The organism is Ferribacterium limneticum (assembly GCF_020510565.1).
Classification (GTDB): Bacteria; Pseudomonadota; Gammaproteobacteria; order Burkholderiales; family Rhodocyclaceae; genus Azonexus; species Azonexus limneticus_B.
Genome location: NZ_CP075189.1, coordinates 923,891 through 1,151,457, shown reverse-complemented (window position 1 = coordinate 1,151,457; position 227,567 = coordinate 923,891). Strand labels below are relative to the sequence as shown.

Annotated in this window: 227 protein-coding genes and 2 tRNA genes (2 of these 229 running past the window's edge); 87 read left to right on the top strand and 142 right to left on the bottom strand. The window is 61.1% G+C overall.

The window, feature by feature from the left end:
- The 5 genes from KI610_RS05630 to KI610_RS05610 form a co-directional block, all read left to right on the top strand.
- On the top strand, window positions 1-1,477 hold the 3' portion of the coding sequence (locus KI610_RS05630) for a DEAD/DEAH box helicase (RefSeq protein ID WP_226497686.1). Its footprint begins 338 nt before the window's first position; the window shows 1,477 of its 1,815 coding nt (coding positions 339-1,815); its start codon lies beyond the left edge, outside the window; its stop codon occupies window positions 1,475-1,477.
- 145 nt (window positions 1,478-1,622) lie between these two features.
- Entirely contained in the window at window positions 1,623-1,796 is a 174-nt protein-coding gene (locus KI610_RS05625; protein WP_226497685.1) for a hypothetical protein, read from the top strand.
- Between the two features lie 20 nt (window positions 1,797-1,816).
- On the top strand, window positions 1,817-2,026 hold the full coding sequence (locus tag KI610_RS05620; protein ID WP_226497684.1) for a hypothetical protein: 210 nt from the start codon (window positions 1,817-1,819) through the stop codon (window positions 2,024-2,026).
- The gene (locus tag KI610_RS05615) at window positions 2,010-2,486 is read left to right on the top strand and encodes a hypothetical protein (protein ID WP_226497683.1); all 477 of its coding nucleotides are present in this window, start codon (window positions 2,010-2,012) and stop codon (window positions 2,484-2,486) included. The genes KI610_RS05620 and KI610_RS05615 overlap by 17 nt, the downstream gene beginning before the upstream one ends.
- A gap of 137 nt (window positions 2,487-2,623) precedes the next feature.
- Window positions 2,624-3,922: a DUF2325 domain-containing protein gene (locus KI610_RS05610; protein WP_226497682.1), complete on the top strand. Its 1,299-nt coding sequence runs from the start codon at window positions 2,624-2,626 to the stop codon at window positions 3,920-3,922.
- Here the strand turns inward: KI610_RS05610 and KI610_RS05605 are convergent.
- Window positions 3,919-5,925: an ATP-binding protein gene (locus KI610_RS05605; RefSeq protein WP_226497681.1), complete on the bottom strand. Its 2,007-nt coding sequence runs from the start codon at window positions 5,923-5,925 to the stop codon at window positions 3,919-3,921. The genes KI610_RS05610 and KI610_RS05605 overlap by 4 nt on opposite strands.
- Before the next feature lie 435 nt (window positions 5,926-6,360).
- Here KI610_RS05605 and KI610_RS05600 point away from each other — a divergent pair, with 435 nt between their 5' ends.
- The 15 genes from KI610_RS05600 (at window position 6,361) to fliD (ending at window position 21,094) form a co-directional block, all read left to right on the top strand.
- Window positions 6,361-8,664 carry a TonB-dependent receptor gene (locus KI610_RS05600; RefSeq protein ID WP_226497680.1) on the top strand — a complete coding sequence of 768 codons (2,304 nt, stop codon included), beginning with the start codon at window positions 6,361-6,363 and terminating at the stop codon, window positions 8,662-8,664.
- A 49-nt stretch (window positions 8,665-8,713) separates the two neighbouring features.
- Entirely contained in the window at window positions 8,714-9,835 is a 1,122-nt protein-coding gene (locus KI610_RS05595) for an alpha-hydroxy acid oxidase (protein ID WP_226497679.1), read from the top strand.
- Window positions 9,829-10,512, top strand: a complete 684-nt coding sequence (locus tag KI610_RS05590) for a Fe2+-dependent dioxygenase (RefSeq protein ID WP_226497678.1) — start codon at window positions 9,829-9,831, stop codon at window positions 10,510-10,512. The genes KI610_RS05595 and KI610_RS05590 overlap by 7 nt, the downstream gene beginning before the upstream one ends.
- A 13-nt stretch (window positions 10,513-10,525) precedes the next feature.
- Window positions 10,526-11,539, top strand: coding sequence for an extracellular solute-binding protein (locus KI610_RS05585; RefSeq protein ID WP_226497677.1), 1,014 nt, complete (start codon window positions 10,526-10,528; stop codon window positions 11,537-11,539).
- 286 nt (window positions 11,540-11,825) lie between these two features.
- Window positions 11,826-12,002, top strand: a complete 177-nt coding sequence (gene hemP / locus KI610_RS05580; protein WP_226497676.1) for a hemin uptake protein HemP — start codon at window positions 11,826-11,828, stop codon at window positions 12,000-12,002.
- Between the two features lie 102 nt (window positions 12,003-12,104).
- Window positions 12,105-12,740, top strand: coding sequence for an energy transducer TonB (locus KI610_RS05575; protein ID WP_226497675.1), 636 nt, complete (start codon window positions 12,105-12,107; stop codon window positions 12,738-12,740).
- Window positions 12,741-12,742: 2 nt separating this feature from the next.
- Window positions 12,743-13,477, top strand: coding sequence for a MotA/TolQ/ExbB proton channel family protein (locus KI610_RS20080; protein ID WP_319004211.1), 735 nt, complete (start codon window positions 12,743-12,745; stop codon window positions 13,475-13,477).
- Between the two features lies 1 nt (window position 13,478).
- Complete coding sequence (locus KI610_RS05565) at window positions 13,479-13,904, top strand: ExbD/TolR family protein (protein ID WP_226497674.1); 426 nt, start codon at window positions 13,479-13,481, stop codon at window positions 13,902-13,904.
- Window positions 13,905-13,980: 76 nt separating this feature from the next.
- Entirely contained in the window at window positions 13,981-14,526 is a 546-nt protein-coding gene (locus KI610_RS05560; RefSeq protein ID WP_226497673.1) for an iron transporter, read from the top strand.
- 2 nt (window positions 14,527-14,528) lie between these two features.
- Complete coding sequence (locus tag KI610_RS05555) at window positions 14,529-16,037, top strand: carbohydrate porin (protein ID WP_226497672.1); 1,509 nt, start codon at window positions 14,529-14,531, stop codon at window positions 16,035-16,037.
- 9 nt (window positions 16,038-16,046) lie between these two features.
- The gene (locus tag KI610_RS05550) at window positions 16,047-16,379 is read left to right on the top strand and encodes a cupredoxin domain-containing protein (RefSeq protein WP_226497671.1); all 333 of its coding nucleotides are present in this window, start codon (window positions 16,047-16,049) and stop codon (window positions 16,377-16,379) included.
- Window positions 16,380-16,428: 49 nt separating this feature from the next.
- Window positions 16,429-17,232 carry an FTR1 family iron permease gene (locus KI610_RS05545; RefSeq protein WP_226497670.1) on the top strand — a complete coding sequence of 268 codons (804 nt, stop codon included), beginning with the start codon at window positions 16,429-16,431 and terminating at the stop codon, window positions 17,230-17,232.
- The gene (locus KI610_RS05540) at window positions 17,225-18,616 is read left to right on the top strand and encodes a 4Fe-4S binding protein (protein WP_226497669.1); all 1,392 of its coding nucleotides are present in this window, start codon (window positions 17,225-17,227) and stop codon (window positions 18,614-18,616) included. Before KI610_RS05545 ends, KI610_RS05540 begins: the two co-directional genes overlap by 8 nt.
- A gap of 165 nt (window positions 18,617-18,781) precedes the next feature.
- Window positions 18,782-19,549, top strand: a complete 768-nt coding sequence (locus tag KI610_RS05535; RefSeq protein WP_226497668.1) for a hypothetical protein — start codon at window positions 18,782-18,784, stop codon at window positions 19,547-19,549.
- A gap of 546 nt (window positions 19,550-20,095) precedes the next feature.
- On the top strand, window positions 20,096-21,094 hold the full coding sequence (gene fliD, locus KI610_RS05530; RefSeq protein WP_226497667.1) for a flagellar filament capping protein FliD: 999 nt from the start codon (window positions 20,096-20,098) through the stop codon (window positions 21,092-21,094).
- A 244-nt stretch (window positions 21,095-21,338) separates the two neighbouring features.
- On the opposite strand, the gene KI610_RS05525 is transcribed toward fliD, so the two are convergent.
- The gene (locus KI610_RS05525; RefSeq protein WP_226497666.1) at window positions 21,339-22,667 is read right to left on the bottom strand and encodes a tetratricopeptide repeat protein; all 1,329 of its coding nucleotides are present in this window, start codon (window positions 22,665-22,667) and stop codon (window positions 21,339-21,341) included.
- Window positions 22,668-22,836: 169 nt separating this feature from the next.
- Between KI610_RS05525 and KI610_RS05520 the strand changes: the two genes are divergently transcribed.
- From KI610_RS05520 to KI610_RS05510, 3 genes are all read left to right on the top strand, one after another.
- The gene (locus KI610_RS05520) at window positions 22,837-23,832 is read left to right on the top strand and encodes an AraC family transcriptional regulator (RefSeq protein WP_226497665.1); all 996 of its coding nucleotides are present in this window, start codon (window positions 22,837-22,839) and stop codon (window positions 23,830-23,832) included.
- Between the two features lie 262 nt (window positions 23,833-24,094).
- Window positions 24,095-26,698 (top strand): response regulator, encoded by a 2,604-nt coding sequence (locus tag KI610_RS05515; protein WP_226497664.1) that lies wholly within the window; start codon window positions 24,095-24,097, stop codon window positions 26,696-26,698.
- 84 nt (window positions 26,699-26,782) lie between these two features.
- Entirely contained in the window at window positions 26,783-27,127 is a 345-nt protein-coding gene (locus KI610_RS05510) for a hypothetical protein (RefSeq protein WP_226497663.1), read from the top strand.
- Window positions 27,128-27,158: 31 nt separating this feature from the next.
- Here KI610_RS05510 and KI610_RS05505 read toward each other — a convergent pair whose 3' ends face one another.
- From KI610_RS05505 to KI610_RS05485, 5 genes are all read right to left on the bottom strand, one after another.
- Window positions 27,159-27,578 (bottom strand): hypothetical protein, encoded by a 420-nt coding sequence (locus KI610_RS05505; protein ID WP_226497662.1) that lies wholly within the window; start codon window positions 27,576-27,578, stop codon window positions 27,159-27,161.
- Entirely contained in the window at window positions 27,556-28,146 is a 591-nt protein-coding gene (locus tag KI610_RS05500; RefSeq protein ID WP_226497661.1) for an ArsR family transcriptional regulator, read from the bottom strand. The genes KI610_RS05505 and KI610_RS05500 overlap by 23 nt, the downstream gene beginning before the upstream one ends.
- Window positions 28,147-28,238: 92 nt before the next feature.
- Window positions 28,239-28,469 carry a DUF2789 family protein gene (locus KI610_RS05495; RefSeq protein WP_226404282.1) on the bottom strand — a complete coding sequence of 77 codons (231 nt, stop codon included), beginning with the start codon at window positions 28,467-28,469 and terminating at the stop codon, window positions 28,239-28,241.
- 73 nt (window positions 28,470-28,542) lie between these two features.
- Window positions 28,543-29,025 (bottom strand): glutathione peroxidase, encoded by a 483-nt coding sequence (locus tag KI610_RS05490; protein ID WP_226497660.1) that lies wholly within the window; start codon window positions 29,023-29,025, stop codon window positions 28,543-28,545.
- A 21-nt stretch (window positions 29,026-29,046) separates the two neighbouring features.
- Window positions 29,047-29,511, bottom strand: a complete 465-nt coding sequence (locus KI610_RS05485) for a CHRD domain-containing protein (RefSeq protein WP_226497659.1) — start codon at window positions 29,509-29,511, stop codon at window positions 29,047-29,049.
- Between the two features lie 249 nt (window positions 29,512-29,760).
- Between KI610_RS05485 and KI610_RS05480 the strand changes: the two genes are divergently transcribed.
- The 11 genes from KI610_RS05480 (at window position 29,761) to KI610_RS05430 (ending at window position 38,033) form a co-directional block, all read left to right on the top strand.
- Window positions 29,761-30,417, top strand: coding sequence for a Crp/Fnr family transcriptional regulator (locus KI610_RS05480; RefSeq protein ID WP_226497658.1), 657 nt, complete (start codon window positions 29,761-29,763; stop codon window positions 30,415-30,417).
- 93 nt (window positions 30,418-30,510) lie between these two features.
- Window positions 30,511-30,807, top strand: a complete 297-nt coding sequence (gene cowN, locus KI610_RS05475; RefSeq protein ID WP_226497657.1) for a N(2)-fixation sustaining protein CowN — start codon at window positions 30,511-30,513, stop codon at window positions 30,805-30,807.
- 268 nt (window positions 30,808-31,075) lie between these two features.
- Window positions 31,076-31,711 (top strand): hypothetical protein, encoded by a 636-nt coding sequence (locus tag KI610_RS05470; protein ID WP_226497656.1) that lies wholly within the window; start codon window positions 31,076-31,078, stop codon window positions 31,709-31,711.
- 355 nt (window positions 31,712-32,066) lie between these two features.
- Window positions 32,067-32,531 (top strand): PaaI family thioesterase, encoded by a 465-nt coding sequence (locus KI610_RS05465; protein ID WP_226497655.1) that lies wholly within the window; start codon window positions 32,067-32,069, stop codon window positions 32,529-32,531.
- A gap of 135 nt (window positions 32,532-32,666) precedes the next feature.
- Entirely contained in the window at window positions 32,667-33,878 is a 1,212-nt protein-coding gene (locus KI610_RS05460) for an MFS transporter (RefSeq protein WP_226497654.1), read from the top strand.
- Between the two features lie 83 nt (window positions 33,879-33,961).
- A complete protein-coding gene (locus tag KI610_RS05455) occupies window positions 33,962-35,038 on the top strand; it encodes a hypothetical protein (RefSeq protein ID WP_226497653.1) in 1,077 nt (358 codons plus the stop codon).
- A gap of 75 nt (window positions 35,039-35,113) precedes the next feature.
- A complete protein-coding gene (locus KI610_RS05450) occupies window positions 35,114-35,524 on the top strand; it encodes a phage holin family protein (protein WP_226497652.1) in 411 nt (136 codons plus the stop codon).
- Window positions 35,525-35,533: 9 nt separating this feature from the next.
- Entirely contained in the window at window positions 35,534-36,298 is a 765-nt protein-coding gene (gene nudC, locus KI610_RS05445; RefSeq protein ID WP_226497651.1) for an NAD(+) diphosphatase, read from the top strand.
- Window positions 36,299-36,616: 318 nt separating this feature from the next.
- Complete coding sequence (gene bfr, locus KI610_RS05440; RefSeq protein ID WP_226497650.1) at window positions 36,617-37,102, top strand: bacterioferritin; 486 nt, start codon at window positions 36,617-36,619, stop codon at window positions 37,100-37,102.
- Window positions 37,103-37,114: 12 nt separating this feature from the next.
- A complete protein-coding gene (gene bfr / locus KI610_RS05435; RefSeq protein ID WP_226497649.1) occupies window positions 37,115-37,597 on the top strand; it encodes a bacterioferritin in 483 nt (160 codons plus the stop codon).
- 232 nt (window positions 37,598-37,829) lie between these two features.
- Window positions 37,830-38,033: a (2Fe-2S)-binding protein gene (locus tag KI610_RS05430; protein ID WP_226497648.1), complete on the top strand. Its 204-nt coding sequence runs from the start codon at window positions 37,830-37,832 to the stop codon at window positions 38,031-38,033.
- Between the two features lie 193 nt (window positions 38,034-38,226).
- On the opposite strand, the gene selD is transcribed toward KI610_RS05430, so the two are convergent.
- From selD to hemN, 7 genes are all read right to left on the bottom strand, one after another.
- Entirely contained in the window at window positions 38,227-39,273 is a 1,047-nt protein-coding gene (selD, locus tag KI610_RS05425) for a selenide, water dikinase SelD (RefSeq protein WP_226497647.1), read from the bottom strand.
- 37 nt (window positions 39,274-39,310) lie between these two features.
- A complete protein-coding gene (locus tag KI610_RS05420) occupies window positions 39,311-39,517 on the bottom strand; it encodes a heavy-metal-associated domain-containing protein (protein WP_226497646.1) in 207 nt (68 codons plus the stop codon).
- A 5-nt stretch (window positions 39,518-39,522) separates the two neighbouring features.
- Window positions 39,523-41,271 carry a putative bifunctional diguanylate cyclase/phosphodiesterase gene (locus KI610_RS20075; RefSeq protein WP_319004210.1) on the bottom strand — a complete coding sequence of 583 codons (1,749 nt, stop codon included), beginning with the start codon at window positions 41,269-41,271 and terminating at the stop codon, window positions 39,523-39,525.
- Window positions 41,272-41,296: 25 nt separating this feature from the next.
- Window positions 41,297-43,465 carry a heavy metal translocating P-type ATPase gene (locus tag KI610_RS05400; protein ID WP_226497645.1) on the bottom strand — a complete coding sequence of 723 codons (2,169 nt, stop codon included), beginning with the start codon at window positions 43,463-43,465 and terminating at the stop codon, window positions 41,297-41,299.
- Complete coding sequence (locus KI610_RS05395) at window positions 43,462-43,887, bottom strand: universal stress protein (RefSeq protein WP_226497644.1); 426 nt, start codon at window positions 43,885-43,887, stop codon at window positions 43,462-43,464. The genes KI610_RS05400 and KI610_RS05395 overlap by 4 nt, the downstream gene beginning before the upstream one ends.
- Before the next feature lie 15 nt (window positions 43,888-43,902).
- Window positions 43,903-44,574: a sulfite exporter TauE/SafE family protein gene (locus KI610_RS05390; protein ID WP_226497643.1), complete on the bottom strand. Its 672-nt coding sequence runs from the start codon at window positions 44,572-44,574 to the stop codon at window positions 43,903-43,905.
- 63 nt (window positions 44,575-44,637) lie between these two features.
- The gene (gene hemN, locus KI610_RS05385; RefSeq protein WP_226498511.1) at window positions 44,638-46,041 is read right to left on the bottom strand and encodes an oxygen-independent coproporphyrinogen III oxidase; all 1,404 of its coding nucleotides are present in this window, start codon (window positions 46,039-46,041) and stop codon (window positions 44,638-44,640) included.
- A gap of 86 nt (window positions 46,042-46,127) precedes the next feature.
- Between hemN and fnr the strand changes: the two genes are divergently transcribed.
- Complete coding sequence (fnr, locus tag KI610_RS05380) at window positions 46,128-46,874, top strand: fumarate/nitrate reduction transcriptional regulator Fnr (RefSeq protein ID WP_226497642.1); 747 nt, start codon at window positions 46,128-46,130, stop codon at window positions 46,872-46,874.
- A 6-nt stretch (window positions 46,875-46,880) separates the two neighbouring features.
- On the opposite strand, the gene KI610_RS05375 is transcribed toward fnr, so the two are convergent.
- From KI610_RS05375 to KI610_RS05365, 3 genes are all read right to left on the bottom strand, one after another.
- Window positions 46,881-47,411 carry a hypothetical protein gene (locus tag KI610_RS05375; RefSeq protein WP_226497641.1) on the bottom strand — a complete coding sequence of 177 codons (531 nt, stop codon included), beginning with the start codon at window positions 47,409-47,411 and terminating at the stop codon, window positions 46,881-46,883.
- A gap of 30 nt (window positions 47,412-47,441) precedes the next feature.
- The gene (locus KI610_RS05370) at window positions 47,442-48,557 is read right to left on the bottom strand and encodes a porin (RefSeq protein WP_226497640.1); all 1,116 of its coding nucleotides are present in this window, start codon (window positions 48,555-48,557) and stop codon (window positions 47,442-47,444) included.
- A 338-nt stretch (window positions 48,558-48,895) separates the two neighbouring features.
- Window positions 48,896-50,980, bottom strand: a complete 2,085-nt coding sequence (locus tag KI610_RS05365; protein ID WP_226497639.1) for a TonB-dependent receptor family protein — start codon at window positions 50,978-50,980, stop codon at window positions 48,896-48,898.
- Window positions 50,981-51,334: 354 nt separating this feature from the next.
- Between KI610_RS05365 and KI610_RS05360 the strand changes: the two genes are divergently transcribed.
- The 4 genes from KI610_RS05360 to KI610_RS05345 all read left to right on the top strand — a co-directional run bounded on the left by KI610_RS05360 (window position 51,335) and on the right by KI610_RS05345 (window position 54,178).
- Window positions 51,335-52,021 (top strand): hypothetical protein, encoded by a 687-nt coding sequence (locus KI610_RS05360; protein ID WP_226497638.1) that lies wholly within the window; start codon window positions 51,335-51,337, stop codon window positions 52,019-52,021.
- 22 nt (window positions 52,022-52,043) lie between these two features.
- Window positions 52,044-53,033: a DUF6976 family protein gene (locus tag KI610_RS05355; RefSeq protein ID WP_226497637.1), complete on the top strand. Its 990-nt coding sequence runs from the start codon at window positions 52,044-52,046 to the stop codon at window positions 53,031-53,033.
- 98 nt (window positions 53,034-53,131) lie between these two features.
- Window positions 53,132-53,536: an FKBP-type peptidyl-prolyl cis-trans isomerase gene (locus tag KI610_RS05350; RefSeq protein ID WP_226497636.1), complete on the top strand. Its 405-nt coding sequence runs from the start codon at window positions 53,132-53,134 to the stop codon at window positions 53,534-53,536.
- A 123-nt stretch (window positions 53,537-53,659) separates the two neighbouring features.
- Window positions 53,660-54,178, top strand: coding sequence for a PEP-CTERM sorting domain-containing protein (locus KI610_RS05345; RefSeq protein WP_226497635.1), 519 nt, complete (start codon window positions 53,660-53,662; stop codon window positions 54,176-54,178).
- Between the two features lie 7 nt (window positions 54,179-54,185).
- Here the strand turns inward: KI610_RS05345 and KI610_RS05340 are convergent, their stop codons facing one another.
- The 8 genes from KI610_RS05340 to KI610_RS05305 all read right to left on the bottom strand — a co-directional run bounded on the left by KI610_RS05340 (window position 54,186) and on the right by KI610_RS05305 (window position 62,778).
- Complete coding sequence (locus KI610_RS05340; RefSeq protein ID WP_226497634.1) at window positions 54,186-54,824, bottom strand: DsbA family oxidoreductase; 639 nt, start codon at window positions 54,822-54,824, stop codon at window positions 54,186-54,188.
- Window positions 54,825-54,867: 43 nt separating this feature from the next.
- Window positions 54,868-55,782, bottom strand: coding sequence for an alpha/beta fold hydrolase (locus KI610_RS05335; protein ID WP_226497633.1), 915 nt, complete (start codon window positions 55,780-55,782; stop codon window positions 54,868-54,870).
- Window positions 55,782-56,429 carry a response regulator gene (locus KI610_RS05330; RefSeq protein WP_226497632.1) on the bottom strand — a complete coding sequence of 216 codons (648 nt, stop codon included), beginning with the start codon at window positions 56,427-56,429 and terminating at the stop codon, window positions 55,782-55,784. The genes KI610_RS05335 and KI610_RS05330 overlap by 1 nt, the downstream gene beginning before the upstream one ends.
- On the bottom strand, window positions 56,426-57,850 hold the full coding sequence (locus KI610_RS05325; RefSeq protein ID WP_226497631.1) for a HAMP domain-containing protein: 1,425 nt from the start codon (window positions 57,848-57,850) through the stop codon (window positions 56,426-56,428). Before KI610_RS05325 ends, KI610_RS05330 begins: the two co-directional genes overlap by 4 nt.
- A gap of 155 nt (window positions 57,851-58,005) precedes the next feature.
- Complete coding sequence (locus KI610_RS05320) at window positions 58,006-60,342, bottom strand: TonB-dependent receptor (protein ID WP_226497630.1); 2,337 nt, start codon at window positions 60,340-60,342, stop codon at window positions 58,006-58,008.
- On the bottom strand, window positions 60,339-61,076 hold the full coding sequence (locus KI610_RS05315) for an energy transducer TonB (RefSeq protein WP_226497629.1): 738 nt from the start codon (window positions 61,074-61,076) through the stop codon (window positions 60,339-60,341). The genes KI610_RS05320 and KI610_RS05315 overlap by 4 nt, the downstream gene beginning before the upstream one ends.
- A complete protein-coding gene (locus tag KI610_RS05310; protein ID WP_226497628.1) occupies window positions 61,073-62,011 on the bottom strand; it encodes a quinoprotein relay system zinc metallohydrolase 1 in 939 nt (312 codons plus the stop codon). The genes KI610_RS05315 and KI610_RS05310 overlap by 4 nt, the downstream gene beginning before the upstream one ends.
- Window positions 62,008-62,778 (bottom strand): quinoprotein dehydrogenase-associated SoxYZ-like carrier, encoded by a 771-nt coding sequence (locus tag KI610_RS05305; RefSeq protein WP_226497627.1) that lies wholly within the window; start codon window positions 62,776-62,778, stop codon window positions 62,008-62,010. The genes KI610_RS05310 and KI610_RS05305 overlap by 4 nt, the downstream gene beginning before the upstream one ends.
- A gap of 421 nt (window positions 62,779-63,199) precedes the next feature.
- Between KI610_RS05305 and KI610_RS05300 the strand changes: the two genes are divergently transcribed.
- The 3 genes from KI610_RS05300 to KI610_RS05290 all read left to right on the top strand — a co-directional run bounded on the left by KI610_RS05300 (window position 63,200) and on the right by KI610_RS05290 (window position 66,749).
- Window positions 63,200-64,981: a PQQ-dependent methanol/ethanol family dehydrogenase gene (locus tag KI610_RS05300; protein WP_226497626.1), complete on the top strand. Its 1,782-nt coding sequence runs from the start codon at window positions 63,200-63,202 to the stop codon at window positions 64,979-64,981.
- A gap of 186 nt (window positions 64,982-65,167) precedes the next feature.
- Window positions 65,168-65,506 (top strand): helix-turn-helix domain-containing protein, encoded by a 339-nt coding sequence (locus KI610_RS05295; RefSeq protein ID WP_226497625.1) that lies wholly within the window; start codon window positions 65,168-65,170, stop codon window positions 65,504-65,506.
- A complete protein-coding gene (locus tag KI610_RS05290) occupies window positions 65,487-66,749 on the top strand; it encodes a type II toxin-antitoxin system HipA family toxin (RefSeq protein ID WP_226497624.1) in 1,263 nt (420 codons plus the stop codon). Before KI610_RS05295 ends, KI610_RS05290 begins: the two co-directional genes overlap by 20 nt.
- Before the next feature lie 12 nt (window positions 66,750-66,761).
- Here KI610_RS05290 and KI610_RS05285 read toward each other — a convergent pair whose 3' ends face one another.
- From KI610_RS05285 to KI610_RS05275, 3 genes are all read right to left on the bottom strand, one after another.
- Window positions 66,762-67,223 carry a c-type cytochrome gene (locus tag KI610_RS05285; protein ID WP_226497623.1) on the bottom strand — a complete coding sequence of 154 codons (462 nt, stop codon included), beginning with the start codon at window positions 67,221-67,223 and terminating at the stop codon, window positions 66,762-66,764.
- Between the two features lie 5 nt (window positions 67,224-67,228).
- Entirely contained in the window at window positions 67,229-67,801 is a 573-nt protein-coding gene (locus KI610_RS05280; protein WP_226497622.1) for a pentapeptide repeat-containing protein, read from the bottom strand.
- A 145-nt stretch (window positions 67,802-67,946) separates the two neighbouring features.
- Window positions 67,947-69,818, bottom strand: coding sequence for a methanol/ethanol family PQQ-dependent dehydrogenase (locus KI610_RS05275; RefSeq protein WP_226497621.1), 1,872 nt, complete (start codon window positions 69,816-69,818; stop codon window positions 67,947-67,949).
- 206 nt (window positions 69,819-70,024) lie between these two features.
- Between KI610_RS05275 and KI610_RS05270 the strand changes: the two genes are divergently transcribed.
- The 5 genes from KI610_RS05270 (at window position 70,025) to KI610_RS05250 (ending at window position 76,645) form a co-directional block, all read left to right on the top strand.
- Entirely contained in the window at window positions 70,025-71,311 is a 1,287-nt protein-coding gene (locus tag KI610_RS05270) for a sensor histidine kinase (protein WP_226497620.1), read from the top strand.
- Window positions 71,308-71,955, top strand: a complete 648-nt coding sequence (locus KI610_RS05265) for a response regulator (protein ID WP_226497619.1) — start codon at window positions 71,308-71,310, stop codon at window positions 71,953-71,955. The genes KI610_RS05270 and KI610_RS05265 overlap by 4 nt, the downstream gene beginning before the upstream one ends.
- A gap of 46 nt (window positions 71,956-72,001) precedes the next feature.
- Complete coding sequence (locus KI610_RS05260) at window positions 72,002-72,382, top strand: c-type cytochrome (RefSeq protein WP_226497618.1); 381 nt, start codon at window positions 72,002-72,004, stop codon at window positions 72,380-72,382.
- A gap of 47 nt (window positions 72,383-72,429) precedes the next feature.
- Complete coding sequence (locus KI610_RS05255) at window positions 72,430-73,296, top strand: cache domain-containing protein (protein WP_226497617.1); 867 nt, start codon at window positions 72,430-72,432, stop codon at window positions 73,294-73,296.
- A gap of 241 nt (window positions 73,297-73,537) precedes the next feature.
- A complete protein-coding gene (locus KI610_RS05250) occupies window positions 73,538-76,645 on the top strand; it encodes a cache domain-containing protein (protein WP_226497616.1) in 3,108 nt (1,035 codons plus the stop codon).
- A 123-nt stretch (window positions 76,646-76,768) separates the two neighbouring features.
- Here the strand turns inward: KI610_RS05250 and KI610_RS05245 are convergent, their stop codons facing one another.
- Window positions 76,769-77,824 carry a cobalamin B12-binding domain-containing protein gene (locus tag KI610_RS05245; protein WP_226497615.1) on the bottom strand — a complete coding sequence of 352 codons (1,056 nt, stop codon included), beginning with the start codon at window positions 77,822-77,824 and terminating at the stop codon, window positions 76,769-76,771.
- An 18-nt stretch (window positions 77,825-77,842) separates the two neighbouring features.
- Entirely contained in the window at window positions 77,843-78,142 is a 300-nt protein-coding gene (locus KI610_RS05240) for an antibiotic biosynthesis monooxygenase family protein (protein ID WP_226497614.1), read from the bottom strand.
- Window positions 78,143-78,519: 377 nt separating this feature from the next.
- Here KI610_RS05240 and exaC point away from each other — a divergent pair, with 377 nt between their 5' ends.
- From exaC to KI610_RS05215, 5 genes are all read left to right on the top strand, one after another.
- The gene (gene exaC / locus KI610_RS05235) at window positions 78,520-80,040 is read left to right on the top strand and encodes an acetaldehyde dehydrogenase ExaC (protein ID WP_226497613.1); all 1,521 of its coding nucleotides are present in this window, start codon (window positions 78,520-78,522) and stop codon (window positions 80,038-80,040) included.
- 86 nt (window positions 80,041-80,126) lie between these two features.
- Window positions 80,127-80,498 carry a DUF779 domain-containing protein gene (locus KI610_RS05230; protein ID WP_226497612.1) on the top strand — a complete coding sequence of 124 codons (372 nt, stop codon included), beginning with the start codon at window positions 80,127-80,129 and terminating at the stop codon, window positions 80,496-80,498.
- Between the two features lie 17 nt (window positions 80,499-80,515).
- The gene (locus tag KI610_RS05225) at window positions 80,516-80,851 is read left to right on the top strand and encodes a c-type cytochrome (RefSeq protein ID WP_226497611.1); all 336 of its coding nucleotides are present in this window, start codon (window positions 80,516-80,518) and stop codon (window positions 80,849-80,851) included.
- Window positions 80,852-81,155: 304 nt separating this feature from the next.
- A complete protein-coding gene (locus tag KI610_RS05220) occupies window positions 81,156-82,016 on the top strand; it encodes a DUF3553 domain-containing protein (RefSeq protein WP_226497610.1) in 861 nt (286 codons plus the stop codon).
- A gap of 50 nt (window positions 82,017-82,066) precedes the next feature.
- A complete protein-coding gene (locus KI610_RS05215; RefSeq protein ID WP_226497609.1) occupies window positions 82,067-82,333 on the top strand; it encodes a hypothetical protein in 267 nt (88 codons plus the stop codon).
- Between the two features lie 63 nt (window positions 82,334-82,396).
- Here the strand turns inward: KI610_RS05215 and KI610_RS05210 are convergent, their stop codons facing one another.
- The 7 genes from KI610_RS05210 to pedF all read right to left on the bottom strand — a co-directional run bounded on the left by KI610_RS05210 (window position 82,397) and on the right by pedF (window position 87,402).
- Window positions 82,397-83,023 (bottom strand): DUF1294 domain-containing protein, encoded by a 627-nt coding sequence (locus tag KI610_RS05210; RefSeq protein ID WP_226497608.1) that lies wholly within the window; start codon window positions 83,021-83,023, stop codon window positions 82,397-82,399.
- A 98-nt stretch (window positions 83,024-83,121) separates the two neighbouring features.
- A complete protein-coding gene (locus tag KI610_RS05205; protein WP_226497607.1) occupies window positions 83,122-83,805 on the bottom strand; it encodes an SDR family oxidoreductase in 684 nt (227 codons plus the stop codon).
- Window positions 83,806-83,850: 45 nt separating this feature from the next.
- Window positions 83,851-84,486, bottom strand: coding sequence for a hypothetical protein (locus tag KI610_RS05200; protein ID WP_226497606.1), 636 nt, complete (start codon window positions 84,484-84,486; stop codon window positions 83,851-83,853).
- 172 nt (window positions 84,487-84,658) lie between these two features.
- On the bottom strand, window positions 84,659-85,210 hold the full coding sequence (locus KI610_RS05195; protein ID WP_226497605.1) for a cytochrome b: 552 nt from the start codon (window positions 85,208-85,210) through the stop codon (window positions 84,659-84,661).
- Window positions 85,189-86,133 carry a beta-propeller fold lactonase family protein gene (locus KI610_RS05190; RefSeq protein ID WP_226497604.1) on the bottom strand — a complete coding sequence of 315 codons (945 nt, stop codon included), beginning with the start codon at window positions 86,131-86,133 and terminating at the stop codon, window positions 85,189-85,191. The genes KI610_RS05195 and KI610_RS05190 overlap by 22 nt, the downstream gene beginning before the upstream one ends.
- A gap of 2 nt (window positions 86,134-86,135) precedes the next feature.
- Window positions 86,136-86,984, bottom strand: coding sequence for a substrate-binding periplasmic protein (locus KI610_RS05185; RefSeq protein ID WP_226497603.1), 849 nt, complete (start codon window positions 86,982-86,984; stop codon window positions 86,136-86,138).
- Entirely contained in the window at window positions 86,974-87,402 is a 429-nt protein-coding gene (gene pedF, locus KI610_RS05180; protein ID WP_226497602.1) for a cytochrome c-550 PedF, read from the bottom strand. The genes KI610_RS05185 and pedF overlap by 11 nt, the downstream gene beginning before the upstream one ends.
- 266 nt (window positions 87,403-87,668) lie before the next feature.
- Between pedF and KI610_RS05175 the strand changes: the two genes are divergently transcribed.
- Window positions 87,669-89,654: a sigma-54-dependent Fis family transcriptional regulator gene (locus KI610_RS05175; protein WP_226497601.1), complete on the top strand. Its 1,986-nt coding sequence runs from the start codon at window positions 87,669-87,671 to the stop codon at window positions 89,652-89,654.
- A 129-nt stretch (window positions 89,655-89,783) separates the two neighbouring features.
- Here the strand turns inward: KI610_RS05175 and KI610_RS05170 are convergent, their stop codons facing one another.
- Entirely contained in the window at window positions 89,784-90,506 is a 723-nt protein-coding gene (locus KI610_RS05170; protein WP_226497600.1) for a hypothetical protein, read from the bottom strand.
- 193 nt (window positions 90,507-90,699) lie between these two features.
- Between KI610_RS05170 and KI610_RS05165 the strand changes: the two genes are divergently transcribed.
- Window positions 90,700-91,941: a glycerophosphodiester phosphodiesterase gene (locus tag KI610_RS05165; protein WP_226497599.1), complete on the top strand. Its 1,242-nt coding sequence runs from the start codon at window positions 90,700-90,702 to the stop codon at window positions 91,939-91,941.
- Between the two features lie 47 nt (window positions 91,942-91,988).
- Here the strand turns inward: KI610_RS05165 and KI610_RS05160 are convergent, their stop codons facing one another.
- The 8 genes from KI610_RS05160 to KI610_RS05125 form a co-directional block, all read right to left on the bottom strand.
- Window positions 91,989-92,360, bottom strand: a complete 372-nt coding sequence (locus KI610_RS05160) for a SirB2 family protein (RefSeq protein ID WP_226497598.1) — start codon at window positions 92,358-92,360, stop codon at window positions 91,989-91,991.
- Window positions 92,357-93,658 (bottom strand): hypothetical protein, encoded by a 1,302-nt coding sequence (locus KI610_RS05155; protein ID WP_226497597.1) that lies wholly within the window; start codon window positions 93,656-93,658, stop codon window positions 92,357-92,359. Before KI610_RS05155 ends, KI610_RS05160 begins: the two co-directional genes overlap by 4 nt.
- Before the next feature lie 40 nt (window positions 93,659-93,698).
- Window positions 93,699-93,926 carry a DUF2249 domain-containing protein gene (locus KI610_RS05150; protein ID WP_226497596.1) on the bottom strand — a complete coding sequence of 76 codons (228 nt, stop codon included), beginning with the start codon at window positions 93,924-93,926 and terminating at the stop codon, window positions 93,699-93,701.
- Window positions 93,923-94,369: a hemerythrin domain-containing protein gene (locus KI610_RS05145; RefSeq protein ID WP_226497595.1), complete on the bottom strand. Its 447-nt coding sequence runs from the start codon at window positions 94,367-94,369 to the stop codon at window positions 93,923-93,925. Before KI610_RS05145 ends, KI610_RS05150 begins: the two co-directional genes overlap by 4 nt.
- A gap of 81 nt (window positions 94,370-94,450) precedes the next feature.
- Window positions 94,451-95,191: an oxygen-binding di-iron domain-containing protein gene (locus KI610_RS05140; RefSeq protein WP_226497594.1), complete on the bottom strand. Its 741-nt coding sequence runs from the start codon at window positions 95,189-95,191 to the stop codon at window positions 94,451-94,453.
- Between the two features lie 18 nt (window positions 95,192-95,209).
- The gene (locus KI610_RS05135) at window positions 95,210-95,839 is read right to left on the bottom strand and encodes a chemotaxis protein (RefSeq protein ID WP_226497593.1); all 630 of its coding nucleotides are present in this window, start codon (window positions 95,837-95,839) and stop codon (window positions 95,210-95,212) included.
- A gap of 78 nt (window positions 95,840-95,917) precedes the next feature.
- Entirely contained in the window at window positions 95,918-97,666 is a 1,749-nt protein-coding gene (locus KI610_RS05130; protein WP_226497592.1) for a PHA/PHB synthase family protein, read from the bottom strand.
- A gap of 44 nt (window positions 97,667-97,710) precedes the next feature.
- Window positions 97,711-99,123 carry an MBL fold metallo-hydrolase RNA specificity domain-containing protein gene (locus tag KI610_RS05125; protein WP_226497591.1) on the bottom strand — a complete coding sequence of 471 codons (1,413 nt, stop codon included), beginning with the start codon at window positions 99,121-99,123 and terminating at the stop codon, window positions 97,711-97,713.
- Between the two features lie 83 nt (window positions 99,124-99,206).
- Here KI610_RS05125 and KI610_RS05120 point away from each other — a divergent pair, with 83 nt between their 5' ends.
- A complete protein-coding gene (locus tag KI610_RS05120) occupies window positions 99,207-99,650 on the top strand; it encodes a universal stress protein (protein ID WP_226497590.1) in 444 nt (147 codons plus the stop codon).
- 18 nt (window positions 99,651-99,668) lie between these two features.
- Here the strand turns inward: KI610_RS05120 and KI610_RS05115 are convergent, their stop codons facing one another.
- From KI610_RS05115 to KI610_RS05085, 7 genes are all read right to left on the bottom strand, one after another.
- Entirely contained in the window at window positions 99,669-100,382 is a 714-nt protein-coding gene (locus tag KI610_RS05115; protein ID WP_226497589.1) for a hypothetical protein, read from the bottom strand.
- A 108-nt stretch (window positions 100,383-100,490) separates the two neighbouring features.
- Window positions 100,491-101,177, bottom strand: a complete 687-nt coding sequence (locus KI610_RS05110) for a 2-phosphosulfolactate phosphatase (RefSeq protein WP_226497588.1) — start codon at window positions 101,175-101,177, stop codon at window positions 100,491-100,493.
- An 87-nt stretch (window positions 101,178-101,264) separates the two neighbouring features.
- The gene (locus KI610_RS05105; RefSeq protein ID WP_226497587.1) at window positions 101,265-101,753 is read right to left on the bottom strand and encodes a hydrogenase maturation protease; all 489 of its coding nucleotides are present in this window, start codon (window positions 101,751-101,753) and stop codon (window positions 101,265-101,267) included.
- Entirely contained in the window at window positions 101,750-103,213 is a 1,464-nt protein-coding gene (locus KI610_RS05100) for a Ni/Fe hydrogenase subunit alpha (protein WP_226497586.1), read from the bottom strand. Before KI610_RS05100 ends, KI610_RS05105 begins: the two co-directional genes overlap by 4 nt.
- Window positions 103,214-103,225: 12 nt before the next feature.
- On the bottom strand, window positions 103,226-103,777 hold the full coding sequence (locus KI610_RS05095; RefSeq protein ID WP_226497585.1) for an NADH-quinone oxidoreductase subunit B family protein: 552 nt from the start codon (window positions 103,775-103,777) through the stop codon (window positions 103,226-103,228).
- Between the two features lies 1 nt (window position 103,778).
- A complete protein-coding gene (locus KI610_RS05090; protein ID WP_226497584.1) occupies window positions 103,779-104,486 on the bottom strand; it encodes a 2Fe-2S iron-sulfur cluster-binding protein in 708 nt (235 codons plus the stop codon).
- Window positions 104,483-106,366 carry an NAD(P)H-dependent oxidoreductase subunit E gene (locus KI610_RS05085; RefSeq protein ID WP_226498510.1) on the bottom strand — a complete coding sequence of 628 codons (1,884 nt, stop codon included), beginning with the start codon at window positions 106,364-106,366 and terminating at the stop codon, window positions 104,483-104,485. The genes KI610_RS05090 and KI610_RS05085 overlap by 4 nt, the downstream gene beginning before the upstream one ends.
- Window positions 106,367-106,640: 274 nt before the next feature.
- Here KI610_RS05085 and fabI point away from each other — a divergent pair, with 274 nt between their 5' ends.
- From fabI to KI610_RS05050, 7 genes are all read left to right on the top strand, one after another.
- Entirely contained in the window at window positions 106,641-107,414 is a 774-nt protein-coding gene (gene fabI, locus KI610_RS05080; protein WP_226498509.1) for an enoyl-ACP reductase FabI, read from the top strand.
- Between the two features lie 102 nt (window positions 107,415-107,516).
- The gene (locus tag KI610_RS05075) at window positions 107,517-108,092 is read left to right on the top strand and encodes a hypothetical protein (protein WP_226497583.1); all 576 of its coding nucleotides are present in this window, start codon (window positions 107,517-107,519) and stop codon (window positions 108,090-108,092) included.
- On the top strand, window positions 108,089-108,577 hold the full coding sequence (locus tag KI610_RS05070; protein WP_226497582.1) for a hypothetical protein: 489 nt from the start codon (window positions 108,089-108,091) through the stop codon (window positions 108,575-108,577). The genes KI610_RS05075 and KI610_RS05070 overlap by 4 nt, the downstream gene beginning before the upstream one ends.
- Window positions 108,578-108,598: 21 nt before the next feature.
- Complete coding sequence (locus tag KI610_RS05065; RefSeq protein ID WP_226497581.1) at window positions 108,599-110,017, top strand: bifunctional enoyl-CoA hydratase/phosphate acetyltransferase; 1,419 nt, start codon at window positions 108,599-108,601, stop codon at window positions 110,015-110,017.
- Window positions 110,018-111,199: an acetate/propionate family kinase gene (locus tag KI610_RS05060; RefSeq protein WP_226497580.1), complete on the top strand. Its 1,182-nt coding sequence runs from the start codon at window positions 110,018-110,020 to the stop codon at window positions 111,197-111,199.
- Between the two features lie 196 nt (window positions 111,200-111,395).
- The gene (locus KI610_RS05055; RefSeq protein WP_226497579.1) at window positions 111,396-112,370 is read left to right on the top strand and encodes a DUF1444 family protein; all 975 of its coding nucleotides are present in this window, start codon (window positions 111,396-111,398) and stop codon (window positions 112,368-112,370) included.
- Window positions 112,371-112,690: 320 nt separating this feature from the next.
- Window positions 112,691-115,588, top strand: a complete 2,898-nt coding sequence (locus KI610_RS05050) for an adenosylcobalamin-dependent ribonucleoside-diphosphate reductase (protein WP_226497578.1) — start codon at window positions 112,691-112,693, stop codon at window positions 115,586-115,588.
- A 148-nt stretch (window positions 115,589-115,736) separates the two neighbouring features.
- Here the strand turns inward: KI610_RS05050 and KI610_RS05045 are convergent, their stop codons facing one another.
- The 22 genes from KI610_RS05045 to rlmE form a co-directional block, all read right to left on the bottom strand.
- A complete protein-coding gene (locus KI610_RS05045) occupies window positions 115,737-116,279 on the bottom strand; it encodes an NUDIX domain-containing protein (RefSeq protein WP_226497577.1) in 543 nt (180 codons plus the stop codon).
- A gap of 66 nt (window positions 116,280-116,345) precedes the next feature.
- A complete protein-coding gene (nuoN, locus tag KI610_RS05040; protein ID WP_226497576.1) occupies window positions 116,346-117,824 on the bottom strand; it encodes an NADH-quinone oxidoreductase subunit NuoN in 1,479 nt (492 codons plus the stop codon).
- Between the two features lie 12 nt (window positions 117,825-117,836).
- On the bottom strand, window positions 117,837-119,321 hold the full coding sequence (locus KI610_RS05035; protein ID WP_226497575.1) for an NADH-quinone oxidoreductase subunit M: 1,485 nt from the start codon (window positions 119,319-119,321) through the stop codon (window positions 117,837-117,839).
- Between the two features lie 33 nt (window positions 119,322-119,354).
- Window positions 119,355-121,400 (bottom strand): NADH-quinone oxidoreductase subunit L, encoded by a 2,046-nt coding sequence (nuoL, locus tag KI610_RS05030; protein WP_226497574.1) that lies wholly within the window; start codon window positions 121,398-121,400, stop codon window positions 119,355-119,357.
- A 2-nt stretch (window positions 121,401-121,402) separates the two neighbouring features.
- Entirely contained in the window at window positions 121,403-121,714 is a 312-nt protein-coding gene (gene nuoK / locus KI610_RS05025; RefSeq protein WP_226497573.1) for an NADH-quinone oxidoreductase subunit NuoK, read from the bottom strand.
- Between the two features lie 14 nt (window positions 121,715-121,728).
- Complete coding sequence (locus KI610_RS05020) at window positions 121,729-122,325, bottom strand: NADH-quinone oxidoreductase subunit J (protein WP_226497572.1); 597 nt, start codon at window positions 122,323-122,325, stop codon at window positions 121,729-121,731.
- Between the two features lie 12 nt (window positions 122,326-122,337).
- Window positions 122,338-122,826: an NADH-quinone oxidoreductase subunit NuoI gene (gene nuoI / locus KI610_RS05015; RefSeq protein ID WP_117609316.1), complete on the bottom strand. Its 489-nt coding sequence runs from the start codon at window positions 122,824-122,826 to the stop codon at window positions 122,338-122,340.
- 10 nt (window positions 122,827-122,836) lie between these two features.
- On the bottom strand, window positions 122,837-123,886 hold the full coding sequence (gene nuoH / locus KI610_RS05010; protein ID WP_226497571.1) for an NADH-quinone oxidoreductase subunit NuoH: 1,050 nt from the start codon (window positions 123,884-123,886) through the stop codon (window positions 122,837-122,839).
- On the bottom strand, window positions 123,887-126,220 hold the full coding sequence (nuoG, locus tag KI610_RS05005; RefSeq protein ID WP_226497570.1) for an NADH-quinone oxidoreductase subunit NuoG: 2,334 nt from the start codon (window positions 126,218-126,220) through the stop codon (window positions 123,887-123,889). It abuts the gene before it with no gap.
- 55 nt (window positions 126,221-126,275) lie between these two features.
- A complete protein-coding gene (gene nuoF / locus KI610_RS05000) occupies window positions 126,276-127,604 on the bottom strand; it encodes an NADH-quinone oxidoreductase subunit NuoF (RefSeq protein WP_226497569.1) in 1,329 nt (442 codons plus the stop codon).
- On the bottom strand, window positions 127,604-128,077 hold the full coding sequence (gene nuoE / locus KI610_RS04995) for an NADH-quinone oxidoreductase subunit NuoE (protein ID WP_226497568.1): 474 nt from the start codon (window positions 128,075-128,077) through the stop codon (window positions 127,604-127,606). The genes nuoF and nuoE overlap by 1 nt, the downstream gene beginning before the upstream one ends.
- Window positions 128,077-129,330: an NADH-quinone oxidoreductase subunit D gene (locus KI610_RS04990; protein ID WP_226497567.1), complete on the bottom strand. Its 1,254-nt coding sequence runs from the start codon at window positions 129,328-129,330 to the stop codon at window positions 128,077-128,079. The genes nuoE and KI610_RS04990 overlap by 1 nt, the downstream gene beginning before the upstream one ends.
- Window positions 129,323-129,928 carry an NADH-quinone oxidoreductase subunit C gene (locus KI610_RS04985; RefSeq protein ID WP_226497566.1) on the bottom strand — a complete coding sequence of 202 codons (606 nt, stop codon included), beginning with the start codon at window positions 129,926-129,928 and terminating at the stop codon, window positions 129,323-129,325. The genes KI610_RS04990 and KI610_RS04985 overlap by 8 nt, the downstream gene beginning before the upstream one ends.
- A 19-nt stretch (window positions 129,929-129,947) precedes the next feature.
- On the bottom strand, window positions 129,948-130,424 hold the full coding sequence (locus tag KI610_RS04980; protein ID WP_117609323.1) for a NuoB/complex I 20 kDa subunit family protein: 477 nt from the start codon (window positions 130,422-130,424) through the stop codon (window positions 129,948-129,950).
- Window positions 130,425-130,433: 9 nt separating this feature from the next.
- A complete protein-coding gene (ndhC, locus tag KI610_RS04975; protein WP_226497565.1) occupies window positions 130,434-130,805 on the bottom strand; it encodes an NADH-quinone oxidoreductase subunit A in 372 nt (123 codons plus the stop codon).
- A gap of 64 nt (window positions 130,806-130,869) precedes the next feature.
- Window positions 130,870-130,954, bottom strand: a tRNA-Leu gene (locus KI610_RS04970).
- A gap of 51 nt (window positions 130,955-131,005) precedes the next feature.
- Window positions 131,006-131,377 carry a preprotein translocase subunit SecG gene (gene secG / locus KI610_RS04965; RefSeq protein WP_226497564.1) on the bottom strand — a complete coding sequence of 124 codons (372 nt, stop codon included), beginning with the start codon at window positions 131,375-131,377 and terminating at the stop codon, window positions 131,006-131,008.
- 11 nt (window positions 131,378-131,388) lie between these two features.
- Window positions 131,389-132,138 carry a triose-phosphate isomerase gene (tpiA, locus tag KI610_RS04960; RefSeq protein WP_226497563.1) on the bottom strand — a complete coding sequence of 250 codons (750 nt, stop codon included), beginning with the start codon at window positions 132,136-132,138 and terminating at the stop codon, window positions 131,389-131,391.
- 87 nt (window positions 132,139-132,225) lie between these two features.
- Entirely contained in the window at window positions 132,226-133,578 is a 1,353-nt protein-coding gene (glmM, locus tag KI610_RS04955; RefSeq protein WP_226497562.1) for a phosphoglucosamine mutase, read from the bottom strand.
- Complete coding sequence (gene folP, locus KI610_RS04950; RefSeq protein WP_226497561.1) at window positions 133,575-134,411, bottom strand: dihydropteroate synthase; 837 nt, start codon at window positions 134,409-134,411, stop codon at window positions 133,575-133,577. The genes glmM and folP overlap by 4 nt, the downstream gene beginning before the upstream one ends.
- 56 nt (window positions 134,412-134,467) lie before the next feature.
- Complete coding sequence (gene ftsH / locus KI610_RS04945; protein WP_319004209.1) at window positions 134,468-136,348, bottom strand: ATP-dependent zinc metalloprotease FtsH; 1,881 nt, start codon at window positions 136,346-136,348, stop codon at window positions 134,468-134,470.
- A gap of 55 nt (window positions 136,349-136,403) precedes the next feature.
- The gene (gene rlmE, locus KI610_RS04940) at window positions 136,404-137,021 is read right to left on the bottom strand and encodes a 23S rRNA (uridine(2552)-2'-O)-methyltransferase RlmE (RefSeq protein ID WP_226497560.1); all 618 of its coding nucleotides are present in this window, start codon (window positions 137,019-137,021) and stop codon (window positions 136,404-136,406) included.
- A 31-nt stretch (window positions 137,022-137,052) separates the two neighbouring features.
- Between rlmE and KI610_RS04935 the strand changes: the two genes are divergently transcribed.
- Entirely contained in the window at window positions 137,053-137,418 is a 366-nt protein-coding gene (locus tag KI610_RS04935; RefSeq protein WP_226497559.1) for a YhbY family RNA-binding protein, read from the top strand.
- On the opposite strand, the gene KI610_RS04930 is transcribed toward KI610_RS04935, so the two are convergent.
- The 7 genes from KI610_RS04930 to KI610_RS04900 all read right to left on the bottom strand — a co-directional run bounded on the left by KI610_RS04930 (window position 137,419) and on the right by KI610_RS04900 (window position 146,796).
- A complete protein-coding gene (locus KI610_RS04930; protein WP_226497558.1) occupies window positions 137,419-137,880 on the bottom strand; it encodes a DUF4149 domain-containing protein in 462 nt (153 codons plus the stop codon).
- 5 nt (window positions 137,881-137,885) lie between these two features.
- The gene (gene greA / locus KI610_RS04925; protein ID WP_226404166.1) at window positions 137,886-138,362 is read right to left on the bottom strand and encodes a transcription elongation factor GreA; all 477 of its coding nucleotides are present in this window, start codon (window positions 138,360-138,362) and stop codon (window positions 137,886-137,888) included.
- Between the two features lie 64 nt (window positions 138,363-138,426).
- The gene (gene carB / locus KI610_RS04920; RefSeq protein WP_226497557.1) at window positions 138,427-141,633 is read right to left on the bottom strand and encodes a carbamoyl-phosphate synthase large subunit; all 3,207 of its coding nucleotides are present in this window, start codon (window positions 141,631-141,633) and stop codon (window positions 138,427-138,429) included.
- A 21-nt stretch (window positions 141,634-141,654) separates the two neighbouring features.
- Window positions 141,655-142,803, bottom strand: coding sequence for a glutamine-hydrolyzing carbamoyl-phosphate synthase small subunit (gene carA, locus KI610_RS04915; RefSeq protein ID WP_226498507.1), 1,149 nt, complete (start codon window positions 142,801-142,803; stop codon window positions 141,655-141,657).
- 124 nt (window positions 142,804-142,927) lie between these two features.
- Entirely contained in the window at window positions 142,928-145,498 is a 2,571-nt protein-coding gene (locus tag KI610_RS04910; RefSeq protein ID WP_226497556.1) for a response regulator, read from the bottom strand.
- 5 nt (window positions 145,499-145,503) lie between these two features.
- Entirely contained in the window at window positions 145,504-146,310 is an 807-nt protein-coding gene (dapB, locus tag KI610_RS04905; RefSeq protein ID WP_226497555.1) for a 4-hydroxy-tetrahydrodipicolinate reductase, read from the bottom strand.
- Between the two features lie 3 nt (window positions 146,311-146,313).
- The gene (locus tag KI610_RS04900) at window positions 146,314-146,796 is read right to left on the bottom strand and encodes an outer membrane protein assembly factor BamE (protein ID WP_226497554.1); all 483 of its coding nucleotides are present in this window, start codon (window positions 146,794-146,796) and stop codon (window positions 146,314-146,316) included.
- A gap of 94 nt (window positions 146,797-146,890) precedes the next feature.
- Between KI610_RS04900 and fur the strand changes: the two genes are divergently transcribed.
- Together fur and KI610_RS04890 are read left to right on the top strand one after the other, a co-directional pair.
- Window positions 146,891-147,334, top strand: coding sequence for a ferric iron uptake transcriptional regulator (gene fur, locus KI610_RS04895; protein WP_226497553.1), 444 nt, complete (start codon window positions 146,891-146,893; stop codon window positions 147,332-147,334).
- A 17-nt stretch (window positions 147,335-147,351) separates the two neighbouring features.
- Window positions 147,352-147,957 carry a TMEM165/GDT1 family protein gene (locus KI610_RS04890; RefSeq protein WP_226497552.1) on the top strand — a complete coding sequence of 202 codons (606 nt, stop codon included), beginning with the start codon at window positions 147,352-147,354 and terminating at the stop codon, window positions 147,955-147,957.
- Window positions 147,958-148,005: 48 nt separating this feature from the next.
- Here the strand turns inward: KI610_RS04890 and recN are convergent, their stop codons facing one another.
- Both recN and KI610_RS04880 read right to left on the bottom strand, forming a co-directional pair.
- A complete protein-coding gene (recN, locus tag KI610_RS04885) occupies window positions 148,006-149,664 on the bottom strand; it encodes a DNA repair protein RecN (protein ID WP_226497551.1) in 1,659 nt (552 codons plus the stop codon).
- Between the two features lie 7 nt (window positions 149,665-149,671).
- A complete protein-coding gene (locus KI610_RS04880) occupies window positions 149,672-150,601 on the bottom strand; it encodes an NAD kinase (protein WP_226497550.1) in 930 nt (309 codons plus the stop codon).
- 88 nt (window positions 150,602-150,689) lie between these two features.
- Here KI610_RS04880 and KI610_RS04875 point away from each other — a divergent pair, with 88 nt between their 5' ends.
- From KI610_RS04875 to KI610_RS04850, 6 genes are read left to right on the top strand one after another with little or no spacing between them, the layout of a single operon-like run.
- Window positions 150,690-151,178, top strand: a complete 489-nt coding sequence (locus tag KI610_RS04875) for an acyl-CoA thioesterase (RefSeq protein WP_226497549.1) — start codon at window positions 150,690-150,692, stop codon at window positions 151,176-151,178.
- Between the two features lie 42 nt (window positions 151,179-151,220).
- Window positions 151,221-152,249 carry a heat-inducible transcriptional repressor HrcA gene (gene hrcA, locus KI610_RS04870; RefSeq protein ID WP_226497548.1) on the top strand — a complete coding sequence of 343 codons (1,029 nt, stop codon included), beginning with the start codon at window positions 151,221-151,223 and terminating at the stop codon, window positions 152,247-152,249.
- Window positions 152,249-153,352: a ferrochelatase gene (gene hemH, locus KI610_RS04865; RefSeq protein WP_226497547.1), complete on the top strand. Its 1,104-nt coding sequence runs from the start codon at window positions 152,249-152,251 to the stop codon at window positions 153,350-153,352. Before hrcA ends, hemH begins: the two co-directional genes overlap by 1 nt.
- Window positions 153,353-153,403: 51 nt before the next feature.
- Window positions 153,404-153,850 (top strand): thioredoxin TrxC, encoded by a 447-nt coding sequence (gene trxC, locus KI610_RS04860; RefSeq protein WP_226497546.1) that lies wholly within the window; start codon window positions 153,404-153,406, stop codon window positions 153,848-153,850.
- A 56-nt stretch (window positions 153,851-153,906) separates the two neighbouring features.
- Window positions 153,907-154,962, top strand: coding sequence for a VCBS repeat-containing protein (locus KI610_RS04855; protein ID WP_226497545.1), 1,056 nt, complete (start codon window positions 153,907-153,909; stop codon window positions 154,960-154,962).
- A 32-nt stretch (window positions 154,963-154,994) separates the two neighbouring features.
- Entirely contained in the window at window positions 154,995-156,614 is a 1,620-nt protein-coding gene (locus tag KI610_RS04850) for a methyl-accepting chemotaxis protein (RefSeq protein ID WP_226497544.1), read from the top strand.
- A gap of 44 nt (window positions 156,615-156,658) precedes the next feature.
- On the opposite strand, the gene KI610_RS04845 is transcribed toward KI610_RS04850, so the two are convergent.
- Window positions 156,659-158,026 (bottom strand): protein kinase domain-containing protein, encoded by a 1,368-nt coding sequence (locus KI610_RS04845; RefSeq protein WP_226497543.1) that lies wholly within the window; start codon window positions 158,024-158,026, stop codon window positions 156,659-156,661.
- Between the two features lie 150 nt (window positions 158,027-158,176).
- Between KI610_RS04845 and grpE the strand changes: the two genes are divergently transcribed.
- From grpE to KI610_RS04825, 4 genes are all read left to right on the top strand, one after another.
- A complete protein-coding gene (gene grpE, locus KI610_RS04840) occupies window positions 158,177-158,731 on the top strand; it encodes a nucleotide exchange factor GrpE (RefSeq protein WP_226497542.1) in 555 nt (184 codons plus the stop codon).
- A 120-nt stretch (window positions 158,732-158,851) separates the two neighbouring features.
- A complete protein-coding gene (dnaK, locus tag KI610_RS04835) occupies window positions 158,852-160,792 on the top strand; it encodes a molecular chaperone DnaK (protein ID WP_226497541.1) in 1,941 nt (646 codons plus the stop codon).
- An 83-nt stretch (window positions 160,793-160,875) separates the two neighbouring features.
- The gene (gene dnaJ, locus KI610_RS04830) at window positions 160,876-162,003 is read left to right on the top strand and encodes a molecular chaperone DnaJ (RefSeq protein ID WP_226497540.1); all 1,128 of its coding nucleotides are present in this window, start codon (window positions 160,876-160,878) and stop codon (window positions 162,001-162,003) included.
- A 278-nt stretch (window positions 162,004-162,281) separates the two neighbouring features.
- Window positions 162,282-163,421 (top strand): ABC transporter substrate-binding protein, encoded by a 1,140-nt coding sequence (locus KI610_RS04825; protein ID WP_226497539.1) that lies wholly within the window; start codon window positions 162,282-162,284, stop codon window positions 163,419-163,421.
- Between the two features lie 591 nt (window positions 163,422-164,012).
- Here the strand turns inward: KI610_RS04825 and cysS are convergent.
- Entirely contained in the window at window positions 164,013-165,383 is a 1,371-nt protein-coding gene (gene cysS, locus KI610_RS04820) for a cysteine--tRNA ligase (protein WP_226497538.1), read from the bottom strand.
- Window positions 165,384-165,487: 104 nt separating this feature from the next.
- On the opposite strand from cysS, the gene KI610_RS04815 reads away from it, so the two are divergent.
- Genes KI610_RS04815 through KI610_RS04785 form a run of 7 tightly spaced genes read left to right on the top strand, consistent with a single transcriptional unit; the run spans window position 165,488 to window position 172,176 of the window.
- The gene (locus KI610_RS04815) at window positions 165,488-166,618 is read left to right on the top strand and encodes a nuclear transport factor 2 family protein (protein WP_226497537.1); all 1,131 of its coding nucleotides are present in this window, start codon (window positions 165,488-165,490) and stop codon (window positions 166,616-166,618) included.
- The gene (locus tag KI610_RS04810; protein ID WP_226497536.1) at window positions 166,615-167,910 is read left to right on the top strand and encodes a L,D-transpeptidase family protein; all 1,296 of its coding nucleotides are present in this window, start codon (window positions 166,615-166,617) and stop codon (window positions 167,908-167,910) included. The genes KI610_RS04815 and KI610_RS04810 overlap by 4 nt, the downstream gene beginning before the upstream one ends.
- On the top strand, window positions 167,910-168,482 hold the full coding sequence (locus KI610_RS04805) for a peptidylprolyl isomerase (protein WP_226497535.1): 573 nt from the start codon (window positions 167,910-167,912) through the stop codon (window positions 168,480-168,482). The genes KI610_RS04810 and KI610_RS04805 overlap by 1 nt, the downstream gene beginning before the upstream one ends.
- A gap of 9 nt (window positions 168,483-168,491) precedes the next feature.
- Window positions 168,492-168,989, top strand: coding sequence for a peptidylprolyl isomerase (locus KI610_RS04800; protein WP_226497534.1), 498 nt, complete (start codon window positions 168,492-168,494; stop codon window positions 168,987-168,989).
- Window positions 168,986-169,705, top strand: coding sequence for a UDP-2,3-diacylglucosamine diphosphatase (locus KI610_RS04795; protein WP_226497533.1), 720 nt, complete (start codon window positions 168,986-168,988; stop codon window positions 169,703-169,705). Before KI610_RS04800 ends, KI610_RS04795 begins: the two co-directional genes overlap by 4 nt.
- A gap of 34 nt (window positions 169,706-169,739) precedes the next feature.
- Window positions 169,740-171,557, top strand: a complete 1,818-nt coding sequence (recQ, locus tag KI610_RS04790; RefSeq protein ID WP_319004208.1) for a DNA helicase RecQ — start codon at window positions 169,740-169,742, stop codon at window positions 171,555-171,557.
- Between the two features lies 1 nt (window position 171,558).
- Window positions 171,559-172,176 carry a DUF2238 domain-containing protein gene (locus tag KI610_RS04785; protein ID WP_226497531.1) on the top strand — a complete coding sequence of 206 codons (618 nt, stop codon included), beginning with the start codon at window positions 171,559-171,561 and terminating at the stop codon, window positions 172,174-172,176.
- Between the two features lie 51 nt (window positions 172,177-172,227).
- On the opposite strand, the gene KI610_RS04780 is transcribed toward KI610_RS04785, so the two are convergent.
- From KI610_RS04780 to KI610_RS04745, 8 genes are all read right to left on the bottom strand, one after another.
- Window positions 172,228-172,914 (bottom strand): DUF3334 family protein, encoded by a 687-nt coding sequence (locus KI610_RS04780; protein ID WP_226497530.1) that lies wholly within the window; start codon window positions 172,912-172,914, stop codon window positions 172,228-172,230.
- 70 nt (window positions 172,915-172,984) lie between these two features.
- Window positions 172,985-174,061 carry a tetratricopeptide repeat protein gene (locus KI610_RS04775; protein ID WP_226497529.1) on the bottom strand — a complete coding sequence of 359 codons (1,077 nt, stop codon included), beginning with the start codon at window positions 174,059-174,061 and terminating at the stop codon, window positions 172,985-172,987.
- Between the two features lies 1 nt (window position 174,062).
- Complete coding sequence (locus tag KI610_RS04770) at window positions 174,063-174,890, bottom strand: ExeA family protein (RefSeq protein WP_226497528.1); 828 nt, start codon at window positions 174,888-174,890, stop codon at window positions 174,063-174,065.
- Between the two features lie 22 nt (window positions 174,891-174,912).
- Window positions 174,913-176,649, bottom strand: coding sequence for a pilus (MSHA type) biogenesis protein MshL (gene mshL / locus KI610_RS04765; RefSeq protein WP_226497527.1), 1,737 nt, complete (start codon window positions 176,647-176,649; stop codon window positions 174,913-174,915).
- The gene (locus KI610_RS04760) at window positions 176,646-177,044 is read right to left on the bottom strand and encodes a hypothetical protein (protein ID WP_226497526.1); all 399 of its coding nucleotides are present in this window, start codon (window positions 177,042-177,044) and stop codon (window positions 176,646-176,648) included. Before KI610_RS04760 ends, mshL begins: the two co-directional genes overlap by 4 nt.
- Window positions 177,029-177,715, bottom strand: coding sequence for a type II secretion system protein GspM (gene gspM, locus KI610_RS04755; RefSeq protein WP_226497525.1), 687 nt, complete (start codon window positions 177,713-177,715; stop codon window positions 177,029-177,031). Before gspM ends, KI610_RS04760 begins: the two co-directional genes overlap by 16 nt.
- On the bottom strand, window positions 177,712-178,371 hold the full coding sequence (locus tag KI610_RS04750) for a PilN domain-containing protein (RefSeq protein ID WP_226497524.1): 660 nt from the start codon (window positions 178,369-178,371) through the stop codon (window positions 177,712-177,714). The genes gspM and KI610_RS04750 overlap by 4 nt, the downstream gene beginning before the upstream one ends.
- Window positions 178,368-179,255, bottom strand: a complete 888-nt coding sequence (locus KI610_RS04745) for a hypothetical protein (protein ID WP_226497523.1) — start codon at window positions 179,253-179,255, stop codon at window positions 178,368-178,370. Before KI610_RS04745 ends, KI610_RS04750 begins: the two co-directional genes overlap by 4 nt.
- A 363-nt stretch (window positions 179,256-179,618) precedes the next feature.
- Between KI610_RS04745 and KI610_RS04740 the strand changes: the two genes are divergently transcribed.
- Window positions 179,619-182,981, top strand: a complete 3,363-nt coding sequence (locus KI610_RS04740; RefSeq protein WP_226497522.1) for a DUF6701 domain-containing protein — start codon at window positions 179,619-179,621, stop codon at window positions 182,979-182,981.
- 38 nt (window positions 182,982-183,019) lie between these two features.
- Here KI610_RS04740 and KI610_RS04735 read toward each other — a convergent pair whose 3' ends face one another.
- The 31 genes from KI610_RS04735 to KI610_RS04585 form a co-directional block, all read right to left on the bottom strand.
- Entirely contained in the window at window positions 183,020-183,511 is a 492-nt protein-coding gene (locus KI610_RS04735; RefSeq protein WP_226497521.1) for a hypothetical protein, read from the bottom strand.
- Window positions 183,508-184,335 (bottom strand): prepilin-type N-terminal cleavage/methylation domain-containing protein, encoded by an 828-nt coding sequence (locus KI610_RS04730; RefSeq protein ID WP_226497520.1) that lies wholly within the window; start codon window positions 184,333-184,335, stop codon window positions 183,508-183,510. Before KI610_RS04730 ends, KI610_RS04735 begins: the two co-directional genes overlap by 4 nt.
- Complete coding sequence (locus KI610_RS04725; protein ID WP_226497519.1) at window positions 184,319-184,879, bottom strand: type IV pilus modification PilV family protein; 561 nt, start codon at window positions 184,877-184,879, stop codon at window positions 184,319-184,321. Before KI610_RS04725 ends, KI610_RS04730 begins: the two co-directional genes overlap by 17 nt.
- On the bottom strand, window positions 184,869-185,393 hold the full coding sequence (locus KI610_RS04720; protein ID WP_226497518.1) for a pilus assembly FimT family protein: 525 nt from the start codon (window positions 185,391-185,393) through the stop codon (window positions 184,869-184,871). The genes KI610_RS04725 and KI610_RS04720 overlap by 11 nt, the downstream gene beginning before the upstream one ends.
- Window positions 185,394-185,414: 21 nt before the next feature.
- Complete coding sequence (locus KI610_RS04715; protein WP_226497517.1) at window positions 185,415-185,855, bottom strand: pilin; 441 nt, start codon at window positions 185,853-185,855, stop codon at window positions 185,415-185,417.
- 24 nt (window positions 185,856-185,879) lie between these two features.
- The gene (locus KI610_RS20070) at window positions 185,880-186,446 is read right to left on the bottom strand and encodes a prepilin-type N-terminal cleavage/methylation domain-containing protein (RefSeq protein WP_319004207.1); all 567 of its coding nucleotides are present in this window, start codon (window positions 186,444-186,446) and stop codon (window positions 185,880-185,882) included.
- Between the two features lie 59 nt (window positions 186,447-186,505).
- Window positions 186,506-186,934 carry a hypothetical protein gene (locus KI610_RS04705; protein ID WP_226497516.1) on the bottom strand — a complete coding sequence of 143 codons (429 nt, stop codon included), beginning with the start codon at window positions 186,932-186,934 and terminating at the stop codon, window positions 186,506-186,508.
- Window positions 186,935-186,941: 7 nt separating this feature from the next.
- Window positions 186,942-188,168: a type II secretion system F family protein gene (locus tag KI610_RS04700; RefSeq protein WP_226497515.1), complete on the bottom strand. Its 1,227-nt coding sequence runs from the start codon at window positions 188,166-188,168 to the stop codon at window positions 186,942-186,944.
- A gap of 6 nt (window positions 188,169-188,174) precedes the next feature.
- Window positions 188,175-189,884, bottom strand: coding sequence for a GspE/PulE family protein (locus KI610_RS04695; RefSeq protein ID WP_226497514.1), 1,710 nt, complete (start codon window positions 189,882-189,884; stop codon window positions 188,175-188,177).
- 126 nt (window positions 189,885-190,010) lie between these two features.
- A complete protein-coding gene (locus tag KI610_RS04690; RefSeq protein ID WP_226497513.1) occupies window positions 190,011-191,288 on the bottom strand; it encodes a DEAD/DEAH box helicase in 1,278 nt (425 codons plus the stop codon).
- Between the two features lie 185 nt (window positions 191,289-191,473).
- Window positions 191,474-192,655 carry an O-succinylhomoserine sulfhydrylase gene (locus KI610_RS04685; RefSeq protein WP_226497512.1) on the bottom strand — a complete coding sequence of 394 codons (1,182 nt, stop codon included), beginning with the start codon at window positions 192,653-192,655 and terminating at the stop codon, window positions 191,474-191,476.
- Between the two features lie 2 nt (window positions 192,656-192,657).
- Entirely contained in the window at window positions 192,658-194,196 is a 1,539-nt protein-coding gene (purF, locus tag KI610_RS04680; protein ID WP_226497511.1) for an amidophosphoribosyltransferase, read from the bottom strand.
- A 12-nt stretch (window positions 194,197-194,208) separates the two neighbouring features.
- The gene (locus KI610_RS04675) at window positions 194,209-194,700 is read right to left on the bottom strand and encodes a CvpA family protein (protein WP_226497510.1); all 492 of its coding nucleotides are present in this window, start codon (window positions 194,698-194,700) and stop codon (window positions 194,209-194,211) included.
- The gene (locus KI610_RS04670; protein ID WP_226497509.1) at window positions 194,697-195,422 is read right to left on the bottom strand and encodes an SPOR domain-containing protein; all 726 of its coding nucleotides are present in this window, start codon (window positions 195,420-195,422) and stop codon (window positions 194,697-194,699) included. The genes KI610_RS04675 and KI610_RS04670 overlap by 4 nt, the downstream gene beginning before the upstream one ends.
- Window positions 195,423-195,424: 2 nt before the next feature.
- Window positions 195,425-196,735 carry a bifunctional tetrahydrofolate synthase/dihydrofolate synthase gene (gene folC / locus KI610_RS04665; protein ID WP_226497508.1) on the bottom strand — a complete coding sequence of 437 codons (1,311 nt, stop codon included), beginning with the start codon at window positions 196,733-196,735 and terminating at the stop codon, window positions 195,425-195,427.
- Window positions 196,732-197,601 carry an acetyl-CoA carboxylase, carboxyltransferase subunit beta gene (accD, locus tag KI610_RS04660; RefSeq protein ID WP_226497507.1) on the bottom strand — a complete coding sequence of 290 codons (870 nt, stop codon included), beginning with the start codon at window positions 197,599-197,601 and terminating at the stop codon, window positions 196,732-196,734. Before accD ends, folC begins: the two co-directional genes overlap by 4 nt.
- Window positions 197,598-198,404 (bottom strand): tryptophan synthase subunit alpha, encoded by an 807-nt coding sequence (trpA, locus tag KI610_RS04655; protein ID WP_226497506.1) that lies wholly within the window; start codon window positions 198,402-198,404, stop codon window positions 197,598-197,600. The genes accD and trpA overlap by 4 nt, the downstream gene beginning before the upstream one ends.
- Complete coding sequence (gene trpB / locus KI610_RS04650) at window positions 198,404-199,603, bottom strand: tryptophan synthase subunit beta (RefSeq protein ID WP_226497505.1); 1,200 nt, start codon at window positions 199,601-199,603, stop codon at window positions 198,404-198,406. Before trpB ends, trpA begins: the two co-directional genes overlap by 1 nt.
- Complete coding sequence (locus tag KI610_RS04645; RefSeq protein WP_226497504.1) at window positions 199,590-200,216, bottom strand: phosphoribosylanthranilate isomerase; 627 nt, start codon at window positions 200,214-200,216, stop codon at window positions 199,590-199,592. Before KI610_RS04645 ends, trpB begins: the two co-directional genes overlap by 14 nt.
- 63 nt (window positions 200,217-200,279) lie before the next feature.
- Window positions 200,280-201,068: a tRNA pseudouridine(38-40) synthase TruA gene (gene truA / locus KI610_RS04640; RefSeq protein WP_226497503.1), complete on the bottom strand. Its 789-nt coding sequence runs from the start codon at window positions 201,066-201,068 to the stop codon at window positions 200,280-200,282.
- Window positions 201,065-201,640 carry a hypothetical protein gene (locus KI610_RS04635; RefSeq protein WP_226497502.1) on the bottom strand — a complete coding sequence of 192 codons (576 nt, stop codon included), beginning with the start codon at window positions 201,638-201,640 and terminating at the stop codon, window positions 201,065-201,067. Before KI610_RS04635 ends, truA begins: the two co-directional genes overlap by 4 nt.
- An 81-nt stretch (window positions 201,641-201,721) precedes the next feature.
- Window positions 201,722-204,778, bottom strand: a complete 3,057-nt coding sequence (locus tag KI610_RS04630; RefSeq protein ID WP_449757743.1) for a FimV/HubP family polar landmark protein — start codon at window positions 204,776-204,778, stop codon at window positions 201,722-201,724.
- 273 nt (window positions 204,779-205,051) lie between these two features.
- On the bottom strand, window positions 205,052-206,185 hold the full coding sequence (gene asd, locus KI610_RS04625; protein WP_226497500.1) for an aspartate-semialdehyde dehydrogenase: 1,134 nt from the start codon (window positions 206,183-206,185) through the stop codon (window positions 205,052-205,054).
- Between the two features lie 27 nt (window positions 206,186-206,212).
- Window positions 206,213-207,265, bottom strand: a complete 1,053-nt coding sequence (gene leuB / locus KI610_RS04620; protein WP_226497499.1) for a 3-isopropylmalate dehydrogenase — start codon at window positions 207,263-207,265, stop codon at window positions 206,213-206,215.
- Window positions 207,266-207,277: 12 nt separating this feature from the next.
- Window positions 207,278-207,916 carry a 3-isopropylmalate dehydratase small subunit gene (gene leuD / locus KI610_RS04615; RefSeq protein ID WP_226497498.1) on the bottom strand — a complete coding sequence of 213 codons (639 nt, stop codon included), beginning with the start codon at window positions 207,914-207,916 and terminating at the stop codon, window positions 207,278-207,280.
- The gene (locus tag KI610_RS04610; protein ID WP_226497497.1) at window positions 207,916-208,131 is read right to left on the bottom strand and encodes an entericidin EcnAB; all 216 of its coding nucleotides are present in this window, start codon (window positions 208,129-208,131) and stop codon (window positions 207,916-207,918) included. Before KI610_RS04610 ends, leuD begins: the two co-directional genes overlap by 1 nt.
- 15 nt (window positions 208,132-208,146) lie before the next feature.
- Window positions 208,147-209,553, bottom strand: a complete 1,407-nt coding sequence (gene leuC / locus KI610_RS04605) for a 3-isopropylmalate dehydratase large subunit (RefSeq protein ID WP_226497496.1) — start codon at window positions 209,551-209,553, stop codon at window positions 208,147-208,149.
- A gap of 30 nt (window positions 209,554-209,583) precedes the next feature.
- Window positions 209,584-210,771, bottom strand: coding sequence for an MFS transporter (locus KI610_RS04600; RefSeq protein WP_226497495.1), 1,188 nt, complete (start codon window positions 210,769-210,771; stop codon window positions 209,584-209,586).
- Window positions 210,772-210,812: 41 nt separating this feature from the next.
- A complete protein-coding gene (locus KI610_RS04595; RefSeq protein ID WP_226497494.1) occupies window positions 210,813-211,079 on the bottom strand; it encodes a YdcH family protein in 267 nt (88 codons plus the stop codon).
- Between the two features lie 54 nt (window positions 211,080-211,133).
- Window positions 211,134-212,234: a chorismate synthase gene (aroC, locus tag KI610_RS04590; protein WP_226497493.1), complete on the bottom strand. Its 1,101-nt coding sequence runs from the start codon at window positions 212,232-212,234 to the stop codon at window positions 211,134-211,136.
- Window positions 212,235-212,486: 252 nt separating this feature from the next.
- Entirely contained in the window at window positions 212,487-212,936 is a 450-nt protein-coding gene (locus tag KI610_RS04585; RefSeq protein WP_226497492.1) for a CBS domain-containing protein, read from the bottom strand.
- A 273-nt stretch (window positions 212,937-213,209) separates the two neighbouring features.
- Here KI610_RS04585 and KI610_RS04580 point away from each other — a divergent pair, with 273 nt between their 5' ends.
- Window positions 213,210-213,515 (top strand): helix-turn-helix domain-containing protein, encoded by a 306-nt coding sequence (locus tag KI610_RS04580; protein ID WP_226405690.1) that lies wholly within the window; start codon window positions 213,210-213,212, stop codon window positions 213,513-213,515.
- A gap of 39 nt (window positions 213,516-213,554) precedes the next feature.
- Here KI610_RS04580 and KI610_RS04575 read toward each other — a convergent pair whose 3' ends face one another.
- Window positions 213,555-214,391, bottom strand: coding sequence for a radical SAM protein (locus KI610_RS04575; RefSeq protein ID WP_226497491.1), 837 nt, complete (start codon window positions 214,389-214,391; stop codon window positions 213,555-213,557).
- A 44-nt stretch (window positions 214,392-214,435) separates the two neighbouring features.
- On the opposite strand from KI610_RS04575, the gene queD reads away from it, so the two are divergent.
- Window positions 214,436-214,888, top strand: coding sequence for a 6-carboxytetrahydropterin synthase QueD (gene queD, locus KI610_RS04570; protein ID WP_226497490.1), 453 nt, complete (start codon window positions 214,436-214,438; stop codon window positions 214,886-214,888).
- 121 nt (window positions 214,889-215,009) lie between these two features.
- Window positions 215,010-216,158 carry a patatin-like phospholipase family protein gene (locus KI610_RS04565; RefSeq protein WP_226497489.1) on the top strand — a complete coding sequence of 383 codons (1,149 nt, stop codon included), beginning with the start codon at window positions 215,010-215,012 and terminating at the stop codon, window positions 216,156-216,158.
- 16 nt (window positions 216,159-216,174) lie between these two features.
- Here the strand turns inward: KI610_RS04565 and KI610_RS04560 are convergent, their stop codons facing one another.
- From KI610_RS04560 to KI610_RS04490, 15 genes are all read right to left on the bottom strand, one after another.
- Complete coding sequence (locus KI610_RS04560) at window positions 216,175-216,654, bottom strand: nitrous oxide reductase accessory protein NosL (RefSeq protein ID WP_226497488.1); 480 nt, start codon at window positions 216,652-216,654, stop codon at window positions 216,175-216,177.
- The gene (locus tag KI610_RS04555) at window positions 216,654-217,259 is read right to left on the bottom strand and encodes a nitrous oxide reductase accessory protein NosL (protein ID WP_226497487.1); all 606 of its coding nucleotides are present in this window, start codon (window positions 217,257-217,259) and stop codon (window positions 216,654-216,656) included. Before KI610_RS04555 ends, KI610_RS04560 begins: the two co-directional genes overlap by 1 nt.
- An 81-nt stretch (window positions 217,260-217,340) precedes the next feature.
- The gene (locus KI610_RS04550; RefSeq protein WP_226497486.1) at window positions 217,341-218,042 is read right to left on the bottom strand and encodes a sulfite exporter TauE/SafE family protein; all 702 of its coding nucleotides are present in this window, start codon (window positions 218,040-218,042) and stop codon (window positions 217,341-217,343) included.
- A 48-nt stretch (window positions 218,043-218,090) separates the two neighbouring features.
- A complete protein-coding gene (locus tag KI610_RS04545) occupies window positions 218,091-220,517 on the bottom strand; it encodes a heavy metal translocating P-type ATPase (RefSeq protein ID WP_226497485.1) in 2,427 nt (808 codons plus the stop codon).
- A 4-nt stretch (window positions 220,518-220,521) separates the two neighbouring features.
- Complete coding sequence (locus KI610_RS04540; protein WP_226497484.1) at window positions 220,522-221,118, bottom strand: hypothetical protein; 597 nt, start codon at window positions 221,116-221,118, stop codon at window positions 220,522-220,524.
- Window positions 221,119-221,128: 10 nt separating this feature from the next.
- On the bottom strand, window positions 221,129-221,497 hold the full coding sequence (locus tag KI610_RS04535; protein WP_226497483.1) for a hypothetical protein: 369 nt from the start codon (window positions 221,495-221,497) through the stop codon (window positions 221,129-221,131).
- Between the two features lie 12 nt (window positions 221,498-221,509).
- On the bottom strand, window positions 221,510-221,692 hold the full coding sequence (locus KI610_RS04530; protein WP_226497482.1) for a heavy metal translocating P-type ATPase metal-binding domain-containing protein: 183 nt from the start codon (window positions 221,690-221,692) through the stop codon (window positions 221,510-221,512).
- On the bottom strand, window positions 221,689-222,177 hold the full coding sequence (locus KI610_RS04525; RefSeq protein ID WP_226497481.1) for a TlpA family protein disulfide reductase: 489 nt from the start codon (window positions 222,175-222,177) through the stop codon (window positions 221,689-221,691). The genes KI610_RS04530 and KI610_RS04525 overlap by 4 nt, the downstream gene beginning before the upstream one ends.
- A gap of 1 nt (window position 222,178) precedes the next feature.
- On the bottom strand, window positions 222,179-223,186 hold the full coding sequence (locus KI610_RS04520; protein ID WP_226497480.1) for a hypothetical protein: 1,008 nt from the start codon (window positions 223,184-223,186) through the stop codon (window positions 222,179-222,181).
- Window positions 223,186-223,860: an ABC transporter ATP-binding protein gene (locus tag KI610_RS04515; protein WP_226497479.1), complete on the bottom strand. Its 675-nt coding sequence runs from the start codon at window positions 223,858-223,860 to the stop codon at window positions 223,186-223,188. The genes KI610_RS04520 and KI610_RS04515 overlap by 1 nt, the downstream gene beginning before the upstream one ends.
- Window positions 223,857-224,990, bottom strand: coding sequence for an ABC transporter permease (locus KI610_RS04510; RefSeq protein WP_226497478.1), 1,134 nt, complete (start codon window positions 224,988-224,990; stop codon window positions 223,857-223,859). Before KI610_RS04510 ends, KI610_RS04515 begins: the two co-directional genes overlap by 4 nt.
- Window positions 224,953-225,282 (bottom strand): hypothetical protein, encoded by a 330-nt coding sequence (locus tag KI610_RS04505; RefSeq protein WP_226497477.1) that lies wholly within the window; start codon window positions 225,280-225,282, stop codon window positions 224,953-224,955. Before KI610_RS04505 ends, KI610_RS04510 begins: the two co-directional genes overlap by 38 nt.
- On the bottom strand, window positions 225,282-225,860 hold the full coding sequence (locus KI610_RS04500; RefSeq protein WP_226497476.1) for an SCO family protein: 579 nt from the start codon (window positions 225,858-225,860) through the stop codon (window positions 225,282-225,284). Before KI610_RS04500 ends, KI610_RS04505 begins: the two co-directional genes overlap by 1 nt.
- A gap of 66 nt (window positions 225,861-225,926) precedes the next feature.
- Complete coding sequence (locus tag KI610_RS04495; protein WP_198134124.1) at window positions 225,927-226,103, bottom strand: hypothetical protein; 177 nt, start codon at window positions 226,101-226,103, stop codon at window positions 225,927-225,929.
- Window positions 226,104-226,230: 127 nt separating this feature from the next.
- Window positions 226,231-226,318 (bottom strand) — tRNA-Ser (locus KI610_RS04490).
- Between the two features lie 129 nt (window positions 226,319-226,447).
- Between KI610_RS04490 and KI610_RS04485 the strand changes: the two genes are divergently transcribed.
- Complete coding sequence (locus KI610_RS04485; protein WP_226497475.1) at window positions 226,448-227,140, top strand: Bax inhibitor-1/YccA family protein; 693 nt, start codon at window positions 226,448-226,450, stop codon at window positions 227,138-227,140.
- 66 nt (window positions 227,141-227,206) lie between these two features.
- On the opposite strand, the gene rlmD is transcribed toward KI610_RS04485, so the two are convergent.
- Window positions 227,207-227,567: the end of a 23S rRNA (uracil(1939)-C(5))-methyltransferase RlmD gene (gene rlmD, locus KI610_RS04480; protein WP_226497474.1), read on the bottom strand. It continues 938 nt past the right edge of the window; the window shows 361 of its 1,299 coding nt (coding positions 939-1,299); its start codon lies off the right edge, out of view — the gene reads right to left on this strand; it ends in the stop codon at window positions 227,207-227,209.

Below are 227,567 nucleotides of genomic sequence, written 5' to 3'. Positions count from 1 at the left end.
AAGCTACACCATCCAGCTCAAGCAGTTGTCGCGCGGCGCCCACGTCATCGTCGGCACCCCGGGTCGCGTCATGGACCACCTCGAGCGCAAGACGCTCAACCTCGACAACCTGAAGACCATGGTTCTCGACGAAGCCGACGAAATGCTGCGCATGGGCTTCATCGACGACGTCGAATGGATTCTCGAACGCACCCCGGCTCAGCACCAGACCGCGTTGTTCTCGGCCACCATGCCGGAACAGATTCGCCGCGTCGCGCAGAAATACCTAGTCGAACCGCGCGAAATCAAGATCAAGTCTGCCACTGCCACCGTTGCCGCCATCCGTCAGGTTTACTGGCAGGTTTCCGGCATGCACAAGCTGGACGCCCTGACCCGCATCCTTGAAGTTGAAGAAGACTTCGACGCCGCCATCATCTTCGTCCGCACCAAGACGGCCACCGTCGAACTGGCTGACAAACTCTCGGCCAGGGGTTACGCCGCCGCCGCCCTGAACGGCGACCTCAACCAGCAGATGCGCGAACGCGTCATCGAGCAGTTGAAGTCCGGTGCGCTGGACATCGTCATCGCCACCGACGTCGCCGCCCGCGGCATCGACGTGCCGCGCGTCAGCCACGTGGTTAACTACGACATTCCGTACGACACCGAAGCCTACGTGCACCGCATCGGCCGTACCGGCCGCGCCGGCCGCACCGGCAACGCCATCCTCTTCGTCGCACCGCGTGAAATCCGCATGCTGCGCACCATCGAACGTGCTACCCGCTCGCCGATCGCGCCGCTGACCCTGCCGAGCCGGGCCGACGTGACCAACAAGCGCGTCTCCGACTTCAAGCAAAAGGTCGTTGAAGTGCTCAACGCCGAAGGCCTCGATTTCTTCTCCAACATCGTCTCGCAGATTGCCGAAGAGCAAAATGTCGGTGCTGAGGAAGTCGCCGCTGCGCTGGCCATGATGGCCCAGGAAGGCAAGCCGCTGCAGATCGCTGGTGAAGACCCGCGTCCCGCCCCGGCCCCCTCCTTCGACAGTCGTGACAGCCGGCCGCGTCCGGGCAGCTTTGACCGCGACGAGCGCAAACCGCGCGCCGACCGTGGCGACAAGCCGAGCTTCGAAAGCCGTGGCGAACGTCCGCGTCGCGAAGAGCGCCCAACCCGTTCGGCCCCGCCGAGCGGCGACATGGTGCGTTATCGCATCGATGTGGGCAGGGATCATGGCGTTCAGGTCAAAGACATCGTCGGCGCCATCGCCAACGAAGCCGGCATTGAAAGCCGCTTCATCGGCCGCATCGCCTTGTACGACGAATCGAGCACGGTCGAACTGCCGGCCGGCATGCCGGGCGAAGCCTCCAACGCCCTGAAACGCACCCGCGTCCGCGGCGTGCCGATCAACCTGCGTCCCGATGAAGGCCGTCCGGATGGCGGCGCCAGCAGCGAACGCAAGTTCGACGGCGAGCGCAGCTTCAAGAAAAAGAGCTTCGACCGCTAATCGTTCTTAAGCGGCAAGACACCCAAGGCCACGGCAAGTCCGTGGCCTTTTTCTTGTCCGGAATTTCCTGAACCGGCGATCTGGCGTTGGCGAGGATTTCATTTTTGGCCGTTTTTTACGTTTCACGTAGTAAACCCGGTTGACCGTGGAATTAACCCAAAACGACTATTTGATAACCATTCCTATTTACAAGCGCCAAAACACCGCCTATGATGAGAACCGTTCTCAACAAAAGGCATCGACAATGCGAAGCCTGCTATTCAATACCCTGCTGGCCGGCCTGCTGTTCTGGCTGCTCATTGCCGGCATTTCAAACTGACTTTCCGGCAAGGAGCGACCATGCCAGGCAACGAACTGTGGGCCGGGGCCTTGAGCCTGCTGCTCATTCACCACGAAACCGGCTGTCAGCATTCGGCGCTCAACGCCGCCCGGCTGCTCGACCGCATCGGCGCACTCGACGAGATCGATGCCGACACCCGCAATCTGTGCGAGCGGGCCAGTAGCCGCCTGAGTTCCGGAAAGGAGCAGCTCCATGCTGGCACCGCTTAAGAACCGCGCCCTGCTCGAGCGTGACGACGGCGATCCGCAGGCCGACCTCTGCCCGCTGCCGAGCGACAAAACCGGCCGACTTGTCGCTGCACTGGAATCCGAAATTACTGCCCTGCGTTCTGCCCTGCGCCAGTCGCACCAGACCCAGCGCCGGAGCGCGACGATTTCGACGAAAAAGATCATTGCCCAGCTCAATGAAATCGACGGACTCAAAGCAGTCGTCGCTGCCCAGCGCCAGCGACTGGCCGATTTTGAATCGGGCCAGGTGATGATCGAACTGGGCCGCCAGCTGCAGCAACTGAGCGCCTCGAACAACGATTTGAGCAGCGCGGCGCAGCGGGTCTGGCATCTCGAAAAAACCATCCGCGCCGCCCATGCCGAATGCGAGCGCCTGGCCGGCGAACGCGATGCGCTGGTCCAGCACTTCCACTGCCCGCTGGCCAACAGCCTGCAGTTATAGGATTTACCAGCCTTGGCGAACGGGAATCAGCGATCCCACGGTCAACCGGAAATTTTCGCCAAAATTGAAATGTCACTTTTCCAGCCAGCCAACCGGATGCCCGGCCAGCCAGCGATTCATCGCCGAGGAGCCCGAGCATGTCCGATCATCCCTTTCACGTCGCCGGTGGATTTTTTGCCCCGACCCGCCATAACCAGCCCGAAACACTGACCCTGCAACGCCCCAGCCTGCCGGAAGAGACCAGCAGCGCTCCGCGCCCAGGCTCGCGTCGGCGCAAGCTGTGGGACATCCCGCACAAATTCCATTGCCCGGTCATCGGCGTCTGTTTTGGCGTTGAAGAACTGCGCGGCCTGATGGCCAGGAGCATGCAGTTCCCGCGCGACACCAGCGATTTCGTCCTGCACACCACGGCCGTCGGCGCCTGCGAAGCACGCACACCGCTGGCCGAAGCGCTGCACAAGCAGCTCGAAAAGCGTTTTCAACTCAGCGTCCGGGTTTTTACCAAAGCCAAGGAGGCCGAGGCACTGCGCAGCCTGTGGCGCGACGCGGCGCAAACCGGCATCGAGCTCCCCGCCGCGCTGTGGGCTAGCTGGACGCATCCGGCCTGCGATGCCTTGCTCGAACAGGACATCTACGCCGACATTCACATGATCCAGCACCAGCTCGGTACCGGCACACGGGCCGAGCTCTCCATGCTCAAGGCGCTGCAGGCCGACAACGCGCAATTGCGCCGGCAACTCGACGCGGCGCGCCACGAAGTGGAAACCCAGCGCACCGAGAAATCGCGCGAGACGCAGCAACTCGGCCAACGCGTCGCCGAACTGCGCATCGAGCTGGCCTGCAAGGACGCCTACGCCGCCAACCTGGCCGGCCAACTCGAGCTGTTGCGGCAAAGCCTGCCCGAGCTCAAGGAACGCCAGGCCCTGGCCCGCCGCGCCAGCGATGCCGAAGCCAGAGCCAGCGCGTTGACGGCGCAGGCCGGCGAACAGGACCGGGAAATTGACTACCTGCGCGACCGCCTGCGAGCGCTGACCCAACATGCCGGCGAAACCATCAAGTCCCTGCTGGCCGAGGGCCCGGATGCTGCGCCGGAAGACACCGGGGCGAATCTCGCCGGCAAATGCGTTCTTTGCGTCGGCGGCCGAACCGGCTCGATCGACGGCTATCGCCAGATCGTCGAGCAGCGCGGCGGCCGTTTCCTGCACCACGACGGCGGTCTGGAAGAAAGCCTGCATCGCATCGACGGCTTTCTCGCCGCCGCCGACCTCGTCATCTGCCAGGCCGGCTGCATCAGCCACAACGCCTACTGGCGGGTGAAGGAGCAATGCAAACGCACCGGCAAGCCCTGCCTCTACATGAAGAACGGCGGTGCTTCAGGGCTGTCGCGGCTGATCGACCAGAACCGCAGCGACACTGCGCTGCCGGCCAAGGTTTAACTGCCGCGCCGCTCCAGCCACCTGAGCAGGACGGCGAACAGCACCTCCGGCTCGACCGGCTTGGCGACAAAATCGTCCATGCCGGCATCGAGGCACTTCTGACGGTCTTCCCGGAACGCGTTGGCGGTCATCGCCAGGATCGGCGTCGGCCGGCGCCCCGCCAGCTGGCGAATGGCCCGCGTCGCCTTGATGCCGTCCATGATGGGCATCTGGATATCCATAAGGATCAGGTCGTAATCGGCCAACCCTGCCTTGTCGACCGCCACGGCGCCATTTTCGGCTACATCGACCGGCCAGCCGAGCACTTCATGGAGCAGTTCGAGGGCAACCATCTGGTTGATTTCATCGTCCTCGACGAGCAGGACGCGAGTGCCGGCAAAGCGGGTCCGCAAGGCCTGTTCCGTTTCCGCCGCCGACAAGGCCGGCCCCACCGGTTCATCGCCCTTGTCGGCCGTCCCCACCGGGACACAATCCCGGGCTAGGTGCAGCGTCAGGGCGAAGGTGCTGCCCTGCCCCGGCACGCTGCTCACGGAAATGTCGCCGCCCATCAGTTTGACCAGTTGCCGGCAGATGGCCAGGCCCAGCCCGGTGCCGCCATGCTGACGCGTGGTCGACGTATCGGCCTGCTCGAAAGGCTCGAAGACGCGTTGCAGCGAGTCGGACTGGATACCGATGCCGGTATCCACCACCTCGATGCCGATCAGCACGTCGCTGTCACTCTCCTCGCGAATATCGGCGCGCACCGTGACGCCGCCCTGCTCGGTGAATTTGATCGCATTGTTGACCAGATTGAGCAGGATCTGCTGGATGCGCAGGGCATCGCCGACCAGCGGGATATCAAGCAGGCGCGGCGCGATTTCGCGCCGGAGCCACAAGCCCTTGGCCTGCGCCCGCTCGCCAAGCAGGCTGTCGACATTGGCGAAGAGCGCCCCCGGCAGGAAGGGCATTTCTTCCAGAGCCAACCGCTCGGCCTCGATCTTCGACAGGTCGAGCACATCGCCGAGCAAGGCCAGAAGATGATTCGCCGCCTGATTGATGCGGCCCAGGTTTTCGACCTGCCCGGGATCGACATTCTGCCGGGCCAGCATGTGCGTGAGGCCGATGATGGCGTTCATCGGCGTCCGCACTTCGTGGCTCATGTTGGCCAGGAAAGCGCTTTTCGCCCGGTTGGCCGACTCGGCGGCCTCCTTGGCCTGTGAAAGCTGCTGTGTCCGCTCGGCGACCTGTGCCTCGAGATGATCGCGATGGCGCAGCAATTCGGCCCGCGACGCCTCGCGCTCGGCCGACCAGCGCGTCGAAATCCAGCCCCCCCAGGCAATGCCGGCCAGGCCGATGAGCCAGATGATCAGATGGCTGATGCCAAGATTGAAGCGCGATTGCTCGATCTGCGCATAATAGGGCGCCAGCGGCAGATTGAGCCCGGTCGCCCCGCGCATGTCACCGGTCTTATAACCCAGAATGGCATGGCATTTGTCACAGCCCGGCTCCATCATCATCGCCCGCAGGTAACGCAGATACGGCTTGCCGGCGACCTCCTCGACCGCCCACACCTCGGTCTTTTCGCCACGCACGAAGGCTTCGAGCTGATGCTTTTCCCAGACATCCGGGGCATTGCCCGGATTCAGGTAGCGCAACCCGGTGATGCGGCCGCGAATGCCGTAATCGGTGGCGTAGAGATCCATCATCTGGCGCAGCATCGAGGCCGGATTAAGCAGCGTCAGTTTCCGCCCATCGGCGGCCGTCGCCTCCCGCCCGGGCACATGCGACAACCACTCGACCGGCTGCTGGGTTGCCGTGATCGGCACGTAAACCCCGCCATGCAGCGTGCCCCAGCGACGGAAAGAGATGTCCTTGTTGAGATTGGCGCGCGCCTCGGCATAGGCCATCTCCATTGCCTGGTTGCTGACGTTGTGGAAATTCCACACCATCGACAGGGTCAGGACAAACGTCCACACGACAGCACCGAGCAGGGCCAGACGGACGGAGAAGAGTTTTTCAGCCATGACGCGATCGAGCTTTCATGCAAGGATGAAATCCCTTTGAATCTAGCATGAAAACGGCATGACCGGGCGGATCAACAGCCTGCACACCGCGCTCAGCCTCTCCCTCGGACAGCCCGCTGTAGCGCCATTTTCCCCGGCAGCCCGCCGATCAGCCATTCCCACGGTGAACCGGAAATAATCGGCAAATTTGCAACAAACGAACTGCCAGAAGCCGATCTGCAAGGACTTGACTTGCATCAATGTTGCAAATGCGATACATTCGCATTCGTGTTCATTGCATGCCGACATCGGCGAGAACACAGCATGTCCGGTCAGCCAGCCAAACGCCAGCCAGCCTTTCCATAACTGACTAGCCACAGGACTGCCCTCCCGCTCGGGGGATCGATGCGCGCACGGGCGTCCTGTCCGGTGATTTGACTCTGCCCCGACAGGAATATGAAAAAACAATCCAACAAGACCAAGTTCCCGGCCAGCTTCCGGGTTCCAGGCATGGCCAAGACCAGCATCGCGCTGGGCGTTTCCACCGCCATGCTGATGCCGATGGGCGCAGCCCGTGCCGACGACGATGTCGAAATGAAGCCGGTAACCGTCGTCGAACGCGCCTTTGACCACAACCCCTATGCCGAACCGGATGCGCCGTACAAGGCCAAAAAGTCCGGCGATGAGCGCCGCACGCGCCCGCTGGCCGAAACCCCGGCGACCATCCAGGTCATGACCAAGACGCAGATCGAGGATTCCGGCTATACCGACCTGCGCGACATTCTCGATGCCCAGCCGGGCATCACGCTCGGTACCGGCGAAAACGGCAACGCCTTCGGCGACCGCTACATCATCCGCGGCTACGAAGCCCGTTCCGACACCTTCGTCGACGGCCTGCGCGATCCCGGCATGACCATTCGCGAAAGCTTCGCCGTCGAACAAGTCGAAGTCTCCAAGGGTCCGAGCTCCAGTTTTGCCGGCCGCGGCACCGTCGGCGGCGCGATCAATGCCATCACCAAGCAGGCAACTGTCGACTACGACTTCACCAAAGTGTCCGCCGGCGTTGGCACCGATAGCTACGGCCGGGTCACGCTCGATGCCAACCACGTCGTCAACGACAATGTCGCCCTGCGTGCCAATGTCCTTTACGGCTACCAGCAGGTGCCCGACCGCGATCCCGCCGACCGCGAACGCAAGGGTGTGGCGCTCTCCGGCCTGTTCAAGCCAACCGACAAGCTCGACATCCTGGTCGACTACTACGGCCTGCGTGCCGAAGACAGGCCCGATCTCGGCTCATGGCTGACCGGCACCGTGCCGAATCGCCGGCCCATGGCAAATTCCCCGGTCTACGCCCAGAACGGCGATTTTCTGACCTCGGATGTCGACACCCTTACCGGGCGCATCAAGTACAAGATCACGCCCAATCTGCGCCTCACCAACCTGACGCGCTACGGTCGCTCGGAAAACGGTTATGTCGCGACGGGCGCCAATGCCAGCTCGACGCTGACCAACCTCAACCTGACCACCCATTCGGGCTGGCAGGATGTCGACTACTTCGTCAATCAGACCAGCCTGGGCTGGGATACGACCATCGCCGGCATGAAGCACGATTTCATCTTCAGTCTTGAATACACCGATCACAAGGTGCTGAACGGTCTGTACGAAATCGGCGGCGTTGTCCGTGGCGCGAACTCGCCCAGCCAGAGCAATGTTCCGGTAGCGTTGGCTCAGACTGCGCTGGACAGGACGAACGTCACCAAGAACACCGCCAACTGGGATATCGACTGGCAAGCCAAGGCGATTTCGGTGTCTGCCATGGACACCGTCGACCTGACGGAAAAATGGACGGCCTTTGCCGGCGTACGCTATGACAAGACCGATATTTCGCTGAGAACCCGGCAAGCCGCCCTTCCGACCGGCACCCAACCGCCGCAGGGCACCATCAACGATTACGGCAGCCAGAACGCCGGCATGTGGAACAGCCACTTCGGCCTGGTTTACAAGTTCCTGCCCTACGCCAATGTCTATGCTGCGTATGGCTCCGCCGCCGACCTCAACGGTGGCGAATCCGACGTCGGCAGCAGTTCGGGCTATGGCGGCATGGTCACCTACAACGGCTCGGCCGCTGGCGCCAAGCCGGAGAAAACCGAGAACTTCGAACTGGGCACCAAGTGGAACCTGCTGGGCGAAAAGCTGCTGGTCACCGCGGCGATCTTCCAGACCACCAAGTCCGACGTGATGGAAGGCGCCAACTACGCTGCAGCCGGCACCTTCAACACCGGCAAGAACCGTGTTCAAGGTATCGAACTCGGCCTGGCCGGCAACGTCACCGATAAGCTCAGCGCCTTTGCCGGCGTCGCCTTCATGGAGTCCGAAGTACTCGACTCATGGACTGCCGCGAACGTCGGCAAGCGCCTGAGCAACTTCGCCGACATCACGGCCTCGGCTCAATTGCGCTATCAACTGACGCCCAAGTTTGCCCTCGGTACAGCCGCCAAGTACGAGAGCGAAAAGTACGCCGGGCAACCCGACACGGCCGCTGGCTTCAATGCCACAACCGGCCTGTATTCGCAGCCTGTTCCGGCCTACACGGTGGTCGACGCCTTTGCCGACTACCGCGTGACCAAGCGGGCCAAAGTACGCCTCAATGTCGGCAACGTGTTCAACGCCGATTACTACCTGGCCGGTTATCGCTCAGGTGCCTTCGTCTACAAGGGCGATGCCATCAACGCACGCCTGACCCTGAACTACGACTTCTAAACAAGGTGGCAAGCGCCGGGCGGCTCAACAGAGTCGCCCGGCCTTTTTCATGAACGCTCCACATCCTCCCCTACAACAAATTCCGCGCGAGATTTACTGCGCTGCGGATTACGAACGCCTGGCCCCGCACTTCATCGCCGCGCCGGGCCTGGCCTACATCGCCGGCGGCTGTGCCGACGAAATGACCCTGGCCGCCAATCGCAACGCCTTTGCCCGGACGCAGATCCTGCCGCGCCTGCTACGCGACATGCACGACGGCCATACCCGGTGCGATTTGCTCGGACGAACCTGGGCGCATCCCATCCTGCTCGCCCCGGTGGCCTACCAGCGGCTGGTCCACCCGCTCGGCGAACTGGAAACGGCGCGGGCGGCCGCCGCCACCGACACCTGCCTGGTGACCAGCACGCTCGCTTCGCAAAAGCTCGAAGACGTGGCGCCGATGGCCGGCGCCGAACGCTGGTTCCAGCACTACATGCAGCCGACACAGACTGCCACGGTGGACCTGATAAAACGGGCGGAAATGGCAGGCTATACCGCGCTCGTCGTCACGCTGGACACGGCGATCAAGCTCCCCAGCCGGCGGGCGCAAGAGATCGGCTTCGCCATGCCGCCCGAGGTCATCGAGGCCAATCTGGCCGATTACCCGGTACCGCCGCCCATCGTGCTCGAACCCGGCACCAGCCGCGTTTTCCAGGGTGCGATGCGCCAAGCGCCAACCTGGAACGATCTGGCCTGGCTCCTCGGCCAGACCCGCCTGCCGGTGCTGATCAAGGGCGTACTCCATCCCGACGACGCAACCCGCCTGCAGGCCATGGGCGTGGCTGGACTGATCGTGTCCAATCACGGCGGCCGGGCGCTCGACGGCGTACCGGCCAGTCTCGACGTCTTGCCGCGCATCCGCCAGGCCGTCGGCGACGATTTCCCGCTGCTGCTCGACAGCGGCATCCGCTCGGGCAACGACATTTTCAAGGCCCTGGCACTTGGCGCCGACGCCGTACTCATCGGCCGCCTGCAGGTATACGCCCTGGCCGTGGCCGGGGCGCTGGGCGTCGCCCACCTGCTCAAACTGCTGCGCGAAGAACTGGAGGTCTGCATGGCCCAGGCCGGTTGTGCAACGCTGGCCGACATCGGCCCGGACATGATTTATCGACACGAGGCAACATCATGCTGATTCCCATCGAAGGCGTCCTCAGCAAGGACGAAGTACGTCAGTTCCGCCAGCGGCTCGACGCCGCCGCATGGCAGGACGGCCTGAAAACGGCCGGCACCCTGGCCCGCTCGGTCAAACGCAACCTGCAACTGGAAGACGGCTCGCCACTGGCCGTCGAACTGGGCAACCTCATCCTGCGCAAGCTCGGCAACAATCCGCTGTTCGTTTCGGCCGCACTGCCCAACCGCATCTACCCGCCCAAATTCAACCGCTATGCCGATGGCGGCACCTACGGCGCGCATGTCGATAGCGCCGTGATGGCCGTGCCGGGCACCAACGTTTCAGTACGCAGCGACCTTTCGGCCACGCTCTTCCTGGCCGAGCCCGATGAATACGAAGGCGGCGAGTTGCAGGTCGAAGGGCCTTTCGGCATCCAGTCGGCCAAGCTGGCGGCCGGCGACATGGTGCTTTATCCGTCGAGCAGCCTGCACTGCGTCACGCCGGTAACGGAAGGCGCCCGCGTTGCCTCGTTCTTCTGGATTCAAAGCATGGTCCAGAACGACAGCTCACGCGTCCTGCTCTTCGATCTCGACCAGTCCATCCAGGGAATCACCCCGGCCCTCGCCGCCGACGACCCGCGCCTGCTCAAGCTGACCGGCGTTTATCACAACCTGCTCCGCCAGTGGGCGGTGACCTGAAAGCGGAAACATCATGCGCAAATCCATCGCCTGGGCGCTCGCCGCCGTCTTTGCCGCCGGCCCGGCATTGGCCGACGACAAGGAACTCAACCTCTATTCAGCCCGCCACTACCAGTCCGACGAGGCGCTCTACGCCAACTTTACCGAGCAGACCGGCATCAAGATCAACCGGATCGAGGGCAAGGCGCACGAACTGATCGAGCGTATCCGCAATGAGGGCGCCAACAGCCCGGCTGACGTTTTCATCACCGTCGATGCGGCCAGCCTTGCCGTGGCCGACGCCTGGGGCATCTTCGCGCCGGTCAAGTCAAAGCTGCTCGAATCGCGCATTCCGGCCCATCTGCGCTCGGACAACTGGTTCGCCTTCTCGACGCGGGCGCGCATGATCATCTACAACAAACGCAAGCTCAAGGCAGAGGACGTCGCCACCTATGAGTCGCTGGCCGATCCGAAACTCAAAGGCCTGTATTGCAGCATCCCTGGCGGGCACATCTACAACCTGACTTTTGTCGCCTCGATGGTTGCCCACAACGGCGAAGCCAAAACCGAGGAATGGGCGCGCGGGCTGGTCGCCAATTTCGCCCGGACCCTGAAGGGCGGCGACACCGACCAGATCAAGTCGGTGGCCGGTGGCGAGTGCGGCGTGGCGGTGTCGAACAGCTACTACCTGGCCCGCCTGATGGCCTCCGAGAAGGTCGAGGAGCGCAACCTCGTCAAGCGTCTGGGCGTCGTGTGGCCGAATCAGAACGGCCGCGGCACACACATCAACGTCTCCGGTGGCGGCATGGTCAAGACAGCCAAGCATCGTGAAGCCGCCGTCAAGTTCCTCGAATACCTGGCCAGCGACGAAGCACAGCGTTATTTCGCCAATGGCAACAATGAATGGCCGGCCGTGCCGACCGTCAGCATCAGCAACGAAGAGCTCGACGAACTCGGCAAATTCAAGGCCGACAATGTCTCGTTGATCAAGGTCGCCAACCAGTTGTCGGCCGCCCAGAAACTGCTCGACCGGGCAGGTTATCGCTGATCCGGATAGCGGGCCTGCGGTGTGCGATCACAGGCCCCCATCGCACATCAGTCAAATCGGGTGGCAGCCAGGCTCGCCCACAAAAAATCACCTCAGCACTTGGTGCAACACGCCTCCGGGCGATCCCGAGTGAATCGCTGACAGCCAGACTGAGCAAGGCTCTTGGCCATATTGCGTATTTCCCAGCGGCGGCCAACGCAATTGCGAATCGTTCCTAATAATTATTGACATTAATTCTCATTCACGAGAAGATGCGGCAAATTCTTGTTTGCATTAGGCGATTATCGTGACCAACCAGCCCAAAATTCCCGAGCACAACACGCCCCCGGAAAAAACCGAAGAACGCCCGCGGATCGATAGCGAAAAGATCCTCGGTGGCGCCTCCACTGTCGAGATCGAACACGCCGGGCAACGCTATCTGCTGCGTGTGACACGCGAGAACAAGCTGATCCTGACCAAATAGTCTCTCCGTTGTACCTCTCGTTTCCCGAAGCCAGCAAGCACCCGCCAGCCAGCCAAGGGTTTTTTTCCGGCCAGATGACAGGCAAAACCTGAAAAGTTGTCCATGAGTTACACCCTATCCCGCCCTTCCCCCCTGCAGCGCAGCGGCTTGCTAAGCGTGGTCGTTGGCCTGCATGTCGGTGTTTTCCTGCTCATCCTGGTCGCCAAGACCGTCGTCCCGCAAATCATGGAAATCCCGCTCGTCGTCGATCTGCTGCCCGCCCCCGAAGTCGCCAAGCCGCCGGAAGCCAAGCCCTTGCCGATGGCCAAGCCGGTACCGGTCAAGACCGTGCAGGCACCCATACCGAAGGCGCCCACCCCGGTCGTCGAAGCCACCCAGAGCACCGTCCCGACTCCCGCCGCCATCGTCGCCGCTCCGGCCGAACCCAAACCGGTTGCCCCACCCGCCGAGCCAGTCAGCCAGGCTCGCTTTGACGCCGATTACCTGAGAAATCCGGCCCCGCCCTACCCGCCGATCGCCCGCCGCATGGGCGAGGAAGGCAAGGTCGTGCTGCGCGTGTCGGTCAACCCGCTGGGTACCGCCGACAGCGTCGAGATCAGGACATCTTCAGGCAGCCAGCGCCTCGACGAATCGGCGCAAAAAACGGTTCGCAACTGGAAATTCATCCCGGCCAAACGTGGCGATGTCGCCGTCCAGAGCTGGGTGCTGGTCCCCATCATTTTCAAATTGGAGCAATAAAAATGCAGGAAAACTCGTTCGGTTTTGCGCACTTGTGGGCCAGCGGCGACAGCATTTCGCACGCCGTCGCCATCATTCTCGCCATCATGTCCATCGTCAGCTGGTACCTGATCCTGGCCAAGGCCGTCGATTGGTGGGCCATGCGCCGCGCCGCCAAGGCGCTCGGCGCCTTCTGGTCGGCGAGCAGCGTCGGCGATGGCATTGCCCTGCTCAATCAGGCCGGCGCCGACAGCCCTTACGCCCAACTGGCCACCCAAGCCAATGGCTGCAACAACGATTGCGAAGCCGCCCCCGGCCGCCTGGCCTCGCGTTTTGACCCGGCTGAACAGATGGAACGCGCCCTGCGCCAGCAACTGTCGACGACACAAGCCAGTATGGAAAACGGCCTGACCCTGCTTGCCACGACCGGCGCCACGGCGCCATTCGTCGGCCTGCTCGGCACCGTCTGGGGCATTTACCACGCGCTGGTCGCCATCGGCCTGTCCGGTCAGGCCGCGCTCGAGAAAGTCGCCGGCCCGGTTGGTGAAGCGCTGATCATGACCGCCGCCGGCCTCGCCGTCGCGCTGCCCGCCGTCTTCGCCTACAACGCCTTCACTCGCGCCAACCGCGTCATCCTGGCCGACCTCGACGCCTTCGCTCACGACCTGCATGCCTTCTTCACCGTCGGTAAGCCGTTTGTCGCCAACAGCGCGCAGATCCACCCGATGCGCGCCCGCGTTGCGACGGAGGCGGCATAACATGGCCATGGGCAGCTTCAACGCGCAGAACCACCAGATGCCGACGGCGGAAATCAACATGACGCCGCTGGTCGATGTGATGCTGGTTTTGCTGATCATCTTCATCATCACCGCGCCGCTCATGACGCATCAGGTGCCGGTCGACCTGCCGCGCGCCTCAAGCACGCCGTCGCCGGAAAAACCGCTGACGCTGCAGGTCAGCATCGATGCCGACAACCGCGTATTTTTGGCCGAAATTCCGGTTGACCGTAGCAGTCTCGAAGCGCGCTTCAGCGAAGCCGTGGCGCAGGACGCCAAGGTCGAAATGCACCTGCGGGCCGACCGCGCAACGCGCTACGAAACGGTGGCCGAAACGATGAGTGCCGCCCGTCGGGCCGGCCTCACCAAGATCGGTTTCGTGACCCAGCCGGGGGCTGCGCCGCTGTAAAAATTTCGTTTTAAAACCATCCTCAAGCCAGCCACGCGTATGCCCAGCCAGCCAGAGAAACCAGGGAGTCATAAAAATGCTGAGCATCAAGAAAATCGTTTCCGCACTGGCTTTATCCGCCGCCCTGGCCGCTCCGGCCCTGGCCCTTGAATACCCGATCGGCGTGCCGCAACAACGGGCCGGCATGGAAATCGCCGCCGTCTATCTGCAGCCGGTCGAAATGGAGCCGGAAGGCCACATGCGCAAGGCCAGCGAGTCGGACATTCACCTCGAAGCCGACATCCATGCGCTGGCCAACAACCCGAACGGCTTCGAGGAGGGCGCGTGGATGCCTTACCTGATGGTCAAGTTCGAGGTTTCCAAGATTGGTGGCGACTTCAAGGTGGCCGGCGATTTCATGCCCATGGTCGCCAACGACGGCCCGCACTACGGCGACAACGTCAAGCTGGCCGGCCCGGGCAAGTACAAGGTGAAATACACCATCCTGCCGCCGTCGGCCAACCCGCATTCGCACTTCGGCCGCCACACCGACCGCGCCACCGGCGTTCGCCCGTGGTTCAAGCCGTTTGAAGTCGAGTACGAATTCACCTACGTCGGCATCGGTAAAAAAGGCGGGTACTGATCATGAAACTCGCCAAGATTACCGCTGCGCTGGTCGTGGCGGGGCTGGCCCTGCCCGCGCTGGCCGGCCCCAAGGAGGTCGAGTTGCTGAACAAGCTGACCGCCCGGCTCGAAAGGCTTGAAGCCCGCAATGCCGAGCTGGAAAAGAAGCTCGAAACGCGCAACGCCGAGATGGAAAAGCAGGTCAAGACGCTCAAGACCGAGAGCGACGAGATCGCCAAGGGGCTGGACAGCCCGCGCCTGTCGCAGTACGAGCCGGAACTGACGGTGCGCCTGAAGGCCGTCGAAAAGGACGCGCTGGAAATGAAGAAGGCCGCCAGGATCGCCGAAGGTCTTGAAGGCATCAAGGTCAGCGCCGCGCTGGCCACGGTCGGCCAGCACGCCAGCGGCCTGCCGCAAGGCGTCGAAAACGGCAGTACCCAGCTCAACTACCGGGCCGACGTTTCGGTCGAACTGCCGCTCGACCCGATTGGCGATATCGAGCACAAGCTCTTTGCCCACCTGCGCATGGGTCAGGGCCTCGGCCTCAACGCCGCGTTCTCGCGCCTCGGCCATTTCGCCAGCGCGCCGAATGCACTGGCCTTCCGCGCTTCCGGCAGCAGCCCGGACGACTCGGTGACCATCCTCGGCCAGGCCTGGTACCAGGCGGCGATTCCGCTGCCCTTCCTCGGCTTCAAGCCTTATTCACGCGAAACCCTGGAGCTGACTTTCGGCAAGATGGACATCTTCGGCTTCTTCGACCAGAACGCCGCGGCCGGCGACGAAGCCAAGCAGTTCCTCAACTCCGTCTTCGTTCATAACCCGCTGCTCGACGCCGCTGGTGAAGTCGGCGTCGATGCCAACGGCTTCCAGCCGGGCTTTGTTGCTTCGTATCTGAATTACGTCGACAAGATGCAGCCGTGGCGTCTGTCGGTTGGCCTCTTCGGCGCCGGCGACAAGGGCGCCAACTACCAGCGCAGCCTGTCCTCGCCGCTGCTCATGGTGCAGGCCGAGACGGAGCTCAAGCTGTTCGGCGGCCTTTCCGGCAATTACCGGGTCTATGGCTGGAACCGCAGCCAGGGCACCGATTTCGACGGCACACTGACCAAGCACACGGGCGTCGGCGTCTCGGTCGATCAACGCGTCGGCGACGGTATCCGGCTCTTCGCCCGCTACGGCAAGCTGATTAACGGTGAACTGCCGTTCAACCAGGCAGCCACGCTCGGCGCCGAGTTCTCCGGCAGCTATTGGGGCCGCGGCGCCGACAGTCTGGGCATTGCTGGCGCCTGGCTGCAGGCCGGCAAGGCTTATCGCAACGCTCCAGTCACCACTTACCTGGACGAATTGCAGACCCAGACCGCTTTCACCTTCACGCCGCGCGGCGCCGAAAAGCTGGCCGAAGTCTATTACCGCTACCGCGTCTCGCCGCAGTTCGAGCTGTCGCCTGACCTCCAGTTTGTAACCAACGGCGGTGGCAATGGCGACGCCAAGTCGGTCAAGGTCTTCGCCCTGCGCGCCAACATCGCCTATTAAGGAAGCCCCATGAAAACCGCCCGCCTGCTTTTCATTTTTAGCCTTTTTTTCCAGTTGACCGCAGCAACGGCCGACGACATGCCGACCTACAAGCTGCTCATGAAGGATGGCCGCATTCATCCCGAAACGCTGGAAGTACCGGCCATGACGCGCTTTCGGCTGGAGGTGAAGAATGAAGGGCCGGGCGCGGCGGAATTCGAGAGTCTGGAACTGAAGAAGGAACTGGTCCTCTCCCCCGGTGTGACACGGAACATGGTGTTTTTTCCGATGAAACCGGGAACCTACAAGTTTTTTGACGATTTCCATCCGGAAACCGGGCAAGGGCGGATTGTCGCCAAATAGATCGCCAGCCAGCCAATAGAAACAACAGCCAGCAAGCACGGAGCACAGCATGGGTAACGCATTTTTTGTCGTCTGGCGTGAAAGCCTCGAAGCTTTCCTGATCGCCGGCATTCTCTACGCTTGGCTGCAGGCCAACGACGCCACCGGCAAGGGCAAGCGCGCCCTGTTCATCGGCCTCGGCGCCGGCGTCGGCCTGGCCCTGCTGCTCGGCTGGGCGCTGCTCACGGTGCAGGACGAGCTGACCGGCGAGGCGCTGGAAATCTTCCAGACCGCCACACTCTTCGTTGCCGCCGGGCTGATCACCCAGATGGTGCTGTGGATGCGCAAGCATGGCCGGCAGATGAAGGCCCGGCTGCATGCCGACCTGGCTGCCGCCCGCGAGCGTTCCGGCTATTTCGGCGTCGCCGTCGTGGCTGCCTTGGCCGTTGCCCGCGAAGGCGCCGAGACGGTGATCTTCCTTTACGGCATGGCGCAGGAAGGCGACCTGAGCGCCCTGCTCATGGGTTCCCTGGCCGGTTTTGCCGGGGCCGCTGCCACCGCCTGGCTGGCCGCCAAGAGCCTGGCCAAACTCAACATCGGCCTGTTGCTGCGCCTTTCCTCCATCCTGTTGCTGATCCTCGCCTCAGCCCTGCTCATCGCCGCCATCGACCGCCTGATCGGCGCCGGCTACCTGCCGCCGCTGATCGACCCGGTGTGGGACAGCTCGATGTTGATCGACGACACGACCAAGGGCGGCAAGCTGCTCGCCGACTTTTCCGGCTACCGTGCTCGGCCGGCGCTGAGCAGCCTGCTGGTCTGGGCAAGTTACTGGGGTGTCGTGCTGTTTGCCTGGCGGAGGACGGGCCGTGGCTGAACACGTCATCGCCTTCCACCCGAGCCGCCCGCGCAGCCGGGTGGAAAAAGTCGGCCTTTTCCTCCGCAACAACCGCCGGACCATCATCGCCATCCAGTGGCTCATCGTCGTCCTCTACGCCGCGATGGTCATCATCCCGGCGTTTTTGCCCTTGCCGCCGGAAGACGCTCACATCTGGGACAACTTGCGTCTGTTCGCCCAATTCTGCTTCTGGGGTCTGTGGTGGCCGGGCGTCATGATTGCCACGGTGACCATGGGCCGCGTCTGGTGCGGCCTGTTCTGCCCGGAAGGCGCCGTCTCCGAATGGGTCAGCCAGTACGGCCGGGGCAAGGCGCTGCCGCGCTGGCTCAAATGGACCGGCTGGCCCTTCGTCGCCTTTGTCATGACCACGGTTTACGGCCAGCTGGTCAGCGTTTACGAATACCCGCAAGCGGCCTTGCTGGTCCTTGGCGGCTCGACCATTGCGGCCATCGGCATCGGCCTGCTCTACGGCCGCGAAAAGCGCATCTGGTGCCGCTACCTGTGCCCGGCCTCCGGCGTTTTCGCCGTCCTGGCCAAAATCGCCCCGCTCCACTACAAGGTCGACCGCGACGCCTGGGACAAATATCAGGGCGACTTCGAGCCGGTCAACTGCGCCCCGCTGCTCGACGTCCGCCGCATGACCAGCGCCTCCGAATGCCACAGCTGCGGCCGCTGTGCCGGCCAGCGCGACGCCGTCACCTACTCGGCCCGCTCGCCGTTCAGCGAAATCCTCGATTTCACCAACCCGGCCCGCACGCCCGAAGCGCTGACGCTCGTCTACGGCGTCCTCGGCGTCGCCACCGCCGCCTTCCAATGGACGCTCAGCCCCTGGCTGCTCAGCGCCAAACTGGCCGCCGCCGAATGGCTCGTCGACCACGACCACTTCGCCCTGCTCGACAACGACGTGCCGTGGTGGCTGCTCACCCACTACCCGGAAGCCAGCGACCTGTTCACCTGGCTCGATGGTGCGCTGATCCTCGCCTACCTGCTCGGCGGCGGCTTCCTGCTCGGCAGCCTGCTCCTCGTCGGCCCGGCCATCGCAAGCCGTCTGCTCAAGACTGAACACCTGAGCTGGCAACGCTTCACCCTGGCGCTAACCCCACTCGCCGCCGCCAGCGTCATCCTCGGCCTGTCGATGCTCACCGTCACCCATTTGAAAGCCGAACACCTGTGGCTCGGCTGGTTGCCGTACTTCCGCATCGGCCTTCTGACCGCCGGCTGCCTCGGCAGCCTGTGGCTGGCTTTTCAGCTGGTTCTGCGGTCAACCGGAAAAAATGCCCAAAAATGGAATGCCGGGATCGCCATGCTGTGGCCGGTCGGGCTCATGGCGACGGTGTGGACGCTAGTTTTCTTTGTTTGGTGAGGGATATCTGTCCTTGGAGTTGGTATTTGAATCACTTGAGGAACAGAACCAAATTAAACAGTAAAAATTTTCTCTAACAGCCCTGTAAAATTACAAAGTCATAATTTTCCGGTTCAGCCGAAGATGCACCTTCAACTTAATTGCCCTTGCTGTGGTGCAAAGGCCATGAATTTGTGGAAAAAGCTAGGGCTATCTACCTACTCAACAACGCCATGTCGCGCCTGTGGCACTTCGCTGGGCGTAGAGAAAGCCGGCACGGGCTGGTTTATTTGGGGCTGGCTTCCATTTTCACTGTCCGGCCTGTTCCCATTCCCGGCAAAAATTATTCTTGGCTGCCTGGGCATCGGCTTAATTTTCGCGCCCCACCTCTTTTTTATTCCTCTGGTTCAGAAGACAAGTGAAATCAAGAGGACACCTCCACGCGGGATGATGCTCTGGTTAAGTATTGTTTTTTTGAGTATGTTTGCCAGCGACTGGATAAACCTCTTACCAAGCACACAAACGAAGATCATTGCGTTGCTCGTATCAGTCGTACTGACATTTCCTGTGATCAAGACTGTTTGGGATCGTATTCCGAAAGCAGATGAGAAAATCCTCGCCTTCGGTGCAGGCTATTTACTTATATTGGGTATGCACTACTTCGCGCTAAGTACCGTGCCACCTGCTTTGGTCAGTCGCATCTGGGGGGAGCAGTCCATAGCCAACGCTACGGTGGACAGGAAGCGCCACAGCAACAAATTGACGCGCTGTGCAAATAAAGTGGACATCATTTTTACCGACGATGATGCAAAACACGAAATCTGCCTTTCCGAAGAAAGTTGGAAACAGATTACAAAAGGGAGCACCGTCACTGTGAAAATCCAGGAATCCTCCTATGGGCGCTTGGTTACAGCAGTCGAGCCACTTGTTATCGATAGCGGCCTCACCAAATAAACAACAAAGCGCGCAGGCACACGAAAAATTCGTACTGCCCCCTTTTGCTGCACGCTTTTGCTGCACAGCGGTTCAGGCACTACAACTAGGGCATAACGCCCCCGGCCGTCTCCACAGCCAAAGTGGTCAGAGTGAATTAGTTTTTCCGACTCCCACGGTCAACCGGAAAAAACAGCCAAAAACAAAATCGGCCGGGCATGTCCCGGCTTTTTTGCGCATAAAAATCAGGCGCTGCCCCGTCCATTTTGCCCGCCGAGCGTTTGGGCCAGTCGGCTTCGGAGAACCGCTCTTGCCGGTCGCTCGGCAAGAAACACCAGCATTGCCGCGAACGAGCCACTGGCGTTCAGGTCTACGACGAGTCAGCGTTATTTTGCCGGGTACGTCGTGTTGCCTCGTGGTTCCTTGTGCGGCAGGCGGTCCCGGCCGGGTGGTCCGGTTTTCGCCGCCATGAACCAAGGCTCTGCGGCAGACGGGTGTGGTTGTTGCTAGTAGTTGGGTGTGAAGCAGGACGAGGGTTCTTGGCCCTCGACAACGGTTGGAGGCGATATGTCGGTCAATGGTATTAACGCTAGCGGTTTCGATATTTCGAAACTCCTGGGCGGCAAGGCGACTACGCCGGCGGCCGGTTCGGCTGAGGCGACGGATTTCTTGTCATCGCTGAAGTTGCAGATCGCCAATGTCGAATCGCAAACGGTCGGCTTGCTGGTCTCGTCGGCGCCGGGTTCGGGCAAGGTGTCGGGCGCGGCGAATTTTGCCGACATTCTCGGTGCCGGCAAAATGGCTGGCACGTCCTCTCTGGACGCCCTGCTGGGCAGTGCCGCTGGCGTGGGTGGCACGAATGGCGTGTCGGCTGCGGGGCGCAACATGGCGCTGTTTGATCCGGAGTCGGCCTACAAGATGATGACAGACATCAACCGCTTTGCCGTCAATTTCAAGGCCGAGGCGTCTGAAATGAGCGACATGAAATCCTATGTGTCGACGCTGCAGCAGGAGGCGGTGAAGCTGGGCAGCACGGCGGAATCGACCAGCAACGATGAAATCCGCGGCCGCGTGCAGGCTTTTGCCGATTCCTACAATGGCTGGATGCAGCGTTTCGGCAGCGAGTTGCAGGATGGCGGCATGCTGGCGGGCTCGCAGGCGGCCAAGGTGTCGCAGTGGGAACTGGAGCAGAGTATCGCCAATCCATTCAATGGCGCGATGAACGGCGTGCATGGCATGGCTGATCTCGGCCTGAGCATCGATCCGGTGACCAAGCTGGCGACGGTGGATAACGCCCGGCTGGATGCGACGCTGGCCAGCAACAAGACGGCGGCAATCGGCGCGCTGCACGAATTCACCGCCAATTTCGCCAAGTCGGCTGAACTGTTGAACTCGGCCGGCAACTTCATTACCAACCGTCTGGACAATCTGACGCGCGCGATCAGCTACATCGATACCAACATGACGTCCTTGCAGGCCGAATTCGGCCTCGGTGACCCGGCGACACCGAGCGGGCAGGTGGCCAAGGCCCTGGCCAATTACAACGCGGTTCATGGCATCGGATGACTGCAGTCATAGGGGTCAGAAACATTTCGTTTTCTGCCCCTTTTAATCGAGCGTTTGCAGAATCGCCCGGACTGGCTGGAGCGCTGCATGCTGGTGATGGCCTGAGGCTGGTTTCAACCAATCCCACGGTCAACCGGAAAAATCGGTCAAAAATGAAATGCCGGCGTCGCCATGCCGTGGCCGTTCAGGTGATGGCGACGCTCTGGCTTTCCTTGTCAAGCAGTTGGCCATCCAGCAACCGGACTCAGGCCGCCAGACTCAATGGCTCGCAGCGCCGCAGCAGTTGCCGGGTCAACGGGCTGTGGCCGCGGGCCGGCAAGCGTTCGGCGCAGAGGGCGGTGGCCAGATTGTGCTGGCCGGTGCGTAGCGCCGCTTCGATCAGCGTCAGGTCGAGCAGGTCGCGCTGGGCATGGCTGCCACCGAAGCGGTGGGCGATTTCGCGGAGCGGGCGGAGCAGGCGCACGGTGTCGCCGTAGGCGCCCTGGCCGAACGCCTTGAGGGCGAGCGTCAGCGGATGGCCGACCTCACGGGTGAAGGCTTCGTTGTCGTCATTGCCGAGCAACACGGCTTCCTGCGTTTGCAGCACCTCGGCGATGGCTTCGGGACGCCGGGCGCCGACAAAGGCCATCACCGCATGCACGTCGTTGAAGGCGTAGGTGCCGGCCGTGGCCAGCGGCTGCCAGCCATCGGCCAGCGTGGACCAACGCTGGCCGAGGTCGACGCCACGCAGGTGCAGGCGCCAGAGCAGGGCCGAGGCGTCGATCATGTCGAGCACCATGGTCGACCGTTCGCCGTGAATGGGGCCGTCGAACAACGCCAGCACTTCGTCGATCTCGCCCAGCTCGAGGTGGAAAAGGGCCAGGTGCCACCAGAGATGGACCTTGAAGAAGCTGTCGGTGGACCAGGCGGCGGGATCGGCGCGCATCCAAGCGATGCCGTCGTGGGTGCGGCATTGCATTTCCATGACGTGGGCGACGGCGTGCTGGGCCCAGCCGTCGCGCGGTTCAAGCTCGACGGCCGCCCGGCCTTGCGCCTCGGCGCGGGTGTAGTCGGCCGTTTCCTCAAGGCCGAAGGCATGCATGGCAAGCAGCGCGTGATAGCCCGGCAAGTCCGGCGACCAGGCGGGCAGCGCGCGGGCGATGCGGTCGCGCAGCAGCCGGGAATTGCCGACGTAGAAATCAGCCAGATGCCCGGCCTGCAGGGCGAGGATGTCGTGCGGGTGGTCGATGCTGACATCTTCGAGCAGCCTTCCGGCGCGGCGCCATTGCCCGTCGAGCATTTGGGCGACGGCATCGATATGACCGCGCTCGCGGGTATTGGCCGGCAAGCCGACGGTCGCGGCGAGGCAGGCACGGGCCACGGGGATGGCGGCCGGCTCGGTGCCGAGCAGATGGAGATAGGCCTTGAGGATATGGCCCATGACAAATTCCGGGCTGGCGTTGATGGCGGCATCGACGCTGGCCACCGGGTCTTCGATATAGCACTGGAACTGGCGCAAAGCGCGCCGAAAATGGCCCAGGCTCTCGGCGCTGGCACCGGAATACGAAAGATTCAAATCGTCGTGAATGATCATTGTTTTGCTCCTTTGGGGTGGAAATCTTTGCGGTCGATTGGCGTCGTTACCGGCCAAAAAAGCCGGAACGCGCACAGTGCCAAGGTAGTCTCATGACAATTGACCCGCCATATCCGGGGCGCCTGAAGATTTGACCAAGGCGCCGGAGACTTGTTCGCGGAGGCGAAAGATGGATGTCCTTTCCGAAGTCTTTGCCGCCGTGCGTTTCTCCGGCGGCGTCTTTCTCGATGCGGAATTCACCGCGCCGTGGTGTGTCCTGTCGCAGGTCGGGCCGGAGGAGTTTCACGCCCAGGGCAGGATGCCAGCCCACCTGATCGCCTATCACTACGTCGTCGAAGGGCGGATGTTTGTGCACATCGATGATGCCCCGGCCATCGCCGCCCAGGCTGGCGAGATCGTGCTCCTGCCGAACAATGCCAGGCACGTTCTGGGCAGCGCCTTGGGGCTTCGGGCAGAAGTCATCGACAGTGCGGTGCAGGCACCGAGCGAGCTGGGGCCAGCCATCCTGCGCTACGGTGGCGGCGGTGAGCCGACGCGCATCGTCTGCGGCTACCTCGGCAGCGACAGCGCCGACAATCTGTTGCTCAAAGCCCTGCCGCCGCTCCTCAAGCTCGGCGTCCGCGACGGCAGCGGCGGCGCCTGGCTGGAAAGTTCGTTCCGCCACGCCGCCAGCGAATTCGGGACAAGCGGCAGCGGCTCGGCGGCGATCCTCGGCAAACTGGCAGAACTGCTGTTTGTCGAAGGCGTCCGCCGTTATCTTGCCGCCCTGCCCGAAGGCCAGACCGGCTGGCTCGCCGGACTGGGCGACCGCATGGTTGGCCGGGCCCTCGCCCTCCTCCACGCCCGCGTCGCCCACCCGTGGACGACGGAAGAACTGGCGCAGGAGGTCGGCCTATCGCGCTCCGCCTTTGCCGAGCGCTTCACCAACCTGATCGGCATGCCGCCCATGCGCTATCTGGCCAACTGGCGCCTGCAACTGGCTGCCGCCCGGCTGCGCGAAAGCACCGCCGCGACGGCGCAAATCGCCAGCGAGGTCGGCTATGAATCAGACGCTGCTTTCAACCGCGCCTTCAAGCGGGCCTTCGCAACGACGCCGGCCGCCTGGCGCAAGCTGCGCCCCGACGCAACAGCGCCACGGTCAACCGCAAATAACGGCCAAAAATGAAACATCGAAATCGCGACAATTTGGCGCCGGTAAGCCGTTTGAATCTGGCAACGGGTCGCCACCGGGTTTAGCTGAACAAACGGCTCTTGGTTCAAAGCCGGCAAGGAAATTTGCGGAGATTTCTCACAAAACGGCACAAACAATCGCCGACGGATCACTCATCATCTATTACTTATGGAGTAATTCTGGGAAAATGTGACAGTTCGCCAATCCACTTTCCTCGGCCCCGGCCATTGCAACCCACACGGTACGTTACGCCATCATGAGCACCACCCTGCGCGCCCGAACATTACTGGTCATCGCGCTGTTGGGGGCGAATCTGCTGGTTTTTGTCCTGGCGGCGTATTCGCTGCACCACAGCAAGGCGCTTTACGAGGAACAGGCCGAGACGCTGACGAAAAACGTCGTGGGTTCGCTCGATCAATCCGTTTCCGGCAGCATTCGCAGCATCGATCTGGCGCTGCACGCCATTGTCGATGACCTGGAGCAGCAGCTGGCCAAGGGCAAGATTGACGAGGCGTCGATCAGCGCCTCGATCGCCCGCAACCAGCAACGCAATCCTGAACTTGAAGGTCTGCGCATTGCCGACGCTTCCGGCCTGGTCTTTCTCGGGACTGGCGTTGACAAGGCGGCAGCGGTTTCGTGGGCGGACCGCGATTATTTCATCTACCACCGCGACAACGCCGACCGGAGCATGCGTTTTCGCAAACCCCGGCTGGGGCGCGTTGCCAAGCAATACATCGTCAATTTTTCCCGCCGCTTCAACACCAGTGACGGGCGTTTTGCCGGCGTCGTTTCCGCCCCCGTTGCCCTCACCTATTTCGCCGAACTTCTGGCGCAATACGAGCTCCCGCCCGACACCGTCCTGATCCTGCGCGATGCGGACCTCGGGATGGTCGCACGCTTTCCGGCGGCCCCTGACCGCCCGGTCGGACAGGTGGGCGATACCAGCGTTTCCGCCGAGCTCCGGACACTGGTCGAATCGGGCGTCAAATCGGCCACGTATCACACCTCAAAGGCGGCCGATGGACGCGAACGCACCGTTTCATTCCGGCGTCTGAACAATGTCCCGATGATCGCCATCGTCGGCGTCTCGAGCGATCAATACCTCAGTGGCTGGAAAGCCGAGGTGTACAAGACCGCCGCCATGGTTGCCGGGATCCTTCTCCTTTCCGTCCTGCTTGGCACGCTCCTCTTCCGGATGCTGGCCAATTCGGAACGCGACCGGAAACGCCTGGCGCTCAGTGAAGAAAATCTCCGGACCATCATCGAAACCGAGCCGGAGTGCGTCAAGCTGGTGGATACGGAAGGACGTCTCGTGCAGATGAATCCGGCCGGCCTGGGGATGATCGAAGCGTGTTCTCTCAGACAGGTTGCCGGGCTGTCCGTTTTTGACCTGGTCGCACCCGAGGATCGCCAGGCCTTTGTCGAATTCCATCAACGCGTGATCAATGGTCAAAGCGGCATGCTCGAATTCGCCATCATCGGACTGAATGGCGCCCGCCGGACCATGGAGTCGCACGCCGTCCCGGTGCAGGTTGGCGGTGAAGTCGCCCATTTGGCGGTCACCCGGGACATCACGGCACGCAAGCAATCCGAGCTCGAGCTGGACGCCTACCGGAACCATCTCGAGTTGCTGGTCGAGGCCCGGACCGCCGAACTCAACGCCGCCAAGGATGTGGCCGAAGCGGCGAGCCGGACGAAAAGCACCTTCCTGGCCAACATGAGCCACGAACTGCGCACGCCGCTCAATGGCATCACCGGCATGATCCGGCTGGCCCGCGCCCGGATGACCGACGAAAAGGGCCGCGATCAGCTCGACAAGGCCAAGTTCGCGGCCGATCATCTGCTGTCGGTGATCAATGACATCCTCGATATTTCGAAAATCGAAGCCGACCGACTGGTGCTTGAAACCACCGACTTCAAGCTCGCCCCGGTCTTCGACAGTCTGGTCAGCCTTCTCGGCGACAAGGCGCAAGCCAGGGGGCTTGAACTACACACCGAGATTCCGCCAGAGCTGTTCAACCAGGCATTCAGCGGCGACCCCCTGCGTCTCGGGCAAGTGCTGATCAATCTGGCGGCCAATGCCGTCAAATTCACCGAGCGCGGCAGCATCACCGTCCGCGTCATCGAGCGCGAATCAAGCCGGGGCGCCGCCCTGTTGCGTTTCGAAGTGATCGATACGGGCATCGGTCTTGGCCCGGAAGACAAGGCACGAATTTTTTCCGCCTTCGAACAGGCCGATAGCTCGATGACCCGGAAATACGGTGGCACGGGCCTCGGGCTGGCGATCAGCAAACGCCTGGTCGGCCTCATGGGCGGGAAAATCGACGTCGACAGCACGCCGGGGCTGGGCAGCAATTTCTGGTTCGAGCTCAGCCTGCCGAAGTCAGGCCGGGCCGTGGCCGATGAAGGCAGCGCCGCAATTGAACAACCGGCCAGCCAGATTCTTCGCCTGCACCCAGGAAAACGCATCCTGCTGGTCGAAGATGAAGCCCTGAATCAGGAAGTTGCCCGCGGCATGCTTGAGTACGTCGGCCTCATCGTCGATGTCGCCAACGATGGCGAGCAGGCGGTTCAACTTGCCCGCCAGAAGGACTACGCGCTGATCCTGATGGATATCCAGATGCCCGTGATGAACGGCATTTCGTCCACCCGGGCGATTCTCGCAGAATCGAAAAACCAGCAGACGCCGATTATTGCCATGACAGCCAATGTCTTCACCGAAGACAAGGCCAATTGCCTAGCGGCCGGCATGAACGACTATATCGCCAAGCCGTTTCATCCCGATCGCCTGTACCAGACCCTGCTGAAATGGCTAACAGCGGAAAAACAACCGGACAAGGAAGCAAGTTTGGCCGCATAGGGCGATCCATTCTGCGAAAATCCCCGCTTTCCAGTCGTCAGCCCAACCATGATCCAAGGCCAATTCCGTTCTTCCATTTTGCAAGTGCCTGCCGACATAACGCCGCTCAAATTCCGCGGCTATCTGCGTCAGGAAATCGAGGCCGTGCAGGCGACAGCGCAGAACGAGGAGGACATCATCATCGTCCGCCTGTTCGTGCTTGAAAAGGTCCTTTTCGGGCTGGGCGCCAGGAAGGTCGACAGCATCCTGCATGGCGTTGTCGCCAAGTGCCCGAACATTCAGCGCATCGAACTCGAAGCGCTGGCCCGCCCCCTGACCCAGGACGAAATGCAGGAAGCCGCCAACGACGCCCAGGAAACGCTGCAGGCGCTGAGTGATCGGGTCATGGCTTCAGGCGGCAAGCTGGGGCCGGACGCTGGCGGTAACTGAGCGGCGATTTTCCCGGTTTTCCTGAACCACCTCAGTTCTCGATCAGCTTGCCAGCATCGGCAATCAGCTCGGCCACCAGTGTGCACAATTCCTTGATGGTGGATTCCTCTACTTCGAGGAAACCTTCGTACTCAGCGAGATTTCGTTTCTGGTGGGCGTTGTCCAGAATGCGCCATTGAATGGCGGACCAGCCCAGGGTGTGGGGCAGGCACTGAAAAACAGTGTAGCGGTTTTCACTTCGATAGCCGTGCCAGCGTAAGGCGGCGAGTGCCGCGGCATGAGCCGCGTTATAGGCGCTGGTGAAGCGGCCTTCGGCGGAGAGGCTGCCAAGTTGGGCGTCGGCCAGTCGGGTGCGTGCCATGCCCAGCATCCGCCGGGCTTCGGCTGCATTGCGCGGTTCGGCCTTGAGTTGGCCGATGCGCACCAGATTATCCAGCGCTGACTGGGTCAAGGTCTTTTCCGATCAGGGGCAATATAGGTTGGGCGAGGACGCGATTGACGAATGAATCCGGCTCGGCGAGTCGTCGCACATATTCGGATCGAGTATAGCAGTTGGGGTTTATCTTCCGTCCAAGCTGCGTTTCCAGCGGTAATAGCAGGGTCAGGATTTCATTGAGGGAAAGGTTTTCGCCCACCAGCATCAGGTCGATATCGCTTTGTGCAGTGTCGGTTTGTTTGGCAACGGAACCGTAGATGAAGGCGCTATCCAGCCGGTTGGCGATGGGCAGCAAGGCTTCGCGCAGCAAGGGGACGGCGCCAAGTGTCTTGCGCGTCAACACGACCAGCTCTGCGAAAACGGGACTTTGCGGGTTGGCCTGAAAACACCGAAGATTGCCGACGCGCTCGGAAAGAACCAGCCCGGCGTCGACCAGCCGGTTCAGTTCCCGTTGCAGCGAGGCGCTACCAAGCTCTGTCAAGCGACGCAATTCGCTCAAGTGATAGCTACGTTCTGGCTGGCCGAACAGCCAACGGAACAGGCGGGCCTGGCTATCGGAAAAAAGGGCGGCGGAAATCGACATGGCCAAATATTAGCACGATCATGCTATTTTTTGGCTTGATATTGAAAGTCGTCCTATTTGGCTCCGCGTAAAGGTTGTCGGCGCCGGAGAACTTAGCGCAAACGCCCGTTCAATTCGTCGATGACCGCAGACCAGTCAGCATCCTCGATGATTTCTTCCTTGAGGAAAGCACGTTGCGCATCGCTCCAGAAGGGCGCGCGGTAGAGTGGAATTTCGTTGTCCAGTGGGCGATGGGTATCGATGAAGTTCTCGAGCGCAACCGCGTCGGTGGGTAGTCCGAGCTGGGCAAACAGGTTGGCCATGGTGTGCAGTTGGGCTTGCATGGGAGACTCCTTTTAGGCGACGGGGTGTTGGTTCGACGGATGCTGACGGCAACAGTTCCGTCGCTGGCGCTGCTTAAAGTAGCGTTTCGACCGCGTCCACCAGTTCCTCCGGCCGGGTGGCCGGGGCGTAGCGATGGACGACCTTGCCCTGACGGTCGACGAGAAATTTGGTGAAATTCCATTTGATCGCCTCGGTGCCCAGAATGCCGGCCGCTTCGTGCTTGAGCCAGGCGTAGAGCGGATGGGCCTGGTCGCCGTTGACGTCGATCTTGGCAAAGAGCGGGAAAGTGACATCGAAACGGGTCTGGCAGAACTGGCCGATGGCTTCGGCGTCGCCGGGTTCCTGCTCGCCGAACTGGTTGCAGGGGAAACCGAGGACGACAAAGCCCCGCTCCCTGAAGCTCCGGTAGAGTTCTTCGAGGCCGGTGTATTGCGGGGTGAAGCCGCATTGGCTGGCCGTGTTGACGATCAGCAGAACCTTGCCGCGGTAGGCATCGAGGCTCTGCTCATCACCGTTCAGGCGCTGGGCGCTGAAGTCGTAGAGGGTCTGGCTCATTGGCGTTCGATCACTCTGCTTTCAGTAGGAGGACTTCGGAGCCATCATCGGCGGCATCAACTGGCCGCGAATCTCGCCCGGCTTGAATTCGGCGCTATGCACATTGACGTACAGCTCGCCGGCCTTGTAGGCCTGATATTGCTCGGCACTGAGCTTGCTGCCCTCGGGAACCATCCAGCCGTTGTCCCCGCTCTTGTTCAGGGTGATGACGACCGGCCCGTTGGCGCCGGCCTTGCCGATGTGGATGTGCGCCATGGTGGCGGCCAGCCCGCTGGTCATGACCTTGCCGCTGACGCTCATGTCGGGTTTGATGGTGATCATGCCTTCACCGCTGGCCTTGGTGGTGACGGGCGGCACTTCCATGGCGCCGGAAAGTTTGAATGAAATGTCGTCGGCCAAGGCCGGCAGGGAAAACGTGGCCAGGGCAATGGCGGCGACGGCGAGGATGCCCGGCATGGCCAGGCGGCGGTTCGGGGATGTGTTCATGGCAAGCCTCTCATCGTGGAAAATTATGTAGCCAGGAGATGGGCGTCGCATGTGGGGTGACTTTTTTACTGCGGCGGCTACATGGCATTTGAGTGCCGATATCCAGCTTGGTTCGCCGATTCGTTGTTTGGCGTTGTCGGGCTTGCCTTCATGACCTGTCGCAAACCCGGCAATTGGGCCGCACCGGAAAATTAAAACCCGTTTAATCAATAACCTGGATTTGGGCATTGCTCTTGCATGAAGCTTCCAATGCATGCTCACGCCCATCTTGCCAAACCCGATCTCGCGACCATTGCGCAGGGGGCACTGCTCGACGGCTTCACGCTGCGCGACGTGCCCAAAGGCTATCTGCTGTCGACACCTGACAGCCCGCACAATCAGGTGCTCATGGTGCAATCCGGCCGTTTACGCGTTTATCTGGCTGGCGACAACCGCGAGCTCAACCTGAGTTTTCTCGAAGCCGGCGACATCTACACGACGCACACCCCGACCTATGTCGAAGCCGTCGTGCCGACCAGCATCTGGCTCATCGACACACCGACTTTCGCCCGCAAGCTGGCCACCGACCCGTCGGTAACGCCGGTCATGATGCGCGTCATGGGCCGCCTGCTGAGCAACGCGGTCTGCCTCATCGAAGACCTCGCCTTTCGCGAAGTGCCGGCCCGGCTCGCCCGCTTTCTCTGCCAGCTGGCCGAACGGCGCGGCCTGCGCCAGGAGCACGGCTGGCTCGTGCCGCTCGATTTCAGCATGCAGGACATCGCCAGCCTGCTCGGCACCACACGGCAAAGCATTTCCTCGCTGATCAACCAGTGGGAACGCGAAGGCGTACTGCTCCGCCAAAGCCGGCGCAGCCTGCTCGTCCCGTCGCTCGACGCCCTCAAGGCGCGCTGCTCGCCTTTGCCATAAAGTCCTGCCCTGAACCAAAACGTCGGCCAGCCGACGGACAGCCAGCCGCCCGGCCGGCTAAAGTTGCTCCCGACAACTTTCAGGGAGAACGCCATGTCTCAACAATGCGCTTGCCGCAAGACCGACCGCTACGTCAGCTTCCAGGACATCGATTGCGCCGGCAATGCCCGCCGGCTCATGGAATACCTCGACCGGCAACTGGCCATCCCGGGCCGCAGCAACGCCTTCTGGGAATACTTCGCCAAAAAGCGCGCCGGCAACGCGGTCACCAAACCTGACGATCTTTTTCTGATCCACTCCAACATCAACCAGTTTCGCGATTTTTTTGAACACTGGAACGACAGCGAGGCCCTTGGCCTGTTGCTGCAGATCGAGGAAGAGTGCTGCTAGGCGTTTTCTGCGGATTCCACGGTCAACCGGAAAAATGCGCCAAAAATGAAACTCCGCTCCCGCTGCGGAACATGACCAGTTCGGCATCGAGCCACAATCGTTATAAGGCGGAGTTCGGCCAGAAGCGGGCCTTCAAAAAAATGCTCCATAGCTGCAATTCGCCTGAGCAAAATTGCCGTTGGCATTCCGACTTTACGTCGGCTCGTACTATCATTGCATATGCGGACCGGTGGGTCCGTTGAATAGCTGTTAGGCGCTTGGAGGCACCATGACGAGCCACAGAACGACCCGCAATGCGCCACAGCAGATTTCGGCCGTCCGTGAAATCGACGAGCTACTGAAGGCAAGGATGTCCCTTGGTCACCTCATAAATGACACGCATCCACTTAAACACCACGACTACGAACTGATCGGGAGGTTCGTTCAAACCTATTGCATCGCCGATCTTGAGGCGCGGCAGGTGATCAATTGCCTTACTCATATCAGGCAGGGAAATCCAACAACATTTGCGCTTAAACTCAACGACAAGGACGCACTAGATCATCTTATGGCTTGCGCTGACAGCTGCGTCTGGAATCTAGAGCTTGCTGAGGGAATTCGGAAGGCCGCAGAGATCTTCGTGCAGCATCGTCAATTGCGTCATATGTTCGCGCACTGGGCGGGCCGCAGAGTACCTGGTCACGACGCCTATATCTTCTTCACAGCGAGCTTGGACAAACAGAAATTGCCAAAGGGAGCGATCAAATTTGAGGAAGATGATGACGCAAACATGCAATACGGAGTCATGCCAATTTCCAACCTTCTTGAAGAGACGAAGAAGCTTGAAGGACATGCCCAGTACTTGGCGAATATGGGAACTCAGCTAGAGGCCAAAGCGGAACAAATTGCGAAGGAGTTGGCGTAGGATGTCGCTGAGGGCAGGCTTAAACTCAGGCCTTATAAGGTCGCTGGCGGCGGCCGCGCCTAACAACTCATTCATGCCGACGCCGCTCCGCTGCGTGGCTTAATTCAACCGTTTCTGAGCGTCCGCTTTCACCGTCCGGCTACTTCCGCTTAGGGCACCAAGTTGCCGTTCGACCTGGCTCGGTCAAGTTGATTTCTTCGCATGGTCGACACCGATGTGATTCGGTGGTCATCACAGCAAGACTCCGCTCCGGCGCCTTTAGTGGCCGAATTTGCACGCCATCTGTCTGACTGAACAGTGGCCGCTGAGCACCGCCTCGCCTACGATGCCGTTTTGCCAATAACGAGGAGACAGCATGCAGGCCTTTCAGGATTACTACCCGGAGAACCTCGCCCATTGCTACGGTTGCGGCCGCAACAACGAGCACGGGCATCAGATCAAGACCTTCTGGGAGGGCGACGAAACCGTCACCCATTTCCAGCCGCGCCCGGAACACACGGCGATCCCCGGTTTTGTCTACGGCGGCCTGCTCGCTTCACTGATCGACTGCCACGGCACGGGAACGGCCGCCGCCGCGATGTACAAGGCCGAGAACCGGAGCATGGACAGCCTGCCGGCCTTGCGCTTCGTCACCGGCTCGCTGCAGGTCAGTTACCTCAAGCCGACGCCGCTTGGCCCGGTCCTCGAAATTCGCGGCAAGGTGAAGGAAATCAAGGGCCGCAAGGTCGTCGTCGAGGCCACGGTTTACGCTGACGGCGTGGCGACAGCACGCGGCGAGGTCATCGCCTTGCAGATGCCGGATACGTTTGTGGCGAGCTAACGGCAGACACGTTCAGGCAGCGTGGCGGGCTACCCGATACGCTTTCCTTGAATTATTAGCAGCAACGCGGTCGAAGCTATCGCCCGCCGCCCCGGGCAGCGTATCCTTGCTGCCCACGCCGTGTTTCCCGCCCCCATGTCCACCACGCTTTCGCCCCGTACCGAACGCTTTTTCCTGCTGACGCTGGCCGGCATCCAGTTCAGCCACGTGCTCGATTTCATGATCATGATGCCGCTCGGCCCCATCCTCATGGCGGCCTTCGGCATCGGCACGCATGAGTTCGGGCTGCTCGTGGCGTCGTACAGTTTCAGTGCGGCGGTGTCGGGGATTCTGGCGGCGACTTTCGTCGATCTTTTCGAGCGCAAACGCCTGTTGCTCATCGTGTTCACGCTGTTCGGCCTGGCAACGCTGGCCTGCGGGTTGGCGCCGGGCTATTCGACGCTGATCCTGGCGCGCGGCATGGCCGGCGTGTTCGGCGGCATCATGGGGGCGCTGGTCCAGACGATGATCGCCGACGCCATTCCCTTTTCACGCCGAGGGCGGGCGAGCGGCGTGGTGTCGAGTGCCTTCTCGATTTCGACCATCGCCGGCGTGCCGCTCTCGCTGTGGCTGGCCAATCACTTCGGCTGGCGCGCCCCCTTCGTGCTGATCGCCGGGCTGTGCGTCGTTTTCCTCGCCATCGGCCTGCGCTTTCTGCCCGAGTTGCGCCACCACCTCAGCGAGGAAAAGCGGGCCCACCTCCTCTCGGCCACCTTCAGCGTGCTCGGCGACGCCAACCACCGGCGCGCCCTGTTCTTCTCGGCGCTGATCATCTTTTCCGGCTTCACGATCATTCCCTACATCACGGTCTATGCCGTCAATAACGTCGGCATCGCCCAAACCGACATCCCCATCGTCTATCTGGTCGGCGGCTCGGCCACCTTCATCAGCGCCCGGCTGATCGGCCACTGGGCCGACAAGCACGGCAAGGTCGAGGTCTACCGGCTGGTCGCCCTGCTCGCCATGGTGCCGACGCTGGTCCTCACCCACGCCGGCCTGCTGCCGCTGTGGGTCTGGCTGATCATCTCGGCCAGCTTCTTCGTGCTCATCTCGGGGCGCATGATCCCGTCCATGGCGATCATCGCCTCGTCGGCCCAGCCCAAGCTGCGTGGCACCTTCATGTCGCTCAATGCCACAGTCCAGTCGCTGGCCATGGGCCTGGCCACCACGCTGGCCGGCTTCCTCACCTCGCTCGACGCCAGCGGCCGCATCGTCGGCTATTCGCTGGTCGGCTACGTCGCTGTCGCGGCCAATCTGGTGGCCATCTGGTTCGTCTCGCGTATCGTCATGCACGGCAGGAACAGTTAGCGGCGGATTGACCGCCCGGCAGCCCAGGCCCGATACTCTGCCGGCATGTGTTCCCGCCTGCCGCCACCGATAAAAGTTTCGCCATGGATATCGACTTTCTCCTGAAAAGCATCGCCAACCGCCCCCTGTTCGAGCAATGGGCCTGGGGCGCCGTCGGCGTTGCCGTGCTGGCGGCGGCCGGGCTGATCCTGTTCCTTGAGCGCCGCCATTTCGCGGCGCGCGACAAAGGCGGTAGCTGGCGAGCGCTGCGCCTGCTCGCGCTGTTCATTCTGCTGCCGGTCACGGCGGGCATCGTCGTCATCCCGAGCATGGCGATTTCCGGCCCCGAGGCGCTGGCCTATTTCTATCTTGCCCTGCTCGTCCTGGGTCCGCTCGTCTGGTTCGCCGGCCATGTGCTCTGCGGCCGTCTGCTGCGGCCGGCCTTCAGCAAGGGGGAAAGCCTGTTCATGGCGGCCAGCGGCCTGTTCATCCTGCTCCTCCCCTTTGGCGCGGCGACGCTGGCCCAGGGGCCGATTTTCCATGCTTCGCGCGGCCTGACCCAAAGCGCCTTCGAGGCGGCGCCGACAACCGCGTTGCCCCATGCCGTCGGCCCGATACAGCGTTTCAATCTGCCAACCGTCGGCCTGATCCATACCCAGTCGCTCATCGCGCCTGCCGGCGTCGAACTCGAGCGAATCGACCGCAAGGTGGCCGAAAACTGGTCCGATACCGCGACCAGCACGCGCGACGTTTTTTGCCGGGATGGCCAGAACCTCCACCTCATGTGGTCGGCCCGCGAGCCGACGCCGGTCCTGCGCCTGTACTGGCGGCAAAACGGCCAGCGCCTGCAGGCCGATTTCTCGCCGACCACCGCCACCGACCCGGCCGAGCCGCGTGAATTCAAGGTCAGCTTTCGCCCCGACGGCATCGACCCGCCGGTGCCCATTCCCCGTTCCCGCGCGTCGATCGCCTATTTCGTCGGCCCGGATCGTCTCTTTTTCAACTCGCTGAACTCCCTGCAACCCGGCGAAACCTTCGTCAACGACTGCATCATGCCCGGCTACCAGCGCGTCGCCTGGGAAAAGGAAGGCCCGCCGCAGGCCATCGCGCTGATGTTCTTCCAGAGTGCCAACGCCCCTTACTTGCGCGCCGAGATCAAACGGCCGGCAGATCAGGAATAGCGCCAGCCGCCACAAACCGTAAAATCCGGCATACCGGCCTGATCAGGCGGCACCCACTTCAACAAAGGCAAAGACATGTTCGACAATCTGGCGGGATTTTTCATCCAATGGGCCATCACCGCCCTGTCACTGTGGGGCGCCAGCCTCGTCTTCAAGGGCATCCGCTTTTCGAGCACCTCGGCGCTGATCGTCGCGGCATTGCTGCTCGGTTTCGCCAACGCCGTGCTCCGCCCGCTGCTGGTTTTTCTGACCCTGCCGTTGACCCTGCTCACCCTCGGTTTTTTCGTGCTGGTCATCAACGCCCTGCTGCTCATGCTCGTTGCCAAGGTGGTCAGCGGCTTCACCATTTCCGGCTTCTGGACGGCCTTTTTCGCCAGCCTGTTCATTTCCATCCTGAGCATCGCCCTCGGCACCCTGGCGCCGAATGCCGAAACAACGATCTACCGCCTGCCACCTAATCCGTCAGCGCAGACCATTTCTGCCTGAACCAACGCCATGAACCAAGCCGCCTACTGGATTTTGCGCTGCGAGCATCGCCTGCTGACCATCGGCGGGGCCGAATCGGTCTTCCCGGCAGGGCTGGCCGCCGACTTCGGCCACCCGGTCAACGTGCTGCACGTTGGCAATTTGAACGGCCTGCCCTGCCACGCCGCCGATGTCGCGCACTTCCCAGAAATCCCCGGCAGCGAAGCCACCCCGCTGCGTGCCATTTTCTCGATCTCCGGCGCCGAAACCTTCGCCCTGGCCGGCCGCGCCACGCAGTTGCTCGACTGGCAGGCCAACCACCGTTTCTGCGGCAAGTGCGGCACGCCGACCGTCATGAAAGAAGGGGAACTGGCCATGCAGTGCCCGGTCTGCAGCCTGCTCGCCTACCCACGCATTTCCCCAGCCGTCATGGTGCTAGTGCGCGATGGCGAGCGGCTGTTACTCGCCCGCAGCCCGCATTTCAAGCCGGGCGTCTTCAGTGCCCTGGCCGGTTTTGTCGAACCGGGCGAAACGCTCGAAGAATGCGCCGCCCGCGAAGTACGCGAGGAAGTCGGCATCGAAATCGCCAATCTGCGCTATTTCCACAGCCAGCCTTGGCCTTTCCCCAATTCGCTGATGGTCGCCTTCTTCGCCGACTACGCCGGCGGCACGCTCAGGCCGGACCCTAACGAGATCGAGGAAGCTGGGTGGTTTTCGCCCGATGCCCTGCCGATCCTGCCCGAGCCGATCAGCATTTCCCGCCGACTCATCGAAGCGGAGCTGCACGAGCGCTGAAGCCGGCGCACAGACTTTTCATTTTTGGTCATTTTTTCCGGTTGACCGTGACAAGCCTTCACGCCGGTGTAACCAACGCGACGTCAGGTCATTCCGTGTCTGGCGAGAAAAATTCATGCCATTTGCACGAAGCGGAACCGCCACATTCCGGTGCATGACAAGGCGAATGAGAACCGTTCCTAGTTGATTGTAATTAAAGAACTTTTTTCACGACCTTCCTTCTAATATCAGGCAAGCCAACTTAAAATCGCGGCATGGGCAAGCCAGCTGTGACCCGCCAGCCAGCCCGCTACCCAACGAACCTTACGGAGAAAAGCCATGAAGGGCGATAAGAAGATCATCGATATCCTGAACGAACTGCTGACCGGCGAACTGACTGCGGTCGATCAGTACCTGATCCACGGCGAAATGTATGCCGATATGGGACTGACCCAGCTAGCCGAGAAATCCATCCACGAGTCCGATCACGAGCGCCAGCATGCCCGCGCCCTGATCCAGCGCATTCTCTTCCTCGAAGGCAAGCCCGACCTCAGCAAGCGCGATGCCCTGAAGATCGGCAAGACCGTGCCGGAAATGCTCAAATCCGACCTCGCCGTCGAATACAAGGTGGCGGGCGATCTCAAGAAAGCCATGGCTGCCTGCGAAAAGGCCCAGGATTTCGTCAGCCGTGACCTGCTCGGCGTCCAGCTCGAAGACACCGAAATGGACCACGCCTACTTCCTCGAAAAGCAGATGAAACTGATCGAACTGGTCGGCCTGCCCAACTACCTGCAGAGCCAGATGGGCTCCGGCACCCCGGCTTAAGGAGCGACGACGATGAAAGGCGACAAGAAAGTCATCGAAGCCCTCAACAAGGTGCTGAAGAACGAGCTGACCGCGATCAACCAGTATTTCCTGCATGCCCGCATGTTCCGCAACTGGGGCCTGGAAAAGCTCAACGACTACCAGTACAAGCAGTCGATCCGCGTCATGAAGGAAGCCGACGAGATCATCGAACGGGTGCTTTTCCTCGAGGGGCTGCCCAATTTGCAGAACCTCGGCAAGCTCATGATCGGCGAGCATGTCGTCGAATGCCTGCAGGGCGACCTCAAATATGAGCGCGAAATCCAGCGCCCGCTGCTTATCGAAAGCATCGCGCTGTGCGAGGAGTTGCAGGATTACGTCAGCCGCGATTTGCTCGAGGAACTGCTCGAACACTGCGAGGAAGCCATCGACTGGCTGGAAACGCAGCAGACGTTGATCAAGGATGTGACCTTGCCGAACTATCTGCAAGCGCACATGGAGCCGGGCGAAGGCTAAGCCTCCCCGCTCGCTCCACCAAAAGCCGCAGCCAGTCTGCGGCTTTTTCGTTTCTGCGCCAGCCCGGCCAAGGCTGGCTTGCGAATTGCTCAGCAACACGAAGGCCGGGCTCGACTGTCGACTATGCGACAAAACCGGGTCAATGGCCAGATTGATCATAGTTGTTGACAATCGTTCTCAACGCCGTAGAATACGAATTGTTCGCATTAACAACCGCATCAGGAGGCAGTCCATGTACGTCTGCGTCTGCAAAGCAGTCACCGACACCCAGATTCGCGAAGCCGCGCTAGATGGCGCCCGCACGTTGAGAGACTTGCGACGCGATCTCGGCGTCACGCGCGATTGCGGCCGGTGCGCCTCCTGTGCCCACGAATGCCTGCGCGAAGCGCACGGCGAGCAGTCAAAGCCAGGCAAGATACTGCGCAAAGCTGCCTGAGTTTTACCCCTTCTTGCCGAATTCGGCGGACCGATGGCGCTGCCGCTCGACACTCAAGGCGAGACGGTTGCATGCGCCGTCTTGGTAAATCAGCCGGCCAACGAATTCGAACCGCCCATCAAACACAGCGTCGCCCGGCCTACCGACGTGGAGAAATCACCAACTACAAGCCAAACAGCGGCTGCATCAAGGTTCAAACGACATCGATCCCCGGTGCCCCCTCGGTAATTTCACCAATCACGGAAACGTGCGAGAAGCCCTGCTGCAGGAATAGCGAGAGCACTTCGGTCACCGTTTCGGGCGAGCATGAAACGAGCAGGCCGCCCGACGTTTGCGGATCGGTGAGCAGCGTTTTTGCCGCGCTGTCGAGGTTGGCCGCAAGACTGACGCCATCGCCGTAACTAGCCCAGTTCCGCCCCGAGGCGCCGGTCAGGTGGCCGGCATCGACAAACTCGCGGGCACGGGGGAGCAGCGGCAGGTCGGCGTAGTTCACCGTGGCGCGGACATTGCTGCCCTTGCACACTTCAAGCAGATGCCCGGCCAGACCAAAGCCGGTAACGTCGGTGACGGCATGCACGCCATCCAGGCAGGCCAGCATCGGCCCGGGCGTATTGAGCTGGGTCGTGGTGTCGACCATGGCTTCGTAATCGGTGGCGTGGAGTAGATCCTTCTTGAGCGCGGCGCTATACACGCCGACACCGAGTTGCTTGCCGAGGATCAGCTTGTCGCCGGGCTTGGCGCCCGAATTGCGCTTGAGGTGGGCCGGATTGACGATGCCGATGGCGACCAGGCCGTAAATGGGCTCGACCGAATCAATGGTGTGGCCGCCGGCAATCGGAATACAGGCGGCGCGACAAACCGACTCGCCGCCCTGGAGGATTTTGCCGATGGTTTCCAGCGGCAGGGTATTGACCGGCATGCCGACGATGGCCAGCGCGAAGAGCGGCGTGCCGCCCATGGCGTAAACATCGGAAATGGCGTTGGTCGCGGCGATGCGGCCGAAATCGTAGGGATCGTCGACGATAGGCATGAAGAAATCGGTCGTCGCGACAATCGCCTGCTGTGCGTTGATCTGATAAACCGCTGCGTCGTCGCAGGTCTCGGTGCCGACCAGCAGTTGCGGCGGAATGATGCCCGACGGGGCGCCGGCCAAAATTTGCTGGAGGACGGCAGGCGCGATCTTGCAGCCACAGCCGCCGCCATGGGAAAGCTGGGTCAGTCTTATTTTTTCTTCAGGCACGGCTGTTCTCTCGAAAAACTATTGTTGTTTGATTTTTTTATTCTGCGTCGAAGCCGGCATCTTCGATGGCATTGACCAGCGCTTCGCGCGTCACCGCCTGCGGATCGAAAGCCACTTTGGCTTCGGCCGCCTCCAGCGAGACTTCGGCGCTGGCCACGCCGGCCATGGCGCTGAGTACGCCGCTGATGTTCTTGACGCAGCCCTGGCAGCTCATGCCGCCGACCTTGATTACGGTGTTTTCCATGCCATTTACCTGTTCACAAAGGGTTGAGCGCGCAGGATTTCTGCTATACCGGCGGCCGAAGTCGGCCGGCTGAAATAGTAGCCTTGCGCCATATCGCAGCCCATTTTACGCAATTGTGCCAACTGTTCGGCAGTTTCGACGCCTTCGGCGAGCACGGTCATGCGCAGGCTGCGCCCCATGCTGACGATGGTCGAGGCGATGGCCCAGTCGTCGGGATCGGTTTCGAGATCATTGACGAAGGAACGGTCGATCTTGAGCTTGCCGACCGGGAAGCGCTTGAGATAGGCCAGCGACGAGTAGCCGGTGCCGAAATCGTCAAGCGACAGCTCGACACCCATGCGATGCAGCGCCGACAACGTGCCGAGGTTGATGTCGGCATCGTGCATCACCGTGCGCTCGGTCAGTTCGAGTTCGAGCAGCGCGGCATCGAGGCCGGAGGACGCCAGGGCGCCGGCGACCATTTCGACAAAACCCGGCTGGCGGAACTGGACGGGCGCCACGTTGACGGCCATGACCAGCGACGGCAACCCCTCGTCGCACCAAGCCTTGGCCTGGCGGCAGGCGGCGCACAGGACCCAGTCGCCGATCGGGTTGATCAGCCCGGTCTCTTCGGCAACATGAATGAAACTGTCCGGCATGATCATGCCAAGTTCCGGATGCTGCCAGCGAATCAGGGCCTCGACGCCGACGATCACGCCGGTACGCAGATTGACTAGCGGCTGATACTGGAGAATGAATTCGTTCTGCGCCAGGGCCCGGCGCAGATTGCTCTCCATGAGCAGGCGGTCGAGCGTTGCCGTGTTCATCTCGGTGGCGTAAAACTGGAAGGTGTTGCGGCCGATATCCTTGGCCCGGTACATCGCCGTGTCAGCGTTCTTGAGCAGGGTTTCGAGATCCTGCCCGTCGTGCGGGTAGATGCTGATGCCGAGCGAGGGCGTCACCGTCAGCTCATGCCCCGCCACTTCGAAAGGCCGGGAGAAAACGTCGATCAGGCGACGCGCCACTTCGGCCGCCGCCGCCGTGTGAAAGCCCGGCATGGCAAAAATAAACTCGTCGCCACCGAGGCGGGCCACGGTATCGATGCGCCGCACGACAGTGTCGAGGCGGCGCGCCACTTCGACCAGCAGTTCGTCGCCGACGCTGTGGCCAAGGGAGTCGTTGACCCGCTTGAAATGATCGAGATCGAGAAAGATGACGGCGATTTCGGTCTTGTCCCGCTCGGCCGCCGCCAGCAACTGGACGAAGCGCTCGCGCAGCAGGCGCCGGTTGGGCAGGCCGGTCAGTACGTCGTAATCGGCCAACTCACGGATCCGCTGCTCGGCCACTTTCTGCGAGGAAATGTCGAGCAGGGTGCCGACCGAGGCCGGGCGGCCGTCAAAGACCGAGGGCGAACCGTAGATCATGGCCGGGAATTCCGAGCCGTCCTTGCGTATAGCCTTGATCTCGTAATGATGCCCGCTGACCCCGGCCACCCGGGCCTGCATCTGTTCGATAATGAAAGCGTGCTGCGCCGGGGCGACCACGTCGAGCGGCCCCATGCGGTCCACCATTTCCTCGGCGCTGTAGCCGAAGAGACGCGTCAGATAGGGATTGACGTACTTGAAGTGCTGATCCTGCAAGACGAAGATGCCGACCTGCGCCGCTTCCATCGTCGTCCGGAACATCGCTTCGCGTTCCGTCAATGCCGGTGGATTGCCGATACCATCGCCGGCTGTCGCCTGAAAAACCACCTGCCCTCCGACCCCTGCGGTCATCGAAACCCCTTGTCCCTGTTTCCGTTCAGCTTCCCGGCCGCCAGCGTTTCAACAACAGCGAGTTCGACACGACCGATACCGAACTCATCGCCATGGCGGCCCCCGCCACCACCGGATTGAGCCACCCCAGCGCAGCGAGTGGAATTCCCGCCACATTGTAAATGAAGGCGAAGAAAAGATTTTGCCGTATCTTGCCCAAAGTGGCCGCCGATAGGGCAATTGCATCGACCACGCCCATCAGGTCGCTGCGTATCAATGTCAAATCCGCCGCCTCGACTGCCGCATCCGAGCCGGCGCCGATGGCGAAGCTGACATCGGCCGCAGCCAGCGCCGGTGCGTCGTTGATACCGTCGCCGACCATGGCCACCAAAGCGCCGCCGGATTTCAATTCGTTGATCGCCGCCGCCTTGTCACCGGGCAGGATGCCGGCCCGAAACTCGGCGATGCCGGCTTCGGCCGCAATCGCCGCGGCCGTTGCCGCATTGTCGCCGGTCAACATGACAACCCGGATACCGCGTTCACGCAAACGCTCGACGGCGGCGCGGGAAGTCGGCCGCAAGGCATCGGCGATGGCAAACAGGGCCCGCCTTGTCTCGCCTTCGACCAGTACCACGACCGTCTTGCCGGCCTGCTGCAAGCCAGTCACCGCCGGATCGTCCGCCATCCCCAGCCAGGTTGGCGAACCGAGGCGCAGCACGCGGCCATCGACCTCGCCGTCGACGCCCTGCCCCGGCAGGGATTTGAAATTTGCCGCTTTTTTCCGGTTGACCGTGGGAATGCCCGCGGCAGCCACGATCGCCCGCGCCAGCGGATGTTCGGAATTTTCCTCAAGTGCCGCCGCCAGACCGAGCGCTTCCTCGCGCGACAAGCCATAAGTGACGACATCGGTCACCTGCGGCGTACCGCAGGTCAGCGTTCCGGTTTTATCGAGCGCCAGCACGGTGATTTTCTCGGCCCGCTCGAGCGCCTCGGCGTTCTTGACTAGGATGCCGGCCCGCGCCCCCTGTCCGGTGCCGACCATGATCGCTGTCGGCGTCGCCAGGCCAAGCGCGCACGGGCAGGCGATGACCAGGACGGCGACAGCATTGACCAGCGCTTCGGCAAAATCCCCGGCATACCACCACCAGCCGACAAAGGTGGCGAGCGCGATGACGCACACCGTCGGCACGAAAATCGCCGAAATCCGATCGGCCAGCCGCTGCACCGGCGCTTTCGAACCCTGCGCCTCGCCGACCATGCGAATGATGCCGGCGAGCAAGGTGTGCTCGCCAACGCCGGTCGCCCGGCAGCGCATCGCCCCCTGGCCGTTGGCCGTGGCGGCAAAAACCTTGTCGCCGGCGCGCTTGCCTACCGGCATGCTTTCGCCGGTCAGCATCGCCTCGTTGACGCTCGATTCGCCATCGATCAGCTCGCCATCAACCGGCACGCTTTCGCCCGGGCGAACGAGGAAAACATCGCCCGGCATCAAGGCCTCAACCGGCATGTCGATCCACTGACCATCGCGTTCGACACGCGCCGTCTTCGGCTGCAGGCGGATCAGCGACTCGATGGCCTCCGAGGTCCGCGCTTTGGCCCGCGCTTCGAGCAATTTGCCGAGCAGGACCAGCGTAATGACCGCCGCCCCGCCTTCAAAATAGACGTGCTGATCCAGCCCGAACAGCGTCACCACGGTCGAAAAGCCCCAGGCCATGCTCGTCCCGAGGGCGACCAGCACATCCATGTTGGCACCTCCGCCACGCAGGGATTTGAAGCCGCCATCGTAGAAACGCCAGCCAATCCAGAACTGCACCGGCGTCGCCAGCGCCAGCTGGAACCAGCGCGGCAATTCGTTCATGTGACCATGTTCGCCGAACATGAAAAACATCTGGCCGACCAGCGGCAAGGTCAGCGCTACTGAAATCCAGAAACGGCGGATTTCGCTGCGGTAGAGGAGCAATTTGGCGGCTTTTTCACGTTCGCGCGTTTGCGCATCAACGACGGCCGCCGTGAAGCCGGCCTTGGCGACGGCCGCCACCACCGCCGCCTCGTCGGCTGCTGCCGACAAACGGACACGCGCCCGCTCGGCCGCCAGATTGACGTTGGCCTGCATGCCGGCCTGGCGATTGAGCACCTTCTCGAGACGCGCCGAGCAAGCCGCACAGGTCATGCCGCCGATGGCAAACTCGACGACCCGGCCCGTTTCGGATTCCGTCATTTGACCAGCAGAACCGGGCACGGCGCCAGATGCAAAACCCGGCTGGCCACCGAGCCCATGACCAGCCCGACCACGCCGCTCCAGCCGTGCGATCCCATGGTGATCAGATCACAGCCCAGTTCGCTCGCCACCTTGGCAATCACTTCAGCCGGCTGCCCGACATGCATGTGCGTCGTATGAAAGCGCCCGGCCGCATCCAGCTTTTGCTGGGCAGCGGTCAGATGCTCCTGCCCTTCTTCAAGATAGTAGGCATGCAGCGTTTCCTTGCCGATATGGGCCTGCACGCGGCCAATCGGAATCGGCGCATGGACATGCAGCAGATGAATTTCCGGCACGTCACGAAACCAGCTGACGTGGGTAATCAGGTGATCAACTGCACGCAAGGAGCATTCCGAACCATCAACCGGCAACAGGATTTTCATGATGTCATTTCCCAACTAAAGCTGGCCCGACAAGTAGATCAGGCCGAAGAATCCATACAGGCCAAAGCCTAGCACCAACAGGCCGGACAGGGTACGTACGACCGGCCTGCGGACGAATTCGTTCAGTCGGGCCAGAACAATGCCAGCCAGCAAAAGATTGGGCAGCGTGCCCAGACCGAAAGCCAGCATCATGAGCCCGCCACGCGTCGCCGAACCGGCCGTCAACGCACTGGCCAATGCGCTATAGACCAGACCGCAAGGCAGCCAGCCCCACAGTAGGCCAAGTGGAAAAGCCTGGCCGATGCTGCGCGCCGGCAGAAAGCGCCGGGTCAGCGGTTGCAGATGGATCCAGAGTTTCTGTCCGGCCCGTTCGGTGAAAGCCAGCGCCCGCGTTACCCCCAGCAGGTAAAGGCCGAGCGCAACGAGCATCAGGTTGGCGATGAAATAGAGGATCAGCCGGGCCGGAACCTGCCCCTCCAGGCCCATGCTGGCCGCCCCGAGCGCGCCGGCGATGGCGCCGGCTGCCGCGTAGGACAGGATACGCCCGCCGTTGTAGGCCAGATGCATCGACCAGCGGGCCGTGACGCCCATCGACAAGGCGCCGACAATGCCGCCGCACATGCCGACGCAATGCGTACCGCCGAGCAGGCCGACAAGAAAAAGGGCAAGAAAGCCGGAGTCAGGCATCGAACAGGATCAATAAAAGCAAAACGGGCAGTTTAACTGCCCGCTTTGTTTGCTGCACACCGTTCAGATAACTTTGGAGTAAGTCGCGCGTTGGCGACCGGCCCGCAAGTAGCGGTCGAAGACCATCGAAATGATGCGCACCAGCAGACGTCCCGGCGGCAGGACGGTAATCCACTCGCGGTCAATCTTGAGCAAGCCGGCCCGCTCCATTTCCTTCATGTCTTCCAGCTCGGCTTCGAAATACTCGCGGAAGTTGATCAGGTGGGCGCTTTCAATGCTTTCGATGGACAACTCGAAATGGCACATCAGGGCCTGAATGATCGAACGGCGCAGGATGTCATCGGCAGTCAGTTCGATGCCGCGGAAAACCGGCAGCGTGCCGTTATCGAGTGCATCGTAGTATTCATCGGCGGTCTTGACGTTCTGGTAGTAGCTCGGCCCGACCTTGCTGATCGACGAGATGCCGAACGACAGCATGTCGCAGTCGGCGTAGGTCGAATAACCCTGAAAGTTACGATGCAGACGACCCTGACGCTGGGCGACAGCCAGTTCATCATCGGGCTTGGCGAAGTGGTCCATGCCGATGAAGACGTAACCGGCATCGGTCAGTTTCTTGATGGCCAGCGCGAGAATCTGCAACTTGGTATCGGCTGACGGCAGATCGCCATCGTTGATCCGGCGCTGCGGCTTGAACATGCTCGGCATGTGCGCGTAGTTGTAGATCGACAGACGATCCGGATCCATCGCCAGCACGCGCTCGATGGTCCGGTTAAAGCCCATGACGGTCTGGTGCGGCAAGCCGTAGATCAGATCGACCGAAACCGACTTGAAGCCGTTGGCCCGCGCATCGCGGATCACGCTGTAGGTTTCTTCCTCGCTTTGCACGCGATTGACGGCGACCTGCACCTTTTCGTCGAAATCCTGCACACCGACGCTCATCCGGTTGAAGCCGAGCTCGCCGAGCAGGGCCACCGTCGCCGTATCGACCTTGCGCGGATCGACTTCGATCGAATACTCACCGCCGTCAAGCAGCTTGAAATGCTTGCGCGTTTCACCCATGAGCTGGCGCATTTCGTCATGCGAAAGGAAGGTTGGCGTACCGCCACCCCAATGCAACTGGATGACCTCATGCTCGCCATCACGACCTTCGAGAGCGGCAGCCTGCATATCCAGTTCTTTTGCCAGATAGCGGAGATATTTCGCACTGCGCCCGTGATCCTTGGTGATAATTTTGTTACACGCGCAGTAGTAGCAAATAGTGTTACAGAAAGGTATGTGGAAGTATAATGAGAGAGGTCGGCTGATGCCGCCGATGTTGCGCTTGCCCAGCCATACTTTCGCTGCCTCTGAATCGAAGGCCTCGACGAAGCGGTCAGCCGTCGGATAAGACGTGTAACGGGGGCCGTTAACATCGAAACGGCGAATGATCTGGGGATCAAAAACAAGGTTTTCAGTTGCGAAATTCATTAGTCCAGCCACTAAAAAGTAGGTCTGATTATGTTCGGAAGGCTCGATTTTATGGTTGACATGGATCAAGCGAACTCAGGTTGCGAATGGCTCAAACACACCCGCTAAATCAGGAGCTCTCACTGTCGGTCATCAAGACGGCCTGCTCCAATTGTAACCTGCGCGAACTGTGCCTGCCGTACGGTCTGAGCCTCGAAGAACTGGAACGACTCGATGATCTGGTGTCGACCCGGCGGCGGATCAAGCGCGGCGACCACCTCTACCGCGCCGGTGAGGTTTTTGATGCGATCTACGCAATTCGCAGCGGTTTCTTCAAGACCGATGTGTTGCTCGAAGATGGCCGCGATCAGGTAACCGGTTTTCAGATGGCCGGCGAACTGCTCGGCCTTGACGGCATCAGCACCGAACACCACACCTGTAACGCCATCGCGCTCGAAGACAGCGAAATCTGCGCCATCCCGTTCTCGCGACTGGAAGGGTTGTCACGGGAGATTCACACGTTGCAGCATCATTTCCACAAGGTGATGAGCCGGGAAATCGTCCGCGACCACGGCGTCATGATGCTGCTCGGCACGATGCGCGCCGAGGAACGCCTGGCCGCCTTCCTGCTCAATCTGTCGCAGCGCTTCACGGCCCGCGGCTTCTCGCACGCCGAGTTTTACCTGCGCATGACACGCGAGGAAATCGGCAGCTATCTCGGGCTCAAGCTGGAAACCGTCTCGCGCGCCTTCTCACGCTTCCAGGAAGAAGGCCACATTGCCGTTCAGCAGAAGCACATCCGGATTTTGAACGTCAACGGGCTCAAGGCCCTGATGAATCACCGCGCCACCTGATCAAGGCTACCAGCGCAGGCGGGCAAGCTCCGCCGCGCGTTGCACGATGCGCTGCAACAATGATTCGGCACGCTGCCGGCCGGCGGTTGAGTTGCCCGGCGAACGATAAGCCAGCCGGATTTCCGATGTATTTTCCACTTGGGTATAGAGGGCGATCGACAACGGGCAAAGTGTCAGTTGCGCCGGCGCTTCGCGAACCAGTTCGGCGGCCAGTAAGGCACTGCAGAACTGGACGATTTCGGCTTCGCCGTAGGGAAGCGCGCCGTCACCGACGGCCGTGCGGGCCAGCATGTCGCGGAAGGGGAGGATGCTGCCGATGACCAGCCCTTCGCTCTCGATGGCTTCGATCAGCCCGTCGTGGGCAGTCCGGAAATCGGAATTGCTGACCCTGACAACGACCGTATCATCGGCGATCGATGATGTCGAAATACAGAGCAACGACAGGAAAACCAGAAAAAAACGGGACGCCCCGCAGGGCGTCCCAAACAGATGTGAGGAAACCATCTGACGCAAGAGTTCGTTGCCCGGGCGATTCATATGAAGAATGAGTCGTCCGGGTAAATCGGTTTAGAACGAGTGCTTGATACCCATCGCCAGGCCATTGATGCCGGCGCTGGTACCGGAACCGTTACCCATCGGATTGATGGTGTATTTCCCGTTGGTGTCGTTCTTGATATGCGCGAAGTCGGCGTACAGTTCAGTACGCTTGGACAGGGCGTAGCGCGCGCCGACGCCTACCTTCCAGGCATCAGCATCGGACAGGGTCTTGTCCTTGACCTGGCCGAACAGGCCCATCACTGAGAACTTGCCGAGCGGCACGGTGGCGCCGACAAACCAGTTGCGGCGATCGTACCGCTGGTTGGCTGCCAGGCCAAAGGCGGCGGCGGCGAATGTCGTGTTGCCGCCGATGAAGGAGTTCACATCACCCTTGATGACGTCGTAGAGGCCGCTGACCTTGACCACGCCGAAATCGTAGGAAGCGCCGGCGGTGGCGACGTACAGGCGGTCCCTGTCATAGCCGACAGCCCGGGTCGTCTCATAGTCGAGGTCGATGCTCAGCGGGCCATTCGCATAGATCAGGTTGGCTGACAACAGACGGTCATCGCCGTTGTTGCCCGTGCTGGTCGCGGTCATCGGCGAGTGGACGGCGTTCAGGCTGCCTTCGGCGCCTTGCGTGTTGGTGGCTGTAGCCAGGATCACGGTGAAGCCCGAAAAGGACGGCGAGATGTAGGCCAGTGCATTGGCTGCGCGGTCGTACTGGGTGGTCATCGAGGTCAGGCTGGCAACCGAGTAGTTGCCGAACGGGCTGTACTTGCCGTAGATGCCGAAACGAAGGCCGTCCAGGTAGCCGGCGACGACCGTACCGAAACCGCCGGTCAGGCCTACGTACTGGTGGCCGGCCGTAGCCAGACCGGTACTGGTGTCCGGGCTGATGCGATATTGCAGATCGAACAGGGCTTTCAGGCCGTTGCCCAGATCCTCGACGCCCTTGAAGCCGATGTGGCTCTGCGAAGCAGCGCTCTGCAGATCGTACTGCGACTGGCCGCTGGCGACCGCGCCGTTAGACCCCTGACGGAACATGACACCCATGTCGATGTTACCGTAGATGGTGACGTTGGATTGTGCGAAGGCTGCACCGGAAGTAACAGCCGCAACGGCCAGCGCGATAAGTTTTTTCTGCATTGAATTGCTCCTCAATCATCTTTTGTGTGAATGAACTCCGAAGCGGGTTCCGCCCCGTACGAATCTCCCCTCTCCCATCCCGAGGGCAGTGTTCCGCGCTATGTAATTGCGAAGCCCGTGCCAGCCCGTCAAAAAGTGCCGGGCAATTTGCGCAAAGCCGCTTGCCACTTCGATTTCAGGCCATTTTTCCGGTTGACCGTAGGAATCGTCTGAACAGTCTGACGCGTTCATTTTCTGGACAATTGCTACTTCATTGAGCCAAAACGAAACAGTGTCCGTCGTTTCATCAAGCACAAAAAAGCCCGGCGAACCGGGCTTGAGCGGGGGAATGGAGGTGCTCAAAACTGATAACGGGCGCTGACGCCGGCTAGCCAGGTGCGACCCGGCGCCGCTTCGTAATAGCGGCTGTTGCCGTCGCCGACGATGACCGAGCCGACATACTGGCGATCGAAAATATTGTCGAAACGCAGGAAGGTGCGCAGCTTCAAATCGCCGACCTTGCGCTCGATGCCGAAACGCAGGTTGGCGATGGCGTAGGCCGGCGCCGCTTGCCTGGTGTTGATGTCCTCGACGTACACCTTGCTCCGGGCAATACCCTCGACGGCAGCGTGGAAGCCGCTGGCCGGGTGCTTCCAGGCCAGTTCGCCGAACAGGGTCTGGGCGGGAACGCCAGGCAGGCGGTTATCCGCATTGATCAGGCCGGACGAGGTAGTGAAGGCTTCGTCGTAACGGGCGTCGAGGAAGGTATAGGCGAGGCGGGTCGACAGGTTGTTGGCCCAGCGGCTGTCGAGCCCGGCTTCTAGGCCGCGACGCAGAGTCTGGCCGGCATTGCGGTAAGTCGTCCGGCCGCCGGAGGCGGAATCGACGACCAGTTCATCCTCGGTTTCGATCTGGAAAACCGCCAGATCGAGGCGCGTGTCACTGCCGATAAAGGCTTTCAAGCCGGTTTCGTAGTGCGTGCTGGTCGACGGCTTGAGGTTGTAACTGAAAGTGCCGCCCGGGCCGGAATAGAACAGTTCGTTGAAGGTCGGCGCCTCGAAGCCGCGCGCCGCACTGGCGTAGATGTTCACCGTCGGGGTCAGGCGGAACATCGCGGCGATGGTCGGCGTCGTCTTCTCGTAGCTGACACTGCCGCCATCGTTGCCGTTGCTCAGGTAGGCATCCTTGACGCTGAACGAGACATTGCTGTGCCGAACGCCGCCGCTGAAAGTCCAGCGCTCGCCCTGCCATTCAGCCTGGGCGTACTGATCAAAGCTGGCAACACGGTCTTCTTCGGCGCGGCGCTGGACGCCCTTGACGCCGAGCGTGGCACCGATGAAGTTCTCGTAACCGCGCCGGTTGTCGATCGATTGCTCGTAGTCGACACCGACGGTCGTCGTCAGCTTGCCGCCGGCCAGCTGGAAGCGGCCGATCCAGCGCGTCGAGGCGCCGGCGAAGTCGCGGTCGAAATCGATGACGCCGCCGGAGTGCTTCACGTTGCCTTGCGGGCCAGGTGGAATCGACTGGTACTGAATCGTCGAGCGTTGCCCGGCATAGGCCGAGGCCAGGACCGAATGATCGCCCAGGCGGTGCTCGTAAGTCAGCCCGCCCTGCTGGTGGTCAATTTCCTTGCGTGTATTGAAGTCGAGCGGGGGCTGGGCGACGCTGCGCGGATTGGCCTGATAGCCCGCCCAGGTCTGGCCCTGCGGATCATCGGCCGTCTGCTTGAAACTGTTGGCGATGAAAGTCAGCTTGCCGTCCGCGCTCGGCCGGTAAGTGAGCTTAACCATGCTCTGATCGCGCTCGGCCTTGCTGTGGTCGCGATAGCCGTCGGTGGCAAAGTGCGAGGCATCGATGACATAACCGAGACCGCCGACTTCGCCCTGGGCGCTGATGTCGGTTTTCCACATATTGTTGCTGCCGGCGACAAAACTGCCTTCGACGCTCGGCGCCCCCTTGCCGTCCGGCGTGAACATCTGAATGACGCCACCGGCATGGTTGCCATAAACCACGGCCAGCGGGCCGCGCAGGACTTCGATGCGCTCGGCGCGATCAAGGTTGAAGGTCGCCGCCTGGCCCTGACCGTCCGGCATCGAAGCCGGAATGCCATCCGAAATCAGGCGAATGCCGCGCACGCCGAAGGCCGACCGGGCACCGAATCCACGCGATGAAATCTGCAGATCCTGCGCGTAGTTCTGACGATTCTGCACCGTGATGCCGGGCACCGCAGCCAGCGCCTCGGAGGCATTGACCCGCGCCTGATCGGCACCGATGCGGGCGGCGTCGACAACATCGACGGCTGCCGGCAGGTCAAAGGTGTTGTGCTCGACGCGGCTGCCGCTGACGACGACAGAGTCGAGGGTCAGCGCCGTTTCGGCGGCGATGCCGAGGCAGGGAAAGGCGGCGGCGAGGATGACAGCAAGGCGCTTCGGATTTTGTCTCATGATTTTTGTCTTATTCAGATTGATGCGTGATTTCGTTTTCGGCCAAATTTTCCGGTCGACCGTGGAAGCCGACCTCCATCTGATTATGGCCAAAGCGCCCAGAAAGGGCGACGCGGCAATCGCCAAATGAGCCTCATGAAAATCATGAGATGGCCGGATTTCATTTTTGGCTCATTTTTCCGGTTGACCGTCGGAACAGCTGCTTTGATTTGCAGCAACCGTTCGATATTTCCACAGTTGCCGGAACAGAAATCGGCGCCCAGCCTGCGATTTGCCGCTAGCACACTCCTTGCTATCAGCATAAACCGGTAAAACAGCTCGATCCACAGCAAGCGGGCGACATGGAGACCAACAATGAAGCTTGAAGAACTACTGCACCACACACTGGCCATTCACGCACCATGGCACATCGTCCGCGTCCGCAACGACCTCGGCAAAAACCAGATCGACATCTGGGTCTCCCGCGAAGCCCAGCGCAGCGGCTGGTTTTTCGCTGCCCGAAGCACGTCCGAACAAGGCCGGGAAAGCGTCTGGCGTCACATCAACATCGGCAATGCGCGTTGCATCGTTCATGCCGTCATCCCCGGCGAAGCTGAAAGCGCCGATCTGCAATGGCTGGGCGAAACTGACCAGCCCTTCACCCGCGCCTTCGCCCGGCAGATAGCCGGCATGTTCATGCAAGGCGTCAGCTTCGCCTCGGTCTGCGCCCTGCTCGACCTGCCCGTTGCCGACCTCTGGAAATTCAAGCATCGTCTGGACAGTGGCAAATCCGGGCTATCCGGCCCGGGCAGCGCGTCCGACGCGATCTCGGCCCAGATACCGGGACCGAACGACCCCGTCTGGGAAGAATTGCTCAGCGGCAACCTCCAGCTCGACATCCGCATCCTCAGCCTCAAACTGCTGCTGACCAAGCTGCGCGAGCAATTCGCCATCATCAGCGATGGCGAAGTGCGCACCCTGAAGGCCCATGAATTGCAACGCTACTTCACCCGCCACGAAAAAATGCTCAGCCACGAATTGGCGCAACTTGCCCAAAACTGACCTGCGCCACCGGTAAAAACCCATGAAAACCCAACAAGAACTGATGTCAGTCAGCCGCGCTGCCGAACTGATCAATGCCGGCAAATACCTGAGCATCGCCGGCGATGAAGCCGCCCTCAGGCAACTCCCCCAAGGCCACTGGATTGGCGGCACGATTCCCTATTTCATGGCGGCCGAAGGTGGCACGGTCAGCCGCGAGCAGGTTTTCGTCAGCGAAGTCAGCGGCTTCGCCGCACCGCCGCAACTGCGCTTCTACGATTGCGCCACCTTGCCGCAAATCTGTCGCAATGCGCCTGACAACGGCTACAGCATCCTGATCATTCCCGCCTTCAGCGCCACCCACGCCGGATTTGCCCAAAACGCCCCGAATTTCGAAGAGATGTACATGAAGCCGCTGATCGGCTGGATCGCCGGTGTGCACCTCGACGACCTCGGCAAGACCACCCCCAAGGTCGTCCTCGGCAGCACCGGCGAGTTTTCCGAAAGCGACGCCGTGGTCATGGACGTACCGCTGCCGCCCGAAAAATTCGCCCAGATCGACATCGTCAACCTCTTCCGCCCCGGCAGCGGCGCCGGCATCCGCTTCGAGAACAACGGCTTCAGCGCCGGCGACTGCCTGATCGGCGGCCAAACCGGCAACCTGGCCGATTACCTGCTGGCCAACCAGATCGACACCCGCCTGCCGCTGGTCGCCGATTACAGCGGCGCCATGATCAACGTCAGCATCAAAAACATTGACCGCGCGGCGCGGCGCGTCGAGTTCTACGCCCCGGTCTTCCCGGGCCTCGAATACCGCTTTGCGGCACCGGTCACCGACTATGTCAGCGCCTTCCAGGCCGCCCTACCCAGGAGCGGGCTGGACATTTCCTTCTCCTGCAACTGCATCCTCAATTTCCTCAATTCGCAGCTTGAAGGCAAGCGGACGGGTGAGGTCACCGGGCCGATGACCTTCGGCGAAATCGGTTACCAGTTGCTCAACCAGACTCTGGTTTACCTGACCGTCACCGAATGAGCTGTGGCCGACATTTTTTCGCGGCCCTCTTTACTCGCCCGACGACTTCCCATTAACGTAGCCAACTTTCAACGCCCAACCTCAACCAAGGCAGATCCATGCAAAAGCTCGCTACCGCAACCGCCCTCCTCCTCGCGCTCTCCTTCTCGGCCACAGCCGCCGAACCGAAGGAAGAAATGACCGCCTCCGGCATCGCCATCACCATGCTCAAGGAAGGCAGCGGCGCCAGCCCGAAGGCCAGCGACACGGTCAAGGTGCACTATCGCGGCACGCTGACCAATGGCCAGGAATTCGACAGTTCGTACAAGCGCAACGAGCCGGCCGCCTTCCCGCTCAACCGCGTCATTCCGTGCTGGACTGAAGGCGTGCAGAAGATCAAGGTCGGCGGCAAGGCCAAGCTGGTCTGCCCGTCCAACCTGGCTTACGGCAGCCGCGGCGTACCCGGCATTCCGCCCAATTCGACGCTGATTTTCGAAGTCGAATTGCTCGACATCGCCAAGTAAGGCAGCGGCCGGCACCAGCCGGCTGAATCAGGCGGCGCCTAGTCCGGCTCATGCGCCGCCTGTCATTCAAGCGTCATGCCTATGGCGCAGACTTCAGGGCTTGCCATTCCGCCGGAGGCGGCCATGCGCCACCTTGCCCTGCTCCTGTCCGCCCTGCTGTTTTCCGCTTTCGCTCAAGCCGCCTCGAACGCCAACATCACCACTGCCAGTTGCTCCGGCAGTCAGTCGTTCGACCTGAGCAACGGCGCCATGCTGTCCTGCGACGGCGATTTTTCGCTGATCGGCGGCAGCATCGATTCGGACATCGGCATCACGATCAGCGCTGCCGGCTCATTGTTCCTCGACGACCTGAGCCTGGTCGCCCCCCTCGTTCAGTTGAAGACAGTCACCGGTGTCCTCACGCTTGCTGACGGTGTATCGATAAATGGGTTCAACGCGACCCGCTTCGACATCGGCACCATCTCGTCGCCCGGCATCACGCTCCCCCCGCGCGGGAACATCGACCTGAACGCCGGCGGCCAAATCGTGCTGAACAGTGGCGGCGACGTGACCCTGGTCTCGTCCGTACCTGAGCCGGCCACGGTCTGGTCGCTGCTCTGCGGCGGCTTGCTGCTCGCCTTCCGGCGAAAAGATCGGGCCTGAGCAGCCCTCAGTCCAGCGTCCGGCGGATTGCCGCGGCCAGTACGGCCGGGTCTTCGGCGCCGACGACGACATGGCGGCCGTCGACAATGAAGGTCGGCACCTGGTGAATGCCGGCCCGGCGGACCTCGGCTTCCATGCCGCGCACGGTGTCGACATCGCGCCCTGACGAGAGATAGGCCGCCACCTCCTCGCCGGGGTAGCCACATTCGACCGCCACCTGCGCCAGCAGGGCCAAATCGCCGATCCGCTCGCCGCGCTGGAACTGGGCGACGAACAGCCGCTCGACCAGCGCCTGGGCATCGCCGCGTTGCTGCGCCCAGTGAATCAGGCGGTGCGCCTGCAGGGTATTGGCGCGAACCTCGATTTTCTCGAAGGCGTATTCAACACCCCACGGCCGACCGGCCGCGCGCACGCGCTCGAACAAGGCGGCGACCGGCGCCGGCCCGCCGAATTTCTTTTCGAGAAACGGCAGGTAAGGTTCGCCTTCGGGTGGCGTATCGGGGTTCAGGAAAAACGGGCGCCAACGCTTCTCGCAGGCAAAGTCGGGCAACTCGCGGCGCACGTCGGCGATGGCCGCATCGAGCCGGCGCAGGCCGATGTAGCACCACGGACAGACGAGGTCGGAAACGATTTCGATGGTGGTCATGGAGCGATCATACCGTTCACCATCACCCGTGGTTTCCCGGTCGCTAGTCGAAACTTTCAATGCACTCGGCAACCCAGCCCAGCGCCTTGATGCAGGCGCGGGCCATGGCTGGCGACAGGGCATCGTGGCCGGCGCTCGCCACCGGCACCCAGGTCGCTTCCGGCCAGGCGCGGTGCAGCGTTTCGGCGGCCACCGGCGGGCACACCGGATCGGCCAGGCCCTGGACGATGATGGCCGGCAGGTGGCGAATGCGGTCGATGCCGGCCAGCAACTGGCCGGGCACGAGAAAACAATTGCGGGTCAGGTAGTGCATCTGGATGCGCGCCCGGGCCTGCTGCATGGCATTGGGCGGCGCGTCGAGCGGTTCCTTGCCGATCAGGCTACGTTGGTAGTCGAGCCAGACCCGCGCCGCCTGGGTCGCGCGCTCGGCCTGCTCGTGCAGGATGATCCGGGCAAACGCCTTGAGCGGGTCACCCCGTTCGAGGCGCGGTAGCAGGTTGCCGAGGCCGCGCGCGTAGGCGACGATCTCGTCGTGCGAGCCGAGAAAGATGCCGTGCATGACCAGCCCGTGCACGTTTTCCGGATAAATCTGGGCATAGGCCAGGGCCAGCAGGCTGCCCCACGAACCGCCAAAAACGATCCAGCCGGAAATGCCCAGTGCCTCGCGCACGTAGTCGAGATCGGCAACCAGATCGAGCGTCGTGTTCGCCTCCAGCTCGCCGCTCGGCAGACTGCGCCCGGCGCCGCGCTGGTCGATCATGACGACGCGAAAAATCGCCGGATCGAACAACCGCCGATGCTCGGCCATGCAGCCGGCCCCCGGCCCGCCATGCAGGAAAAGTACGGGCATGCCATCGAGCGGTCCGCATTCCTCGACATGCAGGATATGTCCGTCGCCGACCGCCATCTGCCGGACGCAGCGCGGCTGGCAGGCAGGGAAGAGCAGATCGCCTGACACTAGGCCTCGATCAGACCGTTGCGCACGGCGACCAGCGTCAGCTTGGCAGCGTTCTGCACGTTGAGCTTCTGCTTGATGTGATAAAGATGCGTGCCGACCGTGCTCGGGCTCAGGCAAAAATCCTCGGCCACGTCATTGACCGAGCGCCCCTCGGCCAGCTTCATGAAGACTGCCAGTTCCTTCTCGGTCAGCGTATCGACCGGGCTGCTCGAACCGGATAGCTGGGCCAGCGCGACAGCCTGCGCCAGTTCCGGATCGAGGTAACGGCGGTCGCTCGCCACCTGGCCAGCGGCGCGCAGAAACTCTTCCGGCGCCGCCCGCTTGCACAGGTAGCCGCGGGCGCCGAGACGCAGGGCACGGACCGGCACGATGTCGTCGTTGTGAGCCGAAAGCATGAGCACCTTGGCCTTGGCGTCCCAGGCAAGCAGCCGCTCGAGCGCTGCCAGACCGCCGATGCCGGGCATCGAGACGTCCATCACGACCACATCCGGGCTGGTTTCGGCGTAGAGGCGGACGGCGCTTTCGCCGTTCTCGGCCTCGCCGACCACCGTGGCGCCGGCCCCTTCGAGCAGGCAACGGAAGCCGAGGCGAACCATCGCGTGGTCGTCAGCGAGCAGGATGCGCTTGCCTTGCAGTGCGTTGTTCATGCGAATTCCTCCGGGGAATGTTGCGCTACGGCGTCGGGCAGGCGGGCGAAGATACGGAAGCCGCCGCCGGCCGGTTGTTCGAATTGAAGATGGCCGCCCAAAGCGGCGATGCGCTCGCCCATGCCAGCCAGGCCGAGGCCGCAACCGGGTTGCGCCGAGGGCTGACCGGAACGGCCGCGACCGTTGTCGGCCAGCGTCAGCTGCAGCCAGCCGGCGACGCGGCTGATGGCCAGATCGACCTGCGTGGCGTGAGCGTGGCGCACGACGTTGGTCAGGCCTTCCTGCACGATGCGGACGACGGCCATGGCCAGATCATCGGCGACGGGTTGCGGGCCGATGGCCAGAGTACTGTTCACGATGATCTCCGGGTGCTGCGCCTGCCAGCCGGCGAGCTGACGTTCGAGCGTCACGGCCAGACTGTTGCCGGCCGCCGGACGCAGGCGGTGCAGGATGTTGCGCACGCCGTCCTGCATTTCGCCGGTCACGGCAACGATGCCCTGGGCCGGGATGTGCAGCGACGGCGCGTCGCCGGTGCGCTGGACGATGGCACCAGCCAGGGCGCGGACGGCGGTGATGCCCTGGGCCAGCTCGTCGTGCAGTTCGCGGGCGATGACCCGGCGCTCTTCTTCGAGGCGGTCATGCATCTGGCGGTCGACTTCACGGGCGCTTTCGAGGCGAACGTTCTCGTCAACCGCTTCGCCGAGGCGGTCGGCCATGCCGTTGAAGGCGCGCGAAATGCGGCCGAGTTCCGGCGTCGCAAAAACCGGCAGGCGGGTGTCGAAACGACCGCGGCCGGTGCGGTCGAGGGCGCGCATGATCTGGGCCAGCGGGCGCAGGGCCCGGCCCAGCGCCGTGCGCGTCGCCACGAAGAGCACGCCGAGCAAGCCGAGCGCCCAGCCGACCATGGCGGCCAGTTCGTCCCAGGCGTCGAGAATGGCGCGCGAATCGTCGGGATGCAGGATCAAGGTATAGCCCTCGACGGCCAGCGTGCGGGCCGGGAATTCACTGGCCAGCAAGCCGGCAAACCAGCCGGGCGCCGAACGCCCGGCCTTGTAGCTCGGGGCCGGCGAACGGTAGATCGTTTCGCCGGCCAGCGTGCGGATTTCGAGTTCATTGGCCCGCACCCGACCGATGGCACGAGCGACGCTGAGCAGGCGTTCGCCCCGCGTCGCCGCCGGCACATCGTGCATTTCGCCGAGCACGGCCTTGAGCCATTGCTCGGAAACGCGCGAAGCAGCCTCGACTTCCTCGTGAATGGCGTTGCGCGTGCCGTGCAGCCAGAGGCCGGCGAGGACAACAAGCAGGCTGGCTGCCAGCGCGGTCAGGACGAGGCCGACGCGGGTGTGTAGGCTGAGCTTTTTTGCTCCTACACCGTGAACAACGGGGTGCCTGTAACAGCGACCAAGCTCCAAACCAAGCACCGGCCGCGCTCCTCCCCCTTCAAGGGGGAGGCTGGGTGGGGGATGGGTGTGGGCGGCGGCAACTCCTGACCCATCCCCACCCCGCCCCTCCCCTTGAAGGGGAGGGAGTTGGCCGTTCCCACGGTCAACCGGAAATTTTGGCCAAAAATGAAATGTCATTTGCCACCAAACACGTAACGTACGCCGAGCCAGGCCGAACGCGGAGCACCCGGGGCGACGAAGGTTTCACGACGCCAATCGTCCGGATCAAGCTGGAGACTGCCGCCGACGAAGGGGTTTTCGGCCAGGGCGCCGGCCGTGGCGTAGTGCTTGTCGAAGACGTTGTTGACCTTGGCGAACATCTGCCAGCCGCCGCCCAGCTTGGCCTCGGCGTTAAGGTTGAGGATGGCGTAGCCGGGAATCTTGCCCGCGCCGTCGAAGGTGCGCGTGCTGCCCAGGGCGTCGGTATAGGTACCGCTCTGGTGCTGGTTGTTTTCGTTGCCGCGCACGTACTGGCCAGAGAAAGCCTGCACGTCGCCGCCGATGCGCAGCCAGTCGGTGGCGCGCCAGGCGAGGCCGAGCTTGAGGCTGTGCTTCGGCAGGCCGGGGATGTAGTTGCCCTTCTTGACGAAAATTTCGTCGTCCTGCCCGCCGCCGGTACATTCCGCCGCCGTGCCGCGCGTGCTGTTGTTTTCGGCCAGGATGCAGGCGTCGGAACGGAAGGTGGCTTGCAGCCAGCTGTAGTTGGCATACCAGTCGAGGCGACGATGGCTGCCGTTGAGGCCGAGTTCGAGGCCCTGGCGCAGGGTTTTGCCGTAGTTGGTGAAATAACCGGCGCTGGTCGAGGTGCCGACGAACAGGATGTCGTCGCTGCTCATGGTGCGGAAGACGCCGGCATTCCAGTTGGTTTCACCAGCCAGCTTGCCACGCAGCCCGGCTTCGAGGGTGCGGGCGACGACCTGCTTCAGATACGGATCGGCCGCCATCGAGTTGGGCAGGGTGCACGGATTGGCCGGGTCGGCGCAGCCGAGCTCGATCGGCGTCGGCACGCGGTTGCCCTGGCTGAAACCGGCATAGGCGTTGAGCGCCGGGACGATTTGCCAGGAGAGGCCAATAGCCGGGTTGAGCTTGCGGTATTTGTGGTCGCCATCGAGATTGGGCGCCGTGCGGTTGAGTTCGTCGAAGGTCGTGACGTGGCTCATGTTGTAGCGGGCCGAAGCGGTCAGGTGCAGGTTGGGCATCAACGAGTACGTGTCGGTGATGAACAGGCTGGCCGTGCTGGTCTTGCCGTTGATCTGGTTTTCGACGGCGAGCGGCTCCAGATTGGTCACGCCGCGGCTGGCGTCGAGTTCACCCAGTTCCTGCGTCTGCTGGAAGTGGATGCGAGCCTGGTCGTAGGAGGCGCCGACGGCGAGCTGGTGCTGCTTGCCGCTGAAGTTCCACTGGCCGGCGATGCCCGTACCGCGCTGGGTCGTCCGCGTCCGGTTGTTGGCGCCGGTTTCATCAGGCTCCAAACCTGGAGTGCTGCCATTGGTAACCCAGTCCTCGTACTCGGTCTCGTAGTCGTCGTTCATGTCACCGTTCAACGTGCGCGTCTTGCTGCGGCGGTGATAGACGCTGCCGGAGAGGCTTTGCGTATCGCTGAGCCACAGCCTGCCGTTCAGCGCAATCTGGGTCATGTCGTTGCGCGTCTCGTCGGGGTGCGTGAAGATCGACTCGCGGCGCTCGGCGAGCATTGATTGCGGCAGCAGGCCGTTGCCGATCAGCCGGCTACGCGCCTTGGTCAGCGTCAGGTCGGCTTCGCCGGCGGCGTTGCGGAAGGACAGCTTGCCGAAGAACTGCTTGACGTCGGATGGCGAATGATCACGCCAGCCGTCTTCGCGGAACCAGTCGCCGGCGCCATACCAGCCGAAGGTGCCGTTGTTGCCGCCGTACTCCAACTCCGTGTTGGTGCGGTTGAAGCTGCCACCGGAAAACTCGATCTTGCCGCCCGGGTGCGAGAAGCCGCTCTTGGTCCGCATGGCCAGCGCCCCGCCCAGCGTGTTGAGGCCGAAAGCCGGGTTGGAACCGGGAATCAGATCGATGCCGGCAATGGCCGAATTGGGGATCAAATCCCAGTTGACCGTGTCGCCGAAGGGTTCGTTGACGCGCACGCCATCGACGTAGACCGACAGCCCCTGGGCCGTACCGAGCAGCGGCGAGGCAGTGAAGCCACGGTAATTGAGGTCGGCCTGGTAGGGGTTGCCGGTGACTTCATTGGCGGTGACGGCCGGCACCTGGCGAAGCAGTTGTTCGGCGATGTTCTGGCTTTCGATTTCGTCGAGCCGGCTGTCGTCGAGCGACTGGACATTGGCTGGCAGGTGCAGGCGCGGCACGCCGATACCGGAGAGCGGCGTGGTGCCGACGACTTCGACGGTTTCCGTGGTGACGACAGCCTCGGCGGCGAAGGCCGGGGCGAAGGCGGCGGAGATGGCAATGGCGAGCAGCGAGCGCTGGGGAATCTGTCGCTTCATGTTGTTTTCTTCAGCTTGTAGTTGATGGGTACGACGACTTGAATTTCGTTGGCTTCCAGCGCCTCGGGCAGCGGCGGCAGGCTGGCCAGCGCTTCGAGCATGGCCAGCGCGTGCTGGTCGAGGACATCGAAGCCGCTCGACCGGTCGACGGCGACACCGAGCAGGTTGCCCTTGCGGGCAACCCTCAGGCGCACACGAACTTCACCTTCCCAACCGCGCATGGCGGCGATGCGCGGGTATTCCTGATGGCGAGCGAACAATTCGCCGAGGCGCTGCCGATAACCGGCGAGGACCTCGCTTTGCGGCTGCTGCGGGGCAACGGCAGGGACCGGACGGGCGACTTCGGCGGCGGGCGCGGAAGCCGCTGCGGCAGGCGCCATGCTTTCGCTAGCCATCGCCGACGATGGCGATGGCGCGGGGGCCGGCACATTGGCCGGCCCGGCAGTCTGCGTCACGCGCGGAGCCGGCCGCTCCGTGCGAATGGCGTCCTGCCGGGCCTTCTGGGGGACGGCTGCCGGCGCGGGAGCGGGCTCGGCAACGGGTCCGGATTCGGTTGCGGCGATCAGGCGGATCGTGGCAAAAATGGGTGGCAGGCTGATCGGGCCGTTCTGGCGTTGCCACGAAGTCAGGGCAAACAGCGAGGCGTGGAGCAGGATGGACAATCCCAGAATTGCCCAGAATTTCCGGTTGACCGTGGGAATGACCGGCAGCTCGATGTTGGCGGCGGTGATCACGGCTTAGCCCCCAGGGCTTCCTGCTCGGCGGCCGGGAAGAGATGGCCGACCGAGCGACGGTATTCGCTGGCCGCTACCGGCAGACTGGCGAACTCCGGCGGCAGCGGGCGGGCCAGCACGTCGTTCATGTCCAGCCCGGCTTTCGCCGCGTCGCGCAGGGCGGCACTGAGCCAGGTCAGCCAGGCGCGGGTCTGGCGGATCGGAGCAGCATCGCTGGTCGGTGCACCGTGGCCGGGGAGCAGCAGCTTGAAGCCGGCTTCGCGGGTCAAAGCGTCGAGCTGGTCGAGCGCCTTGAGCCAGTGCGCAACATCGGCATGCGGCGTGGTCGGGGCGCGGCCGTTGAAGACGAGATCGCCGGCGAAGACGACGCCGCTCGTTGCATCGACGATGACGAGATCGGCGCCGGTGTGGCCGTCAAGCGCGACGAGGCGCAGGCTGCGCCCGGCAACTTCAACAATTCCGGCGCTCAGCGTCTGGCCGGGAAGCTGGACTTCGGTGCCCTTCATCCAGTCGCCGGACATGCGGAACAGGTTTTCGGCGAAGGCGTTGCCGTCGGCGGCGATGCCGTTGCGCGTTTCGGCCAGCGCCGCAATCGGCACATCGGCGAAAGCCTGGTTGCCGAGGAAGTGGTCGGGGTGATGATGGGTGTTGATGACCAGCGCGACAGGCTTGGCGGTGATCGCGGCAATCGCCCGGCGCATCTGCTGGCCGTAGCGCAGCGAGGGGCCGCTGTCGATGACGATGACGCCCTGCGGCGCGACGATGAAGGCGGTGTTGACGATGTTGCCGCCGTTGACGGTATCGAAGTCCTCGGTCTTGCCGATGAAGGCGTAGACGTCCTTGGCGACCTGCACGGCCGACAGCCGGTAGTCGAAATCGGCTGCCCCGAGCTGGCCGGCGACGAGCATCAGCAGCGCACCAAGCAGACGCTTCACTGCGCGATCCTCGTCTTGAAGGCGTTGCCGTTGTTGTCGCGACCACTGGCTTCGAGCGCACCGTCGGCGACGCCGCGGTTGAGCGTGAACACCGGGTTTTCGCTGACCGGCTCGTAGGTCTGGACGCGCATCAGGCGCTGGCCGGCAGCGTCGGCGAAGTTGATTTCCTCGAGGAAGAAGGCCGGCGTGCCGGCGACCAGGCCGGTATCCATGGGATGCACGATGCGCAGGCGGACGCGGCCGGCGTTCGGGCCTTCGCTCCACTGGCGGCCGCTGACTTCGTTGAGGCGCTGCTGCCATTCCTTCGAACCACCGGCCGCCGACGGCGCCGTGCAGCCGCCGCCAACGGTGTTCACCCAAGTGCCGCCGACATGCCAGACGCCATCGGCCGTACGCGCCGCAGCACGGACTGGCGTCGATTGCTGGAGCTTGACGCGAAAACCGAGGAAGGCTGGCGCGCTTTCAGGAAAGAAGCGCAGCACTTGAACGATGGGATTGAAATCAGCGAAGACGACGACTTCGACAACCCCCGGCAACGCCGTGGCGTCGACGGTGACCGGCACCTGCATGGGATTTTCGGCGGTGGACGGGGCGATGACCTTGATGCGCGGATCGAACAGGACTGGCGCCCCGGCCAGGAAGGCTTTCTGCATTTCCGACCAGCGTGCCGAGGCGAGAGGATCGCCGCTGTCGCGCAAGGCGGCAGCTTCGGCCGGGGGCATCAGCGCCGCCAGGGCAATCGCCGCAATGGTCAGTGGGTATTTCATCGTGTCTCGCTCCTTTTGCCCTGTGGGCTCTTTGGAGAAAGTAGTGTGCAAAGCGCGTGCCAAGACCGGGCCGTTTTGGCAAATCGCTGATCTGGCCGGCAACGGCGCCGTAGCACCGGACGCGGTCATACCCCCTGAACAACCGGGGTGTGCAACTTTGGAGCAGGTGGTGACAATTGGAACAGCCCCTTTGCCAACTGCCCTGCTCCACCAAAAAACCACGAAATGCCGGCTTGAGCCCCGTCAACAGGAGCGCGGGGCATTTCGACTGGCCTTGGCACAGCCCTTGCAGATTGTGTCCCCTGCCAGCGAGCCGGTTCAGGGAATGGAGGTGGCTCGCCAGCATGTCATTCCACGCGGCCGGACCGTGTTCAGCACAGTTTTTCGCGTAGGAACCATCGGAAAATCAAGGAGACAATCCATGCATAGTCATACCCCTTTCAAGCGGAGAGTCGTTACCCTCGCGCTTCTGACGGCTGCGGCATTTGCCGGCAGCCCGGCCAGCGCCGGCGTCACTGACGCCGACATCCTCAACGATGCCAAGACTCCCGGCGACGTCGTCAGCTTCGGCCTCGGCACCCAGGGTCAGCGTTTCAGCCCGTCTACCCAGATCAACGCCAAGACCGTCAAGAACCTGGTCCCGGCCTGGTCGATGTCCTTCGGCGGCGAGAAGCAGCGCGGCCAGGAATCGCAGCCGGTCATCGCCAATGGCAAGATGTTCGTCACCGCTTCCTACAGCCGCCTGTTCGCTGTCGATGCCAAGTCCGGCAAGAAGCTGTGGAAGTACGAGCATCGTCTCCCGGACGGCATCATGCCGTGCTGTGACGTGATCAACCGCGGCGCCGCCCTGTACGACAACCTGGTCATTTTCGCCACGCTCGATGCCCAGCTCGTTGCCCTGAACCAGGACACCGGCAAGGTCGTCTGGAAGGAAAAACTCGGTGACTACGCCGCTGGCTACTCCGCTACCGCCGCTCCGATCATCGCCAAGGGCAAGCTGATTACCGGCGTTTCCGGTGGTGAATTCGGCGTCGTTGGCCGCATTGACGCCCGCGACCCGAAGACCGGCAAGCTGGTGTGGACCCGTCCGACTGTTGAAGGTCACATGGGTTACAGCTTCAATGCCGCTGGCGACAAGGTCGAAAACGGCATCTCCGGCACCCTCAACGCCACGTGGTCGGGCGACCTCTGGCAAACCGGCGGCGCAGCGACCTGGAACGGCGCTACCTACGATCCGGAAACCAACCTGATCTTCGCCGGCACCGGCAACCCGGCCCCGTGGAACAGCCACCTGCGCCCGGGCGACAACCTCTTCTCGTCGTCCACCGTCGCCATCGACGCCGACACCGGCAAGATCGCCTGGCACTTCCAGAACACCCCGCACGACGGCTGGGACTTTGACGGCGTAAACGAATTCGTTTCCTTCGACTACAAGGATCCGAAGACGGGCAAGATGGTCAAGGCTGGCGGCAAGGCCGACCGTAACGGTTTCTTCTTCGTGAACGACCGCACCAACGGCAAGCTGCTCAACGCCTTCCCCTTCGTCAAGAAGATTACCTGGGCAACCGGCTACAACCTCGAAACCGGCCGTCCGAACTACATCGAAGAAGGCCGCCCGGGCGACCCGGCGCAAGGTGCTGACGGCAAGAAGGGCAAGGTCGTTTTCTCGGCTCCGTCCTTCCTTGGCGGCAAGAACCAGCAACAAATGGCCTACAGCCCGCAGACCGGCTTGTTCTACGTGCCGGCCAACGAGTGGTCGATGGACATCTGGAACGAACCCGTTTCCTACAAGAAGGGTGCTGCTTACCTGGGCGCCGGCTTCACCATCAAGGCCATCCACGACGACCATATCGGCGTGCTGCGCGCAGTCGATCCGGCCACTGGCAAGATCGTCTGGGAAAACAAGAACTACGCTCCGCTGTGGGGCGGCGTCCTGACCACCGCTGGCGGTCTGGTTTTCTACGGCACCCCGGAAGGCTTCCTGAAGGGTGTTGATGCCAAGACCGGCAAGGAACTGTGGTCCTTCCAGACCGGTACCGGCATCGTTGCACCGCCGGTCAGCTGGGAACAGGATGGCGAGCAGATGATCGCCGTGACGACCGGCTGGGGCGGCGCTGTGCCGCTGTGGGGCGGCGACGTCGCCAAGCGCGTGAACTTCCTCGAACAGGGCGGTTCCGTCTGGGTCTTCAAGCTGCACAAGTAATAAATTCTCTCTCCTTCGGGCGCTCCGGCGCCCGATTGAAACGGCGCGACGGCTTCGGCCCTCGCGCCGTTTTTCATTTTTGGGCTATTTTTCCGGTTGACCGTGGGAATGGATCGACCCGGGTATACAAACCTGAAACAACTGATAAACTAACCGTTATAAGACTTAATCGATAGTTTATTAACCATGCCGCGCTCAACGAACAGTATCATCGCCCTTCCGCCCGAATCGCTGGCGATGTTGAAAAACCTCGGCCTGCGCCTGCGCGCCCGGCGTCTTGCCCAGAACATGACGCTGGAACAGGCCGCCGAGCGCCTGCTCTGTTCGCCGACCACCTATCGCGCGCTGGAAAGCGGCAAGCCGACGGTCAGCCTGGGTTTGTTAGCCCATGCCCTGTGGTTGTTCGGGCGCCTGGAGGATATGGAGCAACTCAATCCGCTGGAAATCGGCATGCTCGGCAACAAGCGTAGCCAGCGCGCACGCCCGCTCGTGAAAGGAATAGGCAATGACGAACGGGATTTCTGAAAACGCGCTTTACGTCGGCCTCTACCTGCCGGGGGAAGAAGCGCCGACGACGGCCGCCTTGCTCAAGCTCGAACGCAACAATCTGCAGGAAAGCGGCCATCTGGCCTACGGCCTGGGCTACCTTGCACGCCCCGATGCGCTGGCGCTGAATCCGCTGCACCTGCCTTTGCAGCAAGAAACCTTCCGCCTGCCGGCACGTCTGCTCCGCGACGGTGGCGCCTTGCCGCTGAGTATCAAGGACGCCCTGCCCGATGCCTGGGGACTGCGCGTTCTCGCCAACGAACTCGGTGGGCGCCTGCCGAGCGAGCGCGAACAATTGCTGCTGACCAACGAGGATCGCGTCGGCGCCATGGTTTTTTCCGAAAGCCGCGACATGCCGGCGCCGGCCGAACTGCCGCACGACGACCTGAGCCAACTGGCCGATGCTGTACGCCGCCTGCAATACGACATGGACATCCCGCCGCCGCTCAAGCGCCTGCTGCTGCGCGGCGGCAGCCTGGGCGGTGCCCGCCCCAAGGCGTCGTTCATGCACGATGATGCCTTGTGGCTGGCCAAGTTCCCCGCTGCCGGCGATCCGCTCGATGTTCAGGTGCTCGAAGCCACCGCGCACGGTCTCGCCATGCGCTGTGGCATCCAGGTACCTCAGTTCATGACCATGCCGGTCGGGCGCGGCGAAAACGCCTTTCTGTCGCGCCGTTTCGACCGCCTTGGCGAGCGTGCTCAGCAGCGCCTGCACTACCTGTCAGCCAGCGCCCTGCTTGATATTCCCTATGAATCAAGCGCCGGCAGCTACATCGAATTCGCCCGCGTCATCCGCCGTCTCAGCTTGCGGCCGGGCGCCGACCTCAAGGAACTGTTTCGCCGCCTGATCTTCAACCTGCTGATCGACAACACCGACGACCACCTGAAAAACCACGGCATGCTTTGGGCGGGAAAAGACCGTTACGTCCTTTCGCCAGCCTTCGACGTCGTCCCGCAACTGACCAACCTCGGCTACCAGATGCTGTCGATCGACGGGACAACGCAGGAATCCAGTCTCGAACTGGCGGTTCAGTCGGCAGCCCATTTCGATCTTTCAGCCGATCAGGCCAGCGCGATCACCAAGGAAATGGCCGGCATTGTTTACGGCCAGTGGTGGCTGCACGCCCAGCTGCAGGACGTCCCGGAGACGCTCCGCAAGCGCCTGGAAAGCTGTTTTGGCCGGCAAAAGGAAATCATCGGCGCCGGGCAATTCGGCTTCTGACGGGATCCGGCCTCACTCCCGCCGGGCGCCGGCCCGGGATTCGAAGAAAACCTGGATGGCCCAGGCCAGTTCCTGCTTCAAGACGCCTTCCCACGGCGGCATGTGGGTGACGCCGACGATGATCTTGCCGTGGCGCACGGTTTTGGCGAAGTAGGCATCGTTGTCGCGCATGCACGCGGCGTTCAATTCGGCGTCGCTGATCCGTTTGCAGAAGCGGTTGAGATTGCGCAGGTCAGGCGCCGGGGCGGCGTTGGTGCTGGCATCGGCACCGTGGCAGCGGGCGCAGGCCTGGTTGTAGGCCTGTTGGCCGATGGTGAGGGCAAGCGGGTTGCCGCGGTAGGGGTTTTCGGACAGCCAGGTGTCGCCGAGTGGCGGCAGGCCGTCCGGCGAAACGGCGGGAGCGACGGCGACTTCGTTGGCCAGCGCCGATGCGGCCAGCAGCGCGGTCAGCAGGGTGATGAGCAATTTGTTCATGGTGGTCACCAGTCGGTCGGGCAGTTCTTGCAGCCCTCGAAATCGGCATCCTGAAACACCGCAAAGCGACGGAAGATGCCGGTCAGGTCGGCATTGCGGAAATTGACGGTGAAGAATTTGGTCTCCTGGAGGTTGGCGTTGTTGAGCCGGACGCCGATGAACCAGGCGAAATTGGCCTTGGCCGCTTCGAGGTTGGCGCCGGTCAGGTCGGCATTGGTGAAGTCAGTGCGGAACAGGCGGGCAAATTCGAGATCGGCACCGACCATTTTGGCGCCGCGAAAGGTCGCCGTCGGCGCGCTGACCTTGTTGAGACGGGCGGCCGTGAGGTCGGCCCCGTCGAGATTGGCGCCGGCCAGGTTGGCGCCGCGCAGATCGGCGCGGGCCAGTTGGGCGCCACTCAGATCGGCCCCGGCCAGATTCTGCCCGGCCAGGTTGGCGTGGCGCAGGTCGGCCCCCGGGCAGCGGGTATGCGGCCAGATGCCGCAACCGTTGATGACCAGCGGTTCGAAATATTCCGGCGGCGCCGCGAATGCTACGGTCGACCCGAAAAACAGGGCAAAAATGAAATGTCTGGGCATTGTCGTTGCTCGCAAAAGGCTTCGATCCAAGGCATTCCCAGGCTGAGCCAGCGTCCATGCAGCACTGACTCAGCCTCGCTTGCGGGCAATCCGGCGGCTGGGGGAATCCAGCCACCGGCGGGAATGCTTGAAACGAAACGCTCGCTCAGTTCTTCAACGACTTCGGCAGCTTGAAGACCCACATCGAGCCACCCTGCGTCACCTGCTTGGTCAGGTCGGCCATGTCGCCGCCCCACAGCGGCACGGCGCCGCCGTAACCGGACTGGATACCGACGAACTGCTCGCCATCCATTTCCCAGGTGATCGGCACGGAAACCACGCCGGAGCCGGTCTGGAACTTCCACAGTTCCTTGCCGTTCTTGGCGTCGAAGGCTTTCACGTAGCCGTCCGAGGTACCGGTGAACAACAGGCCGCCGGCGGTGGTCATGGTGCCGGCCCAGAGCGGGAATTTCTCCTTGTGTTCCCAGACGATCTTGCCGGTCTTCGGGTCCATGGCGCGCAGCGTGCCAACGTGGTCGTCGAACAGGCGCTTGATGCGGAAACCCTGGCCAAGGTAGGCGGAGCCGGCCTTGTAGGTCAGCTTTTCGGTCCAGTAGTCCATCGCCCAGTGGTTGGCCGGGATGTAGAACAGCTCGGTCTGCTGGCTGTAGCTCATCGGCATCCAGTTGGTGCCGCCCAGAAATGGCGGCGAAACGAAGATCGACTCGCCCTTGTCGGCACCCTCCTTCGGCTTCGGCGGATGCTGGCCTTCGACGATGTTCGGCTTGCCGGTCTGCAGGTTCCAGCTCTTCGCCCAGGTGATGCCTTCGACGAACGGCCAGGCACCGATCAGCGAAGTCGGCTTGTTCGGGTAGCCGGCGCCATTGGTCAGCTTCTCACGGTCGGTGACGAAGAAGTAGCCGTTGCGGTCGGCGTGGGCCGAAGCCTTGACCAGCTTGCCGGTCTTCGGATCCTTGTATTCGAACAAGACCACCGAGTTGTTGCCGGAGAAGTCCCAGGCATCGTTCGGGGTGTGCTGGAAGAAGCCCTTCAGTTCGCCGTTGCTGGCATCGACATAGGCCTGACCGGAGGTGAACAGGCTGTCCCAGTTGCGCGGATCGTCGCCTTCCTTGGTCCGGTGCCAGGTGTTCCACGGCGCCGGGTTGCCGGTGCCGATGACCACCATGTTCTTGTCCACGTCGTAGCTCGCGGTCTGCCACGGGGCGCCGCCACCGTGGTTCCAGGCGTCGACCTTCTTGCCGTCCGCACCTTCCGGCCAGCTCGGCGCCTTGGCGTCGCCGGTCGGCGTGCTCTCCTTGCCGTTCAGGCGGCCCATGTGGCCTTCGACCATCGGACGGGCCCAGACTTCCTCACCGGTATCCGGATCGCGGGCGAACAGGTAGCCGACGACGCCGAACTCGTCACCCGACGAGCCGTGCACCAGCAGCACCTTGCCGCTCTTCTGGTCCTTTACGACAAACGGTGCACCGGTCATCGTGTAGCCGATCTTGTGGTCGCCGAACTTCTTCTTCCAGACGACCTTGCCGGTGTCCTTGTTGAGCGCGACGATGGTCGCATCGAGCGTGCCGAAATAGACCTTGTCGCCGTAGATGGCGGCGCCGCGGTTGATCACGTCGCAGCACGGGCGGATGTCTTCCGGCAGGCGGGCCTCGTATTCCCACAGGCGTTTGCCGCTGCGGGCATCGATGGCGAAGATGCGCGAATACGAAGCCGTCACGTAGATCACGCCATCGTGCACCAGCGCCTGCGCCTCCTGGCCGCGCTGCTTCTCGCCGCCGAAGGAGAAGCTCCAGGCCGGCACGAGGTGATCGACGTTCTTGGTGTTGATCTTGGTCAGCGGGCTGAAGCGCTGGGCTTTCAGGCCGAGGCCGTAGGACAGCACGTCGCTGGTGGTCTTGTCATCATTGAGGATGTCTTCCCAACTCACTGTCTTGGCCGCCATCGCCGGCGCGCACAAGCTGGCCGCGACCAGGGTGGCGATGAGGGTCTGGCGGGGATTGAACCGGGTTGCTTTCATTTTTTGGTGTGTCTCCTGAGTAGTGTTGTGATGCCCCGAAAGATCGGGCCGGCCCATCTATCCCGACAGGCGAGCCGAGTATAGGAAGCGCCCTGGTCCGAAGTCTCGGGACAAGCTCACCGCCGAACCGGGAAAAATTCCCGTGCTGATCTGCGGCCGGTACGAAACCTGCTCGGCGTCACTACAACTAAAACAAAGGTGGAGACATGGATCTGCGAAAACGACTGGTGATCTGGCTCGGCGGCCTGCTCGCCGGCCTGATGCTGATGGCGGTTGTCATCAACCTCCACTCGCTGCGCGGCGATATCCAGGCCGAAGTGGCCGCCTCGGAGCAACTGGTCACCGTGCTGCTCAAGGCCGGCGATGCGCAGTCAGGCAAGAGGTCCGAGCTGGAAGCCCTGCTCAAAAATGCGCAGTTGCGCCACCTGAGCATCCACCTTGATGACGTGACAGCCAAAGCCGACGAGCAACCGCACTGGCTCGCCCCCCTGCTCGGCGTTACGACCAGCACCACACCGGCCCAGACCATCCGCCTCGGCGACCAGACCCTGACCATCGCCCCCAACCCGAACTCGGAAATCGAGGAGCGCCTGGGCGACACTGTTCGACTTTGCATCACCCTGTTGCTCTATTCTGGAGCAACTCTGCTCGTCGCCTGGTGGTCGGCCGATCGCGCCCTGACCCCGGTGCGCGAACTGGAGGCCGGCCTGCAGCGTCTGGCCGACAACGCCCCCGACGCTGCCATGCCGCCTTTCGCCCTGCGCGAATTTCGCCGCGTGGCCAGCGCCATTGACGCACTGGCCGCCGCCCTGGCCTCGTCGCGCGCCGCACGGCAACAGCTGGCCCGCCAGCTCATTGCCGTGCAGGAAGAGGAACGCCACACTCTGGCAAGGGAATTGCATGACGAGATGGGGCAAACGTTGACCGCCATCGGGGTGACCGCCGCCTTTCTCGAACGCAACGCGACACGACTGGAGGCGCAAAGCATTGTTGAATGCGCCGAAGATCTGCGGCGCGACGTGCGCACCAGCGGCGAGCAGTTGCGCGCCATGCTCAAGCGCCTGCGGCCGCATGGCCTGGATGCGCTGGGTCTGGCCAGCGCCCTGCGCGAACTGGTGGCGAGCTGGCAGCAGCGCGAGTGCGGCATCGTGTTTGACCTCGAGATGCCGGCCGAACTGCCCGAGCTCGACGAAGCGACGGCCCTGGTGGTTTACCGCGTGGTGCAGGAAGGGCTGACCAATGTGGTTCGCCACAGCGAAGCGCGGCATTGCCGGATCCGCATCGAGGTGGCACGAAATACGCTGTACCTGAGTGTGGAAGACGATGGAAAAGGCCTGCCCGAGGCCGGCCCGGCCCGCCGGGGTGGTTTGCTCGGCATGGCGGAAAGACTGGAAATGGCTGGGGGTAGTCTGCACATGGAAAACAACGCAACAATCGGGCTGCATCTACAGGCCCGCCTGCCGATGAGCAAAGTAGAAGAGGAGCAATCATGATCCGCATCATTCTGGTCGATGACCACGCCGTCGTCCGCACCGGCTATCGCCGCCTGCTCGACGCCGAGCCGGGCCTGCAGGTGGTTGGCGAAGCAGCCAGCGCCGACGAGGCCAATGCGCTGATCATGCGCGTCGCTGTCGATGTGGCCGTGGTCGACCTGAGCCTGCGCGGCAGCAGCGGCATCGAAGCGATCCGCCGCATGCTGGTCCGCCAGCCCGACCTCAAGGTTCTCGTCCTGTCCATGCACGAAGGCGCCGGCCACATTACCCAGGCCCTGCGCAGCGGTGCGCTCGGCTACCTGACCAAATACAGCGAGCCGGGCGATGTCATCGACGGCATTCGCCGCGTCGCCACCGGCAAACGCGTCTTTTCGCCGGAAATCGCCCAAGTGCTGGCCGAAGAAGCGCTCGACGGCGACGGCGCCCTCGCCCACCTGACGCCGCGCGAATTCGAAGTGCTGCGCATGCTGGCGCACGGCGAATCAGCCAACTGCATCGCCAGCTCGATGCACCTGAGCCCGAAAACGGTGTTGAATTACCTCACCCTGATCCGCCAGAAACTCAACGCCGACAACGACTTCAAACTGCTGCACCTGGCCGCACGGCATGGCCTGGTGGATATGAGCCGAACCATCAATGCCTGACCTTGAATCCCGCAACCTTAGACAATCAATAAACCGGAGTACAGAAATGTTCCGTCACTCAACACTGGCCGCCCTGCTGGCCTGCAGCCTGATCACCCCCGCCGCCATGGCCGACGCCAAGCTCGACACCGACATGAAAAAACTCGCGCTCAGCAGCGGCTGCACGACCTGCCACGGCATCGAGAAAGACAAGCCGGGCCCCGACGGCCTGAAACCGATCGGCCCGGCCTGGATCGACGTCGCCGCCCAGTATCGCGGCAAGCCGGGCGCCACCGAATTCCTGACCCGCGTCGTCCAGGAAGGCTCCAACCCCTACTCCAGCCACTGGAAGAACCGCGTTTCCGGCATCGCCATGCCGCCCAACGCGGTCGCCATCAGTCTGGCCGATACCCGCCAGCTGGTTTCGTGGATACTGTCGCTGAAGTAAATGGCAGCGCCCGCCACTGTCGGCCCAACCTTCCGGAGTTTCCGAGCATGAGCAAACCTTCCCTCGCCGCCCGCCTGGCCGCACATCTGGCCGGCCTGCTGCTGGCCGTCTGTTGCGGCACGGCCCTGGCCACTGACCGTGCCACCCCGCGCGAAGCCCGCGTCCTGTTCGATCAGGCCGTGAAGCATCTGCAAGCCAACGGCCCCGAGAAGTCCTGGGCCGCCTTCAGCGACCGCAAGGGGCCTTTCGTCAAAAAAGACCTCTACGTTTACGTGATCGACCGCAAGGGCACCTATGTTGCCAACGGCGCGGCGCCCGAGGCTCTGGTCGGCCTCAATGTCCTCGACAGCGTCGATGCCGCCGGCACGCCGCTCTTCCGCCACATGATCGCCGTCACCGACAAGCAGACCGAGGCGCGCATCCGCTACGTCTGGCTCAATCGCAAAACCAATCACGTCGAGCCGAAGAACGCCTGGCTGCACCGTCAGGGCGACTACATCCTCGGCGTCGGCTACTACTCGCCGCACGCCACGGCGCTCGACGCCCAGAAGCTGCTCGGCGAAGCCGTCGCCTTCGCCATCAAGAATGGCATGGGCGGCGCCAGCAAGGCTTTCAACGACACCAAAGGGTCTTTCGTACGGGACGACCTCTACGTCTTCGCGGTCAATCTCGACAGCGGCAAGTTCGAGGCGCACGGTGTGAACCCGGCGTGGACCGGCACCGATGCGCTCAATCTCCACGATGTCGAAGGCCACGCCCTGATTCAGGAAATGATCGACCAGGCAAAAAGCAAAGGCACCGGCGTCGTCGATTACGTCTGGCGCAATCCGGTCACCAATGCCGTCGAGCGCAAGCGCACCTTCATCCAGCGCGTCGACAACAGCCTGCTCGGGGTTGGTTACTACCTCGACTGAGCGGCAGGGCCGGAGATAGCCATTTGAATTTTGGGCGAAATTTCCGGTTGACCGTAGGAATCATCCAAACCGGCCGAAAAGGCCGGTTTTTATTGCCACTTTCGTTTCTGACATTGCCGACCGCCTTGCCCCGGTAGATACTGGCGGGAGAGGATGGAATCGCGTCGCTCCGTCCGATAGAAACGGGGTGTCGCTGCTTTTCGTGACTACCCGGCCGCAACCCAGGGAGAAGAAAATCGTCATGTTTGCGCCATTGAGTCGGCTCAGCATCCGCAACCGGATCTGGGGCATTGTTGCCATTTTTATCGGCAGCATCCTGCTCACCAGTGCCCTCGATGTCGCCACCCTCAGGAACGCGCTGCACCAGGAAAAGGAAGACAGCATCCGGCAACTGGTCGAGGGCGCCCATGCCGTGCTGGGGCATTATCAGGCACTCGAACGATCCGGCAGCCTGAGCCGCGAAGCCGCCCAGGCTGCGGCCATGGCCACGATCAAGGGCATGCGCTACAACGGCAAGGACTATTTCTGGATCAACGACAACCAGACTCCATCGCGCATGGTCATGCACCCGATCTCGCCGGAACTCGACGGGCAACTGCTGCTTGACGACAAATTCAACTGTGTCACCAGCATGCGCAGCGGCACAGACGGGCCGTTTGTCCCGACCGATGGCAAGAAAAACCTGTTGCAGGCCTTCGCCGAACTGGTGGCACAAAGCGGGCAAGGCTATGTCACCTACCCGTGGCCCAAGGTCAATCCGGACGGCAAAAGCACGCCGGACAGGTTCCCCAAGCTTTCCTACGTCAGAGGTTTTGCTCCCTGGGGGTGGACCGTCGGTTCCGGCATCTACATCGACGACATCGATGCCGCCATCCAGACTCGGGCCATCCAGCACCTGTTGTTGCTGCTCGCCATCAGCACCACCTTGCTGCTGCTGGCCAGCCTGATCGCCCGCAGCATCACCGTGCCGTTGCACGCCACGATGCGCGCCATGCACGACATCGCCCGGGGCGACGCCGGACTCGACCAACGCCTGGCCGTCGAAGGCACCAGTGAAATCGCCGAACTGGCCGGTCATTTCAACGAAATGCTCGATCACATCGAGACTCGCGACGAGGCCCTGCTCAAGCACCAGGACGGCCTGGAGCAGGAAGTTTCGCGGCGCACGGCCAGCCTGCGCGAGGCCAACCTGCAACTGGATGCGGAACTGGTCGAGCGCCGGCGGATCGAGAAGATCATCGGCGAGAGCAAAAACCGCATGCATGCCCTGCTCGACGCCACCGACGAAGCCGTATTGCTGCTGGCACCGGATGCCACGGTTCTCGAGATCAACACTTTCGCCGCCCGCCGCTACGGAAAAACGCCGAAGCAGATGGTCAGGACCAACTTCCTCGATCACATGCCGCCGGAACTGGCCAAAACCCGCAGCGCCATGCTGCGCACGGCAGTGGACCGCGGCGAGGTAGTCCGCTTTCAGGATCAGCGCGGCTCGACCTGGTTTGACAACAACTTGTATCCGGTCAAGGACGACAAGGGTGTCGTCGAAAGCGTCGCCGTCTATGCCAAGGATATCTCCGAGCAAAAGCGCATCCAGATGGACGAGGATCTCTTCCTGCAACTGGGCACGGTACTCATGCGCTGGGGTGTCGATTCGCGGGCCATCGCCCAGATTTTCTGCGACGGCATTCGGCCCATGTTCAATCTCGACGCCGCCTGCATCGCGGCCACCGGCCGGGATGGCAAGCTAGCCCTGACCGCCGCCGCAGGGAACGTGACGAACGCTGCCATCGAGCATGTCGCCGACAACGACGGCGATGCCTCGGCATGCCTGCCGGTGGCCGCGGTCATGGCCAGCGGCCAGCATCAGGTCGTGCCCCTTGATGACGTGAACTGCCAACTGTGCAAGGCCAGCCCGCAGCCCCCCGCCGCCCACACCGCCATTCTGCTGCCCCTGAAAATCCATGGCGACCCCTGGGGCGTTCTCGCGCTGTACGGCAAGGAAGCCGATCAGTTCGACGACAGCCTGCTCCAGCAACGCCTGCTGGCCACCGCCAACCGCCTGGCCATCACGCTCGAATCCGCCCTGCGCCAGGAAAGACTCGCCCTCTTCGACCTCGCCCTGGCCGAGGTCGGCAACGCGGTGATGATCACCGATGCCGCCAGCAGGATCATCTGGGTCAATCGCTCCTTTACCCTGCTATCCGGCTATACCAACGAGGAACTGCTCGGCCAGCCACCCAGCCTGTTCAACTCCGGCACACAGGATGCGGTGTTCTTCCGGCACTTCTGGCAGAGCATCTCGGCCGGCAAACCCTGGCGCGGCGACATCGTCAACCGGCGCAAGGACGGCAGCCTGTATACCGCCAGCCAGATGGTCACGCCGTTGTACGACGCCGAGGGCAAGATCAACCACTACATTGCCGTTCTCGAGGACATCAGCGAGCGCAAGCGCCAGGAACAGGAACTCAAGGAAAACTACGAACGCCTGAAGACCCTGAACGAACAGCTGGAAAATGCCCAGAACCAGCTGCTGCAATCCGAAAAGATGGCCTCGATCGGCCAGCTGGCAGCCGGCGTCGCCCACGAGATCAACAACCCGATCGGCTTCGTGAGCTCCAATCTGGGCACCCTCAAAACCTATGTCGATGAATTGCTCGGGGTCATCCGGGCCTATGCTGCAGCCGACCCGCTACTCGCCGAGCACCCCGAAATCAACGCCAATATCGCCAGCACCAAGGCGCAGGCCGACCTCGATTTCATGGGAGAGGACATCCAGAGCCTGCTCAAGGAATCGCGCGACGGGATCACCCGGGTCACCCGGATCGTCCAGGATCTCAAGGACTTCTCGCGCATCGACAGCATGGACTGGGCCGTGGCCAATCTCGAACAGGGCCTGGACAGCACGCTGAACATCGTCATGAACGAAATCAAGTTCAAGGCCGATATCGTCAAGGAATACACCGGCATCCCCGACATCGAATGCCTCGGTTCGCAATTGAATCAGGTTTTCATGAACCTGCTGGTCAACGCCGCCCACGCCATCGAAACCCACGGCACCATCACCATTCGCACCGGCACCACGAGCGATGCAGTCTGGGTCGAAATCGCCGATACCGGCCGGGGCATCCCGCCCGAAAACCTCAAACGCATTTTCGACCCCTTCTTCACCACCAAGGCCATCGGCAAGGGCACCGGCCTTGGCCTCTCACTGGCCTACAGCATCGTCCAGAAACACCACGGCAAACTCGACGTGCACAGCGAAGTCGGCGTCGGCAGCTGCTTCCGTGTCGAGATTCCACGGCGGCAACCGGAGCCCGGCGCGGCGACGACAGTCGCCAAACCGGAATAAAAAAGGAACCGGCCCACGTGGCCGGTTCCTTTTGTTGAAAATGAGGCCAGGCAGCATTTCAATTTTGGCCAAAATTTCCGGTTCACCGTGGGAATGGGCCAGACCGGCCTTTTGGGCAGTCGGCTAGAAATCGATTTTGGTCAGGCTGGCGGCGTCGGCAACGTGGATATCCGCGCCGATGAACTCGAGGAGCTGGGGATAGCGGTTGATGGCGCCACCGCCGACCACGAGCCGCGGGCAGGCCTCGGCGAAGGCTTTTCGCATCGCCGCAATCGCCAACCGGGCCGGGGTGAAGTGGGTCGGCAAGGCGACCGACAGTCCGACCAGCTCGGGCTGGAATTCCCTGATCAGCCCGATCAGGGACGGCACAGGCAGGCTGGCGCCGAGGCACAGTACCTGCCAGCCGTCGGCTTCCAGACCATGCGCCACCATGCGCAAGCCGAGGTCGTGGTTGTTTCCGTCGACGCAGGTAAGGATGGCACGCCGCCCCGTCGGCGCCGCCAGGGCTGTGCGGGAAAAGCGGTCAGCCATGATCGATTGCGCCGTCTGTGACGCCAGGTGCTCGAGGGCAACGCTGATCTCGTTGTGCTGCCATTTCCAGCCGATGTCGACCAGACTCGCCTGGACGAGATCGACGTATATCTCCACCAGCGAGCGCCCGGCCTGTTCACAGGCTTCGAAGATGGCAACGGCGGCCAACCTGTCGCCTCTCAGGAGGGCGTCACGAAAGGCGCCGGTCTGCGGCGACAAACCCCGGTTGGCAGGCGCCAGACGCTCGGGGCCAAGATCGATGGATTGCTCGAAGGCGCGCGCCAGGGTGTCGCCGACGACACGCCCTTCATCGGGCATCTGCCGGGCAAAGTAGGCTCCGATCAGGTTCAGCACCACGCCGATGTGGTCGCAGGGGATGTTCCGGGCGATGAAGACGTCCGACAGCCATTTCAGGTAATCGACGTACGCTTGCAGCAGCCCCGTTTCGAGGATGGGCCGCAGGAATTCGAGGTGGAAGGCGATGTCCGTGCGGCAGGCCTGGCGCCGGACGGCATCGAGCTGGCCGGCGTCGGCGCCGAGCCGCGCATGGAAGGCGGCGGCGACCGCGTCGACGGCCTCGTCACGCAGGCGATCGTAGGTATCGAGCGCCGCCGGGCTCAGGGTAAAGGCGTTGCGGGTGCTGTCCATCGGATGACTCGCGCTGGATCAGTGGGCGAATACTTCGAAGAAGCGCAACTCGGTGTCCTCCGGGATCAGCTTGAGCCCTTTGGGAATCGCATGATGCGACTTCTGATAGCTGTGCGACTTGTGCCAGGCCCGGAAGCTGGCTTCGTCCTGCCAGTAGGTCAGCAACCACACTTCGCGCGGCAGCCCGCTCGGGCTCATGACCTCCATGCGCAGAAACCCCGCTTCGGCATCGACCAGGTGCGGACGCGCCTGAAAGGCGGCACGTACCTCATCCACCATGTCGTTGGCGATGGTGAATTTACTGATTGCAACAAACATCAGTCTCCCCGTTTCTTCGTGTCCCCGATGCCTCAATCATACCTGCAGCCGCCTCGGGGCAAGGCATGCCGATGCGCAACCGACGCGCTCTTTTTGTGTTACCTGCGCCGGCTGCTCCATTGTTGAACACCTGTTGAGCAGTTGATCACGCCACGACCTGCTCCAGCCTGTAACAGCCGCCATGCGCGCCACGACAAGTCTTTGAAATTTCGCCATTTTTTCCGGTTGACCGTGGGAGTGGCACGGCTGGCACACGGCATGCACATTAGATGGCACGAGTCACGGCAGGTCATCAGGAATCAACCGAATCTGCCGGCTTCGAGTTAGCCCTTTGAATTACCCGTTCGCAACTTCATTCAAGAACACTGGAGACAACCATGATTTATGCAGCTCCCGGCGCCGCTGGTGCCAAGATCGCCTACAAGGCCCAGTACAACAACTTCATCGGCGGCAAGTGGGTTGCCCCGACCAAGGGTGAATACTTCGACGTGGTCACCCCGACGACCGGCAAGGTCTACACCAAGGCCGCTCGTTCCACCGCCGAAGACGTCGAGCTGGCGCTGGACGCCGCTCACGCTGCAGCTGATGCCTGGGGCAAGACCAGCGTTGCCGAACGTTCCAACCTGCTGTTGAAGATCGCCGACCGTCTCGAAGCCAACCTCGAAATCCTGGCTTACGCCGAGACCGTCGATAACGGCAAGGCCATCCGCGAAACGCTGAACGCCGACATCCCGCTCACCGTCGACCACTTCCGTTACTTCGCCGGCTGCCTGCGCTCGCAGGAAGGCGCCCTCTCCGACATCGACGAAAACACCGTCGCTTACCACTACCACGAGCCGCTCGGCGTCGTCGGCCAGATTATCCCCTGGAACTTCCCGATCCTGATGGCGGCCTGGAAACTGGCCCCGGCCATTGGTGCAGGCAACTGCGTCGTCTTGAAGCCGGCCGAATCGACCCCGATCTCCATCCTGATCCTGGCCGAACTGATCGCCGACATCCTGCCGGCTGGCGTGCTGAACATCGTCAATGGTTTCGGTCGCGAAGCCGGCATGCCGCTGGCCACCAGCAAGCGCATCGCCAAGATCGCCTTCACCGGCTCGACCTCCACCGGCCGCGTCATCGCTCAGGCCGCTGCCAACAACCTGATCCCGGCCACGCTGGAACTGGGCGGCAAGTCGCCGAACATCTTCTTCGCCGATGTCATGGACAAGGATGACGGCTTCCTCGACAAGGCCATCGAAGGCATGGTGCTGTTCGCCTTCAACCAGGGCGAAGTCTGTACCTGCCCGTCGCGCGCCTTGATCCAGGAATCGATCTACGACAAGTTCATGGAGCGTGTCCTCAAGCGTGTTGCTGCCATCAAGCAAGGCAACCCACTCGACACCGACTGCATGATGGGTGCCCAGGCATCGCAAGAGCAGATGACCAAGATCCAGTCCTACCTCGAAGTTGGCAAGCAGGAAGGCGCTGAATGCCTGATCGGCGGCGCTCGCGCCATCCTCGAAGGCGACCTGGCCGGCGGTTACTACATCCAGCCGACCCTGTTCAAGGGCCACAACAAGATGCGCATCTTCCAGGAAGAAATCTTCGGGCCGGTTCTGGCTGTGACGACCTTCAAGGACGAAGCCGACGCGCTGGCCATCGCCAACGACACCCTCTACGGCCTCGGCGCCGGCGTCTGGAGCCGCAACGGCAACGTCGCCTACCGCATGGGTCGCGCCATCAAGGCCGGTCGCGTCTGGACCAACTGCTACCACGCCTACCCGGCGCACGCAGCGTTCGGCGGCTACAAGGAATCCGGCATCGGCCGCGAAACCCACAAGGTCATGCTGGACCACTATCAACAGACGAAGAACCTGCTTGTTTCGTACAGCGAAAGCAAGCTGGGCTTCTTCTAAACCGGGCATCTCCTCCACTGGCCGCATACAGTTTTGCGGGCAACTCTTGGGGGCGGGCAACCGCCCCCCTTTTTTAGGAGAAAAACATGGTCGACCGTGTCATTTGTACGCCGGCAACGCTTGAACTCATTGCACTCCTGAAACAGCAATACGGCCCGGAACTCATGTTCCACCAGTCCGGTGGCTGTTGCGACAACAGCGCCGCCAACTGCTACCTGCCCACCGACCTCACCATCGGCCCCTACGACGTCCATCTCGGCGACATCGGCGGCGTGCCTTTCTACATCAGCGCCTCGCAATACGAATACTGGAAGCACACGCAACTGATCATCGACGTCATCGATGGATCGGGCGGCACCTTCTCGCTCGAAGGCAATACCGGCAAGGCTTTCCACACCCGTTCACGGCTGTTCACCGATGCCGAATGGGCTGAATTGCAGGCGGCTGGCCTCGTTTAATTCAAGGAATCATTCACATGAACAAGCAACTGAGCTCCACCCTGCTGCCTCTGCTCGCAGCCGCCCTCTTCATCGCCACCTCACCGGCCCAGGCTGCCGACGGCGAAGCCATCGTCAAGAAAGCCCGCTGCGTCGCCTGCCACACCGTCGACCAGAAGCGCGTCGGCCCGCCCTACAAGGAAGTCGCCGCCAAATACAAGGGCGACGCCAAGGCGCCCGGCGTCCTCTTCGAAAAAGTCCGCCACGGCGGCTCCGGCAACTGGGGCCAGGTCCCGATGATTCCCCACCCGGCCGACAAGATCAGCGACGACGACCTCAAAGCCGCCGTCCAGTGGATTCTGGCGCTGGAATAAACCGATTACCGCGCCCGGTTTCGGGCGCAAAAAAGGGGAGAACAGCAACTCCCTGACAACATTGGCCCCAGGCCATCGAACGCCAAACCAGGGGGCGCCGAGCCGGCCACGCAGCCGGCCGAGCGCCCCCACCGCTGCAATCCGGGACGACTGCCACGGTCGACCGGAAAAAACGGCCAAAATTCAAATGTCCGTTTGGCTCGACATGGGCCGGGATACACAACAAAGTGCACTGCCGGGTCCGGATTTCGGAGGCCATGTTAAAATTGACCGCTTTTTCCGGTGAAAAGAAGCGGAGAGCAACATGAGCGCACTAACCACAGGTGATCGAGTAACGCACCCCAACCAGCAGGAATGGGGTCTCGGCAAAGTGCTCAGCGCAACGCCCGACAATCTCGATGTATTTTTTGTCGGCGCTGGCCGCAAGCGGCTTTCACGGTCATTCATCAAACTCGAGAAAGCCGAAGGGGCCGCCTCGAAACATCGCCTCCTCGACAATCTGCTCGAGACATCCCAAATTGTCAGCGACAACTTTGTCACCATCCCGATGGCGATTGAACGCTTCATGGCCAAATACCCGAACGGCTTCGAGGACGCTGATTACATCAAATCCGTGCGCGAGGCCAACATGCGCGGGCAAAAGATGTGCACCCAGTTGCTGGGCCAGGACGAGCTTTCCCGACTCATTGCCGATGGCGACTTCAACGCCGTCTGCGATCGGGCCCGCCACGTCGAATCCAGCACCAACCTGCTGACCAAGAGCGAGCGCAAGGTGCTGCACGAAGCCCTCGAACTGCCGGCCTGCCAAAAACTGTTCTCGCTGGCCCTGGTCGAGCTGCTCTACGGGACCGAAAGCGAAGAGGCGCGCTTCAAGCACTTCCTGCGCACGCTCGGCATCCTGGAACTGAACAAATGGCCGTTCGCCACGCTGTTCAGCTTCATCCGCCACCCGCAGCAATCCGCCTTCATCAAGCCGACCGCCATCCAGAATGCTGCCAAGGCCCTGTGCTGGCGGATCAACTACAAGCCAGAGCCGAACTGGAAGACCTACGACGCAGTCGCCCGGCTGTACAGCTACGTCCGCACCAATCTGCTCGAAGAAGGCCTGATGCCGCGCGATCTGATCGACGTGCAAGCCTTCATCTGGTCCGTCGCCCAAAAATAACCCGGCCGCCCTTCACCGGCGCAGCGCCCCACTCTCAGAAAAGGAAAAACATGAACGCTCAAGCCTTAGCCGAAAAACTCAACAAGCTCGGATTTACGCCCACCGCCCTGAGCGAACCGTCGAAACGCGAGGACGGGATGATCGTCTTTACCAAGGGCGTGCATGTGCAAGTGCCGCTGCATGGCGACGAACCCAATGTCGTCCTTGAAAGCGACGATGGCGACCTGGAGTTTTACGATGCCCAGCGCAACATCGAAGACCTGATCACCGATCTGAAGGCCGCCCTGCAAAGCGAACAGGCGATGAATTCGCGCTGAATAGCGGAGGGCTGACGACGCAGGCGGGGCAACAACCCATGCGCCTGCGGTGCCAGCCCGCCCTCAAGCCACGCCGGCCAGAACCGAGCGCAGCACCCCGGCCCCCGTGGCCGTCAGCGACCAAGCCAGCACCCCGCAATTGATAAGCACCGTCGCCCAGAACGTCGTCTGAAACGACGCCTTGCTCGACTTGTGGCGCAGCACCCGCTGCGCCAGCAACGCCCCCGGCCAGCCGCCGAACAGGGCAATCATGTGCAAGGTGCTCTCCGCCGTCCGCCAATGCCCACCCTGCGCCGCCGACTTGTCCCAGGCATAGACCACAAACGCCAGCAGACTCGCCCCGGCGTACAGGCCGACGACTGCCAGCGGCAATTTGCCAGCCAGCGCAGCAGCGCCGACAAAGACAAAAAACAGCACGGCCAGCATTGGCAAGCCGCGACCAGAACTTTTCCCGCCCGAAGCCGCAACCCGCGACTTAGTCGACTCGACAAACGCCACACGCTCCGCCCGCGCCCTGCCCTTGGCGTCCGTCGCGTGCTCGTAAGTCACGATCAGCCCCTCAACCGGCCGCCGGCCGCGCCGGGCAAAGGCCTTGATGTGCAGAAAGACCGGCTCGCCCCCGCCATTCGGCGTGATGAAGCCAAAACCCTGATCGTCTTTCCAGCTTGTTATTTTTCCCTGATAGCGCATGAGTCTGATCCGCAAAACTGATTAACTCAGGCTTGTATCACCTGATTCCGGGTTCAATCAAGACCTGGCTGATCGGAGCGCCATCCATCCAGCGGGCGCTAACGCATGACCCAGCCACCGCAAACGGGGAACACTTGGCCGACAAAGCAATTGGCCAGATCGCTGCACAAATAGGCGGCGAATTCGGCGTCCTCTTCCGCACTGACCAGCCGCCCGAGCGGCACTTCGCGCTTGAGACGTTCCTGAAAACGCGGGTCGGCCTGAACTTCGGGCGGGAAATAGGTCGGGTTTTCAACGAAATTCTGGGCGATGGCATTGACCTGGACATTGTGCGGTGCGACCTCGACGCCGACGGCCTGCACGTAGGCCAGCTGGGCGCCGCGCGCCGCGCTGTAGGTCGATCGCCCCTTCATGCCGCGCAGGGCCGCGGCGCTGCCCATGAGCAGAATCTTGCCCGAACGGCGGGCGATCATCGCCGGCAAGACAGCCCGGAACAAGCGCGCCAACGGATGGACGAGCACCGCGAAGGTGTCGTTCCACTCCGCTTCGGAAACCTCGGCGACGGCCGTGCCGGGCGCCGGAATAGCCAGATTGGCCACAAGCACATCAACCCGCCCGGCGTCAGCGACGATGGCAGCCGGCGCCTCGACATCGACGAGCGAGGCGGTATTGGCGATCACCGTGGCGCCATGCCGGGCAAACACGTCGCACAACACCGGCCCCATGAACATGTCGGCCTGGGTGATCAGCACCCGTTTTCCGAGGAGGTTTTGCTCTGACATTGGTGCTCCTTTGGCGAAGGTCTGCGCATCCCGGCGCCGAACGGGTTAGCGCACAGGGGGTAGCGTGGTGATTTTTTCCAGTCGATCTTCCAGCTCGCCAATGTAGGCGGCAAGCGTATTTGCGGATTGTTCGGTGAACGAGCGGAAATCATGCTCAAGCTGATCGATTCTGGCAAGGACCGCCGCTTTCGCTTCGCCGTTCAGCGTCGATTGCCGGGTCGATTCCGTTTCAAGAAAAGCGCGCAATTCGGTAAAGCGTGAGGCCTCCGCCTTGTCGGCAAGCTCCCTGTTGGTCTGCAAGGCGCGCGAATGGCGACGGGCTTCAAGGAGAACCGAACCTTGCAGATAAACGACATAAATCAGGAAGAGCACCGTAACCAGCGCCAGCAGCCCGAGCATGAGCAGGCCCAATGGCATTTGCACCGAGGTAAAGCCCAGCCATAACTCGGTGGGCGCCAGAAAGACATTCCAGTTCAGGGCAGCAAAAGCGGCGATCACGGCCAAAATGAGGAGCAACAATAGCGAGTGAAGTTTCATGTCTAGGTTCCCGATTCGACGAGTATTGATGGGCGCCAGCCCGAAACAGGCAGCAAAACAAGACGCAGGGTGAAGGGTGAAAATCCGCGCACTCGGTCTCAATGAATTCGACGGCTGTTTATCCAGCCACGACGACACAGCCAAAACATATTTTCAGCATAGCACGCGTATTCAGGCCGCATCAGTGCGCTGCGACACGCAAAAAAAAGCCACCCGAAGGTGGCGTTTGATTTCAGTTTTGGCCGTTTTTTCCGGTTGACCGTAGCAATACCTATTACTTTGGTCAGAGCACTTTGCTCCGCCGTGGAGCAGCTGTTCAGTTTTTGAACAGCCCGCCGGGCAACATACGGCGCATGGTGCCATCGCGCAGGAGAGCATGCTTGAGGGCGCCGGCGACATGCAGGGCGATCAGGCCGGCGAGCCCCCAGACGAAGGCGACGTGGGCCAGCTTGAAAACGCCATTGAGCGCCTCGTCGGGCCAGCCGAGCTTGGGCAGTTCGATGCCGAAGAACTTGATGGCGTAAGGCGTGAAGGACGAGGCGAGGTAACCGGCCAGCGGCGCCATGAAGAGCATGGCGTAGAGCATGTGATGCACAGCCGTGGCGAGTTTGGCTTCCCAGCCGGTGGCCAGCAGCCTGGGGGCGGGGTTCCCGCGGCGCCAGGCGAGGCGGATGACGATGAGCAACAGCGCGAGCAGGCCGAGCGATTTGTGCAGACCGTAGGCGGCGCTGCGTTCGGCGCCCTTCGGCAGGTCGATCATCGTCCAACCCAGCCAGAGCAGCCAGATGACGACGACGGCCTGCGCCCAGTGCAGCGCGATGGCCGGCAGCGTGTAGCGCTGGCCGTTCATCGAATGCTGACGCCCCAAGGCAGTTCGCCGACTGCGATGTCCGCCAGCTTCTTGTAGCTGGCGGTGTCAATGACGGACACCGTGCCGGAGCGGCCATTGGCCACGTAGAGCTTGGTGCCGTCGGGCGTGATCGCCATGTTCCACGGGCGTTTGCCGACTTCAACGGTGGCCACGACGGTGTTGCTGGCAACATCGATGGCCATCACCGACGGATCGCGACCATTGGAGACGAAGACCCGCTTGCCGTCCGGATGTACGGCGATCCCGTTCGGATACTGGCCGGCGGTGATCTCGGCGACGACACGGCGCTCGGCGACATCGATGGCGTAGACCTTGCCGACGATTTCGCTGGCGACATAGGCGCGGCTGCCGTCGGCCAGGAAGCCAATGCCGCGCGGCCGCTTGCCGACCGGGATGCTGGCCACCTGCTGGCGTGCCTTGACGTCGATCACATCGACCTGCTCGGCCTCTTCGGCGCTGACATAGAGCCAGCGGCCGTCGGGGCTGAACACGGCGTGCTCCGGGTTCTTGCCATGCACCTTGATGCGCGCCAGCTCCTTGCCCTGCGGCGCGCTGAGCAGGACGACGCTGTTGTCATCCTCGACCGCGACGGCGAGCAGCTTGCCGTCAGCCGAGAGGCTGACGCCTTCCGGCGAATCGCCAACCGGCACGGTCTTGAGCAGCTTGCCGGCAACGGTATCGACGATGAGCAGGCTGCCCGTCTTGCCATCAGTCAGGTACAGGCGCCCGTCGCCGGCAGCGATACCGCGCGGCCGCTGGCCGGCCGGAATGTCGCTGAGGCGTTGGTCGGTAGCCGTATCGATGACGCTGATCGTGGCCGATTTTTCATTGGGCACATAGGCCAATGGCGCGGCCAGCGCAGCCCCGCAAAAAGCCGCCATCAGCACGGCCAGCAGGCGTTTCGACAAGCGCCGAGTCATGCTCAGACCGCCTGATGGGAAATGCCGTGGCGCTTGAAGATGTCGGCAATCGTGCCGTCATTCCGTAAACTCGCCAACGCCCCGCCGATGGCTTCGGCCAGGGCCTGATCCTCGACCTTGACGGCCATGCCGAGCGGCCAGCTATCGATTTTCAGTTCGGCGAATTTCGGGCTTTCGAGAACGAGATTGCCCTGCCCCTTGGTCGCAGCTTCGAGCTCGGCACGCGGTGCCAGAACGGCAGCCACCTTGCCCTCGGCCATGCCCTTGGCGGCTTCGGCCACGGTCTTGTAATGCACGACGTTTTCACGCAGACGGCCGTTCAGCACGCCGAGCAGGAAGGAATCGGCCAGCGAAGCGGTTTCGACACCAATCTTCTCGCGCGTGAAGATTTCCAGCGCAACAGCCGCCGAGCCGGACAAGGGCTTCGGCACGCGCTCCGGATTGCGCGCCAGGGCCAGCGTTTCGACGTGGTAGGCACCGAAGATGCGAACCTTGTCGTTGGAACGCGCCAGATACTCGTCGACCGGCACGTGCATCATGACGTCCGACGGCTGGGTGCCCAGGTAGTGGCCTTTCCAGACCATGTTGCGCAGGTCGTCGTTCATGTCCTCGTCGGCGTTGTAGCCGACGACTTCAGCCGTCAAACCGAGCTTGGCGGCAATGGCCCGGGCCACGTCGGCGTCGATGCCCTTGCCGCCAGCCATCGAATACGGCGGGAAGTCGTTATAGACCGCGACGCGCAGACGACCGCGCTGGCGGATCGTTTCGAGGCCATCAGCCATGGCCGGCAAAGCGGCAGCCATGGGCAGCGCGGCAAGCGCTTTCAACCAGAGACGACGATCATTCTTCATGGACAGTTTCCAGCCAGGTACGGATGGCCCACATGGCCTCCTGACTCAGTGTACCTTCGAACGGCGGCATGTAAACACGGCCGTCGCGCACGGCACCCTTGCGGATACGCTGCAGGAAAACTTCGTCGCCTTCGTCGCCGAGCGGCAGGTAGCGCAGATCCGGGGCGATGCCGCCGGAGATGGCGCCCAGGCCGTGGCAACGGGCACAGTTCTGGTTATAGGCGGAATCTCCGATGCGAATTGCGGTCTTATCCTTGCGGAAAGGATTGCTCGCCAGGAAATCGGGGCCCACGTTTTTCAGACCGGTCGTATCGACGGCCTGCGGGACAACGTCGCCGTGAGCGAAAACCTGTGGCGCGGCCGTACAAATGAAAAGGGCTGCGGCAACAGCACCAAGGTGTCGGAAGGGATGTTTCACAATGTCTCCTTGTTTGATTGCGGGTTACTGCCTTTGTGTGAAGGCATCTGCAATCCCTGTGCCAGCTCGCTGATCAAACCGAAAAATCCCTTTGCCACAGGCTTTCACCGGAGACTGTGCAAAAACAGAGACATTTGCCCGTGCATGGCACGGCATTTGCTGAAAGGTGCAGCGCACTGCTCGCTCCATTGCTAATAAAAAGGGCAGGTGTTACGTTATGAAGCAATACAACTATAACTAGAGATAGAGAAGTCGCCGGAGGAGAGATGGGACAAATACAACTATTGGCCGATATGCACGGCCAGCGCCTGGAACAGGCGAGGCAACTGTTTTTTAACCAGGGTACGCTGCCCGACGGGCTGATCGATCCGGTCATTCTCCGTTCGTGGGAGCGCTGCCGGCGCTTCGGGCTGGGCGATGGCAATGCCATTCCGGCCGTCGAGGCGATGGACCGCATCGCCCTGAAAACAGAGCAGGATCGCAATCGCTTCCTGCTCGCCCAGGGCCGTCCGATCATGGAGCATGTCTACGAGCAGATCCGCGAGTCGGGCAGCATGGTCATCCTGGCTGACGCCAACGGCCTGCTCCTCGAAACGGTCGGCGATGCCGATTTCGTCAGCCGCGCCGATCGCGTCACACTGTCGGCTGGTGCCTCGTGGGACGAGAACCAGCGCGGCACCAACGCCATCGGTACCGCCCTGTCCGAAGAAAGCCCGGTCGCCATCCTCGGCGCCGAACACTTTCTTGAGCACAACGGCTTCCTGACCTGCTGCGCCAGCCCGATATTCGGGCCGGACGGCCGACTGATCGGCGTTCTCGACATTTCCGGCGATTACCGCAGCCATCAGCATCACACCCTGGGCCTGGTCCGCATGTCGTCTGCCATCGTCGAAAGACGCCTGTTCGAATCGATCCACAGCCGCGACATCCTCGTCTGCTTCCACACCCGCGCCGACTATCTGGGCAGCCCGAAGGAAGGCATCGCCGCCGTTTCGCCGGACGGCCAGGTGCTGGCCATGAACCGCAACGGCACCGAGTTGCTTGGCATTCGCCAGGTCGATGCCGTACGCCGCGATTTTTCGATGGTTTTCGAAAGCAACCTGTCGGCCTTGATCGACCGCCTGCGGCACATGCCGCAAGGCAGCTACGAAGTGAACGTCAATGGCAAGTCCCTGCACGTCCAGCTCCGTGGCCAGTTGCCACCGCTGGCCGTGGCCGGCCGGGTATACGACGAGCCGGCCGCCATCCGCGCCCCGCGCCGGCCGGAAACCGCCGCGCCGTCCGGCCCGACACTCGACACCCTGAACACCGGCGACGCCCGCCTGCAGGCCGCCATCGAACGCGCCCGGCGCATTCTCGGCAAGGACATCCCTATCCTCATCCAGGGCGAATCGGGCGCCGGCAAGGAAATGTTCGCCAAGGGCTTCCACAACAGCGGCCCGCGCAGCACCGGCCCCTTCGTCGCGCTCAACTGCGCCTCGATTCCGGAAACCCTGATCGAATCCGAACTCTTCGGCTACCAGGGCGGTGCCTTTACCGGCGCCCGCAAGGAAGGCGCACCGGGCAAGATCCAGCAGGCACACGGCGGCACCCTCTTCCTCGACGAAATCGGCGACATGCCGCTCAACCTGCAGGCCCGCCTGCTGCGTGTGCTTCAGGAGCGGTGCGTCACGCCGCTGGGCAGCACACGGGCGATCCAGGTCGATATTTCGCTGGTCTGCGCCACTCACCGCAAATTGCGTGAAGAGGTCGCCCGCGGCACCTTCCGCGAAGACCTTTACTACCGGCTCAACGGCATGAGCGTCACCATGCCGGCCCTGCGCGAACGGACCGACATTCGCGCCCTGGTTGCCAAGATCGCCGCCCAGGAAACAACAACCCGCAGCCTGCAGGTGCGCTTCTCCGAAAAAGCCCAGCACGCCATCGAGAACTACGCCTGGCCGGGCAACATCCGCCAGTTATTCAACGTCATCCGCGTCGCCATCGCCCTGCTCGACGACGACGAAGCCGTCATCACCGAAAGCCACCTGCCGGAAGAGCTGTTCGAAACCATCATCGCCAGCGCCCCCGGCGCACCGCAAGGTTTCGACCAGTGGGCTGCGGCGCCGCTCGAAGGCGCCAACAGCATGGATGCCATCAGCCGTCAGGCCGCCATGCGCGCCCTCGACGCCGCCGGCGGAAACATCTCGTCAGCCGCCCGCCAGCTCGGCATCAGCCGCAACACGTTGTATCGCAAGCTGGGACGGATGTAAGGCTCAACAATTGGCCATCCCCGCGTCAGCGGGGATTCGGCACTATCATTCTTTCCCGCTCGGGACCGCAGCCGCCTTGAGGGCACAATGCTACGGTCAACCGGAAAAACGGCCAGAAATGCAAACTATCTAGGCAGTCCGCGTAGATGCCCCGCCAGCGCCTTTACGACGCAAGCCAAAGAGCGTCAGCAACCCGACGGCAAGCATCACTGCCTCGGTGGGTTCTGGCACAGGTGATGGAACAAAAACGACTGGATTCGCCGCATCGATTGTGATTATCGGATAATCAAAATTTGCCATGGTGACCGTAACCGCACTGAACGACCCGCCATTGCTTCCCAGAGTCAACTTGCCTGAACCCTGGTAATCCCCGGCTTGCAGCACCACCCCGTCGGACACCAGCGGCCCTTTGACAAACATGCTCGGGGCCTCGATGGTCAGTATGCCGCCGCCCTGAAGCAGACCCGACATATGGACGCTTTGACTGGCAACGAGAGAAAGTCCAGGCACATCGATGACCCCGCCCGGCGCCACGTAAATATTGTCGGCGAGCAAAGTCAGCGGGCGGTTCGAGCGCAACACCCCGAAGACCTCCAGAGTTGCCCCCCCTTGCAGCAGATTAAAAACACCGTAGCTTCCCGACGGCTGAATGAAATCGACTGTTTGCCCAGCCGCAACCGAAAAGCTGCTCCATTCAAGCAAAAGGCTGTCCGTCGCAACATTCAGAGTGTCACCGTCGGCGCTGATGCTGGCGCTGCCAGAAGCAAGCGTCGGTGACGAGGCATAAGCCTGACCACTCATTGAACAACTTAGCGCAGCGAGAAGGGCCAGACTGGCAAGGTGAAATTTCATTTTTGCTTTCCAAACAGGCTTTTCGGAGGTTCGAGCTTAGCGCCGAAAACAGGACAGGTAAATATGCCAATCGGATCATTTTGAGGGCGTTTCCTGTCACAAACACTGAACATCCTCACTTTAAGACCGTGTCATAACCGGGTCACATTCGGCATCTAGCCTGTCCTCTCCCACCACTAGAGAGGAGTCTCCCATGCGCAAGCCCCCATTCTCGCTGATCGCCTTGGTCGTTGCCGGTGCCCTCAGCCTGTCCGCCACCGCCCCAGCCATCGCCCACGACCACCAGCAAGACTTCGAAGAAAGTGCACCGCTGGTCATCGGCCACCGGGGCACTGCCGGTTACCTGCCCGACCACACCCTGGAAGGCTACGCCCTGGCCATCGAACTCGGTGCCGACTACATCGAGCCGGATCTCGTGTCCACCAAGGACGGCGTCCTGATCGCCCGCCACGAACCGAACATCACCGCCACCACCGATGTCGCCGACCGCCCCGAATTCGCCGCCCGCAGGCGCACCATGCTGGTCGATGGCGCCCTCGAAAGCGGCTTCTTCGCCTCCGACTTCACGCTGGCCGAAATCAAGACCCTGCGCGCCAAGCAGCCGATCCCGGCCGACCGCCCGACGCAGTTCGACGGCAAGTTCCAGATTCCCACTTTCGACGAAGTGATCGCCCTGGCCAAGCGCAAATCGGCCGAAACCGGCCGCAGCATCGGTATCTACCCGGAAACCAAGCACCCGACCTACCACCAGAAGCTCGGCCTGCCGCTCGAAGACAAGCTGCTCGCCGCCCTCACCCGCGCCGGCTGGAACCATCGTCACGCCCCGGTCTTCATCCAGAGCTTCGAGCAAGCCAACCTCAAGGCGCTGAGCAAGAAGACCAAGGTCCGCCTGGTCCAGCTGGTCGACGCCGACGACGTCAATGCCGATGGCAGCCTGGCCTACAACGCCCCCTTCGATCGCCCGTATGACTGGACGGCCTCCGGCAAGCCGGAACTGCTCGCCCGCACCTTCGGCTGGTTCGCCACCGACGAGGGCCTCGACGACATCGCCACCTACGCCTACGGCATCGGCCCCTGGAAGCGCTACATCGTCAGCACCATCAACGACGGCAGCGTCAGCGGCCCGGGTGAAGCCGCCCGCGTCCTGGCCGAACCGACCGATCTGATCGAGCGTGCCCACAGCCGCGGCATCAAGGTCCATACCTGGACCTTCCGCAACGAGCAACGCCGCCTGGCCAACGACTACGCCGGCAACCCGATCAATGAATACCTGCAGTTCTATCGCCTGGGCATCGATGGCGTGTTTTCGGATTTCACCGACACCGCCATCGTCGCCCGCACGCTGTTCAAGCTGGAAAAGGATGGCTACAACCGCTGCTTCACCGGTGCCGGCCTGAGCCGCGCCGAACAGCGCCACTGCGCAGCACGCGACTAAGCGCTAGGCTGGATGCCAGGCTGCAACGGCCTGGCATCCAGCTCTTATCAAAGGTAGTTCCGCGTCAGCGCCACGCTGACGATAAAAACGTAGGCCAGCACGGCCAGCCCAAAGTAACGTGCCCGGATTGCCAAGGTCCGGCCGCGCTTGAGTGCCATCATCCCGAACAAAATGTAGGCGAGCAGGCCGAAGAGCTTGGCGGTCAGCCAGCCGTGCACAAACGGATACTGGCCGCTCATCCAGGCCATGGTCAGCGCGCTGCCGAGCAGCAGGGTATCGACAATGTGAGGCAGGACACGCGTCAGCCGGTGCTGGCGCAGCGGCGATTCGCGCAGCATCCACCAGCCGCGCAGGCAGAAGCCGAGGCCGCTGAGGACGACGCAGGTGACGTGCAGATGTTTGAGGGCGAGATAGCTCATGACGTCGCCAGTTTGACCGCGAGTTTGGCCTCAATGTCGGCCAGATGTAGCCGATAGCGCCGGATGGCGCTGGCTATGTTCCACCACAGCCAGCCGTTGGCAATGGCGAAGGCCAGCCCGGCCGGCCGGGCCAACCAGACCGGGAAGAAAATGGCCGCCAGCAAGAGGGCCAGGGCGACGGCGTAGGCGAGCATCTGCCGGTGCATTTCGGGTTCGGACAGGATCTTGTTCATGGCCGGGGCGGGCACCTTGGCCTGGCCGCTGTTCTGCAGATGCATCCAGGACAGGAAGGGAACGATCTTGTAGAGCATGCCGGTGATGAAGGGCAGGAAACCGCCCGCCACGAGGAGCACGCCGAAGGCCAGAGTCCAGCCGTCGATGTCGGCCGCCGCTGGCCAGACTGCTACGGTCGACAGCAAAAAAAGGGCAAAAATGGAATTCGTCAGGCCGAGCTGCCAGTAGCGGTAGGTGGCATCCGGCCGCGCCCGCCGACGCTTGCCCTGCAGGCGCAGGGTCAGCCCGGCGAAGGCAATGCCGGCCAGCGCAGCACCAAGCTGACCGAAGCGGACGAGCAGCGGCCAGTCGGCGATCAATGCCACGCTCCACAGCAACAGCATGAGCAGCATGAAAACCGGGAACCACCAGCTCGAGCGCGCCGGGTAGCCCGGCGTCAGCTGGAACATCGGGACGACGACGTAGGCCATCGCCGCGAGCAGCACACCGGCCCAGCCGCCCAGCCCCCAGCCGGCATGCAGGTCGGCCAGCGCCATGAGCGGCAAGGGCCAGCCGTAGGCCAGCCCGAGCGCCAGCACGATGCCGAGGCCAACGACGCCAGCCAGGCTGAACAGGGCGAACTTGATGCCGCGGATGGTCGGGCTGGTCGTCGGCACACCGATCAGCGCCATGATCGTCGCAGTGAGAAAGAGCAGCACGGTCAGGGCCAGGATCAAGGCGGCGCTGCCGAGCAGGGCCGGGATTCCCGACAGGAAGCCGGCAGCCAGCAGCAGCGCCCCGGCCGAGAGACCGACGTTGACCAGCCGTGCCACGGCCAGCGGCCGTTTCAGGTTGGCGCCGGCGACCACCGGCAGGATCTGGATCAGTGCGCCGAGCATGACCTGCAGCATGAAGCCGATGGTGATCAGGTGGGTGGCGGCCAGTGCGCCGGGCGTCCACCGCGAAGCGAAGATGTCCGGCCCTTCAAAGGCGACGAGCAGGCCGGCGAGCACGGCGAAGAGCGGTGCGGTCAGGAAGAAGCGCAGTGGCGCAGCGAAGGGCGGCGCGTTTTCGAAGGCCAGCATCGCTTGCAAGGAGCGTGAATTGTTGGGGGAAGCGGCTGACTCAGCGCGAGATCAGGATTTCGAAGGTGCCGTCGGGCAGCAGTTCGGTTTCGTAATCATGACCATTCTGGCGCAGCACCTTGTAGAGCGGATGCGGCTCGCGAAAGAGCAGCAGCAGCATCTTTTCGCCCTCTTTGAGCGTATCGAGCATTTCCATGGTTGCCACGAAGGGGCCGGGTGGCTCCATGTAGCGGGCATCGACGACGTGCGGGGTCTTGGCGTGGCTCATGGTTCGCAGAGTTCCGTTTCCAGCCGCTCGAGAACGGCCGGCAGTTCAGCGGTCAGATGCTGGTCGCACATGGGATAGAGCATGTTCTCTTCCTTCATGTTGTGCTGCTGCATCATGATGACCAGGGTATCGGCCTGGCCGAGGTAATCCTCGGCATCGGCCGTCTTCAGGGCGTTTATCGCATCATCCATGAGGCCGCGCAACTGCTCGTGCTCCATGCGCATGACCTGGGTCGGCCCCATGCGCATGCCGGTCTTGGCTTCGAAGGTCGGGAACAGCGTTTTTTCCTCGCTGTCGAAGTGGGCCAGCATGGCCGAACGGAAATGCCCGAAAGCGACCAGGGCGAGGTCCAGATTGCCCTTGCTGACGGCCTGTTCGGCTTCGGCGAACAGGTCGTCACAACGGCGATGGTCTTCGGTCATGAAACTGCGAATGGTGGTCATGGCATGCTCATTAGCTAAGGATGGTCCATTCTCGGGGCTGCCCCCCGGAATGCTCCTTGACCGCCATCAAATCCCGTTCAATCAACCACCGCAAATACCGACCTGCAGGCCATCGAACCAGTTGATGAAACGCTGCACGTCGGCGCCCTGATAAATGGCCCCGTGCTGCGGGCAAAGCATGTCGATGTCCAATTGCGAAACCCGCTCGCACCAGCGCCGCTTGGCTTCATTGGAACCCATCCAGCGCCGGTGGAAGCCTTCGGCATGACGGATGTGGGCGTCGAAGTTTTCCACGAACAGGCCATCGTCGCCCGGCGGCAGCAAGGCCGCGCCAACGTCGCCGGAAAACAGCACCTTGGCGACCTTGTCGTAGAGATGAAAATTGCCCGACGAATGCAGGTAGTGCGCCGGGACGGCCTTGAGAATCAGGCCATCGAGGGAAATATCGATGCCTTCGTCGGGCATTGAGACGAAGGTTTCGACCGAACCGCCGAAATGGGGGATGAAACTGCTCCACAGCCAGCTGACATAGCAGTGCATCTGCGGGTTGAATTCCAGCCACAGGGCCAGCGACGAACAGATGTCCGGGTCCTGGTGCGAGGCAAAAATGGCGGTCAGGGCCGAGGGATCGAACTCGGACGACAAGGCCGAGAACACCGCCGGGAAGACCTCAGCCCCACCCGGGTCGAGCAGCATCCCATGGCTGCCGTGGGTAACCAGATACTCGTTGGTATCGATCAGGTAATTCGGCTTGTCCGGATCGCGCACGATGGCAACCCACTTGTGATTGCCATCCTCAAAGATCGTTTTTGTTTTTTTCACGCATCCGCTCCCGTATTCTCAATTGCCGGTAAAAAAGGCTGACCGGCGCAGCGCTTCGAGCGAGGCGCGAATTTCTTCGACAACACCGTCGAACTCCCCCGACACCTGGGACAGTGGGACGGCAAAGGATTGTCCGTAGGCCGCCTCGATCTTGGCCGACTTGGCCAGCACGCCCCCTAGTTCGACCATCCGGAAGGCATCGTCGAGCGCCCCTCGAAGCTGCTTGCGCAAGCGGGCCAGACGCTCGGCATGGCGGTCGTTTTCAGCCTCCCGGGCGGCCAGCACTTCGTGCCCGCATGCTGCCGGCGACCGTTCGACCGCCTGACGCAGCAGCGCGGTATGGCGGATATCCTGGAGCACGACAGAAACCTCGGTGACGCAGCCGTGGATCAGACCGGTCAGCGCCGACATGCCGTCGCGCAGATCCTGCGAAAAAACCCGCAGTTCGTTGGACAGCACACCGAAGCCGAGCGCTGCCGTCCCTGCCCGCTTGGCGAGAAAGATGGCGTTGAGGGCCATGATGTTGATCTTGAAGGCGACGCCGACGACCGACTTGATTTCCTCGTTGATGCGCACGATACGCAGGAGGTCGACGCCGGCCTGCTGCGCCTTGGTCGGTCGGGTGGTCAGTGCGGTCGTCATGGTCATTGCGCAGCCTGTCATTCAGTCAGACGGCAATGTATCAATTTCAGCAAGGAACAACTAGCGGACTGTCGGTTTTGCCACTTATTTTTCGAGCACATAGCTGCCCGGCGCATCGGCCAGGGCCGGGAACTTGCGATTGGCCGCCGGGTAGGCCGCGACGAGATCACCGGTGCGTTCGCCGAGCCAGTGCGTCCAGTCGTCCCACCAGGTTCCCGTTTTTTTCTCGGCCCGGTCGAACCAGTGTTCCCAGTGCTCGTTGCGCTCGGGTTCGCCGATCCAGTAGGCGCGCTTGGGCGGATTGGCCGGCGGATTGACGATGCCGAGAATGTGCCCCGAGGTCGACAGCACGAAGCGCACCGGCGCCTTGACGTTGATCTGCTTGCGGATGCGGTAGCACTGCTTCCACGGCGCGATGTGGTCGTCCTCGGCGGTCGCCGCGTAGAGCGGCTGCTCGATGAGGTCGAGGTCGATGGCTTCGCCGGCGATGGTCAGCTTGTCACGCTTGATCAGGTTGTTGTCGAGGTAGAGTTCGCGCAGGTAGAAGGAATGCATGGCCTGCGGCATGCGCGTCGTGTCCATGTTCCAGAACAGCACGTCGAACGGTGGCAGCGGCTGACCGAGCAGATAACTGTTGACCCAGTAGTTCCAGATCAGCGGGTTCGAGCGCAACAGGCGGAAGGAACTGGCCATTTCGCTGCCGTCGAGATAACCCTTCTTGGCCATCGATTCTTCGAGCGCGTTGATGCAGGCTTCGTCGATGAAGACATCGATATCGCCGGGGTGGGCGAAATCGGTCAGGGTCGTGAATAGCGTCCAGTGGGCGACCGGCACCTTGTCCGCGCCGAAATGCTTGTTGGCCCAGGCCATGTAGGTGCTGACCAGGGTGCCGCCGATGCAGTAGCCGACGAGGTGAACCTGGGGCACCTTGCAGAATTCGGTCACCACACGCACGACCTCGTTAACGCCTTCGAGCAGGTAATCGTCGAAGCGGACGTCGGCCAGATCCCCATCCGGGTTCTTCCAGCTCGTGATGAAGACCGAGAATCCCTGGTCGGTCAGGTGCTTGACCATGCTCTTCCTGGCCGTCAAGTCGAGGATGTAGAACTTGTTGATCCACGGCGTGATGATGACGATGGGCGTCGCCCGTACCTTGTCAGTGGTCGGCGTGTAGTGGATCAGCTCGACCAGACGGTTGCGGAAGACGACCTTGCCGGGCGTCGTCGCCAGATCCTCGCCGACCCTGAAGGCATCCGGCTCGACCATCAGGATGTTCTTGGCCTTGACGTCGCGCTGGAAGTTTTCCCAACCCTGCTTGAGGCTGCCGCCATTGGTTTCGACGAAGCGTTTCATGGCCACCGGGTTGAGCCAGAAGAAGTTGGTCGGCGCCACCATGTTGAGCCAGTTACGCAGCCAGAAGGCCGAGCGGCGACGTTCCTTGTCGGAGATGCCCGGCGTTTCGAACAGCATGTCCTCGAAGCGGTGTTCGAAGGCGACATACCATTCCTTGACGATGTCCCAACTGGCCGACTCGGTCCACACCGGGTCGGCGAAACGCGCATCGTCGGCACTCGGCCGGACGACATCGGCGGACTGAATGCCCAGGGCCCGGCGCATGACATGCGACTGGAGCGCCATGAGATCGCCCGACAGCGCGCTCATGGCGCGGGTCAGCTCCTGCGGGTGCATCAACCAGGCCATTTGCGCATTGAGCAGCGAAGTCGTGACGCCGTACGGGTCGATGGCGTTGCTGACTGCTTTGCCGAGCGATTCGACGGGGCTCAGGGTATTGATATCGACCCCGTTGCGACGGGCTGTTCCATTACCAGACATGGGATTTCCTCTTACTGACTCAGTGTGAACACAACAGATTGATGTTACAGCGATACGAACTCGCCAGGGAGCGGCAAGCGGACATTCGACCAGCCGAGTTTTTCTTCGATGGCGCGCTTGAAATTGGCCGAAGCGCCGGCCTCGCCATGCACGACGAAGGTATTGGCCGGCGGCTTGTGAAAACCACCCAGCCACTTGAGCAAGGCCGCCTGATCGGCATGGGCCGACAGGCCGCCGACGGTGTAAATGCGGGCCCGAACCGGCACCGGCTGGCCGAAAATATGAACCAGTTTCGCCCCATCGACCAGACGCCGACCTAGTGTCCCGGCCGCCTGGAAGCCGGCAATCAGGATCGTGCATTCGCTGCGCGGCAGGTTTTCGCGCAGGTGGTACTTGATCCGCCCGGCCTCGCACATGCCGCTGGCCGAAATGATCACGGCACCGCTACGTATGTCGTTGAGCTGGATGGAGCGCTCGACATCGGCGACCAGTTCGAGGCTCATCTGCTTGGGATGCGCCTTGAGCCAGGCGATCAGGTCGCGCGTTTCGGGGTCGAGCAGGTTCTGGTTGGCCAGCGTGATACGCGTTGCCGAGTTGGCCATCGGCGAATCAACGTAGACCTTGAGCGGCGCCAGCCGCTTGCGACGCACAAGGTCGGCCAGCATGTAGATGATTTCCTGCGTCCGCCCGACGGCGAAGGCCGGGATGATCAGGTTGCCGTTGGCGGCCCGGGTACGGTCGAAGGCGGCGACGATTTCGTCTTCGGTTTCCGGCAGCGAACGGTGCAGGCGGTCGCCGTAGGTCGATTCGATGAGCAGCACATCGGCCTCGGTGGGCGACGGCGCCGGGTCACAGAGCACCGGCCGGTCGGGCATGCCGAGATCGCCGGAAAAGACCAGCCGGCGCTGTCGGCCTTCGCCGCTGACGGTCACCTCGAGCGAGGCCGAGCCGAGAATGTGGCCGGCATCGCGGAAAACAACGCTTACGTTTTCGGCCGTTTTTTCCGGTTGACCGTAGGAAACGGGGCGCAGCAGTTTGAGCGAGGCCAGGGCCTGGGCCACGGAATAGAGCGGTGCCGGGATGCCCTGCTCGCTCTTGCCGCCACGCCGCCGATGGCGCAATTGCCACTCGGCTTCCTTTTCCTGGATGTGAGCGCTGTCCGGCAGCAGAACTTCAAGCAGATCGATTGTCGCCTGCGTGGCATAGACCGGCCCGCGATAACCGAGCATGGAAAGCCGCGGCAACAACCCTGAATGATCGATGTGGGCGTGGGTGAGCAGGACGAAATCGATTTGCCGGACATCGAAGCCGAAATTGAGCGCTTTCTGGTTCTTTTGCCGCGCTTCGGGGCCGCCCTGAAACATGCCGCAATCGACCAGAAAACGGACGCCGCCCGCTTCCACCAACGTGCAGGAACCGGTGACTTCACCAGCCGCTCCGAGAAACCCGAGACGCATGTTTTCATTCCTCCCGACTTGGCGTAGCATGAACCTCAATAAGGCTGAATGCAACGCCAGCAGACCATTTCAGGAGGTTACGCATGTTCCAGCATATTTTCGTTCCGACCGATGGCTCAGAACTCTCCCGCGCCACGGCAGCCCGTGCCGTTTCCTTCGCCAAGGAAGCCGGCGCCCGGATTACGGTGTTTTTCGCCAAGCCGGAATATCCCATCGCTTATTTCGGCGAAGGCGCCCTGATCGACCCGACGACCCCGGAAAAATTCGCAGAGCTGGCCGACCAGCAGGCGCGTGAATATCTCGGCGAAGTCGAGAAACTGTGCGCCGAAGCCGGCGTCCAGTGCAGCACGGCCGCCGCCACGAGCGACATTCCCTACGAAGCGATCATCGAAGCCGCCGAAAAAGCCGGCTGCGACCTGATTTTCATGGCCTCCCACGGTCGCCGCGGCATCAGCGGCTTCCTGCTCGGCAGCGAAACCAACAAGGTACTGACCCACTCCAAGGTGCCGGTGCTGGTCTATCGCTGAACGCGCCCTAAGCAGGGCTCAACGGCCGGTGCAGCGCCCCTGTCCCGGCCCGATGCGGCAGAGCACTTCGCCGCTGGCGGTATCGATGAACGCCACTTCTTCCAGCTTGCCAACCAGGTAGCGCTTTTTGAGCGTGAAATCGGTCGGCTTGCCATAGGTCGCCTTCCAGAAAGTCGTGCTTTCACTGATCACCGGTTCGATCAGCCGTGCCTTCGCCCGCATGCCGACATGCCCGGCCAACGCTGCCGACAGATTGGCCGAAAACCCGGCGTCGTCATCGACGCTGCGCGGATAGAAATCGTAGAGATTGGCGAAAGCCAGGAAATAGTCGTAACGCCAGCTGACCTTCATCAGCTGCGGAGTGCCAATCTTGTCTTCATGCTCGTACTGGCCGCGCTCGACGGACACCGACTGCAAAGGCAGGAATTTGTACTGGTAATAGTCGTCGACCGCCGGATCGGCCAGCGGTCGCCAGCTCCAGCCTTCGGCAATCTGGTTGAAGGCCATGCGGTAGAGAACGTCGATCCGCTCGCCAACGACGCTGACGGCTAGGCTGCCGCTGGCCGTCAGATCGACATCGACTTCGACGATCTGCTCTAGCCGGGCGTTGAGGCTTTCCGCCGGGAGTTCGGCGATGGCAACGAACTGCCGCTCGGCGGTTTCAGCCGCCTGAGCCGCACCAAAAAAGGCGGCGACCAAAGTCGCCGCGAATGTGTATCTGAGGAAAAACATGTCGACTTGAAACGCTTCCATAAAGCAACAAGTCGAATGAATTTTCCACTTCAAGGCCGACGCTGCCCATGATGCATATCAACAAACCCTGATGCCGTTGACGGCCAGTCAGCGAATGACCAGGCGCCCACCTTGGCGCCGCACCGGCATGGCAAATTTGAAAAGATCGGCCTGGGTGGCGAGATCGAGATCGGCCAGCGGCAGATTGGGCCAGGTGCCGGCGGTGAAGCGCTGACCGAAATCGGAGTTGCGCACCCGCTCGATGAATGCATCCGGCGCCACTGCCTCGCCGCGCAGCAGCGCTTCGATGTAGTCAGCGCAGGCAATGTCCTCGTCGCCATCGCGATCAACCCACTCGCCGGTGATAACGAAGCAGACCTCATCCGCCCCCGCTGCACGGACCGCTTCGGCCGTTGCCCGGGCGCAGACGAGGCTGGCCGCGTAGAGATGCCGCGCCTGGCGGAAACGCTGCAGTCCGCGGACGCCCGCCGCCGTGGTCATCACCACCTGCCGTCCAGCCAGATCGGCCTGCATCAGTTGCGATGGCGAGTTGCCAAAATCGAAGCCGGGCACCGGATCGCCGCCGCCGACGGCGCCGATCGACACGGAATGCGGAATCTCGCCAAGCAGCGCCGTCGCCTCGGCGATGCGCTCGACCGGATAGATGGTCTGTGCTCCCCGCGCCAGCACCACAGCCGCCGTCGTAAACGAGCGCAGAACGTCGATGACGACCACCGTATCGGTGGCGATCGGCTGATTTTGCAGGCGGTTCAGGAAGAGGCGGGAAAACTTCATGGACAAAAGCGAAGCCGTGCTCGGAGCTTCCAGCATAAACCCAGGCCGCGACTCACCGCAAAGGCTGCCAGAAGCGCGGTCAAATCTTCAGTTTGCCGCCTGCTCCCAGGCCGCCACGGAGGGTTGCCGGCAAAGACTGACTAACAGGCTGAAGCCTGCTTCAAGATGGCGGCTCGCTGCGGCCGATAACGGCTCTCCCAGCTCAAACTGCTCACCGCGAATGCACAGCACGAAGGCCGGTGGTGGTTCCTGGCCTTCGGTCTGGAGATAAACCTGGAGCACCGCTTCGGGCGGCAGTTCGTGCGTCGTATAGGCAGCGCCAGTGGCCGGTGCGATGCGCGCGAAGGTGAATGGCCCCGGCGTGTTGGCGCCGGCGTCGATGAACAGGGCGAGTTGCCGGCCTTGCAGGTCGAGGGCGTGTTCGATCTGGAGCTGGAAATCCTCGATCAGCTCGAACTGGTCGGCCAGCATTTCATTTTTGAGCCATTTTTCCAGTTGACCGTAGCATTCCGGCCCGAGGGCGTCGTCGCCGCGGCTAGGGTTGCCGACGGCGAAGATGACGACGGGTGCGCTCACGAACGGCTCAGCGAATGGACGATGCGCCCTTCCGGATCGACCAGCTCGACTTCCAGCGGCATCTTGCCGAGCGCGTGCGTGGCGCAGGACAGGCAGGGGTCGAAGGCGCGGATGGCGACTTCGATGTGATTGAGCAGGCCTTCAGTCACTTCGTGGCCGTGCAGGTAGCGCCGGGCAACGTGGCGGATGGCTTCGTTCATCGCCTGGTTGTTGTTGGTCGTCGACACGATCAGGTTGGCCATCGTGATCAGGTCGTTTTCATCGACGCGGTAGTGGTGGAACAGCGTGCCGCGCGGCGCCTCGATGACACCGACGCCTTCCGACTGGCGCTCGCCCTGGACCATCAGGTCGCTGCCGAGCAGGTCGTCGTCGTGCAGCAATTCCTTGATCACCTCGGCGGCGTGCAGCATCTCGATCATCCGCGTCCAGTGATAGGCGAGCGGCGCATGCATGGGCGAGCCGCCGGCGTAATCGACGAATTCCTTGCGCTCGTGTTCGGCGAAGGGCGTCGAAATCTGGCAGCAGTTCTGCACCCGGGCCAGCGGGCCGACCTTGTACCAGCCGTGTTCCTTGCCGATCGACTTGAAGTACGGGAATTTCATGTAGCTCCACGGCCGCACTTCTTCCTCGATGTACTGGTTGTATTGCTGGTAATCGACGTGGTCGAAGATGATCTTGCCGTTGTCGTCGCGGGCGCGCAGCGTGCCGTGATAGAAGTCGAGATCACCGTTGTGGCCGACGATGGACATGAAATTCGAGCGGAAAATGCCGAAGCTGTTGTACAGCCCGGGGTCCTGCGTGTGCACCTTCTGGATTAGCTGTACCGCGTCGCGCGACCACTGGACGATGTGATAGATGTCCTTGAGTAGCTCATCGCGCTCGGCCACCGTCAGCGCCTTGTTGACCCCGCCCGGGATGGCGCCGGTGCCATGGACGCGCTTGCCGGCCGTAACCCGGATCACTTCCTGCCCAAACCTGCGCAGCAGCACGCCGCGCTTGGCCGTTTCTGGATGGGCCATGGCGACGCCGACAATATTGCGCTTGGTCACGTCGCTGTCGAAGCCGAACAGCAGGTCGGGCGAACAGAGGTGGAAGAAATGCAGCGCATGCGATTGCAGCATCTGGCCGTAGTGCATCAGGCGGCGCATCTTCTCGGCCGTCGCCGTGAGCTTTTTCGCCCCGACGATCACATCGAGCGCCTTCGAGGCCGCCAGATGGTGCGACACCGGGCAGATGCCGCACAGGCGCTGGACCATGACCGGCACTTCCCAGTACGGCCGGCCCTGGATGAATTTTTCAAAGCCACGAAACTCGACGATGTGCAGGCGCACCTGATGCACCTTGTTCTGGTCGTCGAGCAGGATGGTCACCTTGCCGTGGCCCTCGACCCGGGACACCGGGTCAATCGCCACGCGGCGCAGGGTTTCGGGGTGGGCGGCGGTTTCTAGTTGGTAGGTCATGTTCTACCTCAATTAATCGTAGTGCATCAGGCCGTGGCCTAACTCAGGTTCTTTACCAGCCAACAGATCAGTCAGCACCTTCCAGATCGCGTCAGCCGAAGGCGGACAGCCGGGCATGAAGTAATCGATCTTGACGACCTCATGGATCGGATGCACTTGGTTGAGCGGCAGCGGCAGTTCGGGGTCGTTCGGGATCATGCCGTTTTTCAGCCCCGGGCTGGTGTGATACACCTCTTCGAGGATGGTCGTCAGCGGCAGGTGGTTGCGCTGGGCCGGCAGGCCGCCGTTGATGGCGCAGGCACCCATGGCGATGAGGATCTTGCAGTTCTTGCGAAACTCGCGCAGGACATGGACGTTCTCGGCATTGCACAGGCCGCCCTCGATGAGGCCGATGTCGCAGTCCGGGCTGCAGGTCTTGATGTCGGTCAGCGGCGAGCGGTCGAACTCGATGTGTTCGAGCAGCGTAAACAAACGCTCATCGATGTCGAGGAAGGACATGTGGCAGCCGAAACAGCCGGCCAGCGAGGTGGTGGCGACCTTGAGCTTTTTCTTGGGGGCGTTCATTTCAGTGGCCCTCCGTCGTTTCGGCGGTTTCGGAAATCGGCGCCTTGTCGTACTTGCGCTCGCCTATCGGCACGGCGAAACCCTGGCGCTTCTTTAGGATGACGCCGACCGGGCAGACCTGCGCCGCCTTGTCGGCCAGCGTGAAGTCGGTGTCGGCCAGCTGGCCGGACTTGGCATTGACGATCAGGTGCGTCTTGATGCCGCGCCCGGACAGCCCAAAGACATTCTTGCCATCGACATCTCGGCTGGCCCGCACACACAGCGAGCAGAGGATGCAGCGGTTGAAATCGAGCAAAACCTCGGGATGCGAGGCGTCGACTGGACGATTTGGGAAAAAGTGATCGTAGTGCGCCGACATCATGCCGAGGTGGTAGGCCGTGGCCTGCAACTGGCAGTTGCCGCTCTTCTCGCACGACGGACAGAAGTGGTTGCCCTCGACGAACAGCATCTGGGTCAGCGCCCGGCGTTCGGCGTTGATTTCCTCAGTCTCGCTCTCGACGACCATGCCGGGCGCCGCGCGCATCGTACACGAGGCCGTATGCCGGCCATTGACCTTGACCGTGCATAGCTTGCACGAGCCGTGCGGCTTGAATTCCGGGTGGTAACAGAGGTGCGGAATGAAGACGCCGGCCGCGCTGGCCGCCTGGATGATGGTCTGCCCGTCGACGAAGGGAACGACCTTGCCGTCGAGCGTAAAGGTATGGCTCATGATTGACCTCCATGTTCCGTCGCCAGATGCGCCCCGGCATCGTCACGGCCAGTCATCTGCCGGGCGGCCGATAGTTCGCGGTCGAGATCGAAGGCTGGCGTGAAGTCTTGCTGCATCATCCGCCGGTCGTAAGCCGGGCGGAACTTGGCGATGGTATCGAGCACCGGATTGCAGGCGGTATGGCCGAGGCCGCAATGGCTCATCGATTGCAGCAACTGGTTGAGCTTTTCGATCTCGGCAAAGTCGTAGGGCGAACCACTGCCGTAATGCAGCTTGTCCATGAGGTTCTTGAGCAGCGAAGTGCCGACCCGGCACGGCGTGCAGAAACCGCAGCTTTCGTGCTGGAAGAAATGCACGTAGTTGCGCGCCACCTCGAACATGTCGCGGCTCTTGTTGAAGATCGTGAAGGCGCCGGCGGTCGGAATATCCTCGAAGCCGATGATGCGGTCGAACTCGTCCTCGGCGACGCAGATGCCGGACGGGCCGCTGACCTGCACGGCCTGCGTGTCGGTCGCCCCGCAATCTTCCAGAACCTGGCGGATGCTGACGCCGAACGGGTATTCGTAGATGCCCGGCCGCTCACAATCGCCGGATACCGAAATGATCTTCGTCCCGGCCGACTGTTTGGTGCCGATGCCGGCGTACCACTCGCCGCCCTTGAGGGCGATCATCGCCGCGGCGGCAAAGGTTTCGACGTTATTGACGATGGTTGGCTGGTCAAGATAGCCGTTGGTCACCGGGAAAGGCGGCCGGTTGCGCGGCGTGCCGCGTTTGCCTTCGAGCGACTCGATGAGCGCCGATTCCTCGCCGCAAACGTAGGCGCCGGCGCCGACGTGGATCTCGATATCGAAATCGGCCCCGGGCAGGCCGCAGATGTCCTTGCCCAACAAATTCTGGCGGCGACGGTTGGCCAGCACGGCATTGAGGTGATCGAGCAGGTAGCGGTACTCGCCGCGCAGGTAGACGAAGCCGCGCGTCGCGCCGATGGCGTAGGCGGCGACGGTCATGCCCTCGAAAACAAGATCGGGACATTTCGAGAGCAGGACGCGATCCTTGAAGGTACCCGGTTCGCCTTCGTCGGCGTTGCAGACAACGACGCGCTGATGGCCGGCCTTGAGCTGCGCATTGCGGCAGGCTTCCCATTTGAGGCCGGTGGTGAAGCCGGCGCCACCACGGCCGCGCAGGCCGGAACGCTTGATTTCGTCGAGCGTCGCGCCCGGACCGCCGATGCCGCTGGGCAGGCCTTCGCGCCAGGAACGCATGTTCGACGAATTGAGGCCGTCGCTTGGCGCCCGCGCCCGGGCGGCGAGCAAGGCTTCGCCGGGTTTGAAGTCGGCGTTGAGCAGAATGTCGGCGCGCCGGATATTGTCTTCAATCTTGAAATAGGCCGGTGGCCAGTCGGCCAGCGGTACCTTGTTGCGGATCAGTTCGGCGATTTCGTCGATACGCTCCAGGCTCAAGCCGGCAATCGCATAGTTATTGACCAGCATGCCCGGCCCCTGGTCGCACAGGCCGGTACAAGCCGTCTTGCCGACGCTGACCAGGCCGTCCTCGGAAACCTTGCCGCGCTCGACCCAGAGGTTGTTGCACAGGCGTTCCATGAGCGCCCGATTGCCCTGCATGCGGTCGGTGATGTTGTCAGAAAACAACACTCGGTATTTGCCGCGCGGCTCGGTGTAAATGAAGGAATAAAAACCGGCGACGCCTTCGATCTTGGTCCGCGGCACGCCGAGCATGGCCTGCATGCGGTCGATGGCTTCCGGCGGAACCCAGTCGCAGGCCTCCTGAACCTCGCGCAGGATCTGCAACATGCAGGTCGGGTCGCGTCGATATCGATTGATCACCCGGTCGACAACACCGGCGACCGCTTCGGCATGCATCTCATTTAGCCCCACGACAATCTCCTGAAAATTGCCTATGACATCAAAAGACTAGCACCGGAACGTTTCAGTTTGTTGTCCGAGGTCAACTGGCGGGCATTTGTAACACTCCGGGAAACCGGAATGTGCAACAATGGTGCTGCGTCGCAACATAGATAAAGCACCATCAATTGGCGATAGACGATTACGAATGGTGCAACGCAATACGCCCCTGATCGACTCTTCGAGGAAGAACAGCATGAACACAATAAACGAACAATCCCCCCTGGCCAGCATGAACACCCTGTTGCCCCTGGCTGGCAAAAAAGGCCTGATTACCGGTGTCGCCAACGACAAGTCGATCGCCTTCGCCGTCGCCAAGGCCATTCGCGCTCTGGGCGGCGAAATTGCCCTGACCTACCAGAACGACAAGACGGCCAAATACACCCAGCCGCTGGCCGAAGCCCTCGGCGCCAAGCTCTTCCTCAAGCTCGACGTGACCGAGGAAGGCAGCCTTGAAGCAGCCATCAAGCAGTGCGGCGACGAGTTCGGCGAACTCGACTTCGCCATCCACTCGATGGCCTTCTGCAATGGCGACGACCTGCACGGCCGCGTCATCGACACCACCGAAGCCGGCTTCGACTCGGCCATGAACATTTCCTGCCACAGCTTCCTGCGCATGGCCAAGGCGGTCGAACCGCTGATGGCGCACGGCGGTTCGCTGATCACCATGTCCTACCTCGGCGCCGAGCGCGTCGTGCGCAACTACGGCGTGATGGGCATAATCAAGGCGGCGCTTGAATCGGCCGTCCGCTACATGGCCTACGACCTCGGCCCCAAGGGCATCCGCGTCTTTGCCGTGTCGCCGGGCCCGATCATGACCCGTGCCGCTTCCGGCATCGCCAATTTCAACACCCTGCTCGAAAACGATGCCGCCAAGGCACCGCTCGGCCGCACCGTGACCATTGACGAAGTCGGCGCCCTGACCGCCTTCCTGTGCACGCCGGGTTCGTCCGGCATGACTGGCCAGACGATCTACGTCGACGCTGGCGCCCATATCGTCGCCTGAGGCCATTTTGTAGCGATTGCTACGGTCAACCGGAAAAAAGGGCTAAATTTCAAATTGGCGGGGACAAACTCCCGCCAGTTTGAAACGATTTCGGAGAATCTGATGCCTGACATTGACGGACTACTCCCCGATCCCGTACCGGATCACCCGCTGTTGCGCGGACGCCAGGAAATCGGCCGCGGCGAAAGCACCATCGTCCTCGAAGCCGACACCGTCGATGGCCAGGAACGCGTCTACAAGGTGCTCTCTTCGCCCACCGACTATGCCTACTACACGGCAGATGATCGTCCGACCGGCAACCATTTCCCGGTCGTCTTTGCCGATCACGGTACCGTTGGCCGCTCCAGCCGCGGCTTTCCGTTTCATGTCGTCGAAGTCGAGCGACTCTATCCGCTGCCCGTTGCCGGCGACGCGGCGGAAGTGGCGACCAAGCTGTCCACCTCGTATTTCGACGCCTGCATGATGTGGCGCAATCTGGCCCAGGACATGGGCCGTATTGCGCTGCACCACCTCGTCGTCACGCCGATGGGGTGGACCGACGCGCTCAAGGAATCGCTCAAGGCAGTCGAAGATTTTTCGACCGAATACGGCGCCCTGCCTGACCTCATCAAGGCCGACAACCTCATGATGCGCAAGGACGGCACCCTCGTTTTCTCCGATCCGGTGTTCATGGAATGACCATCAGCAAAGTTTATTTCGCCTCGCGCGAATTGGCCGAATCGCTGATCGGCAAGCCGTCGATGGCGGTCATTTCGATTACCGACCCGGGCACCCCGGAAGCCAACCTGCACGCCCAGTTCGAGCACGTCCTGCGCCTCGCCTTCTACGACGCCGTACCGGCTGACGAATACCTGCCGGCGCCGATGCCCGGCCTGTTTGATTACCGGATGGCCCGCCAGATATCCACCTTCGTCCAAGACGTGCACAACGCCCCGGATGCTGTGTCGATGCTGGTCCATTGCGAATATGGCGTCAGTCGCTCGGCCGCCGTCGCCCTTTTTGTCGAGGCCTATACTGGCGCGCCGCTGATTTCGCGGGAATTCACCGGCGAGGCCAACCATTGGGTGGTCAATCAGTTGTCGCAACTGCGCCCCGAGCTGGATATCGACATTCCGCCGGCCAATGCGGCATGCGACCGGCGCAGCAGGCCACGACCGGCCTGACCCTTTATCTGGAGCAAGACCATGCATGAAAGCAGCGAGCAGCGTTATCTGGTCAACAAGACCTACGACGAAATCCGCGTCGGCGACTCGGCCAGCCTGACGCGAACCCTGATGCCCGAGGACGTGAAGCTGTTCGCCATCCTGACCGGCGACGTCAATCCCTCGGTGGTCGACCCGGGTTATTCCGAAAGCGGCCTGTTCCGCGAAGTCATCGCCCACGGCATGTGGAGCGGCTCGCTGATTTCGACCGTCCTCGGCACCCAGTTTCCCGGCCCCGGCACCATCCTGATCGACCAGGCGCTGCACTTCTCGCGCCCGGTGACGATCGGCGACACGATCACCATCACCGTCACGGCCAAGCAAAAATTCGATCACAACAAGCATGTCAATTTCGACTGCGTATGCACCAACCAGGAAGGCCTGCAGGTCGTGCGCGGCACGGCCGAAGTGCTGGCCCCGACGGAGAAGGTCTCCCGCCTGCAGGAAGTGCATATGCCGGAGATCCGCATCGACGACAAGCACGAACGCTACATCCAGTTGCTCGAACGGGTCAGGGGACTGGAGCCGATCCCGACTGCCGTCGCCCACCCGTGCGACCACGAATCGCTCAAAGGCCCGGTCATGGCCTTCCAGGCCGGCATCATCGAGCCGATCCTGGTCGGCCCGGAAAACAAGATTCGCGCCATTGCCGAAGAATTCGGCATCGACCTGTCCGGCATCCGCATCGTCCATGCCGCGCACAGCCACGACTCTGCCGCACTGGCCGTTTCGCTGGTGCGCACCGGCGACGCCGAGGCCTTGATGAAAGGCAGCCTGCATACCGACGAGTTGATGGGCGAAGTCGTCGCCCGCGCCAACGGTCTGCGTACCAGCCGCCGGATCAGCCACGTTTTTGTCATGGACGTGCCGACCTATCACCGTCCGTTGCTCATCACCGACGCCGCCATCAACATCGCCCCGACGCTCGAGGAGAAGGCCGACATCATCCGCAACGCCATTGATCTCGCCCACATCCTCGGCATCCCGGAACCCAAGGTGGCGATCCTGTCAGCGGTCGAAACGATCAATCCGAAGATTCAATCAACACTCGATGCCGCCGCCCTGTGCAAAATGGCCGACCGCGGCCAGATCAAGGGCGGCATCCTCGATGGCCCGCTGGCTTTCGACAACGCCATTTCGATCGTTGCCGCCAAGACCAAGGGCATCAAATCGGCCGTTGCCGGCCATGCCGAGATCCTCGTCGTGCCCGATCTTGAATCCGGCAACATGGTCGCCAAGCAACTCGAATATCTGGCCAATGCCCTGACCGCCGGCATCGTGCTCGGCACCAAGGTGCCCATCGTGCTGACCAGCCGCGCCGACACAGCCGAAACCCGTACCGCATCGTGCGTCATCGCCGCACTGATCGCCCACCACAACCGCAAAACTGGAACCGTCTAAATGAAGCAAGGCATCCTGACGATCAATGCTGGATCGTCATCCATCAAGTTCGCCCTTTTCTCCCTCGCCCACCCGATTTCCCCGGAAGCCGAAGTCTCCGGCCAGATTGACGGCATCGGCACCAACGCGACGAAAATGGTCGCCAAGGACAAGGCCGGCGAAAAAATCGCCGACCAGATGATCGCTGGCGAGCAGGTCAGCCACGACCAGGCTTTCGACGCGTTGCTCAAGTGGTTCATGGCGACGCACGCCGGCTGGCAGATCGTCGCCGTCGGCCATCGCGTCGTGCATGGCGGCGAGCGTTACTCGCAGCCGACCATCGTCGACGACACCGTACTCGGCCACCTGACCAGTTTCATTCCGCTCGCTCCGCTGCACGAACCGCACAACGTCGCCGGCATTCGCGCCCTGCAGGCGCTGCTCCCCGGCGTGCCGCAAATCGCCTGTTTCGATACCGCCTTCCACCGCAGCCAGCCCGACGTCGCCCAGACCTTCGGCCTGCCGCGCGCCCTGTCGGCCGAAGGCATCAAGCGCTACGGCTTCCACGGCCTGTCCTACGAATTCATCGCCCGCGCCCTGCCCCAGCACTCGCACCGCGCCAACGGCCGCGTCGTCGTCGCCCACCTCGGCAATGGCGCCAGCATGGCAGCCATGGTCAATCGCAAATGCGTGGCGACAACCCTCGGTTTCTCGACCATCGATGGCCTGCTCATGGGCACGCGCTGTGGCAACCTCGACCCGGGCGTCATCCTGCACCTCATGGAAACCAAGGGTCTGTCGGTCAAGGACATGACCAAGATGCTCTACAAGGAATCCGGCCTGCTCGGCGTTTCCGGCATCAGTCAGGACATGCGCACCCTGCTCTCGAGCAACAAGCCGGAAGCCCAGGAGGCAGTCGACCTGTTCTGCTACCGCATCGCCCGCGAACTCGGCTCGCTCGCCGCGGCCTCCGGCGGCATCGACGCGCTGGTATTCACCGGCGGCATCGGCGAGCACGCTGCCGAGGTTCGCCGCCGTGTCTGCCTGCAGTCCGAATGGCTGGGCATCCGCCTCAACCCGGAAGCCAATGCGCGTCACGACATCGTGATCAGCGCCGGCAACAGCAGCGTCGATGTGCTGGTCATTCCGACCAACGAAGAGTGGATGATGGCGCACCACGCGCAGACGTTGCTGGCGCTGTAAGCCCCAAAATAGCAAGACACCGCCGCACCTGCCGGCGGTGTCTTGTCTTTCAGGAGGCATGACGTCTGAGGCGCGGCAAGATCCAGCTCAAAGCGCCCTCAATATTTGCACCATCCATCGCGAACCGCCAATGCGCGCCTATTTCAACGGCATATAATTCCCTCCTGCGGAGATACGCAGTTTCGGGAGGGGAAAAATGGATCGTGAACAGTTGGACCAAGGGCGAAAGCTACTTATTGCGGGGTTGATAGCGGCGCTATTGTCGATTCCCTTGCTAGCGAGCAGCAAGGCTAACGCTTTCGGCATGATGTGCCTAATAGTGGCAGTACTGGGTGGCAGTGTGGGCATCATCAAAGTCGCTGACGAGATACAAACCAACGGACTCGCAAAATGGCTGTCGATTTGCCTGACCCTGATGCCAACTTTCAATCTGATACCGATCGCATGGTTCCTTCTCAAGGCCAAGCAGGCGATTCGCACTGTCGATGAGGCTGTACCCGAATCTTTACCACCGCCCCTGCCAAAACGAAGTGCACCGCCCCCCGCCGCTCCCGCCGCCAAAGCAGACAACGCCATTACCAAAGCCTTACCGGCGATCAAGATGGCCGGACTGACCGGCGTTTCCGAGGGACAATTGCTGGAGACGAAAATATCCGCGCCGGGCATCGATATTCCCGAAGCGAACCAGCCAGTCTGCCAAGTCCTCAAGGGCGCCTTCGGGGCGATGTATCTGGTCGACCAAGGCAACAGCTACGGCTTCGCGACAATGGGAGAGATGAAGGCAGCAGGACTAAGTCCGGAGGAACTTCGCCAAATCGGACTGAAGAATCTCGCTGCACATCTGCACGAGCACAAACAATCATTCAAACTCATTCCCTTGCAAAACAAGGCCTACGGGCTACGCCTGGATGGTCATTTCGAGGCCAGCCTGGTATTGCTCGACTCCCTTTGGGAAGGGGCGTTGAAGAAATACCTGCCGAATGCGCCAGTGGTCGCACTTCCGTCGCGCGATGTCTGCGCTTTTTGCGATGTTTCGTCGTCGGAAGGCATCGCCGAGCTGCGCGCCGTTTCAGCCAAGGTCAGCCAAGGAGGCGATCATCTGATCAGCCCTGATTTGTTCATCCGCCAGGCCGGCAAGTGGCTACCTTTCGAGGCTGGCGTGACGGCCTAGGATACCGACGAGAGGAATCTGAATTAGCAACAGCAGCATCGATGTGCCGGTCATTCCGACCAATTAAGAGTGGATGATGGCGCACCACGCGCAGACACTTTTGGCGCTCTGAAAAATATTTTTTTAGCATGAGCCTCGGCCCCGAAAGCGGCCGGGGCTTTGTTTTTTCGGGCTTTTTTCAATACGACAACATCATTTTCAACCGAGACCAGAAACACCGTATCTAGTCAAGATATTGCCTTCGGGCACTATATCTAGTAGCTTTGCAACATTCGAAAATTAATAACCCAGAAAATCCGAATTTTGTAGAGGAGCCTTGGATGAGCAAAATCGCCGAACAGCTTTCGCTGGCAGACATTCCCGCAGCACCGCAATTCGCCCCGCTGCCGGAGCAGGAAATTTCCGCCGAAGTGCTCATCGAGAAGTACGCCAAGGGCAAGGAAACCAACGTTCATGACGTGCGCCGTCGCGTTGCCTATGCGCTGTCGCAGGTTGAACAGGAAGCTGATCGCGCCCATTGGGAATCGAAATTCCTGTGGGCCCAGGAAAACGGTTTCATTCCCGCCGGCCGCATCAACTCCGCCGCCGGTACCGACCTCCAGGCGACGCTGATCAACTGCTTCGTGCAGCCGGTTGGCGACTCCATCGTCGAAAACACCGATGGCCGTCCTGGCATCTATACCGCGCTGGCCCAGGCCGCTGAAACGATGCGTCGCGGTGGCGGCGTCGGCTACGATTTCTCGTCCATCCGTCCGCAAGGCGCCCGCGTCAAGGGTACCCAGTCGCGCGCTTCCGGCCCGGTGTCGTACATGCGTGTTTTCGACCGCTCGTGCGAGACCGTCGAATCGGCCGGCGCCCGTCGTGGCGCCCAGATGGGTGTGCTGCGCTGCGACCACCCGGATATCGAAGTTTTCATCCACGCCAAGGACAAGGGCGACCTGACCAATTTCAACATTTCGATTGGCGTCACCGACCCGTTCATGCAAGCTGTTGATGCCGACGGCGACGTTGAACTGCTGCACCGCGCCGAGCCGAATGCCGAGATGCGTGCGGCCGGTGCCTATCAGCGTGAAGATGGCATGTGGGTTTACCGCAAGCTGCGCGCCCGCGAACTGTGGGACCAGGTCATGAAATCGACCTACGACCACGCCGAGCCGGGCATCCTGTTCCTCGACCGCATGAACAAGGACAACAACCTCAATTACTGTGAAGTGATCGAGGCGACCAACCCCTGCGCCGAACAGCCGCTGCCGCCGTATGGCTGCTGCTGCCTGGGTTCGATCAACCTGACGCTGTACATCAAGGATGCCTTCTCCGAGCAGGCCGAGTTCGATTTCGACACCTTCGCCGAAGTCATCCGCATCTCGACGCGCATGCTCGACAACGTCCTCGACGCGACCCACTGGCCGCTTGAGCGCCAGCAGCAGGAAGCCGCCAACAAGCGTCGCGTCGGCCTCGGCTACACCGGCCTGGGCGATGCGCTGGCCATGCTCCGCCTGCGCTACGACAAGCCGGAAGCCCGCGCCATGGCCGCCCGTATCAGCGAATTCATGCGCGACACGGCCTATCTGTACTCGGTCGAAATGGCCAAGGAACGCGGCGCCTTCCCGCTGTTCAACGCCGAACTCTACCTGTCCGGCGGCAACTTCGCTTCGCGCCTGCCGGGCGACGTCAAGGCCGAGATCCGCAAGCACGGCCTGCGCAACTCGCACCTGCTGTCAATCGCGCCGACCGGCACCATTTCGTTGGCCTTCGCCGACAACGCTTCGAACGGCATCGAACCACCGTTCTCCTGGACCTACAGCCGCAAGAAGCGCATGCAGGACGGGACGATCAAGGAATATTCGGTCGAGGATTACGCCTGGCGCCTGTACAAGCATCATGGCGGCGATGTTTCCAAGCTGCCGGAGTACTTCGTCACGGCGCTGGAAATCTCCGCTCAGGCTCACAGCGACATGGTTGCCGCCGTCGCCCCGTTCATCGACACCTCGATTTCGAAGACGGTCAACGTCCCGGCTGACTACCCGTATGAAGACTTCCAGGATCTCTACATGAGCGCCTGGAAATCCGGCCTCAAGGGTCTGGCTACCTACCGTCCGAACAGCGTGCTCGGCTCTGTGCTTTCCGTCACCTCGACCGAACCGGCCAAGACCGAAGCTGACGCAGCCAAGGCACCGCAGGATTTCGTTTCCGATGCCAACCGCCGCCTGTCGATCAAGAACCTGCCGGCCCCGGTGCTCGCCAGCCTGCGCTGGCCGGGCCGTCCGAACCTGCCGGAAGGCAACCTGTGCTGGACCTACATGCTCGACTCGCCGATCGGCAAGTTCGCGTTGTTCGTCGGCCACGTCGAACCGGAAGGCAAAGCCTGGCCGTTCGAAGTCTGGGCCAACGGCCCGGCCGAACCGCGCGGTCTGGGCGCCGTCGCCAAGACGCTGTCGATGGACATGCGCGCCAAGGACCACGCCTGGCTGCAAATGAAGCTCGAAGCCCTGGCCAAGACGCCGGGCGACTCCTTCGAAATGCCGATGCCGCCGCACGGCGAGCGCAAGCGCGTGCCGTCCGTGGTTTCAGCCATGGCCCAAGTCATCGCCTGGCGTTGCGAACAGCTCGGCGCTTTCAAGCACGAAGGCCCGACGCCAGTTAAGGACGCCCTGTTCAGCGCCAAGGAGCCGAAGACCGGCACCGATGGCACGCTGTCCTGGACGGTCGACATCAACAATCCGTCGACCAGCGAAGATTTCGTCCTCGGCCTCAAGGAAATCACCCTGCCGGACGGCGTTACCCGCCCCTACTCGATGTGGCTGTCGGGCAACTACCCGCGTGCCCTCGACGGCCTGTCCAAGCTGCTCTCGCTCGACATGCGCGTCCTCGATCCGGCCTGGATTGGCATGAAGCTGCGCAAGCTGATCGACTACTCCGAGCCGCTAGGCGACTTCATGGCCTTCGTTCCGGGCTCGCGCAAACAGCAGACCTTCCCGTCCACCGTCGCCTACATCGCCCAGCTCATCATCCACCGCTACGCCATGCTCGGCATTCTCGACGAGAGCGGCTTCCCGCTGCAGCAGATGGGCATCCTCGAAGCGCCGGAAGACTCGACCAGCAACAAGGTCCTGCCGACGCAAGGCAAGCTGTGCGGCGAATGCGGCAACCACACGATGATCCGCAAGGATGGCTGTGATTTCTGTACGGCCTGCGGCGCGGTAGGCACCTGCGGCTGATCGCTGACTGCCTCAACCAAAAACGCCCCGGTCATACCGGGGCGTTTTGCTTTGGGGGAGGAATTTCAGGCCCAAACCTGGATTTCAATTTTGGCCGTATTTTCCGGTTGACCGTAGCATTCGCTGCGAACCAGCTCAAAACTCGGGTTTAGGGCTTGTCGAGCCAGAACAATGACGTGATGGTCTTGGCGTCGGTAATGCGGCCATCCCAGACCGCCTGCCTGGCTTCAGCCGGCGACAGTTCGACGACATCGAGGAATTCGTTGTGGTCGAGCTGCTTTTCACCAGCAAGGTGCAGGCCGCGGGCGGCGAAGATCTCGATCCGTTCGTCGGAATAACCGATGCACGGGTGCATCACGCCGAGATACTCCCAGTCGCTGGCGACGTAGCCGGTTTCTTCCTTGAGTTCGCGCTGGGCGGTGTCGATGATGGCTTCGCCGTGATCGATCTTGCCGGCCGGTAGCTCCAGGAAAACGCGGCGCAACGGATAGCGGAACTGACGCTCAAAGAGCAGGTTGCCGTTGGGCAGGAAGGCGAGGATGACGACGGCGCCGGGATGAACGATGTATTCCCGAATCGATTCCTGACCATTGGGAAGCAGTACGCGATCCTTGCGGACGTTGAGCAAAGCCCCCTTGAAGACGCTCTCGGAGGAGACTTCGGATTCGATGAGGTGTGCGTCGTGCGACATTTCAAACTCCACAAAAACAAACGCCCCGACTGGCGGGGCGTTTTATTGAATAACTTCACTGCGGCATCAGAGCGAACGGAGCAGCGCGTAGGCGCACAGCGACATGATGACCTGCGGGAAGATGCCGAGGAAGGCAACAGCCAAACCGTTGGCAGAAATCAGGATGCGCATGTCCATCGGTGCGGCGAACGGGGTATCGTCAGCCGGGGCATCGAAGTACATGACCTTGACGACGCGCAGGTAGTAGAAGGCACCGATCAGCGAGAAGAGGACGGCAACGATGGCCAGCCACATGTAGCCGGCGGCAACGACAGCCTGCAGCACCGAGAACTTGGCGAAGAAGCCGATGAAGAACGGCACGCCAGCCATCGAGAACATGAGCATGAGCATGATGCCGGCGAACCACGGGCTGCGCTTGTTGAGGCCCTTGAAGTCATCGATTTCCTCGGCTTCGAAGCCAGCCCGCGACATGAGCAGGATCATGCCGAATGTACCGGCGCTCATCAGCACGTAGGCGATGACGTAGAACATCGACGAGCTATAGGCGTTCAGGGCGTAGCGGGCGTCACCGCCAACCACGCCGGTAACGATGCCGAGCAGCATGAAGCCCATGTGCGAAATGGTGGAGTAGGCCAGCATGCGCTTGAGGTTGGTCTGGGCGATGGCGGCCAGGTTACCGATGGCCATCGACAGCACGGACAGGATGATCAGCATGGCCTGCCAATCGGCGGCCATAGTGATCAGGCCATTGACGAGCAGGCGCATGACGATGGCGAAGGCAGCCAGCTTTGGTGCAGAACCGATGAGCAGGGTGACCGAGGTCGGCGCACCGTGATAGACGTCCGGAATCCACATGTGGAAGGGCACGACGCCAAGCTTGAAAGCCAGGCCGGCAACCAGGAAGACCAGGCCGAAGACCATTACGCTCTTGTTTACACCGCCGCCGTACAGGCGCTCGGCAATGCCGGTGATTTCCAGCGTACCGGTGGCTCCGTAGATCATCGACATGCCGTAGAGCAGCAGGCCGGAGGCCAGGGCGCCGAGGACGAAGTATTTCATCGCCGCTTCGGTCGACTGCACCGAGTCGCGGTTCATGGCGACCATGGCATAGAGCGAGAGAGAGAGCAGTTCGAGACCGATGTAGATGGTCAGGAAGTGATTGGCAGAGATCATGACCATCATGCCGAGCGTTGCGAACAGCGCCAGCACGTAGTATTCGCCCTTGTTCATCGATTCGCGCTCGATGATATAGCCGCGCGAATAGAACATGACGATGACCATGGTCATGTACAGGAAGAGCTTCAGCAGATCGGACATCAGATCGTCGACGAACATGTTGCTGAACGTGTAGGTGATTTCACCGGTACTCGTTGCAAACTGAATGGCGGCACAGCCGATCAGGGTCAGTTGGGTCAGCACGAAGATAACGGTGCGGCGGCTATCCTTGACCAGCAGGTCGATCATCAGGATGGCCAGCGCCATCACCGTCAGAAAAATTTCCGGCGCTGCGGGCAGAAGATTGGGGACAACGAAATTGTCGAACATGTCGGCTACCGTTTATTGAATCTTGCTGATGGCGACATGACGCAACAGGTCATTGACCGAGGCGTGCATGACTTCCGTGAAAGGCTGCGGGTAGAGACCCATCCACAGGGTGGCTATCGCCAGGATGCCAAGGATGGCGAACTCGCGCATGTTGATGTCAGACAGCTCTTCGACATGATGATTGGCCACATCGCCGAAGATCACGCGTTTGTACATCCACAGCGAATAGGCGGCGCCGATGACCATCGAGCTGGCAGCAGCGAAGGCAACCCAGAAATTAAACTTGACGGCACCGAGGATGACCATGAATTCACCGACGAAGCCGGAAGTGGCCGGCAGGCCGGCATTGGCCATGGTAAAGAGCATGAACAGTGCGGCGAATTTCGGCATCTTGTTGACCACGCCGCCGTAATCAGCGATCTGGCGACTATGCACGCGGTCGTACATGACGCCGATACAGAAGAACATGGCGCCGGAGACAAAACCGTGCGAGACCATCTGGACCAGCGCGCCTTCGACCCCCATCGGGCTGAACATGAAGAAGCCCAGCGTGACGAAGCCCATGTGAGCGATCGACGAGTAGGCCACCAGTTTCTTCATGTCCTCCTGAACCAGGGCGACAAAACCGATATAGACGACAGCGATCAGCGACAGGGCGACAACCAGACCGGACAGTTCATGCGAGGCATCTGGCAGGATCGGCAGCGAGAAGCGCAGGAAACCGTAGGCACCTAGCTTCAGGGCGATGGCAGCCAGTACGATGGAACCGCCAGTAGGCGCTTCAACGTGGGCATCCGGCAACCAGGTATGCACCGGCCACATTGGCACCTTGACGGCAAAAGCGATGAGGAACGCCAGGAACAGCCAGACCTGCGCCCCCAGAGCGATCGGCAGCTTGTGCCATTCGAGAATCGAGAAGCTGCCACCGGACTGGATGAACAGATACATCAGTGCGATCAAAAAGAGCAGCGAGCCAAACAGGGTGTAGAGGAAGAACTTGAAGGCGGCATAAACACGCTTCGGGCCGCCCCAGACACCAATGATCAGATAAAGCGGGATCAGCGATGCTTCGAAGAAGACGTAGAACAGAACGCCATCAAGCGAAGTGAAAATGCCGTTCATCAGGCCTGACATGATCAGGAACGCGGCGTTGTACTGGGCAACCTTGGTCTGGATCACTTCCCAGCCGGCGGCAACAACGATGATGGTGATGAAGGCGTTCAGAATCACGAACAGCATAGAGATGCCGTCCACCCCTAGGTGATAGTTGATGTTGAAGCGAGGAATCCAGCCCTTCAGTTCAACGAACTGCATGCCACCGTTGGCAACATCGAAACCGGTCCACAGCGGAATCGTAATCAGGAAAGCGGCAACAGCGCCCACCAGGGAAAGCATTCTTGCCAGCGGTGCGTTCCGGTCGCCGCCAGTGGATAGCACCACTAGGCCGGCGAAAATCGGAATCCAGATTGCGAGAGATAGCAACGGGTAAGTCGACATGTTATTCCTTGCTTTTCTGTGAACTATTCACGCTTAGGCGCGGTTGATCCACAGAGTCATCAGCACAAAGACGCCGATGATCATGGTGAAAGCGTAGTGATAGACGTAACCGGTCTGGAACAGACGGGTAATGGAAGAGATCCAGCCAACAACCTTGGCCGAGCCATTGACGATCAGGCCGTCAATGATGGCAACATCGCCGCCACGCCACAGCACCTTGCCCAGAAGGCGGGCGCCGCCGGCAAATACAACCTCGTTGAATTTATCGAAGTAGTACTTGTTCTCAAGCAAGGTATGGACGGCCGAGAAGCGACGTTGAATGGCCGCCGGGATGTCGGGGCGCTTCATGTAGAAGAACCAGGAAACCACCACACCGGACAGGGCCAGAATGAACGGCAGCGAGGTCAGGGAATGAACGCCCATGGCAACTGCGCCGTGGAAATGCTCGGACAGATGCTCCATGGCCGGATGGGCGTGGTGGTCGATGAAGATCACGCCCTTGAAGTAGTCACCGAAGACCATCGGACCGATCGCGATAAAACCGATGACAACCGAAGGAATGGCGAGCAAGACGAGCGGCAGCGTGACAACCCACGGGGTTTCATGCGGCTTCTGACCGGGAGCCAGGCCATGATGGTGGTCATGCGAGGTTTCTTCGTCGTCGTGGTCACCTTCATGCTCGTGATGGTGGGCTTCGTCAGCCTTGCCGAAACGTTCCTCGCCGTGAAAAACGAGGAAGTACATGCGGAAGGAGTAGAAGGCGGTCACGAACACACCAGCGAGCACTGCGAAATAAGCGAAACCCGCACCTGGAATGTGCGACAGGGCGACAGCTTCGATGATCGAGTCCTTCGAATAGAAGCCGGACATGAAGGGCGTGCCGATGAGTGCCAGCGAACCGATAAGCGAGGTAATCCAGGTAATCGGCATGTACTTGCGCAGACCACCCATGTTGCGGATGTCCTGATCATGGTGCATACCGATGATCACCGAACCGGCGCCAAGGAACAGCAATGCCTTGAAGAAAGCGTGCGTCATCAGGTGGAAGATGGCCACCGAATAAGCCGAAGCACCCAGCGCAACAGTCATGTAGCCAAGCTGCGACAGTGTGGAATAGGCAACCACCCGCTTGATGTCGTTCTGAATGATGCCCAGAAAGCCCATGAACAGCGCAGTGATCGCACCGATAACGATAACGAAGGACAGTGCCGTGGTCGACAGCTCAAACAGTGGCGACATCCGGGCAACCATGAATATACCCGCCGTCACCATGGTTGCGGCGTGGATCAATGCGGAGATCGGGGTCGGACCTTCCATAGAATCAGGCAGCCAGACATGCAACGGAACCTGAGCCGATTTGCCCATCGCACCGATGAACAGGCAGATACAGGTTGCAGTCATCAGAGAGACGGTGGCCCACTCGCGACCGGCAAACAGATTGATCGTCGTATCGACAAGCCCCGGAGCCTTCTCGAAGACCGTCGCGTAATCCAGCGAGCCGGTGAAGGCGAGGACGAGACCAATGCCAAGGATGAAACCGAAGTCACCTACGCGATTGACAAGGAAGGCCTTCATGTTGGCGAAGATGGCGGTCGGGCGGGTGTACCAGAAACCGATCAGCAGATAAGAAACGAGACCCACCGCTTCCCAGCCAAAGAAGAGCTGCATGAAGTTGTTGCTCATCACCAGCATCAGCATGGAGAAGGTAAACAACGAGATGTAGCTGAAGAACCGGTTGTAGCCGGGGTCTTCCTGCATGTAGCCGATGGTGTAGATATGGACCATCAACGACACGAAGGTCACGACCAGCATCATTGTGGTGGTCAGCGTATCGATCAGGAAACCAACTTCGAACTTGTAGTCGCCACTAGTCAGCCAGGTATAGACAGCGCCGTTGTAGGTGTGGCCAGCCAAGACATCCTTGAAGATGATAACCGAGGCGATGAAGGCGATGGCGACACCGGCAATGGTTGCGGTATGGGCAACCCAGCGCGGAATGACGCGACAGAACAGGCCGGCAATCATGGCACCGACCAACGGTGCCATGGGAACGAGCAGATAGAGTTTTTGCATTTCCATGTTTAACCCTTCAGGCTGCCCAGGTCATCCACATGGATGCTCTTGAGGTTGCGGAACAGCACGATCAGTATGGCCAGGCCGATCGCCGATTCGGCAGCGGCAACAGTCAGGATGAAAAAGACGAAAATCTGACCGGAGAGGTCCTGCAGATAGTGTGAAAAAGCCACAAAATTCATGTTGACCGCAAGAAGCATCAACTCGATGGCCATCAGCAGCACAATAAGGTTCTTCCGGTTCAGGAAGATGCCGACCACGCTGATCGCGAAAAGTATCGCGCCCAGAATCAGGAAATGGGAGAGAGAGAGAGTTAGCATTGTTTCCCCGGGGTTCAGTCTTTTTCAACCGGCATCTGCAGGACGCGCACGCGATCCTTCGCTTTGACGAAGACCTGCTGATTCGGGTTGGTGTACTTGGACTTCTTCGGACCGCGGTAAGTCAGCACGATCGCCGCGATCATGCCGACGAGCAGAATGAGAGAAGCCAGCTCGAAGGGATAGACATAATCGGTGAACATCAGCGCACCGATACTCTTTGTATTCGACACACCAGCCGGGACGAGAGCCTCGGCAGCGGGAATCTGGAAGTACTTGCTACCAAGCACCAGCCCCATTTCCAGAACCATGAGCAAACCCAGCAGTGCCCCGAGGGGAAGGTAATTCCAGAACCCCTGGCGAATGCGGTCGATATTGATATCGAGCATCATGACGACGAACAGGAAGAGCACCATGACTGCGCCAACATATACAAGAATAATGGCGATCGCCAGAAACTCGGCCTGCAGCAACGCCCAGATGCCACCGCAGGTGAAGAAGGCAAGGATTAGATGCAGCGCGGCATGTACGGGATTTCGCGCAGTAATTACGCGCAAGCTGGCGAAAACCAGGATCGCAGACAGGAAGTAGAAAACGGCAGTTTGAAAATCCATTGCTAGCACCTGTTATCGGTAAGAAGCGTCAAGTTCGCGATCTTTTGCGATTTGATCTTCGTAGCGGTCGCCGTTGGCCAGCAACATCTGCTTGGTGTAGTACAAATCACCGCGCTTTTCGCCGTGGTATTCAAAAATACGCGTTTCGACCACGGCATCAACCGGGCATGCTTCTTCGCAGAACCCGCAGAAAATGCACTTGGTCAAATCGATGTCGTAGCGGGTTGTGCGACGCGAACCATCATCACGCGGTTCAGCCTCGATCGTAATCGCCAAGGCCGGGCAGATTGCCTCGCATAGTTTGCAGGCAATGCAACGCTCTTCGCCATTCGGGTAGCGACGCAGCGCATGAAGACCACGAAAGCGGAAACTTTGCGGCGTCTTTTCTTCCGGATATTGAACGGTGATCTTGCGGGCAAAGAAATACCTGCCCGTCACCGACATGCCCTTCAACAATTCCTTGAGGAAGAGGCTGTTGAAGATTTCCTTCATCGAACCCATTAGTCTCTCCTCACTTCCAGATATTCAATGGCGACATCATCCAGACGCCGACGACAACCAGCCAGATCAAGCAGATCGGCAAGAAAACCTTCCAGCCCAGACGCATCAACTGGTCATAGCGGTAGCGCGGGAAAGTCGCGCGGAACCACAAGAAAAGGAAGAGGATGACCGACATCTTGGCAAACAGCCAAAGGATGCCGTCAGGCAGGAAACCAACCGGAGACAACCAGCCCCCCAGAAACAGGAGGGATGTCAGCGCCGCGACCAGAATCATGTTGGCATATTCAGCCAGGAAGAATAGCGCGAACGCCATACCGGAATATTCAACATGGAAGCCAGCAACAATTTCAGATTCGCCTTCGGCTACGTCAAATGGTGCCCGGTTCAGTTCCGCGGTGCCGGAAATCAGGTAGACGATGAACATCGGGAACAAGGGCAACCAGTTCCAGGACAGGAAACTGAGCCCCCAACCAGCGAAACGTCCTTGATCCTGAACATTGACGATATCTACCAGATTCAAACTGTTCGATACCATCAGCACACAGATCAGCGAGAAGCCCATCGAGATTTCGTAGGAAACCATTTGCGCCGCAGAACGCATGGCTCCGAGGAAAGCGTACTTCGAGTTGGATGCCCAACCGGAGAGAATAATCCCATACACCCCCATGGAGGTGATCGCCATAATGTAAAGCAGGCTGGCATCGATATTGGCAACGACCAGCGAATCCGTGAATGGAATCACTGCCCACGCAGCCAGCGCAGGAGCAATAGCCAACATCGGGGCAATAATGAAAATACCCTTGTTAGCAGTGGTCGGTACGATAATTTCCTTGAGGAGCAGCTTCAGGCCGTCGGCAATTGGCTGTATCAGACCCCAAGGACCAACCCGGTTGGGGCCGATACGAACCTGCATGTAACCGATAACTTTGCGTTCAAAGTAAGTCAAATACGCAACGCCAAGCATCAGCGGAGCAACGATCAGGACGATTTTTAGAAGGGTCCAGACAGCAGGCCAAGCGCCCCCGAAGATCCCAAGTCCGAAGTTCATCAGTGCATCCATTTATGCACGCTCCACAGAAATCGAGCCGAACATGTCGCCCAGCATCGCTGTGCTTGCATGTGCCGCCGAAACGCGAACACAACCGGCAGGCACATTGTTGTCGCTCTTGGCGATCAGTACAGTCTCACCAGAACCTTGCTTGACACAAACTTGCACACCATCGGCAACGCCAATCTGCGCCAAGGTTTGCTCGTTCATGCGTGCAGTCGGAGCAACAGCATCGGCAGTCTGTTGCAGCGCAGGTGCGCGCCGGGCCATCGGATCGGCAAAGTTGATCGGCACATCGGCAATTCGCTGAAAACCACCAGTACCGGTAGCAGACAGGGCAATGCTGACATCCTTCAGGCCGTTGTCGAGGCCAGTAACGAACTCGGCCCCCTTGCCCAGCACCTGGTCGCGAATTTCTTCACTTGAGCCATAGCTGAAGCCATCGAGATTCAACACGTTGCCGAGAACGCGCAACAGCTTCCAGGCCGGGCGGGCATCACCACGAGCCTTGGCCACACCGTTAAAACTCTGGACGCGGCCTTCAATATTGACGAAGGTTCCCGAGGTTTCGGTGTAAGGAGCAACCGGCAACATAACATCGGCAAACTCCAGAGCCGGAGCATGCTTGAAGGCTGACATGTAGACCACGAGACTTGCCTGCTTCAGCGCCCCCAGAACCAGTTGCGGATTAGCACAATCGAATTCCGGCTCAACTCCCATCAGGACATAAGCCTTGCGCGGCTGCTCGAACATCAGACGAGCATTAGCGCCAGAGGGCAGCGCCCGGGCAACATGGCCACCCACGGTATTTGCGCCCTCGCCAAGGAAACCGACGGTTGCGCCGGTTAGCTTGCCAAGCTCCAGAGCCAGTGCCTGCAATTGGGTCGCATCGGCAGATTGGGTGACAACGTTACCGAGGAATACGGCACGCTTTTCACCATCGACCAGGCTTTGAGCAATTTTCTGGGTCGTCTCACATACCACAGCCGACTCGACACCGGCCGGCATCGTAACGCCTTTGATCTCGGCCGCAGCCTTGACAACAGCGGCGAGCGCGGCAGTCAGTTGGGACGGCGCAACGGTCAAGCGTGCATGCAGATTGATCAGTTGATCATCGCCGGTCACCGACAACAAGCTGACCTTGGTGTATTTCTTGGCGGCCTGACGCATACGCTGAGCGATCAGAGGATGATCCTTACGCAGGAAGGAGCCGATCACCAGGGCAGCATCGAGGTCCTTGATTTCGGCCAGACGCATGCCCAGCCACGGTGCGCCGGCACGCTTGGAATCAGCGGAAAAATCGCATTGACGCGGACGGAAATCAATATTGCCGCTACCCAAACCCTTCATGACCTTGCCGAGCAGGAAGAGTTCTTCGACCGTCGAGCTTTGCGCGGCCAGCGCGGCCAGCGCATCGCCGCCGTGTTCGCGGGCAACGTCCTTCAGGCCATGGGCGACGTAGTCGAGGGCGACATTCCAGTCGACTTCCTTCCACTCGCCACCCTGCTTGACCATCGGCTTAGTCAGGCGTTCGTCGGAGTTCAGGGACTGATAGGAGAAACGCTCCTTGTCGGAGATCCAGCACTCGTTAACTTCTTCGTTTTCACGCGGCAGAACGCGCATCACGTTGTCGTGCTTGACCTGGACGACCAGATTGGCACCGACGGAATCGTGCGGGCTGACCGACTTGCGGCGCTGCAATTCCCAGGAACGTGCCGTGTAGCGGAAAGGCTTGGAGGTCAGCGCGCCTACCGGACAGAGGTCGATCATATTGCCCGACAATTCGGAGTCCACCGTACGACCGACGAAGGTCATGATCTCGGAATGCATGTTGCGGTTGGCCATGCCGAGTTCCATGATGCCGCCGATTTCCTGACCGAAGCGGACGCAACGGGTGCAGTGAATGCAGCGGCTCATTTCTTCCATGGAGATCAGCGGACCGACACTCTTGTGGAAAACGACGTGTTTTTCTTCGGTATAGCGGCTCTTCATCGGGCCGTAGCCGACGGACATGTCCTGCAACTGGCACTCGCCGCCCTGATCGCAGATCGGGCAATCCAGGGGGTGATTAATGAGCAGGAATTCCATCACCCCCTTCTGCGCCTTGACGGCCAGTTCGGAGTGGGTAAAGACCTTCATGCCGTTGGTCACCGGCGTTGCGCAGGCCGGCAACGGCTTCGGTGCCTTCTCTACCTGCACGAGACACATGCGGCAGTTGGCGGCAATCGAAAGTTTCTTGTGGTAGCAGAAATGCGGAATGTAAACGCCCACCTGCTGCGCGGCATCCATCACCGTGCTGCCATCGGGCACTTGCGCCTTTTTGCCGTCGATTTCGATTTCTAGCATGTCGCTACCTTGTAGCCTGACTTTTCGTCGTTAATTTCGTTGCAACCCGCAGCCATCAGGCCGGAATCTTGTGGAAGCCACTGCCCGCCCATTGCACATCCTTGGGCACAAGACAGGTCTTGTTTTCGATGTGATACTCAAATTCTTTGCCGAAGTGCTTGATGAAACTCTGCACCGGGAAAGCTGCCGCATCACCAAGCGCACAGATCGTACGACCGGCAATATTGCCAAGCACACTGTTCAACAGATCCAGATCTTCGGGTTTGCCGAGTCCGTTCTCGATACGATGCACAACCTTGTACATCCACGCAGTACCTTCACGGCAGGGCGTGCATTGTCCGCAGGACTCTTCGTAGTAGAAGAAGGACAGACGCTCCAGCGCCTTGACCATGCAGACCGTTTCGTCCATGACAATGACCGCACCCGAACCGAGCATCGAACCACCCTTGCTGATCGAGTCGTAGTCCATGGTGCAATCCATGATGACTTCGCCCGGCATGACCGGGGCCGATGAACCACCCGGAATGACCGCCTTGAGCTTGCGCCCACCACGCATGCCGCCGCACATTTCAAGCAAGATGGCAAACGGCGTACCCAGCGGAATCTCGTAATTACCAGGACGATTGACGTGGCCGGACACCGAGAACAACTTGGTACCACCGTTGTTCGGCTTGCCCAGATTCAGGAACTCTTCGCCCCCCATCTTCAGAATAAAGGGAATGGCAGCAAAGGTTTCGGTATTGTTGATCGTCGTCGGCTTGCCGTACAAACCGAAGGAAGCCGGGAACGGCGGCTTGAAGCGCGGCTGTCCCTTCTTGCCTTCGATCGATTCGAGCAGTGCAGTTTCTTCGCCACAGATATAGGCGCCGTAGCCGTGGTGCGCGAAAAGTTCGAAGTTGAAACCCGAGCCGAGAATGTTCTGGCCAATGAAACCGGCGGCGCGAGCTTCGTCGAGTGCTTCTTCAAAACGCTTGTACTCTTGCCAGACCTCACCGTGCACGTAGTTGTAACCGCGATTAGCACCCATAGCATAGGCTGCGATCGCCATGCCTTCGATGACGGCATGCGGGTTGTAGCGCATGATGTCACGGTCTTTGAACGTGCCCGGCTCGCCTTCGTCGGTATTGCAGACGACGTATTTGTCCCCAGGAAACGAACGCGGCATAAATGACCATTTCAGGCCGGTCGGGAAGCCAGCGCCGCCACGACCGCGCAGCACGGACTTCTTGACTTCGCTAATGACGTCTTCCTGGGTCATCTTGCTTTCCAGGATGCGCTTTAGCTGCGCATAGCCACCGCGGGCAACGTAATCCTTGAGGTGCCAAGTATTGTCGCCATCCAGGCCTTCCATCAGAACGCCATTGATCGAACCAAGCATGGCCATTATTTGCACTCCTCAAGCAGCTTGTCGATCTGTTCCGGGTGCATGTGGCTGCACATCGAGCGATTGTTGACGATGAAGACCGGCGCATCACCGCAGGCCCCCATGCACTCACCTTCCTTCAATGTGAATTTGCCATCCGGCGTCGTTTCGCCATAGCCGACACCCAGCTTGTGCTGCAGGTATTCCCCGGCGTGATAGCCACCCGACAGCGCACAAGGCAGGTTGGTACAGACCGTGATCTTGTACTTGCCGACCGGCTTCAGGTCATACATGTTGTAGAAAGAGGCCACTTCGTAGGCTGCCATCGGCGGCATACCAAGGTAGTTGGCAACGGCCTCGATGGACTCGGGCGCCAGCCAGCCTTTTTCTTCCTGGGCGTGGGCGAGACAGGCCATCGACGCCGATTGTTTTTGATCGGCGGGGTACTTGGCGACCTCGCGGGCAAACTTCTGGAGGGTTTCAGCGGAAAACATCAGCGGTCGATCTCGCCAAAAACAATATCTTGGGAACCGATAATCGTAACGACGTCGGCGATCATGTGGCCTCTGGACATTTCATCCAGACCAGCCAGGTGCACAAAGCCCGGCGCACGAATCTTCATGCGGTAAGGCTTGTTGGCACCATCGGAAACAAAGTAGATGCCAAACTCGCCCTTCGGGTGCTCGACTGCAGCATAGGCCTCACCGGCCGGAACATGAATGCCTTCGGTGAAGAGCTTGAAGTGGTGAATCAGCTCCTCCATGTTGGTCTTCATATTTTCGCGCGGCGGCGGCGCCACCTTGTTGTTGTCAGTGATCACCGGGCCGGGATTCTTGCGCAGCCAAGCGATACATTGCTTGATGATATTGTTCGACTGGATCATTTCTTCCATGCGAACCAGATAGCGGTCATAGCTATCGCCATTGACGCCTACCGGTACATCGAAATTAATCTTGTCGTAGGCGGCGTACGGCTGCTTCTTGCGCAAATCCCAGGCGATGCCTGAACCGCGCAGCATGGCGCCGGAAAAGCCCATCTGCAAGGCCCGCTCCGGGGTCACGACGCCAACATTGACCAAGCGCTGCTTCCAGATCCGGTTGTCGGTCAGCAGGGTGTGGTATTCGGAATGATAAGTCGGGAAGCGATTGGTGAAATCCTCCAGGAAATCGAGCAGGGAACCGCTACGGTTCTCGTTCTTCTCGGCCACCTTGTTGGCATTGGACCAAGTTGATTCCTGATATTGCGGCATGCGGTCCGGCAGATCGCGATAGACACCACCCGGACGATAGTAGGCGGCATGCATCCGGGCACCGGAAACCGCCTCGTAAACGTCCATCAGGTCTTCGCGCTCACGGAAAGTATAGAGCGCCATAGTCATCGCACCGACGTCCAGCGCGTGACAGCCGATCCACAACAGGTGGTTGAGGATACGGGTCACTTCGTCGAACATGACGCGGATGTACTTGCCGCGCTCCGGCACCTCAATGCCGAGCAGCTTTTCAGTAGCCAAGCAGTAGGCGTGCTCATTACACATCATCGAGACGTAGTCGAGCCGATCCATATAGGGCACAGACTGAACCCAGGTACGGGTTTCAGCAAGCTTCTCGGTTGCGCGATGTAGGAGACCAATGTGCGGGTCGGCACGCTGAACGACTTCGCCGTCCAGCTCAAGCACCAGACGGAGCACACCGTGTGCCGCCGGGTGTTGCGGACCAAAGTTAAGCGTGAAATTGCGGATGTCAGCCATGAGCGGTATCCCCGAAAGTGTCTTCGCGCACGATGCGCGGGGTGTTCTCGCGAGGCTCGATGGTAACCGGTTGATAGATCACACGAGCCTGATCGGGGTCGTAGCGCATTTCGACGTGACCGGAAATCGGAAAATCCTTGCGGAACGGATGTCCAATGAAACCGTAATCGGTCAGAATGCGACGTAGGTCGTCATGACCCACGAAGGCAATCCCGTAGAGATCAAATGCTTCGCGCTCAAACCAGTTAACGCTGCTCCAGACGCCAGTTACGGAATCAACAGAAGGAAAGTCATCGTCCTCGGCAAAGACGCGAACACGCAAACGCCAGTTGTTGGCAATCGAAAGAAGATGGGAAACCGCTGCGTAGCGCCGACCCGACCAACAACCATCACCGTAGGTCGAATAGTCGACACCACACAGATCGATGATTTCTTCAAAACGAAGGTCAACCTCATCCCGCAATGCAGTCATCACACCGAGATAATCGGCTGCACCAACCTCAATGGTGACCTCACCCAAAGCCAGTTTCAGCGATTTCAGTTTATCGCCAAAGTGCTTTTGCAGGGTTTGACTAAGCGTTTCCAGCTTGGCAGACATATCGAATCAGCCTTGGCAATTAACGAGCAATGGTATTGGTGCGACGAATCTTGTTCTGCAACTGAATCAAGCCGTAAATCAAGGCTTCAGCAGTTGGCGGACAACCCGGCACGTAGATATCAACAGGCACAATGCGATCACAACCGCGCACAACAGAGTAGGAGTAATGGTAGTAACCACCACCATTGGCACACGAACCCATCGATATTACCCAACGCGGCTCGGCCATCTGGTCATAAACCTTACGCAAGGCTGGCGCCATCTTATTGGTCAACGTACCCGCAACGATCATGACATCAGATTGCCGGGGGCTAGCCCGAAAAACAATACCGAAACGATCGAGATCGTAGCGAGAAACGCCAGCATGAATCATCTCAACCGCACAACAAGCCAAACCAAAGGTCATTGGCCAGATCGAACCGGTGCGCATGTAATTGATCAGCTTGTCAGCCGTTGTGGTGACAAAACCTTCCTGGAGGACACCCTCAATAGCCATAACCTAGCCTCACTCCCATTCCAGCGCGCCCTTGGCCCAGGCATAAATATAGCCAGCGACCAGAATGGCAACGAATACCAGCATCTCGATAAAGCCGAACAGCTTGATCGACTCTGTCGCAACGATATCCTTGAAGATTGCTGCCCAAGGGAACAGGAAAGCAATTTCCAGATCGAACAAAATGAAGAGGATGGCAATCAGATAGAAACGCACATCGAACTTCATGCGCGCATCCTCGAAAGCCTCAAAGCCGCACTCGTAAGGAGAGAGCTTTTCAGGATCCGGCCGGCTTGGAGCAAGAATAAAGCCCATCGCGATAGGCAATACACCCACCGCAACCCCCACCAGAACGAACATCAGGATTGGAAAGTAGTTTTCCATGACCCGCCGCCAATATTCAGTTTTTTGTTCGAAACAGCGCACCTTACGGCCACTGCCCAGTTTTTGGTGCCGACGGCGAGACTCGAACTCGCACAGCTTGCGCCACTACCCCCTCAAGATAGCGTGTCTACCAATTTCACCACGTCGGCACGTTTTTTGGCTACCCGGCGAGGACTCAATGCCGGACAAACCACCTTGCGTTACTTCGGTATATCTTTCGCCTTGGAAGCCGCACCCACAGGAGCAGTCGGCGATTCACCACCCGCCGAAGCTGGCTGCGAAACAGTCTGCGATTGTACTGGTTCTTGCATGACACTGCCAGTCGTTTTTGGCTTATTGGAGGCGACGTACGCCAAGGTCAGGCTTGTCGCAAAAAATACCGCCGCGAGAACGCCAGTAGTGCGACTGAGAAAATTGGCTGACCCTGTAGCACCGAACAGACTACCAGAGGCGCCACTGCCAAAAGCTGCCCCCATGTCGGCACCTTTACCATGCTGCATCAACACTAGACCAATAATAACGATCGCAACCAGAATATGGACCGTCAGGAGGAGAGAGAAAAACCAGTTCATTTGTCAGCCTATCAATTCGCCGCGAGGCAAATCTTCAGAAAATCGTCAGCAACCAAGGCAGCACCACCGATCAAACCACCATCAATATCGGACTGCCCAAACAACTCCACCGCATTCTGCGGTTTTACACTACCACCGTAGAGGATACGCAAACCTTCAGCAACCCCTGCATCGAGCACAGCGACCTGGGCGCGGATTGCTGCATGCACTTCCTGCGCCTGCGCCGGAGACGCTGTCACACCAGTACCTATTGCCCATACCGGCTCATACGCAACTACAGCCGACGCCATAGCAGCCACCCCGAGCCGATCCAAGACTGCCGACAACTGCCTGGCAATCACCCGCATCGTATTTCCCGACTCACGCTCACCCAGCGTTTCGCCCAAACACAACACGGGGAGCAATCCGGCCTTTTGTGCTGCCTCAAACTTGACCGCAACAATCGCATCCGTTTCTCCGAACAACCCACGTCGCTCGGAGTGCCCAAGCAGTACGTAGCGACATCCGAATTCAGCCAGCATCGAAGCCGAAACTTCGCCGGTAAACGCGCCGCAAGCATGCTCGCTGACCGACTGAGCCCCCAAGGCAACCACGGAGCCCGCCAGCGCCGACTGCGCCTGCGCGAGGTACGGATATGGTGGGCAAACCGCTATTTCACAAGCCATCCCGGATGCCGCTGCCGTGATATGCGCCAGCAGTGCCGTATTTTGCTGCAGTGCGCCGTGCATCTTCCAGTTACCAGCAACGAGCTTTTTACGCATGGGCTAGACGATTCTGTTGGCGAAAAACCTTCGGATTATAGCGACTCGTCGTTTTTTCGGTCAATACGATTAGACGAATACGGTGATTTATTGCGTCGACTCCCGCACGACACCAGCCAGCTTTTCTGCCGCAGAGGTCACTTCGGAAGCATCTTCGCCTTCAACCATCACTCGCAACAATGGCTCCGTCCCCGACGCTCGCAGCAGCACCCTTCCCCGCCCCGCCATACCGGCCTCGGTTTCGGCCAGTGCCGACGTAATTCCCGGATGATCTTTCCATGGAAATCCACGTGTGATTGGCACGTTGATCAATTTCTGCGGATAGAGCGCCAAGCCTCCCAGCAACCCCTTCAAATTGCCCCCGACTTCGCGTAGGGCGGCCAGAACCTGCAAGGCAGCAATGATGCCATCACCCGTCGTATGTCGGTCCATGGCGAGAATGTGACCGGAGTTTTCACCGCCGTAGAGCCAGCCTTTTTCGTTGAGCATCTCCACAACATAACGATCACCCACCGCCGCGCGGGCAAACGGTATGTCGATCTTGCCCAAAGCATGTTCCAGAGCCAGATTGCTCATCAGCGTACCGACGACACCCTTGACCTTGGTTGCACGAGCTCGACTTCGAACAATAGCGAACAACAATTGATCACCGTCATATAGATTCCCTTCGGCATCAACCATCTGGAGACGATCAGCATCGCCATCCAGTGCCACACCGAGATCGGCACGATTGGCCAGAACCGCCTCGCACAGTGCTTTCGGCGCGGTGGCCCCGACAGCATCGTTGATGTTCAGGCCATTCGGCTGAACCCCGATGCTAACCACCTCGGCACCCAGTTCATGGAAAACGGCAGGAGCAATGTGATAGGCCGCACCGTGTGCACAATCGACAACGATTTTCAGCCCACGTAGATCGAGGTCATTGGGAAAAGTGCTCTTGCAGAATTCGATGTAGCGACCACGCGCATCCTCGATGCGCCTAACGCGCCCAAGATCGGCAGGAGACGCACAAACCATGGGCTGATCGATACCCTCCTCGATGGAGCGCTCGACCTCGTCAGGCAATTTGCTACCCTGTGCCGAGAAGAACTTTATACCGTTATCGTAATAAGGGTTATGCGACGCGGAGATAACGATCCCGGCCTGCAAACGCAGCGCACGGGTGAGATAGGCAACAGCCGGAGTCGGCAACGGGCCGACTAGCAAGACATCGATACCCGCCGCGGAGAACCCCGCCTCAAGGGCCGATTCCAGCATATAACCAGATAGACGCGTATCCTTGCCGATCAACACAGCGGGACGTTCGCCAGACGGCATGTTGCTCTGCCCCAGCAAGGCCTTGCCTGCCGAATAGCCGAGGCGCATTACAAAATCAGGGGTGATCGGCGACTGGCCGACACGACCGCGAACACCATCGGTTCCAAAATATTTTCTGCTCATTCCCGACCTCTCTGTTCTATTGCAGCCCAGACCGTCAAAGCATCCCTGGTTGCCGCCACGTCATGCACACGTAGTATTTTCGCACCTTTTTGCGCAGCCAGCAGCGCGGCCGCCACACTGGCAGCCTGTCGCTCACCAACAGGTCGGCCGGTAATTGCGCCCAGCATGGATTTTCTGGAAACTCCGACCAACATTGGAAGATCACCGACGCCTGCTACGGTCAACGCCGAAAAAAGGGCCAAATTGTGGTCCACTGTCTTGCCGAATCCAAACCCTGGATCGACCACAATTCGACCATCGTCAATACCAACCTTCCTGCAACGCTCTACAGCTGCCAGCAAAAACGATCTCACCTCCGTGACGACATCACGATACTGCGGCGTTTGCTGCATCGTACCGGGCTCGCCCTGCATGTGCATGACACAAACGGCGCAATCGCTCTGCGCAACAACCGACAAGGCTTCAGGTTGGGTCATGCCGGTGATGTCATTGATCATCGTCGCCCCTGCCTCAAGTGCGGCACGCATAACAGCCGGCTTGTAGGTATCCACCGAGATGGGAACACCCCAGTCGGTAATTTCTTTCAGAACTGGTAACAGACGCCGCAACTCATCCTCTTCAGAGGTCGGAATCGCGCCCGGGCGGGATGACTCGGCACCGATATCAAGAATATCCGCGCCTGCCTCAAATTGCTGACGGGCATGTTTGATGGCCTGCTCAACATTACCGACCAGTCCATCACCGGAAAACGAATCCGGCGTCAGATTGACGATCCCCATCAACAAGGGACGAGCCAGCGAAAGCCTGAAACGGCCACAGTGCAGTGTTGTCATGGCGCAAAAATAAAAGGCCGGGAGAGGACTCCCGGCCGATTCAGCAATCAGAAAACTCAGGCCGTCGCAGCAGCGCTGGGTTCCGCCCCCGGGGTATCGCTCGGCGTATTCGAGCGCGACGTCGACTGGGACGGCTTGGGCGGACGTGGCGCCTTGCCAGCCATGATGTCGTCGATTTGCTCGGCATCAATGGTTTCCCACTCCAGCAAGGCCTTGGTCATTGCTTCAACCTTGTCACGATTCTCTTCCAGCAAACGACGAGCCAGTGCGTACTGTTCGTCGATCAGGCGACGGATTTCAGCATCCACCTTCTGCATGGTCGCTTCAGAAACATTCTTGTGCTGGGTCACCGAGCGGCCGAGGAAAACTTCACCATCGTTTTCGCCATAGACCATGACCCCCAGATCCGACATACCGTAACGAGTGACCATATCGCGCGCCATCGCAGTGGCACGTTCAAAATCATTCGAGGCACCAGTCGTCATCTGGTTCATGAACAACTCTTCGGCAATACGCCCACCAAAGAGTACGGCAATGCGGCTCATCAGGTACTGCCGGTCGTAAGCATAACGATCCTCTTCCGGCAGTTGCATGGTCAGCCCCAGAGCGCGGCCGCGCGGAATGATGGTGACCTTGTGAACGGGATCTGATTTTGGCACCAGTTTGGCGACCACGGCATGCCCCGACTCGTGGTACGCCGTATTCATCTTCTCTTCCTCGCTCATCACCATGCTGCGGCGCTCAGCGCCCATCATGATTTTGTCCTTGGCCTTCTCAAAATCATCCATGTCAACAAGGCGCTTGTTCGTACGCGCAGCGAACAATGCCGCTTCATTCACCAGATTGGCTAAGTCTGCACCAGAGAAGCCCGGAGTGCCACGGGCAATGATGTCAGCCTTGACATCGCCGGAAATTGGCACCTTGCGCATGTGAACCTTGAGGATTTCCTCGCGACCACGAATATCAGGCAACGGTACGACAACCTGACGGTCAAAGCGGCCCGGACGCAGCAATGCCGGGTCAAGGATATCCGGGCGGTTGGTTGCGGCGATCACGATAATGCCGGAGTGACCTTCGAAGCCGTCCATCTCGACCAGCAACTGGTTCAGCGTCTGCTCACGCTCGTCATTGCCACCGCCGAGGCCGGCGCCGCGATGGCGGCCGACAGCGTCGATTTCATCAATGAAAATGATGCATGGCGCGTGCTTCTTGGCATTTTCGAACATGTCGCGAACTCGGGCAGCACCGACGCCGACAAACATTTCAACGAAATCGGAACCGGAAATACTGAAGAACGGCACCTTGGCTTCGCCGGCAATGGCCTTGGCGAGCAGCGTCTTGCCCGTTCCCGGATTGCCGACCATCAGCACGCCCTTCGGAATACGGCCACCGAGCTTCTGGAACTTTGAAGGGTCACGCAGGAAATCAACGATCTCCTGAACCTCTTCCTTGGCCTCGTCACAACCGGCGACATCGGCGAAGGTGATGACATTGGTCGACTCGTCCATCATGCGCGCCTTGGACTTGCCGAAGGAAAAAGCTCCGCCCTTGCCGCCGCCCTGCATCTGACGCATAAAGAATACCCAGACGCCGATCAGCAACAGCATCGGGAACCAGCTGACGAAGAGATTCATCAGGAAGGACGGCTCTTCTTCCGGCTTGGCTTCAATCTTGACGCCATTCTTGAGCAGGTCGGAAACCAGCCACAAATCGGGCGGCGCGTAGGAAGTGATGCGCTTGCCCTCGCTCGTCGTTGCCTTCAGCGTACGGCCTTCCATGACCACCTTGGAAATGCGGCCGGACTTCACCTCCTCGATGAACTGGGAGTATTCGACGGATCCGGTTGCAACCTGACGGCTGTTGAACTGATTAAACACCGTCATCAGCACCAGGCCGATGACCAGCCAGACTGCCAGGTTTTTGAACATGTTGTTCAAGCTTGCACTCCTTATACAGCGACGAGCGATAAAAATGCCATTCTAAACAAAACTCTCAGCGCAATGTACGTCCGAGCAAATAAAGCTCGGCACTACGATCACGGGAAGCGTCCGGTTTGCGCACTACGACAGTCTTGAACGTTTCACGCATTTGACGAAGAAATGTCTCGTAATCCGTTCCTTGAAACACTTTGACCAGAAAAGCGCCATCCGGTTTCAGGTGTGCCCTGGAAAACTCCAGTCCCAACTCAGCCAGGTGCATGACGCGGGCCTGATCGACCAGAGGCACTCCTGACATATTGGGTGCCATGTCGGACATTACAAGCCCCACACGGCGATCACCCAATTGTTTTTCGAGTTGTTCCAGAACATCGTCTTCGCGAAAATCGCCCTGAATGAAATGGACATTATGAATAGGTTCCATTTCGAGAAGATCGAGCGCAATCACCATTCCGCCATCGCCGACCCGCTTGGTAGCGACTTGGGACCAGCCTCCCGGCGTGGCACCAAGGTCAACCACAACCTCGCCACGCTTGAGCAACTTATCCTTGTCATCGATCTCAAGCAGCTTGAAAGCGGCGCGAGAACGCCAGCCCTCCTTCTTCGCAAGTTGAACGTAGGTATCATTAACATGCTCGCGCATCCAAGCTTTGCTGGTTCTGGTTCTTTTCATTCGGTAAAATGCCGTTTTTGAAAGGTTTACTATGCTGCAAATATCATCTGCCCAGCGACGCGAACTGCGCGCCAAGGCCCACGACCTGAATCCGGTTGTTTCGATTGCCGAAAACGGCCTGACTGAGGCCGTTCTAAAGGAAATCAATATGAACCTGAACGCTCACGAACTGATCAAGATTCGCGTTTATGGTGACAGCCGGGAAAATCGTCTGGCCTATTACGATCAAATCTGCGCCCAACTGGATGCCGCTCCAGTCCAGCACATCGGCAAGCTTCTGGTGGTCTATCGCCCGTCACCCACCGACAATGCCACGGTCAACCCGAAAAAAGCCCCAAAATCAAAACGCCCCGCTTCTGCCGCTCCGCGCAAAAGCAAGCGATCCTTCCAGGGCTGATCACTTCAGTCCGCGACCACTCCAGATCACGAGCCACAAACCCAGCAGACTCTGCATCAGGTAGAGAATGCTGGAGATACCGTGCCAAGCAGCAAAGCGGTCGCGCAACACACTTTCCATCACCTCGCGCGGCATGGCATCGAGCTTTAGCTGCGCCATCAAAGGCTGGATGCCAAACTGGCTGACAATGGTCATCAGCGCCATCAGGACGACTAGCCAAAAGATGCCGCGCTTGAACACCTGCCCGCCGCAACGGGAAACCAGAAACACCAGTAACCAGGCGGCACACCCCAAACCAACCCAGCCGATCAAGGCAAACAGTTTGCCAGCCACCATGCCGGCCAGTTGCCGGTCACCCAGACTGGCAAAGAGCACAGGCGCAGCCATGTAACCAATCGCCCACAGGCCGCCCACCCACAGTGTGACGGCGAACAGATAAAGGGCTTCGGACAGACGACGCAAAGAAATTACTCGTAACGAACGTCGATAACTTCGTACTCGCGAATGCCGCCCGGCGCCTGGACCTGGGCAATATCGCCGGCGTACTTGCCGATCAGCGCCCGGGCAATCGGCGAATTAACCGAAATCTTCCCCCCCTTGATGTCGGCTTCGTCCTCGCCAACGATCTGGTAGGTCACGGCATCGCCGGTATCCTGATCCTCAAGATCCAATGTCGCACCAAACACGCAGCGCCCATCGGCATCGAGTAGCTTCGGATCGATGATCTGGGCGTGTGACAGCTTACCCTCGACTTCCTGAATACGCCCTTCAATGAAGCCCTGGCGTTCCTTGGCGGCATCGTACTCGGCGTTTTCGGAAAGATCGCCATGGGCCCTGGCTTCGGCGATAGCACCAATTACCCACGGACGATCAACCGTCTTCAGTCGATGCAGTTCTTCGCGCAGCTTTTCGGCGCCCTTTACGGTCAATGGAACTTTGCTCATATCGTCTTCCAGCAAAAGCAAAACCGCCGGAGCCCTAAGGCTACCCGGCGGTTTCAGGTTTGTCTCAGTGTAACTGCGTGTGCAAGGCCTGAATCGGATAAACCACCAACTCGCCCAGATTGCGAATACCTTCGGCAGCCGCTTCGGCACCCCAGATTGTCGTGTACATTGTGACACGAGCCTGCAGGCCGGAAGTGCGGATGTTACGCGAGTCGTTAATCGCCTGGCGCTTTTCCTCAACCGTGTTGATGATCAGAGCAATTTCATTGTTCTTGATCATGTCGACAATGTGCGGACGGCCTTCGGTGAACTTGTTAACCGTCTGCACCGGCAAGCCGGCAGCCTCGATGGCATGTGCCGTACCGCGCGTCGCTACGAGATGGAATCCCGCATCAAGCAAATGGCGAGCAATTTCAATCGCCTTGGTCTTGTCGCTATCCTTGACCGACATAAAGACCTTGCCGGAGGTCGGCAGTTTGACGCTGGCGGCCAGTTGCGACTTGACGAAGGCTTCGGCAAAGGTGACGCCAACGCCCATGACTTCGCCGGTCGACTTCATTTCCGGGCCAAGAATGGTATCGACGCCCGGGAACTTGACGAAGGGGAACACGGCTTCCTTGACCGAAAAATACGGCGGGATCACTTCCTTGGTCACGCCCTGGTCCTTGAGACTGCGCCCCGCCATGCAGCGCGCTGCAATCTTGGCCAGTTGCAGCCCGGTGGCCTTGGAAACAAAAGGCACCGTGCGCGAGGCACGCGGATTGACTTCCAGCACGTAAACGTCGTTGTCCTTGATGGCAAACTGAACGTTCATCAGGCCACAAACGTTGAGCGCCTTGGCCATCAGTTTGGTCTGCCGACGCAGTTCGTCCTGCACGGCCTTGCCCAAGGAATACGGCGGTAGCGAGCAAGCGGAGTCACCGGAGTGCACGCCAGCTTGTTCAATGTGCTCCATGACGCCGCCGATGATGACTTCCTCGCCATCGGACAGAGCATCGACGTCACATTCAACGGCATCATTCAGGAAACGGTCGAGAAGCACAGGGGAGTCGTGCGAAACCTTGACGGCTTCGCGCATGTAGCGCTCGAGGTCCTTCTGCTCATGGACGATTTCCATGGCCCGGCCACCCAGCACGTAGGACGGGCGAACGACCAGCGGATAACCGATTTCCTGGGCCAGACGCAAGGCATCCTCTTCGGTGCGGGCAGTGCGGTTCGGCGGTTGCTTGAGGCCGAGTTCATGCAGCAGCTTCTGGAAGCGCTCGCGGTCTTCGGCAACGTCGATGGATTCCGGGCTGGTACCAATGATTGGCACGCCATTGGCCTCGAGAGCCAACGCCAATTTCAACGGCGTTTGGCCACCGTACTGGACGATGACGCCGACCGGCTTTTCAATGGCGACGATTTCCAGCACGTCTTCCAAGGTCAGCGGCTCGAAATACAAGCGATCCGAGGTGTCGTAGTCGGTCGACACGGTTTCCGGATTGCAATTGACCATGATGGTCTCGTAACCGTCTTCGCGCATCGCCATGGCGGCATGCACGCAGCAGTAGTCGAACTCGATACCCTGGCCGATACGGTTCGGACCGCCGCCCAGCACCATGATCTTCTTCTTGTCGGTCGGATTGGCCTCGCACTCGTCCTCGTAGGTCGAGTACATGTAAGCGGTATCGGTCGAGAATTCGGCGGCACAGGTATCGACTCGCTTGTAAACCGGGCGGATGCCCAGCTCGTGACGACGGTTGCGGAATTCGGTCTCGGTCGTCTTCAACAGATAGGCCAGACGACGGTCGGCGAAACCCTTGCGCTTCAGGTAGCGCACTTCTTCTGCGGTCAACGAGGAAAAATCGCGTTTTTCGACAGCCAGTTCGAGATCGACAATCTCCTTGATCTGGACGAGGAACCACGGATCGATCTTGGTCAGATCAAAAACGCGCTCGACCGACATGCCGATACCAAACGCATCGGCAACGTACCACAGGCGATCCGGGGTCGGACGGGCCAGTTGCTCGTCAATCGTGGCCGGATCGACCGTTTTCAGGTTGAAGCCGTCGACGCCAACTTCCAGCCCGCGCAGAGCCTTCTGCAGCGACTCCTGGAAGGTACGACCGATAGCCATCACTTCGCCAACCGACTTCATCTGCGTGGTCAGCGTGTCATCCGCCTGCGGGAATTTCTCGAAGGCGAAACGCGGCACCTTGGTTACGACGTAGTCAATGGACGGCTCGAACGAGGCCGGCGTCTTGCCACCGGTGATGTCGTTCGACAACTCGTCGAGCGTATAGCCGACCGACAGCTTGGCGGCGATCTTGGCGATCGGGAAGCCGGTCGCCTTGGAGGCCAGCGCCGACGAACGCGAAACACGCGGATTCATCTCGATGACGATCATCCGACCGTCCTTCGGATTGATCGAGAACTGCACGTTCGAACCGCCGGTATCGACGCCAATCTCGCGCAGCACGGCGATAGAGGCGTTACGCAGAATCTGGTATTCCTTGTCAGTCAGCGTCTGGGCCGGGGCAACGGTGATCGAATCGCCCGTGTGCACGCCCATCGGATCAAGATTTTCGATCGAGCAGATGATGATGCAGTTGTCCGCCTTGTCGCGGACCACTTCCATCTCGTATTCCTTCCAGCCGAGCAGCGATTCTTCGATCAGCAACTCGTTGGTCGGCGAGGCTTCGAGACCGCGCTTGCAGATGGTCTCGAACTCTTCCATGTTGTAGGCAATGCCGCCGCCCGTACCGCCCAGCGTGAAGGACGGACGGATGATGGTCGGGAAGCCGATCACGGCCTGCACCTGATAAGCCTCTTCCATACTGTGCGCGGTGGCCGACTTGGCGGAACCGAGACCAATCTTGGTCATCGCATCCTTGAACTTCTGGCGATCCTCGGCCTTGTCGATGGCTTCCTTCGAAGCACCAATCAGCTCGACATTGAACTTGGCCAGTACGCCTTCGCGGTCGAGGTCGAGCGCACAGTTCAGCGCGGTCTGACCACCCATGGTCGGCAGCAGCGCATCCGGGCGCTCTTTCTCGATGATCTTGGCGACAACCTGCCAGGTGATCGGCTCGATGTAGGTGACGTCGGCCATCTCCGGGTCGGTCATGATCGTCGCTGGGTTGGAGTTGACCAGGATGACCTTGTAACCCTCTTCGCGCAGGGCCTTGCAAGCTTGCGCGCCGGAATAGTCGAACTCGCAAGCCTGACCGATGATGATCGGGCCGGCGCCAATAATCAAAACACTTTTTATATCTGTACGTTTCGGCATCTTTATCTCTCTCTGTGCCGCTTATTGCGCGTTGTTGAGCGCGGCAACGCCACGCGTCATGGTGTCAAGGAAGCGATCGAACAAGTAGGCCACGTCGTGCGGACCTGGGCTGGCTTCCGGATGCCCCTGGAAGGAGAAGGCCGGCACGTCGGTGCGGGCGATGCCTTGCAGGGAACCGTCGAACAGCGAGACGTGGGTGACCCGCAGATTGGCGGGCAGCGAATCGATATCCGCCGCGAAACCGTGATTCTGGCTGGTAATCAGCACCTGGCCGCTATCGAGATCCTTGACCGGATGGTTGGCGCCGTGGTGGCCGAACTTCATCTTGGCCGTCTTGGCGCCGGAAGCCAGGGCCAGCAACTGGTGGCCGAGGCAGATACCGAAGGTCGGCACGCCACGCTCGAGGAATTCGCGAATGGCGGCAATGGCGTAGTCGCAAGGCTCAGGATCGCCGGGGCCATTAGACAGGAAAATACCGTCCGGCTTCATGGCCAGCACATCGGCCGCCGGCGTCTCGGCCGGCACCACGGTCAGGCGACAGCCACGCTCGGCCAGCATGCGCAGGATATTGCGCTTGACGCCAAAATCGTAGGCAACGACATGGAAACGCGGCTCGGCAGCTTGCTTGTAACCATCCAGCGTCCACTCGGCCTCGGTCCACGCATAGTTGGCCTTGGCCGAAACGACCTTGGCCAGATCCATGCCAGCCAGGCCAGGGAAGGCCTTGGCCAAGGCCAGCGCCTTCGATTCATCGACTTCGCCGGCCAGGATGCAACCAGCCTGAGCGCCCTTTTCCCGCAGGATACGGGTCAGCTTGCGCGTATCGATGCCGGCTATGGCGACGATACCGTGCTTCTTGAGGTAAGACGACAAGTCCTCTTCGCTACGCCAGTTGGAGGCAACCAGCGGCAGGTCACGAATGACCAGGCCGGCGGCGTAATTGGCATTGGACTCAAAATCTTCCGCATTGCAACCGGTGTTGCCGATATGCGGGTAGGTCAGCGTGACGATCTGACGGCAATAGGAGGGATCGGTAAGGATTTCCTGGTAGCCCGACATGGCAGTGTTAAACACCACCTCGCCACTGGTAACGCCATCAGCGCCAATGGATTGGCCCTTGAAAACCGTTCCGTCGGCGAGGGCGAGAATGGCGGGTATAAATGAGGGCAGCAACGACACGACCGGCTCTCCTTGAATTTCTAATTTTTCATGTGCCGAGCGGGAAGGCTTGCGCCTCCCCGCTCGTGTTTTTTAACCTTCCTATTTTAGCCGAAAAGAGGCTTTTCAGGCAAATTCAAGGGATTACGCGAGTCTCGACGTAGTGCTTCAATATGGGTTTGATGTGTGACATTTCATCGACCAGAGCAGCGTGGAGCCGATTGCAGGCAGCCCAGTCGACATTGTCTGCCACCTTGACCGCCTGCTCGATTTCCATTGCGCGACGCCGAGCATTTTCGGCATGAAACATGGCAAGGAGGCTCTTCACGGTATGCGCATGCATGCGCAACTCATGCGCATCGGAACTATCGAGCGCTTTCCTGATGCGTCCCAGGTGCGTATCCCACTCCGACAGAAACATGCCAGCCATCGTCGCAAACAACTCGGGTTCGCCGATATCGCGAAGAGCTGCCGCCAGATCGAGTTGTGCGCCCGCCCTGATCGGCGCCGTGCCAAAAATGATGGGCTCGTCTGCGCCGCCAACACCACGGGATCGATCCAGAGCAGCAAACAACTCGTCCGGCCGCAATGGCTTGGCGACATAGTCGTTCATTCCTGCCTCCATGCAACGTTCCCGGTCGCTGGCCATGACGTTGGCGGTCATGGCGATGATGTAGACGGGCTTGACCTCGTGAGAAACCACCCAGCTTCGGCGCATCTCGCGGGAACGAATGGCCTCTGTCGCCTCGATACCTCCCATCACGGGCATCTGCATATCCATCAGGATCACGTCGAAATGGCTGCTATCGAACAAATCAACCGCCTCGACACCGTTGTTGGCCAGCGTCACCCGATGCGACAGGCGCTCAAGCAAGCGGGTCGCCAGTTCCTGATTGACCGGATTATCTTCAACCAACAGAATATTCAGTGCCGAACTGCCACCTTGGGTAATCTCACCCAAGTCAATTTGCGACAGCATGATTTCGTTCTGCTCCGACAAAGCCGGACCTTCAGCCAGCGCCAGCGCGTCAACCAGGTCGGCATTACCGATCGGCTTGACGAGATGAGCCGAGACACCGATTTCACGCAGCCTGGTCAGGTCATGCCGCTGATTTTCAGTCGTCAGCATGACCAGCAATTTCTCGATACGGCCGGATTTCTGCCAGGCTTCAGCCAAAGCAAAACCGGCTGGCGCCTCCATGTTGGCGTCGGCCACCACATAGTCGTAAGGAAAATCGACGGCACGGCTGCGCTCGATGGCAGCGACAGCAGCCGCCCCGTCCGCCGACAGCGAAGACTGGATTCCACAGCGCTCAAGCAATTCAACCAGATAGCGCCCCACCGTCTCGTTGTCATCAATGACCAAGGCGCGCCGGCCAACATAGCGCGCCCCCGGCGAAAACGCCTGGGTCTGCGACAACACCGAGGTTTCGACGCCAAAACGCCCGGTGAATGAAAAGACCGAGCCGACGCCCTGCGTGCTTTCAAGCGAAATCTTGCCATCCATCAACTGCACAAGGCGGGCGCTAATAGCCAGCCCAAGGCCCGTCCCGCCAAAACGACGGGTCGTCGATACGTCGGCCTGGGAAAACGCTTCGAAGATTGCCTGTTGCTTGTCGGGCGGGACACCGATGCCTGTGTCGCGGATAGAAAAGCGCAAATAAACGGAATGCTCGGTCTGCTGGTCAATACTCACGTCGAGCGCCACTTCGCCCCGCTCGGTAAATTTAATGGCGTTGCCGATCAGGTTGATGATGACCTGGCGCAGGCGCGTCGGATCGCCGACGATGCGTGGCGGCACATCGGGCTGCACATTGGCCACCAGCTCGAGGCCTTTCTTGTGCGCGCTGACCGCCAGCACCCGAACGGCCTCGAGCACCGTGTCCTGGATCGAAAACGCCAGCGCCTCAAACTCCATCTTGCCGGCTTCGATTTTCGAAAAGTCGAGAATGTCGTTGACGATGGTCAGCAAGGCCTCGGCCGATGATTTGACCGTCTTCAGATAGTGGCGCTGCTCGGCATCAAGCTGGGTATCAAGCGCCAGTTCAGTCATGCCGATAATGCCGTTCATTGGCGTCCGGATTTCGTGGCTCATGTTGGCCAGGAAAGCACCGCGCGCCTTGTTGGCTGCCTCGGCGGCCTCCTTGGCCGAAATCAGCGCCGCCTCCGCCGCCTTGACTTCGCTGATGTCGCGCTGCAAGACCAGCATACGCACCGGTTGCCCATCGGCATCGCGGGCCGCGACGGCACCACGCAGCAGGAACCAGCGCCATTGCCCGTCGCGCGCCTTGAAGCGGCACTCAGCCTGAAAATAGGGATCCTGACTCTGGACATGCGCATCGATGCGCGCCTGCAACAGGCGCAGATCATCCGGATGCAGCATGCGCTGCCACTGGGCGATCGAATTGTCGAAATCGCCGGCGGCGTAACCGAGCATTTCCTTCCACTGGCGACCGGCTTCGACGGTACCCGCCCGCAGATTCCAGTCGGCCAACGCATCGCCCGACAACTTGGTATGCCAAGCGCTGAGATTGAGCCCGGCGTAGGCGCGATAGGAGGAATCAACGACGCCGACCAGCCTTTCCATGCCGTCGGCCAGCACATCCTGCCGCGCCGCCCTGGCCTGCTCGATCAACTGCCTGAATTGCGGCTCACCTTCGCCGCCGAAGATTTCCTGGAGTTGCCGATCGAGCAGGCGGGATTTCATGAAGGCTAACGCAGGCCGAGGACGTCCTGCATGTCGAAAAGGCCGTTCTTCCGGCCCGCCAGGAAACGCGCTGCACGCAAGCTGCCGAGTGCATAGGGCATGCGACTACTGGCCTTGTGCGTGACCTCGACGCGCTCGCCAAGACCGCAGAACATGACCGTGTGATCGCCAACGATGTCGCCGCCGCGGACGGTGGCGAAGCCGATGGTCGAGGGGTCGCGCTCGCCGGTAACGCCTTCGCGTCCGTAAACCGCACATTCTTCGAGATCGCGGCCAAGCGCGCCGGCAACCACTTCGCCCATGCGCAGCGCCGTCCCGGACGGGGCATCGATTTTCAGACGATGGTGCGCCTCGACGATTTCGATGTCGTAACCCTGATTCAGGATGCGCGCCGCAGTGTCGAGCAGCTTGAAAACGAGATTGACACCAACTGCCATGTTGGGCGCAAAGACGACGGGAACATCCTTGGCAGCCGCAGCAATCACGGCCTTGCCGTCAGCTTCGAAGCCGGTCGTGCCAATGACCATGGCGACGCCGGCCTGACGGCACATTTCGAGATGAACCAGCGTGCCTTGCGGGCGGGTGAAATCGATCAGACAGTCGATATTCTTGAGCCCGGCCGCGACGTCATCGGTCACCACCACATCGCAGGGCATGCCGACCAGATCACCGGCCGTCTTGCCAATCGCCGGGCTGCCCGGCACGTCGAAAGCAGCGCCGAGCGCCAGTTGGTCATCCTTCAGCGTGGCCTCGATCAACATCCGGCCCATGCGGCCGCCGGCACCGACGACACCAATACGTGTTGCACTCATTCCTTAAAACCCCATCATGTCCATGAAACGACGGTAATAGCCCGGCGGCTCGCGTGGCGGCAACGGTTTGTCAGCCTGTTCGGCCGACAGCGATCCGAGATCGACGAGACGGCTCTTGTTGAGCGGGGCATTCAGTTCGCCGGATTCGCCTTCGGCGATATCGCCCTCAACCCGCTCGAGCAGACCGTCATTATTGAAAAATGCCGTAAATTTGCGCGCTTCGACCTTGCCAGTCTGGCCGCTCTGGTAGCGGTAGACGTAGTCCCAGCGCTGCTGATGGAAGATGTCTGCCACCATCGGCGTACCGAGCAGGAAGCGAACCTGGTCGCGCGTCTGGCCCGGCTTGAGCTGGGAAACCATCTCTTGCGTCAGGACATTTCCCTGCTGGATGTCGATCTTGTATTCGTTGATGAAGCCCGGCTTGTAGGAGCAAGCGGAGATGAGCGCGCAGGAGGCGGCTACGAGCAATAGACGGGAACGGCGCATTCAGTTTTCCGGAGTTTTTCAATCGGCTTTGAAGCGGTATATCATACCCGAAATCAGCATTTCGCCTGACCGAACAATTTCAGGAAATCCAGCAATGAGCGATCCGCAAAGCCTCAAGAACATGGGGCTGAAAGCCACCTTTCCCCGTCTGAAAATTCTTGAACTGTTCGAAACGAGTACCTTGCGCCACATGACGGCGGAAGACGTCTACAAGATGCTCATTGCCGAAAACATGGACATCGGGCTGGCCACCGTTTACCGCGTGCTCACCCAGTTCGAGCAGGCCGGCCTGCTCGAACGACATTTCTTCGAATCCGGCAAGGCAGTCTTCGAAATCAACCACGGCAAGCATCACGACCATCTGGTCTGCATCAACTGCGGCCGCGTCGAAGAGTTCTACGATCCGGAAATCGAAAAGCGCCAGAACGCCATTGCCCAGGAACGCGGCTTCGCCATCCAGGACCACGCGCTCTACCTTTACGCCCAGTGCACCAAGACCGAGTGCCCGCATCGCGACCATCCGGGCGCCAAGTCCTGACATTCTGATTTCCCCCGATGACTGAAATCGCGGCAGTGGTGCCAGGCACCTGGCTGTCTTCGGCCGGCACCACCTTCCTGCTGATCGCCCTCGCCGAATTTGGCGACAAGAGCCAGCTCGTCTGCATGACGCTCGCCGCCCGGCATCGCGGCCTGCCCATCGTTCTTGGCGCCGTCGCCGCCTTTGCCTTCCTCAACCTGCTCGCCGTACTGTTTGGTGCGGCAATTGCCGCCTGGCTGCCGGAATGGGTCGTCACGGCCGCCGTTGCAGTCCTCTTCGCCGTCTTCGGCATTAGCGCCCTGCGCTTCGAGGAAGATGATGACGATGAAGACATCACCGAGAAACCGGGCCACGGCATCTTCGCAACCACTTTCCTGATGATCTTTCTCGCCGAATTCGGCGACAAGACGCAGATCGCCGTCGCCGGCATGGGCAGCACCGCCGATGCTCTGGCCACCTGGGTCGGCGCCACGCTGGCCCTGGCCTGCACATCGATACTCGGCGTCGTGGCCGGCCGGCGCTGGCTCAATCGCCTGCCGCTGCATTGGATTCACCGGATCAGCGGCGTATTTTTCCTGTTGCTGGCGCTATTGGCCGTGCTGCGCCTGCTCGGCATTATTTGAATTTTGGCTGTTTTTTCCGGTTGACCGTAGCAACCGGAAAAAACGGCTTCAAGCCGGCAAATGGAGTAGTTCGCGAGCGTGCTGCAGCGTGATGGCGGAAATTTCGACGCCGCCAAGCATGCGGGCAACTTCCTGGATTCGGCCGTTGTCGTCGAGCGGCTGGATGGCGCTCAGCGTGACGCCGTCGCGCGTCGCCTTGCTGACTTGCCATTGCCAGTTGGCCTGCGCCGCGACTTGCGGCAGGTGGGTGACGCAGAGAACCTGGCGTTCGCTGCCCAGTTCGCGCAGCAGGCGACCGACGATTTCGGCGACGCCGCCGCCGATGCCGACATCGACTTCGTCGAAAATCAGCGTCGGGACGCTGGCTGAGCGCGAAGTGAGTACTTGTATCGCCAGGCTGATGCGCGACAGTTCGCCGCCGGAGGCGACCTTGGCCATGGGCTTGGCCTCGTTGCCGGCGAGGCCGCCGATGCGGAATTCGATTTGTTCTAGGCCATAAACCGCACCATCGGCAACCGGCACCAGGGCAACCTCGAAACGGCCGGAGGATAGTGCCAGCTGGCGCATGATTTCGCTGACCGCCTTGCCCATCTCGGTTGCCGCTTTTTTGCGGCCAGCCGATAGTTTTTCGGCCTGGGCCAGATAATCCTTGCGCGCTGCGGCGACCTTCGTTTCCAGCGCTGCCAGATCGGCTGATTCATCAAGCGCGGAGAGTCGCTGCCGCCAACCAACCAACAAACCCGGTAATTCGGGGGGCTGGACACGATATTTTCGGGAATGGCTCATCACCGCGTCCATCCGGCGCTCGACCTGGGCCAGACGAGTCGGGTCGAGATCGGCCCGGTCGGCGTAGCGGCGCAGGGTGGACACGGCGTCGGACAATTCGGCCTGCACTGAGCCGATCAACGCGGCAACTTCGGCCAATTCGGGATCGTATTCGGCCAGATTGGCGAGCCGCGTGGCAACGCCGTCGATCTGGCGTTCGCAGGCGGCATCGTCGTCGGAAAGGATAGCGAGCGCGTATTGCGCGCCCTCGATCAGGCTGGCGGCGTGGCCGAGGCGGCGGTGTTCGACATCGAGCGTCGCCCATTCGTCGTCGCCAAAGGCCAGGGCGTCGAGTTCGCCGATCTGCCACTGCAACTGTTCACGCTCACGCTGCAGGACGTCGGCGCCTTCGCTGGCGACGCGCAGCAGTTGCTCGGCATCGCGCCAGATTTTCCAAGCGGCAGCGACTTCGCGTGCCTGCCCGCTCAGGCCGGCATGGCTGTCGAGCAGCGTGCGCTGGGCTTCGGCGCGCAGCAGCGACTGGTGGGCGTGCTGGCCGTGGATATCGACCAGCCATTCGCCGACTTCGCGCATTTGCTGAACGGTAGCCGGCGAGCCGTTGATGTAGGCACGCGAACGGCCGCCGGTGTCGACGACGCGGCGGAGCAGCAGTTCGTCGTCGCCCTCAAGATCATTGGCGCGCAGCCATTCACCGACTTGCGGCTGGGCGGTGATATCGAAAGTGGCGGCGACTTCGGCCTTGTCGCAGCCGGAACGGACGACGCCGGCATCGGCGCGTTCGCCGAGGGCCAGCGCCAGGGCGTCGATCAGGATCGACTTGCCGGCACCGGTCTCACCGGTCAGTGCCCCAAAACCGGCCAGGAACGAGAGTTCCAGCCGGTCGACAATGACAAAGTCGCGAATCGTCAGGTGTTGCAACATCAGGTTATCAGGTTCCCTTGGGCCGCTCGCTCCACTGCAGTTTCTGGCGCAGCATGGCGAAATAGCTGTAGCCCGGCGGGTGCAGGAAGCAGATGGCGTGTTCTGAGCGGCGCAGGCGGACACAATCGCCACGCTGCAAATCGAGCGTCACCTGACCGTCGAAGTGCACACGCGCATCGTCGGCATTGGCGATGCGCAACTCGATGTCGGCGCTGTCGTTGACGATGATCGGGCGATTGCTCAGGGCATGCGGGCAGAGCGGCACGAGGGCGATGCCGGCCGTTGTCGGATGCAGGATCGGCCCGCCGGCCGACATCGAATAGGCCGTCGAGCCGGTTGGCGTCGAAACGATCAGGCCATCAGAACGCAGGTTGTAGATGAACTCGCCGTCGATGAACAACTCGAATTCGATCATGCGGCCAATGGCGCCCTTGTCGACCACCACATCGTTGAGCGCCAGATTTTCAGCGATTTCCTTGCCGTCGCGCGTTACCTCGGCAGCCAGCAGCATCCGGTTTTCCTGGGCGAAGCGGCCGTCGAGCAGGTCGTCCATGCAGGTCAGCAGGTCGTCGCGGGCGATGTCGGTCATGAAGCCGAGGCGGCCCTGGTTGACGCCGACCAGCGGCACGCAATAACGGGCCAGGCGGCGCGCCGCGTTGAGCATGGTGCCGTCGCCGCCGAGCACGATGGCGAGGTCGGCATGCGCACCTATGTCGTTGAAACCGCAGGTCACCCAGCGCGACAGATCGACCTTCTTGCCGATGTGCTCGGAGGTTTCGCGCTCAATGAAAACCGAGACGCCGCGCTCGTAAAGGTACTCCGCCAGACGACGCAAGGACTCGGCAATTTCCATGCTGTGGTATTTGCCGACCAGGGCGATGGTCCGGGGATTGCGGAGGGAAGCAAAGCTTCTGTTCATGGGGTCGAATTCTTGCATAAAAACCGCGCAATCGTGCCACCGGGCAGCATCGATTCGCCGGAAAAGCGCAGTAACATGACTCACCCACCCTGCGCGCGATTACCCCATGCCTCTTGCCAACCACCAACTCAGCATGACCGTCCTGATGACACCGGACATGGCCAATTTTTCCGGCAACGTCCATGGCGGCACCATCCTCAAGCTGCTCGACCAGGTCGCCTATGCCTGCGCCAGCCGCTATGCCGGCGAATATGTCGTGACGCTATCGGTGGACCAGGTGATGTTCCGCCAACCGATTCATGTCGGCGAACTGGTCACCTTTCTGGCCGCCGTCAATTACACCGGCCGGACCTCGATGGAAATTGGCGTCAAGGTGCTCACCGAAAACATCCGCGAACAAAGTGTGCGCCATGCCAACAGCTGCTTTTTCACCATGGTGGCGGTCGATGAAAACGGCAAGGCGACCAGCGTACCGCCGCGGGAACCGAGCACCGACGAGGAAAGGCGCCGTTACCAGTCGGCCATGCTCCGGCGTGAACTGCGCCAGGAATTCGAATCGCGTCGCTTGGCACTGCATCCCGGCGGCCGGCCATAATCGCCCGTCGCTGCCCCTCCGTTTTTTGTACAATCCTCAGCCATGCTTGATGAACGCTCGCGCACCCTGCTGAAAACGCTGGTCGAACACTATATTGCCGACGGGCAACCGGTCGGCTCGCGTGCGCTGTCCAAATTTTCCGGCCTTGATCTGTCGCCGGCCACCATCCGCAACGTGATGGCCGATCTTGAAGAGGCCGGCTTCGTCGCCAGCCCGCACACCTCGGCCGGGCGCATTCCGACGGCGCGCGGTTACCGGCTGTTCGTCGACAGCCTGCTCACCGTGCAGCCGCTCGAGGCCCGGCAAATGGGCGAGATGAAGGAATCGCTGCACGGCCTGCCGTCGAGCCAGATCATCGCCAGCGCCTCGCAACTACTCTCCAGCCTGTCTAACTTCGCCGGCGTCGTCATCGCGCCGCGCCGCCAGGCCAGCCGCATCCGGCAAATCGAATTCCTCAGCCTGTCGGAAAAGCGCATCCTGCTCATCATCGTCACCACCGACGGCGACGTGCAGAACCGCATCGTCAGCAGCGACAAGGTCTACTCGCCGTCTGAACTGGTCAGCGCCGGCAATTACCTGACGCAAAATTTCGCGGGTCTCGATTTCGAGCAGATCCGCCAGCGCCTGGCCAGTGAAATCCAGAAGCTTCGCGAAGACATCAAGCCGCTCATGGCCCTGGCGCTCGATGCCGGCGATGCGGCAATGGCCGAAAATTCCGCCCCCTACGTCATTTCCGGCGAACGCAACCTGCTTGATGTCGAGGAATTGTCGTCAAACATGAAGCGCCTGCGCGAACTGTTCGACCTCTTCGAGCAACGTTCCAGCCTGGTTCGCCTGCTCGACATTTCCAACCGCGCCGAGGGCGTGCAGATTTTCATCGGCGGCGAATCGGGCATTGCCCCGCTCGACGAATGCAGCGTCATCGCCGCCCCCTACAGCGTCGACGGCCGCATCGTCGGCTCGGTCGGCGTCATCGGCCCGACCCGCATGGCCTACGAACGCGTCATCCCGATCGTCGACATCACCGCCCGCCTGCTTTCCAGCGCCCTCTCCTACAAGTCGGACAACTAATGCCCCGTTTCCTCCCCGAGCCGCCGCACCGTCATGGCAACGCGGCCAGCACCGCTGTCGTCCTCGTCAATCTCGGCACGCCGGATGCGCCGACCGCGCCGGCTCTCAAGCGCTATCTCAAGCAGTTTTTGTCCGACCCGCGTGTCGTCGAAATCCCCAAGCCGCTGTGGTGGCTGATCCTCAACGGGATCATCCTCAACACCCGACCGAAGAAATCGGCCGCCAAGTACGCCACCGTCTGGATGCCCGAAGGCTCGCCACTGCGCGTCCATACCGAGCGCCAGGCCAAGCTGCTCAAGGGCCTGATCGGCCAACGCGGCCATCACGTCACGGTGACCTGGGCGATGCGCTACGGTTCGCCGTCGCTACCCGATGTGCTAAGCCACCTCAAGGCCGAAGGCGCCAGTCGCGTCCTCGTCGTGCCGATGTACCCGCAATACGCTGCGAGCACGACGGCCACCGTCGTCGACGATGCCTGCAACTGGCTGACCAAAACCCGCAACCAGCCCGAAATGCGCTTCACGCGCAATTTCCATGACCATGACGGCTATCTCGCCGCGCTCGAAAAATCGGTGCGTAAACACTGGCAGACGAACGGTGCATTGGGCGAAAACGACAAGCTGCTCATCAGCTTCCACGGCCTGCCCAAGCGCAGCCTGACCCTCGGTGACCCGTATTTCTGCGAATGCCACAAAACCGGCCGCCTGCTCGCCGAGCGCCTGAACCTCAAGCCCGAACAGTTTGAAATCTGCTTCCAGTCCCGCTTCGGCAAGGCCGAGTGGCTGCAGCCCTACACCGCGCCGACGCTTGAAAAATGGGGCAAGCAGGGCATCCGCCGAGTCGATGTCATCTGCCCTGGCTTCGTCGCCGATTGCCTCGAAACCCTCGAGGAAATCGCCCAGGAAGGCCGTGACGATTTCCTCAAGGCCGGTGGCAAGGAATACCACTACATCCCGGCGCTCAACGAAGACGACGCCTGGATCAAGGCGCTGGCCGACATCGTCGAAAACCACCTGGCCGGCTGGCCGACCAAAGCCGCCATCGACCCGCAGGCGCTTGAAACCAGCGCCCGGCAAGCCATCAAATTCGGCGCCCGCTCTTGAAATCCGGCGCCGGGTGCCCATATCAGAAAAACATGATATTTGGAGCGCCTGATGCCTGAAGAAAGCCTGCACGTCGTCTGTCCGCACTGTTCCACGGTCAACCGGATTTTTGGCCAAAAATTGAAAGATTCGCCCAACTGCGGCCAGTGCAAACAGCCGCTGTTCAACGGCGAACCGGCCGAACTGACCGCCGCCAACTTCGACCGTCACATCTCGCGCAACGACCTCCCCGTCGTCGTCGATTTCTGGGCGCCGTGGTGCGGCCCCTGCCGGCAGATGGCACCGAATTTCCATCAGGCCGCCATCGACCTCGAGCCCCACGCGCGGTTGGTCAAGGTCGATACCGAAGCCGAACAGCAACTGGCCGCCCGCTTCAATATCCGCAGCATTCCGACCCTGGCCATCTTTAAAAATGGCCGCGAGATCGCCCGTCAGAGCGGCGCGCTCGACCTCGGCTCGCTGAAACGCTGGATACAGCCGCATCTTTACCAGCCTTAACTTCTGCCCCTAGCCGCCGTTAATGATGCATCCCAATGCATTCGACGGAGGCCACGATGAAAATTGCCAGCAGCAGCCTGCAAATGGCCTCGTCGCATGCCAGCGTCGAGCGCCATGAAGTCCGTGAATCGCTGAAAATGTGGGTCGGGTCGCAGCGCCCGCAGTTTGCCGGCGAAGAGTCGCGTCCCCGCCCGGCGCGCACCGACAACGTCAGCCTGTCCGATGCCGGCAAGGCCGCCTGCCAGGCCAATGCCTGCGAAAAGCCGGAGGATGAGGAACTCGATGCCGATCCCCGGCTGCGTTTCATCCGCTCCATGCTCGAGTTGCTGACCGGACACCGGATCCGCATTTTCGATGCCAGTGAACTCCAGCCGAGTTCAGAAACCCCAGTCATCGAAGCGCCACCTGCAACCGGCACACAGGCCCGCCCGACGTCGGCGGGCTTCGGCATTGAGTACGACCGCCATGAATCCTACAGCGAGGTCGAGCAGACGAATTTTGCCGCCAGCGGCACGGTGACGACGGCAGATGGTCGCGAGATCAAGTTCGACCTGCAGTTGTCGATGGCGCGCCAGTATCACGAAGAAAGCGACATCAGCCTCCGCCTCGGCGACGCGGCGCGCAAGGTCGATCCGCTCGTCCTCAATTTTGCCGGAACCGCCGCCCAACTGACCGACCAGCGTTTCGCTTTCGACCTCAATGCCGACGGCAGCACGGAGAACATCAACTTCCTGGCCCCGGGCAGCGGCTTTCTGGCCTTCGACCGCAACGGCGACGGCAAGATCAACAATGGCAGCGAACTGTTCGGCCCGACCAGCGGCGACGGCTTTGAGGAATTGGCCGCGCTCGATGGCGACCAGAACGGCTGGATTGACGAAAACGATGCGTCGTTTACACAATTGTCGCTGTGGACACCTGACAAAACTGACAAAGACACGCTACTGTCACTGAACGATGCCGGGGTCGGTGCTATCGCGCTAAGCCGCATCGCTACGCCATTTGACCTCAAGACAAATGCTAATGAATTGCTCGGACAAATTCGCACTTCTGGAATTTTTTTGCACGAATCAGGTACGGCTGGCACAATCCAGCAAATTGACCTGACCGCCTAGCTGAAAATGGTGGCAGTAACTCGAGGGACATCATGCCGCGCTTCGCCGATTTGAAGATTTGGATCCGCCTGACGGCGGCCATCTGGGTAGTACTGGCCATCATCTGGGCAGGGGCAATAGTCTGGACCACGCAGGTCAATCGAGAAACGGCGATTCTCCAGGCGCAGGACTTCTCGAAGAGCATCCACGAAATGACCATGGCCGGCCTGACCGGCATGATGCTGACCGGCACCGTCGGCCAGCGCGAAGTCTTCCTCGACCAGATCGAACAACTCTCGGTCATCAAGGATCTCATCGTCGCCCGCAGCGATGCCGTCGCCAAGCTCTACGGCCCGGACACCAAGAGCAAGCGTCCGCTCGATGCGCTGGAAAAGGAAGTGATGGCCAGCGGCACGCCGTACATGTCGGTTGAAACCGCCAACGGCAGCTCTTTCCTGCACGTCATCAACCCGACCAAGGCGTCGAAAAATTACCTCGGCAAGGACTGCATCCTCTGCCACCAGGTTCCCGAAGGCACCGTGCTCGGCGTCGTCAGCATGAAGGTGTCGCTCGACTCCGTCGAAGCGCAGGTTTCGGCCTTCCGCGTCAAGATCGCCGGCGTCGCGCTGGGTGCCCTGGGCGCCCTGCTCGTCATCATCTACCTGATCACCAATCATTTCGTCAGCAAGCCGCTCGAAGCCATGCGCAGCGGCCTCGCCGACATCGCCCGCGGCGAAGGCGACCTGACACGCCGCCTGCCGATCAAGGGCAACGACGAGGTCGGCCAGGCTGCGCAGGTTTTCAACGAAATGATGGAAAACTTCAACCAGTTGGTCCGTCAGGTCCGCGACTCGGCCAGCCAGGTATCGGCCCGCGTCGCCGCCCTCTCCGACAGCGCCGACCGCGTCACGCAAAGTTCGCATCAGCAGAACGAAAAATCCAACGAAGCCGCCTCGGCCGTCGAGCAACTGGTTTCGAGCATTTCGTCGATTGCCAAGAGCGCCGAACACGTCCAGCACCAGTCGCAGGAAAGTCTGGCCCGCGCCACCGAGGGTAGCCGCAACCTCGACGTGCTGCTCGGCGAAATGAACGTCGTCGAGCGTGCCGTCAAGGAAATGGCCGATTCGGTCAATAACTTCGTCAAGAACACCGAATCGATCACGACGATGACCCGTGAAGTGAAGGACATCGCCGAACAGACCAACCTGCTCGCCCTCAACGCGGCCATCGAGGCAGCCCGAGCTGGCGAACAGGGACGTGGTTTCGCGGTAGTGGCCGACGAAGTGCGCAAGCTGGCCGAAAAATCGTCGCGCTCGGCTACCGAAATCGACGCCATCACGGCCCAGCTCAGCGCCCAGTCAGTCGCTGTCCGGCGCAGCATCGAGGCCGGCATGGCCCACCTGGAAAGCAGCCAGGCGGCCGTTCACTCAGTGTCCAACGTGCTCGAGGCAACAAATGGCTCGGTGACCGAAGTCGGTCACGGCCTTGACGCCATCGCCTCGGCCACCGACCAGCAACGCCGCTTCTCCGGTGATGTTGAAAGCAGCATCGAAGCGATTGCCGGCATGGCCCGCGAAAATTCCGGCACGGTCGAACAGACGGCCGGCGCGGCGCACGACCTCAAGCGACTGGCCGAAGGCCTGGCATCGCTGGTCGGACGCTTCAAGGTCTGAGGATTTAAAGCAGGTCAGCAAAACAGCCTCTGCGGAGGCTGTTTTTACATCGGCGTCAATTCAAGATCGAGGCCACTGCCCGGTCGCGACGTGGTGCCGGTGAGCGAGCCGCCCTGGGTCTTGACGGCCGGCTGGCCTTGCGCCGCAGCGATGCGGTTAACTTCGCGCAGACGATTGATCATTCTGGCCAGCAGCGCATTGCGCATGCGTTCGAGCAGCTCTTCGGACGACAGGGCGAGCGCTGCCGCATTGACTTCGAGGAACAGCGTCGGCTCGAGCGTGACGGCGGTCGAACAGCGTTGGTCGCTGGACGGGTGCAGATAGGACACCTCGCCGATCGGCTCGCTGCGCCCCAGGCGGCACAGTGCCTTGCCATCGATGGAAATTTCGACGGAGCCGCTGATGATGATGCCGAAGAATTTGTTGCGCTCGCCTTCACGAATGATCGCCACGTTGGGCAGGATTTCGCGCCAGACGGAGACGCGCAGGACTTCCCAGACTTCAACGTTTTCGAATTCGACGAAGAAGTCGAGGCTGCGCAAGGTCTCGAAATGCCGCATGTCCTGCGCCGTTTCGTCCTCTTCGAGGATCTGGTAGCGCACCGCCGAGAGGTCCTTGGCCATTTCGGCGCCATTCCGGTAGCGGCTGTAGAGATCCTTCTCGAGCGCCCGGCGCATGATGGCATTGAGGCCTTCCGGCAAATTCGGGTTGAGCGCGGTGACGGCCGGCGCGTCGGTATTGATGATGCGATAAACGAGCGTCGCCTGGTTGTTGGCGCGGAAGGGCAGGCGGCCGGTCAGTAGCTGGAACATCAGCACACCGAGCGAATAGAGGTCGGTCTTCTGGTTGAGCGGATAGCCCTTGATCTGTTCCGGCGACATGTAGGCCGGCGAGCCGACGCCCATGATGAAGGTCGAGTCGCGGTCCATGTCCTTGTTCATGTTGAGCGCCAGGCCGAAGTCGGCGATCTTCGGCTCGTCGTTGGCGGCGATCATGATGTTGGCCGGCTTGATGTCGCGGTGGATGATGCCCTGTCGGTAGGCCGCATCAAGCGCCATGCAGCACTTGAAGATGATGCTGATCGCCCGGTGCATGGGCAGCAGCTTGTCGATCCGGCAGTTGTCCTCGAGCGTGAAGCCGTCGACATACTCCATGGCCAGATAGGCGAAGTCCGGCTCGACCACGGCTTCGTAGACTCGAACGATATTCGGGTGATTGAGGCGCTGGGAAACCATCCCCTCGTTCTGGAACAGCTTGCGCATGCGCCGCGACATGGCGGCGCTGTCATGGCCGAAGCTGATCACCTTGACGGCGACCTGACGGTTGGCATCCGGGTCGTCACAGAGGTAGACAGTGGCCGTTGCGCCCTTGCCCAGCTCCTTAATTACCCGGTATTTGCCGATCTTTTCCATTCAGGATGCACCAAAAAGACACATGGAATTATCGTAGCACGCAGGCTGCGGCACGACAGCAGTTTTGCCAGGCAAAAATAGTTCTTCGCCGCTCTTGAAAGCACTGGGACAGCCCCCAGATAACGTTGCAGAATTTTGGGAGAATAACGCATGAGCAATACCGAGAACCCCCAGGAACCCTTGCTGGGTAACGAACCCGCGACCGAGCCGGTCGCCGAGCCAAATGTCGAAGAACACACCGACAAGCTGCCGAGCATCGAGGAGCAGTTCCGCGCCCTCGAATTGCTGGCTGCCGAACACCACGATGCCTGGCTGCGCGCCAAGGCCGAGGGCGAAAACATCCGCCGTCGGGCTCAGGAAGACATTTCCAAGGCGCACAAGTTCGCCGTCGAGCGTTTTGCCGGCGAACTGCTGGCCGTCAAGGACAGCCTGGAAGCCGCGCTGGCCGTGCCGGAACAGACCGTTGACAGTTTCAAGGCCGGCGTCGAATTGACGCTCAAGCAACTGGTTGCCGCCTTCGAAAAGAACGCACTGAACGAAGTCAGTCCGGCTGGCGAGAAGTTCGATCCGCACAAGCATCAGGCCATCGGCATGGTCGATTCGGAGCAGGAACCGAACACCGTCGTCACCGTGCTGCAAAAGGGCTACACCATCGCCGACCGCGTTCTGCGTCCGGCCCTGGTCATGGTCGCCAAGGGCAAATAAACACATTTCATTTTTGGGCGTTTTTTCCGGTTGACCGTGGAAGTCTGAAACCGCGGCTTGAAATCGCTGGCAAAGCCCCCAACTCACGAACATCAGTCATTTATCTTTAAGGAACGAATCATGGGCAAGATCATCGGTATTGACCTCGGCACCACCAACAGCTGCGTCGCCATCATGGAAGGCGGCCAGCCGAAGGTTATCGAAAACGCAGAAGGCGCCCGCACCACGCCGTCCGTCATCGGCTACACCGAAGATGGCGAGATTCTGTGCGGCGCCCCGGCCAAGCGCCAGGCCGTCACCAATCCGAAGAACACGCTGTACGCGGTCAAGCGCCTGATCGGCCGCCGCTTTGAAGAAAAAGAAGTGCAAAAGGACATCTCGCTGATGCCCTTCAAGATCGTCAAGGCCGACAATGGCGACGCCTGGGTTGAAGCGCGCGACAAGAAAATCGCCCCGCCGCAGGTTTCCGCCGAAGTGCTGCGCAAGATGAAGAAGACCGCCGAAGACTACCTCGGCGAAGAAGTCACCGAAGCCGTCATCACCGTGCCGGCCTACTTCAACGACAGCCAGCGTCAGGCCACCAAGGACGCCGGCCGCATCGCCGGTCTCGAAGTCAAGCGCATCATCAACGAGCCGACCGCAGCCGCCCTCGCCTTCGGCATGGACAAGACCAGCAAGAACGACCGCAAGATCGCTGTTTATGACCTCGGCGGCGGCACGTTCGACATCTCGATCATCGAAATCGCCAACGTTGACGGCGAAACGCAGTTCGAAGTGCTGGCCACCAACGGCGACACCTTCCTCGGCGGCGAAGACTTCGACCAGCGCCTGATCGACTACATCATCGACGAATTCAAGAAGGAATCCGGCGTTAACCTCAAGGCTGACGTGCTGGCCCTGCAGCGCCTGAAAGAAGCCGCTGAAAAGGCCAAGATCGAGCTGTCCTCGAGCCAGCAGACCGAAATCAACCTGCCTTACATCACCGCCGACGCCTCCGGTCCGAAGCACCTGGCGCTCAAGGTCACCCGCGCCAAGTTCGAGTCGCTGGTCGATGAACTGGTTGAGCGTACCGTTGCGCCATGCGTCATGGCCCTCAAGGACGCCGGCTGCAAGATCTCCGACATCGACGACATCATCCTGGTCGGCGGCCAGTCGCGCATGCCGAAGGTGCAAGAGAAGGTCAAGGAAATCTTCGGCAAGGAACCGCGCAAGGACGTGAACCCGGACGAAGCCGTTGCTGTCGGCGCTGCCATCCAGGGCGGCGTGCTGCAGGGCGAAGTCAAGGACGTGCTGCTCCTCGACGTGACCCCGCTGTCGCTCGGTATCGAAACCCTGGGCGGCATCATGACCAAGCTGATCCAGAAGAACACGACGATCCCGACCAAGGCTTCGCAAGTCTTCTCGACCGCCGACGACAGCCAGTCCGCCGTGACCATCCACGTGCTGCAGGGCGAGCGCGAAGTCGCTTCCGGCAACAAGAGCCTCGGCCAGTTCAACCTCGAAGGCATCCCGCCGGCCCCGCGTGGCACGCCGCAGATCGAAGTCATTTTCGACATCGACGCCAACGGCATCATGCACGTCACGGCCAAGGACAAGGCCACCGGCAAGGAAAACAAGATCACCATCAAGGCCAACTCCGGCTTGAGCGAGGCTGAAATCCAGGCCATGGTCAAGGATGCCGAGCTGCACGCCGAAGACGACAAGAAGGCGCACGAACTGGCCGATGCCCGCAACCAGGCTGACGGCATGGTGCACATGGTCAAGAAGTCGATGACCGAGTACGGCGACAAGCTCGACGCGTCTGAAAAGGCTGCCATCGAAGCCGCCATCAAGGATGTCGAGGACGTGCTGCGCGACGGCGACAAGGAAACCATCACCGCCAAGACCGAAGCCCTGTCGGCTGCCGCCCAGAAGCTCGGTGAGAAGATGTACGCCCAGCAGCAACAGGCCGAAGGCGCTGCCGCCGGTGCGGCTGGCCAGCAGGCAGAAGGCGGTGAAAAGACCGTTGAAGGCGATGTCGTCGATGCCGAATTCACCGAAGTGAACAAGGACAAGAAGTAATTCCTGGCCCCACAGCCCGGCGCCGAGCCTTCCGGAAATCTCCGGCGGCGCTCGGCGCCTTTGTCACTTGATGGGTAGAAGAAATGTCAAAACGCGATTTTTACGAAATCCTCGGCGTCAATCGCGACGCCAGCGATGAAGAAATAAAGAAGGCCTACCGCAAGCTGGCCATGAAGCATCACCCCGACCGCAATCCGGACAATCCGGGTGCCGAGGAGAAGTTCAAGGAAGCCAAGGAAGCCTACGAAATCCTGTCGGACGGCCAGAAACGCTCTGCCTACGACCAGTTCGGCCACGCCGGCATCGACCAGCAGGCGGGCATGGGCGGCGGCGGTGGCGCCGGCTTTGCCGATGCCTTCGGCGGCATTTTCGACGAAATCTTCGGTGGTCGCGGCGGTGGTGGCGGCGGCGGTCGCTCGAACATCTATCGCGGCGCCGACCTGCGCTACAACCTCGAAATCACGCTCGAACAGGCGGCGCACGGCACGGAAACCAAGATTCGCATTCCGACCATGGAAGTCTGCGATCCCTGCAACGGCTCCGGCGCCAAGCCCGGCACCCAGCCGAAGACCTGCCCGACCTGCGGCGGTTCCGGCCAGGTGCGCCTGCAGCAAGGCTTCTTCTCGATCCAGCAGACCTGTCACAAGTGCCACGGCACCGGCCGCTTCATCGCCGAACCGTGCAAGCACTGCGACGGCGCCGGCCGCATCAAGCAACACAAGACGCTGGCCGTCAAAATTCCGGCCGGGGTCGATGAAGGCGATCGCATCAGGCTTTCCGGCGAGGGCGAGCATGGCGTCAATGGCGGGCCACCGGGCGACCTCTACGTGCAGATTCACCTCAAGCAGCACACCGTGTTCACCCGCGACCACAACGACCTGCATTGCGAAATGCCGATTTCCTTCACCGCCGCCGCACTCGGGGGCGAAATCGAAATCCCGACACTGGACGGCGCCGCGGCCATCAAGATTCCGGCCGAAACCCAGTCCGGGCGCGTCTTCCGCCTGCGCGGCAAGGGCATCAAGGGAGTCCGTAGCCATACCCATGGCGACCTGATGTGCCACGTCGTTGTCGAAACGCCGGTCAACCTGACCGACCGCCAGAAGGAACTGCTGCGCGAACTGGAAGAATCGAGCCGCGACAACAGCGCCAAACACAACCCGCGCTCGAAGTCGTGGATGGACAAAGTTAAGGACTTTTTTGCCGAGTAACTCCTTAACTTTGCAGCGCAGGCTAACCTGCGTTGCAGGTTAAGGCACGAAGTGCCGGCCGAAGCTACAAGGTTAAGGACTTCTTCGCTGAATAACGCCTGACTTTGCACCACAGCCCCTGAGTCCCGAATTTTCGGGACTCAGGGGCTGTTTCATTTTCGGTCCTTTTTCCCGGTTGACCGTGGCATCGAACAAATTGCCAAAAGTCCTGTTCGTCCTGTTCCCGGTAATATCCCCGACTGTTAGAATCGATTGATCTATCAGGGGGAGAAAAAACAATGCAAGTCTTCAAACGACTGGCCGCCGTCGGCGCCATTGCCTTTTCCACGATGTGCTGGGCCGAGCCCGGCGTCACCGAGACGACGATCACCCTCGGCATGTCGGCCCCCTTCTCCGGCCCGAACGGCGCCTACGGTCTGGACATGCGGCAGACCATCACGACCTATTTCGAGCAGGTCAACAAGGCCGGCGGCATCAATGGTCGCAAGCTCGAACTGATCGCCCTCGACGACGGCTATGAAACCGAACGCACCGTCGCCAACACCAAGACGCTGATCAAGGAAAAAAATGTCTTCGCGCTGCTCGCCTATTACGGCTCCAGCCCGACGACCGAAACCATGAACACCGTCTTCGGCCCGGCCAAGGTGCCGCTGGTCGGCACCATTTCCGGCGCAGCCACGCTGCGCGAATCGCTGGCCACCAACCCCAATGCGCGCTACATGTTCAACGTCCGCGCCAGCTACGCCGACGAAGCCGAAGTCATCGTCAACCAGATGGTCTCGCTCGGCCTCAAGAATATCGCCGTCTTCTACCAGAACGACGGTTTCGGCAAATCCGGCCTGGATGGCGTCACCGCCGCGCTCAAGAAGAACAATCTGGCCCCGTCCGCCGTCGGCACGGTCGAACGCAACTCGGTGGATGTTGCCAAGGCGGTGGAAACGATTGCCAAGGCGACACCGCAGGCCGTGGTCATGGTCACGCTGTACAAACCGACGGCAGCCTTCGTCAAGGCCATGAAAAAAGTCGGCCAGCATCCGATGCTCATGACCCTGTCGCCGGTCGGCGCCGAACTGCTCGTCCAGGAACTCGGCCCTGATTCACGCGGCATCGGCGTTTCGCAAGTTGTTCCCTATCCATGGAACAACGTCGTTCCGGTCGTCCGCGACTATCAAAAACTGTCCGACAAGGGTGCCTACTCGTACTACGGGATGGAAGGCTACCTGATGGCCAGGACCATGATCGAAGGCCTGAAGCGGGCCGGCAGGGATCTCAGCCGCGACAAACTGGTGAGCTCGCTGGAAAGCATGAGCGGAGCAGACCTCGGTGGTTACCGCATCAACTACGGCCCGAACACCCGGCTCGGGTCGCGCTTTGTCGAACTGACGGTCATTGGGCAGGGCGGGAAGATTCTGAAGTAGCGACTCACTCTCGCATTGGCGGGAGTCGATATTTGGTCGGGTGTTCTTCTAAATTAGCTTGGGGTTCCGCCCTTGCGGGGCGTCTCACTTTTTCTTGCTTCGCCAAGAAAAAGTAAGCAAAAAGAAGGCGACCCTGGGTCGGTGCCGGCTGCGCCGGTTCCCTGCGCTACTCGGGACAGGCGGGGGCTGCGGAACTCGGGCTTCGCCCTCAGACAGTCCTCGCCCTTTATCCGCCGGCCCCTGCGTTGCTCGGCACCTCTCAAGGGGCCCGGTAAGGCGTCCACGCTGGACCGATGGATTTCAATTTTTGGCCTTTTTCCCGGTTGACCGTGGAAGTCAGTGACGCGGATGGCGTTTGAGCTCGGACGCCTTTGGGGTCCCCATGAGAGGCGCTGAGCAACGCAGGCGGGCCGGGGGCAGTCGGCTTGCGTTGTCTGAGCCGCAGGCGAGTTTAGCAAGCCGCCCGGCCTGCCGAGTAGCGCAAGGAACCCCGAAGGGGCGCCGACCCTGGGGTCGCCTTTTCTTTGGCTACTTTCTTTTGGCGAAGCAAAAGAAAGTACGCCCGCCAGCAAGGCGGAAACCCAAGCTAATTCAGGCCCGCCGCCAGGTCGTCCCCTGCGGACTATCATCGAGCGCAATCCCCGCCGCCTTCAGTTCATCGCGAATACGATCCGACTCGGCAAAATTCCTGGCCTTCTTGGCCGCCGCCCGATCCGCAATCATCTGCTCGATAGCCGCCTCGTCGAGGCCGCCAGCCGCACCGCCGCCCTGCAGATAAGCCATCGGATCCCGCACGAGCAGGCCGATCACCGCGCCCAGCGCCTTGAGCAAGCCCGACAGTTCGCCACTCTTCTGACGATTGGCCTCAGCCGCCAGTTCGAAGAGCACCGAAATGGCGCCATGCGAATCGAAATCCTCGTTCAGCGCGGCGGCAAAACGAGCCGCAAAATCGCTCTTCCAGTCGATGGCAACAGCCACTGCCGGCACGTCGCGCAGCGTGAAATACAGGCTGTCCAGACTACGCTTGGCATCGTCAAGATGAGCGTCCGAATAATTCAACGGGCTGCGGTAATGGGCGCGCAGGATGAAGAAGCGCACGACTTCAGCATCGAACTGCTCGAGGACCGTGCGGATCGTGAAGAAGTTACCCAGAGACTTCGACATTTTTTCGTTGTCGACACGGACAAAACCGTTGTGCATCCAGTAATTGACGAAGGAGCACTGGTGCGCCCCTTCCGACTGGGCGATCTCGTTTTCATGATGCGGGAACTGCAAATCCTGGCCACCACCGTGGATGTCGAAATGATTGCCAAGCAGCTTCGAGCTCATGGCCGAACATTCGATGTGCCAACCCGGACGACCTTCGCCCCACGGCGACTGCCAGGCCGGCTCACCGGGCTTGGCATGCTTCCAGAGCACGAAATCGAGCGGATCCTGCTTGGCTGAATCGACCTCGACGCGCTCACCGGCCCGCAGATCGTCAAGCGACTTGCCGGACAGCTTGCCGTAGCCGGGGAACTTGCGCACCGCATAATTCACGTCGCCATCAGTCGCCTGATAAGCCAGGCCGGTCGCCTCGAGCTTGCCGATCAAATCAAGCATTTCCGGCACGTAGTCGGTCGCCCGTGGCTCGTGGTCGGGGCGCTGAACGCCCAGCGCATCGGCGTCTTCGTGCATGAAGGCGATGAAACGGTTGGTCAGTTGCTGGATCGTCTCGCCATTCTCGATGGCGCGCTTGATGATCTTGTCGTCGATATCGGTAATGTTGCGGACGTAGGTCACGTCGTAACCGCTGGCCTTGAGCCAGCGATAAACCATGTCGAAAACAACCATGACCCGGGCATGGCCAAGGTGGCAGTAGTCATAGACCGTCATGCCACAGACATACATGCGAACTTTGTTCGGCTCGATCGGGGTAAAAAGCTGTTTTTCGCGCTTGAGGGAGTTGTAGATCTTGAGCATGCGGGGAGGGAACCGGGCTTGGCCGGCTTGCTAATCCCTATGGAATCACCGGCATTTTTGGTAGAATCGGAAGATTGTATAACCTCGAAAAGTATAGCATAGCGATGACCTCTATTTCCCTGCTCCAGCCCCGTTTTCAGAAGCTCAAGACGTTGCGTGCAATGGCGATTGGCCTGGCCATCAGCTTCGCCGTACCGGCGTTTGCCGACAACCTGCCGGAAGTCCAACGCCTGATCAAGCAGGGCCAGTACCCGCAGGCCCTCGAGAAAGTCGACGCCTACCTGAGCAGCCGTCCCAAGGATGCCCAGGGTCGCTTCCTGAAAGGCCTGATCTATACCGAGATGAACAAGCCGGCCGACGCGATCAGCGTGTTTACCAAGCTTTCCGAGGATTACCCGGAACTGCCGGAACCCTACAACAACCTGGCCGTGCTCTACGCCCAGCAAAAGCAGTACGACAAGGCCCGCACGGCCCTCGAAATGGCTATAAGGACTCATCCGTCCTACGCCATCGCCTACGAAAACCTCGGCGATGTTTACGCCAAGCTGGCCAGCCAGGCCTACGACAAGGCCCTGCAACTGGACAATTCCAATTCGACAACGCAGAACAAGCTGGCCCTGATTCGCGACCTGATCACCACTTCCGGCAAGGGCAACGTCAAGCCGCAACCGGCTCCGGTTGCCGCCGCTCCGGTCGCTGCCGTTGTCGCCAAGCCGGCCGTCGCCGCCGCGGCACCTACCGCGACCATCGTCACGTCGACGCCGGGCGCCGCCTCCGCCTCACCAGCCAGCAAGCCGACAGTGGTCGCTGCAGCGCCCGCTCCGGCCGCTGCCGTTTCAACGCCGGCGCCAGCCGCTGCACCAACCCCTGCCCCGGCCCCCACCAAGGCCGTTGCCGGCAGCGACGATGTCGTCAAGGCCATGAACGCCTGGGCCGACGCCTGGTCACGCAAGGACATGCGCGCCTACCTCGGCGCCTATGCGCAAGAGTTCAACACGCCCAAGGGCATGAGCCGCAAGGCCTGGGAACAGGAACGCGAGCAGCGCATCGCCGGCAAGGGCGGCAAGATCTCGGTTTCCTTCGATACGCCGCAAGTCACGGTCAATGGCGACAAGGCCACTGCCAAGTTCCGCCAGCATTACAAAGCAACGGGTCTGAGCAGCTCGACGACCAAGACGCTCGTTTTCGTTCGGGCCGGTAGCAAGTGGCTGATCAAGGAAGAAAACGCCCGGTGAAATTAGGCCGTAAATTAGTTCTCTCTGGACTGGCGGTCGCTCTGGCCGCCGGTGCAGCAGCCCGGCTTAAAGACAAGCCGGCGAGTGTCCCAGTCACCATCAACGAACTCTCGGCAATTGCCTTGGCGCGGACAACGCCCGACGCATCCAGCCAGGGTTCGACCCTGCCCCTTGTTGTTTCCGACTCCGGTCCGGAAGAAGCATTGACGCGCATTTTTGCCGAAATCGAAGGCAATCGCCTGAGCAATGCCCTGCAACTGACCGAAAACCTGCTGCGTCAGCACCCGAACTACCGGCTGGCCCACCTGATCAAGGGCGATCTGCTACTGGCCCGCAAGCAACCGATCAACACCTTTGGTGCCTTGACCGATGCCCCGGCCGACAAGGTTGCCGACCTGCGCGCCGAAGCCATCGCCCGCCTCGCCGCCTATCGCGAAAAACCACCGGCTGACTTCGTGCCGCGCTACCTGCTGCAGATGCAGCCGGACCAGCGTTTCGCCATCGTCGTCGACACCAAGCGTTCGCGCCTCTACCTCTACGAAAACGACCTCACGAATGGTGGCCAGCCGCGCTTCGTCGCCGACTACTACGTCACCCAGGGCAAGCTGGGCGCCGAGAAGCTCGTCGAAGGCGACAAGAAGACCCCGGTAGGCGTCTATCACGTCACGGCTAACCTGCCCCGCCAGAAGCTGGCCGACCTCTACGGTAACGGCGCCTTCCCGCTCAATTACCCCAACGAGTGGGACAAGCGTCAAGGGCGTGGCGGCAGCGGCATCTGGCTGCATGGCACGCCCTCCGACACCTTCGCCCGTCCGCCGCGCGCCTCCGACGGCTGCGTCGTGCTAACCAACCAGGATCTCGACGTCGTCGCCAAGAACCTGCAGGTCGGCCTGACCCCGGTCATCATCAGCAATTCGGTCGAATGGCTGTCGCTCGACGACTGGGCCAAAGAGCGCAGCGAACTCAACAAGTCGATCGACGCCTGGCGCGCCGACTGGGAAAGCCGCGACACCGACCGCTACCTGACGCATTACTCGAAGCGTTTCAAGGCCGGCGAGCAGGATTTCGCCGAGTTTTCCGCCCAGAAAAAGCAGGTCAATGCCGGCAAGGAATGGATCAAGCTCAAGATCGACAATCTCTCCGTGTTCCGCAATCCGGGCAAGGACGAAGTCGTCGTCGTGACTTTCGACCAGGATTACCGCAGCAACAACCTCAACAACCAGATGAAGAAACGCCAGTACTGGCTGCGTGAAGGCGACCAGTGGAAAATCATTTACGAAGGAAGTGCCTGATGTTGAAAAAAATATCGACCCTCGCTGCCGGCCTGCTCGTCTCGCTTGCCGTGTGGGCGGCCCCAGCCGTCGAGTTCACGACCAATCTGGGCAAATTCACCCTCGAGCTTTACCCGGAAAAAGCCCCGACCACGGTTGAGTTTTTCCTCTACAACGCCAAGCATGGCTTCTACGAATCGACCATCTTTCACCGCGTCATCGATGGGTTCATGATCCAGGGCGGCGGCTTCAGCCGGGCCATGGAAGAGAAAAAGGTGCTGACCCCTGCCCTCAAGAACGAAGCGACCAATGGCCTGACCAATGATCGCGGCACGGTAGCCATGGCCCGCACCGGCGACCCGCATTCGGCTCGCGTCCAGTTCTTCATCAACCTCAAGAACAACGATTTCCTCAATCACAAGACCACCGGCGACCCGCGCGGCTGGGGCTATGCCGTCTTCGGCAAGGTCACCCAGGGCATGGATGTCGTCGACAAGATTGCCAAGGTGCCGACCGGCAACGCTGGCTATTACGAAAACGTTCCGACGACCCCGGTCGTCATCCAGAACGTCAAAATCATCTCCGACAAATAAGGATCCCCAATGTCCAAAATCAAGCTCACCACCAACCACGGCGACATCACGCTCGAACTGAACGCCGAAAAGGCCCCGAAGTCTGTGGCCAACTTCATCGCCTACGTTGAAGCCGGCCACTACAACGGCACCATCTTCCACCGCGTAATCAAGAACTTCATGATCCAGGGCGGCGGCATGGAACCGGGCATGGGCCAGAAGCCGTGCCAGGCCCCGATCGAGAACGAAGCCGCCAATGGCCTCAAGAACAAGCGCGGCACCGTCGCCATGGCGCGCACCAACGACCCGCATTCGGCCACCGCCCAGTTCTTCATCAACACCGTCGACAACGATTTCCTCGACTTCAAGTCGCCGTCCGGCCAGGGCTGGGGCTACTGCGTTTTCGGCGAAGTCGTCGAAGGCCTCGATGTGGTCGACAAGATCCGCGCCGTCAAGACCGGCAACAAGGGTTTCCATCAGGACGTCCCGGCTGAAGATGTGATCATCGAGAAGGCCGAGATCGTTTGATCTTCTTCATCTCTGATCTGCACCTGTCGCCCCGGTCACCCGGGGCGACTCGTTTGTTCCTGAGCTTTCTGGCCGGCCGCGCCCGCCAGGCCGAGGCGCTGTACATCCTCGGCGACCTTTTCGAAGTCTGGGTCGGCGACGACATCGACGATCCCTACGCCGCGCAGATCGCCGCCGCCCTGCGTGCGGCCAGCAATGCCGGGCTGAAAATATGCTTCATGCACGGCAACCGCGATTTCGCCATCGGCGAACAATTCACCGCGGCCGCCGGCATGACGCTGCTGCCCGACCCTTATTTGCTGGACCTGCCCGAGTGGTCCTTCGTGCTCTCGCACGGCGACGCCCTGTGCATCGACGACCACGCCTACATGGCCTATCGCGCCAAGGTGCGCGACCCGGAATGGCAGCGGAAGATGCGCGCCAAGCCGCGTTTCCTGCGCAGCCTGCTCGGCCGTTACATCCGCTGGTGCAGCGCCCGCCGCAAGCGCGACCACGCCTATGTTTACGCCGACCTCAACGGCCCGGCCACCGACGATTTCCTGCGCGAACACGGCTACGCCACCTTCATTCACGGCCACACCCACCGTCCGGAAAAACACGACCACATCGTCGATGGCATCCACGTTGAACGCTGGGTCCTCTCCGACTGGCACGAAGAGCGCGCCGAAGCGCTGCTCTGGGACGGCGAGCAATTGAGCCGCGAAGCCATCGTATGAGCATTTCAATTTTGACCCAAATTTCCGGTTGACCGTGGGAACCCCCTCCGCCCTCGCCATCCTGCGCGACGTCTTCGGCTATCCCGCCTTTCGCGGCGCCCAGGCCGAGATCATCGACCACATCGGCAACGGCGGCGACGCGCTCGTCCTCATGCCGACCGGCGGCGGCAAGAGCCTGTGCTACCAGATCCCCGCCCTCCTCCGCCCGGGCTGCGCCATCGTCGTCTCGCCGCTCATCGCGCTCATGCAGGACCAGGTCGATGCCCTGACCCAGCTTGGCGTCAAGGCCGCCTGCCTCAATTCGACGCTCGACTGGCGCGAGGCGCAGGCCATCGAGCAGCAGATGTTCGCCGGCCAGATCGACCTCGTTTACATCGCCCCGGAACGCCTGCTTGTCGACCGCACGCTGTCGATGATCGACGCCCTCTACGAAGCCGGCAAACTTGCCCTCTTCGCCATCGACGAAGCGCACTGCGTCTCGCAATGGGGCCACGATTTCCGCCCGGAATACCTGCAACTGTCGACGCTGCACGAGCGCTATCCGAACGTCCCGCGCATCGCCCTGACGGCCACGGCCGACAAGGCAACGCAGAACGAAATGCTGGTCCGCCTTGGCCTGACCGAAGCGCGCGTTTTCCTGTCCAGCTTCGACCGGCCGAACATCCGCTACACCGTTGTCGAAAAAGACAACGCCAAGAAACAGTTGCTCGGCTTCCTGGCCGGGCGCAAGGGCCAGGCCGGCATCGTCTATTGCCTGTCGCGCAAGAAGGTCGAGGAGACGGCCGAATGGCTATCGGCCCAGGGCTACCCGGCGCTGCCTTACCATGCCGGCCTGCCCGCCCCGACGCGCGCCGCCAACCAGCGCCGCTTTCTGCGCGAGGAAGGGCTGGTCATGTGCGCCACCATCGCCTTCGGCATGGGCATCGACAAGCCGGACGTCCGTTTCGTCGCCCACCTCGACCTGCCGAAAAGCATCGAAGCCTACTACCAGGAAACCGGCCGCGCCGGCCGCGACGGCGAACCGGCCGAAGCGTGGATGGCCTATGGCATGCAGGACGTCGCGCTGCAGCATGCGCGCATCGCCGAATCAGGCGCCGGCGAAGGCCAGAAGATTCTCGAATCGCAACGCCTGACCGCCCTGCTCTCCTACTGCGAAGCGCCGCGCTGCCGGCGCCAGGTATTGCTCAATTATTTTGCCGAGGAACGCGAGCCCTGCGGCAACTGCGACGTCTGCATCGAGCCGCCGGAACTGTGGGATGGCACGCTGGCCGCGCAAAAGGCGCTCTCCGCGATCTTCCGCACCGGCATGCGTTTCGGCGTCACGCACCTGACCGATGTCCTGCGCGGCAAGGCAACCGACAAGATCAAGCAGTGGAACCACGACCAGCTGCCGACTTTCGGCGTCGGCGCCGACCTCGACGACCATGGCTGGAAGAGCGTCTTCCGCCAACTGGCAGCGGCCGGACTGGTTCATGTCGACATGGCCGAACACGGCGCGCTGCAACTGACTGACGCCGCCCGCGAAGTGCTCAAGGGTCAACGCCAGGTGCAACTGCGCCGGCCGGCCAAGCGCAAGGCCAGCTCGTCGTCCTCACGCAGCAGCGCGGTGGTGCACAGCGAACTGTCGTCGGCCGACGAGGTGCTGTTCCAACTCCTGCGCGCCTGGCGCAGCGATACGGCCAAAGAACAAGCCGTGCCGGCCTACGTTATTTTGCATGACAAGACCCTGCGCGAGCTGGCCGAAGTCCGCCCGACCAGCCACGGCATGCTGGCCGGCATCACCGGTATGGGTAGCGCCAAGATTGAGCACTACGGCGCCGAACTGCTCGACCTGATCCGCAACGAGGGCTGACATGGAAAACAGGAACCTGGTCAACATCACGCTGGCCGCCATCGTCATTGCGGCACTGATCGTTTCCGGCATCGCCCCCTTCGACCGGGCGACCTGGATCATGGAAGTGGCACCGGTGCTGATTGCCCTGCCGCTGATGATTGCCACGCGCCAGAGCTATCCGCTGACGACGCTGCTCACGGTATTGATCGCCATCCATGCGCTGGTGTTGATCGGTGGCGGCGCCTACACCTACGCCCGCGTGCCGCTCGGTTTTTGGCTGCAGGACCTGCTCGGCACGGTGCGCAACCCCTACGACAAGATCGGCCATTTGCTGCAGGGTTTCGTGCCGGCCATGGTCGCCCGTGAAGTCCTGATCCGCGGCGGTTACGTCGTCGGCCGCCGGATGACCGGTTTCCTGTGCATCTGCATCGCCATGGCGATCAGTGCCAGCTACGAACTGATCGAATGGGCCGCTGCGCTGGCCATGGGTCAGGGCGCCGATGAGTTCCTCGGCACCCAGGGCGACCAGTGGGATACGCAGTCGGACATGTTCATGGCACTGATCGGTTCGAGTACGGCGATCGCCCTGCTCTCCGGCTGGCACGACCGCCAGCTCAAACGCCTTATTTCAAAATAAGGCGAATTTTCCGGTTGACCGTGGAAGTCCCGGCCAACCGTCAGTCCGCAGCTACATCCCGAGCGATTTGAGGAAGTCGTCCTGCTCGCCGGCATCGACGCCTTTCAGCGGCGCCGCGGTGGCGTTCGCTGCATGGGCCTGCTCGATCAGAAAGTCGGGATCGGCCTCTTCGCTCTCGAAGTCGTTGAGTTTGATGAACTCGGTACGGTCGATCGCCAGTTCGAGATAAAAGATGTTGTTGCGGCCGGTGAAGAAGGTCACGCGGCGCGCTTCCGGCTTGTCGAGATTGGTGTCCACGCTGAGCATGACCTGCTTGGTCAGGGCCAGCATCTTCGGCTGGTTCTGCGTGATGTGCGTCTGCAGCTCGCGTGCCACCTTGCCGGTGAAATCGCCGACGATCTGGTTCATGAGCTCTCCCATGACGTTCGCCACCTCGTCCGAGGTATGCGAACTGGCCAGCTCATCCTTGGCCATGCCCATGCTCAACATGTAGCTCTCATACAACTCCATCGCCGCCGCGGCCGAGAAGTTGGTCACCACCAGCCCGGAAAAGCCGCCATCGAACAGCACGAAGCAGCCAATGTCCGGCTTCAGGCAGGTCTTGGTGATGCGCTGGACCATGCCAGAATAGTGAATCTGGCTCTGGGTGGCGATGGTCAGCACCTTGGTCATCGAATTGCACAGGCTGCGCAGGATGTCTTCGGTGCCGTAGACGACGGGGCTTTCGTGGTGGCTCATGGTTGTTGATCTTCTCGGCAAATGAACGGTTGATATATAGCACGAGCGCAAGCCGGGGCTGGCATCGCGCTCAACGCAAATGCTGCTCGGCCACCGCCGACAACTCGACGGACAGCGTCGCCGTGGCGATGGCGCGGCGCATCGACTCTTTCGCTTCGGGCAATCGTCCATCGGCTTCCTGAGCCAGCCCCAGACCCAGCCACCAGCGGCCCTCGTTGGGGGCGAGACGGGTCGCCCGCTGGTAATGCGTCACCGCAGCGCGATTGGCAGCAAGGCGGGATTTGACATGGCCCTGAAAGCCGGCATAGTCGGCGCTGGCTTCGGCATAGACCTGCGACCGGGCCAGCGTGCGGTCAGCCGCTGCAATGTCGTGCTGCTCCAGTTGCAGGCGGGCCAGCGACATCGCCCAACCCGTCTGCGCCGGCTGCAGTTCGAGGCCTTCCTGAAGAATCGTCATCGCCTCTTCAATTTTGCGCATTTCGAGCAACTGGCGCAGCAGCATCTGGCGCACCGGGACGTAGGCCGGATCCTGCTTGAGCGCGGCGCGCAGACCTTCGATCCCTTCCGCGCCGCGCCCCGCAGCGAAGGCATTCTCCGCCCGGCGAAATTCGGCGTCGGCGCGATCACGCGCCGTCGCCAGCACTGGGCTCTTCTCGATCTTGACCGGCCCGACCGGGGCGGCCGGCGCAGGCTGCGGCGCCGGGGCGCTGACCGTTTCCGGTTTGGCTACAGCCGGCAGCGGTGCGGGCACAACGGGGTCAGGTACCGCCAATATGGGCGCCGCCGGCAGCGGCAGGACAGCCAGATTCGGTGCCAGGCGCAGATCGCTTTCCGGAATGGGCTGGTCGTCAACGACGGCCACCGCGGGTGCCGGCAAGGGTGGGGGCGCCGGGACGACGACGGGAGCAGGCGGCGCCACCGGGGGCGCCTCACTGTCCATGCCGAGCAGGGGCAACAGTTGCCCGTTGGCATGCAGCCCGGCCGCAATCAGGATGGGCGCCGCGACAAGCAGCAAGGGTTTCAGCCAGCGCCCGGCACCGGCTGGCGCCGCCGGCAGCGAGCGGATTTCGCGTTGCAGGTTTTGCCGGGCCGGATCGTCGGGGCGCTTGGCCTCGATGTTGCGCAGCATGTCGTTGATCAGGCTCATTTCACCACCACCCGGCCGCAGCCGCGCCTTCGGTATCGGCCGCCGCCCGGCGAACATGACCAGAGCGCACAGCGTGTTTGCCCTCGCCGAAAACGGCGAGCAGGGACTTGTGAGCCAGAATGTTCAGCAGGCGCGGCGTGCCGCGACTGGCCTTGTGCAGGCAGCGCACGGCGCTCGACCCGAAGACATCCTCGCCCCGGTAGCCGGCGACACGTAGACGATGCGCCAGATAATTGGCGACCTCTTCACGGGCCAGCCCGCCGATCCGGTAATGAAAGGCGATGCGCTGCAGGAGCTGGCGAACCGATGGCTCGGCCAGCTTGCGATCAAGCTCCGGCTGGCCGAAAAGGACGATCTGCAGCAACTTGCGTTTCTCGGTTTCCAGATTCGACAGCAGGCGCAAGGACTCCAGCGTTTCGAGCGGCATCGCCTGCGCCTCGTCGATGCAGACAACAACCTGGCGATCGGCTGCCGCATGGTCAAGCAGCGCCCGGTTGATGCTTTGCAGCAGGTGATAGTCGTCGCTGTCAGCACTTACGGCCAGCCCCAGCTCCTCGGCCAGCGCCAGTTGCAGGGTGCGCGGCGCCAGATAGGGATTGGGTAGATAGGCGGAAACACTGCCTTCGGGCAGGGCTTGCAACAGACGTCGGCAAAGTAGCGTCTTGCCGGTGCCGACTTCGCCGGTGATCTTGATGAAACCCTCGCCGCTATTGAGCGCGACGAGCAGCGTATTGAGCGCCTCCTGATGGCTGCGCGTGATCACCGTGTAGCTGGTGTCCGGCGTGATACCGAAGGGCAGCTCGCTCAGGCCGAAATGGTCGAGATACAACGCAGCCTGCCTCCGCTACCGATTATTGCCATTCGACTTTGCGTTGCTGGCGCGGGTCGAGCCCCTGCAGGCGTTCCTGCGTTTCAGCCGAGGCATTGCGCCACGAATTTTCGTCACGAATGACCGTCGACCGCATCAGGATGACCAGTTCGCGCTTCTTGTTCGACACGCTCTTCTGGCCGAACAAGGCGCCCAGGCCTGGCACACCGCTGATACCCGGCAGGCCATAGCGGCTGGTATTCTGTTCCTGGCTCATGAGGCCGCCGATGGCGACGATGCTGCCATCCTGAACGCGGACGATGCTGTCGGTTTCGTTGATGCTGCTTGAAGCGAGTGGCAGCGTGAAGGTGCCGAGATCGCCGAGATTGACGTTCTTGGTCTTTTCCTCGACGACGCTGACCGAGGGATGGACGTGCAGGATGATGTTGCCTTCATCATCGATCTGCGGCGTCACATCAAGCGCGATCCCGGAGAAGAAGGGTTGCAAGGTGATATTCGGCGTCACTACATTCCCTGCGGCGCTGGTCGTCGTGTTGGTGCTGATGCCGGTCACGAAGAAATCATCGGTACCGACCTTGAGCACGGCCTTCTGGTTGTTGGTCGTGGCAATACGCGGGCTGGACAGCACCTGCACGTCACCCTGCCCTTCGAGGAAGGAGAGCAGAGCAGCGAAATTCTGCGACTGGAAAGCCAGGCCGAAGAACCCGCGGCCGGCGGTAGTCGTACCAATAGAACCGTTGGCCCCGGGCACTGCACTCACCACCGTGCCCGCAGTAACACCCGTGGCCGCGCCGCCCAAGGTCGCCGAACCACTCAGTAACGCCCCTGGCGCCAAAGAGCCGAAGGCAACCTGGCCACCGAGCAGACCGCCAAACTTGCTCCAGTTGATACCGGTCTGATACGAATCATTCAGCGATACTTCGATAATCTTCGCTTCAAGCATGACCTGGCGTTCAACCACCAGCTGAGTTGCCTTCAGGTACTCATCGACCGAGCGCAATTCGACCGGCGAAGCCTTGACGAGCACTACGCCTGAGCCGGCATTGACGATGACATTGCGCCCTTCCTGACTGCCAACGATCGAATTGAGCGCCGAGCCGAGATCCTTCCAGAAATCGTAGTCCGAGGTCGTCTGCACACGTGCGCTGTCGTTGCTCCGCTGCGGCTGGCCCCCCGTATTTCCGGCCGGGACGCTGCCGGCCCCACTCGATGCCCCGCTGGTCGTCGTCGGCGTCGAGGTGGTCGGCGAGCTGCCGGTCACCCGCATGTCGCTCATGCCCTGACGGCGATTGGCCAGATAGTTGATCTTGAAAATGCGCGTCTGGATAGTGTTCGGCTGCACGTAAATTCGGGTGCCCTGGATCCGGTAATCGTAGCCATAGACTTCACGCAGGGTTTCGAGCGCCTCGCGCACCGTCGTGCTCTTGAGGTTGAGGCTGACCGTGCCCGACAAGTCGGGCGGGAAAAGCATGCTGTACGGCGTACCGGAAACCAGCGCATTCAACACCTGGGCCACCGGCGCATTGTTCACCGCCAGATTGAAGCGCGGTTCCGGCTTGGCTGCCATGGGCTGATCGAGTTGCAGCGGCGGCACCATGGCCTGACCGACGACATCGCCCTGCGGCCGGTTCGTCTTGCTGGCAGCAGCCGCCCCCAGTTCCTTGTCGGCCCGCTCGAAAGCATCACCCCGGCGCGCATGCTGATTGCTGCACGCGCTCAGCATCAGTGCCGACAATCCGATTATCAAAATCTTGCTCATGGCAGACCCTTCACTGGCCCTGGTTTCCCCGTTTTTCGGGGCTTGGGCGTTTCAATCATCTGTTTTTCAACGTCGGGAGTCAGGTAAAGATGCGTCACCCCATCCGCCCCCTGCAATACGGCTTCGCGCTCGTTCAGGCGGACCAGCGTCGCGCCGCCGACCCGGCCACCCAACGCCACGGTCTTGCCGCCAATCACGGCCACCGGCCGGCCGCCTTGCGGCATGAGCACTGACTGCAGGCGCAAACCGCCAGATGCATCGCCAGCTGCCCGGGCGGCATCGTCGACCGGCGTCAGCCAGGCTGCCGGCGGGCGCGTCGGATCAGCCGACTGGGCCACGGCCGAACTGGTCACGGCAAGCAGGGCGAGCGTCATCAGCCTCATAGGGTCAACCATGTCTTGTCCGGACTCAGGGTATAGACGGTCAGGGTCATTTCAGACCGCGGATAATCGATCACGCGATAGCTCAACTGCCCCCACAGCAAGCGCTGCGGCAATTTTTCGAGTTGCACCAGATAAGCCTGGAGCTGGCCGTAACTGCCTTCCAGGCGGATTTCCACACCATGTCGATAGAGATCGAAGGAGCGCTCGACCGGCTTGCCATCCGCCTCCTTGACCGCCTCTTTTTCCCGCAGCACGCTTTGCGGTGCCTGCGTTTTGAGGCTGATCAGACGCAAGCCGGAATGGCGTACCAGCAGCCCTTCAAGCAGGGAATTCATGTCCTCAGGCCGAACCAGTGCAGCGCCGACCTGCCGCAGTTGCTCGTCCAGTTGCTCCCTTTGCGCGACCAGTGTCGCCAGCTCGGCCTTCTTGCCGGCATCCGGGTCGACATTGAGTTCCTGTTGCAGGCTGGCCGCCTGCATCTGCATGGTCGCCAGCGTCGTACTCTGGGTGGCGATGCTGTTCTGCATTGCCTTGCTGCGATTCCATTGCGGGTCGACAAACAGGGCATTGCCGATCAGCAGCGGGCCGAGCACCAGGGCCAGCGCCACCAGCACACGCTCACGCCGGGACAGCGCAGCGTATTTGCGGTTCAGGCTGTTCCATTGCTGGCACAGTGCGTTCATCTCGCCTTCTCCTGCCCGACAACCAGTTCAGTGCGCAGGGCGAATTCGGTATACCGCGCCGGCACCCTGGTCTTGACCGAGGACGCCGGGTCATTGCCTTTATCGTCAGCCGGTTCGAAGCCCTTCATGTCGAGCGCTGCAAAGCGACGACCGGCGAAGGCCGGCTCGTCATTGAGCCGGTTGATGTAGGTCGGCAGCAAAGCCGGATCAAGCAGTCGGCCGCGAATCTCGATCTCCTTGTCGGCAAAGCCGAAACCCACCAGCCAGACACCGTCGACGATCTGCCGGGAAAACCCCTGGAGCAGGCCGGAATAGGCGCTGCCCTGCGTAATGTCGCCCTGGGCAATAACAGCCAGCACTTCCTGACGCTGCGTGAGGGCCAGCCGCGCCGTTGCGATCTGGCGATCGAGCGAAGTATCACCCTGACGAGCCGCCAGAGATTGGCCAAGCGTCTGCACCTGCTGCTGCACAGCCGCCAACTGATTTTTGATTTCGGCTTCGCTGGCCTTGAGATTGACCGCCTGGGTAAGCCCCAGCACAGCCAGGATGCTGATCAGGACGAGACCGGCCAGCGCCACGCTGGCAACCACCGGCAAGGCCAGCCAGTCGAAGCGCGGCCGCAGGGCCGGCAGCAACAGGTTGATCTGCTGGCTCATGAATCGCTCCTGAGCGCCGCGCCAATGGCCAGAATGCTCTGCGCCTGACGCTCGGCCGAGCGCAATTCAGGCAGCGCGGGAAAATCCAGGACGCTCGCGAAATCCGCCGCCTGCACCGGCAGATAGAGGTTCTCGACAAGCGCCGCAACGGTTCCGGCGCAGTCGAACTCGGATGCCACCAGCAGGCGCGAAACAGAGATAAATCCGTATTGGCGGTCGAAATTGTCCAGCGTGCGCTGAAGCTCGAGCGCCAGACGCTCGAGCATTTGCCGGCGCCGCTCTTCATCGGCCTTGGCCAGCGCATCCGAATCGATCTCAATGCGCCGCGACAGAAACAGTTCGCCGCGACAGGTAATGGTCAGCAGGCCGTCGCCCTGAGTCAGCGCCAGGAAGGCCAGACCACGATTTTCTTCCTCGAAGAGCACGGCGACATTGCGCACGGCCATTTCGGGAATATCGATGGCTTCAAGTGGAATCTTCTTTTCGTGAAACAGCGCCATGCGCTCGCCGACCACCGATGCCGGCGCTACAACCACGAAGGCGCTAGCCTGACGCCCGCCTTCGGTGGGAATGTCGGCCACGGAAATCGCCGCATCATCGACCGCAAAATCGACCGCATCCTTGAGCCGCCAGCGCAAGGCCTGCACCCGCTCTTCGACCGGCACGGCCGGCGCGTCGAGCTGCACCAGCCGGTAGTCGTTCTCGCCAAGCAGGATGGTGCAGCGGTTGCGCTTCAGCCCACGGCTCTGCGCCAGGCGGGACAAGGCATCGGCTTCGCTCTTCTCGATGCGGAAGGAGTCGCAAAGCTTGATTTCCGGGCGTTTGCCAGCGGCGCGAATGACATGAGCAAGGTCAATGCGATCGCCGTGTCGGACTACCGACATCCACCCCGCATCAAACTTCACCCGAATATTCGGCCACATTGTCCCGACACCTTAAGTTTTTTCAGAAGGATATCCAGTAACGCATTATTTTTCAATGGTTTTTCAACAAAGCATTTCATCCATCCACAGTACCCAAAAAAGACACAGGCTGCGCAACCACATTGTCGAATTTAGCAAAAGTTGGCGGCATAATATGATTTTCCAGAAATTCGCCAAGGAAGGCCATTTGCCATGCGCACTGAGAAATACCCTTCCAGCCGTCAAAGCACTACCTTGCAGACCTTTGCCGGGAAAGCAGGCATGCTCCGCAGCGGATTCTTTCGGTTTCTTCTGTCATGCAGCCTGCTTTTCACGGGGCACACCATGGCTGCGCTTACCGTCAATTCAGTAACGCTGGATGGCGGCGCAAGCATTGCCGTTGCCCCGGGCGGCACTTCCATACCCGTGGCGCTATCCGTCAGCAACGACGCCACCAACAACTGGAACTCCACAGGCTGGCGGATCAGCACAACAGCACCGGGAGGACTGACCTGCTACGACAACGCCGATCATCCAGGGGCCAATCAAACCTTTTCCGAAAACTTCACTGTCACCGCCCCGGCTACAGCGGGAACCTATAACGCCTATTTTGTCGCATCGAACAACTCAGGATGCACCGGGACGACAACGACAGCAACGTTGGCCGGTAGCGTCATCGTTGCCGCCCCCGTCCTCGCCAAAACGGCCAGCAGTTCGTCCGCAGTTGTCGGCGATGTCGTCACCTTCAAGCTGACGGCGAGCAATTCGCTATCCGTCCCGCTGACCAATGTCGTGATCACCGATACCCTGCCAACCGGTATGAGCTATACAACACATGTGGCCACACTGGGCACCGCCAGTGTTTCAGGGAAGGTCATTACCTGGACCATCCCCTCCATTCCGGCCAACGGCAACGCTCAACTGACGCTGGCGGTTTCCCTTTCCCAACAAGGAACGCTCACCAATACCGCCAGCGCCCCGGGCGCCACGAGTGCCAACACATCGATTCTGGTACTCGCCAGTGCGGCCACTCATTTCCGGCTGGATGAAACGGCCGGATCCTGGACCGGCGCCGCGGGCGAAGTACTGGATAGCGGCGGCACCGGCCTGCAAGGTCGGCGACTTGCATCGTCGACGCCCACCACCACCAATGTGATCACCCCCACGCCAACAATCGACTCGCAATACGCAGCTGTCAGCGGGAGTTTCTGCAATGCCGGCAACTTTGATGGCAAGGCCGTTGTTGAAGTGGCATCGAATCCGCTCCTCCGTTACACGACCAAGCTGTCCGCCACGGCCTGGGTTTACCCGACGGCCTATCCAAGCGGTGGCAGCGATCTGTACTCGATCCTCTCCAATGACACCAATTACGAATTCCATATCAATCAGAGCGGCAAGCTTTTCTGGTGGTGGGGCAGCTCGGACCTTACCTCCAATTCGACGATTCCCCGAAATCAATGGACCCACGTCGCAATTACGCTGGATTCTTCTGCTTCCGGTGGTCGACAACGCATCTATATCAACGGTGTCCGAGACAACAACACAAGAAGCTGGAAAGGCACGCTGGCCAACAACAGCTGTAACTTTTACATCGGTGGCGATGTTTCAACGGAGGCATCATGCCCAATTCGTTCAGAACGGAATTTCCGCGGCAGAATCGATGAGGTCAAACTTTACAATTACGAGTTGAGCGCCGCTGAAGTTCAGGCAGACATGACGATGGGGCGGACCTGCTCCGGCGCCTTTGACCATATCCGAATCGAACATGACGGCAGCGCATCGGTCTGCACGCCGGAGACAGTAACGGTCAAAGCCTGCCTGGATGAAAACTGCTCCACGCTCTATCCCGGGAACGTCACCGTCAATTTGTCGCCATCGGGCTGGGTGGGTGGCAATACGTTCAGTTTTTCAGGGGGAGTAACAACCCGGCAGCTGAGCAACGGTACCGCCGGCAATGTCACACTGGGCAGCACCAGCGCCTCCCCGGTTCCAGCCAATCCAACCCGCTGCTTTAACGGCGGCACTGAAACCTGCACGCTGACCTTCAACGCCGCGTCATGTAATTTCGATGCTGTCGAAACCGCTGCCAGTCCGCAAACCCGAATCTACACAAAGCTGGCCAATACGAGTTTCAATCTCGATGTCCTTGCTCTCACCGCCAGCAAGGCGGTCAACACGACTTACACCGGCACCGTTACCGTCGATCTGGTCGACGCCTCGACATCGAGTTGCCCGAGCGGCAGCGGATTGAATACGGCGACCAACATCACCTTTTCCGCCGCCAACAAGGGAAGAAAGCCGGTCACCTTCAATTACGCCAATGCGGCAAAGAATGTCCGTGTCCGGATGAAAGTCGGCTCCTCGGCAGCGGCCTGCTCGACGGACAATTTCACGATACGCCCGCAGCAATTTACGGTTGCGTCCAACATGACCAACACGGCCCTGACCGGAACGCCGAAAGCAGTCGCCGGCACAGCCTTTACGCTGACCGCCAATGCCGGCGTCGGTTCTGGCTACGATGGCACGCCGACCATCGACACAACGAAGGTCAATGACCATGCCGGCGCGGCCATCGCGGCGGGAACCTTGAGCGGTACGATGGCCGCGGGAACCGGCACCTCATCGAGCGGGACCGGTTTCAAGTACCTTGATGTCGGTAATATCCAGCTGGCGACCGATGCAATGGTCGACAGCGGCTTTTCCGTGGTCGACCAGACCTCCGACTGCATTTCCGGAAGCACCTCAAACGCCCTGTCCGGCGGCAAGTACGGCTGCAATATCGGCAGCGTTGCCTCGGCACGCTTTGGGCGCTGGTACCCCAGTCACTATTCGTTCTCCGGAACGCTGACGCCAGCCTGTGTTGCCGGCAATTTCAGCTACATGGGGCAGGATGCGCTCGGCCTGGCTTTGACGTTGAAAGCGCATGCATCGACCGGCCTGCCGGCGACCTCCGGCGATCCGGTAACCAGTCGCTACACCACCGGTTACACCAATCTGGCCGCAGTCACGCTGAGTGGCAACAACGGCGGCACGGCAGTAGCAGCCAGCCGCCTGAGCACACCCGCTTTTCCGACGATGCCCAACACTGCATTGTGGTCGGCCGGGCTGTTCACTATCGCCGACACCTATTCGTTCTCCAGATTGGCGGCGCCGGATGGCTCCTACGAAACATTCAAGCTCGTCGCTTCGCTGACCGACCCCGATAGTTCCGCGCTGATCGGCACCGCCGCGCAAAAGGAAACCAACACGACGCGCATCCGCTACGGACGCCTGAAAATCGACAACGCCTACGGCTCGGAATTGCTCGACCTGGCCATCCCTTTCGAAGCCCAATACTGGTCGAGCAGCGGCTATTACGTCACCAATCGTGACGACAGCTGCACCAGCTTCAACATGTCCAGCCTGATGATGTCGGGTTTTACCCAGAATCTGGCGGCGTGCGAAACGCAAATTTCGCCAACGGGAACGCAAACGCTGGTTGCCGGCAAATTGCCGCTCAAACTGACCAAGCCCGGGGCGGCCAATCAGGGCAGCGTTCTGCTGACGCTCAATATCGGCAGCGCGGCATCCGGTTCGACCTGCGTCTCGGCGACCTCATCGTCAGCCACCGCCGCCAATATGCCGTGGTTCGGGACCACCAATCCCGCCGGACGCGCCAAGTTCGGCATAGCCAAGTCGCCCTACATCTATTTCCGGGAAAGCTTCTAAGGCATCACACTGAAGGGCAATGAGCCAACGCTTGCCGTTCAGCAATCAAACGGCGCCACGGTAATCGCCGGATCGCGGCAGCGCTCGACTGTCACCTGAACCTGCCGCTCGATTCCGGGCGCCTTGACCCCCGTCGCCGTGGCTTGCGAGGTTATCCGGTAGATGCGGAGCTGCCGAGAGCCTTCGGTGGTATCCCAGCTCAGGCAAGAGACCGTCACCGTGTGCCCCGGAATCGGCTGCGTAGCATTGGGAAAACAAGCCGGCAGCCCGGCGCTCTGGGCATTCGGATCCAACTGGTACATGCCCCACTCCGCACCGCCCCGCGCTGCCTGATAGGCCCGGGCGCCGCCGATGTCGGCCGCCAGGTTCACATGCGACGTTGACACGACATTGGCGATAACGGCCGCCAAAACGGACATCAGCAACAGCAGGAAGACGCCGGTGATGATCGAGACGCCGCGCTGGCGTCCGAGAAGCGAAATTCCCGAATCCCAGGGTCGACCGGAAAAATTGCCCAAAATTGAAATCATGGCGTATTCAGTACATCGACCTGATGCAGCAACTCGACCGACTCGCCATTGCGCGTCAGCGTCAGGCGCAGGACGACCAGCCCGTTACGCTGCAGGATCGCCGGCGTGTAGTTGAAGGAGCAAGTCGCACCGACGTTGTCGGCCATCACCGCCGCGACGCCGCCGAGCGTAGATGTAACTGGTGGCCAAGCGTGACCGAAGGCAAACCCCGAGCGTCGAATGAGTTGGCCGGTGGCAACGCTGCATTCGTAGATCACCGGTCCGCCAACAATCTGGAAGCGGCTTTGCGGCGAGGCCAGCGGAAACTGCGTGCCGGCCGGGGCGAAAGTAATGCTGTTGACGCCGACGCCTGCCGTGGCTGCCCGCCGGCTGGTCCCCTCATAAACATCCGAACCAGATTGACCCAGGTTGAAAACCACCAGCTGGTCACCGGCCAAAATCGTCACCGGCGGCCCGAGCACATCAAAAGTCGTGTCGGTGTTGCTGGCGAAATTCAGGATGTCGCCACCGCCGGTGGAGTTGAGTTCAGCCCGATAGCGGCCGGCGTCGCGGATCGGCACGAATTCGATAAAATTTCCCGACACCCGGACACTGTTGGGCAGCGCCCCCTGTAACTCGCGAGCAATCCGACGCAGGGTGGTATCAGCTGCATCCGACAGCTCGGCCCGGTTGCCGGCATCGATGTAGGCATCAACCTGGCCGCGCCCGAACATCGCCACCATCGAAACGACGATGCCGGTGATGACAATCGAAATGATCATCTCGACCAGGGTGAACCCACGGTCAACCCGGAAAAACGGCCGAAAATCAAATGCGCGGCGCATAGCGGAAACGATAGCCGGTGAGAGAAAAGGTTTCGGTGCCGCGGGTAACGGTCACCGTGACACTCAGCGCCGCCGTGTCATCAGCCAGCCCCAGAGCAGTTCCGGCCCGGGCGACGGCAACGCTGGCGGTATAGCCAGTCATCACGTTGCCGCCTGAAGGATCGCTGATATTGGCCCAGGATTGGCCGCCGTAGTCGGAAACGTTGTCATAAGGTGTATCGGGCCCCACGCCCAAACGGGACTCGCCACCACTGAATGAGGCCGTGGTATTGGTGTTCTGCGGACTGGCGCAAGCGGCGTAAGATTGCGCCGTTGACGCCGCCGGATCATCCGGATCGCACCAGGTAAACGGTTGGTGCATGACCTCGTTGAGCAGGGATTCGGCAATGGCAACCAGTTGCTTGGTCAGCATCGGATCGGCGCTGGCCCGGATCGCCGGGTTCATCACCGATACCAGGCCCATCACACCAACGCTGACGATGACGATGAACACAATCTGCTCGATCAGCGTAATGCCACGCTGCAAGGCTGGCCTAATGGACATAACCCGTTTCCGCCTCAACGGTGATCACCAGCGCGGCAGGAAGTCCGGAGATATTGATGGATGTTGCGGCAGACGGGCGCCCGGCGGCATCGAAGACCAGGCTTGTCTGCGATGACGAGAACCCAGTGTTTCCGGTGGCAACGACGTTCAGGCTGCCCCCGTCCGGCCCGGCCAGCGCGTTGCCGCCAGTGCAATCGGCCGCCCCGTAGGCACCGGAAATGGTAAAGGCAACACTATCCGGCCCCGACGAAAAATGGACGCAGACGGTGCGTCGCGCCGCAATCGCCGACTTTTGCGCATAACGCAGCCCGGCCGCGATCTGATCCCGCAGCCCGCGATCTTCGAAGCCGCTGCCGCCACGCCAGCGCGGCACGAAAACCGCCGCCATAATGCCAAGCAGGATGATTACCACGATCAGCTCGACCAGCGTAAATCCGGTCTGACTCCATTTCCTGGAGGCCACAAAGACGGAAGGCCCGGTGAGAGCACCAGGCCTTCGATCAGGCACACGCATGTACGTGCCTGACTTGCTTGATTAGCAAGCCGAAGTGGTCAGCGTGTAGGTCGGCGCAGTAGTTGCAGTGGCCGGCGCATATACCACCTTACAGCTACCTGGCGTCTTGGCATTGGCCATGCGGATTTCGTTGGCTGTGGCCGTATCGAAATCAGCCGGAGGCGTGAGATCCATGACCAAAGCCAGTTGCGCTGCCGTACTGGCAAATCCGTAAACCAGGGAAACTGCCGTGCCATTGACCGTTACCGTTCCGGTTGCCCCGCCCTGGCCAGCTGCCTGCGCCTTGGCGTAAAGCATGGCATTGGCCGCCGACATGGAGCCGGAAACACCCTTGATCACCGAAGTCCGGGCATCACTCGACAGATCGACAAACTTCGGCAGGGCTGTCGCCGCCAGAATACCAAGAATGACGATCACAACCACCAGTTCGATGAGCGTAAAACCTTTTTGCATAGCTTTCATGACCAACTCCTAAAAATTAAAAAATTAACATCCGGTCGTGGTCAGGCCACTGACTATCGGGGCAGCATTGGCTGCCGCCTGGGTGTAGGTAAAGACACAGGTTGCCGGGGTCGTTGCACCGACGACGCCAAAGGTGGCGACAGTCCCGGCATTGGTATAGGTATAGCCTTCGACTTGCAACTGCGCGGCGGTTGGATTGAAGACCCCCGTCAGGCCGGCCATCGACAGAAGGCCTGCCGTTCCGATAGCGGTGACCGTCGGATAGGCGTTGGTCATGTTGACTACCCCGCTTTCGGTGCACACCGTCCCCGCGCCGGAAACGATGTTGTTTGCCGTACCGCCACCACCGGGGCAAGCAGCGGCGTCAGCGACGCCGGCGCGCGCCAGCGCCGTGGCATGCACCAGCGCCGAAGCAGCCAAAACGCCGCCCCGTGCCGCCTGCAATTTGGCGATACGGGCATCGCGCTGCAAATTGACAAATCGGGGCAAGGCAACGGCGGCCAGAATGCCGAGAATAATAATGACGACGATCAGCTCAATCAGCGTAAAGCCGAACTGGCCACGTTTGCCGGAAATAGATTCTTTGTTCATATCTGCCTTAACGACTGAGAGTTTTATAACTTTAGACATATTGCCCCTCCTCCTCAAGTTTATTCGCGTTTATCTTCCAGCCGCAACAAGCTAACCCCTGCAACGACCTCTCGTGCATTTTGAATGCCTCCATTACGACTGATCCGAAAGCGGGCCCGATGCCCATCGTGGAACAGGTAAACCAGTTCTTTCGCCTGGCGGTCGAAATACCAGACCGACCTGCCTCCCGGCATGGCATCCAACTCGCCAACATAGCTTGCCGGTCGCACCGCAACCCAGTCGACAGGATTATTGCTCTCGGGCAAAACGCCGCCAGCGCTTTCCCGATGAACCACGACCTCCATAAGTCCCAAACGCAAAGCTGCGACATCCGCCTGCACCATTGCCTCTTCCATATCGACCCGCGTGCGCTCCAGTGCCCGCATCATGAACAGCGCCAAAACGCTGATCAGGACAACGACTAGCGCAAATTCGTAGTAGCGCCGCATGGCCGCATCAACGCTTGATGGCGACCTTGCCGAGGTCCCACATCGGCAGGAAGATACCGAGCGCAAGCACCAGCACCAGCGCGCCCAAGCAAACAATCAGGATCGGCTCGATCTGCTGGCCGAGCGTCTTCAATTCATATTCGACTTCGCGCTGGTACATCTGGCCGACTTCTTCGAGCATGTCGTCGAGCGCCCCGGACTCCTCGCCGACCGAGATCATCTGCAACACGACCGGCGAGAAGAATCCCGAGGCAATGGCCGAACGGACAACGCTTTCACCACGTTCGACGGTATCGCGCATGCCTTCGATCTTGGCGGCGATAAAGCTGTTATCAACCGTTTGCGACGAGTTGGTCAGGGCCTGCATGACCGGCACACCGCTACGCATGCCGAGCGCGAAGCTGCGGGCGAAGCGGGCCATCGCCGCTTTGCGGACAATCTTGCCGGCAATCGGAAATTTGAGGACCAGCGACTCCCACTGCATGCGCCCTGCCGCTGTGGCAACCCAGGCCCGGAAAATGAATACAGTAGCAATGGTGCCAACGAGCATGGCTGGCCACCAGTTCACCATGAAATTGGAGAAACCGAGCAAAATTTGCGTCATCAGCGGCAATTCAGCGCCGAAGCCCTGAAAAACCTTGGCAAAAGCCGGGATAACAAAAATATTGACGACGACGATGGCCGCCGCCATAGCCATCACGACGAACATGGGATAACGCAGTGCCGACTTGACCTGTTCGCGCATGAAGCGCTCGAATTCGAGGTGATCGAACAGACGGAGGAAAATTTCGTCGAGCAGGCCGGTCGCTTCGCCCACCCGCACCATCGAAATATAGAAGGGGTTGAACACTTCGGGATGGCGGGCCAGCGATACCGACAGTTCACGGCCGGCCTCGAGGCTTTCGCGCACGTCGCGAATGACCTCCTTCATCGCCGGGTTGGTCGCCGACTCCTGCAGGCCGCTCAAGGCGCGCATGATCGGCACGCCAGACTTGAGCAGCGTGTGAATTTGCCGCGAAAAGAGCAGGATATCGACGTGTTCGACCTTGGGCTTGAAAAAAATCAGCTCGATATTTCCGCCGCTTTTTGCCGTGGCGCGGGTCTCCTGAATCGAAACCGGCGTGATGCCGCGACCGAGCAGCACGTCAGCGACATTGCCCGAGGTGGCGCCTTCGAGCACCCCCTCGATCAGGTTGCCGCCACCGTCCCGGCCCTTGTAGGCAAAGTTGGCCACGCCGGCTTATTCCTCGAACTGGTTGCTGATGCGCATGGCTTCGGAAACCGTTGTCCGGCCCGAAAGCACCAGACGGACGGCGTCGCGGCGCAGCGTTTCGCCGGCCATCTGCTGGCGGGCAACCCGCATGAATTCGCCCGGGTCTTCATGGTTGATCGCTTCGACCACGCTGTCGCTCATTTCAAGAAACTCGTAGACGCCGCTCCGCCCCTGATAGCCGGTATTGGCGCAATGGGCGCAGCCACGACCGTGATGATAGGTGTGGTCGTCGATGCCATTGCCCAACTCGTAGCGCAGCCATTCATGCTCGTTCGGCGTCAGGGGATAGGCCTCGCGGCAGTTGCTGCAGATCAGCCGGACCAGACGCTGGGCGATGACCATATGGACCGACAGCGCCACCATGTAGCGCGGCACGCCCATGTCGAGCAGGCGGATCGGCGTCGATACGGCGTCGTTGGTGTGCAGCGTGGACAGCACAAGGTGGCCGGTCATGGCAGCGCGCATGCCGATTTCGGCCGTTTCCTGGTCGCGCATTTCGCCGATCAGCACGATATCCGGGTCTTGCCGCAGCACGGTACGCAACACGCGCGAGAACGAAAGATCGATCTTTTCGTGCACCTGCACCTGATTCAGGCCGCCGAGCCGGTATTCGACCGGATCTTCGACGGTAATGACCTTCTTTTCCGGGCTGTTCAGTTCGTTGAGCGCGGCGTAGAGCGTCGTCGTCTTGCCGGAACCGGTCGGGCCGGTAACCAGCACCATGCCGCTCGGGCGTTTCAACGCGTGGCGCAGGCGATCGAGCACGCGGGGCGGCATGCCGATCTTGTCGAGTTCGAGCAGGCCGGTATTCTGGGCGAGCAGTCGCATGACCACCGACTCGCCATACTGTGTCGGCAAGGTCGAGATCCGGACGTCGACCGGGTTGGCCCGCACCTTGATATTGAAGCGGCCATCCTGCGGCAGGCGTTTTTCGGAAATATCCAGCCCGGACATCAGTTTCAGACGCAAGGCGACGGCCGATGAAACCTTGCCGTCGGCTTCGGTCTGGATGTGCAGCACGCCGTCGATACGGAAACGGATGCGCAGCGACTTTTCCTGCGGCTCGAAATGGATGTCGGAAGCGCGTAGACGCATGGCTTCCTCGAACACCGTTTGCAGCAGCTTGACAACCGGTGCATCCTCGGCGCCTGGATTGAGGCCGAGCAGGTCACCGAATTCGATCGGCATGTCGCCGAGTTCGGCGGTCAGTTCCTTGGCCAGGCCGGTAATCTGCTCGCCACGGTGATAGACGCGGTCGACCATGGCCAGCAGCTGGCTTTCGGTAACGACGGCGAGGTCGATCTCGCGTTTGACCAGACGGGTGATTTCGTCGTAGGCCTGCAAGTCGGTCGGATCGGCCAGGCCGATCTGCAAACGACCATCCGGCAGCTGCTCGAGCACCATCGCCCGAAAACGCCGGGCCGGCGCTTCCGGTAACAGTTTGATCAGATCCGGCTTGGGCGTGAAACTCTTGAGGTCAATAAAGGGAATCCGCAACTGACGAGCCAGCGCCTGCGAGATGCCTTCCTCGGTGACGTAGCCGCTCTCGACAAAAACCCGCCCAAGCTTGCGCCCGGTGCGTTTCTGCTCGTCGAGCGCAATTTTCAGTTGTTCATCGGTTAGCAGGCCTTGCTGGATCAGCAGGTCACCGAGCCGGACTTTTTGCGGGGGGGGCATCCCGACCTCCAAAACACCTTAAGAAACTGCGTTAACAATATGAAGTTACGGCTTAAGTTTCCACAGTAGACGTTTTTTCACCCCCCGACAAGTCAGCCACGCCTTTAGTTCCTGCGTGGCTGACGATCAGCGATGCCGGTTGCCGCTGTGATGCTGCTGCGGTCGACTCGGGTTTTGCGCCGTTTTCTTCGCCTGTGGCCGGCCGGGTTGCGGCTTGCGCGCGCCGCGCGGCGGCTGTACCGGCTTGGGCGGCGCGATGGCTGATGCCTCAAAGCCCGGAATGACGAGGCGCTCGAGATCGCGCTTGATCAGTCGTTCAATGTCACGCAGGTTGCCGCGCTCGTCGTGGCTGACCAGCGAGATCGCCTTGCCTTCCATGCCGGCACGGCCGGTACGACCGATGCGGTGCACGTAGTCTTCGGCGACATCGGGCAGCTCATAATTGATCACGTAGGGCAGCGCATCGATATCGATGCCGCGCGCCGCGATATCGGTCGCCACCAGCGCCACCAGCTTGCCTTCCTTGAAATCGGTGAGGGCACGGGTCCGCGCCCCCTGCGACTTGTTGCCGTGGATGGCCGCCGAACTGATCCCGGATTTTTCCAGCGTCTTGGACAGCGCATCGGCACCATGCTTGGTCCGGGCAAAAACCAGCACCTGATGCCAGCCGCGGGTTGCAAACAGGTGGCAGAGCAGTTCCTTCTTCTGGTCGCGGTTGGTTTCGATGACGCACTGGGCCACCGTTTCAGCCGCCGTATTGCGCGCGGCGACATCGACCGAGGCCGGATTGTGCAGCAGGCCGGCGGCCAGTTCGCGGATGTCCGGCGAGAAGGTGGCCGAGAACATCAGGTTCTGCCGCTGCTTCGGCAGCAGGGCGATGATCTTGCGAATGTCGCGGATGAAGCCCATGTCGAGCATGCGGTCGGCTTCATCGAGGACCAGTATCTCGATGGCCGAGAGATCGGCCGTACGTTGCTGAATGTGATCAAGCAGGCGGCCCGGTGTCGCCACCAGGATATCGACGCCACGGCGCAGGTTGGCGATCTGCGGATTGATGCCGACGCCGCCAAAGACGGCCAGCGAGACGATCGGCAGATGCTTGCCGTAGGTGCGCACGCTTTCTTCGACCTGGATGGCCAGTTCGCGCGTCGGCACGAGAACCAGCACGCGCGGCTTCTTGGTGACGCGGGCGAGTTGCCCGGCCGGGGCGCTGGACAGGCGATGCAGGATGGGCAGCGTAAAACCGGCCGTCTTGCCGGTGCCGGTCTGGGCCGTGGCCATCAGGTCGCGGCCGGTCATGACGGCCGGAATGGCCTGCTGCTGGATAGGGGTCGGCGTGTCGTAACCTTGGTCGGCAACGGCGCGCAGAAGTTCGGCCTTGAGGCCGAGATCGGAAAAATGCATGGAAATCCTTGGATAAAGCCTGACCGGATGGGCCAGGGAGCAACATGACAGCGAGGGTCAGGAGATACCGGATTTCGATTTTGGGCATTTTTTCCGGTTGACCGTAGCAAACACGGTTAACCCAAAAAAAAGCCCAGATCCGGCAGTTGCGCCCCCTCGCTGGCGGCGCGGAAAAATTCAGACGATCAGATCTGGCTCAGGCCACGCTCAAGATCGGCCTGCAGATCCTCCACCGCTTCGAGGCCGACAGCGATGCGCAGCAGCCCTTCGCTGATGCCGGCCGCGGCCCGGGCTTCCGGGAAAATGCGGCCATGCGTGGTGGAGGCGGGATGGGTAATGGTCGTTTTAGTGTCGCCGAGATTGGCGGTAATGGACAGCAGGCGGCAATTATCGACGACCTGCCAGGCTTGTTCGCGGGCGCCCTTGACTTCGAAGGCTACGATGGCGCCGCCCGATTTTTGCTGGGTTTTCGCCAGTTCGTGCTGCGGATGGGACGGCAGGCCGGGATAAAAAACGCGCGCCACTTTCGGATGCGCTTCGAGCCAGGCAGCCAACTGCGCCGCATTGGCCGATTGCGCTTCAACACGCAGCTTCAGCGTTTCAAGGCCCTTGAGCAGCACCCAGGCATTGAAGGCCGACAGCGTCGGGCCGGCCGTGCGCAGGTATTTGAAGACTTCTTCGGTCAGTTTCTTCGGACCACAGACGGCGCCGCCCAGCACGCGCCCCTGACCGTCAAGGAACTTGGTCGCCGAATGGATGACCAGATCGGCGCCCATGTCGAGCGGACGCTGCAGGATGGGCGTGCAGAAACAGTTGTCGACGGCGACCAGGATATTTTTGGCGTGAGCGATTGCGGCCAACGCCCGAACATCAGCGATTTCGGTCAGCGGATTGGACGGCGTCTCGAGGAAAAACAGCTTGGTTTCCGGACGGATCGCCGCTGCCCAGGCTGCCGGATCGGTATGCGAAACGAAGGTCGTCGTAATGCCGGTGCGCGACAGGATGTTGTTGAACAACTGCACCGTGGCGCCGAACAGGCTGTTTGAAGCGACGATGTGGTCGCCCTGCTTGAGGTGCGCCAGCACGGCGGCCATGATGGCCGACATGCCACTCGCCGTGGCGACACAGTCCTCGGCGCCTTCCAGCGCGGCAAGGCGTTCCTCGAACATGGTGACGGTCGGGTTGGTGAAGCGGGCGTAGACATTGCCCTCTTCCTCGCCGGAAAACCGCTTGGCAGCGGCCGCAGCACTCGGGAAGACGAAACTCGACGTCAGGTAGAGCGCTTCGGAATGCTCGCCGAACTGGCTGCGTTGCTGGCCGGCACGAACAGCCAGCGTTTCCGGACGGTAATCGGGCAAATCAGCCATGGTCAATCCCGTGAGTCCTCGGCCAGTTGCAGGACGAGCTGCTGCGAGGCCTTGCCATCGCCGTCGTCGTCGTTCTTCGAGCCCTTGCCGCCACGCTTGCCCTCGACCGCATCGAGGTAATAATCGTCGATGTCGCCCGTGATGTAGCAACCGTCGAAACAGGACGCATCGAACAGGGTCAGGTCGGCGCGCAATGAGGTAATCGACTCCTTGAGCGCCTCGATGTCCTGATAAACCAGCGCATCGGCACCGATTTCAGCGGCAATTTCGTCACCTGTGCGGCCCGTGGCGATCAGTTCGGCCCGCGTCGGCATATCGATGCCATAGACGTTGGGGAAGCGCACCGGTGGCGCGGCGGAAGCGAAATAGACCTTGACCGCGCCAGCAGCACGCGCCATGTCGACAATCTCGCGGCTGGTCGTGCCGCGGACGATGGAGTCATCGACCAGCAACACGCGCTTGCCCTTGAATTCCTGGCCAACGGTATTGAGCTTCTGGCGCACCGACTTCCGGCGCATCGCCTGGCCCGGCATGATGAAGGTACGGCCGACATAGCGGTTCTTGACGAAGCCTTCGCGGAACGGAATGCCCAGCACCTGCGCCAGTTGCATGGCCGACGGACGACTGGAGTCAGGAATCGGAATAACGACATCTATTTCGTCAATCGGAATAAATTTCTTGACCTTCTCGGCCAGCTTTTCACCCATGGCCAAGCGCGATTCGTAGACGGAAACGCCGTCGATCACCGAGTCCGGACGAGCCAGATAGACGTATTCGAAAATGCACGGCGCGTACATCGGCTGCTGGGCGCACTGGCGGCTGTGGAACTGGAAATTGAAGTCAATGAAGACAGCTTCGCCCGGCTCGATATCACGCACCATCTTGAAACCCAGCGTATCGAGGGCGACGGACTCGGACGAAACGAGATACTCCATGCCTTCCGGCGTTTCGTTCTGGCCATAGACCAGCGGCCGGATACCGTGCGGATCGCGGAAAGCGAGCAGACCATAGCCGGCGATCAGGACAACGACGGCATAGGCACCTCGGCAACGGCGATGCACACCACCAACCGCCTGGAAGATGGCATCGACGTCGAGCTCGTAACCATGCGCCGCCGACTGCAGCTCATGCGCCAGCACGTTGAGCAGAACTTCGGAATCGGAGTTGGTGTTGATGTGCCGGCGATCGAGACGGAACATCTCGCCCTTCAACTGCTCGGCATTGGTCAGATTGCCGTTGTGGCCGAGACAGAGGCCGAATGGCGAATTGACGTAGAACGGTTGCGCCTCGGCAAAGTTGTAAGCCGAACCGGCGGTCGGGTAGCGGACGTGGCCGATGCCGCAATTACCCGGCAGGGCGCGCATGTTGCGCGTGCGGAAGACGTCGCGGACCAGCCCCGGCCCCTTGTGCAGGTGAAAAGTATTGTTCTCCGCCGTGGCGATCCCTGCCGCATCCTGGCCGCGGTGCTGGAGCACCATCAGGCCGTCGTAAAGCAGCTGATTGACCGGCGTTGTCGCCATTACACCCAAAATCCCGCACATAGTATTTCCTGCTTAGCTAAATCGAATTCGTTTTGCCAAATCGTCAGGCAGCCAAGGTTTGACTGCCATAACGACGGTTTCCAAAGGCGCTGCCAGCGTTGCATTCCGCCACCACGCTTGCGTCGGCGCCGAAGTCATGCCCCCCAGCCCGACCAGCACCATGCACACCAGCACACCGCGCATCAGCCCGAAGATCATGCCGAGAATGCGATCCGACACGGACAGGCCCAATGCTTTGACCATGCTACGCACCACCATGTTCAACACCGCCATCGAAACCAGGATGCCGACAAAGATCACGACACAACCGGCCAGCGTCCGCAAGGCGGGATCGCTCAAGCCGGCAAAAACCGAATTCCCGACCGGGGCGCCGAACTCGATCGCAGCAAAAATCCCGATGCCCCAGGCCGCCAGGGCGATGACTTCGCCGACCACGCCGCGCCACAAGCCAAACAGCAGCGACACAACGACGATCCCGATCACGACGTAATCAAAATACGTCATGGCTTGGCTGCAACGACTCCGCTGACGCCGATCCGTTTCATCTTTTCAAGTGCCTTGTCGGCGGCTTCACGACTGGCAAACGGGCCGGCGCGAACACGGGTTTTCTTGCCCTGCGGCGTATCGAGCGGCTCACTGAAGGTCTTGATCCCCTCCTCGCTGAGCTTGGCTTTCAGGCTCTTGACATTCGCCTCGTTGGAAAAGGCACCGATCAGGACCAGATATTCGCCATTTTTTGCCGCTGGCTTGGCTTCAGCCGGCTGACCGGCCAGAATCGCAGCGGCCCGCTTGGCATCGTCCGCCTTGGGCTTTTCGGCAGGTTTTTCAGGGGCTTTGACAGCCGGTTTCTCGGCTGCTTTTTCCGGCTTTGCCGCCGGCTTTTCTACAGGTTTCTCGGCTGGTTTGGCATCCTTGGCGACCTCGACAACGCGGGCCGTCGGCTTCACCGCTGGTTCCGCCACGGCGGCCTCGGTGCTGACCACAGGCGGTAGAGCTGGCGCTTCGGCGGGCTTGGGCTTCGCAACCGGGGCGACGGCAAACTTCGGGGCAAACGGCTTTTCGTCCTGCCCCGGAATGCGGATTTCGACATCCTGCACGGTCTGGCGCGGCTCGTGATCCATCACCATGGGCAGCACCACGGCGACTACGGATACGAAGAATATCGCCCCGACCAGACGGCGGCGGGCGCGTTTCTTGAGGTGCAACTGGGCGTCGTTGTCGTCCATGACTATGGGCTTTTCCGAAGCGCTTCTAGCGCACCGGCTACCGTGTAGAAAGATCCAAAGGCGAGGATTCTATCACTTTCAGCGGCCTGCCCCTTGGCGGCTTGCATGGCGACCTGTGCCGAGGCATGGCAAACCACCTCGCCACCAAGCCCGGTTTTGGCAATGATGTCAGCCAGCGTCTCGGCCGTTGTTCCGCGCAGCCCGGCCAGTGTCGCCAGATGCCAGACATCAACCTTGTCCTTCAAGGGGGCCAGCGCGCCGACGATATCTTTGTCGTTCAACATGCCGAGTACGGCAAAGGTCCGGTCGAAAAAACCCATACTCGACAAATTATCAGCCAGCACCCTGATCGCCTGCGGGTTGTGGCCAACATCGAGGACGATAGCCGGCTTGCCGGGAACGACCTGAAAGCGCCCGGGCAGCTCGGTTTCGATCATCCCGGGGCGGATGGCCTGCATGGTCACCGGCAATTTGTCGCCCAGTGCATCGAGCGCGGCCAGGGCAACCGCGGCGTTGTAGAGCTGGGTCGGACCGCGCAGGCCGGGATAGGCCAGCGCACGCTTGATCAGCTGGCCACCGGAGCGGCACCACCAGCGCCATTGCAGGCGGTTTTCGTTGGTTTCGGCAGCCGGCCGCTCGAAGCCGAAATCGCGACCGATCAGGCGCAGATCGGCGCCAATGGCTGCCGCATGGTCGAGCAGGCTTTGTGGCGGATTCGGGTCGGCACACAAGGCCGGCTTGCCGGCGCGGTAGATGCCGGCCTTTTCGAAGCCGATGCTCTCGCGATCCGGCCCCAGCCAGTCGGTGTGATCAAGGGCCACTGTGGTGACGATGGAAACATCGGGTTCGTAGGCGTTGACTGCATCGAGGCGGCCACCAAGGCCGACTTCGAGAATCGCAACTTCAACGCCAGCTTGGGCAAAAACCTCCCAGGCGGCCAGTGTACCGAACTCAAAATAGGTCAACGCAACGTTGCCGGCCTGCTGGCGCGCCACTTCAACGCGAGCAAAGGCGGCGCACAAGGCCTCGTCGCTCACCGATTTGCCGTTCAGGCGCACCCGCTCGTTGTAAGCCAGCAGATGCGGCGAGGTATAGCAGCCGACCTTGTAGCCGGCGCGGTCGATGATGTTTTCGAGATAGGCGCAGGTCGAGCCCTTGCCGTTGGTGCCGCCAACGACGATGACCGGGCAGTGTTGCGTCTGCCCCAACGCCGCCTTGACGAGGCGAATACGATGGAGGCCTAGCTCGATGCCGGCCTGCCCCTTAGGGTGCAGGCCTTCGAGATGGGCCAGCCAGTCTTCTAATGTCTTCAAGCGGCGGCCGGCAACTTGAGCAAAAGAGCCAGGACGCGGGCGACCTGATCGCGCAGTTCGCGACGGTCGACGATCATGTCGATGGCACCCTTTTCCATGATGAATTCGGAGCGCTGGAAGCCTTCCGGCAGCGTTTCACGGACGGTTTGCTCGATGACGCGCGGGCCGGCAAAGCCGATCAGCGCCTTGGGCTCGGCAATCACCACATCGCCAACAAAGGCGAAGGAGGCGGAAACACCGCCCATGGTCGGGTCGGTCAGGATGGAGATAAAAGGCAGGCCGGCTTCGGACAGTTTGGTCAGCGACGCCGTCGTCTTGGCCATCTGCATCAGCGAAAACAGGCCTTCCTGCATGCGGGCACCGCCGGAAGCCGTGATGCAGATGAAGGGCATTTTGTGCTCGACGGCGGTTTGCACGCCGCGCACGAAGCGCTCACCGAGCACGGAGCCCATCGAACCGCCCATGAAGTCGAACTCGAAGGCAGCAGCGACAACCGGCATGGTCTTGATGGCGCCTTGCAGGACAACCAGCGAATCGCTTTCACCGCTCGACTCGTTGGCATCCATCAGACGATCCGGGTAACGCTTGGAGTCCTTGAATTTCAGGCTATCGACCGGCAACACCTCGGCACCGATCTCGAAACGGCCCTCGGCATCGAGCAGGACCTCGAGGCGCTGGCGGGCATTCAGCCGGTTGTGGTGGCCGCATTTCGGACAAACCTGAAGGTTGTTTTCGAGATCAGTCGCGTAGAGCACAGCCTCGCAGGACGGGCACTTGCTCCACAGGCCTTCGGGCAGGTTGCCGCGGCGCTGGGCGCCTTGCTCACGCTTGATCTTGGGGGGCAGCAGTTTGGTCAGCCAGCTCATTTTTTCACCTCATCCACACCGCGACGAATGTCTGCAACCAAGGCTTTCACATTGGCGCAGGCTGTTTCCGCCGTCGATTTTTCAATTTCTTCGATAATCCGGCTGCCGACAACGACGGCGTCGGCGATAGCGGCAATGCGTGCTGCGGTCGACGCGTCACGGATGCCAAAACCGACACCAACCGGCAGGCCAGTCTTTTCGCGGATCAGCGGCAGACGCTCAGCCACCGCCTCGACATTCAGGGCACCGGAACCGGTTACGCCGGCCAGCGAGACGTAATAGACGTAACCACTGGCAATTTCGGCCACCTGGGCGATGCGCTCGGCGTTGGAAGTCGGGGCCAGCAGGAAGATCGGATCCATGCCGTGCGCCTTCATCGCGGCGCCAAAGTTGGCCGCCTCTTCCGGCGGATAATCGACGACGAGAACACCATCGACCCCAGACTGTGCGGCCTTCTCGGCAAACTTCTCAAGGCCCATCGCCTCGATCGGATTGGCGTAACCCATCAACACGACCGGCGTCTTGTCATCAGTCTTGCGGAATTCGACAACCAGTTGCATAACCTTGCGCAGCGTCATGCCCTTGGCCAGGGCGCGCTCGGAAGCGCGCTGGATGGTCGGGCCATCGGCCATGGGGTCGGAGAACGGCACGCCGAGTTCGATCACGTCGGCACCGGCCTCGACGAGCGCCTGCATGAGCGGCAGGGTCAGTGCGGCATCGGGATCACCGGCGGTAATGAAGGGAATCAGCGCCTTGCGGCCTTCGGCGTTGAGCCGGTCAAAAGCGGTCTTTATGCGCGACATCAGAAAACGATCCCGGATTTTTCGGCCACGGTATGCATGTCCTTGTCACCCCGGCCGGAGAGATTGACCAGCAGAATCTTGTCCTTCGGCAACGTCGGCGCCAGTTTGGCGGCGTAAGCCAGCGCATGGCTGGATTCGAGCGCCGGGATGATGCCTTCGATACGACACAGCGTATGGAAGGCGGCCAGCGCTTCGCTGTCGTCGATCGGCTGGTATTCGGCGCGGCCGATATCCTTGAGCCAGGCGTGTTCCGGGCCGACACCGGGGTAGTCCAAACCGGCCGAAATCGAATGCGTTTCGATGATCTGGCCGTCTTCGTCCTGCAACAGGTAGGTCCGGTTGCCATGCAGCACGCCGGGCACGCCGGCGGTCAGCGAAGCCGAGTGGCGGCCGGTTTCCATGCCGTCACCGGCGGCTTCGACGCCGATCAGGCGCACGCCCTCGACATCGATGTACGGGTAGAAAATCCCCATCGCGTTGGAACCGCCGCCGACACAGGCGATCACCGCATCGGGCTGACGGCCGGTCATTTCGGGCATCTGGACCAGGCATTCCTCGCCGATGATTTTCTGGAAATCGCGGACCAGCATCGGGTAGGGATGCGGACCGGCGACCGTGCCGATAATGTAGAAAGTGTTGTGGATGTTGGTCACCCAGTCGCGCATCGCTTCATTGAGCGCGTCCTTGAGCGTCTTGGAGCCGGATTCAACCGGCACGACAGTAGCGCCGAGCAGTTTCATGCGATAGACGTTGGCCGCCTGGCGCTTGACGTCCTCACTGCCCATGTAAACCACGCATTCCATGCCGTAGCGGGCGGCTACGGTGGCCGTGGCGACGCCGTGTTGGCCGGCGCCGGTTTCGGCAATGACCCGCGGCTTGCCCATGCGCTTTGCGAGCATGGCCTGACCGATGCAGTTGTTAACCTTATGGGCGCCGGTGTGGTTGAGGTCTTCGCGCTTGAGGTAAATCTGCGCACCGCCGAGTATTTCGGACCAGCGCTTGGCATGGTAGATCGGCGACGGACGGCCAACGAAGTGCTTCAGCTCGTATTCGTATTCGGCCCGGAAGGCCGGATCGGCCTGCGCAGCGGCGTAGGCTTCCTTCAATTCATCGAGCGCGCCAAACAGCGTCTCGGCCACGAAGACGCCACCGTAGGGGCCAAAATGGCCCTTGGCGTCGGGGAAGTTATATTGACTCATCGGCTTTCCGTACAGCCGCCACGAAGGCAGCGATTTTCGAGTGATCCTTGATTCCCTTGCTCGCTTCGACACCAGAGGAGACATCGACCGCCACCGGGCGCACGCGCCGCACGGCATCGCCGACGTTGTCTGCGGTCAGGCCACCGGAGAGCACCAGATACGAGGGGAGATTCGGCGGGATCAGCGTCCAATCGAAGACATGGCCGCCACCACCGTAGCCCTCGACAAAGGCATCCAGCAACAGACCCCGGGCGTCGGGAAACGAGCCGGCGAATTCTACCAGATCAAGCCCCGGCCTCACCCGTGCCGCCCGCAGATAGGGCCGGGCGAACTGGTGGCAATAGGTGGCATCCTCGTCGCCGTGAAACTGCAGGACGTTGATGGGCAGGGCTTCACAGGCGGCGCGGACGACGTCCGACGCTTCGTTAACAAAGAGGCCGACGACGTCGACGAAAGGCGGAATCCGCTTGACCAGCTCGGCAGCGCGCTGCGGGGTGACGTAACGCGGGCTGGGCGGGTAGAAGACGAAACCGATCGCATCGGCACCGGCCGCGACCGCCGCGTCGACATCTTCTTCGCGGGTCAGGCCACAGATTTTGATCCGAGTTTTCATGAATTCTTCATTCCTACGGTCAACCGGAAAAAACGGCCAAAATTGAAATCGCTGTTGCCTGACTCATTTCAGCAGCCCATCGAGAAAATCGTCGTCCGGATCGGGCAGCCCCCAGTGCGGTTCATAGATCGGGCCGCGGAAATACAGGCCATCCGGCGAAAAGGTCGGCGCCGCCAGCTTGCGGTCTTTCATCTGCAACAATTCGTCAATCCAGCCCGGCGATTGCGCCTCCTTGCCGATATAGACCAGCGTACCGACCAGATTGCGCACCATGTGATGCAGAAAGGCGCTGGCCTCAAAATCGAAGACAAACATATTGCCGCACTGCCGGACTTCGGCCCGCGACAGCGTCTTGACCGGTGACTTGGCCTGGCAACCCGCGGCGCGAAAAGCCGAAAAATCATGCTCGCCGAGCAGTCGACCGCAGGCTTCCTGCATCGCCGCCAGTTCGAGCGTTCCATGAAACCAGCCGACCCGCCCCGCCCACAAACCCGGCCTCTGCGGCCGATTGAGCAGCAGGTAGCGGTAACGCCGGCCACGGGCGCTGAAGCGCGCGTGGAATTCATCGCCCACCTCTTGCGCCCAGCGCACAGCAACACCCGCCGGTAAATTCGAATTGACACCCCGCACCCAGGCGGTCAGCGGACGCTCGACCGAAGTTTCGAAATGCACAACCTGATGGCTCGCATGCACGCCGGCATCGGTCCGTCCGGCACACATCACACCCACCGGCACGCCGGCAATTTCACGCAGCGCCGACTCCAGCGCATCCTGCACGGTGCCGCCCCCGGCCTGGCTTTGCCAGCCATGGAAGGCAGTACCGCAGTATTCGATGCCCAAGGCAACTCTCACAACAATGCCGCTCCCATCAAGCCAAGGCCAGAGGCCACCACCAGCAAGCTGTCGCGCAGATGCCATGGCGCCAAACTCAGATGCAGAGACTCCTGCCCGGTCGATACCGACGGCTGGGCCGCCAGCATCTGCTTCCAGGCACCTTTTTTCGGCGGCTCCTGAAGATTTTCGAGAACCAGCGACAGACGGACGACAACCCGCTCGACATCAAAGCCCAAGGCACGAACCGGCTGCAGCAGCCCCCACAGACCGGTGATCATCCCTTCGTGGCCGAGACGGAGGAACAGCCAGGCCAGACAGGCCAGCATCGCCACTAGGCGGGCGGCCTGCAGATTGGCTTCGGCCATGCCTTCAAAGGTTGGCGCCCAGGCCATGTCGCGTATTGCTTCGCCCGGCGTGTTGTAGGCCAGAATCAGCCAGAGGGTCAGCAACAACCAGCGGGCCCGCCAGACGTAAGCCAACCAGCGGCCAGTCAGTGCCGGCGTCAGCAGCACCGCCGCCGCAACCAGCAGGAGCAGGCCGGCATAGCCGACGAACTGCACGCCGATAACCGCCGCCAGCCAGATGATCAATGCGCAAGAAGGATGCAAAACCGGGCCCCCGAAATGCACACGGCCCCTTGCGGGGCCATGTGCCGATCACAAGCCTGAATTCTACCCGCCTATGCGGCCGAGTATCGTCCGAGCCTGTTCAACCAGATCAACTGACCCCTCGCCCACCACTTCCTGCAGCAGTTCGCGAGCGCCTTCAAGATCGCCCATCTCTTCATAGGCCTTGGCCAGGTCGAGCTTGGTATTGACCTCTTCCCAATGCTCATTGTGCACCGGCGCCTCTTCCGAAACAGCCGCCTCAGCCGACGGCGCATCAAGCGGCGCCATTTCAGCCGGCTCGGCACTTACTTCAGGCGGCGCGGCTTCCGGCGGTGTGGAAAGATCAAGATTGATCGAACCGATATCAAACTCCTGCGTTCCCATGGGCTGGCCCAAGAACATCGAATCCGTCAGTTTGACATCGAACTCCAGCGAGTCGCTATCAACAATACCGGCATTGACCACGGTGTCTGCCAACTTGGCATTGTCATCATCACCGCCAAAATTAAGGATATTGGAATCGATCAGTGTATCCGTGCCGGGCATCTGATTAACCACAGTCCTGGACATCGCGGCATCCGCATCGTGACCAAATTCAACAACCTGCGGCTCGTCCTGATGCGGAACCTCGGGGCGGAGCTCTTCGGGCAACTCTTCTCCACCAACCCAGGTGCCCAAGCCAACATCAAGATCGCCGGCCATTTCGGCGACCGCCGCCGGCATGACCAGGGTGCCATCCGGAGAAAAGTCAGGCGTCGACGCAGCCGGCTCTTCTTCAACCAGCGCTTGCTCAGCAACGTTGAAATCAAGATCCAGGCCGGCATCGCTCGGCTCTTCGGGCGGGGTTGCTTCGACGACCGCTGGGGCTATCTCGCCACCCAGATCGAAATCGAGCGCATCCGAATCGTTCACCGAAACCACGGTATCGGTATACGGCTCAGCCTCGGCATCTTCGGCCAATTGGCTCTTGAACTCGGGAGCAATCGTCTCCGCGCCAAGATCAAAGTCAAGGGTCATTGCATCCGGCCCGAGGTCCAGCGTCTCAGCTGCGGCCTCATTTTCGGCCTGCGGCTCCGGCTCTTTCGGGAGAACCAGAGTGTCGACCACGAATTCATCCGACAGATCGAGCGCCGCAGGGACGACCTCTGCTTCAGGCTCCACTTCCGGTTCAGGGAAAGTCGCCAGCGACTCCGGCATCGTCGTGGGTACATCGACAGGAATATCAACAGCCGCTGCGGTCATTGGCGCTTCCGGCTCGGCCGATACCTCCGGAGCAGACTGGGCATGCGAAGCCGAATACAGCGGATTGTTCGGATCAAGACCCAGACCAAGCAGCGCTACCTTTGCCCAATCCGGACCAACACCGGCGGTCTGCGCATACAACTCGCCTGCCAGCGTTTCAAACTGCTTGACGCTGTGACGGTTGGCGTAGATTTCCAGCAACTTGGCATGAATGGCCGTGCGTTGCGGATCCTTCTGCAAGGCTTCAAGAAGAATTTCCTCAGCCTGGGTATCACGGCCATAGGCCATGTATACATCGGCCTCGGCAACCGGATCGACCTCATCGGTATCAATGGTGCCCGGACCAGTCTGGCTGAATTCACCCGTCTGCGGCGGGGTATTGCCCGTATCAATGCTCTGGCCACCGGTCATGCGGAATACGGAATTGGGACCAAGGCTGGACGGCATCGGCAGCGCCGTCGTTTCAACAGACGCGCTCCTGGCGCGCCGACGGTTGTACAGGAGAAAACCGGCCAGCAGGGCAAGAACTCCGCCGCCGCCAACCAGCGGAAGCGGATCTTCGAGCAAGGAGTCGACGAAACCCGGCTCGGGTTCGGGCTCAGGGGTCGGCACAGGAGCCACCACCTTCGGCGCCTCCGGCTTCGGAGCTTCGACGGGTTTTGGTGGTTCGACCGGCTTGACTGGCTCAACAGGCTTGGCAGCCTCGGGTACCTTCGGCGGCTCGACAGGCTTGGGGGCCTCCGCAACCTTCGGCTCGACCGGCTTGGGCGCCTCGACAGGCTTCACCGCCTCAACCGCCTTGGGCTCTTCCTTCTTGGCAGGCGGTTGCTGCAACTCAGCCAGCTTCTGGTTCTTCATCTCCAGAAGTTTTTGCAACTCATTGACGTTCTTTTCCAGCGTCTGCAGACGATCCTGCGCTTCCTTGAGCGCCTTGTCCTTGGCCAACTGATCGGCCGTCTCGGCTGCCTTGCCAGCGGCAACACCCTTGGCTGCCGGGTCGGTACGCGCTACTTTGACCTGATCCTTCGACTGCTCGGCCGGCGCGGCCTTCTCTTCTACCTTGGCCGTGATTTTTCCGGCGCTGGTCTGGGTCGCAGCGACATCCGCCGCTACCGGCATCTTGGCCGTGGATGCAGCCAGCTTTTGCCGATAGTCATTCCAGTCACGCGCATGGGCGACATAGACTTTTCTTGCTTCAGCCGGCGAAACTGACTCGACCTCCGACTGTTCTGGAATATTCAGAATGGCGCCCGCTTTAAGGCGATTGACATTCTGGGCTACGAACGCGTCCGGATTACGCTGGAACAAGCCGATCAGCATCTGTTCGAGGGAAACACCTTCGTATTTGTTTTCGGCAGCGATTTTGCGCAGCGTTTCGCCCTGCTTCACAACATGCCCCCCGGTGCTCTCCGGCTTTGGCTTGGGCTCGGCCGCAAGCTTTGGAGCTGGAGCCGGACGGGGTGCAGGCGCTGCCTTGACGGGTGCCGACCTTGACTCACCAGCATAACCGCCACCGCGCACCGTCTCCACGATCCGCGCCTCGGCAACCGGGCGCGACGACTGGGAAGCCATCATTTCCGGTGGATCAAGCAGGAAAGTGTATTCGCGGACCAGACGTCCGGCCGGCCAGTTCAGCTCGACCAGAAAGTCCAGGAAGGGTTCGTTGATTGGCTTGAACGAACTCACCTTGACCACCGACTGCCCATTGGGGCGCTTCTCGACGGTGAACCGGAGGTCCAGCAAAACAGAGGCGAAATCGACGCCAGCCTGCTTGAAGACATCCTGAGACGCGAGACGAGCGGTCATCCCGCCCAGTTCGTCCTTTGTCGCACCGATATCAAGCTCGGCCCGCAAAGGCTGCCCAATACCTGACAACACCGTGAGTTTACCCAGGCCGGCGGCCTCTGCAATCCACGGGGAAATTGAAAGACAAGAAGCAACGGCGAGTGCAGCTGCGCGTTTCTTGAACCTGGTTTGTACAGTTCCGTTCACGGCAAAACCCTGAGCGTCAAATTTGGGACTTTCAAATTAACATCATGTACTTAGCAATGCAAGCTAAACCCGCTTCTCAAACCTGCCCTTTTTGCATATCCCCAACAAATAAAAAGCCGGGGTCAAAGCCCCGGCTTTTTGCCAAAAGAATGGTACCGATCAGGCGTCGAGCAGAATCCGCAGCATACGACGCAGCGGCTCGGCAGCGCCCCACAGCAACTGGTCACCGCAGGTGAAGGCCGCCAGATACTCCGGGCCCATCGCCATCTTGTGCAGACGGCCGACCGGAACGGTCAGCGTACCGGTCACAGCAGCTGGCGTCAGTTCACGCTCGGAAATCTCGCGGTCGTTCGGCACAACCTTGGCCCAGGGATTGGCCTTGGCCAGCATGTCGCTGATTTCGTCGAGCGGCACATCCTTCTTGAGCTTGATGGTCAACGCCTGGCTGTGACAACGCATGGCGCCGATGCGCACACACAGACCGTCGATGGGGATCGAACCAGCCGAACGGAAAGCCGGCTTGCCGAGAATCTTGTTGCATTCAGCACCGCCCTTCCACTCCTCCTTGGACTGGCCGTTCTCGTACGGCACGTCGATCCATGGAATCAGGGAACCAGCGAGCGGCGTGTTACGGAAATTCTTCTTCGGAAAGGCATCCGAGCGAATGGTCTCGGCAACCTTGCGGTCGATGTCGAGAATGGCAGAAGCCGGATCAGCCAGCAGGTCAGCCACCGACGAATGGATGGCGCCCATCTGGGCAATCAGTTCGCGCATGTTCTGCGCACCGGCACCGGAAGCGGCCTGATAGGTCATGGACGTTGCCCACTCGATCAGGTCGTTCTGGAACAGGCCGCCAAGCCCCATGAGCATCAGCGAAACCGTGCAGTTGCCACCGATCCAGTTCTTACCACCTTTGGCCAGCGAATCCTTGATCACGTTCATATTGACCGGATCGAGGATGATCACTGCATCGTCAGCCATGCGCAGGGAAGAGGCGGCATCAATCCAGTGACCATTCCAGCCGGTGGCGCGCAGCTTGCCGAAGACTTCCTTGGTGTAATCCCCACCCTGGCAGGTGATGATGATTTCGCAGGCCTTCAGGGCTTCGATATTGGATGCATCCTGCAGCGGCAGCGAGGCTTCCTTGCCGCCGAATACGGGAGCCTTACCCCCGGCAGCCGAAGTCGAGAAATACACCGGATCGATATGGGCAAAATCTCCCTCTTCCACCATGCGCTGCATGAGGACCGAACCGACCATACCGCGCCATCCAACCAGACCAACCTTCTTCATCTCATCACTCTCCGTGAAAAATCTTTCTTACAGCGCCGCCAGCACGGCGTCGCCCATTTCCTTCGTGCCAACCTTGTTGGTGCCGCGTTCGTAAATATCACCGGTTCGATAACCTTGGGCCAAGACCTTTTTGACCGCATTTTCGACGCGCAGTGCCTGCTCTTCGAGAGCAAAAGTGTAACGCAGCATCATCGCAGCTGACAGGATGGTGGCCAGCGGATTGGCGACGCCTTTGCCGGCAATGTCCGGTGCAGAGCCATGCGAAGGCTCGTAGAGGCCCTTGTTCTTGTCATCGAGCGAAGCCGACGGGAGCATGCCGATTGAGCCAGTCAGCATCGATGCTTCGTCGGACAGGATGTCGCCGAACATGTTGCCGGTAACCATCACGTCGAACTGCTTGGGCGCCTTGACCAGTTGCATGGCAGCGTTGTCGACCAGCATGTGGCTCAGCTCGACATCCGGGTAATCGTGGGAAATCTCGATCATCACGTCGCGCCAGAGCTGGGTACATTCGAGCACGTTCATCTTATCGACGGAACACAGGCGCTTGTCGCGTTTCTGCGCCGCCTGGAAGGCGACATGGCCGATACGGCGAATTTCCGACTCGCTGTAAACCATGGTGTTGAAACCAACACGTTCGCCGTTTTCTTCACGGATGCCACGCGGCTGGCCGAAATAGATGTCACCGGTCAGTTCGCGAATGATCAGGATGTCCAGCCCGGCAACCACTTCCGGCTTGAGCGTTGAAGCATTGGCCAGTTCCGGATACAGAATGGCCGGACGCAGGTTGGCAAACAGGTTCAGATCCTTGCGGATGCCGAGCAGGCCTCGCTCTGGACGCTTTTCGCGCGGCAGCGTATCCCACTGCGGGCCACCAACGGCGCCGAGCAAGATGGCATCGGCAGCGCGAGCCAGTTTTTGCGTCGCCTCCGGATAGGGATTGTCAGTCGCGTCGACCGCACAGCCGCCGAGCAGCCCTTCTTCCATCTCGAATTTGAGATCGAGGGCCTTCAATACACGCACCGCTTCAGCGGTAATTTCGGGGCCAATGCCGTCACCCGGCAGAACACAAATCTTCATGGTTTTTCCTTATTACGCAAACAGCCAGGGCTGGTTGATACGACGTTTTTCTTCGAATTCGCGGATCTTCTCGGCGTGACGCAGGGTCAGGCCAATGTCGTCCCAGCCGTTGATCAGACATTCCTTGCGGAAGGCATCGATCTGGAATGGAATGCCATAGCCATCGGGGCGAATCACGGCCTGTGCCTGCAGGTCGACAACCAGCTTGTAACCGGGCGTCGCCTCGACCTGCTTGAACAAGGCTTCGACTTCGGCGGCCGGCAAAACGATCGGAACAATCCCATTCTTGTAGCAGTTGTTGAAGAAGATGTCGGCAAACGATTCGGCGATAATGGCCTTGAAACCAAAATCGAGCAGCGCCCATGGCGCATGTTCACGCGAACTGCCACAGCCGAAATTGGCACGAGTCAAAAGCACCTGCGCACCTTGATAACGCGGGAGATTGAGCACGAAATTCGGATTCTTTGGCCGCCCCGAGGCATCCTGCCCCGGCTCGCCGACATCCATGTAGCGCCATTCATCAAAGGCATTCGGGCCAAAGCCGGAACGCTTGATCGATTTCAAAAACTGCTTTGGGATGATCGCATCGGTGTCGACGTTATTGCGGTCGAGGGGGGCTACCAAACCTTCCAGACGAACAAATTTATCCATTACTCCACCACTTTCTGCACGGCGTCGCCGCCCTTCTTGAGGGCACCGCCAACGGCCTCGCCACTCTTGTGAAGGGCACTCTCGACGGCTTCGCCGCCCTTCTGCAAAGCCTCACCGGTCTTTTCAGCGCCGATGGCGACATCCTTTTTGACGCCCTGGGCGGTATTGCAGGCCCCCAGACAAAGCACAGCCACCAAGACAAGCCAATTCTTCATGATCGTCGCTCCTTCTTACAGAACGTCTCGCACGTCGGCAAAACGGCCGGCAATTGCCGCTGCTGCCGCCATGGCCGGACTGACCAGATGGGTGCGCCCGCCCGGCCCCTGGCGGCCTTCGAAATTACGGTTGGACGTCGAGGCACAACGTTCGCCCGGCTCCAGACGGTCGGCATTCATCGCCAGACACATCGAACAACCCGGTTCACGCCATTCGAAACCAGCCGCGATGAACACCTTGTCCAGTCCTTCCGCTTCGGCCTGACGCTTGACCAGCCCGGAACCCGGCACAGCCAGCGCCAGCTTGACGGTCGCCGCGACATGGCGCCCCTTGAGCACAGATGCCGCCTCGCGCAGGTCTTCAATGCGCGAATTGGTACAGGAGCCAATGAACACCTTGTCGATAGCGATCTGATTGATCGGCGTATTGGGATTAAGACCCATATATTGCAGGGCGCGTTCCATGCCTTCGCGCTTGACCGGGTCGGTCTGCTTGGCAGGGTCGGGAACGACAGCGTCGATGGCGACGACCATTTCCGGCGAAGTACCCCAGGTCACTTGCGGACGAATCTCTTCGGCCTTGAGCGTGACGACGCGATCAAACTGCGCACCGGCGTCGGAATGCAACGTGCGCCAATAGGCAACCGCCTTCTCCCAGATGTCGCCCTTCGGCGAGAACGGACGGCCTTTCAAATAATCGATGGTTTTGTCGTCGACCGCGACAAAGCCCATGCGTGCACCGCCTTCGATGGCCATGTTGCACAGGGTCATGCGCCCTTCCATGCTCAGGCCGCGAATGGCGCTGCCGCCGAATTCGATGGCGTAACCGTTACCGCCAGCCGTGCCGATGGTGCCGATAATGGCCAGCGCCACATCCTTGGCGGTGACGCCCTTGCCGAGCTTGCCGTCGACGGCGATCAGCATGGTCTTCGACTTCTTTTGCAGCAGGCATTGGGTGGCCAGCACGTGCTCGACTTCCGAGGTGCCGATGCCGTGCGCCAGACAGGCGAAGGCACCGTGCGTGGAAGTGTGCGAGTCGCCACAAACAACCGTCATTCCGGGCAGCGTGGCGCCGTTTTCCGGGCCGACGACGTGCACGATGCCCTGCCGCGCGTCCTTGAACGGGAAGTAGGCCAGCGCGCCGACCTCGCGGATGTTGTCATCCAGCGTTTGCACTTGTTGACGCGATACCGGGTCCTTGATGCCTTCATCCCAATGATCGGTCGGCGTGTTGTGGTCGGCCGTCGCGACGATGGACGAAATGCGCCAAGGCTTGCGGCCGGCCAGCTTGAGGCCTTCGAAAGCCTGCGGGCTGGTCACTTCGTGAACGAGGTGACGATCGATATAGAGAAGGGCCGTGCCATCTGCTTCCTGATGGACGACGTGGTTCTCCCAAAGCTTGTCGTAAAGGGTCTTCGACATGGTGCGTAATGAGGGCCGTAAAGCATTCAATTATTGCACAGGATCTTTGATTTTTGGCCCGTTTTCCCGGTTGACCGTAGCATTGGCGCCGACCCAGCCCCAGACGAGCACCAAGCCGACCAGCGCGAACAGCGAACCGAGCGTAAAAGTCCAGCCCGAGCCTAGCGACTCCCAGGTCCGGCCGCTGATCAACGCACCGAGCAAGCCGCCGGCACCGAACGACAAACTTGAATAAAGCGCCTGCCCCCGCCCCTGCGCCCGACCGGGAAACCACTGATTCACCGCCGCAATGGAAGCTGCGTGGTAAGCGCCAAACGTCAGACCATGCAATAACTGGACGAGAATCATGATGGCCGCCGATTCGACGCCCCAGCCCATGAGCAGGAAGCGAACAACCGCCGCGCCAAAACTGGCGAGCAGGATGGCGCGTAGCGAGAACTGCCGCGACAGCCGCGCCATGAACATGAAAACGACAATTTCCGCCACCACACCGAGCGACCAGAGCAAGCCAACTTCGGTCTTCGAGTAACCGTGGGCATCGAGATGGATCGAGTAAAAAACATAGAAGGCGCCATGCGCCGCCGACATCGCGAAGCAGGCGGTCATTAGCGCAATGACTTTCGGCTGACGAAGGATTTCGCCGATCGGCTGGGCATCGCGCTCATGTGGAACCGGTGGCGCTTCCGGCAGGGTTAGCGCGTAGGCCAGAATTCCCGCCAGAATCGCCCAGCATACCCAGAGCACGCCGACCGGTGGCGCCATGTCGAGCAGCGCGCCGGTCCCCATGACGGCGACGATGAAACCGATCGATCCCCACAGGCGGATGCGGCTGTACCGGCCGCGCTCTTCGCGCAGATGGTCGAAAGTCAGCGTCTCGACCAGTGGTAGCGCAGCGCTCCAGAAGAAAGCTAGCACGGCCATCGCGACCAGCATGCCAGGCAGTTTGTCGAGCCAGAAAAAGGCGGTGAATCCGGCCAGGCCGATCCCGGCGGCCAGCCGGATGATCGCCATGCGCCGACCGAAACGGTCAGCCAGCCAGCCCCACAGATTGGGGCCAAAAAGGCGCATCAACTGCATCTGCGACATCAGCAGACCGATGTCCCAGGCAGAAAAATTCAGGGATTGGAGATAGAGCCCGAAATAGGGCGAGAAGGCGCCAATGAAGGCGAAATAGAAAAAGTAGTAGCCCGAGAGGCGCCAGTAAGGCAATGCATGCATCCGGCGATTTTACCGGATGCAGGGTCGGGCACAGGCTTCGATCAAGCCTTGACGGATTGCTGGCCGGCGCGGAAGGCGAGCAGCAGGTGGTAGATTTCGTCCTTCAATTTGACGCGCTGTTTTTTCATGTCTTCGATGGTGAAGTCGGCGACTGGCATGTCGTGCTCTTCCAGATCCTCGACCTTGCCGGTCAGGCGGTTATAGGAAGCGAACTGCCGGGCAAAATAGGCATTGCTGGTCTTGAGCGCATCAATCCCGTCCTTGAATTCCGGAAATTCCTGATACAGATCGTGGTGATCAACTTGCATGGTTTTCTCTCCCTATTGCGATGATCAGCCGCCTGGGCGGCAAACGTAGAAATATTACGCGATTTCACCCGGTATGCGCGGCGTGGTACACACCACATCACCACACTGGGCGCGGTGGCGCAGAGCATGATCGATCAACACCAGAGCCAGCATGGCTTCGGCAATCGGCGTGGCGCGGATGCCGACACAGGGATCGTGCCGCCCCTCGGTCGCCACCTCGATGGCATGGCCCTGACGATCGATCGAGTGCCGCGGCTGGGCGATGGACGAGGTCGGTTTGATCGCCATGTTGACGACAATGTCCTGCCCCGTCGAAATCCCGCCCAGCACGCCGCCGGCATGGTTGGTCGCGAAGCCTTGCGGGGTCATTTCATCGCCGTGCTCGCTGCCTCTCTGGGCCACTGAAGCGAAACCGGCGCCAATTTCAACGCCCTTGACGGCGTTGATGCCCATCATGGCGTAGGCGATTTCGGCATCGAGGCGGTCATAAACCGGCTCGCCCCAACCCGGCGGGACACCGGTGGCGGTCACGGTGATTTTGGCACCGACCGAATCGAGCGACTTGCGCAGGCTGTCCATGTAGTTTTCAAGCTCCGGCACCAGCGCGGCATTCGGCGCGAAGAAAGCGTTCTCGCGAATATCATCGGCCGAAACAAAAGGGATCTCGATTGGACCAAGAGAGCTCATCCAGCCACAAATGCTGACGCTGTAACGCTCGTTGAGCCACTTGCGGGCAATCGCCCCGGCGGCCACGCGCACGGCAGTCTCGCGCGCCGATGAACGACCACCGCCACGGTAATCGCGAAAGCCGTATTTCTGGGTATAGGTGTAATCGGCATGGCCAGGACGGAAGGTGTCGGCGATGTTGCCGTAATCCTTGCTGCGCTGATCCTGATTGCGAATGAGCAGACCAATCGGCGTACCGGTGGTCTTGCCCTCAAAAACACCTGAAAGAATCTCGACAGTATCCGGCTCGCGGCGCTGCGTCACATGGCGCGAGGTGCCCGGCTTGCGGCGATCCAGTTCTGCCTGGATATCAGCCTCGCACAAGGCCAGTCCGGGCGGACAGCCATCGACGACGCAGCCGATCGCCGGGCCGTGCGACTCGCCAAAGGAGGTAACGGTAAACAAGGTGCCAAAAGTATTGCCGGACATGGAAGCAGCGTTCTAATATGGAACGAGGAGTTTACCATGCCGAGCAAAAAGCCCCCTCCCACACCGTCGACCGCAGCAAAACCCTCTACCCAGCGACCGGCGCGCAAGGGAAGCACAAACCCGGCGCCAAACCCGCGCCAGCAGCCCGACAACCGCTGGCAAAGAACCAAGCGCTACGGCTGGGACAGTCGCTAGCCGTAAACGAACAAAAGGCAGCCGAAGCTGCCTTTTTCGTTTTTCGTGATTTGAAGCTCAGGCTTCCTGCTGATCAGTTGGCCAGTTCTTGATATAGCTCTTCAGCATCTTGTTCTCGAAACTCTGCTCTTCAAGAACCGCCTTGGCCACATCGAGGAATGAGATGACGCCCATCAGCGTGCCATCTTCGACGACCGGCAGATAGCGCGAACGCTTGTCGATCATCAGTCGACGCAGGTCGTTGGCTTCCATATCAGGGAAAGCAGTCACCGGGTTGGTCACCATGACATCGCCAACAGTCAGTTGCTCCGCACTCGCCGCCTTGCCCTTGAGCGCCAGGAGGACTTCGCGAAAGGTCAGCATGCCGACCATCTTGCCGCCATCCATGACGACCAGTGAGCCAACATCAAGGTCGGCCATGCTGTCGATGGCGAAAGCCAGAGACTGTTGTGGCGCCGCTGTATACAGCGTGGCGCCCTTGACTCGAAGAATTTCCCGGACCTGCATTGCGCTCTCCCGCACTCGGTTTTAATTGGTCGGTTGATCTTAGAGCATCCTCCCGGATTCGGAAAGACTCATGGCACTTCCCGTTTCGCATAAGGTCGAATTGCAATAGCAAGAGCATTAATCAATACAAATTTTTACGCGTATTTGACAAATTTATCGGCATTGGCACTTGCGAAATGTCATAACCATCTATACACTTGGTTATATCACCTAAGGCATATATCGCTAGGATGCTTAGGTAACCTTATTACACTAGCGTATGGAGATTGAATGATGTCTACAGTTAAAACCATCGAGAAAATCGACGCTCGTGAAATCCGTCGTAAGCTTGGTCTCAACCAGCAACAGTTCTGGTCCACCCTCGGAGTGACGCAGAGTGGCGGTTCCCGCTACGAAAGCGGCCGCAACATGCCGAAGCCGGTGCGCGAACTGCTCCGTCTGGTGCACGTTGAACAAGTTGATATCAAGAACATCAAGCGTGACGACATCGAAGTTGTCGAATACCTCAAGGCTCAGGAACCGGAACTGTTCAAGTCCCTGAAGAAGTCGGCTCGCGCCCACGCCAAAAAAGCGGCCTGATTTTTGCCCCGCAAGGGGCTTCGACCGTAACAACGGGCATCACGGGGAAACAATGACCCGGATGCCCGTTTCCTTTTCTATCTGCCCAGCAAAATCAGCCAGAACTTCGACGGGCAGAGGATTCAAGCGTGATGCGGCGGCTTGCATCGATGGCCGAGCCAATCCGTAAAGGTGCACGCCAGCCAGTTTCCCGGCGAGCGGCCGGAGCAGATCGCAATATGCCATTCGCGACGCAGGCGGTGGCGCAAGGCCATCCAGCGCAAACCAGCAGGTTTGCACCCATGTCGGCGCGAGCTCGGCGCATATTTCGAGATTTTTTGACGTTTTTGCCATTTGCCACGGAACGCCGTTAATTTCGGCGACCTCTTCGGCCGTAGCACGATCAATCTTGAACCAAACTTCGCCACCCAGTTCGCCTAGATGGCGAATGCCCGACTGCACGTCGGAACGATGCATCAGGCTACCGTTGGTGATCAGGCGCACGACCAGCCTGCCTTTTTGACCAAAGCGCTCAAGCACCCTGCCGACCACACCGACCGCATCGGCAAACTCTGCGGCACTGGTCGGTTCGCCGTTGCCGGAAAACGCCACATCCATGAGCCGTTGCGCCTCGGGCGGAACTTGCCGCGACATGAAGTCGCCATTCAGTGCGTCGTCGAGAAATCCGGTCAGCTCACGCTCCAGGCAATCCAGGTCGATCGGCGGCGGTCCGCCCCGCGTCAGGTTTTCGACCTGACAATAAACGCAGGCCCAGTTGCAGGCATTGTTGGGATTGAGGTTGATGCCGATCGACACCCCGCCGGCCCGGCGCGAGATGACGGGATAAACGTAGCGCAGGCCGGCACTGTCGCGGCGGTGATCGTCTGTGGTGAGCATGGCGCATTGTATAATCCGCGACCGCCTTGTTGAGCAAAACGCCCATGTTGATTACCCGCCGTCTCGAATTCGATGCCGGGCACCGCATCCCTGACCACAAAAGCCAGTGCCGCCACTTGCACGGACACCGTTACGCCATTGAAATCACTTTGTCGGGCAGTGTCATCGACAAGGCTGGCGATGCCGCCAACGGCATGGTGATGGACTTCTCGCAGGTCAAGGATCTGGCCAACATCCATCTGGTCAATGAATGGGATCACGCTTTCCTCGCCTACGCCGGCGACAAGGCCGTTGTCGACTTTCTCGCTTCGATGCCCGGTCACAAGACCGTGATCCTCGACCGCGTACCAACCGCTGAAAACCTGGCCCGCATCGCTTTCGAGCGTCTCGACGCGGTCTACCGCGACACCTACGGCAACCATCTGCGGCTCGAACAGGTCCGTCTTTACGAAACGCCCAACTGCTGGGCCGATGCACTTCGCACCAAGCTGGATTGAGCGGAAAAAATTCTCCCCCTATACTGCAGCCATACAGCAAGCACTTTGACTGCAAGCGCGCGGAGGGGGAGATGAAAAACAAGAAAGCCAGCCTGCTCGGGCGAACGTCACGCAGGCCGGCATGAGCCCTCCCCAAGCAAAATCCCCCAAGACCGCGCTGGTCCTGACCGGCGGTGGCGCTCGGGCGGCGTATCAAGTTGGCGTCCTGCTCGCCGTTGCCAAGCTGTCGACCAACCGCCGGAAAAACCCCTTCCCTATTTTGTGCGGCACCTCTGCCGGCGCCATCAACGCGGCCGGCATCGCCTGCCTGGCAGACAATTTCGGCAAAGGGGTCTCCGTTCTGGCCACTTTTTGGCGCAACATGCACGCCGGTGACATCTACCGCGCCGACCCTCTCGGCATCGGCGTCTCGGGTGCGCACTGGATGACCATGCTGACGCTGGGCTGGTTGATTCGCAGCCGGCCGCGCTCACTGCTCGACAATTCCCCACTCCGTGAGTTGCTCAGTCGCCACCTCGATTTCCGCGGCATCGAGCGCTCGATCGCCAATGGCGCGCTGCACGCCCTGAGTATTTCGGCATCCGGCTACGAATCCGGCGACAACATCAATTTCTTTCAGGGCCACGCCGACGCCCAGCCCTGGCATCGTGTCCAGCGCATCGGCATTCGCTCCCAAATCGGTGTCGACCACCTGCTCGCCTCCAGCGCCATTCCCTTCATTTTTCCGGCCGCCAAGATTCACCGGGAATTTTTTGGCGATGGATCGATGCGCCAACTGGCGCCAATTTCCCCAGCCATCCACCTTGGTGCTGAAAGGGTATTGATCGTCGGCGCCGGACGCAAGAATGAACATCAGGAACGTCGCCGGGTCGACAGCCATCCGTCGCTGGCGCAAATTGCCGGCCATGCGCTGTCCAGCATCTTCCTCGACAGCCTGGCGGTCGATATCGAGCGCATGCAACGGATCAACCGGACGCTCGCTGCCATTCCGCCCAGCGTCAGGGATAACAACGAAATCCCGTTAAGACCGATCAAGGCCCTGATCATTTCACCCTCCGAACGCCTTGAGCGCATCGCCGCCGAACACGCCGGCGCCCTGCCCTGGGCCATGCGCATGATGCTCGGCGGCATTGGCGGCATGAACCGTCGCAACGGCACGCTGACCAGCTACCTGCTGTTCGAAAAGCCCTACACGCGTGCCCTAATTGATCTGGGTTACGCCGACACCATGGCGCGCTCGGACGAAGTCGGGGAATTCCTCGACCTTTGAGCCTGATTCGTCGCGCTCAGAACTTCCCGGAATCAAGCGCCACAGGCAGATCCGGCGTCACTTGCTCGAAACGCAAGGTCCGCTTTCCCTTGTGATCCTTGCTGAAGTCGGTGGCATCCACCTGACTGGCCAGCGGCACCAGCTCATGCCCCATCGGGCCAAGGACATCGGAGCCGGTGACAAAAACGGCCTTGCGCGCGTCGATCCGTTCCAGATTGTAGAAATCGGTAACGTAGATACCCGTGATGTCTTCCTTGCGATGATTCGGCGCGTATTTCGGCAGGTCATGCAGGAACTTGAACATATCCTTGGCGCCATCGAAGAAATGGGCGTGGCCATCCTTCCAGGTGACGACAGCCACCCAGTTCGGATATTTGGAAACCAGCATGCCGCAGACCGGACAGAGATCCTTCGCCCCCGGCCTGGGCACATTCTGGGCTACCGCCAAGGGCGCCCAGAATGCGACCAGCAGGATCAAAAAGGCGCGACGGGACATCAGCCCTTCTTCATTTCAGCGGCGCGCTTGCGGCGCTCTTCGCGCATCTTGCGAATCATGCCGACGTCTGAGGCCATGTCCAGGTAGGACTCACGTAACGCATCGTTGAAATTGCCCAACGAGCCGCCGTGTTTGGCCTGGAACTCCTTGGCCGTGCTCAGCGAGGCAAAGGAATGTTTCGAACGCTTGGTCATGGCATGTTTGAGGTCGGCGCCGATCAGGTAAACCAGGTTGTCGACCGGCACCAGCGGGCGCGGTTCGACGGTGGAGCCATAGTCCGGCCCCCAGATATTTTTCGGCTCGCGGTCGATATTGACACCCAGGCTCAGCGACAGGCAGTGGATCGAACAGACGCCATCGGCCAGGTCGTCGGCGTACTGGACCAGCATGCGGGCGCGATGATGCTCCTTGCGATCCATGCCGCAATACGGGCACTTCGGATACTTTTCGAACTCGTTTTCCAGCGGCTTCGCGTCAGCTGGTTTCTTGGGAATGAACTGGTTCGGCGTGCCGTCGGTGGCACAGGCGGTGTTCGCACCGGCTTGCGGCGAAGCGGCGGCGAAGCCGGAAAGAACGGACATCTTGAGAAGGTCACGGCGTTTCATTTTTGCTCTCCCTGAAGCTGTTTGTTAGCCGTGAAATATTAGCGCTCGATGATGTGCGGCACCTGCGACATAGTGTCGCACTCAACCCAGGAGGCTGCGCATCACGGCGTAGTAGCGGATCCCTTGCCAGAGCGTCGATACGCCCAGCGCAATGACGAACAGCGCGGCGCCTTTGAGCAGCCAGCCGCGCAGTTTCGGGCCGAGCTTGCCGAACAGGAAGGAGGCAGACAGCATCGAAGGCAGAGTGCCGGCACCGAAGGCCAGCATCAGCAAGCCACCTTCCAGCACCGAAGGCGCAGTCGTCGCCTTGACGGCCATCGCCATGGTCATCGAGCAGGGCATCAGGCCGTTGATGGCGCCACCGATCAGGGCGCCGACGACCGGGCCTTTCTGGACCGCCAGCCCGAACTGCTTGCGCAGCCAAGCAATGGGCGCAAAGCCAAGTCGGTTGCGGAAGGGCGAAACGCCGAGCAGATCAAGGCCGAGCAGGATGACGACGATACCGGCAATGATCTGCAGCACGCCCTGCAGCTTGCCGAATTGACCGGTGGAGACGAGCACGGCGCCAATCGCCGCGGCAATCAGGCCAACGACCGTGTAGATGCCGACCCGCGCCCCGTGATAGGCCAGATACGGCCAAACGCCTTTGGCGCCAAGCTTCATGAAAAACCCGGAAACCAGGCCACCGCACATGCCGAGGCAATGGCCACTGCCAAGCAGGCCGGTCATGAAGGCGAGCATGTAAGAAAACTCGGCAATGGCGTGGTGGTGGCTGTGATCCATGTGTGCTTTGCTACGGTCAACCGGGGAAAACGGTCAAAATTGAAATATTCAGCGCTGCAAACGCAGGGAATTGGCGACGACCGAGGTTGAGCTCATCGCCATGGCCGCCGCCGCGATCATCGGATTGAGCCGGCCGGCGGCGGCGACGGGGATGGCGACGACGTTGTAGCCGAGCGCCCAGAACAGGTTCTGGCGGATGATTGCCATGGTCCGGCGCGACAGGTCGATACCGGCTGCGACGCGGGCGATGTCGCCGCCGACCAGCGTGATGTCGGCGGATTCGACGGCGATGTCGGCACCACCGCCGATGGCGAAGCCGACGTCGGCCGCGGCCAGGGCTGGCGCGTCGTTGATGCCGTCGCCGATCATGCCGACTTTTTCGCCGGCTTCCTGCAACTGGCGAATGGCGGCCAGCTTGTCGGCCGGGGTGCAGCGGGCCAGCACATGGTCGATGCCGACCTCGCCGGCGACGTGGCTGGCGACGGCTTCGAGGTCGCCGGTCGCCATCACGGTTTTCAGGCCGAGGCGATGGAGCAAGGCGATGGCTTCCCGGGCGCCGTGGCGCGGCTGGTCGGCGATGGCGAAAATGGCCACCGCCTGGCCGTCGACCGCAGCGAAGACGGGCGTCTTGCCCTGTTCGGCCAGGCGCTGCGCTTCATCGGTGAGCGGTGCGCAGGCAATGCCCATGTCGTCGAGCAGCGCGGCGTTGCCGATGATGACATCCTGCCCATCGACCTGCGCCGTGACGCCGCGCCCCGGGTGGGCGGCAAAGGATTCGGCGGCCAGCGTGTCTTTCCGGCGTGGCTTGCTCCACTCGGCCAGGGCGCGCGCCAGAAAGTGCTCGGAACCCGCTTCGGCAGCGCCGATCAGGCTGGCCAGCCGGGCTTCGTCGATGCCCGGCAGGATGAAAGTGTCGGTGACGACCGGCTTGCCTTCGGTGATCGTGCCGGTCTTGTCGAAAACGATGGTGGTCAGCTTGGCCGCCGTTTCGAGCGCTTCGCCGTTGCGGATGAAGATGCCGCGCTTGGCGGCCTGACCGGTGCCGACCATGATCGCCGTCGGCGTGGCCAACCCGAGGGCGCAGGGGCAGGCGATGAGCAGGACAGCGACGGAATGAGCCAGCGCGGCGGAAACCGGGGCGCCGGCCATCGCCCAGCCGCCGAAGGTCAGCGCGGCAATGCCGCCGACGGCCGGCACGAAGCGCGCCGAAATGCGGTCGGCCAGCTTCTGCACCGGCAGCTTGCTGCCCTGCGCCTGGTCGACCAGCTTGACGATGCCGGACAGCACGGTGTCACCGCCGACGGCGGTGACCGTCATGACGAAACTGCCGTTGCCGTTCAGGCAGCCGCCGATCACCTTGTCGCCGGGCGCCTTGGCCACCGGCAGCGATTCGCCGGTGATCATCGCTTCATCGACCGAGGAAGCGCCTTCGAGCACGCAGCCGTCGGTCGGAATCTTGTCGCCAGCCCGCACGCGCAGACGGTCGCCGATCTGCACGTCGTCGATGGCCACTTCGAATTCGGTGCCGTCGGCCTCGATGCGCAGTGCCGTTTCCGGCTGCAGTTCGATCAGTTTGCGGATCGCTTCGCCGGCCTTGCCCTTGGCGCGCTCTTCCATGTAACGGCCGAGCAGGACGAAGGTGCAGATGCCGGCCGCTGACTCGAAATAGACGTGGTGATGCATCCGGAACACGCCGGGAATGCTGTAAGCCCAAGCCGCGCCGGCACCGATGGCGATCAGCGTGTCCATGTTGGCTTCGCCCTGCTTGGCCAGCATCCAGGCCTTGCGGAAAATGCTGTTGCTGCTGCCGAAGAGGATGGCAGACGACAACGCGAACTCCATGACGCGCAGGGCAGGCGAGCGGTGCATGGCCATGCCGGAAAGCATCACCGGCACGGTCAGGATGGCCGCCTGGATGAAGCGTTTCTTGGCCTCCTCGACGCGCTCCTTTTCACGCTCGACGATCAGCCGACGCTGCGCCAGCGTGTCCATCGGCCGCGTTGCATAACCCAGCGCGCTGACCACCTTGGCCACGTCGTCGCGGTCGATCACGCCATTGACCGTCACCGTCTCGGCGGCGAAATTGACCGAGGCGTAGCGCACGCGCGGGTCGCGCTTGAGCTTCATTTCAATGAGCAGGGCGCAGGAAGCGCAGCTCATGCCTTCGATGGCCAGCGAACATTCCTGCACCGGGCCGTCGACCGGCGCGACGACGGCCGGCGCTGTCTTGGGCGCGGTGATCAGGTTGCCGAGCACGGCGTCCAGCGTCGCCAGCAGTCGCTCTTCCGGCAAGGCCGCCGGGTCGTATTCGACGACCAGCGAACCGATGTCGGCGACGATGCGCACCTCCTTGATGGCCGGATGCTTGCGCAGCAGGATTTCCAGGATGTAGCAGCGCTCCTGTTCCTTTTCGAGCGAGGGCGCCAGCACCCGAAGGCGGCGACGCAGGCGGTGGGCGATCCGGAAATGCTTCATCGGGTCAGTTGGACTTGCGATAACGGACGAGCAGGAAGACGAGGTAGAACACCGTCAGCCAGGCATTGCTGTTAGCCACCGGGTTCTGCAGCCAGCGCTTGGTGATCAGGTCCCAATGGACGCGGATCAGGTAGAAGGCGACGATGTCGTTGAAGAAATTGGTGATTGCCTTTTCGGTCAGCGCGCTTTCCACCATCGGCTGGAAGCGGGCCTGCAGCGAGCCTTCGGCCGGCGGCTCGGCCGGAATGATGATCGCCTTGAGCTTGTCGAGTAGCGGCTGGAAACCGTTGTTCAGGTCGATAGACGGGGCGGCTTCCGGCTCGGCAGCCGGTGCTTCGTCAAGCGGCAGGCCGGGCAGCAGGCGGAACAGATGGCGGGCGACCTGCGCTGTGGTGCACACCTGTGCGTCAAAACGGATGGAAATTCGCTTCCAGCCACGGTCGACCGCAGCGCTGCTCAGGCCGGCCAGGGTTTTCATGCCTGCTTCGATGGCGGCCGCTGCGGCTTCGCTGCAAATCTCGGCCGGCAGTTCGAGGCGCAGATAGCCCGGCTCGCGGTGCAGGACGACGATGCGTTGCGCCAGTTCGGCGGTTTGCGTCATGTCGCCTCCGTCAGGCAGCCGGGGTTTCGCTGGCCGGCGGCGGATTGCCCTCGAATTTGTCCTGGGCTTCGGCCATCAGGTCGTTCAGGTTTTCCTTCTGGTGCAGCGCGAAATCCTTGCCCATGCCGGTCGCCTTGGACAGGCCTTCGACGATTTCCTTCTGGTACTTGAAGAGCAGGAAACCGGCCGCAATGCCACCCGCTGCACCAACGGCCAGCAGGGCCAGCGGATTGCGCAGCAGGGCCGTGCCGAGCAGGCCCTTGCCGGCGGCAAAGCCGGCGCCCGCCATCATCGCGCCGGTGGTGACCGGCTTGCTCATCATGTGGCCGGCCTGACTCATCATGTGCGGCATTTGCTTCATCATTTCTTCGGTCATCATGGTCGTTTCCTTTCAGGATTTCTGGTCTGTATTTGGGTCATTCTGAACCGGCGTTTCCTGGATGTCATGCAACATCTGGTAAATCCCCCGGCACCCCTCGCAACAAAACTGGTATTGCTTTTCGGGCGTGTTCAGCACGAAAGGCTTGACCCCGACGTCAAGGCTGCACAGGTCGCAGGCGCGGCTCTCGCTCATTTCAGCAATTCCTGCACGTGGCGGGCGAAGGTGGCTTCATCGGCCTCGCCGACGATCTTGCCGCGCACGATGCCCTTGCCGTCGATGAAGAAGGTGGTCGGCAGGCCAACGACGCCGTAGCTGCGGGCGATGGCCGAGTTTTCGTCAAGCAGCGCCGGGTAGCTGACGCCGATCTTCTTGATGAAGGCGTTGATCGTCGCCTTGTCCTGCCCGGCGTTGATGGCCAGCACCTGCAGCTTGCCCTGGTTGGCCCGGTAGACCGTTTCGATGGCCTTCATTTCGCCTTCGCAATACTTGCACCAGTCGGCCCAGAAACGGATGACCAGCGGCTTGCCGAAATAGGCGGCAGGAAAGTGCTCGGCCCCGCCATCGGCCCGGAAAGTCTGGAAGGTGGGCGCGATGCTGCCGATGTTGATGTTGGCCTTGGCTGCCTCATTTCCGCAGGCGCTCAGAAGCAGAGCGAGGATCAGAAGAAAAACACGCATCTTAGTGTTCGATCAGGATCAGGTTGGAGGTCAGCACGAACCAGGTAGCCAGCGCCGTGAACAGAATATAGCCTGCCACGGTCAACCCGGAAAAACGCCGAGAAATGGAAGGGATGATTTTGGTCAGACTCGGCACCCGGGCAAACGGCTGCATGGCCCCGGCGCCCAGCCCGGCGGCCGTGGCGACAAACAGCGGGACATAGAGCCAGTAGCCCTGGTAGTTGTATTCTGGCTTGAGGATGCAGAACGGGCAGTGATGGTGCGGGTGCTCGTAGATGTAGAGCGAAATGAAGGACAACACGCCGGTAATGGCCGCCACGAAGCCGCCGGCACTGGTCAGCGCCAGCAGATAACCGCTGACCCGCCCGCCGCGCCGCCAATGCCACAAGGCAATGCCAATCACCGCAGTCATCGCGCCGTAGAACAGCCAGATGGCTGGCAACGGTTCGAGGCCCGAGGCTTCGGCGGCGATGGTCTTGGCGTCGCCGGAGAACATGCTGCCGCAGCACGACGTGATCACATTGGCCTTGAGGCCCATGAAATACTGCAGTTCCAGCCAGAAACTGGAGATCAGGATGGGCAACAGAAGCAGTAGCAGGCCGTACTTGATGCGAACCAGCGGGTAGTCGCGGGCCTTGGTGTCGGCGTGATTGATGGCCAGCCACATGGCGGCCAGGAAAAAAATGGCCATCTGCGCGATCAGCGACGGAAAGCCGTAGCCATTGACGTTGAGCGTACCGACCGCGCACATGGCACCGACGAACATCACCGACAACCGGTCGGCGTTGAAGACGAAAAGCAGCAGCGCCGCCAACTGGACGAGCATGACGAAGGACAGCAGCGTCGAGAACAGATAGGTGCGGCGCTCCAGCGCCAGTTGCCGCTCCGAACCGCTGTTGATGTCCCAGTGCCGGATGACCTGTACGGCGAAGGGCGCAGCGGCGAGCAGCATCAGGACCGCCACGCCGGCGGCCATGAGCAGCGCGATGATGGCGGGCTGGAAGAGCATCAGCCGTCCACGAGGCGGCCGTCACGCATGCCGACCACCCGATGCACGGCGCTCGATTCGACGACCAGCGGGTCGTGACTGGTCAGCAGCACCGTCTTGCCAGCCGCCGTGAAGCCTTCGAGGATGGCCATGAATTCCTTGGATAGCGCGGTATCGAGGTTGGCCGTCGGCTCGTCGGCGATGATCACTTCCGGGTTGTTGATCAGGGCGCGGGCGATGGCGACGCGCTGCTGTTCGCCGCCGGACAGCCATTCGACCTTGGCGGCGCTGCGGTGGCCGAGCTTGAGCTGGTCGAAGAGCTCGCCCGCTGCCGTGACCAGTTCGGCCCGTGGCCGGCCGGTCGGGAAGGCCGGCAAAATGACGTTTTCGAGCGCCGACAGGCCCTTGATCAGGTTGAACTGCTGGAAGACGAAGCCGAAGCTCTGCCGGCGAATGTCGGTCAGGAAGCGCTCCGGCAGGCCGGAGATGTCCTCGCCCTTGAAGCGCACGCGGCCGCTGGTCGGCCGGCTCAGGCAGCCGACGATGGTCAGCAGCGTGGTCTTGCCGGAACCACTCGGGCCGCGGAAGGCGGTGACTTTGCCGGCTTCGACCGTCAAATCGATGCCGTGCAGCGCCCAGTATTCGTTGGGCTGGCTCTGGTTGAAAGCCTTCTTGATATTGGATAACTCAATCATCGCATCACCGAATCCGGGTCGGTGATCGCCGCCCGCCAGATCGGCACGAGCACCGCCGCTGTGTAGGGAAACACCGTGAAGAAAAACAGGGTGGCGATCTGCAGGCCATCGACGGCCGGGACCAGCGTGAATTTCGGGTAGAGCACCGACCAGCCCTTGAGCACCGGCTCGAAGACCGCCGCGCCGAAATGGAAGACATGGACGTAGGCGGCGATGAAGCCGAGCAGGAAGGCGGTCAGCGAAATGAGCAGGCCCTCCCAGGTTTTCATGCGGATGACGTCGCCGGTTTCCCAGCCGATGGCTTTGAGGATGCCGATTTCGCGCTTTTCCTCGGCCGACAGCCCGGATGCCTTCTCCCAGGCAAGGATGGCGAAGGCGAGGATGGCGCCGGCCAGTACCGTCAGCACGATGCCCTCGCGCCAGTCGAAAACGCTCTGGTAGGTGCGCAGGACCTCCTCGCGCAGGATCGGGCGGGAATCGGGCAGCGCGCTAGCCAGCTTGGCGGCCACGGTGCGCACTTCCTGCGGGTTGGCCACGGAGAGCGCGATGTCGGTGTAATGCCCGGCCGGGTATTCGAAGAACTTGCGGAAATCGTTTTCGGAAAGCAGCACGAGATCGGCCGAGAGCAGTTCGGAATCCGGCGAGAGCACGCCGCTGACTTCGAACGTGAACAGCTTGCCCGAGTAGGAACGGAAGGAAACGGTGTTGTGCAGCGCCAGCCCCCGCTCGCGAGCCAGCCCATTGCCGACCATGATGTGGCCGTCCGCCACCTCGTCGGCCGGCCGCGCCATGAAGGTGTAATTGGCGTTCAAGACCGGGTCGTAGTAATAGCCCCAGAGTCGGCCTTCCTTTTTCTGCACGCCGCGGATGCGGCCGATCTTGTCGAGGTAGCCGGGCGGGATCAGGTCATGCCGGCCGGCCACCATGCGCTGCAAAATCACTTCCGGCGAACCGGCCAGGACGAAGGTCGCCTCCGTGCGCAGTGCCTGCGTGAATAGCGTCAGCGAGGCCAGCACGAAGACGAGCAGCGTGTAGGCCAGCAGCAGGCCGATGTTTTTCGTCTTGCGCCGGGCCAATGAGGCCAGCGTGAAGTCAATCAGGTGACGTTGTTTTTCCAGCCAGATGCGCATGGGATTGGGTCAGGATAGCCGGGGGAGGAAGCAGCGAGCCGCTCGGAAAATGGTCGAAGGCGCCGGGGTGATCCTGCAGAGCCGAATGCAGGTCGGCCTGGGTCGGGTGGCGGGTGTAGCGGGCTTCGGTGAATAGCGCCAGATCGGTCAGGCCGAGTTTTTCGACCAGCGCGCGGTTGGCGGTCAGTTTTTGCTCGTCTTCCACGGTCAACCGGAAAAAAAGGCCAAAAATCAAAAGACAGATGCCGGCCAGAACCGCCAGCAGGCTGAGTGCCACAGACGATGGGCGCATCACAGCAGCTTTCTGACGGCGCCAACCACCTTGTCGGTCGTCGCCCCGAGCTCAAGCACAGCGGCCAATTTCCCGTCCGGGCCAACGACGTAGGTCGAGGTCGTGTGATCGACCGCATAGCTGCCATCAGCCGCCGTCGGCAACTTGATGTAACCCGCCCCGAAAGCCTTGGCCAGGGCGGCAATCTGCTCCGGCGTGCCGGTCGCGCCGATCATTTCGGGATGGAAGAAAGCGGTGTATTCCTTCAAATGCTGGACGCTATCGCGCTCGGGATCGACCGAAATCAGGATCAGCCTGACCCGGCTGCGTTCCTCGGCGCTCAAGGCTTTTAGCGCCTGCCCGCCCGCAGCCAGCGAGGCCGGACAGATATCAGGGCAATGCGTGTAGCCGAAGTAAACCAGCAAAACCTTGCCGCGCAAGGCTTTCGAATCGACCGGCCCGCTCGCCGACTGCAACACGAAATCGCCGCCGAGTGGCAGCTTTGGATCACGCGCCGGCGTTCCGCCACGCATCAGCACCGCCACACCGAGCAGTACGGCAAGGCCAAGCGCCACGCCGATCAACCAGTATTTTTTCATAATCGGGAAAAACAAAAGGCAGACCCAAAGTCTGCCTGCATTGTTGCGATGGCGGTAACGATCAGATCAAAAACGGTTCGATGCCCGCATCAAGGCGCCGCGCAGGGCAATCGTCACGGCCGAACCGAGTCCGACACGCTGGGCAACGGCCGGCAAGATGATCAGCGACGCCAGAGCAAAGCCAGCGCCAAGCAGCAAGGAAGCCATTTCTGGCTGATTCTGAGTAGTCGGTTTTTGATTCATGGCGTTCTCCCTTACGCGTTTGTCGCCATGCTAACGACTTCGGTGCGCGAGAGGGATGCGACATATTGCCGCACACCGTCAAAACAGCCAGAAAGCAAAACGGCCCCAAAGGGGCCGATGCAATTTCTGGCGGGTCCGGTGAGATTCGAACTCACGATGCTTTTCAGCACGCCGGTTTTCAAGACCGGTGCATTCAACCACTCTGCCACAGACCCGGAAGGCGCGCATGATAGCACAGTCGCCACCGGTACAATCTGACACAAAAGCGCACAGGATTAATTGAAACTTCGCTCCGGCTCCGTTAGTCTTAACGTTTGTCGCAATAACACAAGGGAGCTTCCCGTATGAACACCAACTTCGAGATTGCCAATCAGGGCTCTGCTGGGCTGGCACTGCAGCAGAACCGCGTTCTGCGCAACACCTACATGCTGCTCGGCCTTTCCATGGTACCGACGGTCATTGGCGCACTGGTCGGCATCCAGATGCAATTCAGCTTCCTGGCTGGCAGCCCGTTCATTTCCTTCCTGCTCTTCATGGGCGTTGCCATGGGCTTCATGTGGGGCATCGAGAAGAACAAGGACAGCGGACTGGGCGTAGCCCTGCTCCTCGGCTTCACCTTCTTCATGGGTCTCATGCTGTCGCGCATCCTGCAAGTCGCCCTCGGCTTCTCCAACGGCGGCTCGATGATCGCCATGGCCGCAGGTGGCACGGGCGCAGTGTTCTTCACGATGTCGACCGTCGCCGCCGTCAGCAAGCGTGACTTCAGCGGCATGGGCAAGTTCCTGTTCGTCGGCATGATCGTTGTCCTGCTTGCTGCCGTCGCCAACATCTTCTTCCAGATTCCGGCGCTGTCGCTGACCATTGCCGTCGCGGTTGTCGGCATCTTCTCGGCCTACATCCTGTACGACATCAGCCGCATCATCCAGGGTGGAGAAACCAACTACGTGAGCGCGACCTTGGCGGTTTATCTCGACGTTTACAACGTTTTCGTCGGCTTGCTGCAACTGATCATGGCCCTGACCGGCGAGCGCGATTAAGCTTCGCTGGCTCAACGTTAAAAAGGCGGCCTCAGCCGCCTTTTTAACGCCTGGAAATTCGCGTCATCAAGGCCGTTCGAAAACGGCGATCGACTCGACATGGGCGGTGTGCGGGAACATGTTAACCGCACCTGCCGAGACAAACCGGTAGCCCTTCTCCGTGACCAGTACCGCCGCATCCCGAGCCAGCGTACCGGGATTGCAGGAGACGTAGACAATGCGGCGTGGCGCATCTTTTCCCAGCGCCCTGACCAACTCAACCGCCCCCTCACGCGGCGGGTCGATCAGCATCTTGTCAAAGCGCCCCAGCGCTGCGATGGATTGCTCGGAACATTCGAACAGGTTGGCAACGCCGAACTCGACGCGCTCCGCCAGACCATTCGAGACCACGCTCTCGCGCCCACGCGCCACCAGCCCGGCACTGCCT

Coding starts and splice junctions, on each gene's coding strand:
- KI610_RS05355 (WP_226497637.1), top strand. CDS start 52,044: ATGAAAACCCAACAAGAACTGATGTCAGTCAGCCGCGCTGCCGAACTG.
- KI610_RS05270 (WP_226497620.1), top strand. CDS start 70,025: ATGGATCTGCGAAAACGACTGGTGATCTGGCTCGGCGGCCTGCTCGCC.
- KI610_RS05515 (WP_226497664.1), top strand. CDS start 24,095: ATGAGCACCACCCTGCGCGCCCGAACATTACTGGTCATCGCGCTGTTG.
- rlmE (WP_226497560.1), bottom strand. CDS start 137,021: ATGAAAAGAACCAGAACCAGCAAAGCTTGGATGCGCGAGCATGTTAAT.
- KI610_RS04990 (WP_226497567.1), bottom strand. CDS start 129,330: ATGGCTGACATCCGCAATTTCACGCTTAACTTTGGTCCGCAACACCCG.
- KI610_RS05095 (WP_226497585.1), bottom strand. CDS start 103,777: ATGAACGCCCCCAAGAAAAAGCTCAAGGTCGCCACCACCTCGCTGGCC.
- dnaJ (WP_226497540.1), top strand. CDS start 160,876: ATGTCAAAACGCGATTTTTACGAAATCCTCGGCGTCAATCGCGACGCC.
- cowN (WP_226497657.1), top strand. CDS start 30,511: ATGTCTCAACAATGCGCTTGCCGCAAGACCGACCGCTACGTCAGCTTC.
- queD (WP_226497490.1), top strand. CDS start 214,436: ATGTTGATTACCCGCCGTCTCGAATTCGATGCCGGGCACCGCATCCCT.
- KI610_RS04985 (WP_226497566.1), bottom strand. CDS start 129,928: ATGTCTGCCAAGCTGGAAACGCTTAGTCAAACCCTGCAAAAGCACTTT.
- nuoK (WP_226497573.1), bottom strand. CDS start 121,714: ATGCTAACTCTCTCTCTCTCCCATTTCCTGATTCTGGGCGCGATACTT.
- mshL (WP_226497527.1), bottom strand. CDS start 176,649: ATGAGCAAGATTTTGATAATCGGATTGTCGGCACTGATGCTGAGCGCG.
- KI610_RS05395 (WP_226497644.1), bottom strand. CDS start 43,887: ATGAAAATCCTGTTGCCGGTTGATGGTTCGGAATGCTCCTTGCGTGCA.
- KI610_RS04805 (WP_226497535.1), top strand. CDS start 167,910: ATGTTGAAAAAAATATCGACCCTCGCTGCCGGCCTGCTCGTCTCGCTT.
- KI610_RS05545 (WP_226497670.1), top strand. CDS start 16,429: ATGGGTAACGCATTTTTTGTCGTCTGGCGTGAAAGCCTCGAAGCTTTC.
- KI610_RS05555 (WP_226497672.1), top strand. CDS start 14,529: ATGAAACTCGCCAAGATTACCGCTGCGCTGGTCGTGGCGGGGCTGGCC.
- KI610_RS05150 (WP_226497596.1), bottom strand. CDS start 93,926: ATGAGCCACGCCAAGACCCCGCACGTCGTCGATGCCCGCTACATGGAG.
- KI610_RS04555 (WP_226497487.1), bottom strand. CDS start 217,259: ATGAAACGCCGTGACCTTCTCAAGATGTCCGTTCTTTCCGGCTTCGCC.
- secG (WP_226497564.1), bottom strand. CDS start 131,377: ATGAACTGGTTTTTCTCTCTCCTCCTGACGGTCCATATTCTGGTTGCG.
- KI610_RS05280 (WP_226497622.1), bottom strand. CDS start 67,801: ATGCCCAGACATTTCATTTTTGCCCTGTTTTTCGGGTCGACCGTAGCA.
- KI610_RS04800 (WP_226497534.1), top strand. CDS start 168,492: ATGTCCAAAATCAAGCTCACCACCAACCACGGCGACATCACGCTCGAA.
- KI610_RS05065 (WP_226497581.1), top strand. CDS start 108,599: ATGCATGAAAGCAGCGAGCAGCGTTATCTGGTCAACAAGACCTACGAC.
- KI610_RS05035 (WP_226497575.1), bottom strand. CDS start 119,321: ATGTCGACTTACCCGTTGCTATCTCTCGCAATCTGGATTCCGATTTTC.
- KI610_RS04760 (WP_226497526.1), bottom strand. CDS start 177,044: ATGGTTGACCCTATGAGGCTGATGACGCTCGCCCTGCTTGCCGTGACC.
- KI610_RS05375 (WP_226497641.1), bottom strand. CDS start 47,411: ATGAATCGCCCGGGCAACGAACTCTTGCGTCAGATGGTTTCCTCACAT.
- KI610_RS04880 (WP_226497550.1), bottom strand. CDS start 150,601: ATGCAAGAATTCGACCCCATGAACAGAAGCTTTGCTTCCCTCCGCAAT.
- KI610_RS05620 (WP_226497684.1), top strand. CDS start 1,817: ATGCCAGGCAACGAACTGTGGGCCGGGGCCTTGAGCCTGCTGCTCATT.
- bfr (WP_226497650.1), top strand. CDS start 36,617: ATGAAGGGCGATAAGAAGATCATCGATATCCTGAACGAACTGCTGACC.
- KI610_RS05300 (WP_226497626.1), top strand. CDS start 63,200: ATGCATAGTCATACCCCTTTCAAGCGGAGAGTCGTTACCCTCGCGCTT.
- KI610_RS05210 (WP_226497608.1), bottom strand. CDS start 83,023: ATGCGCTATCAGGGAAAAATAACAAGCTGGAAAGACGATCAGGGTTTT.
- leuB (WP_226497499.1), bottom strand. CDS start 207,265: ATGAAGATTTGTGTTCTGCCGGGTGACGGCATTGGCCCCGAAATTACC.
- KI610_RS04595 (WP_226497494.1), bottom strand. CDS start 211,079: ATGCAAGTTGATCACCACGATCTGTATCAGGAATTTCCGGAATTCAAG.
- KI610_RS05295 (WP_226497625.1), top strand. CDS start 65,168: ATGCCGCGCTCAACGAACAGTATCATCGCCCTTCCGCCCGAATCGCTG.
- KI610_RS05370 (WP_226497640.1), bottom strand. CDS start 48,557: ATGCAGAAAAAACTTATCGCGCTGGCCGTTGCGGCTGTTACTTCCGGT.
- KI610_RS04775 (WP_226497529.1), bottom strand. CDS start 174,061: ATGAGCCTGATCAACGACATGCTGCGCAACATCGAGGCCAAGCGCCCC.
- KI610_RS05305 (WP_226497627.1), bottom strand. CDS start 62,778: ATGAAATACCCACTGACCATTGCGGCGATTGCCCTGGCGGCGCTGATG.
- KI610_RS05050 (WP_226497578.1), top strand. CDS start 112,691: ATGAGCAAAATCGCCGAACAGCTTTCGCTGGCAGACATTCCCGCAGCA.
- KI610_RS05320 (WP_226497630.1), bottom strand. CDS start 60,342: ATGAAGCGACAGATTCCCCAGCGCTCGCTGCTCGCCATTGCCATCTCC.
- KI610_RS05465 (WP_226497655.1), top strand. CDS start 32,067: ATGCAGGCCTTTCAGGATTACTACCCGGAGAACCTCGCCCATTGCTAC.
- KI610_RS05365 (WP_226497639.1), bottom strand. CDS start 50,980: ATGAGACAAAATCCGAAGCGCCTTGCTGTCATCCTCGCCGCCGCCTTT.
- KI610_RS05550 (WP_226497671.1), top strand. CDS start 16,047: ATGAAAACCGCCCGCCTGCTTTTCATTTTTAGCCTTTTTTTCCAGTTG.
- KI610_RS04685 (WP_226497512.1), bottom strand. CDS start 192,655: ATGGCTGATTTGCCCGATTACCGTCCGGAAACGCTGGCTGTTCGTGCC.
- KI610_RS05520 (WP_226497665.1), top strand. CDS start 22,837: ATGGATGTCCTTTCCGAAGTCTTTGCCGCCGTGCGTTTCTCCGGCGGC.
- KI610_RS05250 (WP_226497616.1), top strand. CDS start 73,538: ATGTTTGCGCCATTGAGTCGGCTCAGCATCCGCAACCGGATCTGGGGC.
- KI610_RS04530 (WP_226497482.1), bottom strand. CDS start 221,692: ATGAGCGAGAGCCGCGCCTGCGACCTGTGCAGCCTTGACGTCGGGGTC.
- KI610_RS04580 (WP_226405690.1), top strand. CDS start 213,210: ATGTCTACAGTTAAAACCATCGAGAAAATCGACGCTCGTGAAATCCGT.
- recN (WP_226497551.1), bottom strand. CDS start 149,664: ATGTTGCAACACCTGACGATTCGCGACTTTGTCATTGTCGACCGGCTG.
- nuoI (WP_117609316.1), bottom strand. CDS start 122,826: ATGGGTTCGATGAAGGAAATCTTCAACAGCCTCTTCCTCAAGGAATTG.
- KI610_RS05560 (WP_226497673.1), top strand. CDS start 13,981: ATGCTGAGCATCAAGAAAATCGTTTCCGCACTGGCTTTATCCGCCGCC.
- KI610_RS04610 (WP_226497497.1), bottom strand. CDS start 208,131: ATGAAGAATTGGCTTGTCTTGGTGGCTGTGCTTTGTCTGGGGGCCTGC.
- KI610_RS05190 (WP_226497604.1), bottom strand. CDS start 86,133: ATGACTCGGCGCTTGTCGAAACGCCTGCTGGCCGTGCTGATGGCGGCT.
- trpA (WP_226497506.1), bottom strand. CDS start 198,404: ATGTCGCGCATAAAGACCGCTTTTGACCGGCTCAACGCCGAAGGCCGC.
- aroC (WP_226497493.1), bottom strand. CDS start 212,234: ATGTCCGGCAATACTTTTGGCACCTTGTTTACCGTTACCTCCTTTGGC.
- KI610_RS05255 (WP_226497617.1), top strand. CDS start 72,430: ATGAGCAAACCTTCCCTCGCCGCCCGCCTGGCCGCACATCTGGCCGGC.
- KI610_RS04900 (WP_226497554.1), bottom strand. CDS start 146,796: ATGCGCCGTTCCCGTCTATTGCTCGTAGCCGCCTCCTGCGCGCTCATC.
- KI610_RS05170 (WP_226497600.1), bottom strand. CDS start 90,506: ATGAAATTTCACCTTGCCAGTCTGGCCCTTCTCGCTGCGCTAAGTTGT.
- KI610_RS05575 (WP_226497675.1), top strand. CDS start 12,105: ATGAGTTACACCCTATCCCGCCCTTCCCCCCTGCAGCGCAGCGGCTTG.
- KI610_RS05390 (WP_226497643.1), bottom strand. CDS start 44,574: ATGCCTGACTCCGGCTTTCTTGCCCTTTTTCTTGTCGGCCTGCTCGGC.
- KI610_RS04785 (WP_226497531.1), top strand. CDS start 171,559: ATGGAAAACAGGAACCTGGTCAACATCACGCTGGCCGCCATCGTCATT.
- nuoN (WP_226497576.1), bottom strand. CDS start 117,824: ATGTTCGACAATTTCGTTGTCCCCAATCTTCTGCCCGCAGCGCCGGAA.
- KI610_RS04715 (WP_226497517.1), bottom strand. CDS start 185,855: ATGAAAGCTATGCAAAAAGGTTTTACGCTCATCGAACTGGTGGTTGTG.
- KI610_RS04500 (WP_226497476.1), bottom strand. CDS start 225,860: ATGAAAAAATACTGGTTGATCGGCGTGGCGCTTGGCCTTGCCGTACTG.
- KI610_RS04695 (WP_226497514.1), bottom strand. CDS start 189,884: ATGCCCCCCCCGCAAAAAGTCCGGCTCGGTGACCTGCTGATCCAGCAA.
- KI610_RS05345 (WP_226497635.1), top strand. CDS start 53,660: ATGCGCCACCTTGCCCTGCTCCTGTCCGCCCTGCTGTTTTCCGCTTTC.
- nuoG (WP_226497570.1), bottom strand. CDS start 126,220: ATGCTAGAAATCGAAATCGACGGCAAAAAGGCGCAAGTGCCCGATGGC.
- KI610_RS04525 (WP_226497481.1), bottom strand. CDS start 222,177: ATGCGTGTTTTTCTTCTGATCCTCGCTCTGCTTCTGAGCGCCTGCGGA.
- KI610_RS04825 (WP_226497539.1), top strand. CDS start 162,282: ATGCAAGTCTTCAAACGACTGGCCGCCGTCGGCGCCATTGCCTTTTCC.
- KI610_RS04705 (WP_226497516.1), bottom strand. CDS start 186,934: ATGCGGCGCTACTACGAATTTGCGCTAGTCGTTGTCCTGATCAGCGTT.
- KI610_RS05090 (WP_226497584.1), bottom strand. CDS start 104,486: ATGAGCCATACCTTTACGCTCGACGGCAAGGTCGTTCCCTTCGTCGAC.
- KI610_RS05605 (WP_226497681.1), bottom strand. CDS start 5,925: ATGGCTGAAAAACTCTTCTCCGTCCGTCTGGCCCTGCTCGGTGCTGTC.
- KI610_RS05455 (WP_226497653.1), top strand. CDS start 33,962: ATGGATATCGACTTTCTCCTGAAAAGCATCGCCAACCGCCCCCTGTTC.
- KI610_RS05610 (WP_226497682.1), top strand. CDS start 2,624: ATGTCCGATCATCCCTTTCACGTCGCCGGTGGATTTTTTGCCCCGACC.
- exaC (WP_226497613.1), top strand. CDS start 78,520: ATGATTTATGCAGCTCCCGGCGCCGCTGGTGCCAAGATCGCCTACAAG.
- KI610_RS05480 (WP_226497658.1), top strand. CDS start 29,761: ATGCATGCTCACGCCCATCTTGCCAAACCCGATCTCGCGACCATTGCG.
- nudC (WP_226497651.1), top strand. CDS start 35,534: ATGAACCAAGCCGCCTACTGGATTTTGCGCTGCGAGCATCGCCTGCTG.
- nuoE (WP_226497568.1), bottom strand. CDS start 128,077: ATGTTTTCCGCTGAAACCCTCCAGAAGTTTGCCCGCGAGGTCGCCAAG.
- KI610_RS05400 (WP_226497645.1), bottom strand. CDS start 43,465: ATGACGGAATCCGAAACGGGCCGGGTCGTCGAGTTTGCCATCGGCGGC.
- KI610_RS04725 (WP_226497519.1), bottom strand. CDS start 184,879: ATGTCCATTAGGCCAGCCTTGCAGCGTGGCATTACGCTGATCGAGCAG.
- KI610_RS05165 (WP_226497599.1), top strand. CDS start 90,700: ATGCGCAAGCCCCCATTCTCGCTGATCGCCTTGGTCGTTGCCGGTGCC.
- KI610_RS04495 (WP_198134124.1), bottom strand. CDS start 226,103: ATGAATCAAAAACCGACTACTCAGAATCAGCCAGAAATGGCTTCCTTG.
- KI610_RS05125 (WP_226497591.1), bottom strand. CDS start 99,123: ATGCGTCTCGGGTTTCTCGGAGCGGCTGGTGAAGTCACCGGTTCCTGC.
- KI610_RS05535 (WP_226497668.1), top strand. CDS start 18,782: ATGAATTTGTGGAAAAAGCTAGGGCTATCTACCTACTCAACAACGCCA.
- KI610_RS04890 (WP_226497552.1), top strand. CDS start 147,352: ATGACTGAAATCGCGGCAGTGGTGCCAGGCACCTGGCTGTCTTCGGCC.
- hemH (WP_226497547.1), top strand. CDS start 152,249: ATGCCCCGTTTCCTCCCCGAGCCGCCGCACCGTCATGGCAACGCGGCC.
- KI610_RS04520 (WP_226497480.1), bottom strand. CDS start 223,186: ATGCTCTTCCAGCCCGCCATCATCGCGCTGCTCATGGCCGCCGGCGTG.
- KI610_RS04485 (WP_226497475.1), top strand. CDS start 226,448: ATGAACACCAACTTCGAGATTGCCAATCAGGGCTCTGCTGGGCTGGCA.
- KI610_RS04540 (WP_226497484.1), bottom strand. CDS start 221,118: ATGACGCAAACCGCCGAACTGGCGCAACGCATCGTCGTCCTGCACCGC.
- KI610_RS04600 (WP_226497495.1), bottom strand. CDS start 210,771: ATGCATGCATTGCCTTACTGGCGCCTCTCGGGCTACTACTTTTTCTAT.
- KI610_RS05075 (WP_226497583.1), top strand. CDS start 107,517: ATGCCTGACATTGACGGACTACTCCCCGATCCCGTACCGGATCACCCG.
- KI610_RS04750 (WP_226497524.1), bottom strand. CDS start 178,371: ATGAGCCAGCAGATCAACCTGTTGCTGCCGGCCCTGCGGCCGCGCTTC.
- KI610_RS05175 (WP_226497601.1), top strand. CDS start 87,669: ATGGGACAAATACAACTATTGGCCGATATGCACGGCCAGCGCCTGGAA.
- KI610_RS05045 (WP_226497577.1), bottom strand. CDS start 116,279: ATGTCGCACGACGCACACCTCATCGAATCCGAAGTCTCCTCCGAGAGC.
- KI610_RS05600 (WP_226497680.1), top strand. CDS start 6,361: ATGAAAAAACAATCCAACAAGACCAAGTTCCCGGCCAGCTTCCGGGTT.
- grpE (WP_226497542.1), top strand. CDS start 158,177: ATGAGCAATACCGAGAACCCCCAGGAACCCTTGCTGGGTAACGAACCC.
- KI610_RS05430 (WP_226497648.1), top strand. CDS start 37,830: ATGTACGTCTGCGTCTGCAAAGCAGTCACCGACACCCAGATTCGCGAA.
- leuD (WP_226497498.1), bottom strand. CDS start 207,916: ATGGATAAATTTGTTCGTCTGGAAGGTTTGGTAGCCCCCCTCGACCGC.
- trpB (WP_226497505.1), bottom strand. CDS start 199,603: ATGAGTCAATATAACTTCCCCGACGCCAAGGGCCATTTTGGCCCCTAC.
- KI610_RS04565 (WP_226497489.1), top strand. CDS start 215,010: ATGAGCCCTCCCCAAGCAAAATCCCCCAAGACCGCGCTGGTCCTGACC.
- KI610_RS05060 (WP_226497580.1), top strand. CDS start 110,018: ATGAAGCAAGGCATCCTGACGATCAATGCTGGATCGTCATCCATCAAG.
- KI610_RS05070 (WP_226497582.1), top strand. CDS start 108,089: ATGACCATCAGCAAAGTTTATTTCGCCTCGCGCGAATTGGCCGAATCG.
- folP (WP_226497561.1), bottom strand. CDS start 134,411: ATGACAACACTGCACTGTGGCCGTTTCAGGCTTTCGCTGGCTCGTCCC.
- KI610_RS05185 (WP_226497603.1), bottom strand. CDS start 86,984: ATGAAGAATGATCGTCGTCTCTGGTTGAAAGCGCTTGCCGCGCTGCCC.
- KI610_RS05260 (WP_226497618.1), top strand. CDS start 72,002: ATGTTCCGTCACTCAACACTGGCCGCCCTGCTGGCCTGCAGCCTGATC.
- KI610_RS04560 (WP_226497488.1), bottom strand. CDS start 216,654: ATGTCCCGTCGCGCCTTTTTGATCCTGCTGGTCGCATTCTGGGCGCCC.
- accD (WP_226497507.1), bottom strand. CDS start 197,601: ATGAGCTGGCTGACCAAACTGCTGCCCCCCAAGATCAAGCGTGAGCAA.
- trxC (WP_226497546.1), top strand. CDS start 153,404: ATGCCTGAAGAAAGCCTGCACGTCGTCTGTCCGCACTGTTCCACGGTC.
- fur (WP_226497553.1), top strand. CDS start 146,891: ATGAGCGATCCGCAAAGCCTCAAGAACATGGGGCTGAAAGCCACCTTT.
- KI610_RS05460 (WP_226497654.1), top strand. CDS start 32,667: ATGTCCACCACGCTTTCGCCCCGTACCGAACGCTTTTTCCTGCTGACG.
- KI610_RS04740 (WP_226497522.1), top strand. CDS start 179,619: ATGGCTGCGCTTACCGTCAATTCAGTAACGCTGGATGGCGGCGCAAGC.
- KI610_RS04645 (WP_226497504.1), bottom strand. CDS start 200,216: ATGAAAACTCGGATCAAAATCTGTGGCCTGACCCGCGAAGAAGATGTC.
- KI610_RS04575 (WP_226497491.1), bottom strand. CDS start 214,391: ATGCTCACCACAGACGATCACCGCCGCGACAGTGCCGGCCTGCGCTAC.
- KI610_RS04735 (WP_226497521.1), bottom strand. CDS start 183,511: ATGATTTCAATTTTGGGCAATTTTTCCGGTCGACCCTGGGATTCGGGA.
- greA (WP_226404166.1), bottom strand. CDS start 138,362: ATGAGCAAAGTTCCATTGACCGTAAAGGGCGCCGAAAAGCTGCGCGAA.
- KI610_RS04935 (WP_226497559.1), top strand. CDS start 137,053: ATGCTGCAAATATCATCTGCCCAGCGACGCGAACTGCGCGCCAAGGCC.
- KI610_RS04850 (WP_226497544.1), top strand. CDS start 154,995: ATGCCGCGCTTCGCCGATTTGAAGATTTGGATCCGCCTGACGGCGGCC.
- KI610_RS04510 (WP_226497478.1), bottom strand. CDS start 224,990: ATGCGCATCTGGCTGGAAAAACAACGTCACCTGATTGACTTCACGCTG.
- purF (WP_226497511.1), bottom strand. CDS start 194,196: ATGTGCGGGATTTTGGGTGTAATGGCGACAACGCCGGTCAATCAGCTG.
- KI610_RS05420 (WP_226497646.1), bottom strand. CDS start 39,517: ATGGAAAACACCGTAATCAAGGTCGGCGGCATGAGCTGCCAGGGCTGC.
- KI610_RS05485 (WP_226497659.1), bottom strand. CDS start 29,511: ATGAACACATCCCCGAACCGCCGCCTGGCCATGCCGGGCATCCTCGCC.
- KI610_RS05115 (WP_226497589.1), bottom strand. CDS start 100,382: ATGTTTTTCCTCAGATACACATTCGCGGCGACTTTGGTCGCCGCCTTT.
- KI610_RS04535 (WP_226497483.1), bottom strand. CDS start 221,497: ATGATGACCGAAGAAATGATGAAGCAAATGCCGCACATGATGAGTCAG.
- KI610_RS04845 (WP_226497543.1), bottom strand. CDS start 158,026: ATGGAAAAGATCGGCAAATACCGGGTAATTAAGGAGCTGGGCAAGGGC.
- KI610_RS04875 (WP_226497549.1), top strand. CDS start 150,690: ATGCCTCTTGCCAACCACCAACTCAGCATGACCGTCCTGATGACACCG.
- KI610_RS20075 (WP_319004210.1), bottom strand. CDS start 41,271: ATGACCGCAGGGGTCGGAGGGCAGGTGGTTTTTCAGGCGACAGCCGGC.
- KI610_RS05110 (WP_226497588.1), bottom strand. CDS start 101,177: ATGAAGTTTTCCCGCCTCTTCCTGAACCGCCTGCAAAATCAGCCGATC.
- KI610_RS05020 (WP_226497572.1), bottom strand. CDS start 122,325: ATGGATTTTCAAACTGCCGTTTTCTACTTCCTGTCTGCGATCCTGGTT.
- KI610_RS05135 (WP_226497593.1), bottom strand. CDS start 95,839: ATGACCATGACGACCGCACTGACCACCCGACCGACCAAGGCGCAGCAG.
- KI610_RS05500 (WP_226497661.1), bottom strand. CDS start 28,146: ATGTCGATTTCCGCCGCCCTTTTTTCCGATAGCCAGGCCCGCCTGTTC.
- KI610_RS05245 (WP_226497615.1), bottom strand. CDS start 77,824: ATGGACAGCACCCGCAACGCCTTTACCCTGAGCCCGGCGGCGCTCGAT.
- KI610_RS05495 (WP_226404282.1), bottom strand. CDS start 28,469: ATGCAAGCCCAACTGCACACCATGGCCAACCTGTTTGCCCAGCTCGGA.
- KI610_RS04720 (WP_226497518.1), bottom strand. CDS start 185,393: ATGCGTGTGCCTGATCGAAGGCCTGGTGCTCTCACCGGGCCTTCCGTC.
- KI610_RS05085 (WP_226498510.1), bottom strand. CDS start 106,366: ATGCATGCCGAAGCGGTCGCCGGTGTTGTCGACCGGGTGATCAATCGA.
- KI610_RS05205 (WP_226497607.1), bottom strand. CDS start 83,805: ATGTCAGAGCAAAACCTCCTCGGAAAACGGGTGCTGATCACCCAGGCC.
- KI610_RS04670 (WP_226497509.1), bottom strand. CDS start 195,422: ATGGACGACAACGACGCCCAGTTGCACCTCAAGAAACGCGCCCGCCGC.
- KI610_RS05470 (WP_226497656.1), top strand. CDS start 31,076: ATGACGAGCCACAGAACGACCCGCAATGCGCCACAGCAGATTTCGGCC.
- KI610_RS05490 (WP_226497660.1), bottom strand. CDS start 29,025: ATGAGCCAGACCCTCTACGACTTCAGCGCCCAGCGCCTGAACGGTGAT.
- fabI (WP_226498509.1), top strand. CDS start 106,641: ATGAACACCCTGTTGCCCCTGGCTGGCAAAAAAGGCCTGATTACCGGT.
- cysS (WP_226497538.1), bottom strand. CDS start 165,383: ATGCTCAAGATCTACAACTCCCTCAAGCGCGAAAAACAGCTTTTTACC.
- KI610_RS05230 (WP_226497612.1), top strand. CDS start 80,127: ATGGTCGACCGTGTCATTTGTACGCCGGCAACGCTTGAACTCATTGCA.
- KI610_RS20070 (WP_319004207.1), bottom strand. CDS start 186,446: ATGAACAAAGAATCTATTTCCGGCAAACGTGGCCAGTTCGGCTTTACG.
- bfr (WP_226497649.1), top strand. CDS start 37,115: ATGAAAGGCGACAAGAAAGTCATCGAAGCCCTCAACAAGGTGCTGAAG.
- KI610_RS05565 (WP_226497674.1), top strand. CDS start 13,479: ATGGCCATGGGCAGCTTCAACGCGCAGAACCACCAGATGCCGACGGCG.
- KI610_RS04585 (WP_226497492.1), bottom strand. CDS start 212,936: ATGCAGGTCCGGGAAATTCTTCGAGTCAAGGGCGCCACGCTGTATACA.
- KI610_RS05220 (WP_226497610.1), top strand. CDS start 81,156: ATGAGCGCACTAACCACAGGTGATCGAGTAACGCACCCCAACCAGCAG.
- KI610_RS05590 (WP_226497678.1), top strand. CDS start 9,829: ATGCTGATTCCCATCGAAGGCGTCCTCAGCAAGGACGAAGTACGTCAG.
- KI610_RS05120 (WP_226497590.1), top strand. CDS start 99,207: ATGTTCCAGCATATTTTCGTTCCGACCGATGGCTCAGAACTCTCCCGC.
- KI610_RS05615 (WP_226497683.1), top strand. CDS start 2,010: ATGCTGGCACCGCTTAAGAACCGCGCCCTGCTCGAGCGTGACGACGGC.
- asd (WP_226497500.1), bottom strand. CDS start 206,185: ATGAAGAAGGTTGGTCTGGTTGGATGGCGCGGTATGGTCGGTTCGGTC.
- KI610_RS04910 (WP_226497556.1), bottom strand. CDS start 145,498: ATGAAATCCCGCCTGCTCGATCGGCAACTCCAGGAAATCTTCGGCGGC.
- KI610_RS04505 (WP_226497477.1), bottom strand. CDS start 225,282: ATGCGCCCATCGTCTGTGGCACTCAGCCTGCTGGCGGTTCTGGCCGGC.
- KI610_RS05100 (WP_226497586.1), bottom strand. CDS start 103,213: ATGACCTACCAACTAGAAACCGCCGCCCACCCCGAAACCCTGCGCCGC.
- KI610_RS05130 (WP_226497592.1), bottom strand. CDS start 97,666: ATGTCTGGTAATGGAACAGCCCGTCGCAACGGGGTCGATATCAATACC.
- KI610_RS04545 (WP_226497485.1), bottom strand. CDS start 220,517: ATGAAGCATTTCCGGATCGCCCACCGCCTGCGTCGCCGCCTTCGGGTG.
- KI610_RS05350 (WP_226497636.1), top strand. CDS start 53,132: ATGCAAAAGCTCGCTACCGCAACCGCCCTCCTCCTCGCGCTCTCCTTC.
- carB (WP_226497557.1), bottom strand. CDS start 141,633: ATGCCGAAACGTACAGATATAAAAAGTGTTTTGATTATTGGCGCCGGC.
- ndhC (WP_226497565.1), bottom strand. CDS start 130,805: ATGGAAAACTACTTTCCAATCCTGATGTTCGTTCTGGTGGGGGTTGCG.
- KI610_RS05240 (WP_226497614.1), bottom strand. CDS start 78,142: ATGTTTGTTGCAATCAGTAAATTCACCATCGCCAACGACATGGTGGAT.
- KI610_RS04690 (WP_226497513.1), bottom strand. CDS start 191,288: ATGCATTTTTCCGATCTCGGCCTCAAGGCCGAACTTCTGCGCGCCGTT.
- fnr (WP_226497642.1), top strand. CDS start 46,128: ATGGCTCAAACACACCCGCTAAATCAGGAGCTCTCACTGTCGGTCATC.
- leuC (WP_226497496.1), bottom strand. CDS start 209,553: ATGTCGAAGACCCTTTACGACAAGCTTTGGGAGAACCACGTCGTCCAT.
- KI610_RS04815 (WP_226497537.1), top strand. CDS start 165,488: ATGACCTCTATTTCCCTGCTCCAGCCCCGTTTTCAGAAGCTCAAGACG.
- KI610_RS05155 (WP_226497597.1), bottom strand. CDS start 93,658: ATGCTGGCCTTCGAAAACGCGCCGCCCTTCGCTGCGCCACTGCGCTTC.
- nuoL (WP_226497574.1), bottom strand. CDS start 121,400: ATGGAAATGCAAAAACTCTATCTGCTCGTTCCCATGGCACCGTTGGTC.
- KI610_RS05215 (WP_226497609.1), top strand. CDS start 82,067: ATGAACGCTCAAGCCTTAGCCGAAAAACTCAACAAGCTCGGATTTACG.
- KI610_RS05290 (WP_226497624.1), top strand. CDS start 65,487: ATGACGAACGGGATTTCTGAAAACGCGCTTTACGTCGGCCTCTACCTG.
- nuoF (WP_226497569.1), bottom strand. CDS start 127,604: ATGGCCATGCTTGGTTCGATCAATGGCGTTCTGATGGAAGGCCTGGAT.
- KI610_RS05265 (WP_226497619.1), top strand. CDS start 71,308: ATGATCCGCATCATTCTGGTCGATGACCACGCCGTCGTCCGCACCGGC.
- dnaK (WP_226497541.1), top strand. CDS start 158,852: ATGGGCAAGATCATCGGTATTGACCTCGGCACCACCAACAGCTGCGTC.
- KI610_RS05330 (WP_226497632.1), bottom strand. CDS start 56,429: ATGAACAACGCACTGCAAGGCAAGCGCATCCTGCTCGCTGACGACCAC.
- gspM (WP_226497525.1), bottom strand. CDS start 177,715: ATGAACGCACTGTGCCAGCAATGGAACAGCCTGAACCGCAAATACGCT.
- KI610_RS04515 (WP_226497479.1), bottom strand. CDS start 223,860: ATGATTGAGTTATCCAATATCAAGAAGGCTTTCAACCAGAGCCAGCCC.
- KI610_RS05145 (WP_226497595.1), bottom strand. CDS start 94,369: ATGACCACCATTCGCAGTTTCATGACCGAAGACCATCGCCGTTGTGAC.
- KI610_RS04855 (WP_226497545.1), top strand. CDS start 153,907: ATGAAAATTGCCAGCAGCAGCCTGCAAATGGCCTCGTCGCATGCCAGC.
- tpiA (WP_226497563.1), bottom strand. CDS start 132,138: ATGCGTAAAAAGCTCGTTGCTGGTAACTGGAAGATGCACGGCGCACTG.
- KI610_RS05595 (WP_226497679.1), top strand. CDS start 8,714: ATGAACGCTCCACATCCTCCCCTACAACAAATTCCGCGCGAGATTTAC.
- KI610_RS05225 (WP_226497611.1), top strand. CDS start 80,516: ATGAACAAGCAACTGAGCTCCACCCTGCTGCCTCTGCTCGCAGCCGCC.
- KI610_RS04550 (WP_226497486.1), bottom strand. CDS start 218,042: ATGGATCACAGCCACCACCACGCCATTGCCGAGTTTTCTTACATGCTC.
- hrcA (WP_226497548.1), top strand. CDS start 151,221: ATGCTTGATGAACGCTCGCGCACCCTGCTGAAAACGCTGGTCGAACAC.
- KI610_RS05160 (WP_226497598.1), bottom strand. CDS start 92,360: ATGAGCTATCTCGCCCTCAAACATCTGCACGTCACCTGCGTCGTCCTC.
- KI610_RS05275 (WP_226497621.1), bottom strand. CDS start 69,818: ATGAAAGCAACCCGGTTCAATCCCCGCCAGACCCTCATCGCCACCCTG.
- KI610_RS04980 (WP_117609323.1), bottom strand. CDS start 130,424: ATGGCTATTGAGGGTGTCCTCCAGGAAGGTTTTGTCACCACAACGGCT.
- KI610_RS05450 (WP_226497652.1), top strand. CDS start 35,114: ATGTTCGACAATCTGGCGGGATTTTTCATCCAATGGGCCATCACCGCC.
- KI610_RS04780 (WP_226497530.1), bottom strand. CDS start 172,914: ATGAGCCACCACGAAAGCCCCGTCGTCTACGGCACCGAAGACATCCTG.
- hemN (WP_226498511.1), bottom strand. CDS start 46,041: ATGAATTTCGCAACTGAAAACCTTGTTTTTGATCCCCAGATCATTCGC.
- KI610_RS05585 (WP_226497677.1), top strand. CDS start 10,526: ATGCGCAAATCCATCGCCTGGGCGCTCGCCGCCGTCTTTGCCGCCGGC.
- KI610_RS05360 (WP_226497638.1), top strand. CDS start 51,335: ATGAAGCTTGAAGAACTACTGCACCACACACTGGCCATTCACGCACCA.
- KI610_RS05340 (WP_226497634.1), bottom strand. CDS start 54,824: ATGACCACCATCGAAATCGTTTCCGACCTCGTCTGTCCGTGGTGCTAC.
- KI610_RS20080 (WP_319004211.1), top strand. CDS start 12,743: ATGCAGGAAAACTCGTTCGGTTTTGCGCACTTGTGGGCCAGCGGCGAC.
- KI610_RS05055 (WP_226497579.1), top strand. CDS start 111,396: ATGGATCGTGAACAGTTGGACCAAGGGCGAAAGCTACTTATTGCGGGG.
- KI610_RS04675 (WP_226497510.1), bottom strand. CDS start 194,700: ATGACGTATTTTGATTACGTCGTGATCGGGATCGTCGTTGTGTCGCTG.
- fliD (WP_226497667.1), top strand. CDS start 20,096: ATGTCGGTCAATGGTATTAACGCTAGCGGTTTCGATATTTCGAAACTC.
- KI610_RS04745 (WP_226497523.1), bottom strand. CDS start 179,255: ATGTCGGTAGTCCGACACGGCGATCGCATTGACCTTGCTCATGTCATT.
- glmM (WP_226497562.1), bottom strand. CDS start 133,578: ATGAGCAGAAAATATTTTGGAACCGATGGTGTTCGCGGTCGTGTCGGC.
- nuoH (WP_226497571.1), bottom strand. CDS start 123,886: ATGGATGCACTGATGAACTTCGGACTTGGGATCTTCGGGGGCGCTTGG.
- KI610_RS05525 (WP_226497666.1), bottom strand. CDS start 22,667: ATGATCATTCACGACGATTTGAATCTTTCGTATTCCGGTGCCAGCGCC.
- KI610_RS05285 (WP_226497623.1), bottom strand. CDS start 67,223: ATGAACAAATTGCTCATCACCCTGCTGACCGCGCTGCTGGCCGCATCG.
- KI610_RS04730 (WP_226497520.1), bottom strand. CDS start 184,335: ATGCGCCGCGCATTTGATTTTCGGCCGTTTTTCCGGGTTGACCGTGGG.
- dapB (WP_226497555.1), bottom strand. CDS start 146,310: ATGAGTGCAACACGTATTGGTGTCGTCGGTGCCGGCGGCCGCATGGGC.